The organism is Bacillus sp. FSL K6-0268, from assembly GCF_038005425.1.
GTDB lineage: Bacteria > Bacillota > Bacilli > Bacillales > Bacillaceae_G > Bacillus_A > Bacillus_A thuringiensis_S.
In genome coordinates, this window is record NZ_JBBOTF010000001.1 from 3,965,242 (window position 1) to 4,195,927 (window position 230,686).

The window sequence follows — 230,686 nt, forward strand, 5'->3', positions numbered from 1 at the left end:
AAATGACACCACATTTAAAGAAGAAAACAGAGGAATTGTCAAAGGGAAATCAACAAAAAATCCAATTGATTTCAGCGATATTGCATAATCCGGAATTCATCATACTAGATGAGCCATTTAGTGGATTGGATCCTGTAAATGCAGAGATGTTAAAAAATGTTGTGCTCGAGTTAATCGCGCAAAGAAAAACGATTATCTTCTGTAGTCATCAAATGGACAGTGTAGAAACGTTCTGTGAGGAAATTTGTATTATGAAAAATGGTCAACTTGTATTATCGGGTGCCTTGTCAGATATTAAGAAAAGTTATCAATACAAATATATGACGTTGCAAACGGAAGGGGATATTGAACCTATTCTTAAGAATAAAAATTTCAATTTTGAAAAAGTTAATCGTACGTTCATGATTAAAGTTAATGATGGAGAGGATGCATTTTCGCTGCTTGAAGACATTAAAACTAAACAATATATCCGAGATGTTTCTATTAAAGAACCTTCTTTACATCAAATCTTTGTTGAAAAGGCGGGTGCATAAGTAATGAGGAATTTCTGGATTGTTTTAGGGCAAACGTATTGGGATCGTGTGAGGACGAAAATATTTATTGGGATGACATTGTTATTAATAGGGGGAGGGATATTCTTATTCTCCTTTCCAACTTTAGTACAAAAGTTTTCTGGAGAGAAAGAAAAAGCAAAAGTTGTATTTATTTCCGAAGCACCTAATGTTACTTTGGATCAATCTAATCTTAGTAAAGCTCTTCCAGAATGGGATTGGTCTTTAGGTGATAAAACAAAATTAAATCAATATAAGCAAGATTTGTTAGATAAGAAAGTCGAAGCGCTCTTTATATTAAAAGAGGGTGCGGGTGCTGAACCAGTATTAGATTACTTTATGAAGGTGGATAATCCTAAGTTGATTCAAAGTGCGCAGGTATTTGTACAAAATCAGTATTTTCAAAGTGCGGTAGTTAAACAACAGTTATCAGAAGAGGCTGTGAAATCACTGACGATGAACGTGCAAGCGAAAAAGCAAAACTTAAATAACGAAGAAACAAGCTCATTCTTACTGGTGTATTTATTAGTAGCGATTATGTACTTAGCAATTACTTCGTATGGAAATGCGATTGCTACAGCGGTAGCGTCAGAGAAGGCGTCGCGTGTTATGGAAGTGATGGTAACGAAGGTGTCGCCTGTTCACATGGTCTTTGGGAAGATATTAGGAGTCGGTCTTGCTAGTTTGACACAGTTATTTATTTTCTTCCTTAGTATGGCGCTATATATTAAATCTGGAATTTTTAAGGTATCGGATTCGTTTTTTGGAGTGAATATTGATGTAAATATGATTACAGGTGAGCATGCTGCATATTTCTTGTTATATTTTGTTCTCGGTTACTTCGTTTATGCGGCACTTTTCGCAGTGTTTGGTTCTATGGTAAGCAGGCCAGAAGAATTATCCGGAACAACGATGCCGATTACTCTTATATTGATGGGAAGCTTAGTGGTGGAGTTATTAGTAGTACTTGATAACCCTGAAGGGCTAGTATCAAGGGTGACATCATATGTTCCGTTTACAGCTCCAATTAGTATGGTAGTTAGGATTATTAATGGATCCGTTGGGAGTTTAGAAATTATTACATCTATGGTTGTATTACTAGCTAGCATTAGCTTAATTGCTATGTTTGCAGCGAAGGTCTATCCGAAAGGTGTATTAAGAAGTGGTAAGAGCCTTAAATTCATTCAATTGTTAAAAAATAATTAATTGCAGGGGGGAATAAATTATGGGATTTTTTTCGAAAAGAAAACAAAAAATGATGGATAGTAATAACGAGAGAAGCGTGAAAAAAATAGTTGAGTTGTCTGTGGAAGAGATGAGAGGAATTCAAGGAGCGTCTAGTGAATCGAACGATTATCTCTATGACTCCTATGTAATTAGGAATCAAAGTTCCTTAGCTTTAAATAAGAGGTTTCTTTCTTAATTAAGAATCGTAAAAGAGTAGTTAGGCATAGTGAAGTGTCACTATACCTAAACTGCTCTTTTTATTTTGGAATTGAACAGAGATAAATTTAATGTTGTTATATATAAAATTAAGGGTTACTATTAGTATGTGGTAACAAATAATTGAGTTTATTATTTTCTTTCAATATTATTCAAATTTCGGTTGTAAGTTGTAAATATCATTAATACATATAAATTAATAATATTTTGGAATGGGCGTCTGCGTGAGGATTCTCCTTTTACCAAACTTATTGTACAATAGAAACAAGGGGGAGATTAGTTTGAAGGCAAGTCTTTTACAAGAACAAAGCTTACGTTTGGCAATGACACAAGAGTTAAGGCAAGCGATTACAATGCTTCAGTATAATGTACAAGAATTATCGGAGTTTTTGTATGAGCAATCGTTAGAGAATCCCCTTATTGAGTTAGGTGGTTTTGAGAGGGAGAAGAAAAAGAGCTCTAACAACAGTAAAAGTACCAGCAAACAAGTCGAGAATCAGATGGAAATCTACAGTGTGGATTCTACAACGATTCAGCAACATTTATTAAATCAAATACAGTATTATAAAATAGATGAAGAAGAGCGGAAAGTGGCTTCTTTCATTATTATGAACATGGATGGAAACGGGTATTTACAAGAAACGAATGAAGAGTTAGCAGAGCTCCTTTCTGCGCATATTCATGTAGTTGACCGCTCTGTAGAGCTTGTCCAATCACTGGAGCCAGCAGGGGTAGGGGCGCGTAATATTCAGGAATGTTTAACCTTACAATTGAAGCGCTTACAAAGAAGGGATGGATTAGCGGAAGATATTGTAGAGGAGCACTTTGCTTATTTCGTGAAGAAGGATTGGCGAAAGCTCGTTCATGTGCTGAAGTGTAGTAATGAAGAATTACAATCGGCGGTGAACTGTATTACATCATTGCAGCCGAAACCGGGCCTTGCGTATTCTTCGGATAAACCACTGTATATTGTGCCTGACATGGCAGTGAAAAAAGAAGGCGATCGCCTCGTTTTACAGATGAATGAGAGAAATATGCCGAGAATTGAAATTCACTCTGAGTACAGTGCGCTTCTTAATAATAGTGAAAGTGAAGTAGCATCTTACGTTTCAGAAAAGTATCAGCATGTGCAATGGATTATGCGCAGTTTGAAACAGAGAAAACAAACACTTCTGCAAGTGATGACGATTATTATGGAAAAACAACGTGATTTCTTTTGGGAAGGTCCAGCGTATTTGAAGCCGCTCGCTTTAAAAGAGGTGGCGGAAGAGCTAAGTGTGCATGAGTCTACGATTAGTCGTGCAACAAGAAATAAGTATGTGCAAACGCCACACGGTTTATTTGAGATGAAATCGTTCTTTAGTAATGCAGTTTCGACGACAGAGGATGAGGCAGTTTCAACGAAGCGAGTGAAACAGTTTATTCAAACGCTTGTGGAAGCAGAGAATAAGAAAAAGCCACTCTCAGATCAAAAGATTTCAAAATTATTAGAAGAAGAGCATGAAATTGTTATTTCTCGAAGAACGGTGGCGAAGTATAGAGAACAAATGCATATCCCAGCTTCGTCATTGCGAAAAACAATCGGATAGGTGAAGAAGATGAAAGTTGTGCTGTATACAAAAAAGAATTGTGGTCTTTGCGTGCAGGCGAAACAAGTTTTGCAGGAAGTACAATGTGAATATTCTTTTCAAATCGAGGAAATAGATATATATGAAGATAATGACCTTTTAGAAAAATATCATTTAATGATTCCGGTTGTAGAAATAGACGGAAAACAAGTAGAATATGGTAACATTCACAAAGGTGTCATAATAAACTATATAAAGAATGCAGTTAAGAGTTGAATAAGTTTCTATCTCCTGTTACAATAATACACGTAGCAGGGATTATTTTTTTAACCTATGTGGGACACAAAATGTCACTACGGGACGTAAAGTGACCACCAAGGAAAAATGAACCAATGTAGTGAGGAGAAAAGATATGCGCTCATGGATTCAGAACACAAAAAAATTATTACCTGATCTGCTACCTGTTATGCAAACGAGAATGCAAATTCTTCAATACATTAGGCTCATGCAGCCGATTGGAAGAAGAAACTTATCAGCAAGCCTCGGTATGACAGAACGAGTATTGCGAAGTGAAGTTCAAGTTTTGAAAGAACAAAACTTAGTTCACGTCGCTTCTTCTGGAATGACTTTGACAGAAGAAGGAACAGCTTTAGTTCTTGCTTTGGAAGACTTTATGAAAGAAATTTCCGGGTTAAAGGTTTTAGAAAAGCAACTTAAGGAAACATTAGACTTGGATGAAGTTTTCGTTGTCCCTGGTGATAGTGATGAATCACCTTGGGTCAAACTGGAGATGGGCCGTGCTTGTGTGACTTGTATAAAAGACCGTCTGACAGCGAATAATATCGTTGCTGTGGCTGGAGGAACTACGCTAGCTGCTGCTGCGGACATGATGCAACTTGATTGTAAAGATTTACATATGCTATTTGTCCCAGCACGTGGTGGAATCGGAGAAGGTGTTGAATTAGAAGCCAATACCATTTGTGCCAAGATGGCGCAAAATACGATGAGTAATTATCGCTTATTGTATGTTCCAGACCATGTTAGTAGCGAAGCATATGCGTCTATTGTGACAGAGCCTTCCGTGAAAGAAGTTCTTGAGTTGATTCGATCTTCCAATATCGTCATTCATGGAATAGGTGATGCGTTAACAATGGCACGTCGCAGAAGTACTTCGGAAGCAGATTGGTTAAAGATTCAAGCAAGCGAAGCAGTTGGTGAAGCTTTCGGTTACTACTTTAATGAAGAAGGAAATGTTGTTCATAAAGTAAGAACAGTTGGTATGCAATTAGAGGATTTACAAAATGTATCTCACGTTGTTGCAGTCGCTGGAGGTTCTTCAAAGGCAAAAGCAATACAGGCTGTAATTAAACAAGGGCACACTTCAATTCTAATTACAGATGAAGGTGCAGCAAAACAGTTAACAAAGGGTTTTACCCTTTAATATAATCCCCCAAGGAGGAAATTCAAATGACTAAAATTGGTATTAATGGATTTGGACGTATCGGACGTAACGTATTCCGCGCAGCTCTTAACAACTCTGAGGTAGAAGTAGTAGCAATCAACGACTTAACAGATGCTAAAACATTAGCTCACCTTTTAAAATATGACACAGTTCACGGAACTTTAAATGCAGAAGTATCTGCTAACGAAAACAGCATCGTTGTTAACGGTAAAGAAATTAAAGTTATCGCTGAGCGTGACCCAGCTCAATTACCATGGAGCGACTACGGAGTAGAAGTAGTAGTAGAATCTACTGGCCGTTTCACTAAAAAATCAGACGCTGAAAAACACTTAGGTGGATCAGTTAAGAAAGTTATCATCTCAGCTCCAGCTTCTGACGAAGATATCACTGTAGTTATGGGTGTTAACCACGAACAATACGATGCAGCTAACCACAACGTAGTATCTAACGCTTCTTGTACTACAAACTGTCTAGCTCCATTCGCTAAAGTATTAAACGAAAAATTCGGCGTAAAACGCGGAATGATGACAACAATTCACTCTTACACTAACGACCAACAAATCTTAGACTTACCACACAAAGATTTACGTCGTGCTCGTGCAGCAGCTGAAAACATGATCCCAACATCTACTGGTGCAGCTAAAGCTGTAGCATTAGTATTACCAGAACTTAAAGGTAAATTAAACGGTGGCGCTGTACGTGTTCCAACTGCTAACGTTTCTCTTGTTGACTTAGTTGTTGAACTTGACAAAGAAGTAACAGTTGAAGATGTAAACGCAGCATTCAAAGCAGCAGCTGAAGGCGAATTAAAAGGTATCCTTGGATACAGCGAAGAGCCATTAGTATCTATCGACTATAACGGATGTACAGCTTCTTCTACAATCGATGCATTATCTACAATGGTAATGGAAGGTAACATGGTTAAAGTACTTTCTTGGTACGATAACGAAACTGGTTACTCTAACCGCGTAGTAGACTTAGCAGCTTACATGACTTCTAAAGGTCTTTAATTCTTAATTATATAAGCAATCAATGACAAAACGAGGGAGAGGGTTTGTTCCCTCTCTCTCTTCTTTCGTTTTAAAAGCAAATGTGTTAAGCTTTTGAATGGGTTTTGTCAATCCTAACTAGTAGTCGGAGGGAAATCCAATGAACAAAAAATCAATTCGTGACGTAGATTTAAAAGGTAAGCGTGTATTTTGCCGCGTTGATTTCAACGTACCTATGAAAGAAGGCAAAATTACAGATGAAACTCGTATCCGTGCAGCTCTTCCTACAATTCAATATTTAGTAGAGCAAGGTGCGAAAGTTATTTTAGCAAGCCACTTAGGCCGTCCAAAAGGTCAAGCGGTAGAAGAATTACGTCTTACTCCAGTAGCAGCACGTTTAGGCGAGCTTCTTGGTAAAGATGTTAAAAAAGCAGACGAAGCATTCGGACCAGTTGCACAAGAAATGGTTGCAGCAATGAACGAAGGCGACGTATTAGTTCTTGAAAACGTACGTTTCTATGCGGGCGAAGAAAAGAACGATGCAGAACTTGCGAAAGAATTTGCAGCACTTGCTGACATCTTCGTAAACGATGCATTCGGTGCAGCTCACCGTGCTCACGCTTCTACAGCAGGTATCGCAGACTACCTACCAGCAGTATCTGGTCTATTAATGGAAAAAGAGTTAGATGTATTAGGTAAAGCACTTTCTAACCCAGAACGTCCATTTACAGCTATTATTGGTGGTGCGAAAGTAAAAGATAAAATCGGTGTAATTCGTCATCTATTAGACAAAGTAGATAACTTAATCATCGGTGGCGGACTTGCTTACACGTTCGTTAAAGCTTTAGGTCATGAAATTGGTCTATCTCTATGTGAAGACGACAAGATTGAACTAGCTAAAGAATTTATGCAACTTGCAAAAGAAAAAGGCGTAAACTTCTACATGCCAGTTGATGTTGTAATCACTGAGGAATTCTCTGAAACTGCAACAACTCAAATCGTTGGTATCGACTCTATCCCTTCTAACTGGGAAGGCGTAGACATCGGTCCTAAAACACGTGAAATTTATGCAGATGTAATTAAAAACTCTAAGCTTGTTGTATGGAATGGACCAATGGGTGTATTCGAAATGACTCCATTCGCAGAAGGTACAAAAGCAGTAGGACAAGCATTAGCAGATGCAGAAGATACATACTCTGTTATCGGCGGTGGTGACTCTGCAGCAGCTGTTGAAAAATTCGGTATGGCTGATAAAATGAGCCACATTTCTACTGGCGGCGGTGCGTCATTAGAATTCATGGAAGGTAAAGAGCTTCCAGGTGTAGTTTGTCTTAACGACAAATAAGTAGCAGCCAAAGAAAAAGGACGGTGCAAAGCATGCGTAAACCAATTATCGCAGGTAACTGGAAAATGAATAAAACTCTATCTGAAGCAGTTAGCTTCGTAGAGGAAGTTAAAGGTCAAATCCCAGCAGCTTCAGCTGTTGATGCAGTAGTTTGCTCTCCAGCTCTATTCTTAGAGCGCCTTGTAGCAGCAACTGAAGGAACTGATTTACAAGTAGGTGCACAAAACATGCACTTCGAAAAAAATGGTGCATTCACTGGCGAAATTAGCCCAGTAGCACTTAGCGACTTAAAAGTAGGCTACGTAGTACTTGGCCACTCTGAGCGTCGTGAAATGTTTGCTGAAACAGACGAATCAGTAAACAAAAAGACTCTAGCAGCATTTGAACATGGTTTAACACCAATCGTATGTTGTGGTGAGACTTTAGAAGAGCGCGAAAGCGGAAAAACATTTGATCTAGTAGCAGGTCAAGTGACAAAAGCACTTGCAGGTTTAACAGAAGAGCAAGTTAAAGCAACTGTTATCGCTTATGAGCCTATCTGGGCTATCGGTACAGGTAAATCTTCTTCTTCTGCAGATGCAAATGAAGTATGTGCGCACATCCGTAAAGTTGTTGCAGAAGCTGTTTCTCCAGAAGCTGCAGAAGCTGTTCGTATTCAATACGGCGGTAGCGTAAAACCAGAAAACATTAAAGAGTATATGGCACAATCTGACATCGACGGCGCTTTAGTTGGCGGTGCTAGCTTAGAGCCTGCTTCGTTCTTAGGTCTTCTGGGGGCGGTAAAATGAGAAAGCCAACAGCTTTAATCATCCTTGACGGTTTCGGACTTCGTGAAGAAACTCACGGGAATGCTGTAGCACAAGCTAAGAAACCTAATTTTGATGGTTACTGGAACAAATTCCCTCATACAACGCTTACAGCTTGTGGTGAGGAAGTAGGTCTTCCAGAAGGTCAAATGGGTAACTCTGAGGTTGGTCACTTAAATATTGGTGCTGGCCGCATAGTATATCAAAGCTTAACACGCGTAAACGTTGCAATTCGTGAAGGTGAGTTCGATCAGAACGAAACATTCCAAAATGCAATTAAAAGCGTAAAAGAAAAAGGTACTGCTCTTCATTTATTCGGTTTACTTTCTGATGGTGGTGTGCACAGTCACATGAACCATATGTTTGCTCTTCTTCGCTTAGCAGCAAAAGAAGGCGTGGAGAAAGTTTATATCCATGCATTCTTAGACGGCCGCGATGTTGGACCACAAACAGCAAAAGGTTATATCGATGCAGCAAATGAAGTAATTAAAGAAACAGGAGTAGGACAATTCGCGACTATCTCTGGTCGTTATTACTCCATGGACCGTGACAAGCGTTGGGATCGCGTAGAAAAATGTTACAGTGCCATGGTGAATGGTGAAGGCCCTACTTATAAATCAGCAGAAGAGTGTGTAGAAGACTCTTATGCGAACGGTATCTATGATGAATTCGTATTGCCGTCTGTAATTGTTAACGAAGATAACACGCCAGTTGCAACAATCAATGATGATGATGCAGTTATCTTCTATAACTTCCGTCCAGACCGTGCAATTCAAATTGCTCGTGTATTTACAAACGAAGACTTCCGTGAGTTCGATCGTGGTGAAAAAGTACCTCACATTCCAGAATTCGTATGTATGACACACTTCAGTGAAACTGTGAATGGTTACGTGGCATTCAAGCCAATGAACCTTGATAACACTTTAGGTGAAGTTGTTGCGCAAGCGGGATTAAAGCAACTTCGCATCGCGGAAACCGAAAAGTATCCGCACGTTACATTCTTCTTTAGCGGTGGTCGTGAGGCTGAATTCCCAGGAGAAGAGCGTATCTTAATTAACTCACCGAAGGTTGCAACGTATGACTTGAAACCTGAAATGAGCATTTACGAAGTAACGGACGCTTTAGTAAATGAAATCGAAAATGATAAACATGATGTTATCATTCTTAACTTTGCAAACTGTGATATGGTTGGCCATTCTGGGATGATGGAACCAACAATTAAAGCAGTAGAAGCAACTGACGAATGTTTAGGAAAAGTTGTAGAAGCGATTCTTGCAAAAGATGGTGTAGCACTTATTACTGCTGACCATGGTAATGCCGATCAGGAGTTAACTGCTGATGGCGAGCCGATGACAGCTCATACAACTAACCCGGTTCCTTTCATCGTTACAAAAAATGATGTAGAGCTTCGTGAAGGTGGTATTTTAGGAGATATCGCTCCAACAATGCTTACACTTTTAAATGTGGAACAACCGAAAGAAATGACAGGTAAAACAATTATTAAATAATTTGCTTATATAAAAAGGAGAGAATTTATTATGTCAACAATTATTGATGTTTATGCTCGCGAAGTCCTTGACTCTCGTGGTAACCCAACTGTAGAAGTAGAAGTTTACACAGAAAGCGGTGCTTTCGGACGCGCTATCGTACCAAGTGGTGCATCTACTGGTGAGCACGAAGCAGTAGAATTACGTGACGGTGACAAATCTCGTTACCTTGGTAAAGGTGTTGTTAACGCAGTAAACAACGTTAACGAAATTATCGCTCCAGAAATCGCTGGTTTCGATGTAACTGACCAAGCTGGTATCGACCGTGCTATGATCGAATTAGACGGCACTCCAAACAAAGGTAAACTAGGCGCTAACGCTATCCTTGGTGTATCTATGGCAGTAGCTCACGCAGCAGCTGACTTCGTAGGTCTTCCATTATACCGTTACCTTGGTGGATTCAATGCAAAACAATTACCAACTCCAATGATGAACATCATCAACGGTGGTTCTCACGCTGATAACAACGTTGACTTCCAAGAGTTCATGATCTTACCAGTTGGTGCTCCAACATTCAAAGAATCAATCCGTATGGGTGCTGAAGTATTCCATGCACTTAAAGCTGTATTACATGACAAAGGTCTTAACACTGCAGTAGGTGACGAAGGTGGATTCGCTCCAAACCTTGGTTCTAACCGTGAAGCTTTAGAAGTAATCATCGAAGCTATCGAAAAAGCTGGTTACAAAGCTGGCGAGAACGTATTCTTAGGAATGGACGTTGCTTCTTCTGAGTTCTACAACAAAGAAACTGGTAAATATGACCTTGCAGGCGAAGGCCGTACTGGCTTAACTTCTGCAGAAATGGTTGATTTCTACGAAGAGCTTTGCAAAGACTTCCCAATCATCTCTATCGAAGATGGTTTAGACGAAAACGACTGGGATGGTCACAAATTATTAACTGAGCGTATCGGTGATAAAGTACAATTAGTTGGTGACGATTTATTCGTAACTAACACTCAAAAACTTGCTGAAGGTATCGAAAAAGGTATCTCTAACTCAATCTTAATTAAAGTTAACCAAATCGGTACTTTAACTGAGACTTTCGAAGCTATCGAAATGGCTAAACGTGCTGGTTACACAGCAGTTGTATCTCACCGTTCTGGTGAAACTGAAGATGCTACAATTGCTGACATCGCAGTTGCAACTAACGCTGGCCAAATCAAAACTGGTTCTATGAGCCGTACTGACCGTATTGCTAAGTACAACCAATTATTACGCATCGAAGACGAACTAGGCGAAATCGCTGTTTACGATGGTATCAAATCTTTCTACAACATCAAACGATAATTGTAGAAAATAAAAAACGGCTGAACTTAGTCATACAAAGCGATTGCGTACGGTTTGAATTATGTGATACAAAAACATGAATTTAGTCGTACAATAATTATTGCTTTTGACCTCCTATTTATATGTGGTAATCCACAATAAGTAGGAGGTTTTTTATATGTTAATAATGGATTTATTGAAGGAATTTACTTTTGATTTAAAAATAAAGAATTATGCACCTCGGACAATTGAAACGTATAATTATAATGCTGTTCAATTGATTAGTTATTTGAGCGAACAACATGAGATATCTGAAATTGAAGATATTTCCTCTTTGCATATTAAAAAATTTATTCAGTATCAATTAGAGGTAGGGAATAAACCAAGTTATATTAACACTATGATTAAATCGCTTCGAGCTTTTTATTTGTATTTGGTGGCAGAAGAATATGTAACGTTGAATGTTTTAGCAAAGATAAAATTACTTAAAGAGGATAAAACCGTTATTAAAACATTTACGGACAAAGAAGTAGCAAAAATGATTGAAGCATACGATTTTAAAACATATTTAAATGCTCGTAACAAACTTATAATTGCTATGTTTACTGATACAGGTATCAGAATGACAGAGTTAATTAACCTGCAATCAAGCTGGATTCATGATACTAATATGAAGATACTTGGAAAAGGTAGTAAGTGGCGTTATGTTCCTGTTAGTTTGATGTTAAGAAAGTACATGATACGTTATGAAAGGGTTAAAGAAGCTTACTTCAAAAAGAAAATAATAGAACATGATAATTATTTTCTGTCTCGAAGTGGTAAACCATTATCAGGTGTGCAAATTGAGAATATTGTTAGGAGGGCAGGTGAAAAAGCTCATGTTAGAGAAGAGATACGATGCTCTCCTCATACATTAAGACATTATGCTATCCAATCTAATTTGAGAAATGGGCTTGATTTGTATAGTTGTTCAAAGATAGCTGGACATGAGAATATTCAAGTAACTAAGCGTTATCTGCAAGGGATTGAAACAGAAAATATTATGGAGATGGCATTAAAAACTAGTCCTTTAATGAATTTATAGGTGGTTACAGTTGCAAATCCTTTCCCCTGCATATTTCTTTATAATCAAATTGAATGTGAAAAGCCTGTTCCTATGGGAAGGGCTTTTATTGTTATTCAGCTGATGAAAATACATACAGACTGTATATAGAACATTAATATCTATCCACAATTATTAGTGAGTAGGCTTTTACTACTCATAAAGACCCATCTTCAAAATATATATAAGTAAACAATTTGAGGAGTGGTGCTAAATGAGTGAAATTAAGTGTTTGGTTTGTGGAGGGAAGCATTTTCGTAAAGGCTACTATGATGTAGATGTAAATGTTGAGATTTACTCCACTGCTTATAATGACGTCGGTGTTAGAAGCAGTAGTTTTGATGATGTACACATAGACGTAGATGTAGATATAAATACTTCAATTCATAATGAAGTCGATGAAAGTGCAGATATTTCCTTTAAGTTAATATCTGAGGAGGATAATAAGTATGTTCGATATGATAAATCTATTGAGCTTTATAAATATAATTGTGAGAAATGTGGGTTCATCATGAGTTTTACAGAAGAAAAAAACGTAGAAAGTATATTTGAAGAAAAGAAGCGTAAGCAAAAGGAAAGAACGTATGATTGGTCAGGTTTTGGGGAGTAATCATCATCACAGAGTGGATTTGGTAGGAAAAGATTAAGATAAATAATTATTTCGCACTCACCGAATGGTAAAAAGTATTTGAATTTTGGACATGGATTACTAAGCACTAGAGAAATAGAATGAAATATTTACTTGCGGTAGCTACTTCGTAGCTCCGCATAGACCTCACTTCGTTCGGTGGGCTACGCCCTACTTTTACAGCAATCTATTCTTGGTATTTCAAGATAAACAATAATTTTAATGTTTATCTTGAAAATGTTCTTAATTGAGCGGGAATAAATAACATAGTATCATTATAGTGTCAATAGTTATGTAACGTGTTTTTTGATTTTTTGCGTAATTTATGATATAATATTATTTGTAGTCAGGTTTAAGTGACTATAAAAACCAAAAACATTAAGAACTAATTAAATAAAACATTAAAAGAAACAAGCCAAACACAAAATTACCCTTTTTTATTAATGAGGTTATTTTGTGTTTTTTTTGTTTGCACTATTGAATTGATGGTAAGGGAGTGAAAGAAGAATAATTCTGATTAAGCCGTTTTGGTACTTTTTCGGCTAGGCTTTGGGAAACGATAGTTTTCCAAAGGATGGTGATAAAAAGTACATATCTGAAAGAAATGGGTAAACCAAATTACTCGTAATAATATATAAATTTATATTGTAGGTGATTTGGTTTACCTGTGGGATAAATATTAAAAAGAAAGAGGATTTATAATTGAAGGAAAGAGTAATTACTAGAAAAGAAGCAGTGGAAATATATGGGTCGGAACAATGTCGAAAGCACTTTGAAAAATACAAAAAATTTACTAATAAGAAAATAGAAGATGCCTTAATTAAGACCTTAAAACAATATTATAAACAGGTTGAAAAAGAAAAACAGGGTAATGCAGTTGTATATATCTTAAGAGAGGAAAGAGAAGAGATTGCAGTTCGTGAAGATAATCGAGCTAGCAATGGTGCTTGGAGTATTCCATACACAAAGAATATGGATATTATGGTTGTTTCAGTATTAGAGCAAGGGTTGATTGTAGAAACCGCTCAAACATTAAGTAAGTGGAGTTTAGATTTTGGGTTAATTACGCCTAAAATGTATGAATTGCTACATGCAAAATATAATGAATCTATAAAAGAACAAAATCTAAAAGATTTAAAAAACAATAATATAATTTATGAGGGTGAAGAGCGAATTTTAAATGATTTTATACATGATATACAAAAAATACAGAACCAGTTAGCGGGTACATTGAACAGGATGCAAAAAGCGAAAATTATTGAATATTTCCCTGTATATAAAGGTTTTGTCAAAGAGGAAAGGAAAACAGTTAATTTACATGAAAATACGGTTAAAAAAATTGTAAGTTTACGAAGAGAATTGATGAAACAATATGATGTAAACGAATGGTACCTAAATGTATATAGTAATACCAAAAAATCCCGCAATTACTATGAAGAGTGGGAGGAAAAACTATCAAAAATAAAAGATGAAAATGGAGTGACTTTAGGTTTAAGTTATTGGTATAAAACCTATGCTATTATATTGAAGGCCAGTGAAAAAAGAATAATTAGTTATTTGGAAAAATACAATAAAGATGTTATTGAACTATATAAGAAAGATGAACAGATATTCTTAGTTGAGAACGAAGATACATTTCATAATGAAAGAAAAAATTATGTGGTAAAAGAAGCGAAAAAAAGAGAAGATAGCTTCATGGAGGAAAAGACAAAAATCATAACTTTAAATGAGACAGTTGCACAGATTTATGGAATAAAAAAATTAGAAGTAAAATATCGTAATAAGAGACCTGATTTTACGTATGATGAAAGTTATTATGCTTTATATTTTAAGGAACTGTACGCAAAACGAATCAAAGAATTACAAGAATACTATGGATATACTTTCAAATGAACAAGGTGGTTTTTGGAATTTTCGATTAACCTTATATAACATAAATATAACATATAATGCTAATCAAGCATTTCAAACACAAATTGATAAAATAAAACCCCATTGTTATTAATGGGGTTTTAACTGTATAAAATGGGATTTTTATGTACAATACTTCCGTGCACATGAAAAATTCGTTACGTGTGTTTTGGGTAAAATACTTGTTAATTAAGAAGTTTTTACGTGTGTTACCGTATGCTTTATAAATTGACATCATAGTGTAAGAGTGGAAGGATTATGATTGCTTCCACTCTATTAGTTGCTTAATGATTTCGAATATTTTTCTTTGCTCAACCACATTAAGTTCTTGAAGTAACTTAATAATATTTTGATAAGGTAATGAGTTATTATCTTCAATACTACATTTTGAAGGTTCGACAAAAGAAAAAAATTCTTCCAAGGTGATATCTAATGCTGTAGTAATCACGTTTAAACTTGAAACGGTTAAATTTTTTTCTCCACGTTCTACTTGTCCTATATATGTAGGATGCAATCCAGCTTTGAATGCCAATTCCTCTTGACTTAATTTTTTATTCTTTCTTAGTATTCGAATTTGTAAACCAATAATATTAATTAAATTATCCATGTATATTTACACCCCACACCTAACATAAGGTGTAAATAATACCGATTCGATATACTATTGATATTATTTATTGAAAGAAATATACTATAGATATTATAATTGATTGGTTTTTACATATTTAAAGGGGGAAAGTAAATGGAGAAAACGAAAATAAATAGTTTAATTCAAAACAAAAAAATATATTTTTCGTTGTATTAGCTCTTATTTTGCTTATAACAGCTTTAGGCATTGGAATGAAATTGAGTTTTAATAATGTCAAAGTAGCTTTAAATGATAAAAAAATCAGATTAGAAGAAATAGAAAAAGAGGTAGTAAAAAACAAAAGCAAAGTAAAGAAATAAAGGAGCTATGTAAATGTTGAAAAAATGGGGAACTATATTATTGATAGTAGCATTAATGAATGGCTGTTCTGCTAAAAACAATGGGAATGCTAATGAAGAATCCCAAAATAAACAAACCGAAGAGGTGGATACTAAAGAAGTCACTAAAGAGCAAGAACGTCAAACTACAAATTCACCTCATATTAAAAACGAAAATGGTGCAGATGAACGTTTAATTAATGGATTAAGTATATGTACACCATTGTTTAAGGAAGTAAAGGAGAAAGTTGCTCAAGCTAATAATTTGGATAAGAAAACAATAGACCCGCAAAAAGTAGAGGAAGCAATTGCGAAGAGTGAGGAGATTTACAAGTGCGTTGAGAATAACATGAATAATGTATCAGGTACTGTAAAATATGCGAAAACTCGAGATACGTTTTTTGCTAGCATGCAAGAGTTAATAAAATTTAAAAACAAATCAAAACTTTTCCTGCAAAACAACAATTTCAATGATTACATAGAAGCAATAGCTCACTTCACTAAATCCTTAGAAAAAATAGATGAAACAGTTTCCATATATCAAGAAGAACAGAGATAATAGAGTGGCTAAGTTTATATGAAAAATTGGAATGGATATAAGTGCAAAATAAAAAATTGTAAAAGGACTGATGTAGAAGTCAGTCCTTTTGTTGGGATATGATAAAATTGAATTAATATTTTATCTATAGTGAGTAGACAAAGTAGTCTTAAAAGGAAACAATTATCTAATGTTGAATTATTAAATAATAATGACCATTTTGTTAAAGAGGTACTCATCTATACAGAGCTTCTAAAATAAATCAGGGTTTGAAATGCTAAAGACAAATCTTGCGACGGGCAATTTGTTAATTCGAATATGACTTTGTTTATTAACAGTTAAACATATATCTCCATTTCTTCTTTCTACATTACCTACACAATATAATTCAATAACATTTCCAGCATCGAGATGTTTTTTTACTACTTTAAACATTGAATCTATGTTTCTAGCTGAATTATTGAAGAAGTTTTCTTCAAAATAAATGTTTGCTTCTTTATTATTTCTTTTCAATTTAAATATAGCTCGATTTTCTTCGATATTAATAGAACTCACTTTTTCATATAAGGCGGTTGCTGTATTAATATCATCTTCATTTAACAAAGATAAATTATAACGTCTTTTTACACTGGGTGCTCTTTTTCCTTCTTCTGTTGTAGTAGCATTATTATCAGTAGTAGGCCTTGTATTATCAGTAAGTTCTGAGTTCTGAGATTCATCAGTAACTTGATTAACTTTTTTCCTTTTCCCTCTAGCTCTTTGTTTTTCAAGTCTTAATTTTTTTTCTTCCTCTGTTTCATCAATAGAATTAATTAAATTTCTTAATACATTATTAATATGTGTATCAGTTAGACCAACAGAGCTACTAGCTAAACTCTTTTTTTTAGCTTTTTGCTTTTCTCTTTTAAAAAAATCTGTACAATCAGTTGAATGATTGCTCATTGGCCATGTTTTAAAGTGAGCAATCCTTTGCCCTCTTGGTACATACTCAATTTTTGCTGGGCAACCTTCAAAAGCACAATATAAATTCCTTTTTACAATATCAAAGTCGTGCCTTTTATCGATATCATCTAGAGTTATTTCCTCATATTCATCCCCGTTTTTATATAAGACTAATTCTATTGTTGCCATTTATACCCCTCCTTGATTATTTTGTAATTAAATTTTGAAAATTCTATTATTTATTTTTATGAAGTTTTGATAAATTGTATATGCGTATAATATATTTTATTACAAATTAATTCCTTTTTCAACAAAACACACTCTACTGTCGGTTTTATTTCATTTCTCTTTTTGAGTGTCTGTTTACAGTACAGCTATTTCATTTTGAGGAGCATCTAATTTTATAGATTTTTATTTTTAAAATTAACTTGCTAGATTATAGGTTTTTACGATGTTATTAATTAAATTCATACAAATTAATTTGTATGACACTAATTTCAAAGTAATGTATCATTTGAGTACACCTTATTGATACATTCAGGGACGATTGATATACTTAGGTTATAGATGTCTCATATACATGTATCAAAACATAAAGGTGGAATTGATATGAAATATGGTTATGGTCGTGTGTCATCAGCAAGCCAAAATTTAAGTGTACAAATTAAACAACTGCAAGAAGCTGGATGTGACACTATCTTTAAAGAGAAAGTTAGTGGAAGAAAGAAAGAGAAAAGAGAGCAGTTCAACCTACTTCTTGAGACAATAGAAGAAGGTGATACTATTGTTGTTACTAAGTTAGACAGGTTTGCTAGAAGTACGAAGGATGCTTTAAACACAATTGAATATTTAAACAGTAAAGGTGTTTCACTTATTGTTTTGAACATGGGTGGAGATAAGATTGATACCAGTACAGCAATTGGTAAGTTAATGATTACGGTTCTAGCTGGTATAGCTGAATTTGAAGCTGACATGATTAAAGAAAGACAATTAGAGGGCATTGAAGAAGCTAAGAAAAGAGGTGTTTATAAAGGAAGGCCTAAGAAGTATACAGAGAACAATAGAGGTTTACAGTATGCTCTGGAGTTATTTCATAGCAGAGCAACTAATAAGCTGACTGTTAAAGAGATTGAAGAGATAACTAAGATAAGTAGAGCGACTCTCTATAGAGTAGCAAGAGAAAGAGGAATTAAGAAATAAGGTGAAATACTATGTAGAGAAAAGGAAGTGCGGGGTACATATCACCAATGTTAACGCGGTACATATCGAATATTGTATAAGCACATCTGCCCTTGCACTCTGATTAAAAATATAAGGTAGTAAATGAATAGGAAATTTCGCTAAATTCAAGTATTAAATATAACATGGAAAAATACAACGTAAGTGAAATTAGAAAAGTTACAAGTATTTCAAAGGATATTTTTTATACAGAAATAGAAAATAGGTGATGGAAACCCTGATTTATAAATAAGTATTGTTTTTACATAAAGTTACATAATTTTTCTGATTCGGTTATTGTTTGAATAGAATGTAAAATGTATAGTAAATATATACGGATGTTCATTCGGAATAATTATTGATGAGGTGGAAAATATGGACGAGTTAACTAGAGGTACGTGGATTGTAAATACAGTGAAGCATTTGGGAGAAATAAAACAAAACACTTCTGAATTAGCATTTTTTGAAGCAACAGAACAAGCTGGAAAAGCAGGAGCATTTTTAGGGCGTTTAGTAGCTGATAAACAGGAGATAATTAATAGTAAGAGTGCAAAGGTGTTTGCTAGACAATCTAGTATATCACCTGGTGAATTAGTAACATATCTATCATACTTAAAAAAAGAAGGAAAAGTGGATTTTAGTGTGGATGAAATGGGGAGGGCTAAGGAAATTGAAGTATACTGCTTCTCAGGTAAAGAAGCACTAGAAACCGTTTCTTCGTTATATGATAAACTTGGTCCAGAGGAAGAGGAAAGGGCTAGTTTATTAGGATTACAAGAAACTTTTGTATTACCTCGCTATCCAGATGAATTAAAGGAAGTTCTTACCCAAAAAGGAATCGGTGAGGAGTGTGCTGATACGACGATAAAGTTACAGGAGACTTTTGGATTGGTAAGGGCAAGTGGTAAGGGGGAAGAAACAGTTCTATATAATGAATATTCGTTTAATGGTGACCCGCACAGAGTGTTAAAAGCTTTATCAGGTCTAAAGGATTCTGAACGCGATATGGCCCAAGAAGTACAGAAATTAGTAACTGAAAATCAAGGGTTTCTTTTGGAGAGTATTCCTCAACATATTAAGCCAGAAATAGTACAAATGATGGAGGGGATTGGATTATTAGATGGTGTTACTGTACAATCACAATTTGGTTCAGCTACATTCTTCACAACCCCTCAAATAAGGGGACAAGGTGTAGGGAATTTTAGTTTATCAGAAGACGTATTTCATAAGGCGAAGGTATTGTTAAGCTGTTTAAGATATGGACAAACTAAGTCCACATCGGGAAGAGGACGAATCTCTACACTTGATAAAATGCTAAATATTATAAATAAGTTATTAAGAGGACAATGGGTTGGACCAGCTACAGCGATTGGACAGGACTATGCTTTACTCGAAATTGATGGAGTTATTCAAACTAGACCATCTCAACCGTACGGTTTTGAGATGAAATTACGCCAACAAGAAGTCGGTGAGATTGTTCGTCAAATGATAACTTATAATAAAGTAAGTCTTGAAGCAGAAGAAAATATTGGTGATTTGCTAAAATACCAGCCAACAGGATGTATTATACCTGAGACAAGAAAAAATCAAATTTTAGCGAAATCAACTGCTCCTGTAGAATCAATGCGAAATAAATTGCTCTTGAATTTAAGGAGAGGAGCTAGATAGTATGTCTTTCTCGAATAAAACAGACAAAAAAGGTTTTGGATTTGAGTATGATGTATCAGATATGTTTCAAATGCAGGGTTACCTTACTAGAAGGGGAGTGCCATTACAATATGGCACTACAAATCAAGATGCTACTGATGTAGATGTCTTTGGGGTAAAGTTTATTGGACTCTTTGAAAAACATATAATTGTTTGTGATTGTAAAAATAAGGCTAGGGCTAAACCATACGAGAGAATTTTTTGGGCAAAGGGATTGGGAGAGTTTGTTAAAGCTTCAAATGTATATGTAGCATTAACTAAGACACAACCTGAGATAATTGAGTTTGCAAGTATGGGTGGAGTCAAGGTGTTAACTAGTGATATAATTTCTCAATACTCAAACCTAGATAATCCATATGGACTGGCAGATGCTTCATATTTTGGAGAATTTGAAAAGAAGGTAGAAAAGATTCTAAAACGAAATAACATTATTAGCAGTATTTTTACTAATTATAAGAAGCTTTTTCTACATAATAATCCTTACCTTGCTTTAAATATTGCTATAGCAGATATTGAAGAAATTACTAGAGAGCTTAAATTTTTTCCAGACAGTAAGGATGAAGTTAATCTAGTATTAAGATATCTTGTTTGTGAACTTACTTCTATTGTCGGCTTCCAATTGCTTTCAATTAGTTCAGATGTTTTGGGATTACCTGAAAGCAGAAGAAGGGAACATATTAGAAATAAACTAACCTTTGGTGAAATGGAACCAAGAATTGTGCTTAACCTAATGGAAAATGCTAGTGATTTAGCCAATGAAATTATAAAATCATCAGTTCCAAAATCTGTTGCACCAAAGCTGGTTGATTTTGGTCCAATCGAAGCCCCATCATATGCTGATAGTATTGTTGGATTAGTAGAGAGGGCTTTAGCAAGACCGCAAATGTATTTAAATATGCCCCAACTATTAGACTTTATGTTGTTTGAACAAGGGTTTAAGGGTAAAGAGTATTCAGAAGAAGAATTTATAAAAATATTTGGACATGGAATGTCTGATGAAAGAATAAAAGCTCCTCGAAATATTTTAGCCTTTATCAGAGGTATTTGTGGCATTGATTGGCAAGTTATTTGGGGTAAAAATAAAAGTGACTCTACTGAACAATCTGAGGGTGCGGTTAGTAAAAGTAATACAGAATTGAAAAAAGAGAAACCAGTGTCAAAAGATATAAAAAAAGAAGTGGAACTAAAACCAATAACAAATCAAGATGCAAAAGAAATAGATAGCAAAAATAAATGAAATAATGCCACCTAACTTCCAAGTGGAGGGTGGCATTTTTGTTATTAAAGTTAATTATGTTATGTGTAGATGTTCACTGAACTGTATCATAAATAAAAAAATACAAGACGATAGAAAAGTTTTAAAATTTAACGGTCTTTAATGAAGAGGGATATTTTCCGATTGATAGTGAGTGCTTTATAATTATATGTATTATCAAGGTATGAATCACATTTGGATTTTAAGGGTTGTTTTGGTTTGATGATATATACAGCTGTGATATAATTGAACTAGTTCGTACAAGTATTAATGTATGAATAAATGTTATTGATGAGCTAAGCAGTACAAGCATATATAAATAGGAAGAGACAAGTTAAATAATATTGTTTTTATCATGTTTTTATAAAAATTCTATGAGCCGTACTGACCGTATTGCTAAGTACAACCAATTATTACGCATCGAAGACGAACTAGGCGAAATCGCTGTTTACGATGGTATCAAATCTTTCTATAACATCAAACGATAATTGTAGAAAATAACGACAGACCGTGAGAAATCACGGTCTGTTTTTTTTATGCTAAAATTGTTCGCCCGTCATAAGTGACATGAAATGTTTGAAGAAGCGGTTATAATCAAAATCAATTGCGATTTGATGACTCGGCCAATCAATAAATGGCTTAGATTCTCCTAAAGAGCGAAATTCTCCAATGCTTGCCCCCTGCGCATAAGATTCTGTCATGACAACGATAGGTGATTTGTGATAGGTAAACATAGAGTTATCAAGTAAAGCGAGTATTGGCATTGTGTCATGGAAGGGGCTACCCTTTAAATGTGGTAGGGCGTCTTTATAATATCCGTAGTAATAATGATCGAATAAAGGTTTGACAAGTGGGGCTTTTCCTTTTGTTTCAATATACTCCGCCATCTCGGGTGTAATGACGGAATATTGGGTGACGTTTAATGGGTATATGTACATGTTAGCTGTAGATTGGAGGACTATATTAGCAGCAGTAGGATCGCCATAAAAGTTTGCTTCGGAAATAGGGGTAACATTACCAGGGTGTAAAAAGGCACCGCCCATTACGTAGTAAGATTTAACTTGCTTCATTAACTGTTGACATACGATGAATAAAATTGCTAGGGAGGTAAGTCTTCCTAAACTTACAATGATTAATTCATCTTTATACTGCTCAATAAGAGGAATAACTTCAAAAAAATTCTCCATTTCTCCGTTAGTCACATTTACCTTTGGAATAATTGGCCCGAGCCCCTGTTTCCCATGTACATCCGTAAAAAACGCAGGTGGGGCACCAGTAAGAGGACGTTCTGAACCACCGAATATCTTGATATTTCTATTCTTTGTTTCGTTATTAAAAAAATGAGCATTTTGTACGGCTATTTTTTTCGGGACATTGCCGTAATCAGCAACAATACCGATAATTTCTATTTCATCAATAAAGAAAGCTAAGAGGAGAGCCATCGTATCATCAATCCCAGGATCACAAAAAATGAGAACTTTTTTTGGCATATGTTCACCACCTATCTTGTTTATCCCTTACAAACCCGCTTGATGAGGGCTAACAATCAGTATGGATGTGGGAATCCTCATGGATTAAAGTTTCACTTTATATATATGTAAGCTTAAGGATAAAAAGATTATTTTATTGAAATAATAGTCTTATAAATTCAGAAAATAAAAACTTTTTATATTAGGTCAAGGTTTTTGACGTAATTTTCGTTTGGAAATGCAGTCATATCAAGGTTGTAAGCGTATAACACAGGCTGTTTTTGCTGTCAAGTTGATAAATTGCAGCTTTTTACAATTTATACTATGATAAAGATATTAACAGAAGATCGTATAAACATGAGGGATGATGAACATGAAATTTACAAAGATTCTTGTCCAAATTGCTGCTCTTTACGTGTTTTATATGGTTGGAACTTGGGTGCAAGAAATGCTAAATATTCCAATTCCAGGAAGTTTGATTGGGATGTTCCTCTTACTTGTTTTACTTAGCCTAAAAGTTCTTCCAGTGAAATGGTTCGATTTAGGAGCAGAAACACTCGTTGCTATTATGCCGTTTTTATTAATTCCGCCAACGCTTGGCTTAATGAATTACGGTGCTTTTTTTATGAGTAAAGGAATTTCTCTTTTCATTACAGTTGTAGCGAGTACATTTTTAATTATTATTGTCGCAGGACATACAGGACAATATCTTGCGAATAGGAAGGAAAGAGAGTCGCGATGAGCCAAATATTAATCGGAATCGGTTGGGTTCTTTTTACGGTGCTATTATATCAATTATCTAAAAAAATCTATAAATTATTTCCAACACCATTCACCATTCCAATGCTTGTAGCAACAGGATTAATGGCTTTCCTATTTATCGTGCTTGATATACCATATCAACATTATATGGAAAGTGGTGGTGGCTGGATTGCAAAGCTACTTGGACCCGGTGTTGTAGCATTTGCAATTCCTCTTTATAAACAACGTCATGTTCTGCAAAAGTATGTTGTACCGATTGCCGGCGGGGTATTAGTAGGTACAACAGTTGCAATCGCTAGTGATTTTGCCATTGCTTCACTTATGGGAACAGATAAAAGCTTAATCTTATCGTCTTTACCAAAATCGGTGACAATGCCAGTTGCGATGAGCGTTTCTGAACAAGTTGGTGGTGTACCTTCCTTAACAGCAGCTTTCGTTGTTATCGCAGGTATTACTGGAACGATTACAGGACCTCTCTTATTAAAATGGAGCCGTGTTACAAACTCAGTTGGTAAAGGTATCGGATTTGGATGTGCTTCTCATATTATGGGCGTTATGAGAGCGATGAAAAATAACGAACATGAAGGTGTTATTGGATCGGTAACAATGACATTAACAGCAATTTTGACATGTTTACTTGGACCGTTATTTGCAATGATGTTTATGTAATGGAAGAAAAGCGGGAGCGACTCTATAGCTCTCGCTTTTCTATAGGATTTATGCTACAGTTACAATAACTGAATCTTTGTAGGAGGTACGCCAAGTGCATACGTTATTATCCGTTTTACTTATTACTGTATCAATTTTAATGATTGTTATGGTACTTATGCAGTCTAGTAATAGCTCAGGCCTTTCAGGTGCAATTTCAGGCGGTGCAGAGCAATTATTTGGTAAGCAAAAAGCACGTGGAATTGAAGCAGTATTAAACCGTATCACAATTGTTTTAGCTGTATTGTTCTTTGTATTAACAATTGCTGTTACGTACTTAAACTTATAGAATTGAAAGAAGAAGCGTTAGTAAGATGTACTAATGGTTCTTCTTTTTTGTTTTGCCATTTGAAAGATGTTTCTAATTAGATTATAGAAATATAAATATGGTACACTAGATATAGAAAGAATACGACTAGATTACAGAAGAGAAAGAGGAGAAGTACATGATGAAATTAGCATCTCCGAAACCATTTACATTTGAGGGTGGAGACCGCGCTGTTTTATTACTACATGGATTCACAGGGAACTCAGCTGATGTACGTATGTTAGGGCGTTTCTTAGAGAAGAAAGGCTACACTTGTCATGCGCCAATTTATAAAGGGCACGGTGTACCACCAGAAGAGCTTGTTCATACAGGCCCTACAGATTGGTGGCAAGATGTAACGGAGGCATATCAGCTTTTAAAAGATAAAGGTTTTGAGAAAATTGCTGTTGTTGGATTGTCACTTGGCGGCGTATTTTCTTTAAAATTAGGTTATACAGTACCGGTTTTAGGTGTAGTACCAATGTGTGCACCGATGTATATTAAGAGCGAAGAAACGATGTACCAAGGTATATTGGCATATGCCCGCGAATATAAAAAGCGTGAGCAAAAGTCACCAGAGCAAATCGAACAAGAAATGTTGGAATTCCAAAAGACACCGATGAATACATTAAAAGCATTACAACAATTAATTGCTGACGTACGTAACAATGTGGATATGATTTATGCACCAACATTTGTTGTACAAGCACGTCATGACGAAATGATTAATACAGATAGTGCTAACATTATTTATAACGGTGTAGAATCTACGTTAAAAGACATTAAATGGTATGAAGACTCTACGCATGTCATTACACTTGATAAACAACGTGATGAGCTACATGAGGATGTATATAACTTCTTGGAGCAACTAGATTGGTAAGGTCTAGTTGAACCCATTAATATCAAGGGATAAAGGGATTGTGGGGGCAACTTGGTAACAATTATAACAAATCCTCTTCCATAAATGCAACCACTTCTGCTTGCTTTGACGGGTACAAATGGCTATATGTATTTAGGGTTGTTGATACATTTGAATGACCTAGGCGTTGGGCTACTACAAGTGGACTGACGCCTTTGTTAATTAAATAAGATGCATGAGAATGCCTAAATTCATGGAGTAGAATTTTTCTTACATTAGCAGTTGTAAGGAAGCGTTCGTAATTTTCACGAAGTGTTGTTATTGCGATACTGTTGTAAAAGTCTCCGAAAACCACATAATCATTTTTTAGTGGCATGTTTAATGTAACATATTGTTGCAAGTCTTTTAATAAACCCATCACAGGAGTTGGCAACATAATAATTCTATTTGATGATTTAGTTTTGGGTTTTGTAATTTGTCTGTTGAATTCTGTTTTGTTTATATCAATTGTTTTTTTCTCAAAATTAATATCTGCCCAGGTCAAAGCTAATAGTTCTCCTTTTCTTGCACCACTATAATATAGTGTGGAGAAAAACGCTTTATATAGTGGATCTTCCACAACTTTGATGAATTGTTTGAATTCATGGAACTCCCAAAAATTCATGCGTTTATTTGATTCTTTTTCAAAATTACCTGCAATACGTGCCGGATTATTCGGAAGACCATAGAATTTTATCGCAAAATTTAGTATTGCTGAGAGGGTAGTATGAAATTTCTTTAAGGAGTCAGCAGAGTATTTGTTAATAACTTTATTTTGGTAATTCATTACATGCTTAGGTGTAAGGTGATCTATTTTTACCTTTCCGAACTCTGGTACTAAGTGGTTGTAAATAACATTTCGAATAGTGACTATTGAAGATTCCTTCCTCCTTTGACAATACCAATCAAAATAGCTATCAGCTACTTGAGCAAACGTCAAGCTAGAGTTCGTCTCTTTTTCAACTAACATTTTTGCTTCCGCTTCACGTGCGTCTTTTTTCGTTTTAAACCCCCGACGTTTTACTTGCTTTTGAGTACCATCAAACTGACGGACTCTGACAACAAAAAAATATGTGCCTCGTTCCTTATCTTTGTAGACCACCATAGGGAATACCTCCGTATATGAAAAGAGTGATAATTCGATTTATTGGTTAGATTATAACTTGTTTGTTACTAAAAGAAAAGACGCTCAACATAAATTGAGCGCCTTTCTTCGACTTGAACCACTTTAATTTTAATAACATATTACCTACATGAAAATAAAATTGCCGTTTAAAACAGTATAGCATATGTAAATTCGAAAATACTCAAAAAATAAAATTCCCCACTAAGATTAGTGGGGAGATTGGTTAGGGACACCAATCAGGATGATACATAAAGTAAGGATAAAATAATAGTACCATACTAATGGCGTGAAATATATTGAGAAAATTCGACATTTATTTTTTGTAATATTGTAATGCATTTTTTAATTGGTTGGGTGTAATTATTGAAAATCGGCTGGTTTCTACTTTGATTTGAGTAGAATATAATAAAAAATGAACTTCTATTCATTATTTGTGTAAAATATTTGAAATAGAAGTCGAATAATTTCAATATTTTTCTTAGAAGCTATATTGAGAAATATATTTCAAGATGGAATAGAATGTGTGTTTGTGCTAAAATTGGCTTTGGATACAGTATATGGGTTTCTATCAAAAAAATAGACAGAATAGTCATAAAAAACAAAATGAATTCAAACGTAAAAACTCGCAGAGCGTGTGTAAGAGGTGCTCATGACAAAACCTCTCACACCGTTCATCCTAGCTACTTTAGGGCAAACATTTGCATCATACGAGTTCCTCGTCAGTGTAACACACACCTAGTAAATTTAGAATGTGTCCTGAGTTGAGAAAGTTAAATCTGAGGGCTTTTATGTTATACCGGATGGAGGGAAGATTACTTTGAAGTCGCTACATGTTGAAGTTTGCGAATTAATTGACAATAGACCTGAGTTAACATATGCGAGTGTTGCTGAGGCTATTGGAGTAAGCGCGCAGTACATGTCCAAATTTAAGAAAAATGGAACCATTAATTTTGGTGGTCTTTTAAAGTTGGCAAAAGTATTAAGCTTTCCTGATCAGAACTTTAGAATGACTATGAGTAATTTTTGTTTAAAAGTTGATACAACAGAATTAATTAAACAAAGCTTTGAATATGCAGCAATTACTAGGGATATTGCATTGTTAAAAAAGCTGATCGAGAAGTATCGAGATGACCGGGGGAGCATTAAGGAGTATGTAGATGTATATGAAATCTTGTATAAATATATAGTAAATGAGATTGGTGGTAAATCATTAATTAACAGCTTGCAAACACTACGACAACCAACCGATTGTTGTTTGCGGATACTAATGGATATAATGAAATGTTATAATTATTATTTTTCTAAAGATTTTCCTATGATGATTGGACTGGGCAGAGAAGTAGAACAAAGTTTGAAGCATCTAAGTGGTGGCCGGAAAGATTTTATTTTGCATTGTTACTTTCACAGAGTGTATGAGATTTTAGCGCCTGTATACTTACGATTAAATAATCGTGATTTGACAAGAAAGTATGCTGCTGTGTTAAAAGGTTCAAATTTTTGCTCAAAAACTGTTTCTGATGCAACATATTTAATGGGTATGTCTTATTTACTTGAAGATAAACAGAAATGTTTGTCGCTATTAAAAGAAAGCTATGAATTATCAAAAGCTATTGGGGAGAAAATATTAGAAACTGAGGCACTTTATAATTTGAAATTGGTTGAATTATACTATGAATTAGAAAATAATCAGTCAACTAGTAATTTGGACGGAATAGAAAGATTGGCTTCGAGGTTCTATCAAAAAGAAAACGAAGATTTTATTGTATTATTTAAGGCAATGAGAGATAATTCTAATAAAAGTTTGCATAATTGTCTAAAGCAATTCTTTAGTCAAGGCAATTACTTTTTTTCTAGTTTAAGTGCAAGAGAGTTATATAAGCGGGGAGAAGATTCTGCTATAATTGAATGGATGATGGATTATCAATATGAGGTAGGGGGGAAGGATTTTGAAGAAATCAATATTGATAATGTCGTTAATGATGACTTTAATGGTAATGCCGTTTGTTACTAATCAAGGATTCGCAATGAAGGGCATTTATGCACCTTCTTATGTGGATATTAAGCCTGGTGGATAAACTAAAAAAGAGCTACTTAGCAAATTTGCTAAGTAGCTCTTTTTTAGTTTGTCAATGTTTTTTGCGAAAAAAATTAAAATCGATTTTTGGCTAATCTTGAGACGTGTATAAGGATTAGTAATAAAATTATAGAAAAGGGGCTAATTTACAGTAGGTGTCGAGATAATCGTTTATAGAGGAGATTAGATAATATGAATAAAGTAAACGGGGAAAAAATTCAACAGGAATGGAAAAACGTAGAAGAAAAAATTAAAGCGATGTTAGTACTGGAACAAATTTTTAGTGAGGATGAAGAGTTTATACATATGGTCAATAAAATTAAAACCATGATTAATACTCAATAATCATGGTTTATTTTTCGTGTATTTTAAGTAAGTCATCAATTAAATTTATAATCGTTTGTTTTGTTTCGGATGGCATATTATCAAGACGCTTCATAAGTTGGGCAGTTTCAGAATTAATCTTTTCAGTTTGAAAAGAAGGCTCGGTTTGTAATCCTAATAAATAATCTATCGATACACCTAATACGGTAGCTATTTTATAGGTATTTTCTCTCGAAGGGCTTTTTCTATTAGTTTCGTATAAGGATATTGCAGAACGATTAACATGTAAAGCGTCTGCTAACTCTTGTTGTGAGATATTTTTTTTAGTACGAATCGCTTTGATACGGTCTCCTAATGTTACCATTACTAACACCCTCCGGTTAACTGAATTAAACATTTCTATGATTATAATAACTAAAATAAGTAAATGAAGCAATGCTTTTTTAGTAAAACCATTTAAGTACATAAAAAAGGTTTGCAGAAGAAAGTATTTTGTTATATGATGTTAACAGAAGTAACTCGGGAGGATGAAGATGAAAAAATTTGATGGTAAGAAGCTTTATTTATTAAGGAAAAATAAAGGTTTTTCACAGAGAGAATTAGGAGAGTTATTAGATTGTAGTCATTCTTTAGTTAATCTGATGGAAAATGGTAAATTGCAACCCACAACTGCGAAGTTATTGGGGATTTCAAGTATCTTTAAGGTTTCTATAGATGAGTTGTTTATTGATTTTTTTTAATTTTATAGTTAACAGAGGTAACTGTAAAACTGTAGAATCTAGAAATTATTTTTAAAAGGAGCGATCTCCATGCATAAAAACCTATACATCGCTAGAAAAGAGCAACGCATGACACAAGAGAAAGCAGCAAATTTGATTCACATTGCGCCAAGAACATATTTTGCTAAGGAACACGGTAAAAGTGACTTTACCCTAAAAGAAGCTCAAAAACTAGCAAAATATTTCAAAACAACAGTGGACGAGCTGTTTGAGAAATAGAGGGAGGGAAAACAAGTGAAAAATGGTAAACGACCAACGAAGCGAGAGAAGATACATATTAACTCGTATAAGTTAAATCCAGAAAATTGGTTGATCTATAAGAAAGCGGATGGACAACTACATTTGATTTATCGTCATACGAATCGGGTACGAGTCATTCCAAGTGCGTAGAGTGTGTGAAAAAGAAAAAGGACTCTAGCGGAATGCTAGAGCCATCAACATGGAATGTGAGTACTATACACGAATGTATTATAGCATGATTTTTCTGAACCTATATAGATAAATAATATGTAATTATGCATAAACCATAAGAAAAAAGCCCTATAAAGGGCTTTCTGATACCATCTAATGGGTATTAATGAGAATATGGTATCTATGCAAATAAAATATGGATGGAATGGATATCCAAGTATTTTATTGATTTTAAAATATCATGAATCAATCTTAAAAAATACTGGTAAATGTGTCCAAATGAGTGCTATTGCATGTAAAGAAGAGGAGAAACCAACATGACCAAATCAGTTCTAACAAAAGACTTACAAAAGAAACAAATACTCGATGAATTCTTAAACCATTGCGAACAAAAACAAGTAGAAGCACTCAAAAAGAATGATCCCTATCAGTTTTGCATCTGGATCAAAGAAGCCCGATTAGCCCGAAAGGAATTGGCAGCACTGTATTGTGCGAAAGAGAAGTATGATGAGGAACGTGCACGTATTCAAGGGATTGTAATGCGTTTGAGAAGTGTAGGTGTGAATGCGGATGTTGTGGAGAGGGTGCATGGTATTACATTTTTTGAGGAATGCGTTTAAATATGAAAAAGCCCTATAAAATAGGACTTTTTCTGTACCTAGCCATCATATTTGATGTAAATGAACATTCATCTTAATTAGTATATCATATGTAAACGGATTCGTCAGCATGTAAAATTTATAACCAGACAAAAAGACCTGAAATCAGGTCTTTCTATCCGCGATACTAGTATAGAGCAAGATACCAAACTGAAAACACAAGCTACTCGAAAGCTCTTATAGTATAACAAATCATGTACATAAAAGACAAGTAGATAAGTTACGGGATGGCATGTTGTGAAAGGATTGAGAACAGGAGATGAGTGAACAAATCTTTGAGTTGGAAACTTTTGCGAGGAATGGTTTTACAGTACATCACGCGTATGTAGATCTCACAGGGGATTTAATAGCGGGGATTTTGTTGGGACAAATTGTGTATTGGTATCTGCCGAATGAGCAGGGGAAGAGTAAATTGAAAGTGAAAAAGAATGGTGCATTTTGGCTGGCGAAAAGCCGTGAAGATTGGGGGAGTGAGATTCGCATTACACCGAAACAATATGATCGAGCGATTAAAATTTTAATAGAAAAAGGGTTTGTAAATGTGCAAACATTTAAGTTTAATGGGGCACCTACACATCATATTCAACTCAACATTCCTGAAATAAACCAAAGGGTAAAATCCATTTTGACCTTTGGGAAAATTCCAAATGCCTCTTTGGATGAAATGGAACTTACCGAAAGGGGAAATTCTTTAACAAAGATTACTACAGAGATTACTACAGGAAAAGACACTATCCCCTACGAAGAGATTATTTTGTATTTGAATGAAAAAGCCAATAAATCATTTAAACATCAAACCCCTAAAAACAGAACGTTAATTAAAGCGAGATGGCAAGAAGGATTTATCTTATCGGATTTTCAGAAAGTTATTGATCAAAAAACAGTGCAGTGGTTAACAGATGCACGTATGAAACAGTATATACGACCAGAAACGTTATTTGGAACGAAATTTGAAAGTTATCTAAACGAAGAACCAGTGAATCATTCAGACGGATCAAATGGGGGAGGAACGAATCATGCAATCGCTCGGAAAGACAATCGCTTCATCGAAGCATACGACTTTTAAAGAAGGGGTCCAACAGTATATGGTGTCAGCGAATCGATGTCAAAATATATTTGTAGTTGGACAACATCAGATCAAAGATGTTTGTAACAAACGGATGTTGAAGGATATTGCAACGAAAGAAGAATTTTGCCCACATTGTAGAGGTGTGGAGCAGGAAGACCAACGGTTAGCGCAAGAAACGGTACACATCAAACAGAAACAGGAAATTGTAAGTTTGTATGATTCGTTTGCGGATCATAGTTTAATTAATGAAAAATTGAAAAAAGCAACGTTCGAAAATTACATACCACCGAACAAATCGTTATCAGGTGCCAAACAAGACTTGAAATATTTTGTAGACTCGTTTGCGCAAACAGAACCAACAAGTCGTATTCTGACAGGTGGGTATGGAATCGGCAAAAGTCACCTTTGTGTAGCGGCTGCAAAAGAACGCATGAAGAGAGGGCACAGCGCACTGTTTATTCAGATGAACATGCTGTTTACAAAGATTAAAGAAACATGGAATAAAAATAGCGACATGACAGAAGGAAAGCTGATGTCACTCCTTGCAAAGGTTGATGTATTGATTTTGGATGACTTTGGAGCGGAATTTACAGAGAAAGACAGAGAGGGCGTAACGTGGAAACAAACGAAGACAAATGAAATCGTGGACAGCCGTGTCGGAAAAAGTACATTATTTACTACGAATTTTACGATAAAAGAACTAGGGGCAATGTATGGAGAACGAGATTTTAGCAGGATGATGGAAAATGCAGAGGTGCTACACATGCAGGGTGAAAATTATAGATTGCGAAATTTCAAAAAAACGATATAGGAGGAGATAATCAATGGGAAAGCGTATGACAGAGTTACAGTTAGAAAATTATACGATGGCCGCGCAGAATCGAAAATATAGGAAGAGTGAACGCCGCAAACTCTATATTGCATTAGAAGAACTGGACATGTTTTGGGATGAAGATGATGTATGGCGAGTACAAGAGGCATGGAACAACAATGAGAGTGTATTTGCAATTGGTCAGAGGATAGAACGAGATCCAGATGAAGTGGCTTTACTTCTTATGGATTTAGCAAGAAAAGGAAGGATTGAAAAAAGAGTCATAGGGTTAGGCGCATGAGACAACTCACATTTGAAGATGTGGTAGGTAGTTTGGGTTATACAGCAGAACGGTTTGTATCGCAGTGTGTAGCGAAACGAACATATGCAGTAGAGTTTTTTGATCGAGATGAAAAACAAAGGTTGTTCTGGTTTGAAGCAAAATCTGAGGCGGGAGCGGAAGAACAAGCCAAGGATACGTTCGGAAAGATTCAAGTCATCAAAGTGTATGTGTCCAAGCTGACGTTACAAGAAATTATGGAGTTAGATTAAGGGTTCCTTCCAGAAAATGTAGGGGAGAGATGCTGAATATGAAGAGAGAAATCAATGTAACGATAAATGGCGTATATATTGTGACGGATGGAGCGACCACATGGGTGAAACCGCCAGAAAGTGGGTATGGGCAACAAGTTGTATATTGGGTAAATGGAAAGGTGACACATACACAAACAACAGCAACTGTTAAATTTCAGTCATAAAATTTGAATTTTGTAGAAAAGGAGAATTGAGAAATGCCGCAAATGCAAACATTTTCACATAACATGTTCGGGAATGTAGAGATTTTTATCAAGGGTGGAAAAGAGTACTTTCCAGCAATCGATGTTGCGAAAGTTTTAGGGTACTCCAATCCTCATGATGCTTTAAGTAAACATTGTAAAAAAGATGGGGTCGCGTTTTGCGAGGTCATCGATTCACTCGGAAGAATACAAGAGAAGAAATTCATAAACGAGGGGAATTTATATAGATTACTCGTAAAATCCAAACTTCCACAAGCAGAACAATTTGAAAAATGGGTATTTGATGAAGTGCTGCCAAGTATTCGAAAACATGGGGCTTACATGACACCACCTACTATTAACGCATTATTACAAGATCCAGACTTGTTGATTAGCCTTGCTTCACAATTGAAAGACGAACAACTCGCTAGGCAAGTGGCAGAACAAAAAAATCTCATGTTAACGCAGCAAGTCGCAGAAAATGCATCCAAGATTACCTACCTCGATCAAATTCTTCAATCAAAAGATACGGTAACCGTTTCGCAAATTGCAGCTGATTATGGATTGTCTGCCGTTCGATTAAATAAAATCTTAAAGGATGAAAAAGTACAGTATAAAGTAAACAAGCAATGGCTACTATATGTGAAACATCAAAATAAAGGCTATACAAAATCACAAACGGTTGACGTAACGCATTCTGACGGTAGTCGGTCTATAAAAATGAATACGCGCTGGACACAAAAGGGTAGATTGTTTATTCATGACATGCTAACGAAACGAGGAATTATTCCGGAAATGGATAAGAAAGCGGTTTACATGATATAGGGTGTGTGCAGATTGGGAAGGGGAACGAAAGAAAAGAGCAGCTAGCAAAAAGCTAACTACTCTAATCATGGAATGTGGTTCAAAAATGGGTTATCTATAGCATGAACAGAATATTGATTTGTATTCAGAGTGAGGCAATGAAGTTGTTCCAACCTGGTCTTGGTTTACAACAAACACCATTAAAGGTATTGACAATGAAGGCTGCATGAGATGCACCAGAATCATGATAACCTTTTCTATTTTCTTTGGGAAAAACGTTATAAAAATTACCCGAATGAAATGAACCATTGCTTGTTTGAAAGACTACATTTCCAAAGATAGAGGGCATGTTGTTCACCTGCTTTTGAAGAATAAGTTAGTTTTGTATATGAGGAATGAGTCTAGAGGTCCTGATTAAATAATTTTTATAAAATAATTCGTTTGTAAGTAGGAACGGATGGGTGCCATGCGCAATTCAATTATTTTTAAATGTAATGGGTATTAAATGAATTAAAACATCCGAACATGGATAGTAAGGGTGTTGAAAGAGAAGGAGTGAAGGGTTTGGCTAAGATGAAGAAAAAGAAATTAAAAAAGGCAATCGCTCGTCGTACAAAGGCTATGCAAAAAGAAGAAAAAGACAGACTAGAGAAAGCTTGGAGAAATCTTTTTATATAGCTGAGCATGATGAAATACATATAGTCCGGCTAGAAAACTGGAGGACACCGATTTTTAGAACAGCAATCAAACTGTTTTAGGAAAGGGTGCCCTTTTTCTTATTTTGTAAGGGAGATGGAAAGAATGAAAGCGCGAAGGGATCTATTACGTGAATGGGAAAAACAAATAAAAAAGAAAAAATCAAAAGAGAATTTTAGCACTCGTGAAATTGAGGATTTAATGGGGGTGCATGGACCACGTTATGAGCGTAGACGTGGAGCGTTAAGACAAAAGTAATAAAGAAGAAAAAGGAGTGGTCTGGAATGACGGAGCAATTATCTTTTTTACCAAAAATAGATCGAGCAGCAACACAAGAGAATGTAGAGGGAATTTTGGAAAGTGTACGTATATATAAGCAATTTGGAATGATACGTAAGGAAATGAAAGTCACGCCTTCTTATAAAGTGAGAGAGCATGGTCCTACACATACAGTTGGCAAACCGTTAGAGGATGTAGCAATCGCTAATATCCAACAAAGCAAACGTGAAGAATGGTTAGAGAAAATGGCATTTCGAGTGGAACAAGCATTGAGTCGATTCGGAAACAGTACAGCTGGAAAAAATCAGCGGGACATTATAGTGAAACGATATTTAGAAGACGAAGATGTATGCGATTATATGGTGTATAACGAAATTGGCATGAGTGAACGTACGTATCGACGTGTGAAAGCGAGAGCGTTTTATAAACTGTCTTTTGCTCTTAGATTAGAAGTTTATGAAACTGAAAAAACTGGAGGGAATGAATCATGAATTTTGTCCAGCCCATACGTGATCCAGAGCAAATCCAACAAATCAAAGAATATTTAAAAGAAAAGAATGAACGAAACTATATGTTGTTTGTTATAGGGATTAATACAGGGCTACGCATAAGCGATATTTTGAAATTGAAAGTGGGAGATGTACAAGGGAGTCATATTTCCATGCGTGAAATAAAGACGGGGAAGCAAAAACGGATTCAAATCACATCGTCTTTAAAAAGAGAGTTGAAATGGTTCAATGAAGGAAGAGAAGAGGCGGAATATGTACTACAGAGTAGAAAAGGAAAGAATCGACCAATTGGTCGTAGTATGGCATATAAAATATTAAAACGTACTGCGGCAGAGTTTGGATTGGATGAAATCGGTACCCATACATTACGCAAAACCTATGGATATCATATGTACTTGCAAACGAAGAATATTGCTTTATTGATGGAGATATTCAATCATTCATCAGAGAAAGTCACGCTACGGTATATAGGAGTCAATCAAGATGCAATGGATAAAGCAATGAGCAGATTTAAAATCTAATCATTGTTTTTTCTTTTGTGTTTTTTAGTAATGAACCATAACTTTCGGACTGTCGCATTGGAAAATGAAAGTTTGATAACATCATAGATAACAAGGGTTCTAAGGTTGCAGTGAATGACACACAATATAAGATATGGGTAATTGAAACACATAAACTTGTCCTCTTGCGTATACAAGTTATATATAATAAAAGAGAGGTGAAGCGAATGGCGTGTGAAGAACTGTTACAAGCATTGGTTCAATTTCAAATGCAACAGAGAGGAAACCCTAACACATTAAGATTAAACCCAGATTATTATAGAATGATACTTGAGCAACTGGCATATCCAGAATGGCTAATTCAAAAGAAAATCATGAATTTGGAACAAACATTTTTAGGAGCTTCAGTAGAATTAACAAATGAAATTAAAACGTTTGAAATAAGTGGATAAATAGTGGCAGAGTCGTGACCACTTTTTGGCAGGAAAAGTGTCGGTTGTTTTGGAAGAAACGTGTTATATTTGTATGGTGGGAAGTGGCGGAAAACACACCTCATACAAATTTTTATTATTTTGTCTAGACGATCCATAGTGATGGTACGTAAAATCCGAAACCAGCTTTCGATGGTACAAGATTGAATGTAGCCGTTGAAAAGAAAGAGCATCCTTTGAGATGCTTTTTTGCTTTTATGTAGCAAAGAGTATGTTTCATACCCTTTGCAAGTGTTCTTTAGTTAAGAACCGTACCAATTACGGTGGCTTTCAATTAAAGCATCGTGTGAAGCATCCCAATAATTCACAGAGTAAGCGTAGTCATAGTTCATCATACATTTAATACCACTACCAGAAGCATCATGTGATAATCCGTAATTGTGAGACCATTCATGCTGAATCGCATATGGAGTAGAGGTTGTCCCTTGATCAAGCACAACGCTAATACCGCTTTGGGGCGCTGAAGAATAGACATAAGCAATGCCACCAGCTGTAAATTTACTATCCCTAGTAAATCCAATGACAAAGTCATATTGTGTATTATTTTTCCATTCAGCATTTAAATCAGCTAAAATGGCACTACTATTTGCACCGTCAGATTTCCAATTCGCGTAGCCTTTTACAATAAAGTTAATGTTATGCTCTGCCCAAAAGCTATTATCTGCTTTTTCTACCATTTGTGCAGTAATTGTTTTCCAGTCAGGATGAGCAGCACGGTATTCTTCATCAGCTGCAATTAAAATTGTAACCGTACGAGTTGGAGCTAAAGCATGAAGCAGAAAATTAGAAATCTCGATGTCTGAGGATGAGAAGGGATTTAGAGGAGTTGTGATTTTTGCGGGATTAACCTTTGGCAAAGGCTCACCTATAACTGGTAGTTTGCTAGATATGGAGTGTTGATGTGTATCCACTTCTTGTGCATGTGTAGGAATAGAAGTGAAAGGTAGTAATAAGAGTGTGCTACATGCTAAAGCTGTAAACATTCGTTTAAAATTCAAATTTTTGTCCTCCTAATGAAATGATATTATTCTAAAGCATCATATGAAAATTTAATAATGTTAGTGATAGGACAAATACCTTATATTAAAAGAATTCTTAAAATGTGGAGGAGGCGGAGGAACATTTTATTTTTCAAAAGAAAGAACAGAATAAGGAAGTGAAGCAAGAGCCTGTAAAAAGAAATAAAGATTGTACAACAAATAATATGTGGTTTCATCATACAATGACATCAAATGTAACGTATGGAAGCTATGACAGTGACAGCCATTCATCTTCTTATACTTCGCATTCTTCGTATGATTTAGGAAGTATTAGCCGAAGGGCTACTTTAATTTTGAAAAAATAATTATTAATTTTATTAAATATTTGTTTAATTTTGTTAATGAAACAGATGTTTCATCTTTATTATATTAGGAATTTTTTTGTATTACCAGACTTGTTTAATTGTTTAATAAGATATAAGTTTATTAAGGTATAAAAATTTGTATCTTATTAGGAGGATTTTATGAACATTTTATCTAAAAAATTTTTAAGTGGGTTAATTGTAGGTGCTATGAGTATATCTATAATGACACCTTCAATTCATGCTGAAAGTAAAAATGCACAAAAAGAAGCGAACTCGACAGCTTTAATGATTGAAAAAAACACAGGGGTTGATGATATTTTAAATGATTTTAAAATAGATTCTAAAGAGAAAAAAGTTATTAAGAATGAATTAAGTACAGTGGAAATTCCGACTACATTAAACTCAAACCCTATTACTATTAAGGATAGAGCGGAATCTTTACATATTTCTCTTCCAGACTTAAATTCGAGTGAAGTTATTCAAACAAATAATGGGACTCTTGTTTATCAAGATGAAAAGCAACCAGCTGATTTAGCTGTACAAACGACTAAAGATGGTGTTCGATCATTAATTAAAATTAAAAATCAAACTGCACCAAAAGAATACGAGTTTGTTATTGATATCCCAAATGGTGGTAAACTAGTTACAGCTGCGGAATATTTAGGCGAAGAATATGATACAGGTGAAGTATTTATAGTTGATGGAGAAAATATAATTCAAAGTGTTTTTATGCCTGCTTGGGCGAAAGATACAAATGGAAAATCAGTTTCTACACAGTATAAAGTCGATGGAAATAAATTGATTCAAGTGGTTGATTTTGATGAGAACACTGCATTCCCAGTGATTGCTGATCCTGATTGGATTAAAATAGGTAAATGTTCTGGTGCTTTAGCCGCTTTTGTAGGTGGGAATTTAATTGCTGTTTCTAAATTGCTTAAAATTAAAAAATATATTAATGCATTAGGTGGTTTTGGAGAAGCTGCAAAACTTCTTGTGCAAGCATCTACTTGGGAAGAAAGAATGCGTGTAGGTGGACAAGCTCTTGTAGGATTAGCTGGAGAATTAACTGGTGCTACAGGTGTTTGGGCTGCATGTAAGTAGGGCTTTATAATGGAATTGATACTTATTGGAATTAATGTTTTATTTGGGATATGTATTTTGATATCTGGATTAGTATACTTTAAAAATACAATTACAACTTATAAAGATGATATTGAAATTAAAAATAGTAGTAAAGATTTTAATTTTAATATTGTAGTAGATATTATTTTTATTTGTATTTTTATAGTTATGCCAACATGGATTACTAATTCAAAAGTTGATTTTTTAGTAGATGTAATAATACCTAGTTTTATTATTGTAGGTGGAATAGAAGGGATAAAATATCTCTTTCGAAATAAGTATGCTAATCTACTAAGCATGAGTTATTTTAAATATTTAATCCTTATAATTTTAGGTATTTTAAATGGATTAATTATTTAATTAAGAAAGACAAACTTGATATATATCAAGTTTGTCTTTTTATTTTTAAAAGTGAATTGATAAAGAGTAGGAATACTATAACATAATGAATTGCATACGATAATTTTAAATATGTCCTTTGATAACGATAAAATGAAAGGATGAATCTGAATGATAGTAGAGACAAGAAAGACAATAGTAGGTACAGAATACTGGGATACAGCTGAAAAGCGAAGCTCATTTGTGCCAACTGGTGAAGAACCAGGATTTGAAGTAACAGTTAATCCTGAGAGTATAATCGCTGATAAAGGATTTACAACAGGAGGCTATTTGACTAAAGATAAGTTGGTAATTGGTGAAGCAGGTACAGAGCTTATCTTACATAACAAGGCAATAAAGGAGTTATGTGAGTATGCTGATGAGCTAGGTATTGAGATTCCAGATGATGTTAAAAAGAAAAAAGACATCATTGACTTACTATCATGAAATACTGTGACTTCAATGGCTGCCATCACAAGATAAGCAAAGGACGCTATTGTGAAGAGCATAAGCGTAACAAGCCGAGGAAGAAGAAGGATAAGAAGAACATCTACCATCATGAGAACAAACCATTCTATCGTACGGATGCATGGAAACTTGTCAGGTCTCAAGTTTACGAAAGAGAGAATGGCTGCTGTCAACGATGTGGAAGGTTCGTCTTTGGTAGGCGTGCTCATGTTCATCACGTAATACCAATCAAAGAAGATCCAACTCTTAAATTAGAAGAGAATAACCTAAGATTACTTTGTCCAGTTTGTCATACAATCGAAGAAAATGAAGATAAACCAAAAAAAGTTTTCCCGAGTTATTTCGGAAGCCCCCCTATCAAAAGTTAAAAATTCCTCTCTGGGGAGGATAGGTAGCTTGGGGGGCATATCAATAGTTGCACCATTTTTAAAAAATGAAGGGGGGTGTGAAAATGGCTCGAATGTCAAAGAAGAAAAAGTTGGAAATGTTAGATGTTGCAAGGGATGAAGAACGAAATCGAATCATAAAATTATTGACTGAAGATGACAATTTCACACCTTCCTTAGAACCATTAATTGATAATTATTTAGATGCTTTTATCATTTATAAAACGATGTTTGAAGAATGGAAAGCCGATGGTTTTGCTCCTACAAAAACGCATAAAAACAAGGCTGGTGCAGTAAATGAAATGAAACATCCGCTCGCTCAACAAGTTGAAACTTGGAATGATAAGAAGAATAAAATGTTAGAAGCTCTAGGAATGACGAATAAGGGGAAAAGTGTACAAAAGACACCTAAAAATGCAGGGAATATTCAATCTAATGAGCCTAAAGACGAATTAGCAGCTCATCGGAATAAATGGCGGAAAACCCAATGATTATTACACTAGGCGTTAACTATGCTGATAAGTATGCGAATAACGTCATGCGTAATAAAAAGAAGTACCCGAAGTCGATCGTTCTTGCTGTAGAACGTTATAAGAAGTGGAAAAATCGTAAAGATATTTGGTTTGATGTAGATCGAGCGAATGAAATGTTAGACTTCGTTCAATCGTTTATCCGTCATGTTAAAGGACCACTTGCAGGTCAATTGATGGAATTAGAGCTTTGGGAAATGTTTGTTTTTGCGAATATGTATGGTTGGTATCATAAAAACGAAAAAGGAAAAACAGTCCGTGTTATTCGTGAATCATATGTTCAAGTACCAAAGAAGAACGGAAAAACAATTATCGCAGCAGGTGCATTGCTCTATGCTATGTATGGAGAACTTGAACTTGGAGCGGATTGTTATTGTGCGGCATCAGATTATGAACAAGCGCAAAATGCAGCTGAACCAATTGCACAAGCGATAGAAAACTCCGAACCTCTGGCACGGCATACACAAATTTATAAAGGTGTGAATGGAACAGTTAGTGGTGCTATGTATCGATATAGCATCAATGGAATTGCATATCAAAATAAATTCAAAGTATTAACGAAAAACACGAAGGGTCTTGAAGGAAAGAACCCTTATTTTGTGTTAAATGACGAGCTTCATGCACAGGAAAATATGGACATGTATGATAACTTGAAGTCAGCGCAGATTTCTCGTGAACAACCAATAATGCTTAATATTTCAACAGCTGGTAAGGGGGCGTCATCTGTTGGTATGCGTGTTTATAAATATGCGAAACTTGTTCTTGAAAGTGATGATGATGATTCCTTATTTGTTGCAATCTGGGAACCTAATAAAAATTATGATTGGGAAAATCGTAAAGTTTGGGAAATGGTTAACCCGAATATTGGTGTTTCCGTTACGATGGAACAACTTGAGATTGAATTCAAAAAAGCGAAGCAGTCCGCACATTCAAAAGCTGAGTTCCTTTCAAAACACTTAAATGTTTTCGTAAATGGTGCGGATAATTATTTTGAACATGATCAAGTACAACATGTTCTTGTTGAAAATTTGGGTGATCTTACAGGCGAAATTTGTTATTTAGGATTGGACTTATCGAAAACAACAGATTTAACATGCGTAAGTTTAAATTTCCCTTCACATGATGAGGAAGGAAGGTCAATTATAAAAGTAAAACAGATGTATTTCCTTCCTAATGAGAATATTGATTTTAAAGAAAAAGAGGATAATGTTCCATACACAGATATGGTTGAACGTGGTTTTGCTACTTTTTGTGATGGGAAGATGATTGACCAAGATCAAGTTATGGAATATATCGTGGAATGCATGAATTTATACGATGTGCAACAAATAAACTATGACCCAGCGATGTCTCAAAAGTTAATAGAGAAGCTCGAAAATCTCGGTTTAGAATGTATTGCAGTAAATCAGTATCCGAACGTTATGAATGCAATGCTCGATGATTCAGAGATACTAATTTATGAAAAGCGTTTAATTACCGACAATCCTTTGTTTGTTTATTGCGCTCTTAACGTTGTAGTTGTGACAAATATCAATGGAATGAAAGCACCGAGTAAAAGGCAGTCCAAAAAGAAGATTGATGGATTTGTTGCTTTTTTAGTTGCTCATAAAGAAACGATGATGGTTATGGATAGCATAACAGAGGAAGGTATGGATGAATTGATTGGTGATATTTATCGATAGAGAGGCGGTGAAAAATTGGGTTTAAGGGATGGGTTTTCAAATTACTTATTTAAAAAGGCTGAAAAGCGTGGTTATCTTGATGATGTTTTAGGAAAGAGTATTCGTTATGGTGGTGTGTATGTAACAGATTCAAACATCTTACAATCTAGCGATGTTTACGAGTTGTTACAAGACATCAGTAATCAAATGGTATTGGCTGATATCGTTGTGGAAGATGGATTTGGGAATGAAATCAAGGATGATATTGCCCTTCAAATCTTAAGGAATCCCAACAACTATCTAACACAATCAGAATTCATTAAATTAATGACGAATACTTATTTACTCGAGGGAGAAACGTTCCCTGTATTAAATGGTGCTCAAATACATGTAGCTTCCAATGTTTTTACAGAGTTAGATGATAATTTAGTAGAGCATTTTAATATTGGTGGTCACGAAATTCCTCCGTTTATGATTCGTCATGTGAAAAATATTGGCGCAGATCATTTAAGAGGAAAAGGCCTTCTTGATTTGGGAAGAGATACACTTGAGGGCGTTATGTCAGCTGAGAAAACTTTAACTGACAAATATAAAAAGGGTGGACTATTAGCATTCTTGTTACATTTAGATGCCCATATCAATCCACAGAATGGAGCGCAGTCAAAATTAATCAATGCAATTTTAGATCAACTGGAATCAATCGATGAAGCAAGGTCTGTAAAAATGATTCCTCTTGGAAAAGGGTATGCAATAGACACACTTAAAAGCCCGTTAGACGACGAAAAGACCCTAGCATACTTAAATGTATATAAAAAAGATTTAGGTAAGTATTTAGGCATAAATGTGGATACATACACAGAGCTAATCAAAGAAGATATTGAGAAAGCAATGATGTATATCCATAACAAGGCAGTTAGACCAATAATGAAAAATTTTGAAGACCATTTGAGTCTTCTTTTTTATGGTCAAAATTCGGGGAAACGAATTAAGTTTAAGATCAATATTCTTGATTTTGTTACTTATAGCAACAAGACAAATATCGGTTATAACCTTGTGCGTACAGCTATTACTTCACCTGATAATGTTGCCGATATGCTTGGATTTCCTAAACAAAATACAAAGGAATCACAATCTATTTATATTTCAAATGATATAACTGAAATCGGTAAGAAAAAAGAAACGGATAGTTCATTGGGGGGAGGTGACGAAACGTGAAGGGAGATACAATTCATGTTAGTTGTGGAGACATGGATATTAGAATTCATAAGAAAAGTCCTACCATGTTCGATGTGGTAGTTGGAAATTGTAGGACTGGAAATGGTATTTTGATGTGTTCAGTAGAACAAGAGAAGCCTCCCTATTTGTTTTATAAAATTGTTAATCTACGGGTTTATTCAAAAGAGAAATTAGCCATTGGTTCTCCGAGTATATTGCTTCAATTTTTAGAAAGGAAAGGATGTGAAAACGATGAAAATTGAGGTCCGAGGGAATCAAGTCATACTTGATGGTTATGTAAATGTTGTGGATAGAGAAAGTCGGATGTTGCCTTCTCCGAGGGGGTATTTTAAAGAAAGAATTGTCCCTAAGGCGTTTGAAAAAGCGTTAGAGAAAGCGAAGAATGTGGACTTGCTTTTTAACCACAATAAAACTAGAAAGCTTGGCTCTATTGAAAACGGAAATCTGGAGTTGTATGAAGACACTATTGGTTTAAGAGCCATCGCTACAGTTACAGATGAACAAGTGATTCAAAAGGCCAAGAATAAAGAATTACGTGGTTGGTCATTTGGTTTTGTTTCTGAAAAAGATTCATGGGAAGAAGGCGAATCTGGTGTTCAAAAACGATCTATTGAAGAATTAGAACTCTTAGAAGTTTCTATTTTAGATATGACACCAGCCTATGTTGCGACTTCCATTGAAACCAGGGGCGAAAATACAGCCATGATTGAAATGAGAATTGAAGAAGCTGCTGTAAAAACGGTTGTGGAAGAGGATACAGAAGAAAGAAATAACATTATTAAACAAATAAAAAAAGTCCTGGGGGAAAAGTAACATGAACTTAAAAGAAATCTTAAAAGCATCTCAAGCACGAAATAAAGCTCGATTAGCAGAATTGCAAGGGAAAGTAGAGAAAGGTGAAGTTCGTTCAGAAGAATTAGCAGCGGTCAAGGCTGAAGTAGAAGCATTAACAGAAGAAGCGAAAACTCTTGCTGATGAAATTGCGAAATTAGAAGAGGAAGAAAAAGAAGAAGATCTAGACAAAAAGAAGGATGAGGACCCAGAGAAAAAAGAAGATCCAGCAGCAAAAGAAAATCCGGATGCAAAAACTGACCTGTCAGAAGAGCAACGTTCTGAAATCATGGCAGCTATTGGCACAGGTCTTTCTACTAAAGGTCATAGATCTACTAAAAACAAAGAAACGGAAACTCGTTCAGCTTTCGCTAATTATATTGTTGGTAATATTGATGAGAGAGAAGCACGTTCATTAGGGTTAGTTACTGGTAATGGTTCTGTTACGATTCCAGATTTCTTAAGTAAAGAAATTATTACGTATGCACAAGAAGAAAACTTCTTACGCCGATTAGGAACAGGAGTAAAAACAAAAGAAAATATTAAGTATCCTGTTTTAGTTAGAAAGGCAGAAGCACAAGGTCATAAAAATGAGCGAACAAATAATGAAATTCCAGAAACAGATATCGAGTTTGATGAAATCGAATTATCACCAACGGAATTTGATGCACTTGCAACTGTAACGAAAAAGTTATTAGCGCGTACAGGTTTACCAATTGAACAAATTGTCATGGACGAGCTGAAAAAAGCTTATGTTCGTAAGGAAACGCAATATATGGTGAATGGTGATGAAGCGAATAACATCAATGATGGTGCATTAGCAAAGAAAGCTGTTGAATTTAAAACGGATGAAAAGAATCTTTATGATGCATTAGTGAAAATGAAAAATACACCTGTGAAAGAAGTACGTAAAAAAGCACGATGGGTATTAAATACAGCAGCATTAACAAAAATTGAAACAATGAAAACAGATGACGGTTTCCCATTACTTCGTCCGTTTAATCAAGCGGAAGGTGGAATTGGTTATACATTATTAGGCTTCCCTGTTGAGGAAGAAGATGCAATTGACATTCCTGATTCACCAGATACACCAGTATTCTATTTCGGTGACTTTTCTAAATTCTACATTCAAGATGTCATTGGGTCACTCGAAGTCCAAAAATTAGTGGAGTTATTCTCACGTACAAACCGTGTCGGTTTCCGTATTTGGAACTTACTTGATGCACAACTCATTCATTCCCCATTTGAAGTGCCAGTTTATAAATATATCTTGCAGGATGGGACGCAGACGAAACCCTGATGAACCGCTTCCAATTGGAGAAGCGGTGATTGGGAAGAGTTTGATACTTTCATAGGAGGGATGCCAGGATGGGAAAAACAAAAGAAGCAGTCAAAGCATTATTTGTGACGGGATATAAGCCAACGCAACAAGATTTTGCAGATTTAATTGATGTAGCAGGGGGGCAAGGGTCCAAAGGCGATAAAGGGGACAAGGGAGAAACAGGGGCAGCTGGTGTGAAAGGCGTTGACGGAAAAACTGGAACAAACGGCGCCAATGGTGTGGGTGTGAAATCTATTTCTGTAACGGTTGATACTGCTGGGAAAATTACAGGTGGAACATGGATTGGCACAGACGATAAAACAAATCCCATTACGATAAATAGCTAGTATGGGTACTTCATATGAATAATCTAATCGATACATTAAAAGCGCATATTCATTGGGAACAGGGCATGGATGATTCTATGCTCTCTTTTTATATACAACAAGGTCAGCGATATGTAAAAAAAGCATGTGGAAAAGAAGTTGAATACCTGGTCATTATGTGCGCAGGTATTTTTTATGAATATCGTGTGGCAGAAAAAGAATTAGAACAAGCACTGGATGCGCTGACACCGTTCTTTATTCAGGAGGTGTATGATGCCGAAGAGACAGAGCAATAAACTCAAATGGATAGGAGAACTACTGAAATTGGGAGAAACGATCGATCCAGAAACGGATCGAGTTGTGATGGGATATCCATTCGAACGGAACATGCGGTATAACAATATTGGTGTTACAGCAACTGATAAATTTACAACGAAAGATACGAATGAAATTGTAAAGAAAATTGAAGTCCGTATTGATCGTGATATTGAAAATAACCAAAAGGATTATCGTGTAAAAGTTGGTGGCCGTATTTATGATATTGAGCGTATTTATGTGCGTGAAGAAGACCGATTGATGGAGGTGTCATTGTCCTATGCAAATTAATTTTGAGCAATTACGAACGCTTATGAAGCAATCGGGCCTTCCTGTATATCGTGATGAAGCTCCTACAACGGCGAAGTATCCTTATATTGTGTATGAGTTTGTGAATGAACAACAGAAAAGAGCTTCTAATAAGGTTCTAAAAGATATGCCACTTTATCAAATTGCAGTTATTACAAACGGAACTGAAAAAGATTACGCTCCGTTAAAGGATGTTTTTAACGAAGCAGGCGTGTCTTATTCTCAGTTTGATGGAATGGGTTATGACGAGAATGATGACACTATCACGCAGTTTATAACGTATGTGAGGTGTATCCAGTGATGGCTTCAAATAACAATGGCTTTGCTGAAGCTTTAGAAGATATTAATACGCTATTACGAGTGAATAAAAAGGTCGAACTGGATGTATTAGATGAAGCAGCGAAGTATTTTGCTAGTAAATTAAAACCAAAAATCAAAGCATCCAGTAAAAATAAGCGAACACATTTAAGAGATAGCTTAAAGGTTGTTGTGAAAGATGATCGTGTATCTGTGGAATTTAAAGATGAAGCTTGGTATTGGTACTTAGTTGAACATGGTCATAAAAAAGCAAATGGTAAGGGCCGTGTGAAAGGGAAACATTTTGTTCAGAATACCTTTGATGCAGAAGGTGACAAAATTGCTGATATTATGGCACAAAAAATAATAGATAGAATGTGAGGATGATATACATGACAGTTGAAAATAAAGAAATTCAATATTCGGTAGGGATCGAAGATTTATATTTGTGCTTGATGAAGGGAAATGAAACTTCTAGTGCACTACCAACTTATGAGGATATCGTTTATAGACAAACGAACATTTCTGATTTAACGATTTCCACTACTTCTACTAATTTTACAAAGTGGGCATCTAACAAAAAAATTATTAACATTGTCAAAAATACAGCGTTTGGATTAGCTTTTAATCTTGCTGGTCTAAATCGAGAAGTAAAAGATAAAATCTTTGCCAAAACACGTAAAAAGGGCGTGTCTTTTGAAACAGCGAAGGCGAAGGCGTACCCAAAGTTCGCAGTAGGTGTTGTATTTCCTTTAAATGATGGAACAAAAATAGTACGTTGGTATCCAAAATGTACGGTTGCTCCAGTAGAAGAATCTTGGAAAACACAAGGTGATGAAATGACTGTGGATGACATTGCTTACACAATTACAGCAGATCCATTGTTATGTAATGACGTAACACAAGCTGAATTAGATACTGGTGATCCAGAGGCAAAAGGAATTAAAGCTGAAGATTTCTTAAAACAAGTCATTTGTGATGAATCTCAATTAACACAACTTGGTGGAACATCGACGCCAGGGAAATAAGGAGTGATAGTATGGCACGTTTAAGTGATTTAGTTAACGTTAATATAACTAGAAATAGTATTAAAATACAGGGTGTTACAATCCCTGTTGTTTTTACTTTTGAATCTTTTCCTTATGTGGAAGAGGCGTATGGAACACCCTATCATGAATTTGAAAAAGAAATGAATGATATGTTAGGAAAAGGTCAATTTAGCCTGGGAGAAAATGAAGCGAAATTGATGCGTGCATTAATTTATGCGATGGTACGTAGTGGTGGTACGGAATGTACAGTAGCTGAATTGAAAGGTGCCATTCCTATGAATGATTTACCTGATATCTTCATCGTTGTATACGAAATTTTCAGTGGCCAAACTTTCCAAACTTCTGATATGGAGAAGCTGAAGCAAGAAAAAAAGTAAAAAACATACTGACTAAAAACGAGGAATCTCAGTCCGAATTGGACTGGGATTTTTATTTTTATGTCGGTAATACATTGCTTGGTTTAAGTATGGATGACTTTTGGAAAATTACACCGGCACATTTTCTAAAACAGTTCATTATGCATCTCAGATACAACAATCCAGATGCATTACATGAGCAGAAACCGAAACAAATTTACACGCTAGATCAAACACCATTCCTATAAGAAATGAGATAATATGAAGTGACCTCCTAGATTATCAAGTCAGGGATTTTAACCCATAATAATGAATGAAAACATTATGAATGGGGTTATACCCTATGATAATAGGAGGCCACTATGGAAAATATAATATATATTGGGATGGATGTCCACAAGGAAAGTTTTAGCTTATGTGCACTACACGGAACAACTGGGGAAATTGTAAGAGAAGCACGATGTGCTTCAAATGTATCTCTCGTAAAAAAATTCGTTGAGAAACTGAAAACAAAATATGGTGAAGATATAAAAATTAAAGCTGGATATGAGGCTGGTTGTTTAGGGTATTCACTTCATAATCTTCTTGAACAAAATGGAATTGATTGTGATATTTTAGCTCCCACAACAATGTACAGTTCATCAAAAAACAAAATGGTGAAAAATGATAAATTCGATGCCAAAATGATTGCTCTTAATTTAGCAAATGGCACCTATAAAGAAGTATATGTTCCAGAAGAAGAGGATGTTGCCGTGAAAGAGTATATCCGCATGTTAGGTGATTTTAAAACATCTTTGAAAAAAATAAAACAACAGATAAAAGCATTCCTTTTAAGACATGGCTATGTGTATGAAGGGAAATCAAGCTGGACAATCGCTTATATGAAATGGTTAAAGAATCTTGATCTACAAGGATTATTCAAAGAAACGTTAGGCGAATACCTATTACAGTATGATGTTCTAGTCGATAAAATTGAGCGGTTCAGTTTGAGATTAGAAGAATTATCTCATCGTGAAAGGTACGAAGAACCAATCGCAAAGTTAAGATGCTTAAAAGGTATAGATACAACATCGGCAATGACTGTTCATGTGGAAATTGCAGACTTCACTCGTTTTCCCACGGCTAAAGCATTTATGGCTTATGTAGGATTGACGCCAAGCGAAAGCTCAAGTGGAGAGAAAATCAGTCGACGTTCGATTACAAAACAAGGAAATTCGACCGTTAGGTCTACTCTTGTAGAATGTGCAAATGCGTTGGTAAAAGGAGCAATCGGATTAAAATCGAAGCGAGTGAAAGCAAGACAAAAAGGGCAACGAAGCGAAGTGATTGCTTATGCGGATCAGGCTGTAGAAAGGTTACAAAGAAAATATTATCGCATGATATATCAAGGGAAGCCTAGAAATGTTGCCGTTACAGCTATCGCAAGAGAACTGGGGTGTTTTATATGGGGATTAGAAACAGGTAAAATTCACCGAAAATAAAGAGGGAAGGATATGAAGTTGATTGATTCATAGTTAGAAATCAAAGGTATCAATTGATGGCATAGATGAGCTTCAGAGATAGTGAATTACAGGTCTGGCTATCTATGACTCACCTCTTCTGGCATGGCTGAAATTCTGATAAACAAGCTATTTATTAGAATTTGAAAAGGTGTGATCCACGCAGTGAGATTATAAGAGCCTAACGACGAACCATTAACCTGAGGTAACCAATCCACGAATAACAGAGTGGTTAACTGTCGATAGATCTTATTTCTGAAGCTTTTGTATGCCATCAAGAAAAATATTATGGGTGAAAAACTATTGACAAAGGTCACTTCATAACAGGTGAGAAAATGCCTGGGAATAGTAAAGAAAGAAACGTTGTTCTTAATTTTAAAATGGATGGCCAAGTTCAGTATGCAAATACATTGAAACAAATCAATATGGTTATGAATAATGCAGCGAAAGAATATAAAAATCATATTGCAGCAATGGGCCAAGATGCGACGATGACTGATAAACTTCTTGCTGAAAAGAAGAAGCTTGAAATTCAAATGGAAGCAGCCAAGAAACGTACAGCTATGTTACGTGCTGAATATCAAGCGATGTCCAAGGACACAAGTACAACCGCCGAACAACTCAATAAAATGTACGGGAAGTTGCTTGATGCAGAACGTGCTGAAACTTCTCTTGATAATGCAATGAAACGAGTGAATGAAGGTCTTTCCGAGCAAGCAATTGAAGCCAGGGAAGCACGTGGAACTTTACTGGATTTGCAAGAGAATTCTAAGAAACTTGAAGCAGAACAAAAAAAGCTAACAAGCTCTTTTAAACTTCAGAATGCTGAATTAGGAGCAAACGCTAGTGAAGCGGATAAGTTGGAATTAGCACAGAAACAACTACGTCAGCAAACAGAAATGACGGATAAAGTCGTCCACAATTTAGAACAACAATTAAGCACAGCAAAACGTGCGTATGGTGAGAATTCTACAGAGGTGCAGCAACTTGAAGCTAAATTAAACCAAGCAAAAACGACAGTAAAGCAATTTGAAAACTCATTACAGAGTGTTGGGCGAAGTGGTTCACAAGCGGCGGATGGAATGGCGGAAATCAATAAGAAACTTGATATGAACAATTTAATGGAAGCCGCTGAAGTTCTACAAGGAATATCCGAAAAATTGATTGAAATGGGAAAGTCGATTGTAAATACAGCAATAGAGTTTGATGGATCGCAGAGGAAAATTCAAGCTTCATTAGGGTTGACCGGAAAAGGTGCCGAAAATCTTCAAAAGATTGCTGTTGATACTTGGAAAAAAGGTTTTGGTGAAAATCTTGAAGAGGTAGACAATGCGCTTATAAAGGTCTATCAAAACATGAGAGATGTTCCACATGAAGAATTACAAGGTGCATCAGAAAACGTTTTAACGCTAGCTAAAGTTTATGATGTGGATTTAAACGAAGCGACACGCGGTGCAGGACAATTAATGAGCCAATTTGGTTTATCTACACAAGAAACCTTTGACTTACTTGCTGCCGGTGCTCAAGAAGGTTTAAATTATTCGGATGAATTATTTGATAATTTATCTGAATATGCGCCTTTATTCAAGCAAGGTGGTTTTAGTGCTCAAGAAATGTTTACGATTTTAGCAAATGGAACAAAAAGCGGTTCGTATAACTTAGACTATATTAATGACCTGGTAAAGGAATTTGGTATCCGTGTACAAGATGGTTCGAAAGGTGTATCAGAAGGATTCGGTGATTTATCTGAAGAGACACAAAAAGTATGGAAGTCATTCAATGAAGGTAAGGGAACTGCAGCTGATGTATTCAATGCTGTATTAGGTGATTTACGTAAAATGGATGATAAAGTAAAGGCAAACCAGATTGGTGTTGCTTTATTTGGTGTGAAATGGGAAGACATGGGCGCTGAAGCTGTACTGAGTCTAAATAATGTACATGGTGGTCTTGGCGATGTAACTGGACGTATGGATGAAATGAAGAAACTTCAGGAAGAATCTTTGGGGCAGCAATTTCAAAAAGCATTAAGAGAAACACAGGCTGCGTTAGAACCACTTGGAAAGAAATTTGCAGAATTAGCTAAAGATATTTTACCTCCAATTGTTGATGGAGTTAAAGCTGTAATGGATTGGTTTAGTAAATTGTCGGAAGTCGATCAAACGCTTTTAATCGTGATGGGTGCATTGAGTGCGGCGTTTATTATTCTAACTCCAATTGTAGCAGCTCTCGCTGTTTCATTTGGTGCGTTGAATCTGGCGTTTTTACCTGTAATAGCTACCATTGCAGCAGTTTCCTTAGTGATAACTGGTATTATCATGTTAATAAAAAACTGGGGTGCCATAACGGATTGGCTTTCTGAAAAATGGTCACAATTTAAAGAGTGGTTTGGCGAATTGTGGGCAGGTATACTTCAGGCATGTAGTGATGGTTGGTCTTCCACAGTTGATTATTTTTCTGGAGCCTGGTCAGATTTTTTAAATATGGCAAATGAGTTCTTTGAACCTGTCGGTCAATTTTTTACTGATTTATGGACTGGAATTTCTGATACAACATCGGAAATTTGGACAGGTATTACTGATTATTTTTCAGACTCGTGGTCTTCATTCATTGAATTAGCAAATAGTATATTGTCTCCTTTGGGTGAATTTTTTAGTGGATTGTGGACGGGTATTGTTGAAACAGCTTCTGCATTATGGGGGACACTCGTGCAATCTTGGCAAGAAACTTGGAATACCATTGTTACGGTTTTAGATCCAATTATTTCTTTGATTTCTACGGTTCTTGAGGCAGGATGGTTATTCATACAAGCTGGAGCACAAATTGCATGGGCGGCCATATCTCAATATATTATACAGCCGATTCAGGAATCGTATGATTGGGTAAGTAAACAAATTGGTGAATTGGTTGCTTGGTTAGGCACACAATGGGAAATTGCAAAAGCTGTGGCGCAAGTTGCGTGGGGATTATTTAAGCAATATATCGTTCAGCCAGTCCAAGAAGCTTGGAGTACAACAAAAGAAAAATTCAGTGATTTGATTTCTTGGTTAAGTTCACAGTGGGAGACAGTGAAAGCATATACTTCCGCAGCGTGGAATCTAGTAAAACAATATGTTATTCAGCCTGTTCAGGAATTGTGGAATACAACGAAAGAAAAATTGAATGATTTAGCGAATTGGATACTAGGTAATTGGGCCAAAATCCAATCTTATACACTTACAGCATGGAATTTAGTTTATAAATATATTATTGATCCAGTTATTTCAGCTTATAATTCTGCAAAAGAGAAGTTCAATGATATGTACAATACAGCACGGGAAAAGTTTGATTCAGTAAAAAATGTAGCTCAAAAAAAGTTTGATGCAGCAAAGAGGTTTATCATTGCCCCGATTAAAGATGCGGTGGAGAAAGTGAAGGGATTCATTGATAAAATCAAAGGATTTTTCAGTGATTTGAAATTAAAGATTCCGAAACCGGAAATGCCTAAAATGCCGCATTTTAGTTTAGAAACTAGCACGAAAAACATTTTAGGGAAAGACATTACGTATCCATCTGGCATTGGTGTACAATGGCGTGCAAAAGGCGGTATTTTTACTAGACCTACAATCTTCGGTATGAGTAATGGTCAGTTACAAGGTGCAGGCGAGGCTGGAAATGAAGCAGTTTTACCGTTGAATAAAAAGACATTAGGTGCGATTGGTGAAGGGATTGCAGCAACGATGTCTACTGAACCAACTGTAATTCATATTTATAATCCTTCAGTGAGGGATGATCGTGATATCGACCGTATGGTCGGAAAAATAGATGATGCACTTGCTCAAAAAGTGCGTAATTCAAAAATAGGAATAGGGAGGACGACTTAATTGTTGGATATAGGAATCGATAATGAATTAGCAAGCAGTTACGGATTAGGTTTAGTAGGTCGTCCAGTGATTCCAACCGCAAAACAAAAGGTAGAACATATAGAAATACCAGGACGACATGGTTCACTTACAAAGAAAGGGGCATATGAAAATGTCCCTTTTAAGGTGAAATTTAATATGTTGGAAAGGGAAAATATTAAACCTTTCATAAGACGTGCAAAACCTTGGTTATTACAAGGGAAAACATTTTTTTTCACAGATGACGATGTACATCGGAAGATTAAGCATGTTGAAATGGGAGACATCACAACGGAAATTGAGGAGCATGGTGAATTTGAGGTGGATTTCACACTAGATCCCTTTGAATATACAGAGGATGTAAATCTAAAGCTCACCAAACCTGGTGTAATTTATAATCCAGGTACAATTGAATCTGATCCTAAGTTTTGGATTTTGGGAAATGGTACTTTCCGTATAACAATCAATGACGTCTCTTTTCAAATAAAAGATGTGAATGGTTCTGTTGTCATAGACTCAGAAATACTTGAAGCATATACCGATACCATATCAATGAATCATAAAATGATGGGGCAGTTCCCTATATTCAACATGGGAGAAAATAAAATAGAGTGGTCAGGAGCAATTCAATTTATGGAAATTCGACCTAGGTGGAGATATAAATGATTACTTTATATAAACCAAATGAGACTGATTTTACACACAATGGTATAGGGGCTTTAGATAAACATATTTATAACGCAACTGTTGAGGAAGAACTCAATGGTTTATTTGTGTTTGCGTTTCATTACCCTTTATTTGCTCCCTATGGAACAAAAATTGACGGAATGAGCCTGATAAAAGTGCCTACTCCTGATGGAAATCAACTATTCCGAGTCGTAACACCGAAAGTTAGTATGGGAGAAATACAAGTAGTTTGTTACCATATTTTTTATGATTTAACGGAAAACTTGATTGAAGATATATTTATTCAGCCTACAAATGGTAGTGGAGCTATGGCTCGGTTGTCATCAGGCTGTCAATATAAGCATCCTTTTACTTTTTATTCAGATATAACCAATATATCCACCGCACGTATTGTTCGAAAGAATCCTGTTGAAGCAATGTTGGATACGAGCCAAGATAATTCATTTGTTAATCGTTGGGGTGGCGAATTAAAACGAGATAATTTTGATGTAAAGATGCTCAGAAGCCGAGGAACAAACCGTGGAGTTGTAATTAGGCATAAAAAAGATTTGTTAGGGTATGAAGGAAGTGTGGATTGGAAAAGCCCTACGACCAGAATTATGCCGCAAGGGTTTGATGGATTGTTATTACCAGAAAAATATGTAGATAGTCCACTCATTCATAAGTATCCGCATCCAAGAATACGAGTGATTGAATTTCATCATATAAAAGCAGCGATTGGTGACAACGCAAAGGACGAAGATGCCGTTCCGTTGGAAGAAGCATATAAACGATTGCGGCAAGCTGCAAAAGATATGTTTGATGTGCAAAAAGTAGATCAACCGAAAGCAACCTATCAGGTTGCTTTCCAAGAATTATCTCAAACAGAGGAGTATAAAGAATATAAAATCTTGCAGCGTGTTTGGATGGGGGATACTGTTACGGTGAAACATGAGGAAGATGGTATGGATATTCAGGCAAAAGTCATTTCTTATAAATATGACCCCATCAAAAAAGAATATATCCACGTAACCATTGGTAATTTCAAAGAATCGTTTACCGACCTGTCTAGTAAAGTAGATCAAGTGCAACAAGATGTGTCCAATATGCCAGGTTCTTTACTGGATGCAGCGAAGGAAAATGCAACAAAATTAATTCATTCGGGATTTGGTGGGAATGTTCGTGTCTATCCAGATCGCGTACTTATCATGGATACCAAGAATGAAATGACAGCTGCGAAGGTGTGGCAGTGGAACATAAACGGATTTGGGTATTCCTCAACTGGGGTAAACGGACCGTATGAGATTGCGATTACAAGTGATGGAAGAATTGTGGCGGATTTTATTACAACGGGAGTGTTGAATGGAAATTTGATTCGAGGTGGAGAAATAACAGGAACGACGCTTCGAACGTCCCATGATTCGAATTATGTTTCGATTACTAAACAATTTATTCGGTTGATGGAATCTGATATCACGCGCATTTTTATGGGGTACTATATTAATAAAAATCGTAACTACTCAGCTTAGTTAAACAAAAAAGCATGCCAAATACATGTTTCCTGTTCGAAAACATGAAAAAGAACACACTCCGATAAGAGAAAGAATCTATATGAAATAGAAACATTCTCTTACGAAAGAGTGGTATTCCAAGGAACCGTTCCGGTTTTTAACACCTGACTTATCGCTTGTAATACTGATTGATTTTGTTTTTTCATGGTGCTCATAAAACTACGTATGTGGCAAAATGATTCTGCACCTTCCTTACTTCGAAACGTCCCAGACACTTTTTGTTTGACTTTCGTCATCCGAATATCTCGCTCCGCTTGATTGTTATCAAATGGAATATCTGGACTTTCTAAGAACGCTAGAATTCTGTCCGCATACTTAGCAAAGCGATTCCATAAATTTTGAGAAGGCGTCTGTTTTCTTTTCTTTTTTTGTTCTGCAGAAGGCACCTGTTTGCCTTTCAATATGGCCTGGTATGCGGCAAACAGATTCTTTTTCTCTATTTCTGGAATATTTCCCTTGTATTGCTTTTTTATTGTCAAAGCTTGTGTAAGGAATTCTTTCATTTGTTGTGCCCATGTTTCTCCGGTACTATCTATAATCCCTTGCAAATCTCGCAAGAGATGGGCATTACATAAAACATGACGACAATCTGTATACACATCATACGGTTTCCACCCATCATGCATAGCAATTCCAGAAAAAGAAGGCAAGATTTCACCTGCATCCATCGCTTCTTTTCCGCGTTTTTCATGAATATGTTGAAATGTCACCTCCGGTGTACTCGCAGTATGTAACCATTGTGTTTTATTTTCTACTCGCATACCGGTTTCATCAAAATGGACAACAGAAGACTGCAGAATCTGTTCTTTTACTTCTTCGAGAAACGGCCGCAATTGAGCAGAAAAAGCATGGGTATGATTGACTAACGTCCCTTCGCTTATCGAATGTCCAAAACAATCTTGAAAGAATTCTTTTGTTCGTTTCAAAGAAAGGCATTGATAATGTGTTAAATAAGGAATCAGTGTTTTTATATTTGGACCATATTGAACAGGACGAGAGACAGTAGAGGGAAACTGGGATTCTTGGATAGAATGGCAATGTGGGCACTCTTTTTGTTCCACTTTATGTTCTGTGACTTCTATCAGGATAGGTGGTAAATCATACACTTGGCGAATGCGGTATCCTTTTACAGGTTCATGTTTTAAGGACGTGTGACAACAAATACAATGCGTAGGAGAATAGGTAATCATATTGTCAGGAGTCGTTGTCAAATGAAGTGTATGTCCTTTGTGGCCCAACTGGCCACCGGTTTGACGCTGGGATGATTTTCGCAAACTTTTTGTAATAGGCTTACGAAAACCATCTGTAGAGGGTGGTTTATGACTATTTGTAGAGTTTTTTTTTGAACGATTTTCTAATTCTTCTATACGCTCTTTTAAATTCTGTATTTGACTTTCTAATTGATGAACAAAATCGTAAATAGCTTGAGGTCCCTTTTGATAGACAGCTAGAATTTCTTGTTTTTTCAACATAAATACCACCTCCTTGTCTGATATATCTAGTATTCACACAAAAAGTACATATCAGACTAGTAAATGAAAAAAGCCTCCGTGAGGAAGCTGAGTAGTTACTAAAAATCATACTATGCAACCCACAATTGTATTAGGTGGCAATAATGATATAACAGCAACGCGAGGTGCCGTGTTGGTTTATCAACTGGAAGGTTCGCCTAGTTCGGGAGGTATCGGCATATCGAATGGATATCAAAATGGTGATCCGACAAGAGTCTCTTTTTCGGCATTACTGGCGTTTAATCAAAATGGACATGCGGAATTCAGATCGGATCAAAGCCTAGAACTGGAGTCAAAAGACTCGTATGCTTCTTTGAGAAGCAAAAATAATCTCTTCTTGGAAAGTAAAGCCGGTGGTGCGTATTTCACGGCAAAAGAAGGATTTAGCTTCCGTCAAAATGGAGACCGGGTTGTGGATTTGAAACAGTCACCTGGTGGAGATAGTGACATCGTATTTCAGAACATTTTATTACGGAATAATAGAAATTATGAAAGTACCTATGTGCAAGTGAAAAGTGGATTAGGGACGTATTTTAACGGTGTTTTAGCATCTGATTTTAAAGTTTCTTCTAAGAGGAAATATAAAACAAATATACGAGATGTGAAAGATAGCATGTTAGACAAGATTATGGATTGGGATATCAAAGCGTATAATCTGAAAGTGGATATGCCGAAGCTCTACGAAAAGCGGATGAATCGAACAGAGGGAGAACCGACCATTACAACGGAAGCGATTGAAACGTACTATGGAAGGGTGATTCCGGATGAGTCCACGGATTCGGGAGTGAGTCTGTATTCGATGACATCGCAGGTAACAAGAGCGTTTCAAGAATATGTGACAAAAACAGATGCGAGATTGGAAGAAATGGAGCCGATACCACGAAAAGGAAATGTAAAACACCGGAATAAGAAAAAGCGGCAGAGAAGACCACCTAGATGTGTGAAAAGGACAAGTTAGAAAGAGGTGTAGTTATGCGAAATGAGGAAATCATGATAGATGTAGCAGAGCCTGTATTTACAAAAATCATTCGTTCCAGGCAAAATGATACAAACGGGTTGAAGCTTACGGTATATGTAAGAGAAAAGGGGCAACCTATCGATTTAACAGGCTATGCAGTGAAATATGAAGCGACCAATCATACAGGAGGATGTATACGTGATGATGCACAAATCGTAGATGCAAAGAATGGTATGTTCGTCTATACATTATCAACACAAGCTGTTTCCACATCGGATGATTGGACAGCTTATTTTGTGATGGAAAAAGGTACAGAAAGAATGAGTACACCAGACATTCGTATTACATTAAGACGTGATGTAAAAGAAGGAAATATCAAAATAGAAAACTATATTTCTGAGTTTGATGGGGCAATGGAGCGTGTAAAGGGGTATCGAAAAGAAATGGATGACGCGAATAAAAAAATAGGTGAGTTAAAGCCGTATATACAAAGTCAGTTTGAGACAACCAATCAAAAAATCAAAGAAATCACGCCGTATATAGACGAGCAATACCTGAAGACCAATAAAAAAATTGAGGAGTTAGGTGCAAGTATTGCGGCAAATGGTGTGGTGAAAAAAGTCGGAGATACCATGACGGGACCGCTTGTCATCGACCATAAGGGAGTGGAATCCCCGTTGCAAGTTTCGAATCCATCCGGACGATTTCGATTTCTTCCGCAGAAAGATTGGAATACCGTGGAAAGCGGTACGGTAGATGGAAAAGCGAAAAATCTGAATGTCACAGGAACGAATAACACCATGTTAGACAAGGTCCAAGTAAAGACAAAGGAATGGATGATAGAAGGAACAGCAAACCAAGCGATTGTTGGTATCGGGACGAATGGAGTATATATGGGGAATGCAGTCACCAAGAAATATCTGCAATTCAAAGACGATGGTACACTTTCTTATAGCGGGAAGAAAGTAGGCTTTGTAGAGGATATGGCGGAGGAGACCAAAAAGTTCATGCAAGGATTTACGAACTTTAAAAATGGCTTTCATTCTAATGGCAGTGGAAATTCCTTTTTTTATGGAATAGACCAGTTTGGATGGAAACATATACAAGGGCTTGTAGAAGGCGGGAGTACAGAAGCAGGGGCGGTTATTGGCTCATTGCCTGAGTTTATGAAGCCTGCCTATTGGGCAACTGTTACAGCGGTATATGATACGACAGGTGGTGCAACCTATTCTCCGTGCGCCGTGAATATTGCTTGGAATGGTGATATCATTTGTCAAACAAAAAGAAGTGCTTCCAGCTTTATTATCATTAACGGGATGTATCTGTAGAAAGGAAGAAGGTGAAATCGTGAAAGGATACGCTAGGTGTGCAGAAATAGATTTGGATTTTGAATAAAATACGGCTTTTATAGAGAAGAGCCTTCTAGTGAATCACAGTGAAGGGGGTTGTCTCATATGATATAGAGATTGTTGGATTCAAATCACTAAGGATGTGAAGGTATGGAAGATTTACAAGTAAAAATAGATTATTTAAAAGCAGAACAAAAGGAAATCATGCGAGATATTCGTAACTTAGAAACGCGGACAACGATAAACGAAAAGGATATTTCCACAATCAATAAGCAATTAGAAAAAATTAGCATGAATACCACATGGATTTTACGAATTGTGATTAGTTCTGTAATCATGGCAGTTTTAGGATTGGTGCTAAAAGGCGGATTTTAAGATAATTGTATGTATGCAAGGGGGGACAAGAGTCTCTCTTTTTTTTGGAAAGGAGTTGAAACACATGAGCATTGAAATTGGTGCACTGATTGCCGTCCTATCACTCGCTATCAGTTATTTTGGCTATGCACTGAACAAATCAAAATCGATTAAATCAGATGGACAACAGAGTGCAGAAGTAAAAGCAGAACTGGGATATATCCGGAAAGGAGTGGATGACATACGCATTGATTTGAAAGCCAGTGAAAAACAAATGGTAGCACTAGGAGAACGGGTTACGAGAGTGGAGGAAAGTACCAAACAAGCGCATAAACGCTTAGATACAATCGAAAAGGAGAATGACTAAACATGAATTTGTCAAAAGAAAATATTAAAAAACGATTCCGCAACTGGAAAACATGGGTTGCGGTTTTTTCATTACTTGGTTTTGTATGTGCGAAATTTGGTTTATCAGAGGCGAAAACGTTTTTGGATGAATTGGCACCTTACTTGTTAACGGTAGGAATTGCATTAGGGATTTGGTCAGATCATGAAGGAAATGAGAAAGGGGATGTGGAGTAATGGCTACATATAGTTTACATGGTGGTCACAATCGTATTGTACAAGGTGCAAACTGGGGGAATAGAAAAGAACACATCATGGATCGACAGGTGAAAGATGCGGTTGCAGACAGGTTACGGGCACTAGGTCATACAGTGTATGACGATACGGATGAAACCGGCTCTACGCAAGCGCAGAATTTGAATAATATTGTAGCGAAATGTAACTCGCATGATGTTAGCTTGGTCATTTCGTTCCACTTGAACGCATTCAATAGTGTTGCTAATGGCGTTGAGGTCTTATACTACGACCAACAAGCGCTAGCTGCTAAGGTTTCAGCTCAATTATCGAAAGATATCGGTTGGTCTAATCGTGGTGCGAAAGAGCGTAAAGACCTGGCTGTACTTCGAGGGACAAAAGCCCCAGCTATCTTAATTGAATTAGGATTTATCGATAACGATGCGGATATGGAGAAATGGAATGTGGATAAGGTTGCGAATTCAATCGTATACGCTTTGACTGGACAAATTGTTACGGGCGGTTCTAATCATAATGGTGCGGGTACATCTACACAACCGTCTACCAATGGTGTAGGTGTCGTGACAATTACAGCCGATGTATTGCGTGTTCGTACAGGACCAGGAACGAATTATGGTATTGTGAAGAATGTGTACCGAGGCGAACGATATCAATCTTGGGGCATTCAAAATGGGTGGTACAATGTTGGCGGAGACCAATGGGTGTCTGGAGAGTATGTGAGGTTTGAGAGATAAATTGCACAATTTTAAAGGATACACATAGTATAACAGCAAAACAGCCTATGTGTATGTGAAAGGAAACAAGGAGGTTTGCGCCTCCTTGTTCTAAAAATGAAACATTTCTTCAGATATATCTTCTTTTATAATCCACTCTAATATATCAGGTAATAGCAGGATGGTGACACCGAAAATAACCCCGAAACCTAATCCTAATAGTAGTGAAATTCTCAAGTAATATCCGATGAATAACCAGATGACAGCTAACAATAGCAATAAAAGTGCAATAGGTAGTTTGACAATCAATTCTTCTCCCCCTCATATAGGATGTTTTATATTTAATTATAAGGATTAAGGAAGATGAAGTGTATTGAAAAAAATAAAAGGTTGAATAACGAAAAATGGGGAATCCTAACGAGACATAGGGAATTATAAGGAAAAAAGCGAGTCCCCCTAAATAAAGAGAACTCGCTTCATATGGAGTGATCATATGAGTAGAACATTATAAGATATACTATCCCCGTATTGGTGTTCTATACTATGTCTATGTAGTTATGGGGAAAATATGATAATAAAAAACAGAGTATACGTGACCAAGGTGTACTCTGCTATAGTGTTTTCTCTTGAACCACCATATATAGAAAATGATGTTGTGTAACTAAAAAATGAAAAAGCACTCCAGGGTGGTGAGGCCGGAGTGCTTTTTCTGTGTATAGAAAGGCATCATGCCAGGAGCAGTTTATTATATGCTTCTAAAGTGTTTATTATGCTGTAAAGACAAAAAGACACCTTCCCCTCCCTAGGTAAAGGTGTCTTTCATATGGTGATTCTCTAGATGTCATGTATAGTATATTCTATATTAGCGGAGAATAGAACTTATTATTATTGACTGTTACATTTCCATATAGTATATTTTTTATGAAATTACTCTAAATGAATTGTTATAAGAAATCCGTTTCCTTTTGGAGGCGGATTTTTTGTGTATATCCAGAAATAAAGAGCCCGCTGTGGAGTGAGAAGAAGGGGCTCTTCGGGTGAAGAAAATCGTTGATGTTTTCCTCATGTGGTATAAGTATATGCAATAACGTGTGAAAATATGTAAAAGGCATTCCGAGGTGCTGAACCAGAATTCCTTTTTGTGTATGCCTAGCGCTAGGAGTAATAGAATATATGTGCTGAGATGTGAAAATATGCCACAACTAAAAAAGAGCAATCTCAGGTTGGGAGAGAATGCTCAATCGCTTATTAAAATATTTTACGGAAGTCAGCACTATAGGTATATGATTAATGAATCTGAAATAGAACAAAAAACACCTTCTTCAGTTGAAGGTGTTATAAATGGAGGTAACGCTTTGAATCATAAATAGTATATCCACTAACGTGGTAAATTAGAACTCGTTATTGACGGATATATTTAAATATGGTATATTCTAACTATTCCATTTTATAATTGAATGGTTAACCTGCAGAGAGCCGTTTCCTTTTGGGAGACGGCTTTTTTGCGTTTACATATCCCAAAAGTCATCTGCTTTTATTCTAGGATCAACTTCTCGAAGGGTTTTTAATATTTTTTGCATTGTTTTTTGAGTAGGTGACCTTTCAAAATTATTAGCGAGTTCTCCAATTGTATTTCTTCCTAGCCCTGATTTTCGTACAAGCCATTCTTGTTCGATATTATGTTTGTCTAAAAATTTTCCTAGCTTTGTCCGTTTTTTTCCTAAACCCCACATCATTTTCACCTCATTAATTTATTACATACAGTCATGTCCACTTTTCATTAAAAATAAAACCCCAAAAATGATGAATATTGTCCAAGCCCTCCACAATATGATGTATCAGGGTGAATTACCTTGGTAATGGACGTACCAGTTACCTCAAACCGTACCATGGTAATGGGTGCTTCAAGTTGTATCATACCTACATTTCTTCATTCTGTTAAAAAGGGAGAGGGAGCAATTATGTGGAACATCAAAAGAGCATCGTCACAAGAAATGTGTGAGTATTGTAAATGTCTTTTGTCGGAATGGTTATTTTGGAGAGGGAATGGAAAGAAATATTGTTCGGAATCTTGTGCGGAATACGATAAAAAATAACCGAGGGGGCTGAGTGGATGTTTATGAAAAAACAAGTCATTCCCTTTCGGGATTTTATGAGTGAATCATATAAAAAGAAAGAGATGCAAATACAGAAATATCATGCATGGAGTCCATTAGCATTTCTTCATATGTCGGATGCAATCGTAAATACATATCTGGCGTTAGGAGTAATGGGAGGGGTTTTAATTGGAGGAGTCCTGTTAGAAAAATATCTTGTGCAAAACGATTCGATAGCAGCAGCCAAATTATGTTCGGATGTGATGTATTATGGTGTTAAATTGGGCGGAGTGGGCTTCATCGCTTATGCATTCATTCGCATTGTCATCATGTTCTAGGAGGTTCTTCATGGGAATACTACACGAATGGTTTCAGAAAAGGTCTTTAAAACATCAGCTGATAGAGGTATTTCAAAAGGCTGGTTTATATACGGAGCATCAAACACGAGGTGGGAAAATCCCAATTTATCCGAAGATTCATGATGTATCTTCCTCGACAGAGCGTGTGAGATATGTATTTACTGTTCCCAATGGATTAGACCCGCAGAGTATAGAAAAGAAATGGTTTTGTTTTCAACAAATACTGGGACGGAATGTAGCAATTGAGGGGAATATTAAGAAGTTTGTTCTTCATGTATTTCATTCTAGCGCAGGATTAGAGTCATATGAGTACAGCTATAAAAACTGGCAGCCGCTATTAAAAAAATATCGTCTTCCAGTTGTAGTTGGTCGAGACCAGTTTGGCAAAATGATTGTGTACGATATGGTGGATGCAAATTCACCGCATCTCCTCATTGCGGGAGAAACAGGGAGCGGAAAAAGTAGTATGGTGCGTGTTGTATTGTCCACATTGATTCAAACCATGTTGCCCGATACCTTGCATTTATATCTAGGCGATTTGAAGAACTCGGAATTTCATTTCTTACGACGAGTCAAACATGTAAAAGAAGTATGCATGGAAGAACATGAAATGAAGAGCATGCTTCAAAACGTGTGGAATGAAATCAGGGAACGTAGAAAGCTCATGGAAGAATATGAAATAGATCATATTGACAAATACAACACATTACATCCCGATAAACAGAAACCCTTTATTCTGTTAGCGATTGATGAAGTAGCGATGCTACAAGATGAAAAAGAGTGTATGGCGACAATAGAAAAAATATCGGCAGTTGGTCGGGCACTAGGTGTCTTCTTGATGCTGTCCATGCAACGTCCTGATGCAAAGGTATTAGATGGGAAGCTCAAACTCAACATGACGGTTCGGATGGGCTTTAAATGTGCCGATTCGATTAATAGCAATATCATGGGTACACCTGGAGCGGAACAGCTAGAGCAGTCAGGACAAATGATTCTAAAGCTAAATGGATTACAGAAAGTGCAAGCGCCATATTTAGCATTAAACAAAGCGAAACAAATGATAGAACCGTATCGTGTACCAAAGGATAAATACATGATTTCAAATCAGCAACAAGAAAAAATTCCTGTGTTTGGAGTGTTGAACCATGAAGAGTAGAGATCAAGCCATTCTGAAAGATTTACACCGTTTTCGATGCATGTCCCGTGATGATATTATTGATTTGCATTTTCAAGGACTCAAGAAAGCTGTTACGTGTTGCAATGCAGTGATGAAACGATTAAGACGGGACGGAAGTGTGGAAGCAGAGGTTTCCCAGCAACCATATATTTATTTCCCGCAACCGAGTACACTTCGAAAGGTAAGTCAAAAGATTCCGCATTTCCTCGCTATTGTGGATGTTTATAAACAACTGTTGCAGTACGAACAACCGAAATTATTTAAGGTTGAACCCAAATACAGTAAAGCATATATGGAACCTGATGCATTCGCAATCTGGAGACAGTCCCCATTTTTCATCGAGGTCCAACGGTCTATCTATAGCCAAGCGATGATGAAAGAAAAATTGAATCGGTATGAAGCATATTTTTATAGCTTAAAATGGCAACAAGAACCATGGCAACCGAAGCAAGCAAAATATTTTCCATCCCTTCTCGTGATTACAGATACACACTACGACATCTACTCGACAAATTTCCACGTATTTCAGGCGAGATCGATTCATGATTTTATGAATCAAATAGCGATTCGGAAGTAAGATTATTCACCAGTCATTTGCAAAAATAACGCATTACGAGCATCAAAATTTGTCTTACGATCTGCAAGAATATGTATCTCCTTAAAGCTATCGATATAGTCATAGACCATATGTTTAAACGTGCGTGTAAAGTAGCCAATCGGATTTCTCATCAACGTACCGTTATGCTCATATCCATGCGTTTTAGAGAACAGGACAGAAGAAGCATTCGCAAGAAGGTTGTGGAAGATATCTGTATCCGCTAGTAAACTACATTTCTTGGCAGCCTTTTTCGCGATGTTGCTCGCATTTTTGAAAGACTCATTAATCACTTTTGAATCAAAAGCATGTCCTAATTTCCCACGCATAGATGATGGTACACGGTAATCGATGAAATCTGAATCCTGTGGAATAGATTGTGAAACGCCCTCTTTACGTTTATTTATCTTTTTACTCTCTTGTTTTAAAGAAATAGATTTTGTTTTTGGGGTGTGACAAATTTCAGCATTTTTAGCTGGTTTGGGTGTGACAAGTTGTACGTCTGTATGAATAGGTTGAATCACAATAACATTACTCGTTTGTCTCCTATCGCTCTTACGTTTCATTTCGAGTTGTTTAATAATACCAAGGGATTCTAAGTATTGGCATACACGAATAACTGTTCTGCGGCTAATATGAAGTGCGTCCGCAATGTTATTTTTGGTTTTAAAAGAAACACCAAGGTACTTAGCGGAATAGTGGTGTAAATGATCGAGTACTGCCATTTGGTTTTTATTTAATTTATATTGTTTTTTATATGCTCGCACAGTGTCATTTAATTCCTTGAGAGTTTGAAAGGATGTTAAGTTTTCGTATGTTTCTTCACTTGCAATAATTGAAATTACTTGTTTCTTTTTCATAAGGGCTCGTCTCCTTTGAAAATAAAAAAGCAACAGAATGCCACAAAATGTAAGCAAACTGTTGCGAGGAGACCCTTATGTACGATAAAATAAGGTACATGAAGAGTTACAGCAAGTGTTTGCCTAGTTAGGTTAGGCGGACGGTATAAAAGGTGCTCTAACACCTTTTATACACGCTGTGCTCTTTTATTTTTTATTAGTTTCATTTTGAATTTTTGCGGTAACAAAATGGCATTAAATAACCAGAAATATGTTGCTATTTGTAAATTTGGATATAGTACAAAACTGCATGATATAGCTGTTTGCTGCGTTTTTTGGAAGATAAAGTTTTATGTATAATAGATTGGTAAGATCTAGTTGCCTCTTTTTTTCATAAGGAATTTTTTGTGAAAACTGTAAAAATCATAAGGGGAGTATTGAAGTTTCGCTTTATACATCCCCTATCTTTCGGATACACTAAATAATATAAGGTTTTAAAGGAGGTATTTTTGCTTGGAAGAAATCACACAAGAACATATTGATAAGTTGTTATTATTTATGAGAGAAGAAGCGTATAAACCGCTAACGATACAAGAGTTAGAAGAGGCATTTGGAATTGAAGGTTCTGAGGGCTTTAAAGATTTTGTAAAAGCACTTGTAATGATGGAAGAGAAGGGACTTGTTATTCGTACACGTAGTAATCGATACGGTCTTCCTGAAAAGATGAATTTAGTACGAGGTAAGTTAATTGGACATGCACGTGGCTTTGCTTTCGTTGTGCCAGAAGAGAAGAAAACTGGAGACGATGATCTTTTCATCCCTCCTACAGAATTAAACGGTGCACTTCATGGCGATACAGTATTAGCACGCCTTAGTTCTCAATCGAGCGGTTCACGTCAAGAAGGTTCAATTGTACGCATTTTAGAGCGTGGAACGAAAGAACTTGTTGGTACATATACAGAATCGAAAAACTTTGGATTTGTTATACCTGACAATAAGCGCTGGACGAGTGATATCTTTATCTTGAAAAGTGCATCAATGGGTGCTGTAGAAGGTCATAAAGTAGTTGTGAAAATTACGAGCTATCCAGAAAACCGTTTAAGCGCAGAAGGTGAAGTTATTCAAATTCTAGGTCATAAAAATGATCCAGGAGTAGATATTTTATCTGTCATTCATAAACATCATTTACCTTTAGCATTCCCTGAAGAAGTGATGGAGCATGCAAACAGTGTACCAGAAACGATTTCAGAAGAAGATTTAAAGGATCGTCGTGATTTACGTGATCAAATGATTGTAACGATTGATGGTGCAGACGCGAAAGACTTAGATGATGCTGTTACAGTAACGAAGCTTGAGAACGGTAACTACAAGCTTGGTGTTCACATTGCGGATGTAAGTCATTATGTTCAAGAAGGTTCTCCAATTGATGTAGAAGCAGCGGAAAGAGCGACGAGTGTGTATCTTGTTGACCGTGTAATTCCGATGATTCCACATCGTCTATCTAACGGTATTTGCTCATTAAATCCGAAAGTAGACCGTCTGACATTATCTTGTGAAATGGAAATCAACAACTTAGGTGATGTTGTTAAACACGAGATTTTCCAAAGTGTGATTAAAACGACAGAGCGTATGACGTATGCTGACGTAAGAAGCATTTTAGAAGATGAGGACGAAGAGTTAATTAAGCGTTATGAGCCATTAGTACCGATGTTTAAAGAGATGGGTCAATTGGCACAAATTCTACGTGAAAAACGTATGCGCCGTGGTGCAATTGACTTTGACTTTAAAGAAGCGAAAGTATTAGTAGATGAAGAAGGAAAACCGACTGATGTTGTTATGCGCGATCGTTCTGTATCAGAGAAGTTAATTGAAGAATTTATGCTTGTTGCGAATGAAACAGTAGCAGAGCACTTCCACTGGATGAACGTACCGTTTATGTACCGTGTCCATGAAGATCCGAAAGAAGATAAGCTTGAGCGTTTCTTCGAGTTTGTAACGAACTTCGGATATGCGGTAAAAGGACGTGCGAATGAAGTACACCCTCGTGCGCTGCAACAAATTCTTGAAATGGTTCAAGGACAGCCTGAAGAAGTAGTTATTTCAACGGTTATGCTTCGTTCTATGAAGCAAGCTCGTTACGATGCGGATAGTTTAGGGCATTTCGGTTTATCAACTGAGTTCTACACACATTTCACATCACCAATTCGTCGTTACCCAGATACAATCGTTCATAGATTAATTCGTGAATACATTATTAATGGTAAAGTCGACAATGAAACGCAAGCAAAATGGCGTGAAAAATTACCTGAGATTGCAGAGCACTCTTCTAATATGGAACGCCGTGCTGTTGAAGCAGAGCGTGAAACAGATGAGATGAAAAAAGCAGAGTATATGGTTGATAAGATCGGTGAAGAGTATGACGGTATGATTAGCTCTGTAACAAACTTCGGTTTATTCGTAGAGCTTCCAAATACAATTGAAGGTCTTGTACACGTTAGCTACTTAACGGATGATTACTACCGTTATGACGAGCAGCATTTCGCTATGATCGGAGAGCGTACAGGAAACGTATTCCGCATCGGTGACGAAATTACAATTCGTGTTATTAACGTAAATAAAGACGAGCGTGCAATCGACTTTGAAATCGTTGGCATGAAAGGTACACCTCGTCGTAAGTTCAAAGATCGTCCAGTCGTTATCGAGCAGCCAAGAACAGGCAGAAAGAAACGCGGTGGACGTAGCGAGCGCAGTAATGAGCGCGGCGGTGAACGTGGCACAGGTAGAAAGTTTGACCGTGGTGGCAAAGGTAAAAGCACAGGAAGAGGATCCGCATCAGCAACAGCATCCACGTCTGCTAGTCAGCCAGGGAAAAAAGATGGTAATGGCAAGAAGAAAAAAGGATTCTTCGAAAACGTACCAGGATTCAAGAAGAAAAAGAAAAAGCGTAAGTAAGAAAAGGATGGCTTCGCTTTGATGAAAAGCGAGGCTTTTTCTTTTTTTATTAGTGGCTTGAGAGCGAGCCACTTTCGCTTTCTAATGGAATCCAGCTACAGTGGCTAGAATGTTTGGCGGCTTCACTTCTTCCCGAGAGGCAAAGAGCGCCTCAAGGTCAGAAGCTCCATCCACCTCACATTCTGAGCGAGCCACTTTCGCTTTTTATTAACATTTGTTACAATAGTAAAAATAGAGGAGGGACGTTATATGCCAAAGGGTACAGGTAAGGTTATTGCACAAAATAAAAAAGCATTTCATGATTATTTCATCGAAGAAACATACGAGGCAGGGCTTGTCCTTCAAGGAACGGAAATTAAGTCGATTCGCGCTGGTCGCGTGAACTTGAAAGATGCGTTTGCACGTATACATAACGGTGAAGTATGGGTTCATAATATGCACATTAATACATACGAACAAGGGAATCGTTTCAACCATGATCCACTTCGTACGAGAAAATTACTTCTTCATAAAAAAGAAATTGATAAGCTAGCGGGCGCTGCAAAAGAAACAGGTTACGCATTAGTTCCACTTAGAATCTATTTGAAAAATGGATTTGCAAAAATGGCACTTGGTTTAGCAAAAGGTAAGAAACAATATGATAAACGTCACGATTTAAAAGAGAAAGAAGCGAAACGTGAAATTGCACGCGTGTTCCGTGATCGCCAAAAGATGTAATACAGATATTTACATTTGTAAAACGGCGCGCGTATGATATAATAACTTATGTAAGGTTGTTGCACATTGAAAAACAGCTCTTAGTAGCTATCACGATATTTTCTTCGTATGCTCCATTTTTATCATGGGGACGTTACGGATTCGACAGGGATAGTTCGAGCTTAGGTTGCGAGTCGAGGGGATCGGCCTCGTTAAAACGTCAAAGCCTATAATTGGCAAACAAAACAATCTTTCTTTAGCTGCTTAATTGCACTAAAGGTTCCTCCCTCCATCGTCCATGTGGTAGGGTAAGGGACTCAAACTAAGTGGACTACGCCGGAGTTCGCCGTCTGAGGGCGAAGGAAGAGAACAATCAGACTAGCAACTTGGAAGCCTGTCGATAGGCCGAAGAGTTCGCGAAATGCTAATATATCGACTACACTCGTAGAAGCTTAAGTGCCGATATTTTTGGACGTGGGTTCGACTCCCACCGTCTCCATTTATGTAGTAATATCAACAGTTTAAGCGGTTGTGGTATTGATTTGGTAACTATTATATCAGATCTTCTTCCATATAAGCAACTACTTCGGTTTGTTTTGATGGATATAAGTGGCTATAAGTATTTAAAGTTGTTGCTACATCTGAATGACCTAGGCGTTGGGCTACTACAAGTGGACTAACGCCTTTATTTATTAAGTAAGATGCATGGGAATGTCTGAATTCATGAAGTAGAATTTTTTTGACTTTTGCTTTATCTACGTACTGCGAATACTTTCTATCTAAAGTTGTGGTTGAAATACTGTCGTAAAATGTACCGAAAACAACGTAATCATTTTTAATAGGTGCTGCTAATGCAGCTTCTTTTTTTATCATTTTTAGTAAGTTTATTACAGTTTTCGGTAACATAATACTTCGATTTGAAGCTTTTGTTTTGGGTTTTGTGACTTGTCGATTATATTCAGTTTTATTGATGCTGATTGTTTGTTCTGTAAAATTAATATCTTCCCATGTTAAAGCTAGAAGTTCTCCTTTTCGTGCCCCGCTGTAATAGAGTGTGGAAAAGAATGTTTTAAAAATGGAATCTTCCACAATGCTTATAAACTGCTTAAATTCGTTAAATTCCCAAAAATTCATGCGTTTATTTGATTCTTTTTCGAAATTCCCAGCGATTTTAGCGGGATTGATGTTTAAACCGTGAAATTTTATACCAAAATTAAATATTGCTGAAAGTATTGTATGTATTTTCTTTAAAAATTCAGCAGAATAGTTATTAATGATTTTATTTTGGTAGTTCATTATGTTTTTTGTTGTAATCTGATCGATTTTCACTTTTCCAAATTCATCAAGTAAATGATTATATATGACATTCTTAATCACATTAATAGACGATTGCTTTCTCCTCTGACAATACCAATTAAAATAACTATCTGCAACTTGAGCAAATGTTAAGCTTGAGTTTGTTTCTTTTTCAACTAACATCTTCGCTTCGGCTTCACGTGCCTCTTTTTTTGTTTTAAAACCACGACGTTTCACTTGTTTTTGAGTACCATCAAACTGTCGAACTCTGACAACGAAAAAATATGTTCCTCGTTCTTTATCTTTGTAAATCACCATAGGGAATCCCTCCTGTATATGAAAAGATTGATAATTCGATTTATTGATTAGAGTATAACTTGTTTGTTACCAAAAGAAAAGACCCTCAAAATAAATTGAGAGCCTTTCTTCGACTTGAACCACTTTAATTTTAATCACATATATAACATACCGCTTGTGTGGAACGGATAACTATAAAACTTATTATAACATATCATAAGTTGAAGTAATTTGAGAAAGTTTAAAATTCTGTATTCTTAATAAATGGATATTACTTGTAAATGGTTGGGTTCGATTTTTAAAAATTGGCTGGTTTCAGCATTGATTTTAGTAGAATGTAACGAAAATGAACCGTTATTCATTATAAACAGAAAATGTTCCAAGGTAATATTATGAAAAAACAATAAATTTCTTTTAAATTATATTGAGAAATAAACTTGAAGGTGGAATAGAATGTGAGTTCGTGCTAAAATTGGGTGTAGGTACAACTTTAGGGATTTCTGTCGAAATAATAGACGGAATAATCATAAAAAACAATTAAATCAAAACATAAAAACTCGCAGAGCGTGTGTAAGAGGTGCCCATGACAAAAACCTCTATCACCGTTCATCCTACTAACTTAGGACAAACACTTCGCTACATACGAGTTCCTTCTCAGTTTAACATACATTCATCATTCGTAGTGCAGTTTCGAGGTTGAGAAAATAGGATGGTGGAGTTATGTTTTAAGGAAGGAGGAAATCATTTGCAAAAGGTAATGAATCAATTGCTTTCAAGAATCGATTCAGCAGGTTTTTCGAGGAGACAGTTTGCGATAAAGTTAGGTGTATGTCGAGAAACTTTCCGCAAGGGGATAGCTGGCGGAAGTGAAATGGATGTGGAGGTATTTTTCAAAGCTACAAACTTTTTATATGATAATGCGGAAGCGAAACGAAAGATTACCAGAGAATATTTCTCTTCTTGTATGCAGCCATCTAATACTATCGTTGGGTTAATTTACAGTCAGGTGCAAGGCGAATACACTTTAATGAATAAAATTCTGGATAAACACAAAGGCAATGCTAGTTTGTCAATTTATTTTACAATTTACAAATTATTTAACAAACGTAATAAAAATGAATTGAGAGGACAGGCACTATATAAAACTCTTGGAGAGACTCAATTCTCTGCTAATCCACACGTCCAAGTTATGGTTAATATCTTGTATATGTTAGCTTTAGCAGATAGGCCTAATAACAATGCAATAATTCAATATATAGATGAAGTTGAATCGAATTTGAACCTTCTTGAAGAAGGCCGTATCAAAAATTATCTGCGCATGTTAGCAGATGAGAGGATTGCATATATGCATTTATGGAGGGTTGAATTAGAACAGAGTAGGAGAATGTTTAATAGCATTATAAATTCGGAAGTAGATGTCCCTATGATTAAGTGTACAGCAATTTGTGGGCTTGGCGAAGGGTATCAAATAGATTGTCCTAAGACAGCTGAGACACTTTTGGTTCAGGCTACAGAATCATTGAAAGAGATTAATGTTACTCAAAAAGTTCAAAAGTCGATAGCGTTACATACAACTTTAGCTCATGTGCGTATACATAATAATATCAATATTGATAAAATTGATGTAACTTTACTTCATCCGAATGAAAGGGCGACATATGAATGTCTTTTCGGAAATCGAGAGTTAGGCCTATCAATATTTGAGGAGTTAAAGAAAAAAGGTTTTTCGCCGTTCCAACGTATTTCATATTCAATGTGTACCGGAGACATGGAGGGCATTAAACAGGCACTATTGGATTTTGAATTAGCAGGGTTGAGTTTTTATGGACAAATGTATAAAATGGTATTAAATAGGGAAGGGGTAGTGCTGACGTGAAACGGGTGATATCTATATTTCTGGTAGTTTTGGGAGTAATAGGGATGAATGGAGATTTAATACACGCTGAGAAAATAGAACAACACAAAAAAGTAAAACAAGAAGTAAGAATGGCTGTACACGATCCCGGGGGAAGTTAAGTGAAATAAGTAACTATAAAAAAGAAAGTCGCTACTGTGTAGCGGCTTTCAGTGCGTTTAAAGGGTGACAATTTTTTGTGTGGGGGTCAATAAAAAGTTGTCACCTAGTATTCACCAAAAAATATAGAGAACGGGGGTATTAGGAATGGAAGATAAAAACGTTGAAAATGTAGTAGCAGAAATAGGAGAGAGTTTATTGCACATCTTAGAGAATGTAAAAGAAGGGGATTTTGAGTATTTTGAAGTATTGTCGAAAATAAAACAGGCGATTGGTAGCAACTAAAGCTATCAATCGCCTGTTATTTTAACTAAGTTTTGAATAAGTTCCAAAAGTTCTTTCTGTTTTTCAGGTGTTTTAGATTTAACTTGTGACATGAGTTGCATCCATTCATCTTGTACAGCAAGTTCAGGACTTTTTTCGTTAGATTCACCTAATACATACGAAACGGAAATATTAGCCAGTTTAGCGATTTTTAAGCTCATTTTTTTTGAAGGGCATTTTTTACTATCCTCGTTTTCCCACATTGAAATAGCTGATCGACTTTGCATGCCTAAAACTTCAGCAAATTCACGTTGACTTAGCTGCAATACATTCGTTCGTATATCCTTAATCCGTCTACTGATTAATTTATAATCCATTTTTGAGCACCTCATTTTATTTAATCAATTATCTTACAAAATTATAATAAGGGTGTATAAGGTATACTTTAACAAACATGTTCTCTAAATGACAACCTTTTATAAAAATATTATTTTTTTGTAAATCAGGGTATTCTCAAAAGGAGACCTGTGTGGTATATTCTAAATAACGATATGAGTAAAGGATGATAAAAAATGAAATTGGATACGGAGAAAATCAAGGAACTTAGATTGTCTAAAGGTTTAACTCAGAATGAAGTTGCTAAGATAATGGGTTATACAAGTAGAAACTCATATTCTCAAGTGGAAACTGGCAAACGTGAACCTAAATTATTTAAGTTATCTCTATTGGCAGGTTTATATGGAATGACTATTGATGAATTGACAAAGTGAGTATTTTTTTGAAGTTAAGGTCTCTAAAAAAGACGTCTCTAAAAGTTATCCATAGTAGGAGGGTACCATGAACAAAAACCTATTCATCGCTCGAAAAGAGCGACGCATGACGCAAGAGGAAGTTGGAAAAATGGTGAACATGCACCAGCAAACGTATTACTTAAAAGAATCTGGCAAACGTGACTTCACCCTCAAAGAAGCTCAAAAACTAGCAAAATATTTCAAAACAACAGTGGATGAGCTGTTTGAAAAATAGAGGGAGGACAAGCATGAAAAATGGTAAACGACCAACGAAGAGAGAGAAGATACATATCAACTCGTATAACTTAAATCCAGATAACTGGTTGATCTACAAGAAGGTAGATGGCGAATTACATTTAGTACATCGTCATACGAACTCAATACGAGTCATTCCGAGTACGCAGGGTGTATGAACAAAAAAGGACTCTAGCGGAATGCTAGAGCCGTCAATATGGGATAAGAGTTTTGTACGCGAATGTATTATAACATAATTTTTTCGAATCAATATATAGAAAAAATATGTAATTATGCATAATGGCTGAAAAAGAAAAAAGCCCAATAAAGGGCTTTTCGATACCGATGAATGTAGGTGTAATGAGAATGCGGTATCAATGTCTATTTGTAAAACGCTTACTTAATCATGTCGAAATATTTCGACATGATTAATATAGCATAATCCTTTTCTAGAAAGCACTGGGAAATGTGTCCAAATGGTGAGAGGTTATCGTATGTAAAGAAGAGAGGGAATTGGTGTGACCAAATCAGTCCTAACAAAAGACTTAGAAAAGAAACAAATACTCGATGGATTTTTACAGTATTGTGAAAAGAAGCAAGTTGAAGCACTACAAAAGAATGACCCATATCTGTTTTGCATCTGGATTAAAGAAGCTCGATTAGCCCGAAGGGAATTGGCGGCACTCTATCGTGCGAAAGAAAAGCATGATGAGGAACGTAAACGCATAAAAGGAATTGTTCACCGCTTGAAAAGTATCGGTGTGAATGCGGATGTTGTGGAGAGGGTGCATGGTATTGCGCTGTCCGAAGTGGGGGATACATGCGAAAAAGCCCTATAAATAGGACTTCTTCTGTACATAGTCATAGTATTTGATGTGAATTAACACACATCATAACCAGTATAACAGATATATTCTAAAATGTCTGTATATCAATGTTTCCAATAAGACAAAAAGACCTGAAACCAGGTCTTCCTATCCAAGTTACTAATATAGAGCAAGATACCAAATGGAAAAAGATCAAGTTACCCGAAAGCTCTTCCAGTATAACAAAGTAGTGTGTGTTAGTAAAGGAGAAGAAATCCTATGCTCACAGAAACTAGCAACATAAAGGTTGTACTTCCAGCATGGGTGTATACGGGAGAAAAGACAGAACGAGATATGGATAGAATGGCGCATCGATATATAGAACGTATACCGACTCGGTATGCGGAATATCGCATCGTAAGGATAGAGAATGGGTTTGCAATTTGCGAAAGGACTGAGGGGAGAAGATGAGTGATCAGATATTTGAGTTAGAAACCTTCGCAAGGAATGGTTTTACAGTACGTCATGCTTATGTAGATATCACAGGCGATTTAATAGCTGGAATTTTGCTAGGGCAAATTGTGTATTGGTATCTGCCGAATGAGCAGGGAAAGAGTAAATTGAAAGTGAAAAAGAACGGCGAATTTTGGCTTGCGAAAAGCCGAGAAGATTGGGGAGACGAGATTCGCATTACACCCAAACAATATGACCGAGCGATAAAAAAATTAATAGAAAAAGGGTTTGTTACGGTGCAAAAGTTTAAGTTTAATGGGGCACCCACACATCATATTCAACTCAATATTTCTGAATTAAACCAAAGGGTAAAATCCATTTTGACCTTTGGGGAAATTCCAAATGCACCTTTGGGTGAAATGGAACTTACCGAAAGGGTAAATTCTTTAACAAAGATTACTACAAAGACTACTACAGAGATTACATTAAAAGATACAATGTCTTCTGACCGAAAAACGGGGTCAAAAGAGGCCATCCCCTACGAAGAAATTATTTTGTATTTGAATAAAAAAGCCAATAAATCATTTAAACATCAAACCACGAAAACCAGAACATTAATCAAGGCGAGATGGAAAGAAGGATTTATTTTATCAGATTTCCAGAAAGTCATTGATCAAAAAACAGCGCAGTGGATAACCGATGTACGTATGCATCAGTATATACGACCAGAAACGCTATTTGGAACGAAATTTGAAAGTTATGTAAACGAAGTAGCAGTGGATCCAAACGGACCAAATGGAGGAGGAACGAGTCATGCAATCGCTCGGAAAGACAATTACTTCATCGAAGCATACGACTTTTAAAGAGTGGACGAAACAGTATGTCGTGTCAGCGAATCGATGCCAAAATACATTTGTAGTTGGACAAAATCAGTTCAAAGATGTTTGTAACAAACGGATGTTGCTGGATCTAGCAACGAAAGAAGAATTTTGTCCGCATTGTAGGATAGTGGAACAGGAAGACCAACGGTTAGCGGAAGAAACAGTACGAATCAAGCAGAAACAGGAAATTGTAGACTTGTATGATTCGTTTGCAGATCATAGTTTAATCAACGAGAAGTTGAAAAAAGCAACGTTTGAAAATTACAAACCACCGAACAAATCGTTATCGGGTGCGAAACAGGACATGAAACATTTTGTAGACACATTTGCTCAAACAGAACCAACAAGTCGCATTCTTACAGGCGGATATGGGATAGGAAAAAGTCATCTTTGTGTAGCGGCATCAAAAGAACTTATGAAAAGAGGGCACAGTGCACTGTTTATTCAGATGAACATGTTGTTTACAAAGATTAAGGAAACATGGCATAAAAATAGCGATATGACAGAAGGAAAACTAATGTCACTCTTGGCAAAGGTAGATGTATTGATTCTGGATGACTTTGGAGCGGAATTTACAGAAAAGGACAGAGAGGGCGTAACGTGGAAACAAACGAAGACGAATGAAATTGTGGATAGCCGTGTTGGAAAAAGTACGTTATTTACTACGAATTTTACGGTAAAAGAATTAGGGGGAATGTACGGGGAACGAGATTTTAGCAGAATGATGGAAAATGCCGAAGTGCTACATATGCATGGTGAAAATTATCGATTGCGAAATTTTAAAAAGACCGACATAGGAGGAAAAAGTGAATGGGAGAACGGACAAATTTACAGATAGAAAATTATACGATGGCCGCACAGAATCGAAAATACATGAAGAAGGAACGGCGCAACCTCTATATTGCATTAGAGGAGATGGATATGTTTTGGGATGAAGACGAGGTATGGCGAGTGAAAGAGGCATGGAATAACAATGAGAGTATATTTGCAATCAGTGAGAAATTACAAAGAGATCCGGACGAAGTTGCGCTACTTATTATGGATTTAGCAAGAAAAGGTGCGATTGAAAAAAGAGCGTTGGGGTTAGGGGCATGAAACAATTAACCTTTGAAGACGTTGTAGGAACCATGGATTATGCCGCACGCAGTACTTCTGAACAATTCCTTTCCAATCAGTTGGTTACACCAACTTACGCAGTAGAATTTTTTGACCGAGATGAAAAGCAGAAGTTACGTTGGTTTGAAGTAAATACAGAGGCTGAAGCAAAAGAAAAGGCAGTAGAAACATACGGGAGAATTCAAATCATTAAAGTATATGTGTCCAATCGAACGTTGAAAGAAATTATGGAGCTGGACTAAAGGTGTTTTCCAGCAAGAGAGGTCTTGTATTTCGTGTAATAGCCAAGCATATGCAAAGGAGAACGGGCATAAATGAAAAGTGAAATAGACATGAAAACGAACGGCATCTACATTGTGGAAGATGGGAAAATCATTTTTTTAAAACCGCCAGAAAGCAGATATGGACAACAAGTTGTATATTGGGTAAATGGAAAGGTAACGCATACACAAACAACAGCTACCGTTAAGTTTAAGCGATAAAATTTGAATTTTGTTAAGAAATGGGGAGCGGAAAATGAAGAAGAAAATAATTACAGGTTTAATGTCTATTATGGCAATAACGGGTTTAGCAGGTTGTAGTACAGAAGCAGATACAGTTTCACAAAATTTATCTAAATCAGCTGATTCATTTGAGGTTCAACGAAGAGTAGTGTTCTTCAATGGTATAACTGATAAATACCTTTTAAGTATTGAGGGATTATGCGCTTTAGACGTTGGTGATGGGAAGAAGATAGCTGTAACTTGCAAGACTGGTGATGGTAAATATAAGAAACATTACCTTGGATTAAGTGATAATGTAAGTTACTTCATTGAACAAACAGATGCTAAGTACGAAGATGCATACCATTACAAAGTACTGTTTAGACCGGAAGAAATTATTCCAGATATTAAGTTGCAGACAAGCAATAAATAAACTACTTTTATGAGTTTGTATGATGAAGTTTTGAAGAGTAAAACTAAACAAAAGCGTTATTTGCATAGAAAATGGCAGGTAATTGACCAAATTACCTGCCGTGTCCTTAAACAGTCCGGAGGGGTAAAACTCCGTTTTGAAAGAGTGTAGCTGACTCGTAGATAGTATGTGTAACGTGAAAAAGAATATTCGTAAAGACGAGGAGAATGAAAAATGACGCAGTTGCAAACATTCGCGCATAATATGTTTGGAAATTTAGAGATTCTTATCAAAGATAGAAAAGAGTACTTTCCAGCGACAGAGGTTGCGAAGGTACTTGGATATGCGAATCCGCACAAAGCGATTAGAGACCATTGTAAACAAGGAGGGGTGAACGAAACGGTAGTCCCTACTAATAGTGGTAAGCAGGTAAAGAAATTTATCAATGAACCCAATCTTTACCGTCTCATTGTCAAATCCAAACTCCCGCAAGCGGAACAATTTGAAAAATGGGTATTTGAAGAAGTGCTTCCAACGATTCGAAAACATGGGGTATACATGACGCCACCGACGATTAACGCATTACTACAAGACCCGGATTTATTGATTGGTCTTGCATCTCAACTCAAGCACGAACAACAAGCAAGACAAGTGGCCGAACAAAAGAATCTCATGTTAACCCAACAAGTCGCAGAAAACGCATCTAAGATTACATACCTCGATCAAATTCTTCAGTCAAAAGATACAGTAACCGTTTCACAAATTGCAGCCGATTATGGGTTGTCTGCTGTTCGGTTGAATAAAATTCTAAAAGATGAAAAAGTACAGTACAAAGTAAACAACCAATGGCTGCTGTATGCCAAACATCAGAATAAAGGCTATACAAAATCACAAACGATTGATGTCACACATTCGGATGGAAGTAAATCTATAAAGATGAATACACGATGGACGCAAAAGGGTAGGTTGTTTATCCATGATATGTTAGCAAAGCGAGGCATTATTCCGGAAATGGATAAGGAGGCGAGTTAAATCTCGTTTTAGAAAAATTGACCTCATAAAACAGGGCAAGTTTGCATTTGAATCTTTTTAGAATGTCGTAGGTATCGAATGAGTAGTAATACGTTTAAAGTGGTCTTAGGGTGTTTAAATTCGAAGTAGGGATTTAAATGAAAAAGGGAAACCCTGTTGTGAGAGTTCCTACGAATGCTGACAAATGAATAAGAAAAAACATAATAATGTACGTTTGGTATACCTCAGTACTGCGAATGTATGCAAAATAAAAACAGCTAATTTTCATTAGCTGTTTTACGGGAAAATTTCCTCACGCTTACTCATACTTGTAATAGTGAAGAAAAAGATCCCTTGGATGGCGTATGTATAGTATGAATCAACTTCTTCTTTTTATACAACCTAGCATCATGAAATAAATACAGTCCGGCTAGAAAACTAGAGGACACCAATTTTTAGAACAGCAATGCAGCTGTTTTAAGAAAGGGTGTCCTCTTTCTTATTTTGCAAGGGGGATGAGGAAAATGAAGGCACTAAAAGATCAACTATGTGAATGGAAGAAGCAATCGAACCAATTGAAAAAGAAACAGAAGAAAAAGCGAGAGGAAAAGCTAACCACTCGTGAAATTGAAGAGTTAATGGGAGTTCATGGACCACGTTATGAACGCAGACGTGGAGCATGGAGACAAAAATAATAACAATGGAGGAATGTAATATGAATAAACAATTAGCATTTAAAATGCCTGTTTTAGATGAAGAAGAGACAAAAAATGAAGTTGAAAAAGTATTTGAGGAGTATCGCATGTATGTATCTCAAATGCCAAGTGACATCTTACCAAAAGTAACTGCATCGTATTCAATTGTTCCTCCATCTGTAACAAATGAATGCAACAGTTCTACAGAAAACATAGCAATTGAAAGGTTGCAATATGAAATGGCTAGAGATAAATTTATGAATTGGGTCCATAGAGCTGTTAACAGGCTACCCAAAAGAGAAAGACAAATCATTCATATGTATTATATGGAGGAAGAGAAAGGATACGATCCAGACATAATGGATGAAGTGAAGTTAGGCAGAACAACGTATTATAAAGTGAAAGGAAAAGCTTTATTACGTTTAGCTTTCAGTTTGCGAAAAGAAGTGTTTAAACAAAGGGCGCAAAATGAAGAGGTAGAAGTAGTATGAACATTGTACAGCCGATTCGAGATAAAGAAATAATACAAGAAATAAAAGAGTTTTATAAGGAGCAGAATGAGAGGAACTACATTCTGTTTCTTCTTGGTATTAATACAGGGTTCAGAATATCGGATATATTACGTTTACGTGTTCGTGATGTAGAAGGATGGAATATTGTAATACGGGAAAAGAAAACAAGGAAAATCAAGGATGTGAAGATGCCTTCAGAGCTGAAGAGAGCTATTAGAAATTATACGGAAGGAAAGCCAAAGAACGAATACCTGATGAAGAGTAGGAACGGAAAAAATAAACCGATTACTCGTGCAATGGCATATGTCATATTGAATCAAGCTGCAGAAGAGTTCGGGCTGGAACGTATCGGAACTCATTCACTTAGAAAGACATATGGGTATCACCATTACAAACAATTTAAAGATGTAGTTGCCTTGCAAAAGATGTTAAATCATACAGATCAGAAAGAAACATTGAGATACATTGGTATGGAGCAGGATACATTAAATGATTATCAAAGGAAATTTAGAATCTAATTCCTTTATTTTTTTAGCACGTATTGAATTCGCTTGAAACGGAACGTGTCAAATTCATTTTGATGGAATGTCGGAAAGCTTGATAGCTCTAAGAAAAAACGAGATAGGCTAATTTAACACAATCTAGGTTATAGCTAATTCATTTCTTAGGATTAAAGAACATATTTATTCAAAACTATGTGAAAAGAGGATGAAAAACGATGTGAAAAAAATACATAAATAAAAAACGCGAACTATACGTGAACTATCTGTGGACTATTTGCGAACGATTTACGGACACGTTTTGGTTTTTAACATGATATATTTGTATTGTGAGAAGTGGCGGAAAACACAACTCACAATTTTCCTTTATAAACTATATGTTGTCTAAACGGTTTCATAATGATGGCACATAAAATCCGAAACCAGCAGATGGTAATGATTGAATGATACCGTTATTAAGGAGAGCTTTTGCTCTTCTTTGAGCTAACAATATCCTAGGTAGATGGACTGAGGGAAACCTGATAAGTTTGCCGATAGTGTCTGTCGTGGTTGTTAGCTGAGAGAAGAATAAAACTTCATTTACCGAATGGAACAGATATATTCTTAAGCCTATAAACATGATATGATTATTTCATATAAAAATATTAGAGGTGAGAAGATGAGCTTTGTATCTGTTATACAAACTGAAAAATTTATAACAGTTGTAACTGATGGGCAAGTTACCAGTACTTCTGATAAAACAATTCTTCAAAAGAACTATAAGAAATTTAAAAAAATATCACCGAATCAATATATTGCTTTTGCAGGTTCAAAAGGATTGTGTGAAATGTTGTTAGAGTTTCTTCCTTTTAAGGAGCAAGGGTATGTTTTGGAACAGATTGTGCCAGAGATTAAAGAGTTTATATCTAAAATACCATCTCAATTAGGAAGATTATTAATTAGTGTAGGTGGCGTGAATGAAAAGGAACAGTTAGTAATCTATAAACTTTCTAATCACGAAGGTACAGATATTGAAAAGTTTCAAGCTACTGGCGATGATATTAGTTTTACGTTTTTACATAATGGTTCAGCAGAAGAAAATTTGGGTGGAGACTTAACAGAAGTACTTATACAACTTATTAGGGAGATTGGATATAATACATCTAATAAAACTATAAGAGTGCAAAAGAGGTTAAATGATTATGTTGCAGATGTAGATGATAGTGTTAATAAAATTACATTTGATTTAACAATAAGAAAGTAAAAGCATCCAAGTGGATGCTTTTTATTTTTGAGGAGGATGAATGATGGACGAACAAAAATTGACAGTGAAAAACAAAAATGAAATACACCTTAGACCTACATATTCGAACAAGATTGATCCCAATAAAATTAAAACATTGGATGACGTGATTCAAATTTTAAAAAGAGTAACTCTACATGTTAACGATGAAGGAGTAAAAGGGATTGAGCATTTGATTGAGAGGGAAGAAGTAGAGGATTACAAAATAACAGCAGGGGTAATTAAAGGTGAACAATTATAATTATGCTAATAGGGACTATTACAGGCGCTACTGAAATTTTGGGGCGTCCTATTTGTTGTTAAGGAAAGGAAAGGTAAGGAAAGGAAAGGAAAGGTAAGGTAAGGGGGGATGGAAGAGTGGAATTGAATAAGCTCGAAAAGGCGATGATTATTGGAATAATTCTTCAAACTCTTCGTAGTAGAAAAAAATTAAAGAAATATGTGGGACTAGAGAGATTAGCAAGCGTATGTAAATTATTTGATGAGATACAAGTTAGTACATCCCTTGAGGATAGAGAAGAAGTTATAACAAGTTTAATAAACAAGTTATTGGATGATTTGTTAGAGAAAGATAAGGGGGGACACGAATGTATATAACAAGGATTGAGGATAAAGAAAGGTTGTTAAAGATTATTGATGCACTAGATGAGCTTGGGAAAGATTATAAGGTAACAAAAACTACTAAGCATGTTTCTTTACCACCAGTCACTTATTCAAAAAGAACTTGGATTGTTGAGGAGTTAGAAGTGCTAACAGAAATACAGGAATCGAAATAGGAGTGAGGTAATGAGAGCAGAGTACCTTATCCAACTTATAAAAGAAGATCAGCTTATGAAATTTTATAAGTCTAAAGAGTGGAGAGCTTTGCGATTAAAAGCAATTGAGCGAGCTAAGAATGAATGTGAGCATTGCAAACAAAAAGGGAAGGTAACGACACGGGATACACTTGATAAGCGTGGGCGTAAGATGAAAATGGATGTGAATCATATCAAACCAGTTAAGACGCATCCACATCTCGCATTAGACCTAGACAACCTTGAATACCTTTGTGTTCGTTGTCATAACATTGCTGATGGAAAGGATAAGATGATTAGTAATAGTAATAGTCAACCTAAGTTCATGAATGAGGAACGGTGGTAACAATGATTATAGTTGATGGTAGTTGGACATTTGATACTGATTTAATGATTCGATACGCTGAGAAGGACGAGCATACGTCATATGAACGTGACATGCTTAATCAGTTCCGAAAGTATTCTTACTGGCGTTACTGCCAAATAAGAGACTGTGTGAACCCAAGAAAGTGCAATCGACTTAAACTTACTGATGTTAGAGAAAGATTACAAGAAGAAGAGAATTTAATATTTACTACAGACGTTCTAAAGATTTCTAGTGAAGAAGTCTTTTTTATTTTTGATTTTATTGAAAGATACTTTGAATTAGTTTCTTAAACAGCCCCCCGGTCAAAAGTTTTGGTCTTTATTTGGAGGACCATTCAACGGGGGGAGGAGAGCGGTAAAAATATATTTTGATTTTTTTATGGAATGGGGGGTACCTATGCGGAAACTATCGAAAAAAATGCAAATCAAAGAAGATTTATTACAACAATTGGAAATTGTAGAAATGGACAATGCGGTATACATGGATCTTGTTGATAAATACATGGCAATGTGGGATGCAGCAAAAGCATTAGAAAGAGAATGGAAAAAAGAAAGAATGGTTTCATGGGACAACGGTGGTGGACAAAAAGGATTGAAACCTAACCCTGCCGGAAAAGAATATCGTGAGACGATTAAAAGTATGACAGAGCTGCTTAAGAAAATGGGCTTGGAAAGTGTACCAAGGGAAGAGGGTGGTGAAGAAGATGTATAACTATCATCCATACATTGATGATTATATGAGAATGGTGGAGCAAGGAGAAATTCAAGCTTGTAAAGAGCAAAAACAACTCATGGAATTTTTACGTTGGAAGCTCGAGCAACCAGGTGTCGTGATTGATGCAGAAGCAATTGAAAATTCAGTTCGTGTTCCAGAAAAGTATTTCCCATTCGAATTATTTACATGGCAAAGGTTTTGTAATGCATTTATTTATGGCGTCAAATATGAAAATGGTTCGTTAATGTTTAATCGATTTTTTATGTTACTAGGGCGTGGAGCCGGAAAGAACGGTTATATTGCTTACAATTGTTTTCATATGATGACGGGACATCATGGGATACGAAATTATGATATAGATATTGTAGCAACATCAGAAAAACAAGCAAAAACGTCGTTTGAAGATGTATACAATGTGTTAGATCATCCGAAGTTTGCTAAGAAGATGAAAAACGTATTCTACAAATCGAAGATGCTTATTCAACATCGGAAAACGAAGTCCAAGTTAGAATTTAATACATCAAATGCTCGGACAAAAGATGGTAAGCGTAGTGGTGTTGTTATTTTTGATGAAATTCATGAATATGAGAATTATGATAGTGTGAAAGTTTTTACATCGGGATTAGGAAAGAAAAAAGACCCACGAACGTTTTATATTACAACAGATGGACGTGTACGTGGTGGTGTATTAGATGATTTAAAAGAAGAAGCGCAAAAAGTGCTGAATAAAGAACTTCCACAATCAACACTATTTCCTTTTATCTGTAAATTAGATCATGAATCAGAAGTAGACCATGAGGAAATGTGGGAAAAAGCAAACCCTTCTTATCCATATAACGAGAATTTACAGCATGAAATGAAACAGGAATATCATGATATGCAGCATAACAGTTCTTTTCGCATGGAATTCATGACAAAGCGCATGAACCTTCCAGTGGAAGATGTGTTAAAAGAGGTGGCAACCTATGAAGATCGTTTAGCGACAGATCAGCCATTTCCTGAAAATGTGAAGGGAATAGAATGTATGGGCGCTGTAGATTTTGCACAAATCAGAGACTTTTGTTCGGTCGGCATTCTATTTAAAAAAGATGGGAAACGGTATTGGATGCAGCATACATTCATGCATCATACAGCACCCCAGTTGCAAGATATCAATCGGGATATTCTTGCACTTGCGATGGAAAAAGGGTTACTGACGGTTGTGTATGATGCATCCATTAGCGCGGAGCATGTATTGAATTGGTTTGTCATGATGAATAAGAAATATCGTATTAGAAAAGTTAGCATGGATTTATATCGATCCTCTATTTTAAAAGAAGTATTGGAAGAGGCAGGATTTGAAGTCGAAATTGTTCGTCGTGGTCCAGCAACCCATAGTAAACTAGCTCCACTGGTAGAAGAAATATTTATTAAACGTACCATTGTCTTTGGGGATGATCCATTGATGCGTTGGTATGTAGGGAATGTTTATAAGGAAGAGAAGATGAACGGTAATATTGAATATAAAAAGATTGATAAAGAGAAGCGGAAAACGGATGGTTTTTTCGCTTTTTTACATGCGCTTAATTGCGATAGTGAATTAAAAGAATCCAGCGCTTTAACAAAAGAAAGTATTAAAAAATTATTCAAAGTATTTAGCGTATAACAGGGGGTGAGAATGTGGGATTCCGAGAATGGGTACGAGGTTTTTTCGGAAGTAACAAGACTCTTACGTTAGATTCATGCTGTTATGAATTAGGAATTGATTATTTCTATAAAAGACTAGCTGTAGAAAGTTGCATCGATCTTATTGCGAACGCAGTAACACGGTGTGAATTTCAAACATTTGAAAAAGGGAAAGAAAAACGCGGTGAAAACCATTATTTATTGAATGTACAACCCAACCAAAATCAAAATGCATCAGAATTTATGCATAGCTTAGTTAATCATTTAATGATGAATAATGAGTGCGTAGTAATCATGCAAGATAAACAATTGTATATTGCTGATTCTTTTAACATGACTAAGTTTGCATTAAAAGAAAACATATATAATGACATAACAATTGAAGACTTCACTTTTGAAAAATCATTTCATGAATCAGAAGTCTTTCACTTTAAATTAAACGATCGTAATATCATGCAAGTTATAGAGGGCATGTACAGTAGTTTCGGGAAATTGCTTGCGTCCTCCATTGATTATTATAAAAGAAAAAACAATATACGTCTGTTAATTAAGGGAGAATTTATCAGACCACAGGATGAAGCAACGCAAGAAGCGATTAATGACATGTTTGAAAATCAATTAAAGAGTTGGTTTAACGCTGATAAAGTGGGTTCCGCTTTTCAATTGCAAAATGGTTATGTTTTCGAAGATATGAGCGATAGTAAAAATGGTGTCGCCAATAATAGTACAAGCCGTGATATCAGCGACTTAATCCATGACATATTTAGTTATGTAGCAACGGCTTTTCATGTACCTATCGGCATTTTAAAAGGCGATGTGGCTGATATTGAAAAACAGATGGATTCATTTTTAGCATTCTGTGTTAATCCAATTGCTGAATTGATACAAGATGAATTTAACCGAAAGATGTACAAGAAAGAAGAATATTTGAAAAGAACATACTTAAAAATTGATACAACAAAAATTAAAATTGTTGATATTACGAAGATGGCAACCGCAATGGATAAATTATTTGCGATTGGTGGTCTAACAATGAATGACGTCATAATGATGCTTGGAAAAGAGCCGATTGATGAAGAATGGGCAGACAGAAGGCATGTAACGAAAAACTATCAAGAAGCTAATTCTTTGGAGGGAGGTGAAAAGGATGAGACGTTATAAAAATGAAAAATATAACCATCTAGCTCATGTCCAACATGCCTTTAAGGCAGAAGCAAAAGCTGATTCGCTGGACATAACGATTTATGGTGATATTGGTGAATCATGGTGGAGTGACTCCACATCGGCGGTTGATATTGAAAAAATATTAAAAGCTACTTCCGCAAATGTGATTCATATCAATCTGAATAGTCCTGGTGGGGATGTATTTGATGGGATTGCAATTTATAACCAACTAAAAAACCACTCGGCACAAGTTATCATTACCGTAGATGGGTTGGCAGCGAGTGCCGCATCTATTATTGCGATGGCAGCAGATGAACTAATTATGAATACAGGTTCTATGTTAATGATTCATGAGGCTTCCACGTGGACTTGGGGAACAAAGCTAGACATTCGTAAAACATTGAATGCTCTTGAAGGAATTGACAAGTCGCTTGCGGATATTTATATGACTCGTTATGAAGGGGAACGTTCAGAAATTGAGACGATGATTGCGAATGAAACATGGTTTACCGCAAATGAGGCAGTAGAATTTGGATTGGCTCACAAGGTAAATGAACATGTGGAAAATAATGAAGTAATAGATCCAGAGGAATTTAAAAATAATGTTCTACAAAAATTCCGAAATAAAAATAAACAGAATGAACCAGCAGCAAGCGCAAATCAAAATATACTTAATAAATTTAAGCGCGCGTAAAGCAGTGCTTTTTTATTTTTTAAAAAACAGGAGGGAATAAGATGACTATTAGAAATTTAGATCGTCCAGTAATCGAAAATAAAGATCAACAAATTATTAATGTGCAAGAAGCACTTGAAACGGGAGATGCACAGGTAGTAGCAGCGCGTATTGTTGCAAATATGGAGAACAATATGCAACATTTTCAGGATATGATGAACGATGTAATTAGTGAAGCGCAACAAGCCAAAAATGAGAATTGGGATGCTCAAGTGCTGGCCTCTCGTGGTGTGCGTGTTTTAACAAATGAAGAAAAGAAATTTTATAATGCAGCAATCGAAGTAAATTCATTTAGTGAAACGCATAAATTAATGCCGCCAACAATTTTTGAGCGTGTATTTGAGGAGTTAGAAAAGGAGCATCCATTGTTATCTCTTGTTAATTTTCAAACAGTAGGAGCAACTACGCAATGGATTGTAAGAAAAGAAGGTGCAGCTTCAGCTTATTGGGGCGATGTATGTGATGAAATTAAAGAAATGATTGATGAAGGTTTTACAACAATTGATCAAGGAATGTACAAACTTAGCGGATTTTTAGTTGTATGTAAAGCAATGTTTGAGTTAGGTCCTGAGTGGTTAGATAAGTACGTCCGTACATTTATGAAAGAAGTTGTAGCCGAAGAATTAGAAAGAGTAATTGTTATGGGGACAGGAAAAAAACAGCCAATAGGCATGATTAAGGATTTAAAAGGTGCTGTAACAGATGGTATTTATCCAGATAAAAAGAAAATAGTTCTAAAGGATTTTACACCCGCAACAATTGGCAAAGAAATTTTAGCACCTACAACAAAGGGTGGAACGAAACGTTATACAGGGGTTACTTTGATTCTGAATCCATTAGATTACGCAACGAAATTCTTCCCTATTGGCGCGAAGCGTAAAGACGATGGAACTTGGACGTATGATAACTTCGGTGTACCAGGTTTAACGATTGTTCAATCACCGGCTGTTCCATTAAACACAATGATTTCTGGAAAAACAAAAGATTACTTTATGGGGGTTGCTTCAAAACAAGAATTAGTATCAGATGATACAGTTCGTTTAATCCAAGATCAACGTTTATACCTGATTCGTCAGCTTGCAAACGGTCGTCCATTAGATCATGATTCGTTCACTGTATTTGATATTACAGCACTAGAACCGAAAGAAGGAACTCCAACACCCTAATTCCTCCTCTCCTGTTGAAGAGAGGAATTATTCAGCATTAACGAAGGTAGAGATTCAATCTCTACTAGATCAAAGCGGTATTGAATACAAGGCTAATGCAACGAAGGCCGAACTAATCACTTTATTAGAAGGTGATGCAAATGGATAATCTTTTGCAAGAATTAAAAGACGTTCTTAAAATCACATGGAATGAAGAGGATGCTAGTTTAATAAAACTTTTGGAAAAAGGAGAGGCGTATTTGTTGGGTTTAACAAATGCGTCTTTTGATTTTTCAAAGGAGCTAACGCCGAAAGATTTGCTGTTAGAACGTTGTAGGTATGTTTATAACAATGTAGGTGATGAGTTTGAAAAAAATTATAAAAGTGAATTATCCAGACTTATTTTAGATGTAGCTTTAGGAAAAGTTGGTGTGATTAATGGTTCTAAAAGCGTATAGGGAAACTTTTAACGATGGTTTTTTAAAATATGGCCGTACGGTAACGAAGCGCAGTGAAAACGCAAAGCGAATAAAAGGCTTTTTTTCTGAAGAAGGAAAACTAGCTTTTAGAGAATTATCAGCACGGGATAGTGACTATCAATCCTGTGGGTTATTACATGCAAAGTTAGATAAAAAAGTAAAAACCTTGTTCCCTCTTTCTTTTCGTTCTGTGAATAAAAACAAATTAAAAGTCGTTATAGATCACTTGGAATACGATGTTATTAAAGTAGATTCAGACAAACAGTATTTATATTTCTATTTACAAGAAGTAGGTGGACATGATGAGTAACGAGCAATCAAAAAAGCGACTCCAGAAAATGAATAGCTTATTAATTTCTAAGTTAAAAGAAGCATTCGATGTAGGAGTATACCAGGATCAAGTGGGTGAAGATGAAGAAAAAGACTATCATTACTTCATTTTTGAAACAGGCGGTTTTGAAAATACAGAGAGTACGTTCACGCTACGTCAAAGCGTTTTAATTCGCTATTATTCTGAAAATCGTGATGATCTAGACGAGAGAATGTTAGATATTATTTCAATACTGGAATCTACAGGGCATTCTTTTAGACATTCTAATAAAACATCTATTCAAAAAGGGGAAATGGACGAATACATTGATGAAATTGAAATCAATGTAACCAGACTGGTTAAATATGGCTGCTAGTTCATGGCGTGTAGAGTTTGGCGATATCGAAGCCTTAGAAAACAAACTCAAACAAATACCAGGGAAATCAGAGCAGACAATGAATAAAGTTTTGCATAGTGATGGTGTGAATCTTGCAGTGGAGTCCATTCAACCTAAAATTCCAGTTTCTACATGGAAAGGGCGTGTGAGAAATAAACGACATGCCAAAGATCAAAAATCTTTAACGAATAGCAAATTGAACCTTGGTTTTACAATTCGTCCAACGCCCAGATTTAATTATTTGAAGTATCCAGATTTAGGGATAGGGACTTCGAAGAAAAACGCACCAGAAAAAATCTTAGAGCACGGTTTGCAAACCGCTACTCCAAAGATAGCAGAACGTTTAAATATAGAATTAGATAAAGTTATCAATCAAACAATGGGAGGTTAATTATAATGGCAAAAATTATTGAAGAATTTGATTCCATGACATTTACAAACGTAGGTATTCAATTTATTAAAGGTGGGATCCAACAAGTGGGTACAAATTTCGGTTGTGTTGGAACCATCGAAGGCGAAACAGAAATGCTCGAGAAAGTAAAAAAATGCGAGGGTGTAGAAGTTAAAAAAATCTCTAAGCCTACTAAAATGAATATGACTCTTTCTGGTCATTTACGTGTAGATGTACTTAGAAGGCTTTTCGGAATTAAAACAGATGGGTTAAAAGCGGGTGTATGGTCATACGGTACCACATCAAAGGGAGAATCCTTTGTTTTAACTGCTGACGTCGTTGATGAATTTTCGGAGTTCAAAAAATTCGTTGCCTTCTCTAATTGTGCATCTACAACAGGATTTAAATTTAAAGTGGAAAACGGGTCAGATGAAGTAGCAGAAACAGAGTTAGAGTTTACAGCCCTTAAAGATAGTAACGGGGAATTTTATTACGAAGCATTAGCGGATGAAGTGGAAGATGCACAGGTAAAGGGAAAATGGCATACACAATTCACACCAGAACTAGTAAAAGCAGTAGCAACTAAATAATAAAAGGGGACAAGTAATCTATGAGAGTCGAGATTGTAAAATTAAAAGAAGTAGAAGTTGTAAATGTAGATGGGCAGTTTAAGGCAATAGAAAAAAATCACCAAACAGTTCCTTGCTTTATTACAAATCATGCGATGCAAAGGGGACAAAGTTTAGGATTAATTGAGCAGTCACTCATGCAAAGTTTATTCAAAATGAAAGACTTGGCGAATGCAAATCCAAATGAAATCGATAGTGATTCTTTGCAGGGTTTCAATGAAGTTGAGATACAAAAAATCATTTATTTAGGCTGCTTAGGGGCAAATAAACAATTTCCTTATGATTTTGATCAATTTATGGAAAGATTCCATTACTCCTTTGAAGATACGATGAAACTGTATTCTAATTTAATTTCAAATGTAACAACGGGACAGACAAATAAATTCGCTAAAGGATTAGCAAATAGTACAAAGGGCAGCGGAAAAAAGAGACAAAGCCACCGAAAATAAACATTGAATGCGTAGAGGACAAATATGTTCTCTACGTTTTAATTTATGGGATTGATCCAGAAGTTTTTTGGCATTTTCCCATCGCGTCGGTGGAGCGAATCGCAGAAGGGAAGCTTGCCTTTGATGGTTGGAAAGCGAATCCACGCTAAGAAAAGGCAGGTGTAAATATGGCAAAGGGACCAGAATCAAAAATAACGTTTAAAGTTTTTAATCAAGAATTTAACAAAGCAATGGACGAAATGAAGAATGAAAGTTCTAAGTTACGTCAAGAATTCACCTTGCAACAAGAACAACTTAAATTGAGTGGTACCGCAACAGAACACCTAAATACAAAGTTAGGGTATTTGCAACAGCAACAACAATTAGCTGCGCAAAAGGTAGCCGCAACGGAACAACAATTAAGTAAGGCAAAGGCCATGTATGGTGAAAATTCTACTGAAGTTGAAAAACTATCTCGTCAGCTTGGTAATGCCCAAATTGCTGAACAAAAATTTTCAAATCAGATGAAAGAAACTGAAACCGCCTTACAACGATTAGCGCAACAAAATAGCAGTACGGCACAAGCTCTTACTACATTAGGCGCAGAAGAAACTAAACTTGTAAATCAATCAACAAAGCTACGTGCTGAATATGATTTACAACGTGCATCCTTAGGTAATCATGCTACAGAATCCGAGAAATTGGGTGCGAAGCTTCAATACCTCAGTCAAGTACAGCAAAATGCATCGCAGCAAACGAGAAACTGTGCCCAACAGTTAGCAGCTGTCAAATCGCAGTATGGTGAAAATTCTAGTGAAGTGAATAAACTAGAAACAAAATTATTACAATTAAGTACAGCAGAACAACAACTAAAGAATCAAATTGAAACGACAAATCGTAGTCTGAAAGAGCAAGAAATTGAAACAAAAAGGGCGGCAGATGCAACAAGGCAATTGGATACTTTTTTTGAAGCGACTGGAACAAGTGTAGATCAGTTTGCAAATGCATTGGGCGGACATTTAACATCAGCAATTAAGCAAGGTACAGCCTCATCTTCTCAACTAGATGAGGCTCTTAAACGTATCGGGCACGAAGCGTTAGGGGCAGAAACAGACATTGAAAAGCTACAACGTGTCCTTCGCTCTGTAGATGCTGGAAACTCCATACAACAAGTACGTAATGAATTGCGAGATTTACAACAAGAAGCTGGTAGAACGGAGAAGAAGTTTGAAGGGCTGAAAGTAGGATTAGAGAATGTTATCGGTGGTTTAGCAGCTGGTGGTGGTATTGCAACTGCGATTGAAAAATCGATGGATATGTCAAAGTTGAAAACAAAAATTGATGTATCTTTTGAAGTGTCAGAGTCATCTAAAAGGTCAGTTGAAGACGCAGTGAGAAGCGTCACAACTTACGGTGTAGATGTTGAAGAAGCCTTGGAAGGAACACGGAGACAATGGGCGCTCAATAAAGATGCTTCTGACGAAGCGAATGCTGCAATTGTAAAAGGTGCTGCAACAATTGCTTCCGCATATGCAGGTATTGATTTTAATGAATTAATACAAGAAGCAAACGAAATTGGTGCAACGCTAGGGATTACGAACGAAGAAGCGTTAGGTTTAGTTAATACCTTACTAAAAACTGGATTTCCACCTGAACAATTAGATATTATTGCCGAATACGGGGACCAGATGATTCAAGCTGGATTTTCAGCTAAAGAAGTCCAAGGGATCCTATCTGCAGGAATCGATACGAAAAGTTGGAATATCGATAACCTTCTAGATGGAGTCAAAGAAGGCCGTATTAAGATGGCTGAGTTTGGTGCTGGTGTAGATAAATCTATGAAAGAGGTTTTAGATAAAACAAAGATTTCGGCAGATCAGTTTGAAAAATGGGGTCAGGCAATTGCTGGTGGCGGTGAAAATGGACAAAAAGCGATGCTTGAAGCAACCAAGGCTTTGGCTGGTGTTGAAAATGCAACAGACAGAAATGTACTTGGCACGAAGATGTTCGGTACAATGTGGGAAGACCAAGGAAAGAAAATCATTGATACCATTTTAAAAGCAGAAGGAAAACAGGTGGATCTAAAAAAAGGGGTAGATGATTTACATAACACCAATTCTAAATTAGATGCGTCTCCAACTGTTAAAATGCAAAAAGCTATAAATGATTTACAGAAGGCGCTTGAACCGGTGTTATTAGTTATAGCAGATCTTATTTCTAAATTTGCTGAATGGGTTTCTGATAATCCAAAATTAGCAGCTACATTGGTAGCAATTGGAGTAGCCATTGGTGTCATTTCGGGAGCGATTTTAGCGATTACTCCTTTAATCCCCATAATAACGAGCATCATTTCAGTAATCATGAGCGTAGCGGGAGCGATTGCAGCCACTGTAGGGGTTGCCACAGCTCTTATTCCTATCATCATTGCAGCCGTAGTTGCTTTAGGTATCATTATTTATAAAAACTGGGATGATATCCAAAAATGGACCATTGAGGCATGGAATGCCATTACAGACTTTCTAAAAGGAATTTGGGACGGTATATCCCAATGGGCAAACGAAACATGGGAAAGTATGAGTGAATCTACTGTTTCTGTTTGGAATGCCATTACAGACTTTTTAGAAGAACTCTGGAATGGCATCATGGCGTCCTTATCTGAAACATGGAATTCGATTGTTGAAACGACTACAGAAACATGGAATTCCATCGTAGAGTATTTAACGGGAATTTGGAATGGAGTAGTTGAAACATTATCAGAAATTTGGAGTCGTATCAGCCAAACTACTTCTGAAGTATGGACAGCGATTCGAGAATTTTTCATTAGTACTTGGAACGGATTAGTCGAATTTCTAACTCCTATTTTACAAGGAATTGCTGACTTCTTTTCTATGATTTGGAACGGCATTTCCACAGTGATTCAAACTGTGTGGAATTTCATTATGCAATACTTACAAGCAATTTGGACAGCTATTTTATACTTTGCAACGCCAATATTTGAAAGTATCAAGAATTTCATTTCTGAGTGTTGGAATACTATTTGTTCTACGACAAGTTTTGTATGGGAAACGATTAAAAATTTCTTAGTTTCCTGTTGGAATGGACTTGTAGCGTTTGTTATGCCGATTTTTGAACAAATCAAGTCTTGGATTATTGCCGTGTGGGATACAATCAGTTCAGCAACAATCACTGTATGGGATACAACGAAGAATTTCTTGCAATCATGTTGGAATGGATTAGTCGCTATTGTAACACCAATTTTTGATGCAATAAAAAATTGGATTGTAAACACTTGGAACATGATTAGCTCCACGACAAGTGCAGTATGGAATACAATTAAAAATTCACTTTCTAGTTTATGGAATACGATTGTTTCCACAGCAAGTTCGGTATTCAATACCATCAAAGAAGCTATTTCATCGGTGTGGAATACGATTAGCAGCACAAGTAGTACGATCTGGAATGGTATAAAATCGACGCTTTCAAACATTTGGAATAGCATTACATCCACTGCATCATCTGTATGGAATGGATTGAAAAGTGCTATTATGACACCTGTCAATTGGGTTGTTGATGCTGTTAGTGGCGCTTTTAATGGTATGAAATCCGCAGTACTAGGTGTATGGGACGGTATTAAAAGTGGTACGAAAACAGCAATTAATGGTGTCATTCGTTTGATTAATAAATTTATAGATGGTTTTAATACACCAGCAGAATTATTGAACGGTATACCAGGAGTTAGTGCACCAACTATTCCACATGTACCCATGCTTGCAAAGGGCGGTCATGTTTTAGGGGATGGGCAATTTATCGCTGGTGAAGCTGGACCTGAGCTATTCAGTAAAAAAGGGAATAAAGTATCTGTAACACCATTAAGCTCTTCTGAAAGAATGGGTGGAATTGGCGGTCAACTGGGATTACTAACTAAAAGTGTGACAGACATGATACAACATGCAGCGTCTCAATTAGCGCAGATTGTGGCTTACGATGTACCTCATGCATTAGGGGAAGCACTTTTAACTAGTGTACCTCATATTGTTGGAGCAAATGCAGGGGACGGAATATTGAATCAACAACCAATAGAAGTAAACTTTTATAACACTGTGCGAAATGATCGTGACATAGATCGCATGTTTGAAAAAGCGGATGATTGGTTTGCACAAAAAGGACGTAACTTAAATATTGGAATAGGGAGGGAGGAATTGATTTGCTAGATATTGGAATTGATACGGAATTAGCGAGTGACTATCGAATATGTATGGTAGATCGTCCTGTTATTCCAACAGCAAAACAAAAAGTGGAACACATAGAAGTACCAGGGCGGCATGGTTCGTTAACAAAAAAAGGGGCGTTTGAAGACGTCCCTTTAAAAATTAAGTTTAATTTACTAGAAGATGAAAATATAAAACCTTTAATCCGCCGCATCAAGGCATGGTTCCTAAATGGCAAAACATTGTATTTCACTGATGATGAAGTATATCGGAAAATTAAATCTGTTGAAATTGGTGATATTGCAAATGAAATGGAGGAATATGGTGAATTTGAAGTAGATTTCATTCTTGATCCTTTTGAATATACAGAGGATGTAAATCTAAAGCTTACCGAACCAGGTATATTTTATAATCCAGGTACGATAGAATCAGAACCGAAGTTTTGGATTGTAGGAAATGGTACTCTCCGTATAACAATCAATGATGTATCTTTTCAAGTAAAAGATGTCAATGGCTCTGTTGTCGTAGATTCAGAAGTACTTGAAGCATATAGCGGTATAATACCAATGAACAGCAAAATGATAGGGGAATTTCCTATATTTAAAATAGGAGAAAATAAAATAGATTGGTCAGGAAACATTCAATTTATGTCCATTCGACCAAGGTGGAGATTTATATGATTACATTATATAAGCCAAATGAGACAGATTTTACACATAATGGCATAGGAGTTTTGGACAAACATATTTATCATGCAACTGTTACGGAAGAACTCAACGGTTTATTTGCATTTACGTTTAGTTATCCGTTGTTTGCGCCGCACGGCATAAAAATAGATGGTATGAACATCATTAAAGTTCCAACCCCCGATGGTGAACAGCTATTCCGAGTAGTAACTCCTAAAGTCAGTATGGGTGAGGTGACAGCGCAATGTTATCACATCTTTTACGATTTAACAGAAAATCTGATTGAAGATATTTTTGCTGAATCAACAAATGGCAATGGAGCTATGAATCGAATGTCAACGGGATGCCAATATAAGCATCCCTTTACTTTTTATTCGGATATTTCTACTATTGCAAGTGCACGCATGGTCCGTAAAAATCCTGTGGAAGCATTACTGGATTCTAGCCAAGACAATTCATTTGTAAATCGTTGGGGCGGGGAATTAAAACGAGATAATTTTGACGTGAAAATGCTAAAAAATCGCGGGATGGATCGCGGGGTAGTGATTCGTCATAAGAAAGATTTATTGGGATATGAAGGGAATGTAGATTGGAAAAGTCCAGTCACTAGGATTATGCCGCAGGGATTTGATGGTCTGTTTCTTCCGGAAAAATATGTAGATAGTCCAAATATGAATAAATACCCGCACCCTAAAATTAGGGTGGTGGAATTTAAAGATATAAAGGCGGCCGTGGGAGAGCACGCAAACAAAGAGGATGCAGTTCCTTTAGAAGAAGCCTATAGGCGTTTGCGTCAAGCTGCTAAGGACATGTTCACAATCCAAAAAATAGATCAACCAAAAGCTACATACAAAGTTGAATTTCAAGAACTATCTCAAACAGAAGAATATAAGGATTATAAGCATTTACAAAGTGTTTATATGGCAGATACCGTTACAGTTATACATGAAGAAAATGGTGTTGATATCAAAGCGAAGGTAATTGCTTATAAATATGACCCAATAAAAAAAGAGTATCTGGACATAACGATCGGTAACTTCAAAGAATCCTTTACAGATGTTTCCCGTAAGGTTGACCTGGTACAAGAAGAAGTATCAAATATGCCAAGTTCTATTTTGGATGCAGCAAAAGCAAATGCTACAAGTCTGATTAATTCAGGATTCGGAGGACATGTTCGCTTTTATCCGGATCGGGTTTTAATTATGGATACGAAAGATGAAAAGAGCGCTAAAAAGGTTTGGCAATGGAACTTGAATGGATTAGGGTATTCTTCCACAGGTGTGAATGGACCATATGGAACTGCCATTACAAGTGATGGAAGAATTGTTGCTGATTTTATTACTGCAGGTACGTTGAGTGGGAATCTTGTGCAAGGCGGGGAAATAACAGGATCGACTTTAAAGACATCTAATTCAGCTAACTTTGTAAATATCTCTAAACAATTCATTCGTCTGTATGAGTCTTCGAAAGTACGAGCCTTTATTGGCTATTACAAAAATAGTAGAAGTGAAATACAGCCCACTTTTATTCTAGGTGGTGACTCAGATCAAACAGGTGCAAATGGCGCCATCATGTTGTATCAATTCTCCGATGTAAATGTTAAGTCTGGTGGAATTGGAATCACAAAAGGACTCGATGCCAATGGATACTTGAATGCAGCTTCTTTATACTTTTCACAAACAGGAAATGCAATGCTTGACGCTGATAAAATGATTGTCTTAGATGCTCAAAGTGAAATGAGGTTTAAGGTTAAAGATCAGTTCCGCTTTTATCGAAATGGTAATTGGATTGCAAGTATCGGGGTTGCATCTGGAGGGGATACAGATATCATGCTCCCAAATGCAATCATACGCAATTCGAGTTGGGACAATGGGTATATCCAAGTTAAAACCGCCCTTGGGACATATTATCAAGGAGTAATTGCTTCAGATTTCAAAGTTTCTTCAAAAGAAACCTATAAAACCAATATCCGTCCTGTTGCATTCAGCGCACTTGAAAAGGTAATGGAATGGGAAATTAAACAGTACAATTTGAAAACCGATATTCCAAAACTGTATGAAATGCGTATGAATCGCAAAGAAGGAGAACCGACAATTACTACAGATGCAATTCCTACGCATTATGGTTTAGTTATTCCAAAAGAAGCAGAAGAAAATGGTGTTAGCTTATATGGGATGATTTCGCAGACTGTTAAAGCATTTCAGGAGTATGTAACCCAAACAGATGCTAGAATCGAAGAATTAGAGCCGATAAAACCTAAAGGAAACATAAAGCATAGGAACAGAGTAAAACGTCAGAGAAGACCGCCTAGACACGTAAAAAGGATTAGCTAGAAAGAGGGGTAGTTATGCGAAATGAGGAAATGACGATAGATGTAGCAGATCCTGTGTTTACCAAAACAATTCGTTCGAGACAAAATGATAAAAACGGCTTGAAGATGACTGTATATGTAAGAGAAAAGGGGCAAATTGTTGATTTAACAGGGTATGCAGTGAAGTACGAAGCGAGGAATCAAATTGGACAGTTCGTTCGAGATGATGCCCAAATAGTTGATGCAAAGAATGGCGTATTTTCATACACATTGTCCTCGCAAGCTGTTTCCACATCGGATGATTGGACAGCTTATTTTGTGATGGAAAAAAGTACAGAACGAATGAGTACACCAGACATTCGGATTACATTAAGACGGGATGTAAAAGAAGGAAGCATTAAAATAGAAAACTATATTTCAGAGTTTGAGATTTTTAAGAAAACATTGGACGAGTTGCAGAAGAAATTAAATGCTATGGATGTTGTGAAGAAAAGCGGAGACACCATGACAGGTGACCTAGGGATGGACCCAGGTAAATCAGTTCAGTTTAAATCAAGTGGAAGTACTAATAATAATTATGTACTTAGAGGTCAAGCGGGACAGAATAAGCTGGTACTCTCAGATATCACGTCAAATAAGTTCATTTGGGATTACTTCAGTGACACGGATACTTTCACAGTTGTATCTAACACGAACCTCCTCAAGAAAACAGGAGATGTTATAACAGGGCTTTTAAAGTTCCATTCTCTGGGGCAAATGTTGATGAATCAACCTGATTCAGCGACAGGTCCTTCTGCTCGTGGGTTACACTACGCAGATAAAGACACAGACGGAAGTGGTAATCGTGGTGGAATTGGACGTTTCAAAGGGGCTAACAACGGTGAAGAATATCTGTACATGGGGTTCGGTACGAATCCTTGGGATTCACAAAGTGGGTTAATAGTTCGTCCTGATGGATCAGCAACCTTGAAAGGTAAAAAGATAGCAACCGCTGATAATGATACAGGATGGATTAATCTTCCTACAACTGGGGTAGAGAATGTTGCTAACAGAGATATGAAGTATAAAAGAAGTGGTGAAAACATTAATGTGATTGGTTCCATTCGAAATGCGCAAAACGCAACAGTATTTGCTACACTTCCAGTTGGATGTAGACCTGTTCAAGACATTGCGGTTCCAACTATTATGATAACTGGAGGAGTGAATACAAACTTTTGTGAAGTTACAGTAAAAAAAGATGGTGGGATTTTCGTGAATGGTGTTCAAAGTGGAAGTACTTTTCATATTGCAATGAACTTTTTAATTTAAATATCAGAAATCAAGCGTGCATAAGCAGGCTTTTTTATTTCGTATAAAATAGGGCTTTTGTATAAAAATTTTTATGCATTCACTCAGAAAAGGTTTGTCTCATAGTATATAGAGATTGTTTTATTAAGATTTCAAAAGGGATGTGAATGCATGGAAGACGTATATGTAAAAATCGACAGCCTAAAAGCAGAGCAAAAAGAAATCATGCGAGATATTCGTAATTTAGAAACTCGTACAACGATAAACGAAAAAGATATTTCTACCATCAATCAGCAATTAGAAAAAATCAATCTAAATACCACATGGATTTTACGAATTGTTATCAGTGCAATAGTCATGGCAGTTTTAGGTTTGATATTCAAAGGTGGGATTTAGATTGTTCATATATAAGTATTTGTGAAAGAGGGACAAGTGTCTCTCTTTTTTATCTTTTACAAGGAGGAAAGAATATGGATCGTATAGATGTATTACTGAAAGCATTTATAGCTACAGTTGGTGGCTTCTGTGGATATTTCTTGGGAGGATGGGATACAACCTTGAAAATCTTAGTCATAATGGCAGTGATTGATTATGTTACTGGCATGATAGCAGCAGGGTATAACGGAGAATTAAAAAGTAAGGTTGGTTTCAAAGGCATCGCCAAAAAGGTGGTGCTTTTTCTTTTGGTCGGAGCGGCGGCTCAACTAGATTCGGCACTGGGAAGTAACAGTGCCATTCGTGAAGCGACTATTTTCTTCTTCATGGGTAATGAGTTGCTTTCGCTTTTGGAAAATGCTGGTCGTATGGAAATTCCTTTACCTTCAGCACTAACGAATGCAGTGGAAATTTTAGGCGGTAAACAAAAACAAGAAGAGAAAAAGGGAGATGTTGAGTAATGGAAATCAGAAAAAAATTAGTTGACTCAAGTAAATATGGTACAAAGTGTCCGTATACAATGGATCCAGAATTTATTACTGTTCACAATACGTATAATGATGCACCAGCTGAAAACGAAATCGCTTATATGATTCGAAATAATAATCAAGTATCCTTCCACATCGCAGTAGATGACAAAGAAGCGGTACAAGGAATTCCTTTAGAGCGTAACGCTTGGCATTGTGGTGATGGTAGTGGAAATGGCAATCGAAAGTCTATCGGGGTTGAGATTTGTTACTCGCTAAGCGGTGGGAATCGGTATTATCAAGCGGAAGATCATGCAGCGATTGTGGTAGCGCAATTAATGAAACGATACAACATTCCAATCCGTAACGTCCGTACACATCAATCTTGGAGCGGAAAGTATTGTCCACACCGTATGTTAGCAGAAGGGCGTTGGGATTCCTTTATAGAGAGGGTGCAAAACGCCTATAACGGTGCGGGGGCATCCACACAATCATCTAACAATGGGGTAGGTGTTGTGATGATTACAGCGGATGTATTACGCGTTCGTACAGGTCCAGGAACAAATTATCGTATTGTGAAGAATGTGTACAGAGGGGAACGCTATCAATCTTGGGGCGTTCAAAATGGGTGGTACAATGTTGGTGGTGATCAATGGGTTTCAAGTGAATATGTAAAGTTTGAAAATTAAAAACAAGAGCCGTCCAGTTTGATGTGTATGCGAAATGTAAAGCGGACGCCTTCTCCGTGGAAGCGTCCGCTTTACATTAATTTCTCTTGATGTCTGTTTTAGTATATGTAACCAAATTTCAGATATGATATTTAATTAAAAGATAAGAGTCACCCCATTGGTACTGCGCCTTGCAAAGTAGAATGTCCTTCTTAAACTATATTCCTTTAAAATATCTCATCCGTTTAGCTTTATTTAAAAAAATTTGCATCAGAACCCCTTGTTTTTGTCAATAATTATTTTAGGTTTATACAAAGGTCATTTTAAATATAGATAGTTTGTAAGATTAATATTATATTTTTATAGTTCAGGTTTTGCATATATGGATATTTTTTGTGAAAAGATATTTTAATGCTTGAATATCAATTTAAAATGAGGAGATGTTGTAATGAATTTAGTATTAAAAATTAAGAATAACAAAGTAATCACTGGTTTAGTATTGTCTGGAGCTTTAGTTGTGGGAGTTATGAATTTAAAAAATATTGATGTAACGATGAATGTAGTTGATATCTTGGAGAAAGCAGGAATCATTGCGCCTAGTTGGATAGTTACTGCCATTACTGCTGCAGGTTCTATTGCTGCCATTGCTACTTTAATTGGATCGCTTGGAACTGGAGCACCATTAGCAGTTCTTGAACAATTAGCAGCTGCAAGTACTGCCGCTGCTTAAAATGAAAAATACGGGATATTTATTATTCCGTATTTTTCATTTTGTTGTATAGGATGAAAAAAATGTTGAAATCACTTACTTTATTAAAAATTTATATTGGATGTACAGTAGTATTTTTTTTAATTTTAGTAGGAGCTTATTATTATACAGACCCTACTGCATCGAAAAATTTATTAAATATTGAAGTAGTGCCTAGTTTTAATCATATATTTTTGAATAATGTAAAGGTAGCATTATTATTAATTTTTTTAGCCCCTTTAACATTAGGTTTTGGTACTATTATAATCTTAGTAATCAACGCTCTTGTATTAGGCAGTTTTTGTGGAAGTATAAAAAATGATTTAAATTTAATTGTTTTAGTCCTCCCTCATGGGATAATTGAAGTACCTATTTTAATATTAGCTGCTAGTGTTGGATATAAATTATTTTTAGATTTAATTCAGAAAAAATTTAAAGGGATGTTCTTTCTGAATTATTTGTTAATTATTATTATTGGGTTATTAATAGCTGCTTGTATAGAAACATTTGTTACACCAATATTTTTAAAAGGAGTTTATTAATTAAATGCATGCTATAAATTTTATTAATAATTACTTTTCAAAAGAAAGAAAAGATATTTTTGTTTATGTTTTTTTTACTTATTTATTAGGATTAATATTGTATCTTTATACCTTAATGCCTCAAATACAAAAATTAACAATAGAAAAGATGCCCAAAAGTTTGGTAGAAAGATTTGAGCATTTAGATTACATAGTTGTGATCGCATCTTTCATTTTAATTATATTAGGTTTCTTTTTTGAAAGTTTCATCTTATTTTTTACTGTAAATCTTTTAGGTGTAAATATTTTAAATGAAAATTTAAAATATTCCTCTTTTTTGAGATTGTTTATCTTTGCTAATTTTCCAATCGCTGTAAAATTCATTTGCATTGCTATTAAAAATATTTTATTTGAACCTAATATGTATTTATTTTTTGCTGAAGATTCTTTTTTGTTATCAGTGTTTGATCTTTTCAATTTATCTTATATGTTCTTGATGTTCTTATTATTAAAATGTCATACGGATTTTAATAACAATATAAAATTAGGAATCTTTATATTAATATCTTGCTTATATAGGGTGTTTTTTTAATATAATGTTCCTATTTATATAAAGAGAAAAGGAGAGTTTATATAAAATGTTTTTTAAAAGTAAAGATTTATGTTGTAGTAATTGTAATAAATATTTAGGTGAAGGTGAGACGATTTTTGTAACTATAACACTACCTAGCCAGAAAAAAATGTATGTTGGTGTATTAGACAAAGTTCTTCAAAAACATTCACAATATGTATATTGCGAATGTTGTAATTTTAATAAGAAGTGTTAGCTTTTAAAGCTAACACTTCTTATTTTATTTAACTATTCGATTGTAATAAACTCGAATCCATCCGTAGACTGCACAACCAATTAAGGCAATTGTCAATTGCCATCCTGTAGCTTGGGTTTGTATATAATTAATTAAAGACCAAATAAGTAATAATAAAATAGTAACAAAAAACCCATATTTAGTGGCAATTCCATTGTGTGATTTTTCCATTTCATCCATTTTTCTCATAATTGTAATTCCTTTCATAAATAATTTTTATTTTGAGTAAATAAATACTTGATTGATGTCTGTTTTAAGAGAAACAGCAATACAAAAAGCTAAATTTAGTGAAGGATCATATTTATTATTTTCAATGGCATTGATTGTTTGTCTAGTTACATTACATATTTTAGCTAAATCATCTTGTGAAAATTTTTGAAGTTGTCGTAACTCCTTAATTTTATTTTTCATAAAAAGGCCCCCTAAAAATATAACAATGGAATAATAATTTTAGTATAAATTCATATAGCCTGAAATGTCAAATGTTTTTTACATAATAATTTTTCAGATAATAATTTCATGTGTGTTTAATAATGAGTCTTTTAATAAGTTAGATTCGCCGTCCCTCAATTTTTATATCTCATTTTGGGGAGGATATTTTATGGTATGGATTATCCAAGTAAAATCAAAATTTGATTTTTACGAATGGTACAGGGTGCCTTATGAAGGAGGAGAATAGTATATGAAAGTAAGTTTTAAAGAAATCACAAAATTAACTATAAAAAAGATATCAAATCAATAGAAACCTATAGTGTATTCTTTATTTTTTCTTCTAGTGTAAGTTAATCTAAAAGAAATAAACCTGGTAAAATAAAAAAACGTCCTCAAAAAATGATATGCTCCCCCTACAGTAGGCAGAAAAAGAAATCTTTATATCCTGTCTACTATAGGTGGATTTTTTGTGTTTACATCCAGAAATCATCAAAATCCACTCTATACCCTTTTTTCTTCAAAGCTTTAATAATCTTTTGGCCGTTACTCATCGATGGCTTATGCTCGTTTGATCGTGAAATTCGACTAAGTGTATTTTGATTTACTCCGCTCCATTCCTTCAAATCTGTCTGAGTAATATTATTTCTTCTTAAAAATTTACCGAACTTTGATGATGGTTTCCCTAACCCAAACACTTTAAACACTCCTATTCCTAGAGGTTTTGTTACTCACATTTTTACCAAAGCTTAATTTTTTTAAACAAAAGTGTTAATAAAGTCCAAGCCCTCCCCAATATGATGTACCAAGGTAAGAGAAGTTCCAATTACCAAAGTAGCTATCAAGGTAGGAACAGGTGATTTTACCGAGTTGGTTACCATGGTAAGTTTTAGATTTCTACCAAGATAGCTGCCATGGTTCCTATCAAGGTAACGCTACCATGGTAATGGGTGCGTAAAGCTTTATTTCACTTGCATTTTATATTCTGTTTATAAAGGGCGAAAGAAATGAACAGCAAGATGGCATCATCATACGAAGAAACTTGTGAGTATTGTAAATGTTTGTTATCCGATTGGTTGTTTTGGAGATGGAATGGAAAGAAGTATTGTTCAGAATCTTGTGCGGAATACGATAAAAAATAAATGAGGGAGATGAGCTTATGTGGGAGACAAAACAAATCATTCCCTTTCGGGATTTTATGAGTGGGTCGTACAAAAAGAAAGAGAGACAAATACAAAAATATCATGCAGGGAGTCCGTTGGCTTTTCTTCATATGTCCGATTCCATGATACATACGTATCTTGCGTTAGGAGTAATGGGAACAGTTTTAATCGGGGCAGTTCTGCTAGAAAAATATCTTGTGCAAAATGATTATGTATTAGCAGCGAAATTTGTATCTGATGGTATTCATTATGGGGTGAGAATTGGAGGAGTGGGATTCATCGGCTATGCATTTATTCGAATTGTAATCATGTTCTAGGAGGCTTATCATGGAAATCATAAAAGAATGGATGTATAAAAGGTCTTTAAAACATCAAATGATTAAGGTATTTCAGAAGGCTGGTTTATATATAGAACATCAAACGCGTGGAGGGAAAGTGCCAATTTACCCTAAAATTCATGTTGTTACTTCTTCGAATCAGTGTGTACAATATGTGTTTACCATGCCGAATGGGTTGGATCCGAAGATAATTGAAAAGAAATGGTTTTGTTTTCAGCAGATATTTGGACGGAATGTCAAAATAGAGGGTGATATTAAAAGGTTTGTACTTCATGTATTTCATTCTGATGGTGGTTTAAAACCATACAACTACAGTTACAAGCAATGGCAGCCGTTAGTAAAAGAATATCGTCTTCCTATTGTAGTAGGACGTGATCAGTTCGGGAAAATGATTACTTACGATATGGTGGATGCAAATACACCGCATCTTCTCATTGCGGGAGAAACAGGTTCAGGAAAAAGTAGTATGGTGCGAGTTATCTTGTCTACATTGATTCAAACCATGTCGCCCGATAAATTGCATTTGTACCTAGGCGATTTGAAAAATTCTGAGTTTCATTTCTTACGGCGAGTCAAACATGTAAAAGAAGTATGTATGGAAGAAGTCGAAATGAAAATCATGCTTCAAAAGGTTTGGAACGAAATCAGAGAACGCAGAAAGCTCATGGAAGCATATGAAGTAGATCATATTGACGAATATAATAAATCACATCCTAATGAACACAAACCCTATATTCTCCTAGCAATTGATGAAGTAGCGATGCTACAAGATGAAAAATCGTGTATGACAATCGTAGAAAAAATATCGGCAGTTGGTCGAGCGTTAGGTGTCTTCCTTATACTATCGATGCAACGTCCAGATGCAAAAGTGTTAGATGGGAAATTGAAACTAAATATGACAGTAAGAATGGGCTTTAAATGTGCCGATAGTATTAACAGTAATATCATGGGTACGCCTGGTGCAGAACAATTAGAGCAGTCAGGACAGATGATTGTAAAACTAAATGGATTAAAGAACGTGCAAGCTCCCTATTTAGAATTAAATAAAGCGAAACAAATGATTGAACCGTACCGTGTACCGAAAGATACAGTTGAGCTTCCAAGTCCTGAACAAGAAAAATTACCTTTGTTTGGAGTGTTGAATCATGAAGAATAGAGATAAGGCAATCGTAAGGGATTTACAGCGATTTCGATGCATGTCTCGTGATGATATTATTGATTTGCATTTCCAAGGACTCAAGAAAGCTGTGACTTGTTGTAATACGGTGATGAAACGGTTGAGAAGGGATGGAAGTGTGGATGCAAATGTGTCACAGCAGCCATACATCTATTTCCCGCAACCGAGTACGATTCGAAAAACGAGTCAAAAGATTCCGCATTTCCTTGCCATTGTAGATGTATATAAGCAACTTCTCCAATATGAGAAACCAAAATTATTTAAAGTTGAGCCGAAATACGGTAAAGCATACATGGAGCCTGATATCTTTACTATATGGCGACAGTCTCCGTTTTTCATAGAAGTACAGAATTCAGTCTACAGTAAGAAAGTTATGCAAGAAAAAGTAAATCGTTACGAATTCTACTTTCATAGTTTGGAATGGCAACAAGAACCATGGCAACCGAAGCAAGCAAAATATTTCCCATCCCTTCTCGTGATTACGGATACACACTATGACATATATTCAACAAATTTCCACGTGTTTCAGGCGAGGTCGATTCATGATTTTATGAATCAAATGGCGATTCGGAAGTAAGATTATTCACCAGTCATTCGCAAAAATAACGCATTACGAGCATTAAAATTCGTCTTACGATCTGCAAGAATATGTATCTCCCTAAAGCTATCGATATAGTCATAGACCATATGTTTAAACGTGCGTGTAAAGTAGCCAATTGGATTTCTCATCAACGTACCGTTATGCTCATATCCATGCGTTTTAGAGAACAGGACAGAAGAAGCATTCGCAAGAAGGTTGTGGAAGATATCCGTATCCGCTAGTAAGCTACACTTTTTGGCAGCTTTCTGTGCGATGTTTTTCGCATTTTTGAAAGACTCATTAATCACTTTTGAATCAAAAGCATGTCCTAATTTCCCACGCATAGATGGTGGTACACGGTAATCGATGAAATCTGAATCCTGTTGAATAGGTTGTGAAACGTCCTCTTTACGTTTATTTATCTTTTTACTCTTTTGTTTTAAAGAAGTAGATTTTGTTTTAGGGGTGTGACAAATTTCAGCATTTTTAGCTGGTTTAGGTGTGACAAGTTGTCCATCTGCATGAATAGGTTGAATCACAATAACATTACTCGTTTGTCTCATATCACTCTTACGTTTCGTTTCGAGTTGCTTAATAATACCAAGGGATTCTAAGTATTGGCATGCACGAATAACCGATCTACGGCTAATGTTTAGGTCTTCCGCAATCTTCTTTTTGGATTTAAAAGATACACCAAAGTATTTAGCAGAATGTTTTTGTAAATGATCGAGTACTGCCAATTGGGTTTTATTTAACTTATGTTGTTTCTTGTACGCACGTACAGTGTCATTTAGTTCTGTAATAGTTTGGAAGGATGCTAAGTTTTCATATGTTTCTACACTTGCAATAATAGTAATCACTGGTTTCTTTTTCATAACGGTTTGTCTCCTTTTTTAGAAACAAAAAAGCAACAGTATGCCACAAAATGTAAGCAAACTGTTGCGTGGAGACCCTTATGTACGATAAAATGGGGTACATAAAGAGTTACAGCAAGTGTTTGCCTAGTTGGTGTAGGCGGACGGTATATAAGGTGCGCTAACACCTTATATACACGCTGTGCTCTTTTGTTTTTAGTGGTCACAATTTGGTATCAAATGAATAAAATTTTGCATTTATTCATCAAATTTTAAAATATACAAACCGTTGATATATAAGTGTTTTAAGCGGTTTTTACAACTTATAATTTAGTAGGTGTTCGACTCCCACCGTCTCCACCAATACATATTTGGTGGTTTTTTTATTTTGTATGATATGAACCATAACTTTGCCAGATTGGCGAGGTTATGGTTTTTTTGTTTGTGGTTTTATAGAATGCTGAAGTTGATGGGACGGTATCCTTGAAACAGAGAATAAAAAAATGGTTATTGATGATAAGTAGGGAGGTACTATAGCTGCTAGTAAACGCCCAACTGGTGAGTTTGTATTAAAATTTTAATTTATTACAATCTTCATATGTTTTGTGTTTTTAACCATACCTATTGTAAGATTATATAGAGTTCTCCTAATAAGCTGTTTTAATGGATTATTTAGGAATCTTAAATTTATAAATCTTAAATTGTTTTTTCGGGATAATTTTTTATCTAAATAAGTTATATTGAAGTAGAGGTGAACCATCGGTGAGGCAGGTGTTAGTAATTAAGAATGAAAGGTCTTTAGCGAAGAAAATCGTAAGCGGTCTAACGCAAGAAGGCTATTTCATTTTAAAACTTCACAATGAAAACGAAGGTTTAAATATAATATATGAACAAGATTGGGATATTATCGTATTGGATTGGGATTCATTAAGTATATCGGGACCGGAAATTTGCAGACAAATACGACTTGTTAAAACGACACCGATCATTATTGTGACCGACAATATTTCTAGCGAGGATTGCGTGGCAGGGCTACAAGCAGGTGCAGATGATTATATAAGAAAACCATTTGTGAAAGAAGAATTAGTAGCAAGGGTTCAAGCTATTTTAAGGAGAAGTGATTGTAACCAGCAAAATGAGACGAATTTTTTTCAGTTTAAAGATCTCTTTGTTGATGCATCTAGCAATATTGTGAAAAAAGGTGGCGAAAATCTCTCGCTTACTAAGCGCGAGTACGATTTACTTGTATTTTTAATCAAGAATAAAAATACAATATTGAGCCGTGAAATGCTTTTGAATCAGGTTTGGGGATATAACGTAGTAGTAAATCCAAATGTAGTAGATTTATATATTGGGTATGTAAGAAAAAAGTTAAAGTGCGATAAGAAAGAAAGATATATTCAAACGATACATGGTAGAGGTTATTCAATGATTGAATGATAAAATAAGGTAATAGAAAAAAGAGTAAAACTGTTTCATTCAGTGAAGTGACCCCTAAAAGTTAGACACGGTTATTTGATTAGGCAGCTTGATAAAAGTGAGTCCGGTATTGTACCGGGCTCATTTTTAATTTTGCCTTAATCCGTTTCGTATTATAATAATCTATATATTTTTCTAATTCTATTTTAAAGTGCTCTACATTTTCAAATTCTTTTATGTAGAGGAACTCCGATTTCATAATCCCAAAGAAATTTTCTATTACTGCGTTGTCGTAACAGTTGCCTTTTCGAGACATACTCTGGACGATAGCTCTTGATTCTAGTGTACGGACGTATTGTCTCATTTGATAATGCCATCCTTGATCCGAATGCATCAGTAGCTGGTGCGTTTCAGGTAAACGTTCCAATGCTTTCTCTAACATGTCTGAAACAAGCGAATACGTCGGTCTAGAACCAATTGTATAGGTAATAATTTCACCATTATACAAATCTAATACAGGTGATACATACAGTTTTTCTCCAAACAATTTAAACTCTGTGATGTCTGTTACCCACTTTTGATTCGGTGCATCTGTATGAAAATTACGCTCTAAAATATTAGGTGCAATTCTACCGACTTTTCCTTTATAGGATTTATATTTCTTCATACGCACAACACACTTTAACCCAAGCTCTTTCATAATGCGCTGAACCTTCTTGTGGTTCACTTTCTGGCCACGATTCGTTAATTCATCACGAATGCGACGGTAACCATAACGACCTTCATTTTCCTCATAAATCGCTTTAATCTCAGCTTTCAAATCGGCATCTACATCTGGACGATTCATTTTCTTTACTAAATCATAATACGTGCTTCGAGGAATAGTAGCTAGCTCCACGAGTGCCTTCACCGAATATTTATGCCTTAATTCATAGATTACTTGCGCTTTGTCTTGTTTTGTGATTTTTCCTTGTTTTGAACTAAGGCATTTAACTTTTTTAAGTACTCATTTTCCATCTCAAGCTGTTTAATGCGTGCTTCAAGTGCTTCGACTGACCCTTCAGCTAAATGTTGTTTTAATTGTTTATTTGAATCTTTTTTCATGGATGGACGCCCCTTTTTCTTAGATTGAAGGGCATCAATTCCTTGTGTTTCGAGCTGTTTTTTCCAAACAGAAATCGTTGAAGGGGCAGGAATATTAAAGATAGCTGCCGTCTCAAATAAGGACATACCGTTTTCAATCATAAAGTTTAGTACGTCTAGTTTAAATTGTTGTGTGTAATTTGTACATCGTTTTAGAAAAGCTTCCAGACCATTCTGTTTATATTGGTTTACCCAATTCAAAATGATTGTGTCACTTATACCGAGCGATCTACCCATTTCTCGATAACTTTCATTTCCGTTCAAATAACGTAGAACGATTTGTATTTTTTCATCAGCTGTAAATTTAGCCATAGAAAAACTGCACCTCCAATTGTTAGACTGTGTCTAACAATTGGGGTGCAGTTCACAGTTTTACTCTTTTTTCTATTGAATCTAATAATCAAATAGTTTCTTAGAAGTATTAAAAGACGTAAAAAAATGGATTATAAAAATATTAGCTATTAATGAGCGTGTTTTGTAGAGGAAATCATGATTAATCAACACGCCTGAATTCACATATTACTTTTGGTGCCTGATTTTATGAATTCACACCATTCACAAGATTTTCACAGAATTAATGACTATACTAATTAACAGGATGTTCAAATGAAAATGATTATCAATAGCGATTCAATTGAATAAAAGTTAATTTCTAATTCAATCTATGGATGTCATCATTTTCGAAATAAATTACACTATAAGGAGTATACATATGAAAAAATCTATGCTTTTAAAATTAGTGAGTATTCTAGCAATTTTTACTTTAATGTTAGTAGCTTGCTCAAATCCAAGTAATGATACTAAAGAGTCAAAAGCTAATAAAGATAATGGTAGTGATAAGACAAAAACGGTTGAAATCACTGATGCTCATGGAACTGTTAAAGTCCCTGTAAACCCAAAGAATGTAGTTGCTTTGGATAACAGAACTTTTGAAACTTTATCTGATTGGGGAATTAAATTAGCGGCTGCTCCAAAGGATATCATGCCTGCAGATTCAGCATATAAAAAGGATGATTCAGTTCAAAACATTGGAAATCACCGTGAACCAAATCTTGAAATTATTGCAGCTGCAAATCCTGAACTTGTAATCGTTGGTCAAAGATTTGCTGGTCATTACGAAGAAATCAAAAAATTAGTACCAAATGCAGCTGTTATTGATCTTAATGTTGATGTATCTGAGAAGGCTACTAAGCCTGGCGAAAACTTAGTAAAAGGACTTAAAGATTCTACAGTTACTTTAGGGAAAATCTTTGATAAAGATAAAGAAGCTAAAAAATTAGTAGCTGATTTTGATAAATCTATTGAAAACGCAAAATCTGCTTATAACGGAAAAGATAAAGTTATGAGTGTTATCGTTACTGGTGGGAATATCGGTTTTGCTGCGCCGCACTCTGGTCGTGTTTGGGGACCAATGTATGAAATTTTCGGTTGGACTCCAGCATTAGAAGTTTCAAATTCTACTGCAGGTCATAAAGGTGACGACGTTTCTGTTGAAGCTATTGCACAAACAAATCCTGATTGGATTTTCGTATTAGATCGTGATGCTGCAACATCTGATGCAGCCACTTCAGCTCCAGCTAAGGATGTTATTTCTAAATCACCTGCTCTTCAAAACACAACTGCTGTTTCTAAAAACCAGGTTATTTATGCACCAGAAGATACTTACACAAATGAATCAATTCAAACTTATATAGAGTTATTTGGAAATATTTCAAAAACTTTAGCTAAGTAGTGTAAAGGAGTACGAAGCAGTGTCAAAAAATATAATTTCTAGGGTTGAGAATATTTCTCAACCCCAGTTTTATAATCACAATAAATTATGGACAAAACCTTTTATAATAGCGATTATAGTTGTTCTAATTTTAGGGATTATATCACTGTTTACTGGAGTTTATGATATACGTGGACAAGAGGACGGAATGGAGATGTTTTTCATCACTCGTGTTCCAAGAACAGTTGCATTAATGCTTACTGGAGCTGCAATGGCGATGGCAGGGCTCGTAATGCAACTCATTACACAGAATCGCTTTGTTGAACCTACTACAACAGGGACTATTGAATGGTCAGGCTTAGGCCTGCTTTTTGTGTATTTACTATTTCCTGCCCCAACTTTAGTTCAAAGAATGACTGGTGCAATCATTTTTTCTTTTATAGGAACTATGATTTTTTTTCTATTTTTAAGAAGAGTTAAGCTTCGTTCGTCTTTAATTGTCCCGATTATTGGATTGATGCTTGGAGCAGTTATTTCTGCAGTGTCTACTTTTTTGGGACTCCTTTTTCAAAAGACGCAAAGTATTGAAACTTGGTTCGTAGGTTCATTTGCGAACGTTCAGGTAGGAAGATATGAATATTTATGGCTGATTGTTATCATTACTTTTCTTATTTTTATGGTAACTACTCAGCCACCTTTCGGTGTCTTTTTTAAATTTTACTAGTTTCATATGCCTCCCATTTGTAAATACTGAGTATATCAAACAGGGGAGGTGAATCTTATGGTCGATCGAAAAATTATTTTAGATACATATAAAAAAGGACCTGAAGCTGTTATTTCTTTATTTGAAGAAACATTTTCTAAGTTAGAAAAACGTATACAAGAACTAGAAAATGCTTCAAAAAAAAACTCCAAAAATAGTCATAAGCCACCTTCTACAGATGGTTTGGGTAAGCCCGTTACAAAAAGTTTGCGCAAACCGTCTCATCGTCAAACGGGTGGCCAGTTGGGCCACAAGGGACATACTCTTGGTTTGACAGCGACTCCAGATCATACGATTACACATTCTCCTACATATTGTACTTGTTGTCATACTTCCTTGAACCACGAGCCTGTAAAAGGGTATCGCATTCGCCAAGTGTATGACTTACCACCTATTCAGATCGAAGTGACAGAACATAAAGTAGAACAGAAAGAATGCCCACATTGCCATTCTATCCAAGAAGCCCAATTTCCTTCGACAGTATCTCGTCCTGTTCAATATGGTCCAAATATAAAAAGACTGATTCCCTATTTAACGCATTATCAATGCATTTCTTTGAAGCGAACAAAAGAATTCTTTCAGGATTGTTTTGGACATTCTATAAGCGAAGGAACCCTGGTAAATCATACACAGGCTTTCGCTTCTCAATTGCAGCCATTCATAAAAGAAGTAAAGGAAAAGATTCTGCAGTCTCCTGTTGTCCATTTTGATGAAACTGGTATGCGTGTAGAAAACAAAACACAATGGTTACATACTGCCAGTACACCGGAGGTGACATTGCAACATATTCATCAAAAACGTGGAAAAGAAGCAATGGATGCTGGAGAAATCTTGCCATCTTTTTCTGGAATTGCGATGCATGATGGTTGGAAATCGTATGATGCGTATACAGATTGTCGTCACGTTTTATGTAATGCCCATCTCTTACGAGATTTACAAGGAATTATAGATAGTACTGGAGAACAATGGGCACAACAGATGCAGAAATTTCTAACGCAAGCGTTGACGATGAAAAAGCAATCCGAAGGTACCATGCCAAAAGCGACGCAAAAGAATCTGTTTATTATGTATCAATCCATATTGAAAGAACAACAGATTCTTTCCACGAAACAAAAGAAGAAAGGAAAGCAGACGCCTTCTCAAAATTTATGGAATCGCTTCGTCAAGTATTCTGACAGAATTCTAGCGTTTTTAGAACATCCAGCCATTCCATTTGATAACAATCAAGCAGAACGGGATATTCGGATGACGAAAGTAAAACAGAAAGTGTCTGGGACTTTCCGAAGTAAGAAAGGCGCAGAATCTTTTTGTCAGATACGAAGCTTTATGAGTACCATGAAAAAACAAAAACAATCGGTCTTACAAGCGATAAACCAAGTCATAGAAACTAGAACGGTTCCTTGGAATAACACGACTTCATAAGAGAATTTCTCTATTTGGCATAGATTCTTTCTCTGATTGGAGTATTTTCTTTTCATGTTTTCGAATCGGAAACATGTATTTGGCCTGTTTTTTTATTTGAAGAAGCTGAGTAGTTACTTTTTATGTATGCTAATAGATTGACTTTAGCTGGACTAGGAGAAGATGTCGCAACAAGCCTTGGAGTTAATTACAATAGAATTGTTCTTTTTGGGACTGCTCTTATATCTGTTGCAGTTGGAATTGTTGCAGCTGTTATTGGACACTTACCTTTCTTAGGATTAATTGTGCCAAATATCGTTTCAATGTTTAGAGGTGATGATCTTAGGAGTAATTTACCTTGGGTTTGTGTGATCGGAATGGGGTCAATAACTGCCTGTGACATCATTTCTCGAACAATTATACAGCCTTTTGAATTACCTGTTTCTTTAATACTTGCAACAGTGGGAGCAGTCGTGTTTATTACTATTTTATTGAGACAAAGAAAACCAAGGAGGCTACGATGATCACATTAGAATATAGAAAAAAAGAAAATGTCGAAATCGATTCTAGCCTTCATAATGAAAGTAGATCAGCTAGCGCTTTTCGGTCTAAGAAGGAAGCAAGACGTTATTGGATTTTACTGATTACATTGATTGCTTTAGGTCTCCTTTCTTCATATGGACTTTTAGTTTATAACAATCCAGTTCCGATAGATTCACCTTCTTTTATCCCAGTCGTTAAGAGAAGGATAGTAGCTATTGTTGCAATGATTATCGCTGCAGTTTGCCATAGCTTGTCGACAGTTGCTTTCCAATCTATTACGAATAATAAAATTATTACTCCATCGCTTTTAGGTTTCGAATCACTTTATTCAGCAATTCAAACGAGTACAATATTCTTCTTTGGTGCTAGTGCATTAATAAATTTTAATGGAATTGGATCATTTTTATTCCAAGTTGTTGTTATGGTCTTCATGAGTTTGATACTTTATGGATGGTTACTTTCCGGTAAATACGGGAATTTACAACTTATGCTTTTAGTTGGAATTATTATTGGTACCGGGCTAAATTCAGTGTCAACTTTCATGAGAAAACTACTTGCGCCTTCAGAATTTGATATTTTACAAGCAAGATTATTTGGTTCTGTTAATCATGCAGATCCTGCATATTTTCCTATTGTAATTCCTATGATCATAATTGTAGCAGTATTAATTTTGGCTCATTCTAAGAATTTGAATGTTTTGTCACTAGGAAAAGATGTTGCTACTTCTTTTGGTGTTAAATATCAACCTAGTGTAATTTATACGCTTGTATTAGTAGCTATTTTGATGTCCATTTCAACAGCTCTAATTGGACCACTTACTTTCTACGGCTTTTTAGTAGCAACTTTGAGTTATCAGGCAGCGTCAACTTATGATCATAGATACATTTTTCCGATGGCTTTTGCTATAGGATTTTTAATAATGACGAGTGCATACTTTTTAATGTATCATGTATTCCATGCTCAAGGTGTAGTTTCAGTTATTATTGAATTATTTGGTGGAATCATATTCTTAACTATAGTTTTAAGGAAGAGGGCTTTATGATAAAAATTGATAATGTTAAAAAGTTCTATACTGATAAGGTGAAGATAGGACCTTTGGATATTGAAATACCAAAAGCAGGCTTTACTTCTTTAATTGGACCAAATGGCGCTGGAAAGTCTACGACACTTTTGATGATTGGAAGACTTTTAGATATGGATGAAGGTCAAATTCAGGTAGCAAATATGGATGTTTCTGAATCCAAATCAAAAGACTTAGCAAAAATTTTGACTATATTGCGACAAGAAAATCATTTTGTAACTAGGCTTACTGTTAGACAATTAGTTGGATTTGGGCGCTTTCCTTATTCAAAGGGAAGATTGACTAAAGAAGATGAGGTTATCATTTCTAAATATATCGATTTCTTAGATTTAACTAGTTTAGAGAATAGATATTTAGATGAGCTTTCTGGTGGTCAAAGACAAAGGGCATATGTAGCGATGGTATTGTGCCAAGAGACGGAATATGTACTTTTGGACGAACCTTTGAACAACCTTGATGTTGCTCGTTCTGTTCAAATGATGGAGCATTTGAGACGTGCAGCTAATGAATTTGGACGAACAATTTTGACTGTCATGCATGACATAAATTTTGCGGCTAAATACTCTGATAAAATTTGTGCTATGAAAGATGGACAAATTGCTGCTTTTGGAACAGTAGAAGAGGTTATGGATCCAACACTTTTGACAGATATTTTTGAAACAAAAATAGAAATTATTAATGGTCCTTATGGGCCAATAGCAGTTTATTAGTTATAAAATGTCTTGCGTAGATTATGCAAGACACTCTAGTTGAAGTTGCTGTCTATATTTTATAGGCAGCAACTTTTTTTATGTGATTACTCATAAAATGCAAAAGAATGCTTCACCTTTTCAAGTATGTACCAAACGAAAAAAATATCTCTGTATAACTTTTTAAAAGAATTCAGTTTGTTTTTGATATGTAATATTGCATATCAGAGTGTATTGATAAAAGTGTAAGGTGTCACTATAATGAGGGCATAAAGATAAACCACATTATCGTAGCAAGAAAAAGGAGGAAATAATATGGAAATCGCAATGGCAGTTTTAAAATTTGTAGGTGGCGTAATCCCGTTAATTCAAGAACTTTTAAAAGCATTTATGTAAGTTTATTAATTAGCTATCATTTATCAATCATTATCATATTTTACTAAAAAAAGAACGGGGTGATTTTTCTGAATATTAAGAAAAACACTAAAAGAAGAAAGTTCCTTGCATGTTTATTAGTTAGTTTATGCACTATTAATTATTCATCTATTTCCTTCGCAGAAACACAAGCAAGCAATGTAACTGATGTAACTAAAAATGCTAGTGGCATTGATACTGGTATAGCAAATCTTAAATATAATAATCAAGAGGTTTTAGCTGTAAATGGTGATAAAGTAGAGAGTTTTGTTCCGAAAGAAAGTATCAATTCAAATGGTAAATTTGTAGTAGTGGAACGCGAGAAAAAATCACTTACAACGTCACCGGTCGATATTTCAATTATTGATTCTGTAGTGAATCGCACGTATCCAGGAGCTGTACAACTTGCAAATAAAGCTTTTGCAGACAATCAACCGAGTTTATTAGTGGCTAAGAGAAAGCCTTTGAATATTAGTATAGACTTACCTGGCATGAGAAAAGAAAATACAATCACTGTTCAAAATCCGACATATGGTAATGTAGCTGGAGCAGTAGACGATTTAGTATCTACTTGGAATGAAAAGTATTCTACAACACATACGTTACCTGCAAGAATGCAGTATACAGAATCTATGGTTTATAGTAAATCACAAATCGCAAGTGCTCTTAATGTTAACGCTAAATATCTTGATAACAGTCTAAACATTGATTTTAATGCGGTTGCAAATGGAGAGAAGAAAGTGATGGTAGCGGCATATAAGCAAATATTTTATACGGTAAGTGCTGAACTACCTAACAATCCATCCGATCTTTTTGATAATAGTGTTACTTTTGACGAGTTAACTCGTAAAGGTGTAAGTAATTCGGCTCCACCTGTTATGGTTTCAAATGTAGCTTATGGTAGAACCGTTTATGTAAAATTAGAAACAACATCTAAGAGTAAAGATGTACAAGCTGCTTTTAAAGCCTTACTTAAGAATAACAGCGTCGAAACGAGTGGACAGTATAAAGATATTTTTGAAGAAAGTACCTTTACTGCTGTAGTATTAGGCGGAGATGCGAAAGAGCATAACAAGGTTGTTACTAAAGATTTCAATGAAATCCGAAATATCATTAAAGATAATGCTGAATTAAGTCTTAAAAATCCAGCATATCCAATTTCATATACAAGCACTTTCTTAAAAGATAATGCAACTGCCGCTGTTCATAACAATACAGATTATATTGAGACGACAACTACAGAATATTCAAGTGCTAAAATGACACTTGATCATTACGGTGCTTACGTTGCTCAATTTGATGTATCTTGGGATGAATTCACATTTGACCAAAAGGGTAACGAAGTACTAACACATAAAACATGGGATGGTAGCGGAAAAGACAAAACGGCTCATTACTCTACAGTTATCCCTCTTCCACCGAACTCAAAAAATATAAAAATTGTAGCAAGAGAATGTACAGGTCTTGCATGGGAATGGTGGAGAACAATTATTAATGAACAAAACGTTCCATTAACAAATGAAATAAAAGTTTCAATTGGAGGAACAACATTATATCCAACTGCTAGTATTAGTCATTAGTTATAAAAAAAGCGCCCTATAAGTAGGGCGCTTTTTACTCTTTCCAAAATTGTTCTAATAGAATGACAAGCATGGTACCCACAAGTAAGCCATTACTTAAAACATATTGTAAGGAAGAAGGAACTCCGCTAAATGCACTTTCTGGAAGAAACAATATTCCCAAACTGATTAATAATGAAATTCCTAATATAGTTAATCGGCGTTGATTTAAATCTTCACGTAAAATGGATTGAAATGAAATGCCTATTACTTGGACAAATGTAGCTAAAAGTGCAGCATTAGCAATAGGTCCTGGTAGCAAGGATATAAAGTTTACAATTGAGGGAATAAAAGAAATTCCTGCTAATATAAGACTTGCTATAAGGAACGACTTCACTTTTCTTTGTCCTGTTAGTTGGATAAATCCTGCTGATGCAGGTAATGGTACAATTCCAATTGTAGAGAACAACGACGAGATAATATGTGATATACCTCCGACCCATACACCACGGTTCAGTGTTTGCTTTTCATTTTCTTTAGATAATGGAGCCACTTGTTTTACAGCCGAAATAGCAGCGATTGTATTTGCAACTAAAAGAAATGTAAATAAAGTTGCAGTTAGAGTCATTCCAATATCGAATCTAGGTGTGCCCCAAGCAAATATCTCTGGTAACTTAACTAGCGTTGTATGCGAAGGGATATGAGATGATTTTCCTAATACTGCATACAAAAGCCAACCACATGAAATTCCAAGTAACACAGCGTAACTTTTCATCCATCCTTTCCCTTTAATTGATAAGAAAGTAATAAGGGCAAAAACAAAGAGAGCAATAGTAGCTGTTGTATAGTCTGGATGGGTTGCAGATCCTTGTAATCCTATCATTCCTTTTAGTAACACACCACTAAGCTGAAGAGATAATATTAAAAGAAAGGTTCCTGTAACCAAGGGTGTAAATAAGCGTAAGATTCGATGAACAAGCCCTGTTATACCAAGAAAGAAGAGTAATATACCTGCAATAATTAATCCGCCTTCTAAAAGTTGCAATACGTCTTTTGCACTTTGTCCCTGATGCATAGCGACTTGTCCCAATATGACAAATATACTTACCCATGAACCGGCTGGCCCGTCCGCAATGGGGTAACGATGCCCAAACCACGCTTGTAGAAACGAACTTACTCCCACGACTAAAAAAGTCCGCTGCATTAATGTTGAGACATCCTCTATTGGTAAATGGAATATGCCACCAATAATGATAGGTAACGCAATTGCATTTGCTAATAGAAATACAAACCATTGTAGAATACTAAAACTCGTATCAAAGTGTTTTTTATTCATATTATTCTCCTTTGCCGAAAAAGAATCTCATAGTAAAAATCCATCCTTTCTACACAGTTAGATTAAAAAGGATGGATTTATTAAATCTATAAAATTATTTTAATTATATAGATAGATTTTTAATTATTTACCATGTACGGAATGGTAAGAATTTCCCATTAAGTGTAATCACGATACGAGGATCGCCACCTTTTGGATCTTCTTGTGTATCCACACCTAGGTTGAAGTTAATCGCACTCATTACACCTTCGCCCGCTTTTTCTAAGATTAACTCTCTAATAGTTGGTGCATATTGTAACATCATTTCATATAAACGATATGCAATCGGGTCCGTAGGAGGCATTTCCATCACTTGGCCGCGAAGTGGAACTACTGTCAATGCTTGAACTACTTCTTCATCTAATTCTAATAGTTTACCAATTTTTTCTGCTTCTGGACGTGTCATTGTAGCTTGTCCTAATAACGCTGTTACAACCCAAGTCTCAGAGTTTTCACTTACTTTTGCAATTTCTTCCCAAGTTAACCCTTTTTTAATTTTTGCCGCTAAAATTTTTTGCGTAGCTTCTTGTCTATTCATATCTAATACTTGTTTTTTCATATCTCATAACTTCCCTTCATATACGTGATAATTATTATTTTGTTTTACTATTTAACGCTTTATATCCATCAACCACTACATCTAATTTACCTGTGTGAGGGTCAATAACTAAACCATGTACAGGAACATCTTTTGGGATAAGTGGATGATTTCTTACTAAATCAACATTAGCTTGCGTTGAGTCGCAAACATCATCGAATCCGAATAACCATTTTTCAAGGTCAATACCAGCATATTCAATTGCTGATAAAATTTCTGATGAAGCTACTCCGCGATCTAATATTTTTTGAAGTGTTCCTTTTGGATTCGTTTGGCTCGCGCCACATCTATGGTGTCCAATAAGGAAGATTTCATCTGCATTTAAATCGTATACTGATGCTACAACACTTTGCATAACACTATCGAAAGCAGAAGCAATTTTACCACCTGCATTTCTGATAACTTTTGCATCACCATCGTGTATATCTAAAGCTTTTGGAAGTAGCTCAATTAAACGAGCATCCATGCAAGAAACAACAACCATACGTTTTTTAGGCATTTTTGTCGCTTCACGAGGAGCGTATTCCTTATTTTCTACAAAATGTTCATTGAACGATAGAATTTCTTGTAATAACATATTTGTAACCTCCTTTAAATCTAGATGTATTTTTTTGTTGTGTCCTCTGTGTTATAAGTAAATATAGCTGATAAATAATGTGATGTAAGAGGATAAACTAAGTATAGTGAATTGTATCGATAAGCAGAATAAGTTGGCGAAACACTTTCGGGCTTTCTACTTTCACGGTGAAAGGATTGGTTTATATCATTGATCAAACAGATTTTGAGATACTGAAATTATTAGGAGAAAACTCAAGAATACAATGGAAAGAACTTGGCCAAAAAATACATATGACGGGGCAAGCTGTAGGAAATCGAATTCGAAGATTAGAGGATTTAGGGATTATTGAACAGTATACAATTGCAATAAACCGAATCAAATTAGGACAAGTAGTGACTGCATTTGTTACTTTGTTCGTAACAACAGCTAATCACCAAGAGTTTATGAATTTCTTTCAAGGAGAAGAAGGGATTTCTGAAGTACACCGTATAAGTGGTGAGGGGTGTTATTTATTAAAAACACATTTTGCTTCCAACGAAGACTTAGATAACTTTCTAGGACGACTATTAAAATACGGGAACTATCGTGTTAACTTATCAATAGGAAAGTTGAAATAAGGTTTCTTTTCTTTGGAGGAGATAGTAACGTTATTTGCTAAACTTTATTTGTATAGAGATAATGAAGTCGTTTAATGTTTATCTTAAATAGTCAGAGCCTTACTACAATTTATGTGTAGTAAGGCTTTTTAAAGTTGTTATATTCAACAATTAAGCTGAAGTGTTGAGGGGGGATATGAGACGATTTCTTTCAAGAGAATCATAAATGATTTTGTCTTAAGGAAGATCTTGCAACTCAGTACAGGATCTTTAATTAAACGTTTTTAAAAGCTAAATTGTGGTTTCATATCCCCTTTATAAGGTTCATGTTCAACGAATATAGTTATATCCTTACCAGCTTGGTCTTTACCAGTTCTTTTATACGTAAATTTATTCTTATTTAGTTCAGTAAGTTCAAGAGCAGCACCATATTTATTATTTCCAATTGAAACATGGGCTCTTATTTTATTTTCATGTACAACATCGAAGTAGCCATAATCACCGCGGCTTTGACCTGTTTCGCTATTGAAGAACTCATATTTATTAGATTTGTCATCAAATTTTGCTAGACTTATAAAATTCGAATTAAATTGTGTTACATCGTTACCAGCTTCGTCTAATACCTTTGTTCCGTGCCAAAGGGTACCGCCTAAAATTTTATCTCCATCAACATTTTTAACAATATCTCCTGTAGTCGTGTTCAGCTGCTTGTCCGGATCAGTGAAAGAAAGTTCTTTTTCTTTATATGGAACATGTTCAACGAAAACTTCTACATCTTTACCGTTAGCGTCTTTCCCCATTCGTTTATAAGTAAATACATTTTTATTTAGTTTTGTCATGTCAACGACAGCTTGATACTTCATTGATTCTGAAATTAATATTCTCTTCTTCCCATCATTTGTGACAAAGAAAGTTCCTTTATCGCCACGACTTGCACCTGTTTTAGCATCAAAAAATTCATATCTGCCTGACTTCGTATCATATTTTGCAAGACCAATGAAGTTTGCATTCTCTTTTGTTAAGTCATTCTTATCTTTGTCATACACTCGTGTACCTTGCCAATTTGTCTTGCTAAGAATATTAGCCATTTTTTGCCCTTTAGTTAATTTATTTTCCTTTTTTGTTTCTTTAGCAACTTGTTCTTGTTTTTGTTTACTATGATTTTCTTCAGCTTTAGTACCAGCACACCCTGTTAATGCTAATGTGAATCCGAGCAGTACGGATGATAGTGCTTTTGTTTTTTTGTTCATGTTTTATCGTCTCCTTATTTTAGTACGGTTTGCGATTATAGTAGCAGTGCGTCATATATGAACTTAGTTGCTACGTTTCTTATGTTAATACCCGACTATAAACTGCCTCTAAATAAAACATTAAAAAAAGATAAACTAATTCCTAAAAAATGTTCATATTTATAAAAAATCGCTAGCTTGTTGTAGTGCCTACGAGTAATCCAACAAATACATTGTAATGAAGAAGGAAAGTCGTTAACAATAATGTAATTCCTAATGGAGCCAATCGATTGTATTGCAAAATTTTCGAGCTAAACTGTAGGGGAAATGAAGATTTTATAGAATTCGTTTCGTATAGGAAGGGGATGTCCATGTTTGATTCAACAGATTTTAAGATTATACAATTACTACAAGAAAACGCTAGAATGAACTGGAAGGAAATTGGGGAGATAGTACATTTGACTGGTCAGGCTGTCGGGAAACGAATTCATAAATTAGAAGAGGCAGGTGTCATTCAAAAATATACGATAAATATCAACAGGGCTAAGCTAGAAGGATCTATTATGACCTTTGTTACACTATTTTTGCATGCACCGCACTATCATAATCAAATTCAAAAATTTTTTGAAAAAACGGACGTAATTACTGAAATGTATCGTATAAGCGGTGATGGGTGCTATGTCATGACTCTTCACACATCTTCGCATCAGCAATTAGAAGAGACTCTTGCAGATGTTTTACATTATGGTGATTATCGTATAAATACTGTCATTAAGACAATGGAAAAAAAGAAAGAATAAGATACTTATCCTTTCTTTTTTTTGAACTGTAATTTTTTATTTGCTCTTGTTTATAAAACAGTTTGCTGACATGACTGTTGCATAAATATCACCAAACTCTAATGCACTCATGAACGATTGATGAGCGTGTACTGCGGGGATTAGATTTCCTTGAAATTCTAAATCTTTTGTTGTACAAGCATCTTCAATTACAATACATTGAAATCCGAAGTCACTGGCAGCGCGTACTGTTGCATCAATACATACATGAGTCATCATACCGCAAATGACTAGTTGGTCTATTTTCTCTGTCTTTAATGTTTCTAATAAATTTGTTCTTAAAAAACTGTTAGGATGATGTTTTTGAATGACTCTTTCGTTAGCAATTGGTTGTACATCATCATAAATTTGAACACCTATTGTATCGGGTAAGAAGAAATTAGCCCCTTCATTGTTCGCAATATGTTGTACGTGAATAACTGTTTTATGTTTTTCGCGAAATACTTTCAAAACTTCTTTCGCTTTTTGTGCGGCTTTTTCAGGTTGATGTAATTCCATATTGCCGTCTTCAAAGTAATCATTTTGTATGTCGACTAATAGTAACACTTCGTTCATAGTTAATCCCCCCACATATATTTGTACAGTACGTTGTTTGTACTGTACCGTTATTATATAAAGTGTAGGTATGCGGAAGTAATAGCGTTATGAAACGATTTTAACGTATATAGTTTCATTGTGAAAAAGGTGAAAGTTGGTATAGGCACAAATGGATTTTGTGGAATTCACGGCAAAGTTATAGGTAGAGTGGCGTTGTAGGATAAAAACCATAACTTTGCTGGAGGATCGGGTTATGGTTTTTTTTATGAGGAAATGCGATTTTAAGTTTTTGCTGAAGATGTTTTTCTAGGATATGCTGTGAGTGATTGAAGTGAGGTAGTGTCGGATATTGTCGACCGATCGATATATTAGAAAAATCGTTGATATATTGTGAGTTATGATAGATATATTGGAAAAATCGTTGATATATTGCTAGTTGTGATAGATATATTGAAAAAATCGTTGATATATTTGTAAAGGGGTGTTTGAGGTGATTGTGAAAGAAAGAAAAATACCGATTTATATAAGACAGTTAGAAGCGCTTCTTAGAAGGTTACCTGTATATCATCCGAAACGAAATATAATTGGAGAAAACTTGGCAAAACACATGGCGGGGTATAAAGGGGAGCAAGCGATTGATTATCCACTTAGTTTTATTTCTGAGAAAGAGTACAGTGTTTTACATGATGTTCGCTTATCTAATCATGATCAATACTTTCAAATTGATACTATTATCATTTCCACAAAGTTTCTTCTGTTTCTTGAGATAAAAAATATAGCAGGTACATTAATATTTGATACAAAGTTTAATCAACTTATCCGAATAACAGAAGGAAATTCAGAGGGATTTCCAGACCCTGTTTTACAAATAAAAAGGCAGGAAATACAACTTAAAAAATGGTTAAGCTTACATGGATTTTCTTCTAGTCTTCCAATCGAGTCCCTCGTTGTTATTAGCTCGCCTCGTACCATTATAAAATCTTCAGATGACAATCTTCTTCATACAATTATTCATAGTGCAAATCTACCTCATAAAATAAAGTGGTTTGAAAGTAAATATAAGAAAAAAGTTATAGATAATGTAGATAGGCTCATTCATCAAATAATAGCGGAGCATTCTCCACTTCAACAAAATATACTTGAGCAATATAAAATAGAAAAAGAGGAGTTGCTAAATGGAGTACAATGTGAGAAATGCTTAGTTATTCCAATGGTTAAAGTTAAGAAGGGTTGGCGTTGTACAAGTTGTAAAGATTTTTCAAAAGTGGCACATGAGGATGCTATACGAGATTATGCATTGCTCATTAGTAAGACATGTACGAATGGTAATTTGAAAGAGTTTCTCCATGTTTCGTCGGGGATGGTTGTAAACAGAATTCTCCACACACTAAATCTTCCCTACACTGGAAACAACAAAGGACGAATATATGATTTAACTTCTTTCCAATCGTAATTTTGCTATAATAAATAAGTACTTATACGAAGGGGAGTCTAAAGAGAGTATGAAGTCATTTAATATCGATCATGTTATAGCTAGTATTTTGCAATGGATATTAAATATAGCTTTAATTATATTATCCATTGTGTTATCGATTTTCTTAGTGAATGAGACGATCACGTTTGTGCAGTATATTTTTTCGTCAAAAGAGTATACGTCTTATAAATTGGTTGAAAGTATCATCGTCTATTTCTTATACTTCGAGTTCATTGCATTAATTATTAAGTATTTTAAATCGAATTATCATTTCCCGTTACGTTATTTTATTTATATCGGAATTACGGCTTTAATTCGGTTGATTATTGTGTCTCATGAGGAACCGATGGAGACGTTATTATACGCAGGAGCAATTCTTGTTTTAGTTATTGCTTTATACATATCGAATATGAGAGATTTGAGAAAAGAGTAGTAGTGCAGACGTAAGTTTGCACTACTTTTTTATGTGGAATTTTCCACCCTATGATTTTGGGGCTGTAATCAAATGAATAGTGTCAGGACATTCTAATTTATAAGTTACTTTGTTGTCTTCAATATCTTTCTTTATCTTTTGACATGTAGTATTCGAATATTGTATCTCTTGGTTTTCATTATGTTTCTCATTTGTTTTTGTGTAGTCGACATCATAATAGACGGAGGTAGATTCCTTTTCTTTTTTTACAGTTAAATCAATAATAATAGGCTCGTTCTTGTTATTAAATTTAGTAATTCTAACTGAATCGTCTTTATTTGAATTATAGTTTTTTACGAAAGTATCTAATTTCTCTATGTTATAAACTTCATCGTTTTTCTCAATAATATCACCACGTTTTTTGGAAGCCTCAAAAGTATATGTCTCGTTTTTATCGTTTTTTTGCTCATTATTAGTACAACCAATAAGAGTAAATAAGGCTAATGAGATTACAGATAACGCATATTTTCTATATTGTATTCTCATAGATTCAGCTCCTTTTCTTAATTTTTAACGATGATATATTTATAATTTTATTTTATCTTAATGAGCTTTTTGGAAAGCAAAAAGACTGTTCTTTTTTCGTTAAGTTACTGTAAATACCTACATTCTTTATTAATTAGTTATAAATTTCGGCATAATATTTTTACATTAGTTTTTACATCTTGACCTTCAAGTTGCTTGAAAGTTTACAATAAAATTAGGGCGTTTGAAATCGAAAAAAATTGAGAAATTAAGTGAAGAGGTTTCTTTTACTTGGAGGTTATAGGAATGAATCAGGAATTGAAGTTACGTCCATTAGAACGAGAAGATTTAAAGTTCGTACACGAACTGAATAATAATGCCCATATTATGTCGTATTGGTTTGAAGAGCCATATGAGGCATTTGTGGAGCTACAAGACTTATACGATAAACATATACATGATCAAAGCGAACGCCGATTTATCGTTGAGAAAGACAATGAAATGGTTGGATTAGTTGAGTTAGTAGAAATCGATTATATTCATCGTAGAACAGAATTCCAAATTATTATTGATCCGAATTATCAAGGATATGGTTATGCAGTAGAGGCGACGCGTTTAGCAATGGATTATGCTTTCGCTGTATTAAATATGCATAAGATATATTTAGTTGTGGATAAGGAAAATGAAAAAGCAGTACATGTTTATAAAAAGGTTGGATTTATTGTAGAAGGTGAACTTATCGATGAGTTTTTCGTTGATGGTAACTATCATAATGCGATAAGAATGTGTATGTTTCAGAAGCAATATTTTGAAAACAAGTAGTTGAAAGATTCGGAAGTAATGTTGACGCTTCATAAAACCGTATGCTAAAATCCCTTTTAAGTATTAAGGAAGGTGCAGAATATGCTTTATATAAAATTTGTAAAACTCATTAGAAAACTTTGCTCCGCACAAATGTATACGGTGAAGCGTTGTACGGAGCTTAATCAAGGGGTATAAATCCCCTATATTCATCGGCTGAATAACTTTTCTAAAAAAGTATAGTTTATCTATGCTTATTTCGTTATGGTTTTTCAGCTGGTGTATAAAATAGATTAAGGGGCCATAGACAATGCTTTGTCTATGGCCCTTTGTGTATATTATTCCGATGAGTATTTACTGTAAATTGGAGTAGTATAGGAAAAACCACGAAGCAGAGGGCTAGTGTCGAATGACGCTATCTCTCTGCTTTTTTTAATTTCAGGAAAAGAGGAATAAAAATGAGTTTACTTAAAGTTGAAAGTTTATCACATAGTTTTATAGATAAAGTATTATACGAGAATGCTTCTTTTGATTTGCATAAAGGGGAGCATATGGGGATTGTTGGACAGAATGGTGCAGGAAAAAGCACATTAATGAAAATATTGATGGGGGAAATTATTTCTGATAAGGGAGACATAAAGTGGCAACCTAATATTCAAATTGGGCATCTTGATCAATACGCTGACATTGATGAGGGTTATACCATTTCACAATATGTAAAGAGAGCTTTTTATGATTTGTATGAAATGGAAAAGAGAATGAACAAGTTATATGAAGAAAGTGCAATGACTGGAGATGAGAATCAACTACTAAAAGCGGCTGAAATGCAAGAGCAGCTTGAGGCTCGTGATTTTTATTCAGTAGACAGTATTACGAATAAGGTGGCAGCCGGTTTAGGTATTGATGCGATTGGGATGGATCGTGTTATTGGTGAATTAAGCGGAGGGCAGCGTGCAAAGGTAATTTTAGCGAAGCTCTTATTAGAAGAGCCTAATATTTTATTACTAGATGAACCGACGAATTTTCTTGATAAGGAGCATGTGGAGTGGCTTGCTAACTATTTAATGAATTTTGAAGGAGCGTTTATTGTCGTATCACATGATTTTGATTTTCTGGAAAAAGTAACTTCTTGCATATGTGATGTAGAGTTCGGAACAGTTAAGAAGTATTACGGTAAATACTCAGATTTTGTAAGGCAGAAGGAGCATTTGCGAAAAGATTACATTCGCCAATATTATGCACAGCAAAAGAAAATTGAAAAAACGGAAGAGTATATTCGTAGAAATATTGCTGGGGTGAATTCAAAAATAGCGCAAGGTCGTCGAAAACAATTGGAGCGTATGGAAAGAATTGCGCCACCAAGTTTTACTCATAAACCGTCTATTCATTTTCAGGAACTTCCCATTTCAGTTCAGACAGTTTTTGAAGTAAATAATCTTGAAGTTGGTTACGACTTCGCTCTCTTACCAAAGTTGAATTTTTCAGTAATGGGTGGGCAAAAACTTGTTATTACAGGTTTCAATGGAGTAGGGAAATCTACTTTATTAAAAACAATCGTTGGAAATATTGCTAGCATTTCTGGAGAGTTTCACTTTTCAGAGCAAATAAAGATTGGATATTATGAGCAAGATTTAAATTGGAGCAATGATTCTTTAACGCCGCTTCAAATTATTTCAGAACAGTTTCCTAAACTGAATATGAAGGAAATACGCCATCATTTAGCTGCGTGTGGTGTGAAGGATACGCACGTTTCGCAAGAAATTCGTACGTTAAGTGGTGGTGAACAATCGAAGGTGAAACTGTGCGGATTATTACTATCACCTTGTAACTTCTTAATTTTAGATGAGCCGACAAATCATTTAGATGCAGAAGCGAAGGAAGCTTTGCAAAAGGCGCTAATTCAGTTTAAGGGCAGCATTATACTCGTATCTCACGAAGCGAGTTTTTATCTTGATTGGGCAGATAGCATCTTTGATATAGAGACAGGATTAGTTAAGGGGGTGTGAAACATATGAGTGAAAACAATTGGAAAACGAAAATTATATTATTTTTGACCGCTCAAACTATTTCGTTGTTCGGTTCCTCTCTCGTGCAATACGCGATTATATGGTATATCACCCTTACAACATCATCAGGAGTGATGTTGACTATTTCAACTGTTTGCGGTTTTCTACCACAAATTGCGATATCTTTGTTTGCAGGTGTTTGGATTGATCGTTATGACCGTAAAAAGATGATTATGTTATCGGATGGGGTTATAGCGATTGCGACGTTAGTTTTAGCAAGTTTATTTTTAACAGGATATAAAAGTATTTGGTTACTTTTTATTGTGTTACTCATTCGTTCAGCTGGAACAGGAGTACAAACGCCAGCTGTGAATGCATTAATTCCGCAAATCGTTCCGAAAGAGTATCTTATGAAAGTAAATGGAATAAATAGCAGTATTACATCTTTAATTATGTTTCTTTCTCCAGCAGCAAGTGCTGCGATTCTTTCTATTGCCAGCATTGAAACAACATTTTTTATTGATGTTATTACAGCCATGTTTGGAATTAGTATTATGTTTGTTATTCAGGTCGAAGGACATGTGAATGTAGAGAGTAAGCAAAAATCTAATCTACAAGGAATTAAAGAAGGGTTCTCTTATTTAAAAGAAAATGTATTTATTAAAAGGCTAATCCTTTTATTGATTATCGTCATGATTTTAATAAGTCCAGCTGCTTTTTTAACGCCTTTAATGGTAACTCGTTCTTTCGGGGCCGAAATGTGGAGACTTACTGCGAGTGAGATGACCTTTAGTGCGGGTGCGGCAGCTGGTGGCGTATTGATTGCGGCGTGGGGTGGTTTTCCTAATCGTATGCATACAACAGCGCTAGCTTGTGCATTATATGGACTGCTTATGATTGGACTCGGAATAGCACCGATATTTACTATGTATTTAGTATTTAATTTTTTAATTGGTATAACAATGCCGTGCTTCAATACACCAGTTACTGTGTTATTGCAGGAGAAAGTAGAACCATCGATGCACGGGCGGATGTTTAGCCTTGTACAAATTGCGAATTCATGCGCGCTTCCTTTAGGAATAATAATATTTGGTCCATTGTCGGATATGTTTAGTGTAGAGATTTTATTAATTTATGCTGGGATATTCGTGCTATTTTGCGCAATGTATGTTGTATTAAGCAAGAGGTTTGAAGTGTAAATATTTATGATTTAGAAGGTTTGCGAAGTGATTTAAGATGCTTCGTAAACCTTTTTGTTATTAGTTTAGTCAATAATTATTTATTGTTAAACAATAAATAATTATTGACTGTTAATGTTGTTTTAGATAATATGATGTTAACGATCTAAGGAGAATTACATGAGTAGAGGAGAATGTGAAATGAAAAATAAATACGTAGTAGCTATTTCTTTAATGATTTTAGCGATTATTTCTTTAACTATACATGCTTCAAACAGTAAAATAGGAGCGGATGGATTCCTTGAAGAACCTTTCTTTTTCCTAGTACCGATAAGTTATGTATTGTTCCTTAGTGGTATTGGTGTATTACTATTTGGATTTATTACTTCAAAGCTGAAAAAGGGCAATAGATAGGAGCTACCAATAGGGACAAAACACTCACTATGAAATAGAAACATACCATATGGAAGAAAAAGAATAAGTGAGATGAATCATGATGAATCATTATTTTTATAATGGTAGACAAGTAGGAGCAGCTATTACGCTGGCTGGGGCACAAGGGACAATTCATGCTGTGAATCAAGCTATTCAAATGCAACAACAAGCATATTTTGCACAAATAATGCAAAGTCAGTATATGCCGTATTCACAGCTTCCGATGCAAATTGTACATTACGATGTACATCCATCTGGTTTATTTTCCATTCCATATGGCGGGACATATTTCTTATGAAAGAAAGCGACTCAATAGAGTCGCTTTTTTTATATTCCACCTAGCTTCATCCCAAGGAATGCGAAGAGGATACCAATTATGTAAGTAGCACTTAAATATAAAAGGAAGATGTACGGTTTTTTAAGATTGAGAAGCTGAACAGATTCTAATTTAAACGTAGAAAATGTAGTGAATGCGCCCATAAATCCAGTCCCTAATAATAGTTGCCAGCCTGTATTGACCCCGTTTCCAATTATATATCCAAGTAAAAATGCTCCTGTTATATTAATAAGGAATGTAGCAATTGGAAATTGTGTTTTATTTCTTTTCTTAAACCAATTGCTAATTGCAAATCGTGTAATCGCACCGAAAAATCCTCCTGTTGCCACTAATAAAGCTTCTATCATGAGTAATCACCTTCCGTAAGAGATTTCTTAATTAAGAAATCTCCAAGTATATAGCCAAGGCCAGACATAATGAGGCCACCAAGTATGCTACATGATACATATAAGAAGGCTATGCTCCACTCAGAATGATTGATCAATTGCACAGTTTCTACACTAAATGTTGAAAAAGTCGTAAAGGAACCGATGAATCCAGTTCCGATGCCTGTGATAATTTCTAATGGTAAGATGTTTCGCCGAGCGATATAGGTAGTTAGCCACGCTAATAGGAAGCAGCCGAGTAAGTTGATGAGCAATGTAGCTAGCGGAAATGAATGATTCCATGAAGTATGAATAGTAAGACCTAAATAATAGCGAGAAAGGGCTCCTAATATACCGGCTATGCCAACGATAATATAAATCAATTTCTTCACCTCTTTAAATAGCTTGCTCAAAAAAATAGACTCCTACCAGTAGTTATACTGGTAGGAGTCATTAGCTAAGCAGCAGTTATGGCGAACTCCATCGCCTTTGATTATTACATATAGTGTACTAAATATACCGTCTAATTTCTAGTGAGGAGGTGGGTGTAACTTTTCTTTTTTTGATGTCTGAAGGTTTTTTAGTAATTAAAATGAGATCGATTACTTATCAACTAAATATAGTGATATACAGTTTTAATTATGATAAAATGTTTCTTATGTGTGTCGTTTTATTTTATTTGACTGAAAATAAAGAAAAATAAATTCGCGTGAAAAGGAGTCATTTATTTGAAGAAATTTTTAAAAATCGTATTTATATGTGTTTTAGTATTAGCGGGCATTGTAGGAGGATTTCTAGCGTATATGACACTTACTAAAGAACAGCCTGCTGATGTTATAAGCTTGAAGGTGGAGAATAATAAGGAGCGCGTATTAGCGACTGGAAATGAATTTAAAGTTACAACATTTAATATTGGATATGCTGGGTTAGATAAGGATCAAGATTTCTTTATGGATGGTGGAAAGGGATCTGGTTCAAGTAGTAAAGAGCAAACGGAAATTAATTTAAAGAATATGCTTTCGTTTTTACAAAATGAGAATAGTGATTTTGCGCTATTACAAGAAGTTGATATAAAGTCACTTCGTTCATTTGATGTAAATGGACATGAATTTTTGAAAAAAGGATTACCTGATTATGTTTCGTCATTTGGCAAGAACTACGATACGAAATGGGTTCCAGTGCCAATAACAAATCCAATGGGATATGCGGAGGCTGGATTAAGTACGTTTTCTAAATACACTGTTCAAGAAGCGAAGAGGTTCCAGCTGCCTGGAATGGAGCCTTGGCCAAAGCGTTTGTTTGATTTAGATCGAGCAATTGTGGAATATAAAATTCCTGTTAATAATGGGAAACATGTTAGACTCGTAAATCTACATTTGTCTGCTTATGATGAAGGCGGGAAAATTAGAAAACAGCAAGTAGAGTATTTAAAAGAATATATGAACAAGCATTATGAAAATGGTGATTACGTAATAATGGGCGGAGATTGGAATCAATTAGTTTCGAACGCTCAATTAAGTGATCCGAAGTTTGTGAAAGAGCGTCCTGAGTGGTTAGTAGAGTTACCGAAGGATTTTACGGACGGTGGCTTTAAGTGGGCTGTAGATCCGTCTGTTATGACTGTGAGAGATGATGTAAAGAAATATGTCGAAGGTGAAAATTTCGTCACTATTATTGATGGCTTTATCGTTTCACCGAATGTAGAGATTGTAAATGTACAAGGGAAAGATTTAAAGTTTGAAAATAGCGATCATAACCCAGTGAGTGCGGTATTTAAACTGAAGTAATTGATATGTATAAGTAGAAGGTGGGGCTTCATATGGAGTGGTTAAAGAGGACTTGTTTTTCTAACCTTGAGAAAGAATCACAGAAAAATCATTTATTACTGTTTATAACGATTTGTAGTTTCTGCCTTGGGATAATCGCGATTGGGTATTATGGATATATTTTTACAGAGAGAGCAATAGCGTTTTGGATTTGTGGTATTTCTGTCGTTGCATTTGGAACGCTTTTTACTTTTATAAAAAGTATGGAATCAGCGTATAAATATATCATGACATTTATGTTGCTTACCATGTCTTACATCATGGTACAAGCTTTTAATGAAAGCCCGGCTGTATTTCAAATGGTTTATTTTACATTAGCTGTTTCACTTATTTACTTAAGTGAGCGCCTCATTTTAATTCTTGGCGGGGTAGCTGTTGTGATCACATTTATTCTTTGTAGCTATTGGCCGAAGCAATTTTTTGCTTATACAGCCTCGTCTGAAGCTGCTAATTTTGCAAGTTTGTTAGCGATTGTAACAATTGCTATGTGGGGCGTCACGAAAATCGGTTCTAATCTGCTCCTTCGTTTAAGTGATGAGAAGCAAGAAGTAATGAGAAAAGCTCAGGAGCTAGAAGAGACGCAAAGGCTTATTGAAGAAACAGTTGTGAAACTAGATAGTAATTTCAATCATTTAAGGCAAAATATGAACACGTCGATGGAATCGATGAGTGAAATTAATTTTGCCTTTGAAGAGGTAGCAGTTGGTACGCAATCACAATCAGAGATGATGTATCGTTCGGTAGAGGTATTGAATGATATGGAGGGAAATATTGAACAAATCATCTCTCAAGTAAGAACTGCATCGGCTCGTGTGGATGAAAGTTTAGACATTTCAAAAGGTAGTGTACATACTTTAAGAAATTTTGAAGCTAACATGAGAAGTTTAAATGATGTTGTTTCACAGTCTGGAATTATATTTAGAGATTTAATGATGCAATCGAAACAAATTAATGAAATTGTAGATGTAATAACGAATATTTCAAGTCAGACGAGTTTGCTAGCTTTAAATGCAAATATTGAAGCTGCGAGGGCAGGTGAGCATGGAAAAGGTTTTGCTATTGTAGCGAGTGAAGTGTTAAAGCTTGCTGAAGAATCAAATCGTTCTGCGGGAAGAATTCAAGGGATTTTGAAGGAGTTTAGTAATCAAGCAAGTAAGGTAGAAGTGCAGGTAGAGAAGTCAGAAAGAGTACAAGAAGAGTGTAACGAAATGTTAGCAAGCGTTTTAACAAACGTAACTGATTTAGGGAAGTTTATTGATGCGATTAATAAAGTAATGCGAGAGGTTGTTATTCATCAAGAAAGTTTCCAAGTTAAAACGACGAATATTGTAAAGGATGTTACGCATGCTTCTAACGTAATTCAGCAAACTTCTACAGCTACAGAAGAAGTGCTAGCGAGTGTGGAAGAAGAAAAACATCGAAATGATATATCGGTTAAGACGTTACATACTGTTAGCGAGCAAGTGAAGTTACTAGAAGATATTCTAGAAAAGTAATATTTCTTGAAAAGGGCACACCATGTGTGCTCTTTTTTCATTTAAATGAATACTTGATAGTAATTTAATTGCTTTTCTGCGCGTTTTCTGCCAAGCTTAAGGAGATAAAGTGAGACTAATACCTACTGATTATTAGTTGAACCTCGCAAATAGCGGGATAAAATACTTCAAAGAAAGAATTATATAGGTGACGAATATGATTGAAGTTAAGACTTCTGAACTTAGTGATGGAGAATTTAATAGAGGTGTATTTGCAACTCGTGATATTAAAAAGGGTGAGTTGATTCACTCAGCACCAGTTATCTCTTATCCGAATGAACAGCATGAACACATTGAAAAAACGTTACTTGCTGACTACGCATTTGAGTATGGGGTAAATCATACGGCATTCCTGTTAGGATACGGCATGTTATTTAATCATGCATATAATCCGAATGCAACGTATGAAATTGTCTTCGAGAATCATACTTTTAACTTCTTCGCGTATAAGGATATAAAAGCGGGAGAAGAAATTTTAATCAATTATAATGGTGAAGTGGATGACGATGAGCTATTATGGTTTGATAAGGAAAAAGAAGAGAACGAAAAATAATTTAATGAGTATAGAAAGAGCACATTCTGTGGAATGTGCTCTTTTTTCATTGATGTAAATAAAGTAAAAAGTACAAAAAAATACCACTTTCTTTTTGTATGGTATAGTAAGATACTGAGGGATAGTGTTTTGAAAAAGTCACATATTTTACAAATTGTTGTCTTTCTGATGACATGTCAAGTTTAGTAGTCCATTTGGGTTGCTTTATTATGCAATATATATTTTAATATGAGTGGCACCTCTTATAAATTAAGAGGTTTATAGGTGTCTCGAATTGATTTTGGGTACACTGTATCCACCACTTTAGGTTCTTTCATGTACGTGGGGATATTATGGGCCCGTATAACGGGATAAAATGAATATAGAAATAGAGGAATCGTAAAATGAATATGCAAGAGGTTTATAAATATTTAAGTACGGTATTGCCTGAAGGACATGTTAAACAAGATGAAATGTTAAAGAATCATACGCATATTAAAGTTGGCGGAAAAGCAGATGTTTTCGTTGCGCCTACAAATTATGATGAAATTCAAGAAGTTATCAAATATGCGAACGAATATAATATTCCAGTTACGTTTTTAGGAAATGGATCGAATGTCATTATTAAAGATGGTGGAATTCGCGGGATTACAGTAAGTTTAATTCATATTACAGGTGTTACTGTAACAGGAACGACGATTGTAGCACAGTGTGGCGCAGCAATTATTGATGTATCACGCATTGCATTAGATCATAATTTAACGGGTCTTGAGTTTGCTTGTGGTATTCCAGGTTCAGTTGGCGGAGCATTATATATGAATGCTGGTGCATACGGCGGTGAAATTTCGTTTGTATTAACAGAAGCTGTCGTAATGACAGGTGATGGAGAGCTACGTACTTTGACGAAAGAAGCATTTGAATTTGGATATCGTAAGAGTGTATTTGCGAACAACCATTACATTATTCTTGAAGCGAGATTTGAACTTGAAGAAGGTGTACGTGAAGAAATTAAAGCAAAAATGGATGATTTAACGTTTAAGCGTGAGTCAAAACAGCCTCTAGAATACCCTTCTTGTGGTAGCGTATTTAAGCGCCCACCAAATAACTTTGCTGGTAAGTTGATTCAAGACTCAGGACTACAAGGTAAGCGAATTGGTGGAGTAGAAGTTTCTTTAAAACATGCTGGATTTATGGTGAATGTTGATAACGGAACAGCACAAGATTACATCGATTTAATTCACTTCGTACAAAAGACAGTTGAAGAGAAATTTGGCGTGAAGTTAGAGCGAGAAGTAAGGATTATTGGAGAAGATAAGGAATAACGAAATACGTATGAAGATATGAATTATTTTAAAATAATATTTGGGTATTGTTGACAATTTGTTTTCAATTCAATATAATGGCTAATAATTTAACAAATAACATACGTTGAAAGAGCCCAGTAGCAGTTTGTCACTGTTAACGAGAGAGCTAGGGGTTGCTGGAACCTAGCACAAACAAACTTGCGAATTACACTCTGGAGTATCTTAGGTAATGCTAAGCGGACTAGCAATCGATATTATTGCTAAGAGTGGTATGAGTAGCTATGCTATTTATGCAAACTGGGTGGTAACACGGTGAATAATCGTCCCTATGTCTATCGTAGACATAGGGGCTTTTTTGTTTTTAAAAAATAAAGGGGATGACAAAAGATGAATATTATTGATGAATTAGAATGGCGCGGCGCCGTTAATCAGCAGACTGACGAAGAAGGCTTACGTAAGCTAGTAGAAGAGAAAAAGATTTCACTATACTGCGGAGTTGATCCAACTGGTGATAGTATGCATATCGGACATTTGATTCCGTTTATGATGATGAAGAGATTCCAATTAGCTGGCCATCATCCTGTTATTTTAATTGGCGGGGCAACAGGAACAATTGGTGATCCGAGTGGACGACAATCAGAGCGTCAACTTCAAACGTTAGAAGTGGTTCAGCATAATGTAGATGCGTTAACAGCACAAATGAAAAAGCTATTTGATTTTGGTGGAAATAGCGAAGTGAAGATGGTAAATAACTATGATTGGACACATGAAATAAATATTATTGAGTTTTTACGTGATTACGGGAAAAACTTTAGCATCAATAGCATGTTAGCGAAGGATATTGTAGCAAGCCGCTTAGATACAGGTATTTCTTTCACAGAATTCACATATCAAATTTTGCAAGCGATGGATTTTCACCATTTATACACGAAAGAGGATGTTCAACTTCAAATTGGTGGTAGTGACCAATGGGGAAATATTACGAGTGGTTTAGATTTAATTCGTAAGTTAGAAGGTCATGAGGCTAAAGTATTCGGATTAACGATTCCGTTATTATTAAAATCGGACGGTACGAAGTTTGGTAAATCAGCAGGTGGTGCAGTTTGGCTTGATCCTGAAAAAACGACACCGTTTGAATTTTACCAGTTCTGGGTAAATACAGATGACCGTGACGTAATTAAATACTTGAAATACTTTACGTTCTTAAAGAAAGAGCGTATTGATGAATTAGCAGCGAAGGTAGAAGTCGAGCCTCATAAACGTGAAGCGCAAAAAGTGCTAGCGGAAGAAATGACGAAATTCGTTCATGGAGAAGAGGCGTTATTACAAGCTGAGAAAATTACAGCAGCGTTATTTAGCGGAGATATTAAATCGTTAACAGCTGATGAAATTGAACAAGGTTTTAAAGAAATGCCAACATTCCATTCTTCAAAAGAGACAAAAAATATTGTAGAGTGGCTAGTTGATTTAGGAATTGAACCATCCAGACGACAAGCACGCGAGGACATTAATAATGGTGCGATTTCTATGAATGGTGAGAAAGTAACAGATGTGGGTACGGATGTGATGTTAGACTAAAAAGTAGACACAGGTTATTATAATAAAAATGAACCGAACGAGGTGTTTACATGGGGAAAGTAAAACAATATGAAGAAGAATTTAAACGCCAAAGCGTAAAACATGTTTTCCAAACAGGTAAAGCTGTAGCTCAAGTTGCCCGAGAGTTAGGAATTTCAGTGAATACCCTTCACGGTTGGGTAAAGAAATATAAACAAGAGCCCAAGGTGATACAGCAACGAACGTTCCGTTCTGAGGACAAAAAAACAAATGAAATGGAGCGACGTATTCGAGATTTAGAGGAAGAAAATGCAATCTTAAAAAAGGCGATGCACTTCTTCGCGAAAGACCATCGGTAAAATTTCAATTTATCCATCGACACCGCTTCACATACCGAGTGGAGAAGATGTGCCAAGTTCTACATGTATCCCGAAGCGGATATTACAAATGGAAACATCACACCAAAAGCCCCAGGCAAATACAGAGAGAACAAATAACCAAAGAGATCCACCGCATTTTTCTAGAATCGCGTTGTTTATATGGAAGTCCGAAAGTAACGTCTGTCTTACGTCAAAAAGGAAAGCAAATCTCACAAAAAACAGTGGCCAGAATCATGAAAGAACAGGGATTACAATCAAGAACTGTAAAAAAATATAAAGCTACTACAAATTCCAAACATTCTTATCCGGTACAGGACAATGTGTTAAATCGTCAATTCAAGGTAAAAAAGCCAAATCAAGTTTGGGTAGCTGATATTACCTATGTATCGACGAAAGAAGGATGGTTGTATGTGGCAAGTCTGATGGACTTGTATTCTAGAAAAATTGTGGGCTGGCATGCTGATCGTACGATGACAAAAGAATTAGTATTGAAGGCTTTACAACAAGCTTATTTCCGTCAAAAACCGGAAGGTTCAGTCTTGCATCACTCTGATCGAGGAAGTCAATATGCTTCCCATGATTATCAAAAACAATTACAACAGTATGGAATGCAATGTAGTATGAGTAGAAAAGGGAACTGTTATGATAACGCTTGTATCGAATCCTTCCATGGTGTCTTGAAAAAAGAACTTATTTACCAGCAACAATACGCAACACGTGCCCAAGCACAGCAAGATATTTGGGAATACATTGAAATTTTCTATAATCGTAAAAGAATTCATTCAGCGAATGATTATTTATCCCCGACAGAAAAAGAACGTATGTACGACTTGGAGGCTACATAATTAAATTTATCTGTGTCTATTTTATTGACTTAATATCAGATGTTACTGTAGAAAATTCATTTGATGGAAGATTTATTATTATTCGTAAAGGGAAGAAGAACTACAGCCTTGTGAAGTTAGGCGAATAGTTTGTGTGAAAGGGGTGGGAGTAGGAAGAATACTTCCACCCCTTTCATATACACAATTTGGACATAAAATAATCAGTAAATTTAGATAATTAAAAGGGTTATATTATTCTTCTGCCGAATATATAAGTTAGAGAAAATTACGGATAAAGTGAAACTTTAATCAGTGGGGGGATTGTTCCTCCCCACTGATTATTAGTTGAACCAATCGGGCTTTTACGGGCAGTTAATCTTCCGACTTCATCCCTGCATTCACTGGATTTTAAGGTGGAGGTTTTACTGCCCGTTAATGCGGGATAAAAATAGCCCGAACCATGCTGGGCATGATTCGGGCTTATATTCAGATTAGTAAGCTAAGCTGAATAGACCTTTAATATGTGATAAGTAACGAACGTTACTTGCTTCTTTCATTAATGATGCTGGTAAGCCTTTAAGTGGAGTATTGCTTGCTCCAATTGTAGCAACCGCATCTTTACGTCCTAGACTAGCAAGTGTTCCAGAGTTTACAGGTGCGAACTCTTCGAATGCTTTGCCTTCTAGTGCTGCGTATAAGTTGTATCCAATTAACTCACCCATTTGCCAAGCGATTTGTGCAGTTGGTGGGTATGGACGACCGTCTGGAGAGAAGACAACAGCGCTGTCTCCAGCAACGAATACGTCTTTGTGAGAAGTAGATTGCAGGTATGCATCAACTGTTGCACGACCACGGTTAACTTCAAGACCTGATTCACCGATTAATGGGTTACCTTGTACGCCACCTGTCCAAACGAATGTGTTAGCAACAAGTTTTTGACCGTCTTTTAAGTCGATCTCATTGCCAGCAACGTTTGTTACAGGAAGACCTGTTAAGAATGTAACACCGCGTGCTTCTAGGCTAGTAGTTGCACGTTCGATTAAGTGGTCTGGTAATACTGGAAGGATTTTTGGACCTGCTTCAACAAGAAGAAGTTTAACTTCTTTTGGATTTACGCCGTGGCTTTTTGCAAGTTTAGGCATAATGTCAGCAAGCTCACCAACTAGCTCAACGCCAGTTAATCCGCCACCACCGATTACGATTGTAGCATCAGCTTCGTTTTTCGTTTTCGCGTATTCACGAATACGGTCTTCAACGTGTTTGTAGATTTTGTTTGCATCAGCAGCAGATTTTAATACCATGCTGTTTTCTTCTAGTCCTGGAATACCGAAGTAAGCAGTTTTACTTCCTAAAGCAACTACAAGTGCATCGTAAGATAAAGTAGTGCCACCAGCTAGTTTGATTTCTTTGCTATCAACAGAGAATGACTCAACTGTTGCGATTTTAAGATCGATATCTTTGCCTTTGAAAAGCTTTGTAAGTGGCATTGCAATTGCTTGCTCAGACACGTTACCAGCTGCTAGGCGGTGTAATTCAGTGATGATTTGGTGTGTTGGGTATTGGTTAATCACTGTAACTTGTGCTTCTGATTTGCTGTAATATTTACGTACGTTTAAAGCGGCAAGAAGACCGCCATAACCAGCGCCTAAGATGACAATTTGTTTTGACATAGTATGATATCCCCCGTCTTTACTAATTGTTGTTATAAGTTAAATTATTTATTGTTACGTTCTGCACTAATTTGAAGATATGCGTTCACAAAGCGGAACATTTTTTGTGCTTGTGGATCTTTTAGTAATTTTAATAGACCGAATAGGCCGATAACTTCAGTACTTTCGTCAGCACGATCTTTCGCTTCGATTGCAGTTGCAGCCATGCTTTTCACTGTATCTTTTACAGGTTCTACAAGCTCTGTAATTGCACCAACAGTGTCGCTTTTTAATACTTCATCAGTAGCAACAGTTTGAGCGAAGTCATAAGACTTAGTTAAAATGTTAACAAGCTCAGTTAATTTTGGAAGCTGTTCTACTAGTGTTGTTAATGATTCTTGTACCTCAGGTTTTAACAACTGATCAAGTACATCAAGTTGTCCTTGGCTAGCAGAAATTTGTACAGTTTCTTGTTCTGGCTTTGTTTGAGTCATAGTTTCTGGCATCTCCAATTCTCCTTTACGATAGCAATACTCTTATTTTTTATAAGTAAGATGGTAAACGTTTACGAAACTTTATGCAAAGTTTCACAAAACACAATAAAATGCCTTTAAATATATGGCAGCAAACAAGCTGACATAGATCTAAAACCACATTTTCTTACCTATTGTTTATGAACTGTCCGATACATGGCTTGTCCGCATAATGGAAAAGCTCCGCTACCGGAAAGTGTATATAATATATATCCTATATTATATACTATATGCACCTATGTTAACATAAAAATGATTCCTAATTATTTGATATTGAGTGTATAACCTAGTGCTGACAAGGTATGAAAGCGTATAAAATATTTTGTTTTAGTTAGAAATGTACATATATATATAGAAAAAAAGGAAAAAACGAACAAATTCATGTTCGTTTTTTCCTTTTTTCCTATTATTCACCTTCTGCAATTAGCATCGATGTATTACCTTCTTTTTCAAGATGACATTCGCCCCAAGTACAAAGAGAGTCAAGAATTGATTCTAAAGACCAACCGTAATCAGTAAGGGAGTATTCTACTTTTGGCGGGACTTGGTTGTAGACTTTTCTTTGAATGACCCCGTCGTCCTCTAATTCGCGTAATTGCTGAGTTAACATTTTTTGTGTAATACCAGGCATTAAACGTTTTAGTTCACTCGTTCTTTTTGTGCCTTTCGTTAGATGACAAAGGATAACAACCTTCCATTTTCCACCGATAACCTCTAAAGTCGCCTCTACAGGAATATTGTATTTCTTCATATGAAACCCTCCTTTTATGAGTAAAGTAAGCTTAATAATACAAATGTTACTTTTTAGTACCTATAGCACTTTAAAGTACGTACTTTTTATCATGTTAAATATGTTTCATAATAGCACATGTGAGAAGCAAGTGAGTAGTACGGTACCAAAAAGTGACTATGTTACTTTTTAGTGCCTATCGTACTTTAAAGTGCGTTCTTCAAAAAAGGAATGAAACCATTCATAATAGCATTTGTAAGTATAAAATATATTTTTTAGAAGATAAAAGGGCCTTTTTATCACACTATTATGATTGGATTTCTTGTAATAAGGAGGAATTCAATTGAGTTCATATACAGTACCATCTTCAGAAGTTCAGACGAATCGAAGAAGTATGTTTGCTTTATTAGCACTAGCAATTAGTGCATTTGGGATTGGTACGACCGAGTTTATTAGTGTCGGTTTACTACCATCTATTTCGAAAGATTTAAATGTTTCGGTTACAACAGCTGGTTTAACCGTTTCTTTATATGCATTAGGAGTAGCGTTTGGTGCTCCAGTATTGACGTCATTAACAGCTAGTATGTCGCGAAAGACGTTGTTAATGTGGATTATGATTATTTTCATTATTGGCAATGGTATTGCGGCAGTAGCAACAAGTTTTACTGTGCTACTTATCGCGAGGGTTGTATCTGCGTTTGCGCATGGGGTTTTTATGTCAATTGGATCTACAATTGCGGCTGCGCTTGTACCTGAGAATAAACGTGCAAGTGCAATAGCATTTATGTTTACTGGTTTAACTGTTGCGACTATTACAGGTGTACCAATTGGAACATTTATCGGTCAACAATTTGGCTGGAGAGCGTCGTTTATGGTTATTGTGGCAATTGGAGTCGTTGCTTTAATCGCCAACAGTATGCTAATTCCTTCTAACTTAAAAAAGGGTACGTCTGTATCATTTCACGATCAATTTAAGTTGATTACGAACGGAAGACTATTACTTGTATTTATCATTACTGCATTAGGATACGGGGGAACATTCGTAACATTTACGTATTTATCTCCGTTATTACAAGAAGTAACAGGATTTAAAGCAAGTACCGTTACAATTATTTTGTTAGTATACGGAATTGCAATTGCGATTGGGAATATGGTCGGCGGAAAATTATCAAATTATAATCCGATTCGAGCGTTATTTTACATGTTCTTTATTCAAGCGATTGTATTATTTGTTTTAACATTTACAGCGCCATTTAAAGTTGCTGGATTCATTACAATTATTTTTATGGGACTATTTGCGTTTATGAATGTCCCAGGGCTACAAGTGTATGTCGTTATCTTGGCTGAGAGGTTTGTACCTAGCGCTGTTGATGTAGCATCAGCGATTAACATTGCAGCATTTAACGCAGGAATTGCTCTTGGTGCTTACTTGGGCGGTATTGTAACGAACTCGTTAGGATTAATTCATACGGCTTGGGTAGGCGGAATTATGGTAGTAGGTGCTGTGATTTTAACAGCGTGGAGCATGACATTAGAAAAAAGAGATCAAGTAAAATAAAAGGAGAGAAAATAAAATGAAAAACTTACAAAGTAAAACAGTATTAAATAATGGTGTAGAAATGCCTTGGTTCGGTTTAGGTGTATTTAAAGTAGAAGAAGGACCAGAACTTGTAGAAGCTGTAAAATCAGCGATTAAAGCAGGATACCGTAGCATCGATACAGCTGCAATTTACGGAAATGAAAAAGCTGTAGGTGAAGGAATCCGTGCCGGTATTGAAGCGACTGGTATTTCAAGAGAAGAATTATTTATCACTTCAAAAGTATGGAACGCAGATTAAGGATACGAAGAAACAATTGCTGCATACGAAGAGAGCTTAAAGAAATTAGAACTAGATTATTTAGACCTATATCTTGTTCACTGGCCTGTAGAAGGAAAATATAAAGATACGTGGAGAGCGCTAGAAACACTTTATAAAGAAGATCGCGTACGTGCAATTGGCGTAAGTAACTTCCAAATTCACCACTTACAAGATGTAATGAAAGATGCAGAAATTAAGCCAATGATTAACCAAGTAGAATACCACCCTCGTTTAACACAAAAAGAATTACAAGCTTTCTGTAAAGAACAAGGTATTCAAATGGAAGCATGGTCACCACTTATGCAAGGTCAATTATTAGATAATGAAAAATTACAAGAAATTGCTGAGAAACACGGTAAAACAACAGCGCAAGTTATTTTACGTTGGGATCTTCAAAATGGAGTAATCACTATTCCAAAATCAACGAAAGAACACCGCATTATTGCAAATGCGGATGTATTTAACTTTGAATTAACAAAAGAAGACATGGAAACAATTGATGTGTTAAACGAAAATCACCGCGTTGGTCCAGATCCTGATAACTTCGATTTCTAAGATTAAAGTAAGAAAGAAAAAAGAGTGCTTTTATGCACTCTTTTTTTGTGCATAAAAATATTTTCTAATTAAATACTACTTAGTATTAAGTTTGTTATTAAGGGGCTGTAAATATGAATATAAAGCAATCGTTCAAACTTTTAGCTATGTTTTTAAGTGTCTTATTTGTATTATTCCCACTTCAAAAAGCATTCGCAGAGGTTATGGACCATACAAAGTATGAAATGGATTGGAGTTATAGTAGGTCAAAGAAGAAACCAATCCGAACAGAACTTATTAAAACGGCAGATGGAAAAATTGCATTTTGCTTAAATGTAGACTTAAAATCTCCGAGCGGTCAAGACTTACCAGAAATGGGTAAAGTAGATATTAACGTGTACCGTGTACTGTTGAATGGATATCCACAAAAGAGCCCACAAGAATTAGGGGTATCTGATTGGAGAGAGGCGCATTACGCAACGCAACTGGCAGTGTGGAATGCGTTAAAACAAATTGATGTTAATGATTTAGATTTCCGCAATAAAAATGTAGAGAAAGTAACGAAAGACATCGTTGCAAAAGCAAACGCTAGTGAAGAGTTACAAGAAATTACGATGAGTGTAACTCCTACAGAAGAACAAGAAGCAGTATTAAAAAATGATTTCTTTGAAACAGGTTTATATACAGTAGAAACAAATGCAAAAAGCGGAACGTATAAAGTGCAAGCAACAGGTGCACCAGCGGGCGTGAAGTTTGCAAATGAAAAAGGCGAAACAAAAACAGAATTTAATGTAGGAGAGAAGTTCCGCATTTTAATTCCGAAACAAACACCAGCTGGTGGATTTAGCTTTAAAGTATCAGGAAATTTAACGAAATTACAAGGGATTGCGCATAAAGGTACACCGACTATTCAAAATGCAGTAGTATTACTTGAGCGTAGTGAAGAGAAAACGAGCCCTGAGTTAGCGGTAAGTTGGAAAAAGGCTGAGGCTCCAAATAAACCAAATAAGCCATATACTCCAAATGAACCGCATAAACCGAATCAATATAAAAGGTAAATAAAAGCATTGGCCTATGCCAATGCTTTTTGTATGCAAGGATTAAAGTTATATTAAGAAAATAATAAAATAGATAAAATAGTGTTTTTACAGAGTAAATTATATTTTAAAATAATATAAATATAACTAAATCCTAACGTTACGATTAATAGATTGAATTCACAAAATTGTAATATTATTCTTGGGGGGAGGCTATTAAATACAGGTAAAAGCGTGTAAAATTCAGTTGGAAAAACTACCTATAGATGGTCATATATGAAGAAAATGTAAGGTTTTATTTTTAGATGTATAGATGACGAGACTAAAATATATCTTTTACTATTTTCCTTTTATGTAAGAAGAGAACTCATCACAAGTAGAGCGAAGTGAGGAGGGCGTAATACATAAAAAAATTTACAATATAAGAAAGCGAATACATTTAGAGAAATGCGGTAGTAATTGATATAGGTGCGAGAGGTGTTAGTCTATTCAATAAATGTTTTTATAAAAATAATAGGATTTCTTATTAAATGAATATATAGGATGGTTTGTCTAAAAAAAGGACAGGGGACACAGATTATGTCAAAGCAGAAAAAGAGTAGGGTATTAGTAGCTGGTATTTGTATATCTACATTATTATCACCAGTAGCTTTCGAAGCATCGAAAGGATATGCGGCGCCTTTGGAAGAGAATAAGGGCGGGCAGTTGGAAGAGAGTAAAGAGAATCGTTTGGAGCAGAGAACGTTTCATTTGCCTGGGAAAGGTAGTGTTGAAGAAGAGCAAAAACGCTTAAAAGTACGTTATGTACTTTCAACAAATGAACCAACTGGAATTTATGCTGGTCCAAATGAAGAAATTAAAATTGAAATAAAAGGAACGCAATCTATTAAAGCGTTCATAGGAACGAAGTCATATGATGAAAAAGGGTTTGAAGAATTTGAGTTAAAACCTGGTGAAAATAATATTTCATCTTCAAGAGGTGGAATACTATATTTTTATAACATGAATAATGATGGCGAAGTAACAGCTTCAGTTATTCATGGAGGAAGTCATTTTCCATTATTTGTATTAGGGAAACACACAAAAAAAGATTGGGATGCAATGTTAAAAAAGTATAAAAATCCTTATGCAGTTGAATTGAAGGGTGAGAGAAGTTTAATTACTGCAAGTCCTGAAGCAGTGGCAAACTATATGGGAGAGACGGATCCAGTAGAATTAATGAGGCTACATGATAAGATTATTCGCTTTGAAAATTCTGTAGCAGGATTATCTGAAGATGGTATAGGGGTGTCAAAAGCTCCAAACCAATATATCCAATTTGTTGAAAAGAGAAAACCAGATAAAGATGATTGGATGTTTGCTACTCATTATCATACAGGGTATGTTCCAGAGACTATGGATAGGGTTTTAAATATAAAGAGATTACAAGGAGATGGCTGGGGACCGTGGCATGAAGTAGGGCATTTACATCAGCAAGCTCCTTGGTTTTGGTCAGGTGTAGGAGAAGTAACAGTAAATATATATTCATTATCGGTTCAAAGAATGTTAGGCAATAAATCAAGTCTAGAAGAAGATGGTCATTATAAAAAAGCTTTTGCTTACTTAGATAATCCTGATGCTCAAAAAAAGATGGAAGAATTCGAGAAACTAGTAATGTTTTGGCAACTTGATTTAGCTTATGGAGAGCATTTTTACCCTAATTTACATCAAATGTATCGCTTATTACCAGAATCTGAAATGCCTGCTTCAGATGAAGATAAAAAGCAAATGTTTATTTATATGGCATCGAAAGCGGCTAAACAAAACTTAGTGCCGTTTTTTGAGAAATGGGGATTAGGTCCAAATGATGAGGTTAGAGGGAAAATCGAAAATTTAAATTTACCTAAATTAGAAAAAGAAATATGGAAAGCAACAGATAGTAATATTATTCGTGAAAAACAAGTGAAACCATACGGCGGGCTTCCTTATGGTGAAGCGTCTACTGTGGTACAAGATCTCATCGTTGGTGCGAATTTTAATGAAAAACTAGCAAATAGTCTTGTTCAAAATTTAGGTGAAAATGTAAAAGTAACAGGTAGAATTATGTGGCCGTATTTAGAGGTTGGAAAAAGAGCGGTATTAGTAGAAATTGAGGATGAGAAAGGACAGAGAAATTTCATTTCTGTTCCAGTTAACAGTCTTTATGGAGATACTATGGTATTTAAAGGTTACGGTGATGAGGTAAATTCTGTTATAACGCTCCTTCATGATGAAAAGAAAATCAACGTTTCTTTCGTTGGTAATGAGTTTCATGAGCGCTTTAAAAATGAAAAGTATGTAGGGATTACCTTATATGATAAGGATGGAAATGAAAAGAAAAATATTTCTATAGAAGGGCAAGAAAATTCTAAAAAGGTTGCTTTGCAACTTGAAGGTGTTGAACTTCAATATGGCGATATTATGAAAGTATATCATGCAGAACCAAGTCGTTTCGATTGGTATCAAAGTAATAAACTTGTAGATCAAGGTGGAGCTAAGAATAAAAAAGAAAAGTTCTTTAAGATTACTCCACAAGGATATGAACTAATAGACGGTATACAGGAAGTAGAAGCAGTACCGCAAAAAGTATTAATCGGGGCAGACGCTGAAAAATTAGAAGCGAAAAACTTTGTTCAAGTAAAAGGTGGAGAAGTAATTGGTTTTGTAGAAAAACCGAATACAATGAAAATCGGTGAACAAAAAGTAAAAGTAGAAACGAAAGATCGTTTCGGAAATAAGAAAGTGACGGAAGTGCCAGTAGAAGTAACTTATGGAGATAGCCTATTTGTATATGGATTAAGTTATGGTAGTGACGATATGAAATCGATTATAACGTTACATCATGATACGAAAAAAATGAGTGCGACAGATACGGATAATTTGATTCATGATTACTTTGGAGATGAGAAGTATTTTGAATTCACCTTGTACAATAAAGAGGGAAAAGAGAAGAAAAATATAGAGGTAAAAGGCTTGGAGAATACAGAAGCTTTTGCCAAGGAAGCAAATGGGTTAGCATTTGAATATGGAGATGTGGTGAAAGTATACCATGCAGAGTCTTCACGTTTACATTGGTATCAAAAAGGTTTATATGTGGGAGAAGGAAAAAATAAAGAAATAAAAGAATTATTCTTCGAAATTACTGAAAATGGATTTGAGAGATTAAAATCATTGCAAGAAGTCACAGCGAAACCTCAACAAGTAGTAATCGGAACAGATGTTGAAAAGTTAGATCCAAAAGCTTTTGTTGAAGTGAAAGACGGAGAAGTAGTTGGATTTGCGGAGAAACCAAATACAACGAAAATCGGCAAACAAACAGTGAAAGTAGAAACGAAAGATCGTTTCGGAAATAAGCAAGTAACAGAAGTACCATTAGAAGTGGTTTATGGAGATAGCATTGCATATGCAGGAAATGGCGATGATATTGCTTCAATTGTAACTTTAAAGCACGAAGAGAAGAGATTCCATGCAACTGATATGGATAGCGAAATTCATGAGTATTTTAATAAAGAGCTATACATGGGGATCGCGTTATACGATGGAGAAGGAAAAGAGAAAAAACATGTAACAGCAGAGGGACAAGAAACATCAGAGAACTTTGCGAAGCAAGTGAATGGTATACAGTTCGAGTATGGAGATGTAGTGAAAGTATTCCACGCAGAACCGGATCGTTTGAAATGGTATCAAAATAATACACTTACTGGTCAAGGTGAGAAAAAAGGAACAAAAGAACTATTCTTCAAAGTGACAGAAAAAGGTTTTGAGAGAATGGATATGTTGCAAGAAGTCACAGCGAAACCTCAACAAGTAGTAATCGGAACAGATGTTGAAAAATTAGAAGCGAAAAATTTTGTTCAGGTGAAAGACGGAGAAGTAGTAGGATTTGTAGAAAAACCAACTACAGCAAAAGTTGGAAAACAAACAGTAAAAGTAGAAACGAAAGATCGCTTTGGTAATAAGCAAATAACAGAAGTGCCAGTAGAAGTGATTTACGGAGATAGCATTATGTTCTTCGGTACATGGCACGACGAAACGAATATTAAATCGATTGTTACATTAAATCATGAAGAAAAGAAATTCAGTACAACAGATTCAGAAGGTCCAATGCATACTTCATTTGCAGATGAGAAGTATATGGGAATGACTGTGTATGATAAGGATGGAAAAGAGAAGAAAGATTTATCAGTAAAAGCATCGGAGAATACGAAAGTATTTGCAGAACAATTTAATGGAATGACTTTTGAATACGGTGATGTAATAAAGGTATATCAAAGAGAGTTTGATAGATTTAAAGTGTATAAAAAGAATGAACTAATGAATGCGCAGTATGGTGTTCATGAAGTGCTCTTTAAAGTGACAGAGCAAGGTTTTGAGAGAATGGAAGCACAACAAGAAGTAACAGCTATACCGCAAAAAGTAGTAATCGCAACAAACGCTGATAAATTAGATGCAAAAAACTTTGTTCAAGTGAAAGATAGAGAAGTAATTGGATTTGTAGAAAAACCAAATACAACAAAAATCGGTAAACAAACAGTAAAAGTAGAAACGAAAGACCGTTTTGGAAATAAGAAAGTAACGGAAGTACCAGTAGAAGTAACATATGGAGATAGTCTTGTATACCAAGGGCTGGGTGATGATATTCGTTCTATTGTAACGTTAAATCATGATGATAAGAAACTACATGTAACGTCTACAAATGAACAAATTCATAGTTACTTTAACAATGAATTATATATGGGAATTACCCTATATGATCAAAATGGAACGGAGAAAAAACATGTAACAGCAGAAGGACAAGAAACTTCAAAGAATTTTGCTGAGCAAGTAAATGGTATGATGTTCGAGTATGGTGATGTAGTAAAAGTGTATCATGCAGAATCTGATCGTTTAAGTTGGTATAAAACTGGTGAGTTAATTGGAAAAGGGGATGCGAAAAAATTTAAAGAGATTTCCTTCAAGATTACTCAAAATGGCTTAGAGCAAGTACGATAATAAGAAAAAGCTCGTAAAACATTATGTTTTACGAGCTTTTTTATTATTCAGCTTCAGAAACAACTGTGAAGCGTTCGTTTACATGTTTTGGATTTTCGATTTCATCAAGTGCTGCAACTGCGAAGTCCTCGTAACTTACGTAGCTATCACCTTTTGAGTTAACAAGAAGATTGTCTTTGCCAGCTTTGTAAGAACCAGTGCGTTTTCCTAATGCGAATAGTGCAGAAGGGCTGATGAATGTCCAAGTGATATCATTTGTTTGTTGCAAGATTTCTAAGTTTTTACCTTGGTTTTGAGCTGTTGCAAGGTATTCGCCTGGGAAACCTGGTGTATCAAATACACGTGTTGTTTTTTCTTCGTCTACAAATAAGCTTCCTGCTCCGCCAACTACAAGTAATTTTGTATTTGGTGCACCTTTCACAGCTTCAATAAGTACGTTTCCTGCATCTACGTGAAGGTGTTCTTGCCCTGCTGGAGCGCCAAATGCATTTACAACTACGTCGAATGCTTGTAGGTCGTTAGATGTAAGAGAAAATACGTCTTTTTCTAAAACTTCTACGTTTTCTTCTGTAATTTTTGCAGCGTTTCTTACGATTGCAGTTACTTCATGTCCACGATCTAATGCTTCTTTTAAAATACGACTTCCTGCTTTACCAGTTGCTCCGATAATTCCGATTTTCATAATAAATCCCTCCAAAGTGTTTTGTTAAATTGTATATCTGAAAGTGAATGAATGTATTGTAATTAGGTTTGTTACAACCTGTTGTAATCATTATAGTTACAGGTAGGTGTTTTTGTCAATGGGGTAGTTTGTAGATTTATTTTTTGTTTTAGTATGCACAGTTAGAGGGAGGAGAGTCATAAAGATATTGTTACTTCGCGCTTGGCTAATATTTGGAAATTGCAAATTGTCGAAAAATGTTGATGTTTGAATGTTTTTTAAATATAATTCGTTTTATGGAGAAAAGGAGGGGTTAATTGTATGAATATTTTGGAACAATTCGTTTCATCAACGAATACGATTCTTTGGTCATATATTCTTATTGCAATGTTAATTGGTTTAGGGCTTTATTTTTCTATTAAATTGAAATTCGTACAGCTTACTCATTTAGGAGAAATGATTCGTTTAATGAGTGATGGACTAACTGGCAAGACACGTAAAAAGGGCAGTGTATCATCGTTCCAAGCATTTTGTATGAGTTCTGCAGCTCGTATTGGTATCGGGAACTTAGCTGGTGTAGCGTTAGCTATTTCTATGGGAGGACCTGGAGCTGTATTTTGGATGTGGGTTATTGCGATTATCGGTGCTTCTTCAAGTTTCGTAGAAAGTACGCTTGCGCAAATTTATAAAATAAAAGATGGCAGTGGCTTCCGTGGTGGTCCTGCTTATTATATGGAAAAAGGTTTAAATAAACGTTGGATGGGGATTTGGTTCTCTATTCTGATTACAATTAGTTACGGTTTAATTTTCAACTCAGTACAAGCAAATACAGTAACATTAGCATTTGAAAATGCATTTGGCTTAGAGCGTTATATTGTTGGTATTGTATTAGCTGCATTAGTTGCGGTTATTATTTTTGGTGGTGTAAAAAGTATTGCACGTATGTCGGAAATGATTGTTCCGCCAATGGCGCTTATTTATATTGCCGTAGCTATTTTTGTTGTCATTAAAAACTTTTATTTAATACCAGATGTGTTTACGGAAATCTTTAAAGGTGCATTTGGTTTAGATTCAGCTGTAGGTGGCGGTATCGGTGCTGCGATGAAATATGGTATTCAGCGCGGATTATTTGCGAACGAAGCAGGTATGGGTAGTGCGCCGAATGCGGCAGCAACAGCTGATGTAACGCATCCAGCGAAACAAGGTTTTATTCAAACGATTGGAGTATTAGTAGATACATTCTTAGTATGTACATCAACAGCATTTATCGTACTATGTTCTGGTGCATATAAAGCAACGAATTTAGAAGGTATTGAATTAACACAAAATGCATTAAGTTCACAAATTGGCCCATGGGCGAGCAGTTTCTTAGCGATTATTATTTTCTTATTTGCATTTAGTTCACTTCTAGGAAACTACTATTATGGTGAAACAAATATTGAATTCATTAAGCAAAGCAAAACGTGGTTAACAATTTATCGTATTGCGGTAGTTGGAATGGTATTATTCGGTTCTGTTGCGACGCTTCAAGTTGTATGGAATATGGCGGACTTATTTATGGGGCTAATGGTAATCACGAACTTAATTGCGATTACACTTCTCGGCCGATTTGCGTATGCTGCATTGGCAGACTATGTAAGGCAAAAGAAACAAGGAAAAGATCCAGTCTTCAGTGCAGATTCTATTCCTGGTTTAACGAATACAGAGTGTTGGGATAAGTCAGCGGTAACAGATAAAGAAAAAGCAGTGTAAATGAAAAGGCGAGCATCGAGGTGAATTCGATGCTCGCCTTTTTTGTTGTAGGAAATGATGAAAAGGGTGAGAGGTAATTATTAATATAATTTTTTTGTTTATTTCTCTCTCGTTATTTGTGGGGAACGTGCTGTATTAAAAGTATGACTGGTCGAAGAGGATAAGTGATTGAGTATTGGATAAATGTATGTAATGGCTATATTTTTATGTAAAAAAAACACGTATGTTAATTTTATTAACATATTCATGTTATAAAACCTTACATAAAGTTCTTGATTACTTAAAGTTTTTAGAATATAATTTTCTTATTGTTAGGAAGAGGGGGCAATGCAAATATGGATTTTTTAGCTAGGGTAATTGGGGATGTAAATAATATCCTTTGGTCATATGTCATTATTGCGATGTTAATTGGGTTAGGGCTCTATTTTTCATTTCGTGTGAAATTTGTCCAAGTTCGTTACTTCGGTGAAATGATTCGTTTGCTTGGGGATGGAGCAAGCTCGAAAACGAGAAAAGCGCAAAAAGAGAAGAGCGGCGTATCATCATTTCAAGCGTTTTGTATGAGTACAGCTTCTCGTGTAGGTACTGGTAACTTAGCTGGTGTAGCTATTGCAATCTCAGCAGGTGGCCCAGGAGCAGTATTTTGGATGTGGTTAATCGCGGTAATTGGGGGTGCTTCTGCATTTGTAGAGAGCACATTAGCGCAAATTTATAAAGTAAAAGATGGGAATGCATTCCGTGGGGGCCCAGCGTATTATATGGAAAAGGGTTTAAAGAAACGCTGGTTAGGTGTTGTGTTCTCTGTTCTAATAACAGTAAGTTTCGGATTGATTTTTAACGCTGTACAGTCTAATACTGTAGCGGCTGCCTTTGATGGGGCGTTCAAAACAGATAGTAGATTAGTAGGTCTTGTTATGGCTGGTTTACTTGCAGTTATTATTTTCGGCGGAGTAAAACGAATTGCTCGCGCGGTTGAAATGATTGTTCCAGTAATGGCAATTATTTATGTAGCAGTGGCATTATTCGTTGTTGTAACAAACATTACGGCAATTCCATATGTATTTAAAGAAATTTTCTTACATGCTTTCGGAATTAAAGAAGTAGTAGGTGGAGGATTAGGAGCTGCGATTTTATTAGGGGTAAAACGTGGATTATTCTCAAATGAAGCAGGTATGGGTAGTGCGCCGAACGCAGCAGCGACTGCAAACGTAACGCACCCAGTTAAACAAGGTTTCATTCAAACTTTAGGGGTATTTACAGATACATTATTAATTTGTAGTTGTACAGCATTTATTATTCTTTTATCAGATGTGCATAATGCAGCTGATTTAAATGGAATTCAATTAACGCAGCAGGCGTTAAGTCAACATATCGGTCCATGGGCTTCTATATTTGTAGCAGTTGCAATCTTCTTGTTTGCATTCAGTTCATTAGTAGGTAACTACTACTATGGTGAAACGAATATTGAGTTCTTAAATGGAAGTAAAGTGCTATTAAATGCATACCGCATTGCTGTACTTGGTATGGTTATGCTAGGGTCCGTGGCGACAATTCAAATCGTTTGGGATTTAGCAGATTTATTTATGGGAATTATGGCTGTTATTAACTTAGTAGCAATTGTATTCCTTTCTAAGTACGCTTTCGCAGCGTTATCAGATTATATTAAGCAAAAGAAACAAGGGAAAGATCCAGTCTTTTATGCGGAGTCTATTCCAGGTTTGAACAATACAGAGTGTTGGGATAAGCCAGAGGTAGCTGATAAAGAAAAAGCAGTATAATGAGGTGAGCATCAAGTGAAACTTGATGCTCATTTTTTGTTGGTTCAGCTATTTGTGTGAAGTGAAACTCCCGTTCATTAAAGTTTCGCTTTATAATGAAAAAGACGAACATTCATGAATGTTTCATAATAAAACGTATTTTTTTTAAGGAAAATGCGGATATGAATTATGATTTATGTTAGAATGGAAAATGCCTTTGAAATAAGAGGTTTTATGATCTTTCCTATCCGATTGAAGGTTTTGGAGGAGAAATGGAAAGTTCGGATTATTTCTTGTTTCGAATGGTCAGACGTTCAACGTTAATGAAGAGTTAAATGGAGGATTTTATTAATGAAGTTTGTTATGTTCCTTGTAGGATTACTCGTTGTATTTGTACTCGGTTTTCTTATAAGTGCCGATCGAAAGAAGATTAAGTATAAACCAATCGCAATTATGCTTATTATTCAGCTAGTATTATCTTATTTCTTATTAAATACGCAAGTTGGTTATATTTTAGTAAAAGGAATTTCAGATGGATTTGGCGCACTTCTTGGATATGCGGAAGCTGGAATCGTTTTCGTATTTGGTGGTCTTGTTAATAAAGGAGAGGTTTCATTCTTCTTAACAGCGCTATTACCAATCGTATTCTTTGCGGTTTTAATCGGAATTCTGCAACACTTTAAAATTTTACCAATATTTATTCGTGCTATTGGTACGTTGTTAAGTAAAGTAAATGGTCTAGGAAAACTAGAATCATATAACGCAGTAGCAGCTGCCATTGTTGGACAAGCAGAAGTATTTATTACAGTAAAAGATCAATTAAGTAAAATCCCAAAACATCGTTTATATACATTATGTGCATCTTCTATGTCGACAGTATCGATGTCAATTGTTGGTTCTTATATGAAAATGATTGAACCAAAATATGTAGTAACAGCACTTGTATTAAATTTATTTAGTGGTTTCATTATCATTCATATTATTAACCCGTACGATATTACAGAAGAAGAAGATACACTGAAATTAGAAAATAAGAAGAAACAATCATTCTTTGAAATGCTAAGCGAATATATTATGCTTGGTTTCACAATCGCGATCACAGTAGCGGCAATGTTACTTGGTTTCGTAGCATTAATTACAGCAATCAATAGCTTGTTTGATTCAATGTTCGGTATTACATTCCAAGCTATTTTAGGATATATTTTCTCACCATTAGCATTCGTAATGGGCATCCCGCAAGCAGAAATGGTAACAGCGGGACAAATTATGGCAACAAAATTAGTATCAAACGAGTTTGTTGCGATGCTTGATCTTGGAAAAGTAGCTGGTGATTTATCGGCTCGTACAGTTGGTATTCTTTCTGTATTCCTTGTATCATTTGCGAACTTCTCATCTATCGGAATTATCGCAGGTGCAACGAAAGGTATCGATGAAAATCAATCAAATGTTGTATCATCATTCGGCCTACGCCTTGTGTACGGTGCGACATTAGTAAGTATTTTATCAGCGATTATCGTTGGTGTTATGTTATAAAGTGAAACTTTAATTAGTGGGGGGAGCTTTATCCCCCGCTGATTATCAGCCCTCACCAATCGGGCTTTTATGGGCAGTTAATCACCCATCTAACTTCTTTGTTTTCGCTGAATGTTGAGATGGGGGTCTTACTGCCCGTTAAAGCGGGGTAAAAAAAGGATGGCTCTAGCTCATAGCTAGGGCTATTTTTTTATGGTAAATTTGCATGAAAAAACCAATTAATTAGGAATATATTAACATATAAAAATCTTTTAAAATTTATATTGCATTTCACCTAGATAACGCTTACAATTTGATTTGTAGGTGGTATCAATTTCAGACTTTCAAGTATGGTAGGAGAGAAGAAGCTACCTTTTATAAATTGCAATTTATGTAAACGCTTACTGATTTTAGATGACAGTTGAATAGTTTTTAGGGGTTTTAAATTTTTTTAACAACAATGGTCAGACGTCATTCGTTATACGTTATACGACCAATAACTCGTGGGAGAAGTGGGGGATTCACATATGAAAATAGTAATGTTTCTAGTCGGTTTACTTGTAGTGTTTGTACTAGGTTTCCTTATCAGTTCAGATCGTAAGAAAATTAAATATAAACCAATTGCACTTATGCTTGTCATTCAATTGGTACTTGCGTATTTCTTACTAAATACAAAGGTCGGATTTGTATTAGTAAAAGGGATCGCAGATGGATTTGGTTCTATTTTAAAATTTGCGGAAGCTGGGGTTAACTTCGTATTTGGTGGTCTAGCAAACGATGGACAAGCACCATTCTTCTTAACAGTATTATTACCGATTATTTTCTTAGCAGTATTAATCGGGATCCTGCAACATATTAAAGTTTTACCGATTATCATTCGTGCAGTCGGTTTCCTATTAAGTAAAGTTAACGGTTTAGGAAAACTAGAATCATATAATGCGGTAGCGGCTGCAATCGTTGGTCAAGGGGAAGTATTCATTACAGTAAAAGATCAACTAAGCAAATTACCGAAAAATCGTTTATACACACTTTGTGCATCTTCAATGTCTACAGTATCGATGTCAATCGTCGGTTCTTATATGAAAATGATTGATCCAAAATATGTAGTAACAGCACTTGTATTAAACTTATTCAGTGGATTCATTATCGTTCATATCATTAATCCATATGAAGTAAAAGAAGAAGACGATATTTTAGAATTACAAGAAGACAAGAAACAAACATTCTTTGAAATGTTAGGCGAATATATTATGCTTGGTTTCTCTATCGCTGTAACAGTAGCGGCGATGTTAATCGGTTTCGTAGCATTAATTACAGCAATTAACGGTGTATTCGATTCAATTTTCGGAATCACATTCCAAAGCATTTTAGGATACATTTTCTCACCATTAGCATTCGTAATGGGTATTCCAACATCAGAGATGCTACAAGCAGGACAAATTATGGCAACAAAATTAGTGACGAACGAATTCGTTGCAATGCTTGACCTTGGAAAAGTAGCTGGCGATTTATCAGCTCGTACAGTAGGTATTTTATCTATCTTCCTTGTATCATTTGCGAACTTCTCATCTATCGGAATTATCGCAGGTGCAACGAAGAGTATCGATGGCAAACAAGCAAACGTTGTATCATCATTCGGTTTAAAACTTGTATACGGTGCAACGTTAGTAAGTATATTATCAGCGATTATCGTTGGGGTTATGCTTTAATAAATTAAGAAAAGCAATGAGCGTAAGCTCATTGCTTTTTTGTTTAACTTGCTTTATCCAAATCTCTTTTAAAACGTGGTTTCTCTAAATAAGTTCCCAGTCTCCACACATATTCCACTGGACCCATCCGGTATTTCTGGAGCCAATAGGTGCTAACGAATAATTGAATCGTATAAATTCCGATGGTTAAAAGAATACCGAAGAAATAACCGATTTTACCGTATAGGCCAAATCCATATGCGTAAAAAATAGTTGTTGCAATAATAGATTGTGCTAAGTAATTACTAACGGACATTTTTCCCATGTTCGCCATGTATGTTAGTAGACGAGATGCTTTTTTGTAATGGAATAATAAAATAATCGTACTTCCGTAAAAGAAGGTCATAGTTACTGGTGTAAGGCCATCTTGTAACATAATTAAAATCGGATGCTTTACGAACATAGCTAAGATTTTAATTGTAAAAGAGAAGAGACCGGTGGCAAACCATATTTTTTTGACAGCAGGTATATGTTTATTGACCTCAAATAGCCAGCCTTTTTTCCCTACATACATTCCGAGTAGGAACAGTGGAGACATAAAAATTATTGCGAAAACTGATATGAAAAATAATCCGAATGCACCGTCAATTCCCATGTAATCAAAAGGATTTTCAGTCAATCTAAAGTTGACGTGATCCATATAGCCTCCGGTTTGATGGACTTTATGTTCTTTTTCAGTATAAGGTGCGAAATCATTTATATTTGTAGATGGATCAGTTTGATAGGACATAAGTGTAATAAGTGCGAGTAGAATAATCGCCCAAATGAGCAAAGTTTTCGGTTTTCGATTGATGAACATCATTAAGAAAATCCCGATAACTCCGTATGCAAATAAAATATCTCCCTCCCAAACAAAAGTGCCGTGAATGTAGCCAAGTAGTAAAAGAATGATAATACGTCTTATGTATGTAGGGAAGAATTTTTTTCCTTTTGCGATAATACTTTTTTGTAACAAAATAATGCTAAGCCCAAATAGAAAAGAAAATAGGGATATAAAATTGTGTGTGCCGAAAAATTGAATAAACCAATTAGCGCCTTTATCAAGATTGCCGAATAGATAAGTGGGTTTTTCACTGGTGAAGAACCCAAATTGAATTAATGTCATATTGACTAGTAAAATGCCAAACAAAGCGAAACCACGAATTGCATCGACAGCTTCTACACGTTGATTCATTTTTTCTCTCCTCGTATATTGTTTTTATATTGAAAATAATACCATTTTATAGCTGGCGCTATGTCAAATATGAGGAAATTTAAGGTGATTTTAAGATAGAGAGCAAATAAAAAATCACCTTAATACATGTATTAAGGTGATTGAAATATTACTCAGCTGGAGGTGTAAATGTACGTTTCTCTAATTCAGCATCTAGCATAAATAGTGCGTTTGAATCACTTGTAATACGTTTTAGTTTTTGGATGATGCTATCAAATGAAGCTTCTTCTTCTACTTGCTCATCGACGAACCATTTTAAAAATGTAATTGTTGCGTGTTCACGCTCATCCCAAGCGATATCAGATAAGTTATAAATACGCTTCGTTACTTCACGCTCGTGCTCAAGTGCCACTTCAAAAGCGTTCAATACAGATTCATATTCGTTATTTGGATTATCAAATCCAGTAATGATAGCACGCTCACCACGGTCATTAATATAGTTGTAAAGCTTCATCGCGTGGAAACGTTCTTCTTCAGCTTGTACAAGGAAAAAGTTAGCGAATCCATCATAGCTCTCGGCTGTACAGTAAGCAGCCATTGCCATATAAGCATGGGCAGAGTAAAATTCAAAGTTCATTTGTTCATTTAATGCGTCGTGTAATTTTTTTGATAACATAAAATCCCCCTTAATATTGTGACAAGAATATTATACCATAATTGATAATGTTCTCATTTAGATACTTCGAACCTTTTTGAAAGCTTTGTGACGTGTGCGTCCATAATGTCTTGTAAGTCTAAATCATATTTTTGCGAAAGAATAATAAGGTTAGATAGTACATCGCCAAGTTCTTCTTTTAGTTCTTGTTTTAGCTCTTCTTCTGTTTTCGCATCTTCATCAGGGCGATCGCGGCCGATTTCAATAGCACGAACGACTCGTGAAACTTCCCCAACTTCCTCGGTTAAGAAATTTAAGCGAATAAAGGCATTATACTGTGACCAGCTTCGTTTTTCGTAAAATTCCTCAACCCATCTTTGAAATGCAACGATATCCATTTCTTCCTCACCTCCTCAATATGTTGTACAATGTTCATTGTAACATAACAATATACAGTATCGGGGTGTAGGGATGAGAAAGATTTGTGTGTTTGCAGGTTCTAATTTAGGGGAGAGACCAGAATTCAAAGAGCAGGCAATTCAGTTAGGTAAAATGTTTGTTGAGAACGACTATGAGCTCGTATACGGTGGTTCATGTGTCGGATTAATGGGAGAAGTAGCAAACGAAGTTCTTCGTTTAGGTGGACGTGTAACAGGGGTTATGCCGCGCGGTCTATTTCGAGGAGAAATTGTACATACAGGATTAACAGAATTAATTGAAGTAGAGACAATGCATGAACGTAAAGCGAAAATGGCAGAGCTTGCGGATGCTTTTATTGCGCTTCCAGGCGGATACGGAACGTTTGAAGAACTATTTGAAGTTGTATGTTGGTCACAAATTGGTATACATAATAAGCCAGTTGGTTTATTAAACATAAAAGGTTTTTACGGACCAATTTTGCAAATGGTTGAACGTTCAGCTGAAGAAGGATTTATGAATCCATCAAATAAAGAATTGATCGTTTCAGCTGAGACGGCAGATAAACTAATTCATGCAATCCAAAATTATGAGCGTCCTGTTTTGGGAACGAAGTGGAAGCAACTATCATAGCAAATACGGAAACACATGTCGTTTTAATTTAAGATGGCATGTGTTTTTAATTTGGTTAAATATATTAATGTTTAGATGTAATGTTTTGGGGAAAGGAGAAATAGATGGAGGAGTTCGTATATTTACGTCCGGTTTTTAAAAGTATTTTAGCAGCATCTATTCTTGTTATGCTAATTGTTTTGAGACAGAAGAAAGAGTTGATTAATGAATTTTCGCTTTGGTTTATCTCGGTATTGTGTATCGGTGTTTCCGCGATAACGTTGTTTATGTCCGGATTTATCGTTGATGAGTATAATCTAGGTGGAGATCCACAATCGTTTTGTATGTTTATTGCGATTGGTTGTATTAGTGGTCTGAATTTCATTATTTATTACAGAAGGCAATAAAAGAGGCATTCCATATTACTTTGGAATGCCTTTATCATTTTGATTGCTTTGTTTTTTATACAGGTACCAGCCACCCCAGCCGCCACCAATTGCTACGACAACGAGGAAAGCATAGTCCTTAACCTCGACACGTATATTGAAAATATTAGCTATAAGGTAACTACTCAGCTTCCTCACGGAGGCTTTTTTCATTTACTAGTCTGATATGTACTTTTTGTGTGAATACTAGATATATCAGACAAGGAGGTGGTATTTATGTTGAAAAAACAAGAAATTCTAGCTGTCTATCAAAAGGGACCTCAAGCTATTTACGATTTTGTTCATCAATTAGAAAGTCAAATACAGAATTTAAAAGAGCGTATAGAAGAATTAGAAAATCGTTCAAAAAAAAACTCTACAAATAGTCATAAACCACCCTCTACAGATGGTTTTCGTAAGCCTATTACAAAAAGTTTGCGAAAATCATCCCAGCGTCAAACCGGTGGCCAGTTGGGCCACAAAGGACATACACTTCATTTGACAACGACTCCTGACAATATGATTACCTATTCTCCTACGCATTGTATTTGTTGTCACACGTCCTTAAAACATGAACCTGTAAAAGGATACCGCATTCGCCAAGTGTATGATTTACCACCTATCCTGATAGAAGTCACAGAACATAAAGTGGAACAAAAAGAGTGCCCACATTGCCATTCTATCCAAGAATCCCAGTTTCCCTCTACTGTCTCTCGTCCTGTTCAATATGGTCCAAATATAAAAACACTGATTCCTTATTTAACACATTATCAATGCCTTTCTTTGAAACGAACAAAAGAATTCTTTCAAGATTGTTTTGGACATTCGATAAGCGAAGGGACGTTAGTCAATCATACCCATGCTTTTTCTGCTCAATTGCGGCCGTTTCTCGAAGAAGTAAAAGAACAGATTCTGCAGTCTTCTGTTGTCCATTTTGATGAAACCGGTATGCGAGTAGAAAATAAAACACAATGGTTACATACTGCGAGTACACCGGAGGTGACATTTCAACATATTCATGAAAAACGCGGAAAAGAAGCGATGGATGCAGGTGAAATCTTGCCTTCTTTTTCTGGAATTGCTATGCATGATGGGTGGAAACCGTATGATGTGTATACAGATTGTCGTCATGTTTTATGTAATGCCCATCTCTTGCGAGATTTGCAAGGGATTATAGATAGTACCGGAGAAACATGGGCACAACAAATGAAAGAATTCCTTACACAAGCTTTGACAATAAAAAAGCAATACAAGGGAAATATTCCAGAAATAGAGAAAAAGAATCTGTTTGCCGCATACCAGGCCATATTGAAAGGCAAACAGGTGCCTTCTGCAGAACAAAAAAAGAAAAGAAAACAGACGCCTTCTCAAAATTTATGGAATCGCTTTGCTAAGTATGCGGACAGAATTCTAGCGTTCTTAGAAAGTCCAGATATTCCATTTGATAACAATCAAGCGGAGCGAGATATTCGGATGACGAAAGTCAAACAAAAAGTGTCTGGGACGTTTCGAAGTAAGGAAGGTGCAGAATCATTTTGCCACATACGTAGTTTTATGAGCACCATGAAAAAACAAAATCAATCAGTATTACAAGCGATAAGTCAGGTGTTAAAAACCGGAACGGTTCCTTGGAATACCACTCTTTCGTAAGAGAATGTTTCTATTTCATATAGATTCTTTCTCTTATCGGAGTGTGTTCTTTTTCATGTTTTCGAACAGGAAACATGTATTTGGCATGCTTTTTTGTTTAACTAAGCTGAGTAGTTACGCTATAAGTAAGAGAATCCCAACTGTTATTAACGCAAAAAACGCTCTAATTAAGTAGTCTTTCAACTGAACCACTCCCGTCATTTAAGTAGTAAATGATGAATTTGGAAAAGCCTTTTGGATCTATGATACTAAAGGGTGTTTCCTATATTTTAACATAAAAAGGATTGTAATATAGTGATAAAAGTGGGGGCGAGTTGTGTGTTAATACTGTCGTGATTTGTCGGTAAATTGATATCCCTTGTCGAATCGTTGATATATTGAGGGTAATGATCGATATAATGAAAAAATCGTTGATATATTAAGGGGAATGATCGATATATTTGAAAAATCGTTGATATAATTTCGTGTACCGTTAAGTGCAACCATTACAGAAAAAAGCGACTCTGAGCGAGCCGCTTCCGCTTTTAATGATATCCAGCTCCAGCGGCTAGAATCTCCGGTCATTTCGCTCTCTCGCTCGAAGCAAAAAGCGCTTCAAGGTCGAGAGCTCCAATGTCCTGCGACTCTGAGCGAGCCGCTTCTGCTTTTAATGATATCCAGCTCCAGCGGCTAGAACAGTCGGTTGTTTCACTCCTTCATTCGAGGCAAAAAGCGCCTCGTAATCAGGAGTTCCAACACCCTCCTGTTCTGAGCGAGCCGCTTCCGCTTTTAATGATATCCAGCTCCGGTGACTAGAACAGTCGGTCATTTCGCGCCTTCCTGTGAGGCAAAAAGCGCCTCTTCGTCAGGAGCTCCAATGCCCTCTTGTTCTGAGCAAGTCACCTCCGCTTTAAAGTCTATTATTGATTCAAGAACGCGCGTAGCATCCAAGCGTGTTTTTCTAGTTCTGTGTAGATGCCTAGTAGTAGGTCAGATGTCATTTCGTCGTCAGAGTCTTGAGCGATTTCCATGCCTTTTTTCAGTTCGACTAGCATAATTTCGTAGTCTTTCATAATTGCTTCGACCATCCCTTCTGCAGTTTCTCCGTATGCTGCTTCTTGAATAGAAGATAGTTCTAAGTATTCTTTCATTGTTGCTACTGGTTTGCCGCCAATTGCTAAAATGCGTTCTGCAATTTCATCGATGTGAGTAGCTGATTCTGTGTAAAGTTCTTCGAATTTCTCGTGTAATGTGAAGAATTGAGGCCCTTTTACGTACCAATGGAAGTTGTGAAGTTTTGTGAATAAAACGCTCCAGTCTGCTACTTGTTTGTTTAATACCTCGATTACTTGTTTGTTCATTATGATCAATCTCCTTTTGAGTTGTTATGTTATATCAATTACTAATTTATAATTATTATAATCTAGTAATTGATATAAAACAACCCTTTTGCTGAAATTAATTTGAACAAATTATGAACTGTTGTAAATAAAAATCCCTATTACGGTGAGGTAATAGGGATTTTGTTTGATATATAGCTCTAGTTCTAAATGAGCCGCTTGTGCTTTTAATGATATCCAGCTCCGGTGACTAGACCAGTCGGTCATTTCGCGCCTTCCTGTGAGGCAAAGAACGCCTCTTCGTCAGGAGCTCCAATGCCCTCCTGTTCTGAGCAAGTCACCTCCGCTTTTAATTAATATCCAGCTCCAGCGGCTAGAATCTCCGGTCATTTCGCTCTCTCGCTCGAAGCAAAAAGCGCTTCAAGGTCGAGAGCTTGAAGTGTCCTGCGATTCTGGACGAGCCGCTTCTGCTTTTAATTTATTACACAACCTTCTGTTTTTCTTCTACATCCTGTCCATCCCAGCACTCTGTATTCTGTAAACCAGGGATAGAGCTTGCAACGAAAACTGGATCTTTTCCTTGTTTCTTTTGCTTCAAATAGTCTACTAATGCAGCGTAAGCAAATTTGCTAAGGAATGAGATGGCAATTAAGTTTGTGAATACCATTAGTCCCATGAATAAATCAGCTAAACTCCAAACTGTTTTAAGAGCAGCGATTGATCCGAAGAATACCATTCCGACAACTGCAACACGATAAATCATTAACCATGTTTTGCTTTCTTTAATGAATGCAATATTTGTTTCACCATAATAGTAGTTTCCTAGTAGAGAACTGAAAGCGAATAGGAAAATAATAATCGCTAAGAAAGTGCTTGCCCACGGTCCGATTTGTGAACTTAAAGCGTTTTGTGTTAATTCGATACCTTCTAAATTTGATCCTTTGTAAAGTCCAGAACATAATACGATAAATGCTGTTGATGTACATACTAAGAATGTATCTACGAAAACACCTAATGCTTGAACAAGTCCTTGTTTTACAGGGTGAGATACATCTGATGTTGCTGCTGCGTTAGGAGAGCTACCCATACCTGCTTCTGTCGCGAATAAACCGCGCTGAATTCCGAACTTGATTGCTGCTCCAATACCACCAGCGATGGCTTGGTCTAAACCGAATGCACCGTTAAAGATTTCCATGAAAATGCTTGGTAACATATTGAGGTTGTTAATAACGACAAAAATAGCCACGCCGATATAAACGATTGCCATTGGCGGAACAATCATTTCTGTAATACGTGAAATGCTCTTAATACCACCAAAAATAATGACTGCAACTAATAAGGCTAATAGAGCTCCTACGATTGTTCGCTCTAGTCCAAAAGCATTTTCAAACGCTATTGTTACTGTATTCGCTTGTACTGAATTGAAAATTAATCCGTACGCAACTGTAATAAGAAGTGAGAACCAAACACCCATCCAGCGTTTGTTTAATCCTTTTTCCATGTAATATGCCGGCCCACCACGGAACCTGCTACCATCTTTTACTTTATAAATTTGAGCGAGCGTACATTCTACGAAACTAGTAGCTGCTCCGATAATTGCGATAAACCACATCCAAAATATTGCGCCAGGTCCACCCATTGAAATTGCTAGTGCTACACCGGCTAAGTTCCCGATACCGATACGTGCTGCTGCACTTAAGCAAAATGCTTGGAATGGAGAGATGCTATCTTTCTTTTTTTCTTTTCGATTAAACCCTTTACTAATTAAGCTGACCATCTCACTGAAATGAGTAATTTGGACAAATTTTAATTTAAAAGAGAAGTAAAGACCGAAGCCGATTAGCATTGCAATAAGAATATATGACCATAAAATATTATTCGTTACCTCAAGGAATCTGCTAAAGATATCAACCATATAATACACTTCCTTTTTTTCGTAATAAGAAAATTATATGCAAAAAATATACGAGAATCAATTTTTCTAAAAAAATATGTTACTTAAATCAATTTTATGTTATGATTATGTTACATCGTAATATTTTTAGAATTATTTACATTTTAAAAAACTAAATTTAAAGCGAGAAAGTGGGGATAATTTGAAAGAAGATTCTTTATTGAAAGTAAGCCTTGAGAGTTTGAAAATGAGAAGTAATATATTTTTTATCATTACATCTTTAAGTATCTTTTTAGGGGCAACTTATTATTACAATAAAAGATTTCCAAATCACAAATATCCTGAGTGGTTAGAATTTCTAAAGTTGATTGGATGAATAAAAGACAGAAAAACAGAAAATTAAAATAAATAAGTTATGGAGGAGCTAAAAATGAATATTAGAGAAAGTGAACTTCCGGGTATTGGTTATAAGTTTCAAATCGTTACGAAAGGTAACGAAAAGATGGTAATTGTCATTCATGATGATGGGCGTAGAGAAATGTATCATTTTGATTCAGACCATGAAGAAAGCATCTCAAGTATTTCACTACGTGACTCAGAGGCAAGGCAAATCGCAGCAATATTAGGTGGAATGGTATATAAGCCTAGGGCGTTAGAAAATGTTGAGATGGTTTTTGAAGGTTTAGCGATTGAGTGGTTCAAAGTGGAGAATACAGCTCCAGCAATCGGAAAAACAATTGGCGATCTTGAAATAAGAAAAACATATAGCGTAACGATAATCGCAGTTATGAAGAAGAACATGAAGAAGCTATTTAATCCAGGGCCAGAAACAGTAATTGAAGAAGGAGATATGCTTGTAGTTTCAGGTGAGAGAGAAGAAATTAAAAAAATCATTAATGAATTACTTTCAAATAGGGGGGACTGACTAGATGGATACGTTAATTTTTGAAGTTGGTACAGCTTTAGTTTTAGTGGCAATTGCAGCGGTAATTGCTGGAAAATTTAAATTCTCAGTAATTCCTTTTCTAATTGTTCTCGGAATGTTAGTAGGACCGCATGCACCGACAATAGGTGTTATCGATCTCAAATTTATTGAAAGTGCAAGTGTAATTTCCTTCCTTGGACGGATTGGGGTTCTATTCCTTCTATTCTATCTAGGATTAGAATTTTCAATGAAAAAACTAATTAAATCTGGACGCTCTATTGCGATTGGCGGAACGATTTATATTTTAATTAACTTTTCACTTGGTTTGTTATACGGATTTATAATGGGATTCCCATTACTAGAAATCTTAATTATTGCGGGTATTATTACGATTTCTTCTAGCGCTATCGTTGCTAAAGTGTTAGTGGACTTAAGAAGAACTGGTAATAATGAAACCGAATTAATTTTAGGAATTATTATGTTTGAAGATATATTCCTTGCTGTATATTTATCAGTTGTTTCTGGTTTAGTACTAGGAGATCACGCTTCCTTCTTAGGCGCCCTTACTTCAATTGGAATTGCTTTAGGATATATGCTTCTATTCTTTATAGTAGCTAGAAAGGCTACGCCGTTATTAAATAAATTGCTCAATATTAGCTCAGATGAAATCTTTATTATTGTAGTATTTGCTTCGTTATTCTTCATTGCTGGTTTTTCAGAAACAATTCACGTTGCAGAAGCGATTGGGGCACTTCTTCTAGGATTAGTTTTCTCTGAGACAGAGCATAGTGATCGAATTGAACATCTTGTTGTTCCATTTAGAGACTTTTTCGGAGCTATTTTCTTCTTCAGCTTCGGGTTAAGTATTGATCCGTTCTCATTAGGAGGAGCGATATGGTTAACGTTAGGTGCTGTCCTTCTTACAATAATCGGCAACTTTGTAGCAGGAATGATTGCAGGAAGACAAGCAGGGTTATCTCATAAAGCATCAACAAATATCGGATTAACAATCGTTTCACGAGGAGAGTTCTCCATCATTATGGCTAATATCGGTATCGCCGGTGGTTTAATGTCAGTACTGAAACCCTTCTCAGCACTATACGTGCTTATACTATCCATTTTAGGCCCACTTCTGACAAAGGAGTCGAAGAATGTATATAAATTCTTAAATAAAATCTTTAAGTGGGATACGAAGACTAACTAAATTTTAAAAAATAAAGTACAAGATATTTCCTGCTTGTACTTTTATTTTTGTAATGAAAACAGTAAAGAGAGGTAAATGATGTTAGGAGAGTTGATTCATTCGGTTTTAGTTTTTTTAGAAGGACTTGGTTATTGGGGAATTATGCTTGGATTAATGCTAGAGGTTATTCCAAGTGAAATCGTATTGTCTTATGCAGGTTATTTAGTATCAACAGGAAGCATTACATTTTGGGGCGCTGTCGCGTTTGGTACAATTGGTGGTGTAATTGCACAACTATTCATTTATTGGATCGGTCGATACGGAGGAAGACCTGTTCTTGAGCGATATGGAAAATATATTTTAATTCAGAAGAAACATATTGATTATGCTGAAGATTGGTTTAATCGTTACGGAACTGGCGTTATCTTTACCGCACGTTTTATTCCGGTTGTGCGTCATGCTATTTCGATACCGGCGGGTATTGCAAAAATGTCACATGCTAAGTTTATTACGCTAACTACATTAGCTGTTATTCCGTGGTCAATTGTGTTTGTATATTTAGGGTTTAAATTAGGAACAGAGTGGGAAAGCATTAATAAAGTTGCGGGGCCATATGTGAAATACTTTGCACTTGCTGCTATTGTTTGTGCAATTGGTTATTTTGTATTAAAAAAAGTGATGAAAAAAAAGTGATTACGGAAAAGGAATCTATGTCGACATAGGTTCTTTTTTTATTGGCATTTTTTCAAGGATGAAAGAATACGTTTAATATTTACCATATTGTGGCATACATATAGAAAAAGGGTGCTTGGAAAGGGGAATAAAGAGAAATGGAACTCCAGTTTCAAAATGTATATCAACAGGTAGAGAATTGGTATGTGTTGGATTCGGAGCTTCATTGGGATGTCAAAAAGCTGAGAGAGGATTTGTTCTCTCTTATTGAAGCATGTAAAACGCCCGTTATTTTTTGTGATACGTGTGATGCAAACGATGTGCTTCTATCATTAGGGGAAGAGGAAGAAGAATTCCTATTCCCAGTAGGTGGTTTTTATCATAAAGAAAGACAATTAATTTTTGTTTGTATGTGGGAAGAGTATGAGCAGGTGCTCAAAACACTACTGCATGAGTTTCGTCATGCGATGCAGCATAAGAGAGAAGTATTGTATGTTGGAAGTGAAGTGTACGAAGATAGATGGATTGAAAAAGATGCGAGGAAGTTCGCGGAGAGGAAATTGGATGAATATAAGAATAGAAAGTTAATGTAAAGCATAGTGGAGAAATAGCGCTGTGCTTTCTTTATACTTATTAAAAATAAGTATTTGACTTTTATAAAGTTTAGTTCTAAACTAATGATATGAAACGAGCGAGGTGATGAAATGAAAACAGAAGATAGACTCGGATTACTATTATGGTTTCGTTTATCACGCTTTTATAATAAGAGTATTCGTGAGACGAATCAGCATTTGAAAGAATGGAATGTATCTGCCGCTCAGTTTGATGTACTAGCTCAAGTTGGAGGGCATAATCGTCTAACGCAGCAAGAGCTTGGAAATAAGCTATTTGTTACGAAGGGAAATATCACGCAGCTTTTAAATAAAATGGAGCAGTTAGAGTGGATTCGTCGTGAACAAGAAGGTACTACAAAATATATTTCGTTAACAGAAAAGGGAAAAGTTTTATATGAAGAAATCGTCCCGCCTCAAGAAACATTCCAAGCGGAGCAGTTTCAAAAATTAAATGTAGAAGAACAACATCAATTATTACAATTACTAAAAAAATTACAGTGAGAAAAAATTTTAAAATAAATCTCGAATTCGATATAGTATGAGGTGAAGGATATGTTTAGAAAAGTTGATCATAAAAATATGGGCAGAGCAAATCATGGTTGGTTAAATACACATTTTCATTTTTCTTTTGCCAATTACTATAATCCAAATAACATGAACTTCGGAGCGTTACGTGTTATTAATGATGATCTAGTAGCGGCACAAACTGGTTTTGATATGCATCCGCATCGTGATATGGAAATCATTTCGTACGTTGTAGATGGTGCTTTAACACATGAGGATAGCATGGGGAACCGCGGAACAATTGAGCGAGGACATGTTCAATATATGAGTGCTGGCACAGGTGTATTTCATAGCGAGCATAATTTAGGAAATGAAACACTACGTTTATTACAAATTTGGATTTTACCAGATCGTGCGGATCATAAACCAAACTATGGTGAGTTTAAATTTGATTGGAGCGAGCGTGAAAACGAATGGTTCCATATGGTATCTCCAGTAGAAGGAGAGGCACCAATTCAAATTCACCAAGATGCAAATTTATATTCTTTATCGTTAGATGCCGGAAAAGAAATTCATTTTCCTGTGCGAGAAGGCCGTCAATTGTATCTTGTTCAAATTGAAGGAAGCAGTGTAATAAATGGTGAAACGTTTGTTATGCGTGATGCAGCAGAATCTGTAGAAGAAGATACTCACATTCAAGCGAAAGAGCAATCACACTATTTAGCAATTGAATTGAAAAAACAATAAAAGGCTTGTAGAAAAGAGGACATCTGATAGGATGTCCTCTTTTTTGATTGGAATTATCTGAAAAATGTTTCTCAAATTTTCGGTAGAGGTATCGGCTGTAAAAATCAGAATTTTATAAAAGTGTCAAAAATCTTTATGGGAATGGGGAATGTTATAGTGAAAAAGCAAGTCATTTCATCAGCATTAGCGTTAACTGTTATCGCCGGGGGATTTGGAGCGTTTGGGGCAACGACAACGAAAGCGGAAGAACAAAAAATTCAATATCATCAAGAATTTAAAACACCTGCATACATAGGTGAAGAATGGAAAGCACCGGAAGGACTAGATAAAAAAGAGACGGTCTTTCAATACTTAGAGAGTAAGAAAGATATGTTTAAATTAGCAGGAAATATTGAAAAGCATTTTAATATCGTTGGAGAAGAAAAAGACGCTGAATCTGACACGACACATGTGAAGCTAGTTGAGAAACATAATAACATTCCTGTGTACGGTTCTGATCAAACTGTTACACTTGATAAAGAGAATAATGTAAAAGCATTCTTCGGACAAGTTATTCCGAATTTAGATGATAAAAATATCCCTGCATCTGCAAGCATTAGTGCGGAACAAGCAGAAACAATTGCAAAGGCAGATATTGAGAAAGAAATTGGTAAAGTAAAGAATTATGATGGTGTGAAAAAAGATTTATTTGTATATGAAAAGGACGGTAATTACTACCTTGCATACTTAGTTAAGGCATCGATTTCAAAACCAGCTCCAGGGTATTGGCATTATTTTGTTGATGCAACAAATGGAAATGTTATTGAGAAATATAATGCTGTAGATCACGTTACAGGGTTTGGCTACGGAGTATTAGGTGCTAGACAATCATTTGAAATTGCCCAAGATGAAAAAACGGGAGTATTCAACTTATTTGACGGTAAACGAGGACAAGGTATTCACACATTTGATGCAGAAAATATGGATGAAAACTTGTTTAATTTATTCTCACAATGGCTTGGATATACAGGCGAAGAAGTTGAAAGTAAATCTAAGTTCTTCGAAGATAAAGCTGCAGTTGATGCGCATGTAAATGCAGGAAAAGTATATGATTACTACAAAAAAACATTTAATCGTAACTCTTTCGATGATAAAGGTGCGAAGCTTATTTCAACTGTTCACGTAGGAGAGAGCTGGAATAACGCAGCTTGGAACGGTGTGCAAATGATGTATGGTGATGGCGATGGAAAAACATTCATTCCATTATCTGCTGGACTTGATGTTATCGGTCACGAATTAACGCATGCTGTAACTGAACATACAGCAAACCTTGTTTATAAAAATGAGTCAGGGGCGTTAAATGAATCGTTATCCGATATTATGGGTGTTATGGTTGAGAAGAAGAGCTGGGATTTAGGTGCTGACATTTATACACCTGGTAAACCAGGCGATGCACTTCGTTCACTAAAAGATCCAGCGTCTATTCCAAACCCATTAAAACCAGGTGAAGGTTACCCAGATCACTATAGTAAACGTTATACTGGAACAGCTGATAATGGTGGCGTTCATATTAACAGTAGTATTAATAATAAAGCTGCTTATTTAGTATCTGAAGGCGGAGATCATTACGACGTGAAAGTAGCTGGAGTGGGCCGTGAAGCGACAGAAAAAATTTACTACCGCGCTCTTACGAAATATTTAACTGCAAACTCTGACTTCAAAATGATGCGTCAAGCTGCTCTTCAATCAGCCGAAGATTTATACGGTAAAGATTCTAAAGTTGTACAAGCTGTAACGAAAGCTTATGATGCAGTAGGCGTAAAATAATAGGAAAAAAACCTGACTAGAATGTCAGGTTTTTTTCTTTATCCCGCTATTTGCAGGGCAGTAAGACCCCCACCTCAAAATTCATCGGAAGCAAAGAAGTTAGGTGGGGGCCCTGCTGCCCGTAAAAGCCTGATTGGTGAGGGCTGATAATCAGTGGGGAATGAACAAAACCCCCACGGAATAAAGTTTCACTTTATTCCGCTAGTCGCGAATACCTAATGCGATTTTCGCCATACGTGACATACGTTCTTTCGACCACGGTGGATTCCAAACGACATTTACTTCTATTTCATTAACTTCAGGTACGTTTGTTGATAATACTTTTTTAACGTCTGATACGATTTGCCCAGCCATTGGACAACCGATAGAAGTCATAGTCATCGTAATGACAGCATTATTATTTTCATCTGCTGTAACATCATACACTAATCCAAGATTAACGATATCAACACCTAGTTCAGGGTCAATAACAGCTTCTAAATTATCCAATAATTTATTTTCAAATGCTTCTTGTGACATAAGCAGCCCCTCCTATATTTTAATGATATCGATTCTCATTATAACGGAAATGAGCATAATGTGCAGGAAATGAGCTCAAAAAAAATATCCCTCTTTGAAAGAGGGATATTTTTTGAAAATCTATTCTGTTTTAAAATGAGATACGAGTTGATCTAACTCTTCAACTGTTTGTTTCATTTTTCCAGCAGTTACTGTCATTTCATTCATAACGATAACTTTCTGTTCAGCAGATTGTGCCGTTGCGGCGGTTTCGCTGGATACTTCAGTCGAGATAGAAGCGATGTTATTAAGTGAAGCATTCATTTCTTCAGCACTTGCAGCCATCTCTTCAGCAGTTGCTGATATGTCTTGCATTTGAGTAGATACTTTATTTACTTGTTCTACAATTGTTGTGAAAGAAGTACCAGCTTCACGAATAACATGAATGCCTTCAAATGCTTCAGAACGGCCTTGAGACATCATAGAGCTAGCAGTTTCTGTATCATTTTGAATTTGATGTAGTAATTGATTAATGTCTGTTGCAGCTGTTTTAGATTGTTCAGCAAGCTTTCGAACTTCGTCAGCTACGACAGCAAATCCTTTTCCTTGCTCGCCAGCACGAGCTGCCTCAATAGAAGCATTTAAAGCAAGTAAGTTTGTTTGCTCAGCGATATTAGAAATAGATTGTACAGCAGTATCGATATATTTCGTATGAGTGATTAGACGTTCAACCACTTCTGACGTAGCATTTACAGCTTCGTGTATCGTTGTCATTTGTGAAACGGATTTTTGGATAACGGTACTTCCATCGCTAGCATGTTCAGATGTGGCAACAGCAAGTTCCGCTACAGATGAAGCAGATTCAGCAATACGTTGAACACTTACTGCCATATCGTCCATTGCAGTTGAACTTTCTTCCATACTAGAAGCTTGTGATTGAATACTTGCGTTTAAGTTAGACATTGAGCTTTGGACTCTTACTGTCGCCTCACGTGATGTATTCGTTTTTTCTAGCATGTTTTCAGAAGCGGTTTGTACTTCCACTGATGTTTTTTGAACACGATTAATAATATGTTGTAGGTTTTCTAACATTTTATTAAATGATGCTGCGATAGCACCGATTTCATCGTTGCTATTTACTTGTAGACGTGCCGTTAAGTCACCTTCTTGAGAAGCTAACTCTTTTAGTTTCGTGTCAATTTGTTGAATTGGTTTCACAAGTTTACCAGAGAACCACCATGCAAGAATAATTGCAGCGACAATACAAATAACAAGTGATAAGAAAATAACATATTCGATTAAGAGTGCAGATTGGTCAATTTTTTCAATAGATTGTTCACGTAATGTAGCTTGTTCATTACTATAATTTGTGAAGTCACCAATTACTTTATAGACAGTTCCGTTTTCTGAAGAAGCTACTTGTAAAGCTTCTTCCCATTTTTGTTCTTTTGCAAGAGTGAATACTTTTTCTTCAACGAACTTTCTCCAAGTAGACCCTAATTCCATTGTGCTTTTTACGGACGAAGAAGCATTTGGATTAGAAAGAAGTTTATCTTTTGAATCCTCAAGACGTTTACTCATCTCATTAAACTTGTCTAATTCGACTTGATCATGTTGTAGTAAATAACCTCTTAAAGCAGAGAGCTGTACTTGATAAGCATCTCCACGTTCTTTCAATTCTGTTGCCAGTGGAGAAATTTCTTTTTGTAATGTTTCAGCTTTACGAGATTGGTCAATAGCAAAAAATAAAATAAATGCTAAGGCGATACCAAATAAAGCGCAAATCGTTCCCATCATGAACATAAGTTTTTTTCTGATACTTACAAAATTCATATGATAAAAAGCCTCCTTTGTGAAATCTTAGTATTAGAATTAATTAATGTAAAAAATGAAAGAAAGCTTTACTCCAGTTGGAATAAAGCTTTCTTATTTCCTTTAGGAATTATAGCAGACGGAATGAGAGATAGAAAGAGATATTTTAAGGTAAAAAAAGTCCGCGACTCAATATACAATACATTTATGGACATGTCTTGCATCATTTCGTCACAATAGATGGTGGAGGTTCTGGTGAGGGAAAGTAGAGGAACTATTGGCCGGTGATAGGAACATATAAAAATAGCGTCGTAGAAAAAGAAAGAGTGGATTCCTTATGAGAGCTGGGATTCGCTTTTTGATTGCTATCGATAGTGAGACGTTAAGTAAACCTGATAGGAATGTTTATACAACATAAAAAGACGAGAATTCTCTCGTCTTTTTACACGGTTGAGCACGGATTAAGTGCAACAAAGTGTAGCTTTATTAATATCTTTTTCACGAATTTCTAAATTGCCTTTTTTATCAATTTTGTAAGGGATATCATTATTTTGTAGCTTTTTTAGTAAACTATTATTTTCTTGTACATTTTTCTCCCAAATAATATATCTTTCATTTTTGGTAGTATCATTAAAAAATATAAATCCGACTAAACATAAAAATAAAATTATTAATATTGAAATTAAAATATTAATTTTTTTCATGATGTACCTATTCCTAATCTGTTATTTATTGGTTAGTCCATAATAACCAGCCTTCGGGTTGTCTTATATATTTTAGTAAACCATTTCTTATATCCTGATTAAGATTATCTGCCAAACCTTGCGGCGTTAAAGCGTAACCATTAGCTGCCCGCCAATTATACATAATTCGGCCTCGTTCATTATTATAATAATCCATATCATGTAATTTCTTTTCTGTCATATTATATCTTTCATGATTATCTGCTACAATTTTAGCATTCGAACATCCTATACTTTTACACATAAGTGCATTCCAATATCCATGTCTAAATGCATCACCTTTTCCGTTATTTAGACTAGCTTTTGGATAATATGCTGTAGCCATATTAATTGCTGCGTTAGCATTTAGTCTAGCTTGACCACATTTATATGCACCTATTGACCTCAGACACGCTTGCATTTCTTCACTTTTTCCTAAAGCATTTGCAATGCTAGCACTACGTTGTACTCTTGTTTTAGGATTGTTTTCCTTTTCATTTACTAACTCATCAAATCTTTCATTACCTTCTTCTTCATTTTGAATCTGACCGTTCTCCATTTCTACAACCAACTGTTCAAAAGCAGCCATATACGCTTGTTCATTAACTGGAGCAGTTTCTGCTGCTGCGTTATTACCTACTGTCATCGTTAATAAGATACCAGATAGGATTCCGAATACTGTTTTCTTAAGCTTCAAATTCATTTACCCCCACGCTATTGTGTTTTTTATATATCTTGATATCACCCTACTTAGAAAATTTTAAATATTATTAATAGAAAATAAAAGACTGTTTACTAATGAATTTTTATGTTAAAATATGTAATTAAAGGTAATATAATTACATATTGTTAAATATTTACGTAGTAAAGTGAATGGTTATTTTAGAACCTGTCTAAAATCTTTTTAGTACAATCGTTACACCTGCCAATATAGTCAGCTTATTATATATTTTGCTTAGCGTGATTTTCTCGAATGCTGGCGGTATCTCTGGTAAAGGGTTTTGAATAAACTAAGAAAGAGTAGAAAAGTATACATTTCTACTTTTCCATTGGATGTTGAGGTTCGTATTCCTGAACATTATCTTTCACGAGTGGTTCATGCAGCTGTAGAAACTATGGATCTCTCTCCTCTTATCTCGTTATCCAGGTGGTGGTAGACCACCTTACCATCCAAAAATAGATTGAAATGCGGTCTTATTTGTGTTGCTCATAATTTACGGAAGTGGGCAAGAACGGCTCAACTAAAAGGAGAAAATTCGAAATTTTAGGAGGGAATCAACAGTGTTCCTTTCCCTTAAAGTATTTTTTTACCCATATAAAGGAAAAACAAAGAGGTTGTCTACAAAAGGTAGTTTTTAGTGACCTTTTGAGACAGCCTCTTTCTAACAATTTGAAGCTCATAGAAGTATAAATGAAAGTTTCGTGTTAAATGTTTGTTTTGAAATGAGAGACGAGAACTTCAAGTTCTTGTACGATTGTTTTCATTTCAGATGATTTTTTAGCCACGATACTCATTTTGTTTACTTGATCACCAGCTGAATGTGCTGTTTGTGATGTTTCTGCAGCAACTTCGTTTGAAATAGAAGCGATATTATTTAAAGCTGCGTTCATTTCTTCAGAGCTTGCAGCCATCTCTTCAGCAGTTGCAGACATTTCTTGCATTTGCGTAGAGACTTTGTTAATGTGGTTAACAATTTCTGAGAATGAAGATCCAGCGGTACGAATAACCGTAATTCCTTCAGAAGCCTCTGCTTGACCTTGTGTCATCATGTCATTTGCTATTTTTGTATCGGCTTGAATTTGATGCAGTAAATGGTTAATGTCAGTTGCGGCTAGTTGAGATTGTTCAGCAAGTTTTCTAACTTCATCAGCAACAACAGCGAATCCTTTGCCGTGTTCACCAGCACGAGCTGCTTCAATAGAAGCATTTAAAGCGAGTAAATTTGTTTGCTCGGCGATATTCGAAATAGATTGAAGTGCAGTATCGATATGATTTGTATGTGTAATGAGTCGCTCAACTACTTGTGATGTAGCGTTAACGGCTTCGTTAATTGTATGCATTTGTGTAATAGATTTCTCAATGACTTTATTCCCATTATCTGCTTTTTCTGAAGTTGTGACAGCTAAACTAGTAACAGAAGAGGCGGACTCAGCGATACGCTGAACACTCGTTGTCATGTCATCCATTGCGGTTGAACTTTCTTCAATGCTAGAAACTTGTGAACGAATATTGTGTTCAAGAGCATTCATAGTTTCTTGGGTCCTTGCCGTATTTTCCATAGAAGCGGTTGTTTCAATAAATACATTTTCGGAAGCTTCTTTTACACTTGTTGATGTTTGTTGAACTTGTTTTATTATATGCTGTAAGTTAGTGAGCATTTGATTAAAGGAATTTGCAATGTCACCAATTTCATCTTTACTCGTTACGTGTAATCTAGCCGTTAAATCTCCATCTTGAGAAGCTAATTCTTTCAACTTCTCATCAATTTGTCGAATTGGTTTAACGAGTTTACCAGAGAACCACCATGCTAATAAAATAGACGTTAATGTACATGTAATGAGTGAGAAGAAAATAATATATTGAATAAGTGATGAAGAAGACTCGACGTCAGCAATTAATGCGTCACGTTTCTCATTCTCTTCATTTGTATATTTATTAAAACGACCTAACAGATCATTTACATAATCTGTTTGTGCTAAAGCAATTTTAGATGCTTCGTCCCATTTTCCTTCATGCGCAAGAGGTAGTACCTCATTATCTATGACGCTACGCCATTTTCCTCCCATTAAAATGGCTTCTTTCATTCCTTCTGGGAGCTTCTTGTCACTTGTTACTTTCTCTCTAGTATCAGCTAATTTTTTCCCTTCTCGGTTGAACTTATCTAATCCTTTTTGATCATGTGATAGCAAATATTCTTGTAAACCAGCAACTTGTGCCTGGAACCAATCGCCACGTTCTTTTAAAATCGTCGCTCTTTTCGATACATCATTTTTTAACGTTTCGATTTCACTTGCTTGATTCATGGCGAATGAAAGAATAACAATAAGAGCAATGCTAAATAAAGAAGAAATGCTTAAGAGTGTGAACAGTAGTTTTTTTCGAATACTAACATATTTCATCGTTACCCCTACCCTCATTTAAACTGTTTATTATGATTTATAGATATTTGAAGCGGAATTAATAAAAACATTATTATGAAGTTATTAATCTGTTCAATGAAAATTATAGCAGATAATGGAAGGAGTCAGATTGGTATTAGAAAAAGTTCTTAAAATGTATACATTTGTATATCATAAAATCCATAAATAAATATTAGAAATGCTATTGAAATTTGAAATAACATCATGTATACTTCTAATTAGTTGATAACGATTATCAGTATCAACTAAAACATTACTCTTCGTTATGTTGGTCATACCCCTTTTTGACGACGTAAGTCAGAGACGAAATGTTGAAATATCTTGTGTCCTATTCTACAGAATTATGGTAATCTCCAACCTCAACTTATATGCGCGAGCATGCAAAAAGGATCCTATCCGTGAAGGGATCCTTTTTTGCATGCTCGCGCAATTATTGTATATAGACCGGGTATTTGTTCTTCAATTCCTTCTGGGGCAGTAGAAGGGAAGACCCACTTTTGATGAGGTCCCTGTTCTTCAATTAGTTTTTCAATCTTAAAATGTTCTTCGGCGAGTGTTGTAATAATTTCTCCTAATGTCCAGCGACGGATGGTTGTTTTCGGTAACGATTCTTTCTGCGCTTCTGTAAGAAGAATGCTATAAGCAACATCATCTTCAATCAATTCTTCATCGAAATAATTTCCACTTGCTCGAAACGATGGGTGGTCTACTCCTAATAGCTTTGTGTATATTGGATGGTAATCGCGGAGGATAAGTATTCCATCTGGCTTTAGTAGTTGAGAGATTTTGGTGAAAAGTGGTTTTAAATCTAGAAAGTAATGAAGTACACCAAGCTCCAGTAATACGATATCAAATGATTTGGAGAGATTTACATCTAGTACATCAGAAACGATGTAATGAATAGAAACGCCTGCGGCATCAGCAAGTTCATTTGCATATTTTGCATTACTTGCTGAAATATCAACAACTGTTACGTCAGAGCCTAAAAGGGCGAGAGCAACGGCCTTATTCCCTTTTGATCCTAGTAAATTAATAATATGTTTTCCTTTCGGAGATTGTATGTAAGGTAAATAGTGATCTACCTCGCGCATAGGGTCTTCCATGATTTTTTTCGCATAATCCTCCGGTGCCCCATGGCGATTCGTCCAAGCTTCATAAGCAGCTGTATTCCAGCTTTTTTCATTAATAGTGCTTAGTTGTTTTTGGTTCAATGTTATCACTCCTTTTGTGAACGTATAGTTATTCGGCAGGGGGATGGGATTTCCTTTTCTTTCTGAATAAAAGTTTGATTTTTCTGTGATTAAGTCGTACAATACTTTTTATACGTAAAAGCGTTGAAAAGGAAAAGTAGGATGAACACATTCTTTCCAGAGAGCTTCGGTAGCTGAGAAGAAGCAAGAATATTCATTTGAACAATGGCCTTTGAGCTTCGTCCTGAACTTATCAAATGATAATAGTAGGCGGCGACGAGAGTTGGTACTCGTTATCAAAACCACAGTATAAGAGCATATAGCTCCGTACTTGTTAAGGCTAATTATGTGAGTAATTGGCGAAATAAGGTGGTACCGCGACTGTTTATACAGCCCCGCCCTTATCTTTTTTAAGATAAGGGCGGGGCTTTTTTATATTTAAAAGGAGGAATGTAAGATGAGTATTTTTATTGGAGGCGCTTGGCCGTATGCAAATGGCTCGTTACATCTTGGTCATATTGCGAGTTTGTTACCTGGAGATATTTTAGCACGTTATTACCGGGCAAAAGGTGAGAATGTGTTGTATGTTTCGGGCAGTGATTGTAATGGAACACCGATTGCAATTAGAGCAAAACAAGAAGGTGTGACAGCAAAAGAAATTGCTAATAAGTACCATGAAGAATTCCAGCGATGTTTTCGTGATCTCGGTTTTACGTATGATTGCTATACACGTACCGATAGCGAGCATCATCATGAAACTGTTCAAAAAGTTTTTTTACGTTTATTGGAAGAAGGCTATATTTATAAAAAAACAGTGGAACAAGCGTACTGTAAAACGTGTACGCAGTTTTTACCGGATCGTTATGTAGAAGGAATATGTCCACATTGCCATGAAGCAGCAAGAGGCGATCAATGCGATGCGTGTTCAGCTATTTTAGATCCACTCGATTTGTTAGAAAAGACATGCAAGTTATGTGGTAGTACACCATCTGTAGAGGAAACAGAGCATTTTTATTTTGCATTGCATACATTTCAGCAGCAAATTAAAAAAGTTGTAGAAATCGCAAAAGAAAAAGGAACATGGCGTGATAATGCAATTCAATTAACGGAAAGATATGTAAAGGAAGGCTTACAAGATAGGGCTGTATCAAGAGATTTACCAATCGGGGTACCAATTCCAGTGAAAGGGTATGAAGATAAGAAAATTTACGTATGGATAGAAGCAGTGGCAGGATATTATTCAGCGAGTAAATATTGGGCTGAAGAAACAGGAAAAGATGATCATGAGTTTTGGAATAGCGATGCGCAAACATATTATGTACACGGCAAGGATAATATTCCATTTCACTCCATCATTTGGCCAGCGGTTTTACTTGGAATAGGAGAGGAAGCAATCCCGCGTCATATCGTTTCGAATGAGTATTTAACAGTTGAAAAAAGAAAGTTATCTACGAGTAAAAACTGGGCAGTATGGGTGCCTGACATATTAGAACGTTACAATCCAGATTCTATTCGTTACTTTTTAACAGTAAATGCACCAGAAAATCGTGATACTGATTTTTCATGGCGTGAATTCATTTACAGTCATAATAGTGAACTGTTAGGTGCATACGGGAACTTCGTGAACCGGACATTAAAGTTTATTGAAAAATATTATGATGGCATTGTGCCGCAGGGAACTATCAATGTAGAACTGAAGGATAAAGTAGAAGGATTATATAAAAATGTAGGAGAGGCGATTGAGCAAACTACATTTAAGGTGGCGCTAGAAACAATATTCGATGCCGTACGTTTTGCAAATAAATACTTTGATGAGAGGCAGCCTTGGAAAGAAAGAGAAGATAATCCAGTTTCATGTGAAGAAACGATTTATAATTGTATTTATCTTATTGCTAATTTTGCAAATCTCCTTGAACCATTTTTACCATTTTCAAGTGAAAGAGTTCGAAGCACATTGTCGATTGTGAACCGAAATTGGGAACCACAAAATACGTTGCCGAATAGAATTGATAGCGTGCAGCCATTATTTGAGCGAATCGATGTAAAACAAATTGAGCATGAGATAGAGAAGCTGTATGTAGCGGCAAAATGAGATAGAGAAAAAGACCTTTCAAGTAAATGAAAGGTCTTTTGTTATGCAGTATGATTCTCTTTCTTATCTTTCAAAAAGAAAAGTACAGCAAGGATTACAAGAATAATAGCTGCAATATCATACGTTATTTTAAATGTAGTATTAAAGTTTAAGTACTCTACGAAAGGAGTTTTCACTGCTCCTGCATATATACAAACGGGAATGAGAAGTAAATCGTAAAATTTCTTTTCTTTCATATATCTTATTAGGAAGAAGATACACATAATAGCAAAAAATACGATGCTTAAAATAGTCATTTATACCTCCCGATAAATTTACTTATTTTAATTGTAGTTATATTTTTATCCCGCATTAACGGGCAGTAAGACTCCACCTCAAAATTCAGCGAAAGCGAAGAAGTTAGGTGGGGATCAACTGCCCGTAAAAGCCCGATTGGTGAGGGCTGATAATCAGTGGGGGATGAACAAAACCCCCACTAATTAAAGTTTTACTTTATATAAATTCTGTATTTTTTTCAAACGCTATGCACGCGATTATGTTTCCTTTCTTTCCTAGCCGTAAGCAGCTGGGGAGTGAAAATTCCAAGCAATATAAAAATAATTCCAATCCACTGCATGAAGGTTACGACTTCATGTACAAGTGTAATAGAAGCGATAATAGCAGTTGGTAATTCAGCTGCACCTAATATCGTGCTAAGTCCTGTTCCAACTTTTGGTACACCGATTGAAAAACAAATGACAGGTACAACAACGCCGAATAATCCGAGGAAGAAAGCATATTTCCATAGACCAGCTTGCAGGGCACCATCTGTTAAAAAGGTCGGCGGGAAGAATAGGCATACGATAAGAGTTGCACTTGTTGTCATAAGAAAGCTTTTCGTATAAGGGGGAACATCTGTAGCAACGCGTCCGCTTGCAAAAACATAGAATGAAAAAGAGACAGCAGCTAATAGTCCAAAGATAATCCCTTTCGTAGAAAAACTTTGTCCGAGGCCTTCAAATATACCACCTGCAAACAATGTACCAGCAAATAAAATAAGGATAGATATGATCTTATCGCGGCTTGGAAATATTCGATTTGCAATTGCTTCGATAATGACACCAATCCAAGTGAACTGAAAGAGTAGGACGACAGCGATAGATGCGGGTAGCTCTTCTACAGAAATAGCGTAGAAAATTCCAGTCATACTCATTGTTGTTCCGACGGTTAGTAATGAAAAGAATTGTTTTTTTGTTACTTTATGACGTGAAAAGAAAAGAACGAGTAGAAATAGTCCAATCCATCCGAAGACATATTGTCCCCCTAATAGTTGATGTGCTGAAAATCCACTTAGGAATCCGAGTTTGAAAATAGTTGAAAGTATGCCGTAGCTGCAAGCACCGAATAAAACGAGCAATGAATATTTAAACTTATCCATAAAAAATCCTCCTTTTAAGTAATAAAAAACGCCCGCTATCCAAATAAGGATAACGGGCGAACGAAACAGAGTAAGACACTCTACAAAATTCCGCCACTCACACATAAAGTATGAGTTTGGGGTATGTAATTATAGTGAATGCTACATTGCTTTTGGGAATACAATGGAGCATTTTACACCTTGAGCTGTGTTTTGTATTCCGTAAGGAAATTGATGTTTATCTAATATTTGTTTCACGATATATAATCCAAGACCGCTACCTTGTACTAAACCGTGTTTATCAGGGTTTGCACGATAGAAAGGCTCAAATAAATGAGCAAGTTTATCTTCATCAATTTGTGAACCTGTATTTAATACTTCTAATGCGTAACCGTTTGGTTTTTCATAAAGCTTTATATATACGTGCTGGTGGTCAATTGTATAATGAATTGCATTTGAAATAATGTTAAAAATAGCAGTTTGAATAAATTTAGGATCAGCTAAAATTTGTACGTCGTGTTTAATATTAGATTGTACATTTAATTGTTTTACAGATACAAAGTAATCTACTTTCTTCATAACATCCTCAATAATATTAGATAAAGAAATGACTTCTAAATTCGGTTTAAATTGAGGGTTTTGTATTTTGGATAATTCCGACATTTTTTCCGTTAATATGTTAATATCTTGCATCATTTCATAGGAACGTTTTAAATATTTATCTCTATCTTTATAAGCTCCAATTCCGTGAATCATGCCATCTAGTTGTCCCATAACGGCTGCGATTGGTGTTTTTAATTCATGGGATACCATAGACATAAATTCTTTACGAGATTGCTCTAATTGTTGTTCCTTTTTGAGCTCATTTCTTAAATCTTGATTGCTTGCATGTAAATTCTTCACAATATTTGGTACTTGTGAAGCGGCTACTTGCAAATTAAAATCTGTTTGATCTGTATTTTTGTTAAGTAGTTTTTTATCTGAGAAATCAAGATTCATAATATCTTTTAAAGCATCGCTCATATATTGAAAAGGTTTGGCAATTAGTTTTGTATAAATTAAAGATCCGAGTAGTGATAATGCAAGCATTGTCGCGCCAATATGTGGAGCTAATTGCTGCAACGCATCTGCTAACTTTGGATTATCATTTATATCATTTATTTTACTTGCTGCATTTTGTGTATGTAAGGCATCATTATTAGCGGCTTTCTTTTCTGCTTCTGTAAGCGGATTAGAAGTGCTATTTTTCCCCGAAAGGTTTTGTGTATGTTCTTTTGCTTTTGCAGTTTGGCTAGGCTGCAAAAGGTGATTGATAGCTGTAGAAAGAGATTTATAATCTATAATAGAAGATTGGAAATTGGAAATACTTACCTCTGACACAGCTTTATTTTGATTCGTTTTACTTTGATTGTTTTGCTTATCTAAATCCGCCTGTTCTGTAGTCGGCGTTCCATTTTCTTTCGCAAAATGTTCTTTATCGTAGTTTGAAGCTAGAAAGTAAATAATTTGATAAAGACAAAGTGATAAAAGAATACAAAATAATAAGGTTTTGATGAAAATATTTTTGGTGATGTTGTCTTTGCTACGATTCGATTTTGTAGCCAATGCCTTTCACCGTTTTAATATAAGTAATTCCTAATTTTTTTCTTAAGTTTTTAATATGTGTATCTATAACTCTTACATCACCATAATGTTCATAGCCCCATACCTTATTCAACAAATCACTTCTTGATAATACTTTTCCTCGATTTTGCAGTAAAGTATAAATAATTTCAAATTCTTTTGTTGTCAATTCAATTTGATTACCATGAACATAAGCTGCATATGCTGTAGAGTTTAACATCAATTCATGGAATTGTAGTATAGTTGCAGCTTCTGCTTCCTTCGTTGCTGCCCTTCTTAATACAGCCTCTACACGCTTAATAAATACAGTGTAATGGAACGGTTTCGTAATATAGTCATCAATACCTAACTCAAATCCTTTAATTTCACTTTCTTCATTATGTAAGCCTGTTAACATAATGATTGGTACATCAGATTGTCCTCGCATAATTTTACAAATACTATAGCCATCTATATCTGGTAACATTACATCGAGGAGGACAAGATCGTATGAATTTTTTTGGAAAAGAAGAATACCTTCTGTTCCAGCACCAACTACATCAACAGTAAAGTTTTGTGCCATTAGAAATTCACGAATTAGTTCTTGTATATCTGGGTTGTCTTCAATCACCAGTATATGCGTCATAGTAACACCTCCTAAATAACGCTTTTTACTGCAATATTCGAATTCATCATTTTTCGAGTGACTCAGATTGTTTATACATATAATAAGCCCCCGCTATAAAATAATCATGAAGGTAGCAAGGGGAATAGTTTAGTGTTACTGAATAGTTCAGAATTACAGTAGTTCTATTATAGTATGTATTATAAAATTTATAAAACATTATAACTGTATAATTTTAATATCTACGTTTATCAATGTTTAAATATCAGCTAATCAAATCTATTCCTATTATATATGTAAATACAGTTGTTTTGCTACTGTAAATGAATAAATAAAATAAGCCAAGACATAAAATTCTTGGCTACACATAAATCTTGTTTTTAGGCTATTTTACAGTGACAGTAGCTTGCTGCTGAACGCGCTCAAATAACCAGTGTATATCATTGTTATACATACGAATACAACCAAGTGTTGTTGCTTTGCCGATTGCTTGATTATTGTTAGTTCCGTGAATTGCATAAGTTGTTCCGTAAGTTCCTGCCATATTTAATCCGAGCCAACGGTCACCAAGTGGATTACGTGGATCGCCGCCTTTAATTTTGCCTGTATAATAAGGGCGGTTTTTAATTTTATTTACGATTTGAAAAGTTCCTTTAGGTGTAGGTGTTGCTGCTTTTCCAGTAGCGACAGTAAAACTTTTTATAAATTTTCCATCCTGATAATAATCCATTTTATTTAACTGAGTGTTTACGATTAATTGATCTTTCGTTGTAGCGGCCTCTGCGCTAGCGAATGGAAGAGTTAAAAATCCTAATGATAATAGTGCGCTTAATAATAATTTTTTCATTGTTATTCTCCTTTTACTATCGTAATAGTCTTACATACAATGAAGTTGTAATCCTCGTAAAGCTTTATTTACATTTTCATCTAATGTTTCAAAGAATGCAGTGATTTTGCTGTTGTGTTTGTTGTTTTTATCAATAAGTAATCTTTCATTTAATAAAAGCTCACCACGTAGTCCAAAACTTTGAACTTGAATATTTAGCTCATCTTCATTTTCAGAAATGATTGGTAAGAAATAATGAAAAGCTTTTGTTGGAATGATGTAGCTTTTGCCAATCATGCTTTCTTGATTTGAATTAATCCATTTTTTCGTGACAATTTTAATATTCTTTTTTGAAACGATAAAAGATAGTGTTGTAGATTTTGTTAAACTTACGTCAAATTCACTTGTTTCACACATGTGTAAATTAAAAACGGTTTCATTTTGATGAGATTCAACATTTGTATTAATAAAATCGTGCATTTTATATGCTTCCATTTCGTATTCACCCTTTTTTCAATTTCGAAAACGACTTATATTTATTCAAATTAATGCTTAGTCATATATTGGTTAAATTTTTCAACAAATTCCGATATAATCTTACAATACGTATATGAAGCTAATATGAAGTTAGGATGAGTTTGTGGTGGTTTTTTATTGAGAACAAAATTAGAGGGGTTTTTAAGTGTTAAAAAATGGATAAAACTTGCATGATATTAATGCGTCTTTTTGTTATTTCGACTTAAAAAATGATTTTTACTAATTAATAAAGAACGGAAATCATTAGTGTGACCCTTACAAAAATGTAATAAAAATGTAAGCTATTGTGATAGTTATTTCGACAATTTTTTTATACAATAATAGTAAGAAGTTGTACGTGATTGAAAGGAGAGATGACATGGAATGGATTCATGAATTATTTCAGCAATACGGGTACTATGTTGTACTTGTCGGCTTGCTGTTAGAATATATTGCACTTCCGTTTCCGGGAGAGCCCACATTAGCATATGCGGGATTTTTAGCGCAGAAGGGTGATTTAAGTTTACCGATTTTAATCATTCTATCCTTTATTGGGACAAGTGTAGGAATGACGATTCAATACTTTTTAGGAAATAAATTAGGTATGCCTTTCATTCAAAAGTATGGAAAATACGTATTTTTAACACAAAGAAAAATTGATTTAACGAGAATGTGGTTTGATAAGTATGGGTACTTCCTGATTTTTATTGGTTTCTTTATTCCTGGTGTACGTCATTTCACAGGATACTTTGCAGGAATTATTAATTTACCATTCCGTCGTTTTGCCATTACAATTTATTCAGGCGCTCTATTTTGGGTATCATTCTTCTTAATCGGTGGTTACTGGTTAGGTGGAAACTTACATGACATCTTTGGAGTGCTAGAAGATCATATCGGTAAAATCATTGTTGGAGTTATCGTTATCGTAGCAATTACGTTAGGTGTTCGTTTCCGCAAACAGTTAAAACGAGTATTACTACAAAACGCAAGCTAATATGAAATCCATTCTATGTCAGAATTTAGGAAGGCAGTGCAAAAGCACTGCCTTTTTTATTTTATTGTTAAGACTATGTTTAATGCACATTTTACATTCTTTATAGGAATTTGATACAGGATAAGAAATAAGTATCTTGTCAATTATTATAGTCGTAATGACAATTATAATTGACAAAAATAAGGATATTATTTACAATTTTAATTAAATAAATGAAAAAGAGGGAAGACATGAAGCTTCAAAATCGAGTGAGGGAATTGCGAGCAAAGCATCGTTTATCACAAGGGGATTTAGGGAAAGCGATTGGATCATCACGGCAAACGATTAGTTTAATTGAGCGCGGGGATTATGCACCATCTATTGTATTGTCGTTAAAAATCGCACAAATTTTCAATGTATCGGTGGAGGAAATATTCACGTTAGTGGAGGGGGAAGAGGATGATGAAGAGTAAACGAAAAAAACAATTTGATTCTGTGGGGAAAATAGCATTAAGTATGATGGGTGGCTTTTTAACGTCTTATATAGCTTTAAATTTACTCTCGGATGAACCGAGAAAATTATCATCCAATACATTTATAGGCATATGTACTATTTTTGGAATCTTAATGATGTACTACACTTGGAAGAATACGCGTATGTTAGCGGAGGCACGCGATGAAGAAGAGAGCGTACAAGGCAGAAAATTAGGCATTATAAGTATATATTTACGTGTAGGTGATATAGTGACGCAGGCATGGTTTGTATATGCAGTTATTACATGTAGACGTGCACTGTTGCAGGATACTAATGTTTCATTTGCGGTGTGGAATTTAGTAGCTTCTATTGTTTGTTTAACTACTGTAGTGATTATCGGGCTCATAACAAAAAATCGTTATAATAAGCTATACCCTGAACAAGGTGTAACGTATATGGAATCTATGAAAATGTGGACGAAAAACGCAGATGAAGGATTAAAGCACATTGTGCATGAGGCTGGATATAAAGCGTATGAATTTACGAATACAATATTGGCATATGTATGGTGGGCTGCCGTTATATATACAGCTGCTAGTGATATCGATTTTGTATTAATTGGCTTAATCTCATTTATTTGGATATTGCATCTCGGGAAGTTCATGTACGAAATGCAGAGAAAAATGATTTATTAAGGGGAGAAAAAGGTGGATATTTTAAGAAGGCCAGCTGGCTCAATGACAGTGGCGCTAATTCTGTCCATTTTATACGGAGTAATCCGAACTGGGAAATTAGAAGTAATTTTGAACCTATGGGCAATAGTTGGAATTTCATTGTTAGTGTTAGCCATTCATGAGCTAGGACATGTAGTATTTGGTGTAATAGGTGGTTTAACATTTAAATTTATGACAGTAGGACCCATTACTATTCAAAAAGAAAAGGGAAAATTACGCATTCGAGAAAATAAATTATGGGCGTACTTTGGAGGTGTTGCAACATTAGTACCACCTTCTATAGAGACACCGAATCTTTCGAAAAAGTGGGCGTGGCTCACTTTAGGTGGACCGATTACGAGTTTACTATTTGGTATTACTTCCGGTTACATATACATGGTGAGTTATTATCAATATCTTTTATATTTTTCCTTTTTCCATTTTGCAATCTTTGCGGTTACAATTGTGCCGATAAAAGGAATGCTTATGAGTGATGGGATGCAATTTCTTATTTTAATTAAAGATGATGAAAGAGCTAGAAATCACTTATATGAGATTCAAATATCGAGTGAGTTATTTAGTTATAAAAGACCGAAAGATTGGGATGAAAGATTAGTAGAACTTAGTGAGGAGAAAATAAAAGAGAATAAAGGGATAAGGGAGATAATGAGTAGACTTATGCTCGTCTTTTTTGCTCGTGCAGATCAAGAGGGAATGGAAAGAGCGATACCGTATATAGAACGAATTGTTCAATTACCTGTAACGAAAGAAAATAAGTTTTTCGTTAGTAGTTTTCATAGTTGGTACCTTTTATATAAAGCCCTTTATCAGATGGATAGTCTTTCTTTGCAAGAAGCAAAGGAACATGCAAAGGCTATTACAAAAATGGACCTAAGTGGATATTACCGTACACAAGGGATTATTAAATATGTAGAGGGCAATATGGAAGCGTCCCGTACTTATATGAAGAAAGCCGATCAAGAATTAAAGAGCGCCGAGAAGAGTGAGATGGGATATTTACAATTAGAAAGAGAATGGTTTAAGCAGCTGAAAGAGAGGGTATCTTACGATGGGTGAGGTATCCTCTTTTTTATATGTCATCTTATGCCGTTCCATAAACAGCCTAGGGCGAGTAAAATGAGATAAGAAGAGCAAAGCTTGGAGGAAGTAAATATGGAAATCTTATCAATTATTTTGATAGTCTTGCTCATTTATGTTGTTTTTAAAGTGGCATATGTAGCATTAAAGATACTCGCGATCCTATTAATTATCTTTTTAATCGTAGAGTTCGGCAGTAAGTTGCTTGGGGGATAGGGTATGTTGTGCGTTTTGAGTGTCGAAGGATGTCGGTAAATCGATATCCTGTGCCGAATCGTTGATATAATGAAAAAATCGTTGATATAAGTGGAGAAACAATCGATATATTTGAAAAATCGTTGATATATTTTAGTGAATACGAAGTGGGGTATATGGAAAAGAAGTTGCCGTGAGGGTAACTTCTTTTTATCGTGATGCGGGGATATGCAAACCAACATAAAAAAGCTGGAAGAGTATCTTCCAGCTTAAGAGTTACTTTCGATTTGGCGACCGCTATCTTCTTCATTGTCTTGTAATAGGTTGAATACGTCTGCTAGGCAGAATGCAATGAACCAAGTCCATAGACCGTGGAAGAAAGCTGAGCTTAATTGAAGTGGTAATGTATAGTTTGTCATTGAGTAGGAAATACATCCACCAACGATACCGATCATTGTTAATAACATTGTTTTCTGAGCATTTTCTTCTGGATTGAAGAGGAAGTAAATGTATCCGCCTAAAATTGAAGCGCTTACAAGTGTTTCGATTCCATTAAAAATGATATTCTCTCCAAGCTGTGTGTTTGTCCAGAAACAAATCGTACCGCCGATAATAGCAAACAGGACAGCTATTGTATATCGTATATATTGATTCATATGTTCATCTCCCTATGTAATAAGATGATTTGGAAGTCAAAAAGGTAGGTATAGTATATTGAAGTGAGTTTTAATTGTACGTATCTTTTTATAAAAAGATCATTGAAGAGTAACTAAGATGATCGGTTGTTTAAACCGTTACGTGTATGGTGTCTGAAATATACCCGACTGCTCGTTTCTTTTTGCTTGTAAAATAAGAGAAACTTCCAAGTCTATATACTCTTTTTTTGTGAGTCTGCTTTCATTATAACACATTTAGGGACATAATAATAGAATTATCTGATTTTGTAATAAGTGTAAAAAATAAAAAGCGTAAGGAAATACCATTAACAATGCAGTTTAGTGGAAGAAGGATTTTAATTTATTATGATGAAATATGTAATCAAGGTGAGATCTAAGAAGGAGGCTTAAATACAATAAAAAATGTTTTGTAGCATGAATGTAAGGGAGGGGAGCTAACTTGGAGATCACAACAGAAAGATTAATAATTAGACCTTTTAAGAGTACTGATTTACAGGATGTATTTGCTATTTATAATAATGATGATACATGTAAGTTCCTATTACATAATAAGTGGACTCATGAAGACATGCAGAAAAGATTTAATAAGAAGCTAGCAAACAATGCACTTACTGAAGAATCAATATTAAGTTTGGCAGTTATATACAAGACTAAAGTAGTTGGTGACTTATCCGTATGGTACACAAATATGAAGGATACTGTTGAGATTGGTTATAGTTTTTCAAATGAAGTAGTTGGAAGAGGTTTGGCAACAGAAGCAGTAAGTAGTTTGGTGTTTAAATTATTTAATGAATGTAATGTACATCGTATACAAGCTAATCTTGATGCACGTAATACAGCTTCAAAAAAATTGTGTGAACGAATAGGTATGAGAAAGGAAGCCCATTTCATACAAGATTTTTGGAATAAAAATGAATGGACAGATAGTTTTGTATATGGAATGTTATCCTCCGATTTGTAGTAATAAACTTCGTGATTTTATTATGCTAAAGGGTGCGTTAGTTGAATAACAAAGGGCATAACATAGTATATATGACTAATATGTTATGCCCTTTAATGTATTAACCTTTTTTATATACGTTTGAAACGGCCGACAATTTCAACTGTTTCAGTAATGTTCATAAATGCTTTGTTATCCACTTGACGGATAATACGTTTCATTTCGCCTAACTCATAGCGAGTCACGACAGTGTAAATCATTTTTTTCTTATGGTTTGTATAGCCGCCGACAGCGTCTACCATTGTCACCCCGCGTATGCCGTGATGTAGTAGTGCGCTTTTTATTTCCTCGCCTTTTTCTGTAATAGTCATTATCGTTAATTTAATATGTTTCGTATGCACAGCATCGATAACTTTGCTGACTACAAATCGACTAATTAACGTATAAAGTGTAATATCCCATCCGAAAATAAAACCTGCTGCGACAAGTAAGATTAAGTTGAATACAAATATGATTGCTCCAATTGAAACATCTCGATATTTTGCTACAATCAATCCAACAACATCAAAACCACCTGTTGAAGAAGCAAATCGGAATATAATTCCTGAAGCTGCTCCGCAGATAACACCACCGAATACAGAAGAAAGTAAAATATCGTCTGAAACTTGGTGTACCGGGATAATATTCATCGCTAAAGATGACACAGCTACAAAGTACGCTGTTAAAAAGGTTGTCTTCTTGCCTAAGTAAAAGTGACTTAAAATAAGAAGAGGAATGTTTAGTAAAAAGATAAGTGCACCGATATTGTAGTGCATTAAATAACCGATAATCATCCCTACACCAGCGAATCCACCGCTAATCATATTATGCGGGATAAAAAACATATTCATAGAAATTGCATACAAAATAGAAGCTATAAAAATAACAACCAACTGTATCATAAATTCTAAATGAAATGTTTTAGCTGCTGGGAAGGATAAAAAGGCGGTGTCGGGAACGTAATCGGCGTCTCCTAGTTGACCCATAGTATGTTTCATCTCCATATTCATTTTTGATTACAAGAAGAGAATAAAGGTTTTTTCAAAAACTGGCAATAGTTTTATTATAATGCAAAAATTTTATAAATTTCTAATAAATCAAGCCTATTCATTGATGTGCGTGAATATACTAAAGAAAGCGAATACAACGTTTCTTAATTATTGTTTTCTTGAGAAAATATGCAAAATACTTTTTTTGAAAATAAAAGGAAATAGAGAATGTTTGCCTAATGTGCTAAAATGACCTTATTAAGGATGTGAAGCGATGGAATTTTTATTGCAGGATGCAATTTTATATATATCGTTTGTAACGACGGCACTTTGTTTATTAGAAGTTTTCTTCCTTGCTAATGTTTCTCGCTTTGTGCGTCAACAAGCATCAAGCGGTAGACAAAGAGCTTTTGCGTTAGTTGATACATGTGAAGATAGTGCGGGAAATGTACCGCTATTTTCTATTTTTTATAAATATGGAATGATTCGTTCTGTACGTAGACAAGAATCAAGTGAAGAGAATGATGAGGTCGGTCCGTATACACCAATGTTTCGCTAAATAATTACGAAACATTGGAGGAATGAACATGTTAAAATCATACCGAGCTGTGCTCGTTAGTTTATCATTATTACTTGTTTTTGTTTTATCTGGCTGCAGTAATGCAGCCCCAATTGATGCACATAGTACTGGGATTTGGGATCATTATTTCGTATATCCAATCTCGTTTATGATTCAATTTGTTGCTCATCATATACCTGGAGCTAGCTTTGGGATTGCAATCATTATTATGACGCTCGTTATTCGTTCAGCGATGATTCCATTAGCTGTTTCACAATATCGTAGCCAAGCGAAAATGAAGAAAATGCAACCTGAATTGCAGAAGCTAAAGAAAAAGTACGGTGATGTAGGCAAAGATCTTGAAAAACAAAAGCAGTATCAAAAAGAAATGTCAGAGCTAATGAAATCAGGCGGTTGGAATCCACTTGCTGGTTGCTGGCCAATTTTTATACAAATGCCGATTTTCTCTGCTTTGTATTATGCGATTAGCAGAACGGAAGAGATTCGCACATCTTCTTTTTTATGGGTGAACTTAGGACATGCAGATCCATATCATATATTACCGATTATTGCAGCGTTAACGACATTTATTCAGATGAAAGTTTTCCAATCTAATATTACACCTGGAGAACAAGTACAGATGCTAAAGATACAGCAAATTATGATGCCGGCAATGATTCTATTTATGGGGTTTGCGGCGCCATCAGGACTTGTATTGTACTGGATAACAGGTAACTTATTTACAATGACACAAACAATCGTATTAAGAAAAATAATGGAACGTGAAGAGTTACAATTACAAAAAGCATAGAGAAACACCGCTCATTATGAGCGGTGTTTTTTATTCGAAACGTTAAGGGAATTTTAAGAAACCAACATTACTATTGGCATTGTATACGAAAGTGTACATGCTTTAGAAATATGAAGGAGGAAATTTCCTATGAAGAAGAAAACAGTTGGGTATTTAGCAATTGCAGGTGCTTTATCATTCGGAATCATTGGAGGAGTCGGTATTCCGGCATTCGCGGCAACGAATACTCCAGCAGCTGAACAGTCTACAAAAACGGCGAAAAAGGATTTGGATGACGCTACAAAACAAAAAGTAAAAACAATTATGGACGATACAAAGAAACAGTTAGAGAAACTAGGTGTAAAGCTTCCGGAGAAAGAGAAGCGTAAAGACATGTTTGCAGGATTAGATGATCAGGCGAAAGCAAAAGCGAAGTCGATTTTAGAGCAAAAGAAATCTGGAAAATTAACGCATGAGCAAGCAAAAGAGGAATTAACAAAGCTAGGCGTGAAAATGCCGGAGAAAGGTAAACATGGAGACATGTTTGCTAACTTAGATGATCAGGCGAAAGCAAAAGCGAAGTCGATTTTAGAGCAAAAGAAATCTGGAAAATTAACGCATGAGCAAGCAAAAGAGGAATTAACAAAGTTAGGCGTGAAAATGCCGGAGAAAGGTAAGCATGGAGACATGTTTGCTAACTTAGATGAACAGGCGAAAGAGAAAGCGAAGTCGATTTTAGAGCAAAAGAAATCTGGAAAATTAACGCATGAGCAAGCAAAAGAAGAATTAACAAAATTAGGTGTGAAACTTCCAGAAAAAGAGAAGCGTGAAGACATCTTTGCGGGATTAGATGAAGCAACAAAAACAAAAGCAAAAGCGATTTTAGACAATGAAAAGAAACAATTAGAGGAATTAAATGTGGATCTTCCGCATCACAAGTTTTTTATGAAAAAAGAAGATAAATAATTGATTTATGTATCTTTCGTGGGGCAACCGGAAGGTACATGCGAGGACCGATTTCTACTTATAGAAATCGGTCTCTTTTAATGATTCAATAAGATTCTTTTCATTGTTAGTATGTATCCGAAGACGCAGTAGAAGATTGCAAAACCGATAAACACTTCCGTATATTGATATTTACCCAATACGTAGAAGGAAACAGCTGGTATAATAGCTACCGCTAAAATGCTATAAACAGGATACTTGTTTCGATACATGATAGCGAATAGAACAGAGAGAAACGTAGCGATGATACAAAAGACAGCAATCATTATTGGTACACCTCCTAAATGAATTATACCATTTTTAGGGAATTAGAGAAGTTTTGTATCTTCTGTTATAATATAAGAAGAGAAATATTTCCTATGTTATATAAAAAAATATATTGATTTTTTCTAACAATTCAATATAATGAACAATAACTACAAAATTCGACATCAAGAAGTGATGATGAGGACACGATTAATTTTTTACGATTCCCAGAGAGGGAAGCCTTTGGCTGTGAGCTTCCTAATACGGAAAAATAGATTACCACCTCTGAACTGCAGCAGTGAACGAACATCTAGTAATTGCTTGCCGGCAAAAACCGTTATTTAGACTTGAGAAATTGGTGAAGTGTGTTACTTTGCGAATTGAAACAAGGGTGGAACCACGAATACAACACTCGTCCCTTTTTTAGGGAGGAGTGTTTTTTTATTTCATTTTTGCATCACACTAGAATTGGAAGGAGGATACGCAGCATGCATCATGATGAGAAGAACAAAATTGGTTTAACAGTAGCACTTTCTATCGTAGTAGGAACGATTATCGGGTCTGGTGTATTTATGAAACCAGGAAGCGTATTAGATTACTCAGGGAGTTCTAATATGGCCATTCTTGCTTGGGTAATTGGTGGTCTGTTGACGTTAGCAAGTGGTTTAACAGTAGCCGAAATTGGAGCGCAAATCCCGAAAAATGGTGGGTTGTATACGTATTTAGAGGAGATTTACGGAAGTTTTTGGGGATATTTATCAGGCTGGATGCAAACAATTGTTTATGGACCAGCTATTATCGGAACATTAGGTTTATACTTTAGTTCTTTAATGATTAATTTTTTCTATTTAGATAAAGTGTGGAATTTACCAATCGCAATCGGAACAGTTGTGTTCCTTGGCTTTGTAAATAGTATGGGAACAAAATACGGAGGTATCGTTCAAACAATCACGACAATTGGGAAAATGATTCCGATTGTATTAATTGTCGTGTTAGGTTTTTGGAAAGGAAACAGTGATATTTTTAACGTAGTAGTGCCGATATCAGAAAATCAAAGTATCGGTATGGCAATTTTAGCAACGTTATTTGCTTATGACGGCTGGATTTTACTTGCTTCGATTGGTGGAGAAATGAAGAATCCAACAAAGTTATTACCGAAAGCAATGACAGTTGGGATTTTAATTGTAACAGCTGCATACGTATTAATTAACTTGGCGTTATTAAATGTATTACCAGCAGCGAAAATTGTAGACCTTGGAGAAAATGCAACAGCGACAGCTGCGGGCATGTTACTTGGAGAATATGGCGGGAAAATTATTAGTATCGGTATTATCGTTTCTATTTTCGGTTGTTTAAATGGAAAGATTTTAACATTCCCACGTATTCCAATGTCTATGGCGGAACGTGGACAACTTCCATTTTCTAAGTTTATTGCAAAGGAAAGTCCAAGATTTAAAACACCAGCAAATGCGATTACTGTTGAAATCATTTTAGGAATTATTTTAATGATTATTAGTGATCCAAATAAGCTATCTGAGATTTCCGTATTTATTATTTATATTTTCTATGTAATGACGTTTATTGGTGTCTTCATTTTAAGGAAACGTAATAAGAATAAAGAGCGTGCATATAGTGTACCGTTATTCCCAATCGTACCAATCGTTGCGATTTTAGGTTCGTTCTTTGTAATCGGTAGTGCGATTATTAATGATCCGGTAAGTTGTTTCTTATCAATTGGAATTGTCTTTACGGGACTTCCGGTGTATTGGTACTTGAATAAGAAGAAAGAAACAGAATGATGGAAGGGTAGGCGTATAATACGCCTACCTTTTTTACTGTAAAAAAATTGTACTTGCGTCCACTTTCTGTTTTAGTTACTATAGTCGTAGTAACCAAAACAGAAAGCGTGGGGAAAGACTTGAATTTTCGTGTTTATATTTTAGCTATCGCGGCTTTCGTAGTCGGAACGGTTGAGCTAATTATAGGAGGAACGCTCGATTTAGTTGCCAATGATTTAGGAGTATCTATTAGCGCAGCTGGTCAGCTTATAACAATATTTTCGGTAGTATTTGCTTTGTCAGGTCCAGTTTTATTAGCTTTGACAGGGAAGTTTGAAAGAAAAACATTGTATGTTGGAGCATTATCGATTTTCTTAATCGGAAATATTATTTCGGCATTTAGTGTGAATTACGGAATGCTAATGTTCTCAAGGGTTATTTGTGCGGCGAGTGGTTCATTAATTATTGCACTATCGGTAACACTTGCTTCTAGTGTAGTAGAACCGCATTTTCGTGCGCGTGCAATTGGAATCATTTTTATGGGAATTAGTGGATCACTTGTACTTGGAGTACCGCTCGGTCTTGTACTCGGAAATGCATACGGATGGCGTGCGCCATTTGTATTGATTTCAGTATTAACAGTTATGGCAATTGCTTGTATTTCATTGTTCTTAACGAAAGTACCACCGACATCGGTATTATCAATAAAAGAACAACTTGCTACTTTAAAAGATAAAAAAATTGTAAGTGCACAGTTAACATCATTTTTGTTTTTAACGGGGCATTTAACATTGTATGCATATTTAACACCGTTTTTAAAAGATGTTATGCATGTTGAAGCAAATTGGATTAGTGTGTTTTACTTCATTTTCGGAATCGCAGCAGTAATCGGCGGTGGATTCGGTGGATGGCTTGCTGATAAATGGGGATCGAAGAAAAGTATTATCTCGATTATTATCGTATTTGCATGTGCAATCTTCATGTTGCCATTAATGACATTCTCATTCCCACTCTTCATCATTATGATGGGACTTTGGAGTATGCTGAGCTGGGCGATTTCACCAGCACAGCAAAATTATTTAATTGACATTGCACCGGAATCAGCTGGTATCCAGCAAGGTTTAAATAACTCTGCGATTCATTTAGGAATTGCACTCGGTTCAACAGTAGGCGGAGTTGTTATTGGAAAATCATCTGTTATATATAACGCTTGGGTAGGCGGTGGCTTTATTATATTAGCACTGCTTTGCGCGATTTTCTCGATTACGAGAGGACGCTCTACTCAGTTTGCGAAAGAAGAATCTATCGTTTGATAGGTTCTTTTTTTATTTGTAAAAAATTGCAGGTTTTAGTAGAGAAATGGAGAAAGGGTGTATAGCGAGATAATATGAAGTGACCTCCTAGATTATCAAGTCAGGGATTTTAACCCATAATAATGAATGAAAACATTATGAATGGGGTTATACCCTATGATAATAGGAGGCCACTATGGAAAATATAATATATATTGGGATGGATGTCCACAAGGAAAGTTTTAGCTTATGTGCACTACACGGAACAACTGGGGAAATTGTAAGAGAAGCACGATGTGCTTCAAATGTATCTCTCGTAAAAAAATTCGTTGAGAAACTGAAAACAAAATATGGTGAAGATATAAAAATTAAAGCTGGATATGAGGCTGGTTGTTTAGGGTATTCACTTCATAATCTTCTTGAACAAAATGGAATTGATTGTGATATTTTAGCTCCCACAACAATGTACAGTTCATCAAAAAACAAAATGGTGAAAAATGATAAATTCGATGCCAAAATGATTGCTCTTAATTTAGCAAATGGCACCTATAAAGAAGTATATGTTCCAGAAGAAGAGGATGTTGCCGTGAAAGAGTATATCCGCATGTTAGGTGATTTTAAAACATCTTTGAAAAAAATAAAACAACAGATAAAAGCATTCCTTTTAAGACATGGCTATGTGTATGAAGGGAAATCAAGCTGGACAATCGCTTATATGAAATGGTTAAAGAATCTTGATCTACAAGGATTATTCAAAGAAACGTTAGGCGAATACCTATTACAGTATGATGTTCTAGTCGATAAAATTGAGCGGTTCAGTTTGAGATTAGAAGAATTATCTCATCGTGAAAGGTACGAAGAACCAATCGCAAAGTTAAGATGCTTAAAAGGTATAGATACAACATCGGCAATGACTGTTCATGTGGAAATTGCAGACTTCACTCGTTTTCCCACGGCTAAAGCATTTATGGCTTATGTAGGATTGACGCCAAGCGAAAGCTCAAGTGGAGAGAAAATCAGTCGACGTTCGATTACAAAACAAGGAAATTCGACCGTTAGGTCTACTCTTGTAGAATGTGCAAATGCGTTGGTAAAAGGAGCAATCGGATTAAAATCGAAGCGAGTGAAAGCAAGACAAAAAGGGCAACGAAGCGAAGTGATTGCTTATGCGGATCAGGCTGTAGAAAGGTTACAAAGAAAATATTATCGCATGATATATCAAGGGAAGCCTAGAAATGTTGCCGTTACAGCTATCGCAAGAGAACTGGGGTGTTTTATATGGGGATTAGAAACAGGTAAAATTCACCGAAAATAAAGAGGGAAGGATATGAAGTTGATTGATTCATAGTTAGAAATCAAAGGTATCAATTGATGGCATAGATGAGCTTCAGAGATAGTGAATTACAGGTCTGGCTATCTATGACTCACCTCTTCTGGCATGGCTGAAATTCTGATAAACAAGCTATTTATTAGAATTTGAAAAGGTGTGATCCACGCAGTGAGATTATAAGAGCCTAACGACGAACCATTAACCTGAGGTAACCAATCCACGAATAACAGAGTGGTTAACTGTCGATAGATCTTATTTCTGAAGCTTTTGTATGCCATCAAGAAAAATATTATGGGTGAAAAACTATTGACAAAGGTCACTTCATAACAGGTGAGGTATATGTATACGAATTTTTCAATTATTGGTCTTCTAATTTCGATACTTCCGTTGTTTCTTATTATTCTTGCACTTAGATGGGTTCGTTTCATCTATAAAAATTCAGAGAAACAGGTAGAGCAAAATGAGAAAATCATTGAGCTGTTGATGGAGATAAAGGAACAAAACGAAAAGGAGTCTAAGTGAAAAACTAGACTCCTGTTTATTATTTAATTAGTATCTTAACTTCATCAACAAACTCTTAATTTCCTCATCTTCCATAAAGAGATCATGGTGTTTTTGAGTAATCTTTGCAAGTGCAACGTCGTGATAGAAAAATTCTGTAAAGAACTTTACGAAAGGTTGTGACATTGTTTTCATCGCTTGCCATGACTCTTGTTCTACGCCAGCAAATAAAATTTCACGATCGTCAACGATGAGTAGCAAGTAGCGCTCTAATGCATTAGGCTCTTCAGCTGGGATTAGAAAATGCATGTTTTCTAAGTCTGTTTCTACTTCTCCAACAATAAGGGATTCAATTTGAACACCTTGTTTTGCTTTTTGTTCTAGTAAAGGAAGATATTCTAAAAGAGTATCATTCCAAGCTGAAATACGGATTGATTCTTTTGCACTTTCAATGAGTTCTTTACTTTGAACTCGAATAGAAGATTGCATCTTTAAGCTCCAAACACGGTCATCTGTAAATGATTTTTTTGATATATTTGTTTCCAGTTCCTTAATATTTGATTGAAATTCTGTCGTTAATTTTTCAATTGCTAGCTTTAGTGGTAATGCTGTATACAATTTTTTCTTTTCTGAAACAGAATCCATTACCATTCCTTTATCGATTAGGCGTGCTAGTACTTCATATATTTTTGCTTTTGGAACACCTGAATGCTTCACAATTGTTGTAGCATCTAATGGTTCATTGCTTGATACGACAACTTCATAAGCTTGGCTTTCATATTGTGAGAAACCGAATTTTTGTAACATAGTTCCCTCCGAACGAATGAGATTATATTTTAAGGATAATGAACTATTTGTTTTTGCACAAGTGGTAGTCCGTTTTCTAATTGTATTAAGGTGAGAATTAATTTCAATTTTTTAATTTTATCTATTATACTTAATATAATGATTAATAATATTTCAATTTAATGCGAAGGGGATGCTGGGGGGAAGATGTTAAGAAGTTTACGTTTAAAAATTGCGGTAGTGTTTTCAGTACTTATTTCTATGATGTTCGTAATATTGGGTACAGCTGTGTATCAATTACAGAAAGAAAAGGAAGTGCGTTCCTTAGACGAGTATTCTCAAAATGCGATGGATCTTGTGACAGAGCAACTTACGACATTTGTTCAAAGAACGGATGAAGATATGGGGTATTACGCGAACAGTGAGATGATTCGTAATATGCTTCAAGGTGGGGTTACTCCAGAAGAGGAAGCGTTTTTAACGAAAGAGTTTGCGGAGTATAAAAAGAATCATCCTGGTATTTTAGATTTATATATTGGTACGAAAGATAAAAAAACATTAAGTGCCAATCTTGCTGAAGGTGGGCAAGTGCCAGAAGGATATGATCCAACGACAAGACCATGGTATAAAGATTCAGAGGCTGATGTAAAAAAGGTCCATTGGGGACAACCTTCTTATGAAATTGCAACAGGAAAGTTAAGTGTAGGTGTTTCTAAAGCAATTACAGCTCAAGATGGATCTGTATTAGGCGTTGTTGCGATGGATGTATCGCTTGGGACGATTCAGAAGTTGCTTCACAATATTCAATATAATAATGACGGAGAAATGTTTATTATAAATGATAAAAATATGGCTCTTGTTTATCCAGAAAAGATAGGGAAAGATGTTTCTAAAGAGCCACTTATAAAGAGCTTAAATAAAGAGGTAACAAAATATGCGGTCACTACAATAAAAGGTGAAGATGTAGTTGTTTATAGTCAATCATTTGATACGATGAAATGGACGATAGGAATCTTTTATCCGAAAGAAACGATCGATGGGCTATTAAATAGTACGAGAAATACAGTCATTATGATGGCGTGTATTAGTTTATTAGTTGGAATCGTAGCTTCCTACTTGTTCTCAAGAAGATTAGCAAGACCACTGCAATTATTAAAGAATCACGTTCAAAAAGTAGCAGAAGGGGATTTAACGCTGCGAATGAAGGTGACAAGTAAAGATGAAGTTGGAGAGTTGACGAAGCACTTTAATGATATGGTTGAACAAATGAATGAAATGGTAAGTAAAATTAAAAACAGCGTATCAACAGTGCAACAATCAACGAATAGTTTACATTATTTAACGAACGAAACAGTAGCGGCTAGTAGAGAAGTTTCCGGAGCAATGGATGATGTGAGCGGGGGAGCTTCTACTCTTGCGAATAGTGTGGATGAAGTTTCAGCTCAGCTCGAGAATATGGCAGAGTCAGTGGAACAAATGAATAGCTCCGTTGGTGAAATAAAAGGAGTGACTGGCAAAGCGGAAGAGGCATCTAAGCAAGGATTAAATACAATGAGGAACTTAGTCCGTACGAGGGGACAATCATCTTCGATTGTTGTTCATACAGAAGAAGCATCGGATAAGTTAGAACAAAGAGTTGGATCGATTCAAAATGTTGTTGAGCTTATAAAAGGTATTTCGGATCAAACAAATTTACTTGCTTTAAATGCCTCGATTGAAGCTGCCCGTGCAGGTGAGCAAGGTAAGGGATTTGCGGTTGTTGCTGAAGAGGTTCGGAAATTAGCGGAACAATCAAAAGAGGCAACAGGAGAAATCACAACGATGATTGGTGATGTGCAATTAGAAGTAAAAAGGGTTGTAGAAGTTGTAAGTAAATTGAAAGACATTGCAGATGTGCAAAATAAAGTGACGACAGAGGCAAAAATGGAGTTCCGCACAATTATGTCAGTTGTAAATACGATTAGTACTTCAGTTGAAAAAATTGTAGAAGAGGTACATAACATAGGTTACGAGCAAGGAGAAATTACAGCGGTAATGCATACAATTGCTGGTACGAGTCAAGAAAGTGCAGCTGTTTCTGAAGAGGTACATGCTGCAACGGAATCACAGGTTAATCATCTAGAAAAGGTAGCCCACACGATGGAAAGTTTGACAGAGCATATGAAAGATTTAGAAAGATTAGTTGAGCAGTTTAAAGTGGAAGAGTAACATATTAGTAAAATGATGAGGATTTCGGTAAAATAGACAATGGATATATAAGAAGCGATTATAGGAGGAAGACTACTATGGCAATTGTTGACGTATCGATTATTCCGGTAGGAACAGGTAATCCAAGTGTTAGTGAATATGTAGCAGAAGTACAAAAGGTGCTAGAGAAAAATGCGGATCGCGTGAAGTATCAATTAACACCGATGAATACAATTATTGAAGGAGATCTTCCTGTCATTCTAGAAGTAATTCAACAAATGCATGAAGTTCCATATACGAAAGGTGCACAGCGTGTTGCAACAACGATTCGTATTGATGATCGTCGTGATAAAGTAAGCACAATGGAGAAAAAATTAAACTCTGTCCGATCAAAATTATAAGAAAAAGCAGCGATCTTCGCTGCTTTTTTCATATAGGAGGTAAATAAAATGAGTGAAAAGTTTAACGAGCAGTTTGACGGTTTACTAGAGAAATACACTGAGCTGTTACTTGGCGAGAGTAATGAAGAGCGAAAAGAACAGGTAAAGAAGTGGGCACTTTATTCTTACATAGCGAAGACGATGCCAGCTTTAGTGAAGCATTGGAATGAAACTTATCCAGATGCGAAAGAAGAGATGGTGCAGTTAATTACGGATATTAAAAGGCTGAATGAAGAGAAGCGAAATGAGAATTAAAAAACTTAGGTGATGCTACTTTAAGTTTTTCTTATTAATATCCTTATATAATTTACATGGAATATTAAGGGTTTTATAGGCATGTCGAATATTTTCGGTATGCCTATTTTTGCCCTAGTAAACCCGTTTTTTCTAAATGTCGAAAAATATTCCCTTCATATTTGCATGCGAGAATATAGGTTTTTAAATGTTTTTATAGTATTTTATAAATTATCTAAATAATTATTTGTATCCAATAATTTTAAACAGTGATATAATTTTGAAGAGGGGTAAAAAACAGATAAATTACAGTCATAGGGGTGAATTACATGGAACAATTAATGCGAAATTCGTTTCTTTTCTTATCTAAAAATAAAGCGCTAACAAAACTGGCTAAAAAGTACGGTTTACGCTTTGGTGCAGGTCGCTTCGTCGCAGGGGAGACGATTGAATTAGCGACAGCTGCCATTCAGGCATTAAATAAGCAAGGTCTTTGTGTAACAATCGATTATTTAGGTGAATTCGTTGATAATGAAGCGGAAGCAAATGAAATGGCTAACCAATCGATTGAAGCGATCCGTGCAATTGGAAGAGAAGGTCTTGATTCGCAGCTTTCTTTAAAGATGACTTCTATGGGATTAGATATCTCTGATGAAATCGTAATGAACAATATGCGCCGTATTTTAGAAGCTGCAAAAGAAAATGGTGTGTTCGTTACCATTGATATGGAAGACTATACACGCTGTGGTAAAACAATTGATATCTTTAAACAATTAAAATCTGAATACGATAATATTGGTACTGTTATTCAAGCTTACCTATATCGTACAGAAAAAGATATTGAAGATTTAAATGCTTATAATCCTAATTTACGTCTTGTAAAAGGTGCTTATAAAGAACCTGAAGAAGTGGCGTTCCCGGATAAGAAAGATGTAGATGACAATTATAAAAAAATTATTAAAATGCACTTATTAAATGGAAATTATACTGCAATTGCTTCACATGATGAAGCGATTATTGAATATACAAAAAAACTTGCTGAAGAACACAACATTCCAAGGGATCAATTTGAATTCCAAATGTTATATGGTATTCGTAATGAGCGTCAACTTGAGCTAGTAAAAGAAGGTTACAAAATGCGTGTTTACGTACCTTATGGAAACGACTGGTATGGCTACTTCATGCGTCGTCTAGCAGAGCGTCCAGCAAACGTTGCGTTCGTATTAAAAGGTATGGTAAAAAAATAACCAAGGAGAAAATACTCCTTGGTTATTTTAATTGCTGAAATGCATAATGTGCCATTTTCTTCGTATCAGGATATAGTTGCGCGCGAGTAGAAGATAATACGACGTTAATGACGCGTTTACCGTCTTTTTCATCGACTGTTACGACTGTATATTTGCCAAGTGCTGATAGACCACTTTTACTTCCAATCGCATATGGATCGTCATATAGTTCTTCTCGTCCATAGTTTGCGATGTTTGGAGAGCGTTCTGAAGTATGTAGAGTTGTACGTGTTGAATTCATATATTCTAAAACAACTGGATACTTTAATGCTTCTTTCGTAATAATAGCAATGTCATATGGTGATACTTTATTCCCAATTGCATCAGCACCACTTGCATTCTTGAAAGTCGCATGCTTTGTACCAAGTTCCTTCGCTCTAGCATTCATCATCTTCACAAATTCATTTTTTGATCCTGCGATATGTTCTGCAATTGATTCAGCTATTGGATCTGCACTAATGATAAGCATAAGTTTTAATGCCTCATCACGCTTTAATTTTTCCCCAGCACGAAGTTTAATTTTCTTACTTTGACTTTCTGTTTTAATTGCGTTTTCTGTAACTGTAATTTCTTCATCTTCTTTTACATTCTCTAGTAAAAGAAGGGTTGTCATCATTTTGGCTATACTAGCCGGATAAGAACGTTCGTCTTCGCGTTTCCCATACAAAATTTCACCTGTGTCTGCATCGATTGTAACGCCATATTGCCCAGTAATCTTAGGTTGATCAGCTCTTACAGCTTGTTGCCTCTGTGCATAAGAGAAGAAAATCATCCCTGTAAATAGTGTAGCAATCATTACAATCATAACTATTGTTCGTTTCATCATCGTTCCCTCTTTTGTTTTCCATATGTACAAATAAATTGGGCAGAAAAAGCAGCCATTAATCATTATGCCACGTTCTCTGCCCAAAAATATAGCGTTATTTTTCGCCCATATTATGCTTCTTATATTGTTGATTATTACCTTGGCGTCCTTTTTCAACACCGTGATTATGCGGACCTGCATTTCCAGTTACACTAGCTGCACTAATTCCAGCCTTAGAAGGGTTCTTCTTAAGTTTTGCCATATATATTCCTCCAGTTTCGTCAGATTATAAAAAGGAAAAGTGCATTTAAACAAAGAAAATACACATGTATAGCATAGCCAAATGAAAGAAAAATATTTATTTCAGAAAATTTTATTAATAAATATATTGCGAAAATTTGAACAGTATCATATATTTATTAGTAGAGGCTCACTCATTGATTGCGACTTATGTCGAAAAATTGAATGAGCATTCATTCAAGAATAGGGGGAGAATTGGATGTTCCAAATTAAAAAGGCTGCTGTTCTAGGTTCAGGCGTAATGGGTTCAGGGATTGCGGCACACTTAGCTAATATTGGTATTCCGACATTATTGCTTGATATTGTACCACCTGCGCTAACAAAAGAAGAGGAAGCGAAGGGACTTACATTAGAACATAAAAGTGTGAGAAATCGTTTTAGTAATACGGCTGTGCAAAAATTATTAAAGCAAAAACCAGCTCCTCTGACAGTGAAAGGAAATTTAGCACTGATTGAAGCAGGTAACTTAGAAGATGATCTTGAGCGTCTAGCTGATGTAGATTGGATTATTGAAGTAGTAGTTGAAAACTTAGATATTAAAAAGAAATTATTTGAAAAAGTAGACGCTGTTCGTAAACCGGGTTCTATTGTAAGCTCGAATACGTCAGGCATCTCAGTTGAAAAAATGGCAGAAGGTCGTTCAGACGACTTCCAGAAACACTTCTTAGGCACACACTTTTTTAACCCACCACGATATTTAAAACTTCTAGAGGTAATACCGACGAAAGAAACAGATCCACAAGTATTAAGCTTCATGAAACTATTTGGCGAAGACGTTCTTGGAAAAGGCGTTGTTATCGCAAAAGACACACCAAACTTTATTGGAAACCGCATCGGTACGTACGGTTTATTAGTAACTCTTCAAGAGATGATAAAACGCGGCTATAGCATTGGGGAAGTTGATTCTGTAACAGGCCCACTTATTGGTCGTCCGAAGAGCGCGACGTTCCGTACATTAGATGTTGTCGGTTTAGATACATTCGTACACGTTGCAAATAACGTATATGAAAACGTACAAGAAGAAGAGCGTGATGTATTTAAAGTACCAGCTTTCATGCATGACATGCTTGAGAAAAAATGGCTTGGAAGTAAAACGGGTCAAGGCTTCTTCTTAAAACAAGGAAAAGAAATTTTAGAATTAAATCCTGAAACGATGGAATACGAAGCGCGTAAAAAATTAAAAGCTGCATCCGTAGAGTTAAGTAAACAAGAAAAAGGATTAGCGAATAAATTGAAAGCGCTTGTATACGCGAAAGACCGTGCAGGAGAGTTGTTATGGAACATCATTACACCAACTCTTTTATACTCTGCAAAACTTCATAAAGAGATTGCTGACGATATCGTTGCAATTGACCAAGCGATGAAGTGGGGCTTCGGCTGGGAGCAAGGGCCATTTGAAGTGTGGGATGCAATTGGTGTTGAAAAATCTGTTCAAAAGATGGAAGAAAACGGCGTAGTTGTTCCTACTTGGGTGAAAGAAATGTTAGAGAAAGGTTTCACTACTTTCTATAAACATGATAACGGCGATAGCTACTATTACGATAATGGCGAATATAAGCGAATCGAGCGTAATAAAAAAGCAATTTCTCTTAAGCAATTAAAAGCGAAAAATGGTGTATTAAAGAAAAATAGCGGAGCGAGCTTAATTGATTTAGGCGACGGCATCCTTTGCTTAGAGTTCCATTCGAAGAGCAATGCAATCGGTATGGATATTACGCAAATGATTAACTACGCTGTTGATGAAGTAGAAAAGAATTATAAAGGTCTTGTTATCGGTAACCAATCGAAGAACTTCTGCGTTGGTGCGAACCTAGCAATGATCTTAATGGAAGCACAAGACGACAATTACTTTGAAATTGAGTTGGTTGTGAAAAACTTCCAAGATGCAATGACGAAAATTAAGTACTCTTCTAAGCCAGTTGTAGCAGCACCATACGGTATGACGCTTGGCGGAGGTACAGAAGTTTGCTTACCAGCAGCTAGCATTCAAGCTTCTAGTGAAACGTATATGGGCTTAGTAGAAGTTGGTGTTGGCTTAATCCCTGGCGGAGGCGGTAATAAAGAGCTATACATTAAACACTTAAATAAAATGCCAAATGGTGTAGAGTTTGATCTGCAAAAAGTTGCGAATAAAGTGTTCGAATCTGTAGCGATGGCGAAAGTTTCTACATCAGCACAAGAAGCTGTATCGAACAACTTCTTAGGCGATAAAGACGGTATTAGTGTGAATGGTGATCACTTACTATATGATGCGAAACAAAAAGCACTTGCTTTATATGAAGCTGGCTATAAAGCGCCGATTCGTAAAAAGATACCAGTTGTTGGTGAAACAGGATATGCAACTCTTGTACTTGGTGCAGAAGCAATGCATTTATCAGGTTACATTTCTGAACATGATCTTCACATTGCGAAGAAACTTGCATATGTCATCGCGGGCGGAAAAGTGCCGTACGGAACAGAAGTTGATGAGCAGTATTTATTAGATGTAGAACGTGAAGCATTTATTAGCTTAGTAAGTGAGATGAAATCACAAGCAAGAATGCAGCACATGCTTGTAAAAGGAAAGCCATTACGTAACTAATAACGAGGGGAGATATCGTTCATGAGAGAAGCTGTCATTGTTGCGGGAGCAAGAACACCAATTGGAAAAGCAAAGAGGGGTTCATTAAAAACAGTTCGTCCTGACGATCTAGGGGCATTAGTAGTAAAGGAAACGTTAAAGCGTGCAAATTATGAAGGACCAATCGATGATTTAATTTTCGGTTGTGCGATGCCAGAAGCAGAGCAAGGTTTAAATATGGCTCGTAATATCGGCGGATTAGCAGGACTTTCTTACGATGTTCCAGCTATTACGATTAACCGCTACTGTTCTTCAGGTTTACAAAGTATCGCTTACGGAGCAGAGCGTATTATGCTTGGTCACTCTGAAGCTGTATTATCAGGCGGGGCAGAATCAATGAGTTTAGTTCCAATGATGGGACACGTTGTTCGTCCGAATAGTCGCCTTGTAGAAGCAGCTCCAGAATATTATATGGGTATGGGACATACAGCAGAGCAAGTTGCTGTGAAATATGGAATTTCTCGTGAAGAGCAAGATGCATTTGCAGTAAGAAGTCATCAACGCGCTGCGAAAGCATTAGCGGCAGGTAACTTCGCTGATGAAACAGTATCTGTAGATGTGACGTTACGTACTGTTGGATCAAACAATAAACTGCAAGAAGAAACAATCATTTTCGCACAAGACGAAGGTGTGAGAGCAGAAACGTCGCTAGACATTTTAGGTAAATTACGTCCAGCATTTAACGTTCGCGGTTCTGTAACAGCTGGTAACTCTTCACAAATGAGTGACGGTGCAGCATCTGTACTATTAATGGATCGTGAAAAAGCAGTGAGCGATGGCATGAAGCCGCTTGCGAAATTCCGTTCATTTGCAGTAGCTGGCGTACCACCAGAAGTAATGGGAATCGGCCCAATCGCTGCAATTCCAAAAGCATTAAAACTAGCTGGCTTAGAGCTATCTGATATTGGCTTATTCGAACTAAATGAAGCATTCGCTTCTCAATCAATTCAAGTTATTCGTGAACTTGGTTTAGATGAAGAAAAAGTAAACGTAAACGGTGGTGCAATCGCACTTGGACATCCACTTGGCTGTACAGGAGCAAAACTAACACTATCTCTTATTCACGAAATGAAACGCCGCAACGAACAATTCGGTATCGTAACAATGTGTATCGGCGGCGGAATGGGAGCAGCGGGAGTATTTGAATTACTTTAAAAAGTGCAGGTGGCTCGTTTAGAACAGGAGGGGGATGGAGCTTCAGACGTAGAGGCGCTCTTTACCTCGTAGGAAGAAGCGAAGCCACCGAACATTCTAGCCGCTGGAACTGGATTAGATAAAAAGTGCAGGTGGCTCGCTCAGAACAGGAGGGCGTTGGAAGCCTTGACGAAGAGGTGCTTTTTGCCTCACAGGAAGGGGTGAAACGACCGACTGTTCTAGCCACTGGAACTGGATTATAAAAAAAGTGCAAGCGGTTCGCTCAGAACGAGACGACGCTAAAGCAAAGAATGGAAGCAACCAAGGTTTATAAAAAATAAAATTGAGAGCCAGCTTCTTTCAAAAAGAGAGAAGCGGCTCATGAAAATATGAAGGAGGAAATTTTCATGGAAAAAACAGTAGGAAATGCGGTTAAAGGCGGTAGCTTTTTAGTTGATGAGATTACGATTGATCAAGTGTTTACGCCAGAAGATTTTTCATCTGAGCATAAAATGATTGCAAAAACGACAGAGGACTTTATCGTAAATGAAGTTCTTCCAGAGCTTGAATATTTAGAACAACATGAGTTTGATCGTTCTGTTCGTCTTTTAAAAGAAGCTGGGGAGCTTGGTTTATTAGGCGCTGACGTACCAGAAGAGTACGGCGGGATTGGTCTTGATAAAGTAAGCTCAGCGTTAATCGCAGAGAAATTCTCTCGCGCTGGCGGCTTTGCAATTACTCACGGTGCTCACGTAGGTATCGGGTCGTTACCAATCGTATTATTCGGTAACGAAGAGCAAAAGAAAAAGTATTTACCATTACTTGCAACTGGTGAGAAATTAGCTGCATACGCATTAACAGAGCCAGGTTCAGGATCTGACGCATTAGGTGCAAAAACAACTGCACGTTTAAATGCAGAAGGTACACATTATGTATTAAATGGTGAAAAACAATGGATTACAAACTCTGCATTCGCTGACGTATTTATCGTGTATGCAAAAATTGATGGAGAGCACTTCTCAGCATTTATCGTAGAGAAAGAATATGCTGGCGTATCTACAAGCCCAGAAGAAAAGAAAATGGGTATTAAATGTTCTTCAACTCGTACGTTAATTTTAGAAGATGCATTAGTACCGAAAGAAAACTTACTTGGTGAAATCGGTAAAGGTCATATTATCGCTTTCAACATTTTAAATATCGGCCGTTATAAATTAGGTGTTGGTACAGTTGGATCTGCGAAACGTGCAGTAGAAATTTCAGCACAATATGCAAACCAACGTCAACAGTTCAAGCAACCAATCGCTCGCTTCCCATTAATTCAAGAGAAACTTGCGAATATGGCAGCAAAAACATATGCAGCTGAAAGCTCTGTATATCGTACAGTAGGTTTATTCGAAAGCCGCATGAGCACATTATCTGAAGAAGAAGTAAAAGACGGTAAAGCAGTAGCAGCTTCTATCGCTGAATATGCAATCGAGTGCTCTTTAAATAAAGTATTCGGTTCTGAAGTACTAGATTATACAGTAGATGAAGGTGTTCAAATTCACGGTGGTTACGGATTTATGGCAGAGTACGAGATTGAAAGAATGTACCGCGATTCTCGTATTAACCGTATTTTCGAAGGAACGAATGAAATTAACCGCCTAATCGTACCAGGTACGTTCTTACGTAAAGCGATGAAAGGTGAATTACCACTTCTTCAAAAAGCACAAAAATTACAAGAAGAGTTAATGATGATGATGCCAGAAGAAGTAGGCGATGAGCCATTAGCACTTCAAAAGTATTTAGTAACTAATGCGAAGAAAATTGGTTTAATGGTAGCTGGATTAGCGGCTCAAAAATACGGTAAAGCATTAGATAAAGAGCAAGAAATTCTTGTGAATATCGCTGACATCGTAAGTAACCTATATGCAATGGAATCAGCTGTTCTTCGTACAGAAAAAGCAATTAAAACAACTGGTCTTGAAAAGAATAAACAAAAAGTGTTATACACTGAAGTATTCTGCCAAGAAGCATTCAACGAAATCGAAGCAGATGCGAAAGAAACACTTATCGCAGTTGAAAACGGCGACATGCTGCGCATGATGTTATCATCATTACGTAAATTAACTCGCCACACACCACTTAACGTAATTCCGAAGAAACGTGAAATTGCTGTGAAAATTTTAGAAGATGAGCGTTATACAGTTTAATAGATGAAAGAGAACCAGTAGCCGATTGGCTACTGGTTTTTTATTGCTGAATTCTTGAATAAAGCTGTTTTACATATGTATGTGTAAACAGCTCTTTTTTATGGAGGTAAAGAAGATGAAGGTAATAAGTGTAGGAACAGTTCATCAAATCGCATTTTTACCGCGTCTATTTCCAATTAACTGTTACTTCGTTGAAGAAGAGACAGGATTAACTTTAATTGATGCGGCTTTACCGTTTTGTGCAAAGAAGATTTTACAATCAGCTCGGAAAATAGGAAAACCGATTACGAATATCGTTATTACACATGCGCATGATGACCATGTAGGAGCGCTTGATGTTATAAAACAAGTGCTGCCGGATGTTCCGGTCTATATTTCAAAAAGAGATGCATGTTTACTTGAAGGAGATAAGGTACTGCAAGAGGGAGAACGAAATACACCAATAAAAGTGGGAGTGTCAAAACAGATAAATACGATTCCAGATATTCTTCTTCAAGAGGGAGATAAAGTTGGTTCTCTTGTAGCGACTGGAGCTCCAGGTCATACACCGGGATCAATGGCGTTTTTAGACACAAGAAATGATGCACTCATTGTTGGAGATGCATTTCAAACGAGAGGAGGATTAGCGGTAGCAGGACAGTTGAAGTGGCTTTTCCCGTTTCCTATGTTTGGTACGTGGGATGCAGAAGTTTCATTAGCAAGCGCGCAGAAATTGCTGGAGTATAAGCCGTCTTTATTGGCGACAGGACATGGGAAAATGATTGAAAATCCGTTAATACAAATGCAACGGGCGATTGAAGAAGCGGAAAGGAATTTAAGTAGAAAGAGCCTCTAATCGTTTAGAGGCTCTTTTTAGTTAAATGATTATTTAGCAGACTTTTTAATGAATACGATTTGAAAAAAACAGAATACTAAAGAAGAATGAAAGAAGAAAGGTAGGAGTATTCCATGCAAAATTTAACAGAGCTTGAAGTAGAAAACTTACGTCATTTAATTGGTGGACACGCAACAATTATTAACAAGTTGGAGCAGTATGCACAGACGTGTACAGATCCACAACTGAAACAAATGCTACAAAAAGATGCGCAAGATGCAAGAAATACGAAACAGCAATTAATGACTTTCCTAGGATAGGAGGAAGAGAAAGATGAATGAAAAAGATATGGTAAATGATTATTTAGCAGGATTAAATGCAAGTTTAACAAGTTATGCAAATTATATTTCTCAGTCTGATAATGAACAGTTACATCAAACGTTAATCCAAATTCGTAATCAAGATGAAATGCGTCAACGTAATATGTATGAGTACGCAAAGCAAAAGAGTTATTATAAACCAGCAGCACCTGCGAATCCGATGATTGTGCAGCAATTGAAAAGTCAGTTAAGTGCAGAATAATAGGATGAAAAAACGAGCGAAAATGAATTCGCTCGTTTTATTTTTTGTATGTCAATAAATACATAATAAATATTTTTCCAGTTGTAACAAATATGACGAAAATGGAATATAACAATTCACAAAAAGGACAAAAACTTTGTTCAATATTTCACAAAGTATCCATGGTTTCTATCGTGGGAACCTCTATAATTAAGAATGTAAAGAACAAAAGAAATAGATTATATGATCAATTAGGAGAGATTGCTATGAAAAGACATACAAGAAAAATTGCAATTATCGGTACTGGATTAGTTGGATCAAGTTGTGCGTATTCCATTGTAAATCAAGGGATTTGCGAAGAGCTATTATTAATTGATATAAATCATGAACGTGCAGTTGGGGAAGCAATGGATTTATCACATTGCATTAACTTTACAAATACAAGAACAAAAGTATATGCAGGAAGCTATGAAGACTGCAAAGATATGGACATTGTCATTATTACAGCAGGACCAGCACCAAAACCAGGGCAAAGTCGCTTAGATACTTTAGGAGCGAGTGCGAAGATTATGGAAAGTGTTGTTGGTGGCGTAATGGAAAGTGGATTTGATGGTATTTTCTTACTTGCATCGAACCCAGTTGATATTATTACATATCAAGTTTGGAAATTATCTGGATTACCTAGAAATCGCGTAATCGGTACTGGTACATCACTAGATTCTTCTCGCTTAAGAACAATTTTATCTGAAATGCTACATGTAGACCCTCGTAGTATTCATGGGTATTCATTAGGAGAACATGGTGATTCTCAAATGGTTGCTTGGTCTCACGTAACTGTTGGTGGAAAGCCAATTCTGCAAATTTTAGAAGAACAAAAAGAACGATTTGGTGAAATAGATTTAGATGAAATTGTTGAGAAGACTGCAAAAGCCGGATGGGAAATTTATAAGCGAAAAGGAACTACTTATTACGGAATCGGAAATTCTCTAGCATATATTGCGAGTTCAATCTTTAATGATGATCACCGTGTCATTGCTGTATCAGCCATTTTAGATGGTGAGTATGGTGAATATGATATTTGTACAGGAGTACCAGCTATTATTACTAGAGACGGTATAAGAGAAGTTGTAGAACTCAATTTAACAGAGGATGAAGAATCTCGATTCGCAAAATCAAACGATATTTTACGTGATTATATGAAAACAATTGGTTACTAACTTATAGAAGAAGGTGAAACAAATGAAGGAATATATAATGTCTCGTGTATTTAAAGCATCTGCTGGAATCGCACAAGGTATTTTCGTATCCCTCGGAATTGGTTTACTGATCGAAAATATAGGAAGAATTGTTGATATACCATTACTTATTACAATCGGAGTTGTTGCAAAATCACTTATGGCACCAGCAATTGGTGCCGGAATTGCTTTTATGCTCGGTGCAAATGGCCTTGTAATCTTCTCGGCTATGGTGGCTGGAGCAATTGGTGCCGGATCCATTTCAATTACTGAAGCAGGTCTAATTATTAAAACAGGTGAGCCAATCGGTGCTTTATTAACAGCAACTTTAGCTGTATATATTGGTAAACGTTTAAGCGGAAAAACTGCGTTAGATATGATGCTCGTTCCATTTGCGGCAATATTAGGTTCTGGTTTAGTAGGTATTTGGTTATCTCATAATATTACTCCTGTTTTAAATACAGTTGGAGCATTTATTAAAGATAGCTCAGCTGGTAGCCCGTTTATCGCTTCTATCGTCATTGCAGTAGTTTGGGGATTATTACTTATCTCTCCAGCTTCATCAGCTGCGTTAGCGATCGCACTTAGCTTAGACGGTGTTGCAGGTGGTGCTGCTCTTGCAGGCTGCGTTGCTCAGTTTATCGGATTCTCTGTTATCTCAGCGAAAGAAAACAATTTAGGTGGCATATTAGCTCAAGCACTTTGTACTCCGAAAGTACAGTTACCAAATATCACTAAAAATCCAATGATTCTCGTCCCAACTGTCGTCGCCAGTGCTATAGTTGGTCCAGTATCCGCATTAATTTTCCAACTGGAAGCAGGAAAGGAAATTGCAGGTCTTGGATTAAGTTCTCTTATCGCACCAATTAATTTAATTTCTAGCGAAGGATGGGAAGTTGTCCCAGCGATGGTAATCACTTATATCATCATTCCAGTAGCTGTTTCTTATATACTTTACATTGCTCTTAAAAAAGCAGGTCGTATTCACTCTGGTGATATGACTGTACCGCAATCTTAAATTGAAAATCTCCTTAATAATAGATAAAAGCAGACTGAGCCACAGTCTGCTTTTTTATGTTACATTTTATGATTTTGTTTTACTGGAACTTTTATTGGTTCTTTTGCTAATAAGAGCTGAACGCCGAAGTATAGTATGCTTGCAAGTGTCATTCCAGAAACGGCATCTAAAAAGGCATGCTGCTTCGTAAATAGCGTTGATAAAATAATAAGTGTACCGAAGAAAGTAAGGATGTAATATTCAAAAGCATGTTGTTCTCTACGCTTAAAGGCAGCTAACATAATTACAAATGTAGTAAGAACGTGAATGCTAGGGAAACAGTTTACCGGTTGATCGATACTATAAATATAGCGAACTAGTTCAGAAAATACATCTGTTCCAACGACAGTCGGACGCGGTACAGTTGTTTGCCAAAAATAATAAATAGAAAAACAAGCAAGCTTTCCAAAAATAACACTACTTAAAGTGACATAATATTGCTTTCGGTCAGCGAAGCAGTAATAAATAAGTGCGCCGTATAAGTATGGAAACCAAAGTAAATAAGGAATAATAAATGCTTTTACAAATGGAATCCAATCATCTACTACAGTTGTAACGTCTACTGCGTGAACAGTCGATTTATTTAATACGTCGTAAAGGGGACTTACGAGTACGAGTAGAAGTATATAACTTAACGGAAGAAAAGATGAAAGTTTAAATTTCTTCATGTTGATCTCCTATGTTTAGTAATGTAAGTAAATTCAATTGATTATAATATAGAAACGTGAATTGGGCTATCGATTTTACTTACATTTTCTTGAATTAACCTTACGTTTTTGTCACTTGACTAAAAAGAAGGGGGAGGGTGCTAAATGAAGCGTTTATCGTATTTCTTATTTTTTATATTGATATGCCTAGTCGGTGCTGGGTGTGCAAAGGATAAAGAAGGAGAGAAATTAGAATATAACGGAAGAGCACTCGTAATTGGAGTTGTTGGAGAAAAGCCGAAAGATACGTTTAGGAATGTAAAGTTTGAGGAAATGAAGTTAGAGGCACTGGAAAAGAAATCTAAGGAAGTGGATGGTTTTCTAATAATGAAAGATCACTTTCAAGAAGCCTCAACAGAGCAGTATAAAAATGTATTTTCATCGCTAAAGAAACCAGTATTTTTTATCGGTTTACAAGATAAATTATATTCAATTTTTATTACAAAAGGGATAGAGTATAACAGTGCACGAAAAGATGTAAATGCGATGTATACGCAAGGTTTTGCGAATATCGGAAGTGGTGAAGGGCAACAATGGGCAATTGGTTTATCAAATGGTGGAAACACAGAAGAAAGTATTCATAATATGTATATCGTAGTATTTCAAACAATTGCAGATTATTTGAATAGATGATGAAGGAGCCTGCAAAAGAGGCTTCTTATTTTTTTAAATAAACGTTTGTTTAAGCTGTATGTTCGGTAGGAAGAAACCGATGTAACTTAAGGGTTAAGAAAGAAAAATGGAGAATTAATCAAACGTTTGTTTAAGCTGTATGTTCGGTAGAAAGAAACTCATGTAGTTCAAAGGTTAACGAAGAAAAATGGAGAATTAATCAAACGCTTGTTTAAGATATATGTTTGGTGCAGAATCTAAAAAATTTATATATTTATTTTTTTCTTAACAAATGGCGGAAAAATAAGAAAAATTCGCAGGATTATTAAAAATTATCACGAAATAAGTAAAAGTTTAGCGAATAATGGTTTGAAATAATAAAACGTTTTCTATATGATAAAGGTAAAGGTTAGTAAAAAAGTAGGTGAATTTATGACAGTAACATTTTATTCATATCCAAAGTGTGGCACATGTCAAAAGGCAAAGAAATGGTTTGAGGCAAACGATGTAGCATATGAGATGATTCATATTGTTGAAAATCCACCATCAAAAGAAGATTTACGTAATTTACATGAAAAAAGTGAATTACCATTAAAAAAATTCTTTAATACAAGTGGAATGCGTTACCGTGAACTTGGTCTGAAAGATAAGTTGAAAGATGCAAGCGAAGACGAAATGTACGAGCTTTTAGCATCTGATGGCATGTTGATTAAACGTCCAATTGTAACAGATGGAACGAATGTAACACTTGGTTTTAACGAAGAGCAGTTTGAAAGTGTGTGGAAAAAGTACCAATAAGGTATTTTTACATAATTAATACATTCACTGGAGGTACAGTCATGAGCATTCCAAATAATTTACGTTACTCTGAAGAACACGAATGGGTAAAAACTGAAGGTAATGAAGTTGTTATCGGTATCACTCACTTTGCACAAGGTGAGCTAGGCGATATCGTATTCGTTGAACTTCCTGAAGTAGGTGCAACAATCGAAGCTGACGAGCCATTCGGAAGCGTAGAATCTGTTAAAACAGTTTCTGAGTTATACGCACCTGTAAGCGGTAAAGTTGTAGCAGTAAACGAAGAATTAAGTGACCAACCAGAACTTGTTAACGAATCTCCATACGAGGGTGCATGGATGGTTAAAGTTGAACTTTCTGATGCAAGCCAAGTTGAGAAGTTATTAACTGCAGAAAAATATGCAGAAATGACAAACCAAGACTAATTATAGTCGACTAAAGGACAGCCTTTGTGCTGTCCTTTTTTATTTTATGTAAAATAATGAATGTAGAATCATATACTAATTATCGTGTAGGAGAACGTTTTTTGAAAAAAATTTTCGTTTAATCTTTATGCAGGTTTAGCCGTTTTTGTTTTTCGTTGTCTAGCTCCAGCGACTAGATTGTTCGGTGGCTTCGCTTCTTCCTACAAGGCAAAAAGCGCCTCTACGTCAGAAGCTCCATCCCCCTCACAATCTAAACGAGCCGCTTGCGCTTTTCATTGTCCATCTCCAGCGGCTAGCCCTTCATGTCTAAGAACCTTCCGCACGAGAAGACAAAAAGCGTCTTCTGTACGGAAGAACCTTAGCCAACAGGGCTAAACAGTCGGTTTCGCTTTTCTTTTGCAAAAATAAACAGGAAACAACATGAAAATAACGAATATACTATATACTAAGTTCAAGGTTATATAGTATATGGTGATCGGGTGATGACATATGATTTATGTAGAAAAAGTCATTATTGTAGAAGGTACATCAGATAGAAGAAAGATTGAATCTATTATTCGTGAACCGGTGGAAATTGTTTGTACAAATGGTACAATTGGTTTATCGAAAATGGATGAGCTCGTTGATCAGTTTTTTGATAAGGAAGTGTATGTGCTAGTAGATGCTGATGATGCTGGAGAAAAGTTAAGGAAACAATTTCGAAAAGAATTTCCGCAAGCCGAGCATATCTATATTGATCGCTCGTACCGAGAAGTGGCAACTGCGCCATCTACACACTTAGCAAATGTATTATGGGGAGCCGACATTGACGTTTATACAGAATATTTACGGTAAGGAATGATAGAAGTGATTGATTGGACAGGAGCCGAAGCTACATCCCTAATAGAGAACGAAGAAAAAACAGTGTTATATGTATATACTCCAATGTGTGGAACATGCCAATTAGCAAAAAAGATGTTAACAGTCGTTGAGATGACAATTGAAGAGTTGAAAATTGGGATGTTAGATTTAAATTATGCTCCACATTTAGCAAAAGAGTATGGGATTGAAAGTGTACCTTGTTTACTTGTTTTTGAAAATGGGACACTGATGAAGAAGATATACGCATTTCATTCGGTTGAATATTTATATACGGAATTAAAGTAGGCGGCAAAATTTTTGCCGCCTCGACATATTTCTTGGGAAATATGTCGAGATGCAGGATGGATACAGTATTTGTCGAGCGAAAATAACAGGATTGCTCTTTAGTGAGAGGGAATGGTATGTAATAGAAAGTGATATGAAGGATGTGATTTAGGGTGAGATTATATTCTTTGCTTCAATCATTTGTAAATTACGCTAATGGTCAATATCATTTAGAGCCGCTTTTAAGACGAGAGGAAAAAACTGTTAATTTCCGTTTGGGAGATGAAAGTTGTTCGTTACAAATTTCAAGAGATTATATAGAGCTGGTACATGAGGAAAGAGGAACGGAACAAATCATTTGCTTAGACGAAAAGGATATAGAACAATTGGTTAATGGAAATGTACGATTGCAAATGTTAATGAACGATGGACGTGTACAATATTCGGGAACGTATCGAACGATGCTATTAGTCGAATCGATGTTTCATATATGTAAACCGATGTCAGTAGGTGCTTAAAATTCTGAAGGTTCATTTTTTGCGAAAATTTCTGTTGACATGGTGTTTGGATATTGATACAATTCAATTCATAAAATATAGACAATTTCATAAATTACAAATCAGACGAAAATTGAATCTGATTTCTCTTATCAAGAGAGGTGGAGGGACTGTGCCCTGTGAAGCCCGGCAACCGTCAACTTATGTTGAAATGGTGCCAATTCCTGCAAAGCAAATGCTTTGAGAGATGAGAGAGAGGGATAATGTTGTTATATACGCACATAAACCTTTCTGCTTCTCTAAAGCAGAAAGGTTTTTTTATTGTTTGAATGTGGAGGACATTCAAACAATAAAAGTAGTGATAACGGTGGACTACACGCATTAAACATAAAAAATTGCGGAGTCGACCTAAACAAAAAAAGGGGTGATACATCATGATTCTATTAGAGAATGTAAAGAAAATATATAAAGCAAAAAGCGGTGATGTCACTGCTGTAGATAACGCCAATTTAAAAATAGAAAAAGGCGAAATATTTGGTGTTATCGGATATAGCGGCGCTGGGAAAAGTTCTTTAATCAGATTGTTTAATCAGTTAGAAAAACCGACTTCTGGCCAAATTACAATTGCGGATCGTGTTATATCAACAATTACAGGAAGTGAACTTCGTAAGGCAAGGCAAGAAATCGGAATGATTTTTCAACACTTCAACTTACTTTGGTCACGAACTGTACGTGAAAATATTGAGTTTCCACTTGAAATTGCAGGTGTTGATAAAACGAAGAGAAGAAAACGTGTTGATGAATTAATTCATCTTGTCGGATTAGAAGGAAGAGGAGACGCGTACCCATCTCAGCTGAGCGGGGGACAAAAACAACGCGTTGGGATTGCAAGAGCATTAGCTAACAACCCACAAGTACTTTTATGTGATGAAGCAACGTCGGCTCTTGATCCAGAAACGACAGATCAAATTTTGGATTTACTATTAGACATTAATAAGCGCCTTGGTTTAACAATTGTACTCATTACACATGAGATGCACGTAATTCGAAAGATTTGTAATCGAGTGGCGGTAATGGAGAGAGGAAAGATTGTAGAAACGGGTCCAGTACTTGATGTATTCCGTAATCCGAAGCAAGATATTACGAAACGATTTGTACAGCAGTTAACAGATTCTGAAGATACAAATGAAACGATTGAAAGTTTAATTGAAAAATATCCAGATGGAAAAGTAATTCGTTTGCAGTTTATTGGTGAGGCTGTAGAAAGACCAGTGCTTCAACGATTGATGCAACGCAGTGATATAGAAGTTAGCATTTTGCAAGGAAATATCGCACAAACGAATAACGGTTCTTACGGTAGTTTAGTTGTTCATTTAAATGGTGAGGAAACAGCGATCCAGCAAGCAATAGAAGGAATTCATCAAGATCAAGTAGAGCTGGAGGTGATTGCACATGGATAAGTTACTCGCAAATGTTGATTGGAATCAAATGTTAGAAGCAACGGGTGAAACGTTATATATGACGGCAATCGCAGCTCTTGCGACATTTGTTTTAGGACTAATTTTAGGATTGTTACTCTTCATGACAGCGAAAGATAATTTATGGGAAAACAAATCAATTAATACGGTGATTGGAGCATTCGTAAATATATTCCGTTCTATACCGTTCATCATTTTAATTATTTTATTAATCCCATTCACAAAGATTCTTCTTGGAACAATTCTTGGAGCAAGTGCAGCGCTGCCGGCTTTAATTATTGGAGCGGCACCATTCTACGCGAGAATGGTTGAAATCGCACTTCGCGAAATTGATAAAGGTGTAATTGAAGCTTCAAAAGCAATGGGAGCAAAAACAAGCACAATTATTTTGAAAGTGTTAATTCCAGAATCGTTACCAGCATTAGTATCTGGTATTACGGTTACGACAATTGCTTTAGTAGGATATACAGCAATGGCGGGAGTTGTTGGTGCTGGTGGCCTTGGAACACTTGCTTACTTAGAAGGATTCCAAAGAGGAAATAACGATGTAACAATCGTTGCGACAATTTGTGTATTACTAGTTGTATTTTTAATTCAGTGGATTGGTGATAGTTTAACGACTCGAATAGATAAACGATAATAAAAAACGGGAGGATGTTTCAAATGAAAAAATTATTACTTACGGCACTTATTTCAACTTCAATTTTTGGCTTAGCTGCTTGTGGCGGGAAAGATAAAGATGAAAAGAAGCTTGTTGTTGGTGCTTCTAACGTACCGCACGCTGAAATTTTAGAAAAGGCAAAACCGTTACTTGAGAAAAAAGGAATTGAATTAGAAGTGAAAAAATTCCAAGATTACGTGTTGCCAAATAAATCGTTAGCGGATAAGGATTTAGATGCAAACTACTTCCAGCACATTCCGTATTTAGAAAAAGAAATTAAAGATAAAAAGTATGACTTTGAAGTAGCAGGGAAAATTCATTTAGAGCCAATTGGTGTATATTCTCAAAAATATAAGAGCTTAAAAGAACTTCCGGACGGAGCGACAATTATTATGAGTAATTCTGTTGCTGACCATGGACGTGGTTTAGCAATTTTACAAAAAGAAGGTATTTTAAAAGTTAAAGATGGGGTAGATCCAGTTAAAGCAACTCCAAAAGATATTGCAGATAATCCGAAAAATCTAAAATTCAAAACGGATATCGAGCCTGGTTTATTGCCACAAGTGTATAACAATAAAGAAGGCGACGCTGTTTTAATTAACTCTAACTATGCAATTGATGCAAAGTTAAATCCGGAAAAAGATGCAATTGCAATTGAAGGAAATGATTCACCGTACGCAAACATAGTAGCTGTTCGTAAAGGCGATAAAGATAAGAAAGAGATTAAAGCTCTTGTAGAAGTATTACATTCTAAAGAAATTGAAGACTTCATTAATAAAGAATATAAAGGGGCAGTTGTTCCTGTAAAAGAATAATTGCTGAAAAGGGCTGGTGTATGCCAGCCTTTTTTATAACTACATAACTATAGGGGAGAAGGGGACATCATATGAGAAAGATTCTATTGTCAGTTGTTACAGCGCTGTCTGTATTTACATTAGCTGCTTGCGGAGGGAAAGAAGAGAATAAGCTTGTTGTTGGAGCTTCTAACGTGCCGCACGCTGTTATTTTGGAGAAAGCACAGCCAATCTTAGAGAAAAAAGGCATTAAGTTAGAGATTAAAAAGTTCCAGGATTATGTACTGCCAAATAAAGCGTTAGCGGATAAGGAAATTGATGCGAACTACTTCCAACACATTCCTTACTTAGATAAAGAAATTCAAGAAAAGGGATATAAAATTGTAAACGCAGGAAAAATCCATTTAGAGCCAATGGGGATTTATTCTAAGAAATATAAAAGTTTAAAAGAATTGCCAGATGGCGGAACAGTTATTATGAGTAATAACGTAGCGGAGCGTGGCCGTATGCTCGCATTGTTACAAAAAGGCGGCGTTATTAAATTAAAAGACGGTGTAGATGTTGTTAAAGCGACAGTAAAAGATGTTGTAGAAAATCCGAAAAACTTAAAGTTTAAAACAGATGTAGAGCCTGGATTGTCACCAAAGCTGTATGAAAATAATGAGGGAGATGCTTTATTTATTAATTCGAACTATGCAATTGATGCAAAATTAAATCCAACGAAGGATGCAATTGCGATTGAAGGATCAGACTCTCCGTATGCAAACATCATTGCAGTTCGTAAAGGTGACGAGAAGAAAAAAGAAATTAAAGAATTAGTAGAAGTATTGCATTCAAAAGAAATTCAAGACTTTATTAATAAAGAATATAAAGGTGCTGTACTTCCGATAAGTGAATAATTATAAGGAAAGGACTGGGAATTTACCGGTCCTTTTTTCTTTATATAAATAAGAAGAAAGGTGTATCATATAAAGGTGAAAAGGAAATACTTATATACATTTGTGAAAAAACGGTTACTTTTTTTCGTCGTTTGCGATATCATTTTATTTGATATAAAATTAGAATGAGAATAAAATGAGAATATGAACGTTTTAGGAATTTTTAAAATGTATATATAGGATTAATGGAGGTATTGAGATGGCTGGTTCTACATTAACGGTTAAAGACTTACACGTATCAATTGACGGCAAAGAAATTTTAAAGGGTGTAAACCTTGAAGTAAAAGGTGGAGAAATCCACGCAATTATGGGACCTAACGGAACAGGTAAATCAACTTTATCTTCTGCAATTATGGGTCACCCAAAGTATGAAGTAACAGAAGGTAGCATCATCATCGACGGTGAAGATGTATTAGAAATGGAAGTAGACGAGCGCGCACAAGCGGGTCTATTCCTAGCAATGCAATATCCAAGTGAAATTAGCGGAGTAACAAACGCTGACTTCTTACGTTCTGCAATTAACGCACGTCGTGAAGAAGGCGATGAAATTTCTCTTATGAAATTTATCCGTACATTAGATAAAAACATGGAATTCCTAGAAATGGATCCAGAAATGGCACAACGTTACTTAAACGAAGGTTTCTCTGGTGGAGAGAAAAAACGTAACGAAATTCTTCAATTAATGATGATTGAGCCAAAAATCGCAATCTTAGACGAAATCGACTCAGGTCTTGATATCGATGCATTAAAAGTTGTATCTAAAGGTATTAACCAAATGCGCGGCGAAGAGTTCGGTTGCCTAATGATTACGCATTACCAACGTTTATTAAACTACATCACTCCAGACTTCGTTCACGTTATGATGAACGGTCGTATTGTTAAATCTGGTGGCCCTGAGCTTGCACAACGTCTAGAAGCTGAAGGTTACGACTGGATTAAAAAAGAATTAGGTATTGAAGACGAAACAGCAGAGCAAGAAGCGTAAGAGAGGAGCATAAACATGACAATCGGTACATTACCTTTCGATCAAGAAACAATCCGTCAGCGCGCAAGCGAAGTAAACGAAGCTGCTTGGTTGACTGAGTTCCGCTTACAAGCTCTTGCACAAGTAACAGAACTTCCAATGCCAACGCCTGATAAAACGAAAATTGAAAAATGGGACTTTATCGGAAAAGGCGACGCTGCTAAGCAAGAGCCTGTAAGTTCTTTAACAGAGCTTCCAGAAGCAGTGAAAAACTTAATCGATGAAAATAACAGTGTATTAGTACAACGTACTGGTACAACTGCGTTCGTTTCTTTAGCAGACGAAGCAAAAGAAAAAGGTGTTATTTTTACAGACATCGTAACAGCTGCAACAGAGCATGCTGAACTATTACAAAAGTATTTAATGAAAGACGGCGTGAAGGTAGACGAGCATCGTTTAACTGCACTTCATGCTGCATTAATCAACGGCGGTGCATTCGTATATGTTCCGAAAAACGTTGTTCTTGAAACTCCACTTCAAGCTGTATTCTTAGTAGACGGCGAAGAAGCTAACGTATATAACCATGTATTATTCGTAGCTGATGCGAACAGTACTGCAACTTATGTAGAAAACTATGTTGCAAATGAAAATGCTAAAGGTATTGCAAATATCGTAGCAGAAGTAATCGTGGAACAAGGCGCACAAGTTAAATTTGGTGCGGTTGATCTATTAGCAAAAGACGTAACAACTTACGTTAACCGCCGCGGTGTTGTTGGACGCGACGGTCGCATTGATTGGGCTCTAGGCCTTATGAATGACGGAAATACAATTTCAGAGAACGTTACAAACTTAATGGGCGACGGTTCATATGCTGATACGAAAACAGTAACAATTGGCCGTGGTAACCAAACACAAAACTTTACAACTAAAGTTGTTCACTTCGGTAAACACTCTGAAGGTTGGATTTTAAAACACGGTGTACAAAAAGATAGTGCAACATCTATCTTTAACGGGATTGGTAAGATTGAACACGGTGCATCTAAATCAAACGCACAACAATCTTCTCGCGTTCTTATGTTAGATGAGAAAGCTCGTGGGGATGCAAACCCAATTCTTTTAATCGACGAAGATGATGTAATGGCAGGTCACGCAGCTTCAGTAGGCCGCGTAGATCCGTACCAATTATACTACTTGATGAGCCGTGGTATTCCAAAACGCGAAGCAGAACGTTTAGTCATCCATGGATTCTTAGCACCTGTAGTAAATGAGCTTCCAATTGAAGGAGTAAAAGCACAGCTTGTTGAGGTAATTGAAAGGAAAGTTCGCTAATGAATATTCATGAAATACGCAAACAGTTTCCAATTCTTGATCAAAAAGTGAACGGCAAACAACTTGTATATTTCGATAGTGCAGCAACTTCTCAAAAACCAATTCAAGTCATTGAAACGTTAGAACGTTACTATAAAGAATATAATTCTAACGTGCATCGCGGTGTTCATACGCTCGGTACGAAAGCTACCGACGCGTATGAAGGTGCACGCGAGAAAGTTCGCAAGTTTATTAACGCGAAATCAATGGAAGAGATTATTTTCACGCGCGGAACGACAACTGCATTAAATACAGTAGCGGCTAGCTATGGTCTTGAAAATGTAAAAGAAGGCGATGAAATCGTTATTTCTTACATGGAGCACCATAGTAACATCATTCCGTGGCAACAAGTTGCGAAGAAAACTGGTGCAACTTTAAAATACCTTCCGCTTCAACCAGACGGTACAATTTCTTTAGAAGATGTTCGTCAAACAGTTACACCGAATACAAAAATCGTTTCTATTATGCAAGTTTCAAACGTGCTTGGAACGATTAACCCTGTAAAAGAAATCGGAGCGATCGCACACGAAAATGGCGCAATTATGGTCGTTGACGGTGCACAAAGTACACCTCACATGAAAGTAGATGTACAAGATTTAAACTGTGATTTCTACGCATTATCTGCTCATAAGATGTGCGGACCTACAGGCATCGGCGTATTATATGGTAAAAAAGAATTGCTGAACAATATGGAGCCAATTGAATTTGGCGGTGAAATGATTGATTTCGTAGATTTACAAGAATCTACTTGGAAAGAGCTTCCGTGGAAGTTTGAAGCAGGTACACCGATTATCGGTAATGCAATCGGACTTGGTGCGGCAATTGATTTCCTAGAAGAAATCGGTCTTGATAATATTGAAAAGCATGAACATGAATTAGCGCAATACGCTTTAGAAAGACTATCAGAAGTAGATGGCGTTACAATTTATGGTCCAAAGCATCGCGCTGGTCTTGTTACATTTAATATTGAAGACGTACATCCTCACGATGTAGCGACTGTATTAGATGTAGAAGGCATTGCAGTTCGCGCAGGACATCACTGTGCACAACCGCTTATGAAGTGGCTAAAAGCTTCTTCAACAGCACGTGCGAGCTTCTATTTATATAATACAAAAGAAGAAATTGATACATTTGTTGAATCGCTAATCAAGACAAAGGAGTATTTCACAAATGTCATTTAATAATTTAGATACGTTATATCGTCAAGTTATTATGGATCATTATAAGAATCCTCGTAACAATGGCGTGTTAGAAGATAGTGTTACTGTTAACTTGAACAATCCAACTTGCGGCGATCGTATTCAACTTACGATGAAAGTAGAAGAAGGTATTGTGCAAGAGGCGAAGTTTGAAGGCGAAGGATGTTCAATCTCAATGTCTTCAGCTTCAATGATGACACAAGCAGTAAAAGGTAAGAAAATTGAAGAAGCACTTCAGCTTTCGAAAATTTTCTCTGACATGATGCTAGGAAAAGAGTACGATGACAGCATCGATTTAGGAGATATTGAAGCATTACAAGGCGTATGCAAGTTCCCTGCACGTATTAAATGTGCAACATTAGCGTGGAAAGCGTTAGAAAAGGGCTTAAACGAAGATAAGTAATGTTAAAGGTTCCTAAAAATGAGGTTATCTAAGGAGGGACACACCAACATGGCGAAGCAACTGCCAGATATCGGCGATTACAAATATGGTTTCAAAGACAAAGACGTTTCGATTTTCCGTGCTGGACGCGGTTTAACAAAAGAGATCGTTGAAGAGATTTCACGTATGAAAGAAGAACCACAGTGGATGTTAGACTTCCGTTTAAAATCACTGGATAAGTTCTATGAAATGCCAATGCCACAATGGGGCGGCGACTTAAATGACTTAGATTTCGATGAAATTACGTACTACGTAAAACC

252 protein-coding genes, 1 other RNA gene, 8 pseudogenes, 2 riboswitches and 3 other annotated features (2 of these 266 running past the window's edge) are annotated in these 230,686 nt (G+C 35.8%); of the genes and pseudogenes, 206 read left to right on the forward strand and 55 right to left on the reverse strand.

What is annotated here, in order from left to right; genetic code table 11:
* From MHI28_RS20375 to MHI28_RS20440, 14 genes are all read left to right on the forward strand, one after another.
* A protein-coding gene (locus MHI28_RS20375; RefSeq protein WP_000863495.1) for an ABC transporter ATP-binding protein crosses the window boundary here: on the forward strand, positions 1-533 show its 3' portion. It extends 352 nt beyond the left edge of the window; only the last 533 of its 885 coding nucleotides appear in the window; the start codon falls outside the window, past its left edge; the stop codon is at positions 531-533.
* Positions 534-536: 3 nt separating this feature from the next.
* Positions 537-1,757 carry an ABC transporter permease gene (locus MHI28_RS20380; RefSeq protein WP_001243601.1) on the forward strand — a complete coding sequence of 407 codons (1,221 nt, stop codon included), beginning with the start codon at positions 537-539 and terminating at the stop codon, positions 1,755-1,757.
* Positions 1,758-1,776: 19 nt separating this feature from the next.
* A complete protein-coding gene (locus MHI28_RS20385) occupies positions 1,777-1,974 on the forward strand; it encodes a hypothetical protein (RefSeq protein ID WP_000505575.1) in 198 nt (65 codons plus the stop codon).
* A gap of 301 nt (positions 1,975-2,275) precedes the next feature.
* Complete coding sequence (gene rpoN / locus MHI28_RS20390) at positions 2,276-3,583, forward strand: RNA polymerase factor sigma-54 (protein ID WP_000647951.1); 1,308 nt, start codon at positions 2,276-2,278, stop codon at positions 3,581-3,583.
* A 9-nt stretch (positions 3,584-3,592) separates the two neighbouring features.
* The gene (locus tag MHI28_RS20395; RefSeq protein WP_000869737.1) at positions 3,593-3,838 is read left to right on the forward strand and encodes a glutaredoxin family protein; all 246 of its coding nucleotides are present in this window, start codon (positions 3,593-3,595) and stop codon (positions 3,836-3,838) included.
* Positions 3,839-3,974: 136 nt separating this feature from the next.
* A complete protein-coding gene (cggR, locus tag MHI28_RS20400; protein ID WP_001258185.1) occupies positions 3,975-5,003 on the forward strand; it encodes a gapA transcriptional regulator CggR in 1,029 nt (342 codons plus the stop codon).
* A 26-nt stretch (positions 5,004-5,029) separates the two neighbouring features.
* Entirely contained in the window at positions 5,030-6,034 is a 1,005-nt protein-coding gene (gene gap / locus MHI28_RS20405; RefSeq protein WP_000161234.1) for a type I glyceraldehyde-3-phosphate dehydrogenase, read from the forward strand.
* 139 nt (positions 6,035-6,173) lie between these two features.
* A complete protein-coding gene (locus tag MHI28_RS20410; protein ID WP_001036332.1) occupies positions 6,174-7,358 on the forward strand; it encodes a phosphoglycerate kinase in 1,185 nt (394 codons plus the stop codon).
* A 32-nt stretch (positions 7,359-7,390) separates the two neighbouring features.
* Positions 7,391-8,146, forward strand: a complete 756-nt coding sequence (tpiA, locus tag MHI28_RS20415) for a triose-phosphate isomerase (RefSeq protein ID WP_001231042.1) — start codon at positions 7,391-7,393, stop codon at positions 8,144-8,146.
* Positions 8,143-9,672, forward strand: a complete 1,530-nt coding sequence (gene gpmI, locus MHI28_RS20420) for a 2,3-bisphosphoglycerate-independent phosphoglycerate mutase (protein WP_001231141.1) — start codon at positions 8,143-8,145, stop codon at positions 9,670-9,672. The genes tpiA and gpmI overlap by 4 nt, the downstream gene beginning before the upstream one ends.
* A 30-nt stretch (positions 9,673-9,702) precedes the next feature.
* Positions 9,703-10,998, forward strand: a complete 1,296-nt coding sequence (gene eno / locus MHI28_RS20425; RefSeq protein ID WP_000103951.1) for a phosphopyruvate hydratase — start codon at positions 9,703-9,705, stop codon at positions 10,996-10,998.
* Positions 10,999-11,155: 157 nt separating this feature from the next.
* Positions 11,156-12,061: a tyrosine-type recombinase/integrase gene (locus MHI28_RS20430; RefSeq protein WP_340828250.1), complete on the forward strand. Its 906-nt coding sequence runs from the start codon at positions 11,156-11,158 to the stop codon at positions 12,059-12,061.
* Positions 12,062-12,293: 232 nt separating this feature from the next.
* Positions 12,294-12,689, forward strand: a complete 396-nt coding sequence (locus tag MHI28_RS20435) for a hypothetical protein (RefSeq protein ID WP_098436725.1) — start codon at positions 12,294-12,296, stop codon at positions 12,687-12,689.
* A gap of 720 nt (positions 12,690-13,409) precedes the next feature.
* Complete coding sequence (locus MHI28_RS20440) at positions 13,410-14,600, forward strand: hypothetical protein (RefSeq protein ID WP_340828251.1); 1,191 nt, start codon at positions 13,410-13,412, stop codon at positions 14,598-14,600.
* A gap of 274 nt (positions 14,601-14,874) precedes the next feature.
* Here MHI28_RS20440 and MHI28_RS20445 read toward each other — a convergent pair whose 3' ends face one another.
* Positions 14,875-15,225 (reverse strand): helix-turn-helix domain-containing protein, encoded by a 351-nt coding sequence (locus MHI28_RS20445; protein ID WP_069297208.1) that lies wholly within the window; start codon positions 15,223-15,225, stop codon positions 14,875-14,877.
* A 354-nt stretch (positions 15,226-15,579) separates the two neighbouring features.
* Here MHI28_RS20445 and MHI28_RS20450 point away from each other — a divergent pair, with 354 nt between their 5' ends.
* Entirely contained in the window at positions 15,580-16,143 is a 564-nt protein-coding gene (locus MHI28_RS20450) for a hypothetical protein (protein ID WP_098436727.1), read from the forward strand.
* A gap of 231 nt (positions 16,144-16,374) precedes the next feature.
* Here the strand turns inward: MHI28_RS20450 and MHI28_RS20455 are convergent, their stop codons facing one another.
* The gene (locus MHI28_RS20455) at positions 16,375-17,253 is read right to left on the reverse strand and encodes a hypothetical protein (RefSeq protein WP_340828252.1); all 879 of its coding nucleotides are present in this window, start codon (positions 17,251-17,253) and stop codon (positions 16,375-16,377) included.
* A 420-nt stretch (positions 17,254-17,673) separates the two neighbouring features.
* Here MHI28_RS20455 and MHI28_RS20460 point away from each other — a divergent pair, with 420 nt between their 5' ends.
* The 4 genes and pseudogenes from MHI28_RS20460 to MHI28_RS20475 form a co-directional block, all read left to right on the forward strand.
* On the forward strand, positions 17,674-18,264 hold the full coding sequence (locus MHI28_RS20460) for a recombinase family protein (RefSeq protein WP_340828253.1): 591 nt from the start codon (positions 17,674-17,676) through the stop codon (positions 18,262-18,264).
* A gap of 393 nt (positions 18,265-18,657) precedes the next feature.
* Entirely contained in the window at positions 18,658-19,950 is a 1,293-nt protein-coding gene (locus tag MHI28_RS20465) for a hypothetical protein (protein WP_340828254.1), read from the forward strand.
* A 1-nt stretch (position 19,951) separates the two neighbouring features.
* Positions 19,952-21,226, forward strand: coding sequence for a hypothetical protein (locus tag MHI28_RS20470; protein ID WP_168410703.1), 1,275 nt, complete (start codon positions 19,952-19,954; stop codon positions 21,224-21,226).
* Between the two features lie 389 nt (positions 21,227-21,615).
* Positions 21,616-21,732: pseudogene (locus MHI28_RS20475) on the forward strand (hypothetical protein); the annotation flags it as partial.
* A gap of 51 nt (positions 21,733-21,783) precedes the next feature.
* Here MHI28_RS20475 and MHI28_RS20480 read toward each other — a convergent pair.
* Complete coding sequence (locus MHI28_RS20480; RefSeq protein ID WP_001125038.1) at positions 21,784-22,734, reverse strand: nucleoside hydrolase; 951 nt, start codon at positions 22,732-22,734, stop codon at positions 21,784-21,786.
* 352 nt (positions 22,735-23,086) lie between these two features.
* On the opposite strand from MHI28_RS20480, the gene MHI28_RS20485 reads away from it, so the two are divergent.
* The 4 genes from MHI28_RS20485 (at position 23,087) to estA (ending at position 25,373) form a co-directional block, all read left to right on the forward strand.
* Positions 23,087-23,455: a CidA/LrgA family holin-like protein gene (locus MHI28_RS20485; protein WP_000673222.1), complete on the forward strand. Its 369-nt coding sequence runs from the start codon at positions 23,087-23,089 to the stop codon at positions 23,453-23,455.
* Complete coding sequence (locus MHI28_RS20490) at positions 23,452-24,144, forward strand: LrgB family protein (RefSeq protein ID WP_000078304.1); 693 nt, start codon at positions 23,452-23,454, stop codon at positions 24,142-24,144. The genes MHI28_RS20485 and MHI28_RS20490 overlap by 4 nt, the downstream gene beginning before the upstream one ends.
* A 94-nt stretch (positions 24,145-24,238) precedes the next feature.
* Entirely contained in the window at positions 24,239-24,472 is a 234-nt protein-coding gene (secG, locus tag MHI28_RS20495; RefSeq protein WP_000557266.1) for a preprotein translocase subunit SecG, read from the forward strand.
* A gap of 160 nt (positions 24,473-24,632) precedes the next feature.
* Positions 24,633-25,373, forward strand: coding sequence for a carboxylesterase (estA, locus tag MHI28_RS20500; RefSeq protein WP_000761986.1), 741 nt, complete (start codon positions 24,633-24,635; stop codon positions 25,371-25,373).
* 61 nt (positions 25,374-25,434) lie between these two features.
* Here the strand turns inward: estA and MHI28_RS20505 are convergent, their stop codons facing one another.
* Positions 25,435-26,496: a site-specific integrase gene (locus tag MHI28_RS20505; RefSeq protein ID WP_087986584.1), complete on the reverse strand. Its 1,062-nt coding sequence runs from the start codon at positions 26,494-26,496 to the stop codon at positions 25,435-25,437.
* An 838-nt stretch (positions 26,497-27,334) separates the two neighbouring features.
* On the opposite strand from MHI28_RS20505, the gene MHI28_RS20510 reads away from it, so the two are divergent.
* Both MHI28_RS20510 and MHI28_RS20515 read left to right on the forward strand, forming a co-directional pair.
* Entirely contained in the window at positions 27,335-28,528 is a 1,194-nt protein-coding gene (locus tag MHI28_RS20510) for an AimR family lysis-lysogeny pheromone receptor (protein WP_127064189.1), read from the forward strand.
* A 255-nt stretch (positions 28,529-28,783) separates the two neighbouring features.
* Positions 28,784-28,936 (forward strand): hypothetical protein, encoded by a 153-nt coding sequence (locus MHI28_RS20515; RefSeq protein ID WP_164727819.1) that lies wholly within the window; start codon positions 28,784-28,786, stop codon positions 28,934-28,936.
* A 7-nt stretch (positions 28,937-28,943) separates the two neighbouring features.
* Here the strand turns inward: MHI28_RS20515 and MHI28_RS20520 are convergent, their stop codons facing one another.
* The gene (locus tag MHI28_RS20520) at positions 28,944-29,279 is read right to left on the reverse strand and encodes a helix-turn-helix domain-containing protein (protein WP_065485279.1); all 336 of its coding nucleotides are present in this window, start codon (positions 29,277-29,279) and stop codon (positions 28,944-28,946) included.
* A 169-nt stretch (positions 29,280-29,448) separates the two neighbouring features.
* Between MHI28_RS20520 and MHI28_RS20525 the strand changes: the two genes are divergently transcribed.
* The 10 genes from MHI28_RS20525 (at position 29,449) to MHI28_RS20570 (ending at position 34,245) form a co-directional block, all read left to right on the forward strand.
* Entirely contained in the window at positions 29,449-29,655 is a 207-nt protein-coding gene (locus tag MHI28_RS20525; RefSeq protein ID WP_065485760.1) for a helix-turn-helix domain-containing protein, read from the forward strand.
* 69 nt (positions 29,656-29,724) lie between these two features.
* Positions 29,725-29,913, forward strand: a complete 189-nt coding sequence (locus MHI28_RS20530) for a helix-turn-helix transcriptional regulator (RefSeq protein ID WP_023523419.1) — start codon at positions 29,725-29,727, stop codon at positions 29,911-29,913.
* Between the two features lie 15 nt (positions 29,914-29,928).
* Positions 29,929-30,084: a DUF6906 family protein gene (locus MHI28_RS20535; protein WP_164727818.1), complete on the forward strand. Its 156-nt coding sequence runs from the start codon at positions 29,929-29,931 to the stop codon at positions 30,082-30,084.
* A gap of 338 nt (positions 30,085-30,422) precedes the next feature.
* Positions 30,423-30,725: a hypothetical protein gene (locus MHI28_RS20540; protein ID WP_087986586.1), complete on the forward strand. Its 303-nt coding sequence runs from the start codon at positions 30,423-30,425 to the stop codon at positions 30,723-30,725.
* A gap of 298 nt (positions 30,726-31,023) precedes the next feature.
* Positions 31,024-31,830 (forward strand): conserved phage C-terminal domain-containing protein, encoded by an 807-nt coding sequence (locus MHI28_RS20545; RefSeq protein WP_127064188.1) that lies wholly within the window; start codon positions 31,024-31,026, stop codon positions 31,828-31,830.
* The gene (locus MHI28_RS20550; protein WP_340828257.1) at positions 31,781-32,644 is read left to right on the forward strand and encodes an ATP-binding protein; all 864 of its coding nucleotides are present in this window, start codon (positions 31,781-31,783) and stop codon (positions 32,642-32,644) included. The genes MHI28_RS20545 and MHI28_RS20550 overlap by 50 nt, the downstream gene beginning before the upstream one ends.
* Before the next feature lie 13 nt (positions 32,645-32,657).
* Positions 32,658-32,945 (forward strand): helix-turn-helix domain containing protein, encoded by a 288-nt coding sequence (locus MHI28_RS20555; protein WP_098856248.1) that lies wholly within the window; start codon positions 32,658-32,660, stop codon positions 32,943-32,945.
* Positions 32,942-33,196 (forward strand): hypothetical protein, encoded by a 255-nt coding sequence (locus MHI28_RS20560; protein ID WP_098147286.1) that lies wholly within the window; start codon positions 32,942-32,944, stop codon positions 33,194-33,196. Before MHI28_RS20555 ends, MHI28_RS20560 begins: the two co-directional genes overlap by 4 nt.
* Before the next feature lie 38 nt (positions 33,197-33,234).
* Positions 33,235-33,402, forward strand: a complete 168-nt coding sequence (locus MHI28_RS20565) for a DUF3954 domain-containing protein (protein ID WP_127064186.1) — start codon at positions 33,235-33,237, stop codon at positions 33,400-33,402.
* Positions 33,403-33,435: 33 nt separating this feature from the next.
* On the forward strand, positions 33,436-34,245 hold the full coding sequence (locus tag MHI28_RS20570; RefSeq protein WP_127064185.1) for a phage antirepressor KilAC domain-containing protein: 810 nt from the start codon (positions 33,436-33,438) through the stop codon (positions 34,243-34,245).
* Positions 34,246-34,369: 124 nt separating this feature from the next.
* Here MHI28_RS20570 and MHI28_RS20575 read toward each other — a convergent pair whose 3' ends face one another.
* The gene (locus MHI28_RS20575) at positions 34,370-34,573 is read right to left on the reverse strand and encodes a spore germination protein (protein ID WP_127064184.1); all 204 of its coding nucleotides are present in this window, start codon (positions 34,571-34,573) and stop codon (positions 34,370-34,372) included.
* Positions 34,574-34,788: 215 nt separating this feature from the next.
* On the opposite strand from MHI28_RS20575, the gene MHI28_RS20580 reads away from it, so the two are divergent.
* The 5 genes from MHI28_RS20580 to MHI28_RS20600 all read left to right on the forward strand — a co-directional run bounded on the left by MHI28_RS20580 (position 34,789) and on the right by MHI28_RS20600 (position 36,660).
* Entirely contained in the window at positions 34,789-34,902 is a 114-nt protein-coding gene (locus MHI28_RS20580; RefSeq protein WP_127064183.1) for a DUF3983 domain-containing protein, read from the forward strand.
* Between the two features lie 123 nt (positions 34,903-35,025).
* Positions 35,026-35,178, forward strand: a complete 153-nt coding sequence (locus tag MHI28_RS20585; protein WP_078188177.1) for a hypothetical protein — start codon at positions 35,026-35,028, stop codon at positions 35,176-35,178.
* A gap of 26 nt (positions 35,179-35,204) precedes the next feature.
* A complete protein-coding gene (locus MHI28_RS20590) occupies positions 35,205-35,690 on the forward strand; it encodes an ArpU family phage packaging/lysis transcriptional regulator (RefSeq protein WP_087986595.1) in 486 nt (161 codons plus the stop codon).
* On the forward strand, positions 35,687-36,229 hold the full coding sequence (locus MHI28_RS20595) for a site-specific integrase (RefSeq protein WP_098147294.1): 543 nt from the start codon (positions 35,687-35,689) through the stop codon (positions 36,227-36,229). Before MHI28_RS20590 ends, MHI28_RS20595 begins: the two co-directional genes overlap by 4 nt.
* Positions 36,230-36,435: 206 nt before the next feature.
* Positions 36,436-36,660, forward strand: a complete 225-nt coding sequence (locus MHI28_RS20600; protein ID WP_069354806.1) for a hypothetical protein — start codon at positions 36,436-36,438, stop codon at positions 36,658-36,660.
* Between the two features lie 281 nt (positions 36,661-36,941).
* On the opposite strand, the gene MHI28_RS20605 is transcribed toward MHI28_RS20600, so the two are convergent.
* A complete protein-coding gene (locus MHI28_RS20605; RefSeq protein WP_127064182.1) occupies positions 36,942-37,697 on the reverse strand; it encodes a zinc-dependent metalloprotease in 756 nt (251 codons plus the stop codon).
* Positions 37,698-37,801: 104 nt separating this feature from the next.
* Between MHI28_RS20605 and MHI28_RS20610 the strand changes: the two genes are divergently transcribed.
* The 23 genes and pseudogenes from MHI28_RS20610 to MHI28_RS20720 form a co-directional block, all read left to right on the forward strand.
* Positions 37,802-38,044, forward strand: a complete 243-nt coding sequence (locus tag MHI28_RS20610; protein ID WP_206704873.1) for a hypothetical protein — start codon at positions 37,802-37,804, stop codon at positions 38,042-38,044.
* A gap of 159 nt (positions 38,045-38,203) precedes the next feature.
* Complete coding sequence (locus tag MHI28_RS20615) at positions 38,204-39,145, forward strand: hypothetical protein (protein ID WP_197228658.1); 942 nt, start codon at positions 38,204-38,206, stop codon at positions 39,143-39,145.
* 9 nt (positions 39,146-39,154) lie between these two features.
* Positions 39,155-39,526 carry a hypothetical protein gene (locus tag MHI28_RS20620; protein WP_069354809.1) on the forward strand — a complete coding sequence of 124 codons (372 nt, stop codon included), beginning with the start codon at positions 39,155-39,157 and terminating at the stop codon, positions 39,524-39,526.
* 150 nt (positions 39,527-39,676) lie between these two features.
* Complete coding sequence (locus MHI28_RS20625; protein ID WP_197228660.1) at positions 39,677-39,991, forward strand: hypothetical protein; 315 nt, start codon at positions 39,677-39,679, stop codon at positions 39,989-39,991.
* Positions 39,988-40,380, forward strand: a complete 393-nt coding sequence (locus MHI28_RS20630; protein ID WP_197228662.1) for an HNH endonuclease — start codon at positions 39,988-39,990, stop codon at positions 40,378-40,380. The genes MHI28_RS20625 and MHI28_RS20630 overlap by 4 nt, the downstream gene beginning before the upstream one ends.
* A gap of 83 nt (positions 40,381-40,463) precedes the next feature.
* Entirely contained in the window at positions 40,464-40,889 is a 426-nt protein-coding gene (locus tag MHI28_RS20635; RefSeq protein WP_000113448.1) for a P27 family phage terminase small subunit, read from the forward strand.
* A complete protein-coding gene (locus MHI28_RS20640; RefSeq protein ID WP_197228664.1) occupies positions 40,886-42,610 on the forward strand; it encodes a terminase TerL endonuclease subunit in 1,725 nt (574 codons plus the stop codon). Before MHI28_RS20635 ends, MHI28_RS20640 begins: the two co-directional genes overlap by 4 nt.
* Positions 42,611-42,625: 15 nt before the next feature.
* Complete coding sequence (locus MHI28_RS20645) at positions 42,626-43,804, forward strand: phage portal protein (RefSeq protein ID WP_340828261.1); 1,179 nt, start codon at positions 42,626-42,628, stop codon at positions 43,802-43,804.
* Positions 43,801-44,067: a hypothetical protein gene (locus MHI28_RS20650; protein ID WP_100909768.1), complete on the forward strand. Its 267-nt coding sequence runs from the start codon at positions 43,801-43,803 to the stop codon at positions 44,065-44,067. Before MHI28_RS20645 ends, MHI28_RS20650 begins: the two co-directional genes overlap by 4 nt.
* Positions 44,057-44,638 carry an HK97 family phage prohead protease gene (locus MHI28_RS20655; RefSeq protein ID WP_197228928.1) on the forward strand — a complete coding sequence of 194 codons (582 nt, stop codon included), beginning with the start codon at positions 44,057-44,059 and terminating at the stop codon, positions 44,636-44,638. The genes MHI28_RS20650 and MHI28_RS20655 overlap by 11 nt, the downstream gene beginning before the upstream one ends.
* A gap of 1 nt (position 44,639) precedes the next feature.
* Positions 44,640-45,956, forward strand: a complete 1,317-nt coding sequence (locus tag MHI28_RS20660) for a phage major capsid protein (RefSeq protein ID WP_100909770.1) — start codon at positions 44,640-44,642, stop codon at positions 45,954-45,956.
* 68 nt (positions 45,957-46,024) lie between these two features.
* The gene (locus MHI28_RS20665) at positions 46,025-46,324 is read left to right on the forward strand and encodes a collagen-like protein (RefSeq protein ID WP_100909771.1); all 300 of its coding nucleotides are present in this window, start codon (positions 46,025-46,027) and stop codon (positions 46,322-46,324) included.
* Positions 46,325-46,338: 14 nt separating this feature from the next.
* Positions 46,339-46,599, forward strand: a complete 261-nt coding sequence (locus MHI28_RS20670) for a head-tail connector protein (RefSeq protein WP_065485727.1) — start codon at positions 46,339-46,341, stop codon at positions 46,597-46,599.
* Positions 46,577-46,909 (forward strand): hypothetical protein, encoded by a 333-nt coding sequence (locus MHI28_RS20675; RefSeq protein WP_065485725.1) that lies wholly within the window; start codon positions 46,577-46,579, stop codon positions 46,907-46,909. The genes MHI28_RS20670 and MHI28_RS20675 overlap by 23 nt, the downstream gene beginning before the upstream one ends.
* Complete coding sequence (locus MHI28_RS20680; protein WP_197228924.1) at positions 46,899-47,228, forward strand: hypothetical protein; 330 nt, start codon at positions 46,899-46,901, stop codon at positions 47,226-47,228. The genes MHI28_RS20675 and MHI28_RS20680 overlap by 11 nt, the downstream gene beginning before the upstream one ends.
* Positions 47,228-47,605, forward strand: coding sequence for an HK97-gp10 family putative phage morphogenesis protein (locus MHI28_RS20685; protein ID WP_000157916.1), 378 nt, complete (start codon positions 47,228-47,230; stop codon positions 47,603-47,605). The genes MHI28_RS20680 and MHI28_RS20685 overlap by 1 nt, the downstream gene beginning before the upstream one ends.
* 11 nt (positions 47,606-47,616) lie before the next feature.
* A complete protein-coding gene (locus MHI28_RS20690) occupies positions 47,617-48,252 on the forward strand; it encodes a major tail protein (protein WP_340828262.1) in 636 nt (211 codons plus the stop codon).
* Positions 48,253-48,263: 11 nt separating this feature from the next.
* On the forward strand, positions 48,264-48,650 hold the full coding sequence (locus MHI28_RS20695; RefSeq protein WP_088029327.1) for a hypothetical protein: 387 nt from the start codon (positions 48,264-48,266) through the stop codon (positions 48,648-48,650).
* Positions 48,651-48,688: 38 nt separating this feature from the next.
* Positions 48,689-48,877, forward strand: coding sequence for a hypothetical protein (locus MHI28_RS20700; protein ID WP_006927278.1), 189 nt, complete (start codon positions 48,689-48,691; stop codon positions 48,875-48,877).
* Between the two features lie 114 nt (positions 48,878-48,991).
* The gene (locus tag MHI28_RS20705) at positions 48,992-50,110 is read left to right on the forward strand and encodes an IS110 family transposase (RefSeq protein WP_277548338.1); all 1,119 of its coding nucleotides are present in this window, start codon (positions 48,992-48,994) and stop codon (positions 50,108-50,110) included.
* 353 nt (positions 50,111-50,463) lie between these two features.
* On the forward strand, positions 50,464-53,988 hold the full coding sequence (locus MHI28_RS20710; RefSeq protein ID WP_340828263.1) for a phage tail tape measure protein: 3,525 nt from the start codon (positions 50,464-50,466) through the stop codon (positions 53,986-53,988).
* Positions 53,989-54,672: a phage tail domain-containing protein gene (locus MHI28_RS20715; protein WP_197228920.1), complete on the forward strand. Its 684-nt coding sequence runs from the start codon at positions 53,989-53,991 to the stop codon at positions 54,670-54,672.
* Positions 54,669-56,177, forward strand: a pseudogene (locus tag MHI28_RS20720) (phage tail spike protein); the annotation flags it as partial. The gene MHI28_RS20715 and the pseudogene MHI28_RS20720, both read left to right, overlap by 4 nt.
* 125 nt (positions 56,178-56,302) lie before the next feature.
* On the opposite strand, the gene tnpC (MHI28_RS20725) reads toward MHI28_RS20720, so the two are convergent.
* Positions 56,303-57,715: an IS66 family transposase gene (gene tnpC, locus MHI28_RS20725; RefSeq protein WP_197233369.1), complete on the reverse strand. Its 1,413-nt coding sequence runs from the start codon at positions 57,713-57,715 to the stop codon at positions 56,303-56,305.
* A 169-nt stretch (positions 57,716-57,884) separates the two neighbouring features.
* Here tnpC (MHI28_RS20725) and MHI28_RS20730 point away from each other — a divergent pair, with 169 nt between their 5' ends.
* The 6 genes from MHI28_RS20730 (at position 57,885) to MHI28_RS20755 (ending at position 61,749) form a co-directional block, all read left to right on the forward strand.
* Positions 57,885-58,712 carry a tail fiber domain-containing protein gene (locus MHI28_RS20730; RefSeq protein WP_340828449.1) on the forward strand — a complete coding sequence of 276 codons (828 nt, stop codon included), beginning with the start codon at positions 57,885-57,887 and terminating at the stop codon, positions 58,710-58,712.
* 14 nt (positions 58,713-58,726) lie between these two features.
* Complete coding sequence (locus tag MHI28_RS20735; protein ID WP_236828797.1) at positions 58,727-60,040, forward strand: BppU family phage baseplate upper protein; 1,314 nt, start codon at positions 58,727-58,729, stop codon at positions 60,038-60,040.
* A 171-nt stretch (positions 60,041-60,211) separates the two neighbouring features.
* On the forward strand, positions 60,212-60,436 hold the full coding sequence (locus MHI28_RS20740; protein WP_065485713.1) for a hemolysin XhlA family protein: 225 nt from the start codon (positions 60,212-60,214) through the stop codon (positions 60,434-60,436).
* A 64-nt stretch (positions 60,437-60,500) separates the two neighbouring features.
* Entirely contained in the window at positions 60,501-60,782 is a 282-nt protein-coding gene (locus MHI28_RS20745; RefSeq protein ID WP_065485712.1) for a hypothetical protein, read from the forward strand.
* A 2-nt stretch (positions 60,783-60,784) separates the two neighbouring features.
* A complete protein-coding gene (locus tag MHI28_RS20750; RefSeq protein WP_429861217.1) occupies positions 60,785-60,997 on the forward strand; it encodes a hypothetical protein in 213 nt (70 codons plus the stop codon).
* Positions 60,997-61,749: an N-acetylmuramoyl-L-alanine amidase gene (locus MHI28_RS20755; RefSeq protein ID WP_127064177.1), complete on the forward strand. Its 753-nt coding sequence runs from the start codon at positions 60,997-60,999 to the stop codon at positions 61,747-61,749. Before MHI28_RS20750 ends, MHI28_RS20755 begins: the two co-directional genes overlap by 1 nt.
* A 90-nt stretch (positions 61,750-61,839) precedes the next feature.
* Here MHI28_RS20755 and MHI28_RS20765 read toward each other — a convergent pair whose 3' ends face one another.
* Both MHI28_RS20765 and MHI28_RS20770 read right to left on the reverse strand, forming a co-directional pair.
* Positions 61,840-62,037 carry a hypothetical protein gene (locus MHI28_RS20765; protein ID WP_127064176.1) on the reverse strand — a complete coding sequence of 66 codons (198 nt, stop codon included), beginning with the start codon at positions 62,035-62,037 and terminating at the stop codon, positions 61,840-61,842.
* A 1,199-nt stretch (positions 62,038-63,236) separates the two neighbouring features.
* Entirely contained in the window at positions 63,237-63,461 is a 225-nt protein-coding gene (locus MHI28_RS20770; RefSeq protein WP_060852440.1) for a helix-turn-helix domain-containing protein, read from the reverse strand.
* 380 nt (positions 63,462-63,841) lie between these two features.
* On the opposite strand from MHI28_RS20770, the gene MHI28_RS20775 reads away from it, so the two are divergent.
* Genes MHI28_RS20775 through MHI28_RS20785 form a run of 3 tightly spaced genes read left to right on the forward strand, consistent with a single transcriptional unit; the run spans position 63,842 to position 65,937 of the window.
* Complete coding sequence (locus MHI28_RS20775) at positions 63,842-64,162, forward strand: hypothetical protein (protein ID WP_060852439.1); 321 nt, start codon at positions 63,842-63,844, stop codon at positions 64,160-64,162.
* Between the two features lie 10 nt (positions 64,163-64,172).
* Positions 64,173-65,339 carry an FtsK/SpoIIIE domain-containing protein gene (locus MHI28_RS20780; protein WP_127064175.1) on the forward strand — a complete coding sequence of 389 codons (1,167 nt, stop codon included), beginning with the start codon at positions 64,173-64,175 and terminating at the stop codon, positions 65,337-65,339.
* The gene (locus tag MHI28_RS20785) at positions 65,329-65,937 is read left to right on the forward strand and encodes a replication-relaxation family protein (RefSeq protein ID WP_060852437.1); all 609 of its coding nucleotides are present in this window, start codon (positions 65,329-65,331) and stop codon (positions 65,935-65,937) included. The genes MHI28_RS20780 and MHI28_RS20785 overlap by 11 nt, the downstream gene beginning before the upstream one ends.
* A gap of 2 nt (positions 65,938-65,939) precedes the next feature.
* Here MHI28_RS20785 and MHI28_RS20790 read toward each other — a convergent pair whose 3' ends face one another.
* Complete coding sequence (locus MHI28_RS20790; protein ID WP_127064174.1) at positions 65,940-66,815, reverse strand: cytosolic protein; 876 nt, start codon at positions 66,813-66,815, stop codon at positions 65,940-65,942.
* 492 nt (positions 66,816-67,307) lie between these two features.
* Between MHI28_RS20790 and rnr the strand changes: the two genes are divergently transcribed.
* The 3 genes from rnr to ssrA all read left to right on the forward strand — a co-directional run bounded on the left by rnr (position 67,308) and on the right by ssrA (position 70,944).
* The gene (gene rnr / locus MHI28_RS20795) at positions 67,308-69,746 is read left to right on the forward strand and encodes a ribonuclease R (protein ID WP_000391343.1); all 2,439 of its coding nucleotides are present in this window, start codon (positions 67,308-67,310) and stop codon (positions 69,744-69,746) included.
* Positions 69,747-69,995: 249 nt separating this feature from the next.
* On the forward strand, positions 69,996-70,463 hold the full coding sequence (gene smpB, locus MHI28_RS20800) for an SsrA-binding protein (protein ID WP_001123917.1): 468 nt from the start codon (positions 69,996-69,998) through the stop codon (positions 70,461-70,463).
* 126 nt (positions 70,464-70,589) lie between these two features.
* Positions 70,590-70,944: a transfer-messenger RNA gene (ssrA, locus tag MHI28_RS20805) on the forward strand.
* A gap of 50 nt (positions 70,945-70,994) precedes the next feature.
* On the opposite strand, the gene MHI28_RS20810 is transcribed toward ssrA, so the two are convergent.
* Positions 70,995-72,056 (reverse strand): tyrosine-type recombinase/integrase, encoded by a 1,062-nt coding sequence (locus MHI28_RS20810; RefSeq protein ID WP_340828264.1) that lies wholly within the window; start codon positions 72,054-72,056, stop codon positions 70,995-70,997.
* A gap of 724 nt (positions 72,057-72,780) precedes the next feature.
* Here MHI28_RS20810 and MHI28_RS20815 point away from each other — a divergent pair.
* A complete protein-coding gene (locus tag MHI28_RS20815) occupies positions 72,781-73,911 on the forward strand; it encodes an AimR family lysis-lysogeny pheromone receptor (protein WP_078186942.1) in 1,131 nt (376 codons plus the stop codon).
* A gap of 285 nt (positions 73,912-74,196) precedes the next feature.
* Positions 74,197-74,334 (forward strand): hypothetical protein, encoded by a 138-nt coding sequence (locus tag MHI28_RS20820; RefSeq protein ID WP_176116588.1) that lies wholly within the window; start codon positions 74,197-74,199, stop codon positions 74,332-74,334.
* A gap of 5 nt (positions 74,335-74,339) precedes the next feature.
* On the opposite strand, the gene MHI28_RS20825 is transcribed toward MHI28_RS20820, so the two are convergent.
* Positions 74,340-74,690, reverse strand: coding sequence for a helix-turn-helix domain-containing protein (locus MHI28_RS20825; protein WP_340828265.1), 351 nt, complete (start codon positions 74,688-74,690; stop codon positions 74,340-74,342).
* Positions 74,691-74,885: 195 nt separating this feature from the next.
* On the opposite strand from MHI28_RS20825, the gene MHI28_RS20830 reads away from it, so the two are divergent.
* The 43 genes and pseudogenes from MHI28_RS20830 to MHI28_RS21035 all read left to right on the forward strand — a co-directional run bounded on the left by MHI28_RS20830 (position 74,886) and on the right by MHI28_RS21035 (position 104,627).
* Positions 74,886-75,083 (forward strand): helix-turn-helix domain-containing protein, encoded by a 198-nt coding sequence (locus tag MHI28_RS20830; RefSeq protein WP_078186944.1) that lies wholly within the window; start codon positions 74,886-74,888, stop codon positions 75,081-75,083.
* A 67-nt stretch (positions 75,084-75,150) separates the two neighbouring features.
* On the forward strand, positions 75,151-75,339 hold the full coding sequence (locus tag MHI28_RS20835; RefSeq protein WP_078186945.1) for a helix-turn-helix transcriptional regulator: 189 nt from the start codon (positions 75,151-75,153) through the stop codon (positions 75,337-75,339).
* Between the two features lie 13 nt (positions 75,340-75,352).
* The gene (locus MHI28_RS20840) at positions 75,353-75,517 is read left to right on the forward strand and encodes a DUF6906 family protein (protein WP_176116590.1); all 165 of its coding nucleotides are present in this window, start codon (positions 75,353-75,355) and stop codon (positions 75,515-75,517) included.
* 339 nt (positions 75,518-75,856) lie between these two features.
* Positions 75,857-76,177 carry a hypothetical protein gene (locus MHI28_RS20845; RefSeq protein WP_340828266.1) on the forward strand — a complete coding sequence of 107 codons (321 nt, stop codon included), beginning with the start codon at positions 75,857-75,859 and terminating at the stop codon, positions 76,175-76,177.
* A gap of 246 nt (positions 76,178-76,423) precedes the next feature.
* A complete protein-coding gene (locus MHI28_RS20850; RefSeq protein WP_340828267.1) occupies positions 76,424-76,615 on the forward strand; it encodes a hypothetical protein in 192 nt (63 codons plus the stop codon).
* Positions 76,612-77,460 carry a conserved phage C-terminal domain-containing protein gene (locus MHI28_RS20855; RefSeq protein WP_340828268.1) on the forward strand — a complete coding sequence of 283 codons (849 nt, stop codon included), beginning with the start codon at positions 76,612-76,614 and terminating at the stop codon, positions 77,458-77,460. The genes MHI28_RS20850 and MHI28_RS20855 overlap by 4 nt, the downstream gene beginning before the upstream one ends.
* Positions 77,411-78,316 (forward strand): ATP-binding protein, encoded by a 906-nt coding sequence (locus MHI28_RS20860; RefSeq protein ID WP_340828269.1) that lies wholly within the window; start codon positions 77,411-77,413, stop codon positions 78,314-78,316. Before MHI28_RS20855 ends, MHI28_RS20860 begins: the two co-directional genes overlap by 50 nt.
* Positions 78,289-78,573, forward strand: a complete 285-nt coding sequence (locus MHI28_RS20865; RefSeq protein ID WP_340828270.1) for a helix-turn-helix domain-containing protein — start codon at positions 78,289-78,291, stop codon at positions 78,571-78,573. The genes MHI28_RS20860 and MHI28_RS20865 overlap by 28 nt, the downstream gene beginning before the upstream one ends.
* Positions 78,570-78,836: a hypothetical protein gene (locus MHI28_RS20870; protein ID WP_340828271.1), complete on the forward strand. Its 267-nt coding sequence runs from the start codon at positions 78,570-78,572 to the stop codon at positions 78,834-78,836. Before MHI28_RS20865 ends, MHI28_RS20870 begins: the two co-directional genes overlap by 4 nt.
* 72 nt (positions 78,837-78,908) lie before the next feature.
* The gene (locus tag MHI28_RS20875; protein WP_069356486.1) at positions 78,909-79,076 is read left to right on the forward strand and encodes a DUF3954 domain-containing protein; all 168 of its coding nucleotides are present in this window, start codon (positions 78,909-78,911) and stop codon (positions 79,074-79,076) included.
* A 34-nt stretch (positions 79,077-79,110) separates the two neighbouring features.
* The gene (locus MHI28_RS20880) at positions 79,111-79,509 is read left to right on the forward strand and encodes a beta-sandwich lipoprotein (RefSeq protein ID WP_340828272.1); all 399 of its coding nucleotides are present in this window, start codon (positions 79,111-79,113) and stop codon (positions 79,507-79,509) included.
* A gap of 213 nt (positions 79,510-79,722) precedes the next feature.
* On the forward strand, positions 79,723-80,520 hold the full coding sequence (locus MHI28_RS20885; RefSeq protein WP_340828273.1) for a phage antirepressor KilAC domain-containing protein: 798 nt from the start codon (positions 79,723-79,725) through the stop codon (positions 80,518-80,520).
* A 503-nt stretch (positions 80,521-81,023) separates the two neighbouring features.
* A complete protein-coding gene (locus MHI28_RS20890; RefSeq protein ID WP_084746281.1) occupies positions 81,024-81,194 on the forward strand; it encodes a hypothetical protein in 171 nt (56 codons plus the stop codon).
* A gap of 20 nt (positions 81,195-81,214) precedes the next feature.
* Complete coding sequence (locus MHI28_RS20895; RefSeq protein WP_340828274.1) at positions 81,215-81,685, forward strand: ArpU family phage packaging/lysis transcriptional regulator; 471 nt, start codon at positions 81,215-81,217, stop codon at positions 81,683-81,685.
* Positions 81,682-82,224 carry a tyrosine-type recombinase/integrase gene (locus MHI28_RS20900; RefSeq protein WP_340828275.1) on the forward strand — a complete coding sequence of 181 codons (543 nt, stop codon included), beginning with the start codon at positions 81,682-81,684 and terminating at the stop codon, positions 82,222-82,224. The genes MHI28_RS20895 and MHI28_RS20900 overlap by 4 nt, the downstream gene beginning before the upstream one ends.
* Positions 82,225-82,864: 640 nt before the next feature.
* Positions 82,865-83,449 (forward strand): hypothetical protein, encoded by a 585-nt coding sequence (locus tag MHI28_RS20905; protein ID WP_098223872.1) that lies wholly within the window; start codon positions 82,865-82,867, stop codon positions 83,447-83,449.
* Positions 83,450-83,492: 43 nt separating this feature from the next.
* The gene (locus MHI28_RS20910; protein ID WP_340828276.1) at positions 83,493-83,729 is read left to right on the forward strand and encodes a hypothetical protein; all 237 of its coding nucleotides are present in this window, start codon (positions 83,493-83,495) and stop codon (positions 83,727-83,729) included.
* Positions 83,730-83,845: 116 nt separating this feature from the next.
* Entirely contained in the window at positions 83,846-84,085 is a 240-nt protein-coding gene (locus MHI28_RS20915) for a hypothetical protein (protein WP_197263221.1), read from the forward strand.
* A complete protein-coding gene (locus MHI28_RS20920) occupies positions 84,076-84,264 on the forward strand; it encodes a hypothetical protein (protein ID WP_197263220.1) in 189 nt (62 codons plus the stop codon). The genes MHI28_RS20915 and MHI28_RS20920 overlap by 10 nt, the downstream gene beginning before the upstream one ends.
* 10 nt (positions 84,265-84,274) lie before the next feature.
* On the forward strand, positions 84,275-84,628 hold the full coding sequence (locus MHI28_RS20925) for an HNH endonuclease (RefSeq protein ID WP_197263219.1): 354 nt from the start codon (positions 84,275-84,277) through the stop codon (positions 84,626-84,628).
* Between the two features lie 2 nt (positions 84,629-84,630).
* A complete protein-coding gene (locus MHI28_RS20930; protein ID WP_197263218.1) occupies positions 84,631-84,939 on the forward strand; it encodes a hypothetical protein in 309 nt (102 codons plus the stop codon).
* Positions 84,940-85,045: 106 nt separating this feature from the next.
* On the forward strand, positions 85,046-85,360 hold the full coding sequence (locus MHI28_RS20935) for a P27 family phage terminase small subunit (protein WP_340828277.1): 315 nt from the start codon (positions 85,046-85,048) through the stop codon (positions 85,358-85,360).
* Positions 85,353-87,008 (forward strand): terminase TerL endonuclease subunit, encoded by a 1,656-nt coding sequence (locus MHI28_RS20940; RefSeq protein WP_060852456.1) that lies wholly within the window; start codon positions 85,353-85,355, stop codon positions 87,006-87,008. The genes MHI28_RS20935 and MHI28_RS20940 overlap by 8 nt, the downstream gene beginning before the upstream one ends.
* A 14-nt stretch (positions 87,009-87,022) precedes the next feature.
* The gene (locus MHI28_RS20945) at positions 87,023-88,189 is read left to right on the forward strand and encodes a phage portal protein (protein WP_340828278.1); all 1,167 of its coding nucleotides are present in this window, start codon (positions 87,023-87,025) and stop codon (positions 88,187-88,189) included.
* Entirely contained in the window at positions 88,176-88,886 is a 711-nt protein-coding gene (locus tag MHI28_RS20950; protein WP_060852454.1) for a head maturation protease, ClpP-related, read from the forward strand. The genes MHI28_RS20945 and MHI28_RS20950 overlap by 14 nt, the downstream gene beginning before the upstream one ends.
* A 41-nt stretch (positions 88,887-88,927) precedes the next feature.
* Positions 88,928-90,091, forward strand: coding sequence for a phage major capsid protein (locus MHI28_RS20955; protein WP_060852453.1), 1,164 nt, complete (start codon positions 88,928-88,930; stop codon positions 90,089-90,091).
* A 31-nt stretch (positions 90,092-90,122) separates the two neighbouring features.
* Positions 90,123-90,239 (forward strand): annotated as a pseudogene (locus tag MHI28_RS36190) (hypothetical protein); the annotation flags it as partial.
* Positions 90,232-90,528 carry a hypothetical protein gene (locus tag MHI28_RS20960; RefSeq protein ID WP_060852452.1) on the forward strand — a complete coding sequence of 99 codons (297 nt, stop codon included), beginning with the start codon at positions 90,232-90,234 and terminating at the stop codon, positions 90,526-90,528. The pseudogene MHI28_RS36190 and the gene MHI28_RS20960, both read left to right, overlap by 8 nt.
* Positions 90,509-90,859 (forward strand): hypothetical protein, encoded by a 351-nt coding sequence (locus MHI28_RS20965; RefSeq protein WP_060852451.1) that lies wholly within the window; start codon positions 90,509-90,511, stop codon positions 90,857-90,859. The genes MHI28_RS20960 and MHI28_RS20965 overlap by 20 nt, the downstream gene beginning before the upstream one ends.
* Positions 90,849-91,235: a hypothetical protein gene (locus MHI28_RS20970; RefSeq protein WP_060852450.1), complete on the forward strand. Its 387-nt coding sequence runs from the start codon at positions 90,849-90,851 to the stop codon at positions 91,233-91,235. Before MHI28_RS20965 ends, MHI28_RS20970 begins: the two co-directional genes overlap by 11 nt.
* The gene (locus MHI28_RS20975; RefSeq protein WP_088022057.1) at positions 91,225-91,647 is read left to right on the forward strand and encodes a hypothetical protein; all 423 of its coding nucleotides are present in this window, start codon (positions 91,225-91,227) and stop codon (positions 91,645-91,647) included. Before MHI28_RS20970 ends, MHI28_RS20975 begins: the two co-directional genes overlap by 11 nt.
* 5 nt (positions 91,648-91,652) lie before the next feature.
* Positions 91,653-92,237 carry a hypothetical protein gene (locus MHI28_RS20980; RefSeq protein WP_060852448.1) on the forward strand — a complete coding sequence of 195 codons (585 nt, stop codon included), beginning with the start codon at positions 91,653-91,655 and terminating at the stop codon, positions 92,235-92,237.
* A 20-nt stretch (positions 92,238-92,257) separates the two neighbouring features.
* Complete coding sequence (locus tag MHI28_RS20985; RefSeq protein WP_088029402.1) at positions 92,258-92,725, forward strand: hypothetical protein; 468 nt, start codon at positions 92,258-92,260, stop codon at positions 92,723-92,725.
* Positions 92,726-92,892: 167 nt separating this feature from the next.
* Positions 92,893-96,915, forward strand: a complete 4,023-nt coding sequence (locus tag MHI28_RS20990; RefSeq protein WP_340828279.1) for a hypothetical protein — start codon at positions 92,893-92,895, stop codon at positions 96,913-96,915.
* Positions 96,909-97,592 (forward strand): phage tail domain-containing protein, encoded by a 684-nt coding sequence (locus MHI28_RS20995; protein ID WP_060852446.1) that lies wholly within the window; start codon positions 96,909-96,911, stop codon positions 97,590-97,592. The genes MHI28_RS20990 and MHI28_RS20995 overlap by 7 nt, the downstream gene beginning before the upstream one ends.
* Positions 97,589-99,931, forward strand: a complete 2,343-nt coding sequence (locus tag MHI28_RS21000; protein ID WP_340828280.1) for a phage tail spike protein — start codon at positions 97,589-97,591, stop codon at positions 99,929-99,931. The genes MHI28_RS20995 and MHI28_RS21000 overlap by 4 nt, the downstream gene beginning before the upstream one ends.
* 14 nt (positions 99,932-99,945) lie before the next feature.
* Positions 99,946-101,217: a BppU family phage baseplate upper protein gene (locus MHI28_RS21005; RefSeq protein WP_340828282.1), complete on the forward strand. Its 1,272-nt coding sequence runs from the start codon at positions 99,946-99,948 to the stop codon at positions 101,215-101,217.
* 150 nt (positions 101,218-101,367) lie between these two features.
* Entirely contained in the window at positions 101,368-101,592 is a 225-nt protein-coding gene (locus MHI28_RS21010; protein WP_340828283.1) for a hemolysin XhlA family protein, read from the forward strand.
* A gap of 74 nt (positions 101,593-101,666) precedes the next feature.
* Positions 101,667-102,092 (forward strand): phage holin family protein, encoded by a 426-nt coding sequence (locus MHI28_RS21015; RefSeq protein WP_340828284.1) that lies wholly within the window; start codon positions 101,667-101,669, stop codon positions 102,090-102,092.
* Positions 102,092-102,787 (forward strand): N-acetylmuramoyl-L-alanine amidase, encoded by a 696-nt coding sequence (locus tag MHI28_RS21020; protein WP_340828285.1) that lies wholly within the window; start codon positions 102,092-102,094, stop codon positions 102,785-102,787. Before MHI28_RS21015 ends, MHI28_RS21020 begins: the two co-directional genes overlap by 1 nt.
* A gap of 496 nt (positions 102,788-103,283) precedes the next feature.
* Entirely contained in the window at positions 103,284-103,496 is a 213-nt protein-coding gene (locus MHI28_RS21025) for a hypothetical protein (RefSeq protein ID WP_241753200.1), read from the forward strand.
* A gap of 62 nt (positions 103,497-103,558) precedes the next feature.
* Entirely contained in the window at positions 103,559-104,056 is a 498-nt protein-coding gene (locus tag MHI28_RS21030; protein ID WP_030022680.1) for a stage II sporulation protein M, read from the forward strand.
* Between the two features lie 4 nt (positions 104,057-104,060).
* Complete coding sequence (locus MHI28_RS21035; protein ID WP_050595349.1) at positions 104,061-104,627, forward strand: hypothetical protein; 567 nt, start codon at positions 104,061-104,063, stop codon at positions 104,625-104,627.
* A gap of 259 nt (positions 104,628-104,886) precedes the next feature.
* On the opposite strand, the gene MHI28_RS21040 is transcribed toward MHI28_RS21035, so the two are convergent.
* The 3 genes from MHI28_RS21040 to MHI28_RS21050 all read right to left on the reverse strand — a co-directional run bounded on the left by MHI28_RS21040 (position 104,887) and on the right by MHI28_RS21050 (position 106,028).
* The gene (locus tag MHI28_RS21040; protein WP_030022687.1) at positions 104,887-105,090 is read right to left on the reverse strand and encodes a hypothetical protein; all 204 of its coding nucleotides are present in this window, start codon (positions 105,088-105,090) and stop codon (positions 104,887-104,889) included.
* Between the two features lie 27 nt (positions 105,091-105,117).
* The gene (locus MHI28_RS21045; RefSeq protein WP_030022689.1) at positions 105,118-105,312 is read right to left on the reverse strand and encodes a helix-turn-helix transcriptional regulator; all 195 of its coding nucleotides are present in this window, start codon (positions 105,310-105,312) and stop codon (positions 105,118-105,120) included.
* A gap of 494 nt (positions 105,313-105,806) precedes the next feature.
* On the reverse strand, positions 105,807-106,028 hold the full coding sequence (locus MHI28_RS21050; RefSeq protein ID WP_030022691.1) for a helix-turn-helix domain-containing protein: 222 nt from the start codon (positions 106,026-106,028) through the stop codon (positions 105,807-105,809).
* Between the two features lie 461 nt (positions 106,029-106,489).
* Here MHI28_RS21050 and MHI28_RS21055 point away from each other — a divergent pair, with 461 nt between their 5' ends.
* Genes MHI28_RS21055 through MHI28_RS21065 form a run of 3 tightly spaced genes read left to right on the forward strand, consistent with a single transcriptional unit; the run spans position 106,490 to position 108,585 of the window.
* A complete protein-coding gene (locus tag MHI28_RS21055; protein ID WP_030022693.1) occupies positions 106,490-106,810 on the forward strand; it encodes a hypothetical protein in 321 nt (106 codons plus the stop codon).
* 10 nt (positions 106,811-106,820) lie between these two features.
* Positions 106,821-107,987, forward strand: a complete 1,167-nt coding sequence (locus tag MHI28_RS21060) for an FtsK/SpoIIIE domain-containing protein (RefSeq protein WP_340828286.1) — start codon at positions 106,821-106,823, stop codon at positions 107,985-107,987.
* Positions 107,977-108,585 (forward strand): replication-relaxation family protein, encoded by a 609-nt coding sequence (locus MHI28_RS21065; protein WP_340828287.1) that lies wholly within the window; start codon positions 107,977-107,979, stop codon positions 108,583-108,585. Before MHI28_RS21060 ends, MHI28_RS21065 begins: the two co-directional genes overlap by 11 nt.
* 2 nt (positions 108,586-108,587) lie before the next feature.
* Here the strand turns inward: MHI28_RS21065 and MHI28_RS21070 are convergent, their stop codons facing one another.
* On the reverse strand, positions 108,588-109,463 hold the full coding sequence (locus MHI28_RS21070) for a helix-turn-helix domain-containing protein (protein WP_340828288.1): 876 nt from the start codon (positions 109,461-109,463) through the stop codon (positions 108,588-108,590).
* 741 nt (positions 109,464-110,204) lie between these two features.
* On the opposite strand from MHI28_RS21070, the gene MHI28_RS21075 reads away from it, so the two are divergent.
* The gene (locus MHI28_RS21075; RefSeq protein ID WP_001250259.1) at positions 110,205-110,882 is read left to right on the forward strand and encodes a response regulator transcription factor; all 678 of its coding nucleotides are present in this window, start codon (positions 110,205-110,207) and stop codon (positions 110,880-110,882) included.
* 79 nt (positions 110,883-110,961) lie between these two features.
* On the opposite strand, the gene MHI28_RS21080 is transcribed toward MHI28_RS21075, so the two are convergent.
* Positions 110,962-112,316 (reverse strand): IS3 family transposase gene (locus MHI28_RS21080; RefSeq protein WP_208730123.1). Its coding sequence is split into 2 segments (ribosomal slippage): positions 110,962-111,863 and positions 111,863-112,316, totalling 1,356 coding nucleotides; the frame shifts between segments, so codons are not numbered across the junction.
* A 400-nt stretch (positions 112,317-112,716) separates the two neighbouring features.
* On the opposite strand from MHI28_RS21080, the gene MHI28_RS21085 reads away from it, so the two are divergent.
* From MHI28_RS21085 to alo, 7 genes and pseudogenes are all read left to right on the forward strand, one after another.
* Entirely contained in the window at positions 112,717-113,736 is a 1,020-nt protein-coding gene (locus MHI28_RS21085) for a siderophore ABC transporter substrate-binding protein (RefSeq protein WP_000749440.1), read from the forward strand.
* A gap of 19 nt (positions 113,737-113,755) precedes the next feature.
* Positions 113,756-114,394: pseudogene (locus MHI28_RS21090) on the forward strand (iron chelate uptake ABC transporter family permease subunit); the annotation flags it as partial.
* 102 nt (positions 114,395-114,496) lie between these two features.
* The gene (gene tnpC / locus MHI28_RS21095; RefSeq protein WP_100910632.1) at positions 114,497-115,900 is read left to right on the forward strand and encodes an IS66 family transposase; all 1,404 of its coding nucleotides are present in this window, start codon (positions 114,497-114,499) and stop codon (positions 115,898-115,900) included.
* Positions 115,901-116,013: 113 nt separating this feature from the next.
* Positions 116,014-116,403, forward strand: a pseudogene (locus MHI28_RS21100) (iron chelate uptake ABC transporter family permease subunit); the annotation flags it as partial.
* Positions 116,400-117,464, forward strand: a complete 1,065-nt coding sequence (locus MHI28_RS21105; protein WP_000631243.1) for an iron chelate uptake ABC transporter family permease subunit — start codon at positions 116,400-116,402, stop codon at positions 117,462-117,464. The pseudogene MHI28_RS21100 and the gene MHI28_RS21105, both read left to right, overlap by 4 nt.
* Positions 117,461-118,213 carry an iron ABC transporter ATP-binding protein gene (locus MHI28_RS21110; RefSeq protein WP_000590056.1) on the forward strand — a complete coding sequence of 251 codons (753 nt, stop codon included), beginning with the start codon at positions 117,461-117,463 and terminating at the stop codon, positions 118,211-118,213. The genes MHI28_RS21105 and MHI28_RS21110 overlap by 4 nt, the downstream gene beginning before the upstream one ends.
* 434 nt (positions 118,214-118,647) lie before the next feature.
* Positions 118,648-120,186, forward strand: a complete 1,539-nt coding sequence (gene alo / locus MHI28_RS21115) for an anthrolysin O/cereolysin O family cholesterol-dependent cytolysin Alo (RefSeq protein WP_000576735.1) — start codon at positions 118,648-118,650, stop codon at positions 120,184-120,186.
* A gap of 34 nt (positions 120,187-120,220) precedes the next feature.
* On the opposite strand, the gene MHI28_RS21120 is transcribed toward alo, so the two are convergent.
* From MHI28_RS21120 to MHI28_RS21130, 3 genes are all read right to left on the reverse strand, one after another.
* The gene (locus MHI28_RS21120) at positions 120,221-121,501 is read right to left on the reverse strand and encodes a purine/pyrimidine permease (RefSeq protein ID WP_001034722.1); all 1,281 of its coding nucleotides are present in this window, start codon (positions 121,499-121,501) and stop codon (positions 120,221-120,223) included.
* Positions 121,502-121,628: 127 nt separating this feature from the next.
* On the reverse strand, positions 121,629-122,078 hold the full coding sequence (gene cynS / locus MHI28_RS21125) for a cyanase (RefSeq protein WP_029443571.1): 450 nt from the start codon (positions 122,076-122,078) through the stop codon (positions 121,629-121,631).
* A gap of 55 nt (positions 122,079-122,133) precedes the next feature.
* Entirely contained in the window at positions 122,134-122,715 is a 582-nt protein-coding gene (locus MHI28_RS21130; protein WP_000926482.1) for a beta-class carbonic anhydrase, read from the reverse strand.
* 167 nt (positions 122,716-122,882) lie between these two features.
* On the opposite strand from MHI28_RS21130, the gene MHI28_RS21135 reads away from it, so the two are divergent.
* Complete coding sequence (locus MHI28_RS21135) at positions 122,883-123,314, forward strand: Lrp/AsnC family transcriptional regulator (protein WP_002008929.1); 432 nt, start codon at positions 122,883-122,885, stop codon at positions 123,312-123,314.
* Positions 123,315-123,577: 263 nt separating this feature from the next.
* On the opposite strand, the gene MHI28_RS21140 is transcribed toward MHI28_RS21135, so the two are convergent.
* Positions 123,578-124,543 carry a DUF4822 domain-containing protein gene (locus tag MHI28_RS21140; protein WP_340828289.1) on the reverse strand — a complete coding sequence of 322 codons (966 nt, stop codon included), beginning with the start codon at positions 124,541-124,543 and terminating at the stop codon, positions 123,578-123,580.
* Positions 124,544-124,893: 350 nt separating this feature from the next.
* On the opposite strand from MHI28_RS21140, the gene MHI28_RS21145 reads away from it, so the two are divergent.
* On the forward strand, positions 124,894-125,322 hold the full coding sequence (locus MHI28_RS21145; protein WP_000460473.1) for an Lrp/AsnC family transcriptional regulator: 429 nt from the start codon (positions 124,894-124,896) through the stop codon (positions 125,320-125,322).
* A gap of 36 nt (positions 125,323-125,358) precedes the next feature.
* Here MHI28_RS21145 and MHI28_RS21150 read toward each other — a convergent pair whose 3' ends face one another.
* The gene (locus MHI28_RS21150) at positions 125,359-125,916 is read right to left on the reverse strand and encodes a cysteine hydrolase family protein (protein WP_001006709.1); all 558 of its coding nucleotides are present in this window, start codon (positions 125,914-125,916) and stop codon (positions 125,359-125,361) included.
* A gap of 478 nt (positions 125,917-126,394) precedes the next feature.
* Between MHI28_RS21150 and MHI28_RS21155 the strand changes: the two genes are divergently transcribed.
* Together MHI28_RS21155 and psiE are read left to right on the forward strand one after the other, a co-directional pair.
* Positions 126,395-127,351 (forward strand): nuclease-related domain-containing protein, encoded by a 957-nt coding sequence (locus MHI28_RS21155; protein WP_002162983.1) that lies wholly within the window; start codon positions 126,395-126,397, stop codon positions 127,349-127,351.
* A gap of 49 nt (positions 127,352-127,400) precedes the next feature.
* A complete protein-coding gene (gene psiE, locus MHI28_RS21160; protein WP_000834707.1) occupies positions 127,401-127,805 on the forward strand; it encodes a phosphate-starvation-inducible protein PsiE in 405 nt (134 codons plus the stop codon).
* A gap of 48 nt (positions 127,806-127,853) precedes the next feature.
* On the opposite strand, the gene MHI28_RS21165 is transcribed toward psiE, so the two are convergent.
* Positions 127,854-128,330: a DUF4362 domain-containing protein gene (locus MHI28_RS21165; RefSeq protein ID WP_001222628.1), complete on the reverse strand. Its 477-nt coding sequence runs from the start codon at positions 128,328-128,330 to the stop codon at positions 127,854-127,856.
* Positions 128,331-128,615: 285 nt separating this feature from the next.
* On the opposite strand from MHI28_RS21165, the gene speG reads away from it, so the two are divergent.
* The 5 genes from speG to MHI28_RS21190 all read left to right on the forward strand — a co-directional run bounded on the left by speG (position 128,616) and on the right by MHI28_RS21190 (position 133,027).
* Positions 128,616-129,131: a spermidine N1-acetyltransferase gene (gene speG, locus MHI28_RS21170; RefSeq protein WP_001071094.1), complete on the forward strand. Its 516-nt coding sequence runs from the start codon at positions 128,616-128,618 to the stop codon at positions 129,129-129,131.
* A gap of 437 nt (positions 129,132-129,568) precedes the next feature.
* The gene (locus tag MHI28_RS21175) at positions 129,569-131,116 is read left to right on the forward strand and encodes an ABC-F family ATP-binding cassette domain-containing protein (RefSeq protein ID WP_000054852.1); all 1,548 of its coding nucleotides are present in this window, start codon (positions 129,569-129,571) and stop codon (positions 131,114-131,116) included.
* Positions 131,117-131,121: 5 nt separating this feature from the next.
* Entirely contained in the window at positions 131,122-132,315 is a 1,194-nt protein-coding gene (locus MHI28_RS21180; RefSeq protein WP_001293764.1) for an MFS transporter, read from the forward strand.
* Between the two features lie 159 nt (positions 132,316-132,474).
* Entirely contained in the window at positions 132,475-132,708 is a 234-nt protein-coding gene (locus tag MHI28_RS21185; RefSeq protein WP_000086300.1) for a DUF3955 domain-containing protein, read from the forward strand.
* A 79-nt stretch (positions 132,709-132,787) separates the two neighbouring features.
* Positions 132,788-133,027 (forward strand): DUF3947 family protein, encoded by a 240-nt coding sequence (locus MHI28_RS21190; protein WP_000980953.1) that lies wholly within the window; start codon positions 132,788-132,790, stop codon positions 133,025-133,027.
* Between the two features lie 29 nt (positions 133,028-133,056).
* On the opposite strand, the gene crcB (MHI28_RS21195) is transcribed toward MHI28_RS21190, so the two are convergent.
* Both crcB (MHI28_RS21195) and crcB (MHI28_RS21200) read right to left on the reverse strand, forming a co-directional pair.
* Positions 133,057-133,413, reverse strand: coding sequence for a fluoride efflux transporter CrcB (gene crcB / locus MHI28_RS21195; protein ID WP_000568576.1), 357 nt, complete (start codon positions 133,411-133,413; stop codon positions 133,057-133,059).
* A complete protein-coding gene (gene crcB / locus MHI28_RS21200; RefSeq protein ID WP_043312406.1) occupies positions 133,410-133,814 on the reverse strand; it encodes a fluoride efflux transporter CrcB in 405 nt (134 codons plus the stop codon). Before crcB (MHI28_RS21200) ends, crcB (MHI28_RS21195) begins: the two co-directional genes overlap by 4 nt.
* Positions 133,815-133,868: 54 nt before the next feature.
* Positions 133,869-133,928: riboswitch (Fluoride riboswitch) on the reverse strand.
* Between the two features lie 231 nt (positions 133,929-134,159).
* Between crcB (MHI28_RS21200) and MHI28_RS21205 the strand changes: the two genes are divergently transcribed.
* From MHI28_RS21205 to MHI28_RS36195, 7 genes and pseudogenes are all read left to right on the forward strand, one after another.
* On the forward strand, positions 134,160-135,218 hold the full coding sequence (locus MHI28_RS21205; RefSeq protein WP_000714043.1) for an endonuclease/exonuclease/phosphatase family protein: 1,059 nt from the start codon (positions 134,160-134,162) through the stop codon (positions 135,216-135,218).
* A gap of 32 nt (positions 135,219-135,250) precedes the next feature.
* Positions 135,251-136,753, forward strand: coding sequence for a DUF4077 domain-containing protein (locus MHI28_RS21210; RefSeq protein WP_000455074.1), 1,503 nt, complete (start codon positions 135,251-135,253; stop codon positions 136,751-136,753).
* A 196-nt stretch (positions 136,754-136,949) separates the two neighbouring features.
* Positions 136,950-137,345, forward strand: coding sequence for an SET domain-containing protein (locus tag MHI28_RS21215; RefSeq protein ID WP_000573651.1), 396 nt, complete (start codon positions 136,950-136,952; stop codon positions 137,343-137,345).
* 383 nt (positions 137,346-137,728) lie between these two features.
* The gene (gene murB / locus MHI28_RS21220; RefSeq protein ID WP_001057103.1) at positions 137,729-138,646 is read left to right on the forward strand and encodes a UDP-N-acetylmuramate dehydrogenase; all 918 of its coding nucleotides are present in this window, start codon (positions 137,729-137,731) and stop codon (positions 138,644-138,646) included.
* Between the two features lie 97 nt (positions 138,647-138,743).
* Positions 138,744-138,959 (forward strand) — a binding site (T-box leader).
* Between the two features lie 56 nt (positions 138,960-139,015).
* Positions 139,016-140,203 (forward strand): annotated as a pseudogene (tyrS, locus tag MHI28_RS21225) (tyrosine--tRNA ligase); the annotation flags it as partial.
* A 53-nt stretch (positions 140,204-140,256) separates the two neighbouring features.
* A protein-coding gene (locus tag MHI28_RS21230; protein WP_340827731.1) for an IS3 family transposase occupies positions 140,257-141,410 on the forward strand; the annotation gives its coding sequence in 2 pieces (ribosomal slippage) (positions 140,257-140,512 and positions 140,512-141,410; 1,155 coding nt in all).
* Between the two features lie 26 nt (positions 141,411-141,436).
* Positions 141,437-141,538 (forward strand): annotated as a pseudogene (locus MHI28_RS36195) (hypothetical protein); the annotation flags it as partial.
* Positions 141,539-141,880: 342 nt separating this feature from the next.
* On the opposite strand, the gene MHI28_RS21235 reads toward MHI28_RS36195, so the two are convergent.
* The 3 genes from MHI28_RS21235 to MHI28_RS21245 all read right to left on the reverse strand — a co-directional run bounded on the left by MHI28_RS21235 (position 141,881) and on the right by MHI28_RS21245 (position 144,322).
* A complete protein-coding gene (locus tag MHI28_RS21235; protein ID WP_000043199.1) occupies positions 141,881-143,059 on the reverse strand; it encodes an NAD(P)/FAD-dependent oxidoreductase in 1,179 nt (392 codons plus the stop codon).
* 44 nt (positions 143,060-143,103) lie between these two features.
* Positions 143,104-143,544, reverse strand: a complete 441-nt coding sequence (locus MHI28_RS21240; protein ID WP_001115310.1) for a DUF1641 domain-containing protein — start codon at positions 143,542-143,544, stop codon at positions 143,104-143,106.
* A gap of 433 nt (positions 143,545-143,977) precedes the next feature.
* The gene (locus tag MHI28_RS21245) at positions 143,978-144,322 is read right to left on the reverse strand and encodes a winged helix-turn-helix transcriptional regulator (RefSeq protein WP_000760473.1); all 345 of its coding nucleotides are present in this window, start codon (positions 144,320-144,322) and stop codon (positions 143,978-143,980) included.
* Between the two features lie 373 nt (positions 144,323-144,695).
* Between MHI28_RS21245 and MHI28_RS21250 the strand changes: the two genes are divergently transcribed.
* From MHI28_RS21250 to MHI28_RS21265, 4 genes and pseudogenes are all read left to right on the forward strand, one after another.
* A complete protein-coding gene (locus tag MHI28_RS21250; RefSeq protein ID WP_164852167.1) occupies positions 144,696-145,859 on the forward strand; it encodes an MFS transporter in 1,164 nt (387 codons plus the stop codon).
* A 16-nt stretch (positions 145,860-145,875) separates the two neighbouring features.
* A pseudogene (locus tag MHI28_RS21255) lies at positions 145,876-146,715 on the forward strand (aldo/keto reductase).
* A gap of 113 nt (positions 146,716-146,828) precedes the next feature.
* A complete protein-coding gene (locus MHI28_RS21260; RefSeq protein ID WP_001022528.1) occupies positions 146,829-147,752 on the forward strand; it encodes a thioester domain-containing protein in 924 nt (307 codons plus the stop codon).
* Positions 147,753-148,310: 558 nt separating this feature from the next.
* A complete protein-coding gene (locus MHI28_RS21265; RefSeq protein ID WP_340828290.1) occupies positions 148,311-152,741 on the forward strand; it encodes a putative mucin/carbohydrate-binding domain-containing protein in 4,431 nt (1,476 codons plus the stop codon).
* Positions 152,742-152,784: 43 nt separating this feature from the next.
* Here the strand turns inward: MHI28_RS21265 and MHI28_RS21270 are convergent, their stop codons facing one another.
* Positions 152,785-153,423 carry an NAD(P)-dependent oxidoreductase gene (locus MHI28_RS21270; protein WP_000689884.1) on the reverse strand — a complete coding sequence of 213 codons (639 nt, stop codon included), beginning with the start codon at positions 153,421-153,423 and terminating at the stop codon, positions 152,785-152,787.
* Between the two features lie 300 nt (positions 153,424-153,723).
* On the opposite strand from MHI28_RS21270, the gene MHI28_RS21275 reads away from it, so the two are divergent.
* The 4 genes from MHI28_RS21275 to MHI28_RS21290 all read left to right on the forward strand — a co-directional run bounded on the left by MHI28_RS21275 (position 153,724) and on the right by MHI28_RS21290 (position 160,132).
* Entirely contained in the window at positions 153,724-155,154 is a 1,431-nt protein-coding gene (locus MHI28_RS21275; protein ID WP_001022952.1) for an alanine/glycine:cation symporter family protein, read from the forward strand.
* 335 nt (positions 155,155-155,489) lie between these two features.
* Positions 155,490-156,932, forward strand: a complete 1,443-nt coding sequence (locus tag MHI28_RS21280) for an alanine/glycine:cation symporter family protein (protein WP_000346410.1) — start codon at positions 155,490-155,492, stop codon at positions 156,930-156,932.
* Between the two features lie 330 nt (positions 156,933-157,262).
* A complete protein-coding gene (locus MHI28_RS21285; protein WP_000673845.1) occupies positions 157,263-158,444 on the forward strand; it encodes a NupC/NupG family nucleoside CNT transporter in 1,182 nt (393 codons plus the stop codon).
* 506 nt (positions 158,445-158,950) lie between these two features.
* Positions 158,951-160,132, forward strand: coding sequence for a NupC/NupG family nucleoside CNT transporter (locus tag MHI28_RS21290; RefSeq protein WP_000706853.1), 1,182 nt, complete (start codon positions 158,951-158,953; stop codon positions 160,130-160,132).
* Between the two features lie 43 nt (positions 160,133-160,175).
* Here MHI28_RS21290 and MHI28_RS21295 read toward each other — a convergent pair whose 3' ends face one another.
* The 3 genes from MHI28_RS21295 to MHI28_RS21305 form a co-directional block, all read right to left on the reverse strand.
* Positions 160,176-161,345, reverse strand: coding sequence for a DUF418 domain-containing protein (locus tag MHI28_RS21295; RefSeq protein WP_001076363.1), 1,170 nt, complete (start codon positions 161,343-161,345; stop codon positions 160,176-160,178).
* Between the two features lie 148 nt (positions 161,346-161,493).
* Complete coding sequence (locus MHI28_RS21300) at positions 161,494-162,000, reverse strand: ferritin (RefSeq protein ID WP_000949403.1); 507 nt, start codon at positions 161,998-162,000, stop codon at positions 161,494-161,496.
* 53 nt (positions 162,001-162,053) lie between these two features.
* A complete protein-coding gene (locus MHI28_RS21305) occupies positions 162,054-162,377 on the reverse strand; it encodes a MazG nucleotide pyrophosphohydrolase domain-containing protein (protein ID WP_000355749.1) in 324 nt (107 codons plus the stop codon).
* Positions 162,378-162,450: 73 nt separating this feature from the next.
* On the opposite strand from MHI28_RS21305, the gene MHI28_RS21310 reads away from it, so the two are divergent.
* The 3 genes from MHI28_RS21310 (at position 162,451) to tnpC (MHI28_RS21320) (ending at position 165,083) form a co-directional block, all read left to right on the forward strand.
* On the forward strand, positions 162,451-163,029 hold the full coding sequence (locus tag MHI28_RS21310) for an LOG family protein (RefSeq protein ID WP_001225753.1): 579 nt from the start codon (positions 162,451-162,453) through the stop codon (positions 163,027-163,029).
* Positions 163,030-163,133: 104 nt separating this feature from the next.
* Positions 163,134-163,415, forward strand: coding sequence for a hypothetical protein (locus MHI28_RS21315; RefSeq protein ID WP_000390910.1), 282 nt, complete (start codon positions 163,134-163,136; stop codon positions 163,413-163,415).
* Between the two features lie 255 nt (positions 163,416-163,670).
* Entirely contained in the window at positions 163,671-165,083 is a 1,413-nt protein-coding gene (tnpC, locus tag MHI28_RS21320; protein WP_197233369.1) for an IS66 family transposase, read from the forward strand.
* A gap of 646 nt (positions 165,084-165,729) precedes the next feature.
* Here the strand turns inward: tnpC (MHI28_RS21320) and MHI28_RS21325 are convergent.
* The 3 genes from MHI28_RS21325 to MHI28_RS21335 all read right to left on the reverse strand — a co-directional run bounded on the left by MHI28_RS21325 (position 165,730) and on the right by MHI28_RS21335 (position 168,317).
* The gene (locus MHI28_RS21325; protein WP_000128781.1) at positions 165,730-165,891 is read right to left on the reverse strand and encodes a hypothetical protein; all 162 of its coding nucleotides are present in this window, start codon (positions 165,889-165,891) and stop codon (positions 165,730-165,732) included.
* A gap of 91 nt (positions 165,892-165,982) precedes the next feature.
* On the reverse strand, positions 165,983-166,423 hold the full coding sequence (locus MHI28_RS21330) for a Dps family protein (protein WP_001041893.1): 441 nt from the start codon (positions 166,421-166,423) through the stop codon (positions 165,983-165,985).
* A 460-nt stretch (positions 166,424-166,883) separates the two neighbouring features.
* Positions 166,884-168,317 (reverse strand): alanine/glycine:cation symporter family protein, encoded by a 1,434-nt coding sequence (locus tag MHI28_RS21335; protein ID WP_000227595.1) that lies wholly within the window; start codon positions 168,315-168,317, stop codon positions 166,884-166,886.
* A 409-nt stretch (positions 168,318-168,726) separates the two neighbouring features.
* Between MHI28_RS21335 and MHI28_RS21340 the strand changes: the two genes are divergently transcribed.
* From MHI28_RS21340 to nprB, 7 genes are all read left to right on the forward strand, one after another.
* Positions 168,727-169,221, forward strand: coding sequence for a cation:proton antiporter regulatory subunit (locus tag MHI28_RS21340; RefSeq protein ID WP_001026075.1), 495 nt, complete (start codon positions 168,727-168,729; stop codon positions 169,219-169,221).
* Between the two features lie 4 nt (positions 169,222-169,225).
* Complete coding sequence (locus tag MHI28_RS21345) at positions 169,226-170,425, forward strand: cation:proton antiporter (RefSeq protein WP_000380223.1); 1,200 nt, start codon at positions 169,226-169,228, stop codon at positions 170,423-170,425.
* Between the two features lie 78 nt (positions 170,426-170,503).
* Positions 170,504-171,097, forward strand: a complete 594-nt coding sequence (locus MHI28_RS21350; protein WP_000900216.1) for a DedA family protein — start codon at positions 170,504-170,506, stop codon at positions 171,095-171,097.
* 137 nt (positions 171,098-171,234) lie between these two features.
* The gene (locus MHI28_RS21355; RefSeq protein WP_000422792.1) at positions 171,235-171,669 is read left to right on the forward strand and encodes a DUF3920 family protein; all 435 of its coding nucleotides are present in this window, start codon (positions 171,235-171,237) and stop codon (positions 171,667-171,669) included.
* Between the two features lie 111 nt (positions 171,670-171,780).
* Entirely contained in the window at positions 171,781-172,191 is a 411-nt protein-coding gene (locus tag MHI28_RS21360) for a MarR family winged helix-turn-helix transcriptional regulator (RefSeq protein ID WP_000845462.1), read from the forward strand.
* A gap of 51 nt (positions 172,192-172,242) precedes the next feature.
* A complete protein-coding gene (locus MHI28_RS21365) occupies positions 172,243-172,941 on the forward strand; it encodes a pirin family protein (protein ID WP_000488932.1) in 699 nt (232 codons plus the stop codon).
* Positions 172,942-173,097: 156 nt separating this feature from the next.
* Positions 173,098-174,747: a neutral protease NprB gene (gene nprB / locus MHI28_RS21370; protein WP_340828291.1), complete on the forward strand. Its 1,650-nt coding sequence runs from the start codon at positions 173,098-173,100 to the stop codon at positions 174,745-174,747.
* A gap of 201 nt (positions 174,748-174,948) precedes the next feature.
* Here nprB and MHI28_RS21375 read toward each other — a convergent pair whose 3' ends face one another.
* The 6 genes from MHI28_RS21375 to MHI28_RS21400 all read right to left on the reverse strand — a co-directional run bounded on the left by MHI28_RS21375 (position 174,949) and on the right by MHI28_RS21400 (position 182,131).
* Positions 174,949-175,266: a metal-sulfur cluster assembly factor gene (locus tag MHI28_RS21375; protein WP_000076424.1), complete on the reverse strand. Its 318-nt coding sequence runs from the start codon at positions 175,264-175,266 to the stop codon at positions 174,949-174,951.
* A gap of 120 nt (positions 175,267-175,386) precedes the next feature.
* Complete coding sequence (locus tag MHI28_RS21380; protein ID WP_086391173.1) at positions 175,387-177,078, reverse strand: methyl-accepting chemotaxis protein; 1,692 nt, start codon at positions 177,076-177,078, stop codon at positions 175,387-175,389.
* A gap of 440 nt (positions 177,079-177,518) precedes the next feature.
* A complete protein-coding gene (locus tag MHI28_RS21385; RefSeq protein ID WP_000723536.1) occupies positions 177,519-177,761 on the reverse strand; it encodes a hypothetical protein in 243 nt (80 codons plus the stop codon).
* A 25-nt stretch (positions 177,762-177,786) separates the two neighbouring features.
* Positions 177,787-178,482 carry a DUF6973 domain-containing protein gene (locus MHI28_RS21390; protein WP_223840583.1) on the reverse strand — a complete coding sequence of 232 codons (696 nt, stop codon included), beginning with the start codon at positions 178,480-178,482 and terminating at the stop codon, positions 177,787-177,789.
* A gap of 722 nt (positions 178,483-179,204) precedes the next feature.
* Positions 179,205-180,899 (reverse strand): methyl-accepting chemotaxis protein, encoded by a 1,695-nt coding sequence (locus tag MHI28_RS21395; RefSeq protein ID WP_000878433.1) that lies wholly within the window; start codon positions 180,897-180,899, stop codon positions 179,205-179,207.
* Between the two features lie 413 nt (positions 180,900-181,312).
* Positions 181,313-182,131 carry a class I SAM-dependent methyltransferase gene (locus tag MHI28_RS21400; RefSeq protein WP_001072255.1) on the reverse strand — a complete coding sequence of 273 codons (819 nt, stop codon included), beginning with the start codon at positions 182,129-182,131 and terminating at the stop codon, positions 181,313-181,315.
* Between the two features lie 114 nt (positions 182,132-182,245).
* Positions 182,246-182,516: a binding site (T-box leader), on the forward strand.
* Between the two features lie 51 nt (positions 182,517-182,567).
* On the opposite strand from MHI28_RS21400, the gene metG reads away from it, so the two are divergent.
* Positions 182,568-184,202, forward strand: coding sequence for a methionine--tRNA ligase (gene metG, locus MHI28_RS21405; RefSeq protein WP_000021589.1), 1,635 nt, complete (start codon positions 182,568-182,570; stop codon positions 184,200-184,202).
* Positions 184,203-184,243: 41 nt separating this feature from the next.
* Here metG and MHI28_RS21410 read toward each other — a convergent pair whose 3' ends face one another.
* From MHI28_RS21410 to MHI28_RS21435, 6 genes are all read right to left on the reverse strand, one after another.
* The gene (locus MHI28_RS21410; protein ID WP_000154129.1) at positions 184,244-184,498 is read right to left on the reverse strand and encodes a hypothetical protein; all 255 of its coding nucleotides are present in this window, start codon (positions 184,496-184,498) and stop codon (positions 184,244-184,246) included.
* 218 nt (positions 184,499-184,716) lie between these two features.
* Positions 184,717-185,619 carry an EamA family transporter gene (locus MHI28_RS21415; protein WP_000357150.1) on the reverse strand — a complete coding sequence of 301 codons (903 nt, stop codon included), beginning with the start codon at positions 185,617-185,619 and terminating at the stop codon, positions 184,717-184,719.
* A gap of 141 nt (positions 185,620-185,760) precedes the next feature.
* Positions 185,761-187,203: a sensor histidine kinase gene (locus tag MHI28_RS21420; RefSeq protein WP_000201950.1), complete on the reverse strand. Its 1,443-nt coding sequence runs from the start codon at positions 187,201-187,203 to the stop codon at positions 185,761-185,763.
* On the reverse strand, positions 187,181-187,846 hold the full coding sequence (locus MHI28_RS21425; RefSeq protein WP_000148834.1) for a response regulator transcription factor: 666 nt from the start codon (positions 187,844-187,846) through the stop codon (positions 187,181-187,183). Before MHI28_RS21425 ends, MHI28_RS21420 begins: the two co-directional genes overlap by 23 nt.
* 364 nt (positions 187,847-188,210) lie before the next feature.
* Positions 188,211-188,672, reverse strand: a complete 462-nt coding sequence (locus tag MHI28_RS21430) for a L,D-transpeptidase (RefSeq protein WP_000735061.1) — start codon at positions 188,670-188,672, stop codon at positions 188,211-188,213.
* Positions 188,673-188,702: 30 nt separating this feature from the next.
* Entirely contained in the window at positions 188,703-189,146 is a 444-nt protein-coding gene (locus MHI28_RS21435) for a DUF3978 domain-containing protein (protein ID WP_000388763.1), read from the reverse strand.
* Positions 189,147-189,546: 400 nt separating this feature from the next.
* On the opposite strand from MHI28_RS21435, the gene MHI28_RS21440 reads away from it, so the two are divergent.
* The 5 genes from MHI28_RS21440 (at position 189,547) to MHI28_RS21460 (ending at position 192,642) form a co-directional block, all read left to right on the forward strand.
* Positions 189,547-190,161, forward strand: coding sequence for a DedA family protein (locus tag MHI28_RS21440; protein ID WP_000454764.1), 615 nt, complete (start codon positions 189,547-189,549; stop codon positions 190,159-190,161).
* A 230-nt stretch (positions 190,162-190,391) separates the two neighbouring features.
* Positions 190,392-190,613, forward strand: a complete 222-nt coding sequence (locus MHI28_RS21445; RefSeq protein ID WP_000776170.1) for a helix-turn-helix transcriptional regulator — start codon at positions 190,392-190,394, stop codon at positions 190,611-190,613.
* Positions 190,603-191,310 carry a DUF3169 family protein gene (locus MHI28_RS21450; protein WP_000837717.1) on the forward strand — a complete coding sequence of 236 codons (708 nt, stop codon included), beginning with the start codon at positions 190,603-190,605 and terminating at the stop codon, positions 191,308-191,310. The genes MHI28_RS21445 and MHI28_RS21450 overlap by 11 nt, the downstream gene beginning before the upstream one ends.
* A gap of 42 nt (positions 191,311-191,352) precedes the next feature.
* A complete protein-coding gene (locus tag MHI28_RS21455) occupies positions 191,353-192,405 on the forward strand; it encodes a hypothetical protein (protein ID WP_002083694.1) in 1,053 nt (350 codons plus the stop codon).
* A 96-nt stretch (positions 192,406-192,501) separates the two neighbouring features.
* Entirely contained in the window at positions 192,502-192,642 is a 141-nt protein-coding gene (locus tag MHI28_RS21460) for a DUF3985 family protein (RefSeq protein WP_000404758.1), read from the forward strand.
* Positions 192,643-192,890: 248 nt separating this feature from the next.
* Here MHI28_RS21460 and MHI28_RS21465 read toward each other — a convergent pair whose 3' ends face one another.
* Positions 192,891-193,277 (reverse strand): DUF3938 domain-containing protein, encoded by a 387-nt coding sequence (locus MHI28_RS21465; RefSeq protein ID WP_001077773.1) that lies wholly within the window; start codon positions 193,275-193,277, stop codon positions 192,891-192,893.
* A 460-nt stretch (positions 193,278-193,737) separates the two neighbouring features.
* On the opposite strand from MHI28_RS21465, the gene MHI28_RS21470 reads away from it, so the two are divergent.
* Positions 193,738-194,259, forward strand: coding sequence for a GNAT family N-acetyltransferase (locus MHI28_RS21470; RefSeq protein WP_000406909.1), 522 nt, complete (start codon positions 193,738-193,740; stop codon positions 194,257-194,259).
* 110 nt (positions 194,260-194,369) lie between these two features.
* On the opposite strand, the gene MHI28_RS21475 is transcribed toward MHI28_RS21470, so the two are convergent.
* On the reverse strand, positions 194,370-195,263 hold the full coding sequence (locus tag MHI28_RS21475; RefSeq protein WP_000530044.1) for a YitT family protein: 894 nt from the start codon (positions 195,261-195,263) through the stop codon (positions 194,370-194,372).
* Positions 195,264-195,540: 277 nt separating this feature from the next.
* Between MHI28_RS21475 and MHI28_RS21480 the strand changes: the two genes are divergently transcribed.
* The 3 genes from MHI28_RS21480 (at position 195,541) to MHI28_RS21490 (ending at position 197,581) form a co-directional block, all read left to right on the forward strand.
* Positions 195,541-195,825: a hypothetical protein gene (locus tag MHI28_RS21480; protein ID WP_000394930.1), complete on the forward strand. Its 285-nt coding sequence runs from the start codon at positions 195,541-195,543 to the stop codon at positions 195,823-195,825.
* A 28-nt stretch (positions 195,826-195,853) separates the two neighbouring features.
* Positions 195,854-196,636, forward strand: a complete 783-nt coding sequence (gene yidC, locus MHI28_RS21485) for a membrane protein insertase YidC (protein ID WP_000920528.1) — start codon at positions 195,854-195,856, stop codon at positions 196,634-196,636.
* A 129-nt stretch (positions 196,637-196,765) separates the two neighbouring features.
* Positions 196,766-197,581 (forward strand): hypothetical protein, encoded by an 816-nt coding sequence (locus MHI28_RS21490; RefSeq protein WP_033795323.1) that lies wholly within the window; start codon positions 196,766-196,768, stop codon positions 197,579-197,581.
* A gap of 77 nt (positions 197,582-197,658) precedes the next feature.
* Here MHI28_RS21490 and MHI28_RS21495 read toward each other — a convergent pair whose 3' ends face one another.
* Positions 197,659-197,886, reverse strand: coding sequence for a hypothetical protein (locus MHI28_RS21495; RefSeq protein WP_000562247.1), 228 nt, complete (start codon positions 197,884-197,886; stop codon positions 197,659-197,661).
* 166 nt (positions 197,887-198,052) lie between these two features.
* Positions 198,053-198,289: a binding site (T-box leader), on the forward strand.
* Positions 198,290-198,354: 65 nt separating this feature from the next.
* Here MHI28_RS21495 and MHI28_RS21500 point away from each other — a divergent pair.
* The 4 genes from MHI28_RS21500 (at position 198,355) to MHI28_RS21515 (ending at position 202,788) form a co-directional block, all read left to right on the forward strand.
* Positions 198,355-199,665: an APC family permease gene (locus MHI28_RS21500; protein WP_000546308.1), complete on the forward strand. Its 1,311-nt coding sequence runs from the start codon at positions 198,355-198,357 to the stop codon at positions 199,663-199,665.
* A gap of 107 nt (positions 199,666-199,772) precedes the next feature.
* Entirely contained in the window at positions 199,773-200,957 is a 1,185-nt protein-coding gene (locus MHI28_RS21505) for an MFS transporter (RefSeq protein WP_142287130.1), read from the forward strand.
* A gap of 175 nt (positions 200,958-201,132) precedes the next feature.
* Positions 201,133-202,251 (forward strand): IS110 family transposase, encoded by a 1,119-nt coding sequence (locus tag MHI28_RS21510; protein ID WP_277548338.1) that lies wholly within the window; start codon positions 201,133-201,135, stop codon positions 202,249-202,251.
* Between the two features lie 354 nt (positions 202,252-202,605).
* Complete coding sequence (locus MHI28_RS21515) at positions 202,606-202,788, forward strand: hypothetical protein (protein WP_000288469.1); 183 nt, start codon at positions 202,606-202,608, stop codon at positions 202,786-202,788.
* A 27-nt stretch (positions 202,789-202,815) separates the two neighbouring features.
* Here the strand turns inward: MHI28_RS21515 and MHI28_RS21520 are convergent, their stop codons facing one another.
* Positions 202,816-203,574: a TrmB family transcriptional regulator gene (locus tag MHI28_RS21520; protein ID WP_000939479.1), complete on the reverse strand. Its 759-nt coding sequence runs from the start codon at positions 203,572-203,574 to the stop codon at positions 202,816-202,818.
* A gap of 186 nt (positions 203,575-203,760) precedes the next feature.
* On the opposite strand from MHI28_RS21520, the gene MHI28_RS21525 reads away from it, so the two are divergent.
* The 4 genes from MHI28_RS21525 to MHI28_RS21540 all read left to right on the forward strand — a co-directional run bounded on the left by MHI28_RS21525 (position 203,761) and on the right by MHI28_RS21540 (position 207,661).
* Positions 203,761-205,761 (forward strand): methyl-accepting chemotaxis protein, encoded by a 2,001-nt coding sequence (locus tag MHI28_RS21525; protein ID WP_340828293.1) that lies wholly within the window; start codon positions 203,761-203,763, stop codon positions 205,759-205,761.
* A 77-nt stretch (positions 205,762-205,838) separates the two neighbouring features.
* Positions 205,839-206,141 (forward strand): MTH1187 family thiamine-binding protein, encoded by a 303-nt coding sequence (locus tag MHI28_RS21530; protein ID WP_001018860.1) that lies wholly within the window; start codon positions 205,839-205,841, stop codon positions 206,139-206,141.
* Positions 206,142-206,189: 48 nt separating this feature from the next.
* Entirely contained in the window at positions 206,190-206,435 is a 246-nt protein-coding gene (locus MHI28_RS21535) for a YusU family protein (protein WP_001290589.1), read from the forward strand.
* A gap of 308 nt (positions 206,436-206,743) precedes the next feature.
* Positions 206,744-207,661: a proline dehydrogenase family protein gene (locus MHI28_RS21540; protein WP_000436780.1), complete on the forward strand. Its 918-nt coding sequence runs from the start codon at positions 206,744-206,746 to the stop codon at positions 207,659-207,661.
* 22 nt (positions 207,662-207,683) lie between these two features.
* On the opposite strand, the gene MHI28_RS21545 is transcribed toward MHI28_RS21540, so the two are convergent.
* Positions 207,684-208,523, reverse strand: a complete 840-nt coding sequence (locus tag MHI28_RS21545) for a D-alanyl-D-alanine carboxypeptidase family protein (protein ID WP_000831456.1) — start codon at positions 208,521-208,523, stop codon at positions 207,684-207,686.
* A gap of 97 nt (positions 208,524-208,620) precedes the next feature.
* The gene (locus MHI28_RS21550) at positions 208,621-208,767 is read right to left on the reverse strand and encodes a YuzL family protein (RefSeq protein ID WP_001096344.1); all 147 of its coding nucleotides are present in this window, start codon (positions 208,765-208,767) and stop codon (positions 208,621-208,623) included.
* 237 nt (positions 208,768-209,004) lie between these two features.
* Between MHI28_RS21550 and MHI28_RS21555 the strand changes: the two genes are divergently transcribed.
* The 8 genes from MHI28_RS21555 (at position 209,005) to MHI28_RS21590 (ending at position 218,379) form a co-directional block, all read left to right on the forward strand.
* Positions 209,005-211,386, forward strand: a complete 2,382-nt coding sequence (locus tag MHI28_RS21555) for a 3-hydroxyacyl-CoA dehydrogenase/enoyl-CoA hydratase family protein (RefSeq protein ID WP_000486371.1) — start codon at positions 209,005-209,007, stop codon at positions 211,384-211,386.
* 21 nt (positions 211,387-211,407) lie between these two features.
* The gene (locus MHI28_RS21560) at positions 211,408-212,580 is read left to right on the forward strand and encodes an acetyl-CoA C-acetyltransferase (RefSeq protein WP_001206339.1); all 1,173 of its coding nucleotides are present in this window, start codon (positions 211,408-211,410) and stop codon (positions 212,578-212,580) included.
* A gap of 386 nt (positions 212,581-212,966) precedes the next feature.
* Positions 212,967-214,751, forward strand: coding sequence for an acyl-CoA dehydrogenase family protein (locus MHI28_RS21565; protein WP_000416288.1), 1,785 nt, complete (start codon positions 212,967-212,969; stop codon positions 214,749-214,751).
* A 115-nt stretch (positions 214,752-214,866) separates the two neighbouring features.
* A complete protein-coding gene (locus MHI28_RS21570) occupies positions 214,867-215,586 on the forward strand; it encodes an MBL fold metallo-hydrolase (protein ID WP_000864825.1) in 720 nt (239 codons plus the stop codon).
* Between the two features lie 113 nt (positions 215,587-215,699).
* A complete protein-coding gene (locus tag MHI28_RS21575) occupies positions 215,700-215,885 on the forward strand; it encodes a hypothetical protein (RefSeq protein WP_001180555.1) in 186 nt (61 codons plus the stop codon).
* A gap of 13 nt (positions 215,886-215,898) precedes the next feature.
* Positions 215,899-216,147 carry a spore coat protein gene (locus MHI28_RS21580; protein ID WP_001002992.1) on the forward strand — a complete coding sequence of 83 codons (249 nt, stop codon included), beginning with the start codon at positions 215,899-215,901 and terminating at the stop codon, positions 216,145-216,147.
* Between the two features lie 245 nt (positions 216,148-216,392).
* Positions 216,393-217,343 (forward strand): L-lactate dehydrogenase, encoded by a 951-nt coding sequence (locus MHI28_RS21585; protein WP_000820660.1) that lies wholly within the window; start codon positions 216,393-216,395, stop codon positions 217,341-217,343.
* A gap of 22 nt (positions 217,344-217,365) precedes the next feature.
* On the forward strand, positions 217,366-218,379 hold the full coding sequence (locus MHI28_RS21590; RefSeq protein ID WP_000666176.1) for a PTS transporter subunit IIC: 1,014 nt from the start codon (positions 217,366-217,368) through the stop codon (positions 218,377-218,379).
* Between the two features lie 59 nt (positions 218,380-218,438).
* Here MHI28_RS21590 and MHI28_RS21595 read toward each other — a convergent pair whose 3' ends face one another.
* Positions 218,439-219,086, reverse strand: coding sequence for a phosphatase PAP2 family protein (locus MHI28_RS21595; RefSeq protein ID WP_000713769.1), 648 nt, complete (start codon positions 219,084-219,086; stop codon positions 218,439-218,441).
* 144 nt (positions 219,087-219,230) lie between these two features.
* Here MHI28_RS21595 and MHI28_RS21600 point away from each other — a divergent pair, with 144 nt between their 5' ends.
* The 15 genes from MHI28_RS21600 to sufB form a co-directional block, all read left to right on the forward strand.
* Positions 219,231-219,758, forward strand: a complete 528-nt coding sequence (locus MHI28_RS21600) for a hypothetical protein (protein WP_000826875.1) — start codon at positions 219,231-219,233, stop codon at positions 219,756-219,758.
* A gap of 411 nt (positions 219,759-220,169) precedes the next feature.
* Complete coding sequence (locus MHI28_RS21605; RefSeq protein ID WP_000218968.1) at positions 220,170-220,535, forward strand: arsenate reductase family protein; 366 nt, start codon at positions 220,170-220,172, stop codon at positions 220,533-220,535.
* A 41-nt stretch (positions 220,536-220,576) separates the two neighbouring features.
* Positions 220,577-220,960, forward strand: coding sequence for a glycine cleavage system protein GcvH (gene gcvH, locus MHI28_RS21610; protein WP_000026896.1), 384 nt, complete (start codon positions 220,577-220,579; stop codon positions 220,958-220,960).
* A 489-nt stretch (positions 220,961-221,449) separates the two neighbouring features.
* Positions 221,450-221,794: a toprim domain-containing protein gene (locus MHI28_RS21615; RefSeq protein WP_000640870.1), complete on the forward strand. Its 345-nt coding sequence runs from the start codon at positions 221,450-221,452 to the stop codon at positions 221,792-221,794.
* A gap of 3 nt (positions 221,795-221,797) precedes the next feature.
* A complete protein-coding gene (locus MHI28_RS21620) occupies positions 221,798-222,106 on the forward strand; it encodes a thioredoxin family protein (protein WP_003280640.1) in 309 nt (102 codons plus the stop codon).
* Positions 222,107-222,258: 152 nt separating this feature from the next.
* Positions 222,259-222,603 carry a hypothetical protein gene (locus MHI28_RS21625; RefSeq protein ID WP_001242143.1) on the forward strand — a complete coding sequence of 115 codons (345 nt, stop codon included), beginning with the start codon at positions 222,259-222,261 and terminating at the stop codon, positions 222,601-222,603.
* A gap of 125 nt (positions 222,604-222,728) precedes the next feature.
* Positions 222,729-222,836: riboswitch (SAM riboswitch) on the forward strand.
* Between the two features lie 180 nt (positions 222,837-223,016).
* Entirely contained in the window at positions 223,017-224,042 is a 1,026-nt protein-coding gene (locus MHI28_RS21630; protein WP_000601771.1) for a methionine ABC transporter ATP-binding protein, read from the forward strand.
* The gene (locus tag MHI28_RS21635; RefSeq protein ID WP_000359401.1) at positions 224,035-224,700 is read left to right on the forward strand and encodes a methionine ABC transporter permease; all 666 of its coding nucleotides are present in this window, start codon (positions 224,035-224,037) and stop codon (positions 224,698-224,700) included. The genes MHI28_RS21630 and MHI28_RS21635 overlap by 8 nt, the downstream gene beginning before the upstream one ends.
* A 23-nt stretch (positions 224,701-224,723) precedes the next feature.
* On the forward strand, positions 224,724-225,536 hold the full coding sequence (gene metQ / locus MHI28_RS21640) for a methionine ABC transporter substrate-binding lipoprotein MetQ (protein ID WP_000735090.1): 813 nt from the start codon (positions 224,724-224,726) through the stop codon (positions 225,534-225,536).
* A 71-nt stretch (positions 225,537-225,607) separates the two neighbouring features.
* Positions 225,608-226,414, forward strand: a complete 807-nt coding sequence (gene metQ / locus MHI28_RS21645) for a methionine ABC transporter substrate-binding lipoprotein MetQ (protein ID WP_001226751.1) — start codon at positions 225,608-225,610, stop codon at positions 226,412-226,414.
* A gap of 238 nt (positions 226,415-226,652) precedes the next feature.
* Positions 226,653-227,438 carry a Fe-S cluster assembly ATPase SufC gene (sufC, locus tag MHI28_RS21650; RefSeq protein WP_000929162.1) on the forward strand — a complete coding sequence of 262 codons (786 nt, stop codon included), beginning with the start codon at positions 226,653-226,655 and terminating at the stop codon, positions 227,436-227,438.
* Positions 227,439-227,453: 15 nt separating this feature from the next.
* The gene (sufD, locus tag MHI28_RS21655) at positions 227,454-228,746 is read left to right on the forward strand and encodes a Fe-S cluster assembly protein SufD (protein WP_000152190.1); all 1,293 of its coding nucleotides are present in this window, start codon (positions 227,454-227,456) and stop codon (positions 228,744-228,746) included.
* Positions 228,746-229,966 carry a cysteine desulfurase SufS gene (gene sufS, locus MHI28_RS21660; protein WP_001020767.1) on the forward strand — a complete coding sequence of 407 codons (1,221 nt, stop codon included), beginning with the start codon at positions 228,746-228,748 and terminating at the stop codon, positions 229,964-229,966. Before sufD ends, sufS begins: the two co-directional genes overlap by 1 nt.
* Positions 229,956-230,387, forward strand: coding sequence for a Fe-S cluster assembly sulfur transfer protein SufU (gene sufU / locus MHI28_RS21665; RefSeq protein WP_000009525.1), 432 nt, complete (start codon positions 229,956-229,958; stop codon positions 230,385-230,387). Before sufS ends, sufU begins: the two co-directional genes overlap by 11 nt.
* Positions 230,388-230,435: 48 nt before the next feature.
* Positions 230,436-230,686, forward strand: the 5' portion of a protein-coding gene (gene sufB / locus MHI28_RS21670; RefSeq protein ID WP_001118824.1) for a Fe-S cluster assembly protein SufB. 1,147 nt of this gene lie beyond the right edge of the window; 251 of the gene's 1,398 nt are visible here — the first part of the coding sequence; its start codon is at positions 230,436-230,438; its stop codon lies off the right edge, out of view.

Coding starts and splice junctions, on each gene's coding strand:
- MHI28_RS20380 (WP_001243601.1), top strand. CDS start 537: ATGAGGAATTTCTGGATTGTTTTAGGGCAAACGTATTGGGATCGTGTG.
- MHI28_RS20385 (WP_000505575.1), top strand. CDS start 1,777: ATGGGATTTTTTTCGAAAAGAAAACAAAAAATGATGGATAGTAATAAC.
- MHI28_RS20395 (WP_000869737.1), top strand. CDS start 3,593: ATGAAAGTTGTGCTGTATACAAAAAAGAATTGTGGTCTTTGCGTGCAG.
- cggR (WP_001258185.1), top strand. CDS start 3,975: ATGCGCTCATGGATTCAGAACACAAAAAAATTATTACCTGATCTGCTA.
- gap (WP_000161234.1), top strand. CDS start 5,030: ATGACTAAAATTGGTATTAATGGATTTGGACGTATCGGACGTAACGTA.
- MHI28_RS20410 (WP_001036332.1), top strand. CDS start 6,174: ATGAACAAAAAATCAATTCGTGACGTAGATTTAAAAGGTAAGCGTGTA.
- tpiA (WP_001231042.1), top strand. CDS start 7,391: ATGCGTAAACCAATTATCGCAGGTAACTGGAAAATGAATAAAACTCTA.
- gpmI (WP_001231141.1), top strand. CDS start 8,143: ATGAGAAAGCCAACAGCTTTAATCATCCTTGACGGTTTCGGACTTCGT.
- eno (WP_000103951.1), top strand. CDS start 9,703: ATGTCAACAATTATTGATGTTTATGCTCGCGAAGTCCTTGACTCTCGT.
- MHI28_RS20430 (WP_340828250.1), top strand. CDS start 11,156: ATGTTAATAATGGATTTATTGAAGGAATTTACTTTTGATTTAAAAATA.
- MHI28_RS20435 (WP_098436725.1), top strand. CDS start 12,294: ATGAGTGAAATTAAGTGTTTGGTTTGTGGAGGGAAGCATTTTCGTAAA.
- MHI28_RS20445 (WP_069297208.1), bottom strand. CDS start 15,225: ATGGATAATTTAATTAATATTATTGGTTTACAAATTCGAATACTAAGA.
- MHI28_RS20450 (WP_098436727.1), top strand. CDS start 15,580: ATGTTGAAAAAATGGGGAACTATATTATTGATAGTAGCATTAATGAAT.
- MHI28_RS20455 (WP_340828252.1), bottom strand. CDS start 17,253: ATGGCAACAATAGAATTAGTCTTATATAAAAACGGGGATGAATATGAG.
- MHI28_RS20460 (WP_340828253.1), top strand. CDS start 17,674: ATGAAATATGGTTATGGTCGTGTGTCATCAGCAAGCCAAAATTTAAGT.
- MHI28_RS20465 (WP_340828254.1), top strand. CDS start 18,658: ATGGACGAGTTAACTAGAGGTACGTGGATTGTAAATACAGTGAAGCAT.
- MHI28_RS20470 (WP_168410703.1), top strand. CDS start 19,952: ATGTCTTTCTCGAATAAAACAGACAAAAAAGGTTTTGGATTTGAGTAT.
- MHI28_RS20480 (WP_001125038.1), bottom strand. CDS start 22,734: ATGCCAAAAAAAGTTCTCATTTTTTGTGATCCTGGGATTGATGATACG.
- MHI28_RS20485 (WP_000673222.1), top strand. CDS start 23,087: ATGAAATTTACAAAGATTCTTGTCCAAATTGCTGCTCTTTACGTGTTT.
- MHI28_RS20490 (WP_000078304.1), top strand. CDS start 23,452: ATGAGCCAAATATTAATCGGAATCGGTTGGGTTCTTTTTACGGTGCTA.
- estA (WP_000761986.1), top strand. CDS start 24,633: ATGAAATTAGCATCTCCGAAACCATTTACATTTGAGGGTGGAGACCGC.
- MHI28_RS20505 (WP_087986584.1), bottom strand. CDS start 26,496: ATGGTGGTCTACAAAGATAAGGAACGAGGCACATATTTTTTTGTTGTC.
- MHI28_RS20515 (WP_164727819.1), top strand. CDS start 28,784: ATGAATAAAGTAAACGGGGAAAAAATTCAACAGGAATGGAAAAACGTA.
- MHI28_RS20520 (WP_065485279.1), bottom strand. CDS start 29,279: ATGGTAACATTAGGAGACCGTATCAAAGCGATTCGTACTAAAAAAAAT.
- MHI28_RS20525 (WP_065485760.1), top strand. CDS start 29,449: ATGAAAAAATTTGATGGTAAGAAGCTTTATTTATTAAGGAAAAATAAA.
- MHI28_RS20530 (WP_023523419.1), top strand. CDS start 29,725: ATGCATAAAAACCTATACATCGCTAGAAAAGAGCAACGCATGACACAA.
- MHI28_RS20540 (WP_087986586.1), top strand. CDS start 30,423: ATGACCAAATCAGTTCTAACAAAAGACTTACAAAAGAAACAAATACTC.
- MHI28_RS20545 (WP_127064188.1), top strand. CDS start 31,024: ATGAGTGAACAAATCTTTGAGTTGGAAACTTTTGCGAGGAATGGTTTT.
- MHI28_RS20550 (WP_340828257.1), top strand. CDS start 31,781: ATGCAATCGCTCGGAAAGACAATCGCTTCATCGAAGCATACGACTTTT.
- MHI28_RS20555 (WP_098856248.1), top strand. CDS start 32,658: ATGGGAAAGCGTATGACAGAGTTACAGTTAGAAAATTATACGATGGCC.
- MHI28_RS20560 (WP_098147286.1), top strand. CDS start 32,942: ATGAGACAACTCACATTTGAAGATGTGGTAGGTAGTTTGGGTTATACA.
- MHI28_RS20565 (WP_127064186.1), top strand. CDS start 33,235: ATGAAGAGAGAAATCAATGTAACGATAAATGGCGTATATATTGTGACG.
- MHI28_RS20570 (WP_127064185.1), top strand. CDS start 33,436: ATGCCGCAAATGCAAACATTTTCACATAACATGTTCGGGAATGTAGAG.
- MHI28_RS20575 (WP_127064184.1), bottom strand. CDS start 34,573: ATGCCCTCTATCTTTGGAAATGTAGTCTTTCAAACAAGCAATGGTTCA.
- MHI28_RS20585 (WP_078188177.1), top strand. CDS start 35,026: ATGAAAGCGCGAAGGGATCTATTACGTGAATGGGAAAAACAAATAAAA.
- MHI28_RS20590 (WP_087986595.1), top strand. CDS start 35,205: ATGACGGAGCAATTATCTTTTTTACCAAAAATAGATCGAGCAGCAACA.
- MHI28_RS20595 (WP_098147294.1), top strand. CDS start 35,687: ATGAATTTTGTCCAGCCCATACGTGATCCAGAGCAAATCCAACAAATC.
- MHI28_RS20600 (WP_069354806.1), top strand. CDS start 36,436: ATGGCGTGTGAAGAACTGTTACAAGCATTGGTTCAATTTCAAATGCAA.
- MHI28_RS20615 (WP_197228658.1), top strand. CDS start 38,204: ATGAACATTTTATCTAAAAAATTTTTAAGTGGGTTAATTGTAGGTGCT.
- MHI28_RS20620 (WP_069354809.1), top strand. CDS start 39,155: ATGGAATTGATACTTATTGGAATTAATGTTTTATTTGGGATATGTATT.
- MHI28_RS20625 (WP_197228660.1), top strand. CDS start 39,677: ATGATAGTAGAGACAAGAAAGACAATAGTAGGTACAGAATACTGGGAT.
- MHI28_RS20630 (WP_197228662.1), top strand. CDS start 39,988: ATGAAATACTGTGACTTCAATGGCTGCCATCACAAGATAAGCAAAGGA.
- MHI28_RS20635 (WP_000113448.1), top strand. CDS start 40,464: ATGGCTCGAATGTCAAAGAAGAAAAAGTTGGAAATGTTAGATGTTGCA.
- MHI28_RS20640 (WP_197228664.1), top strand. CDS start 40,886: ATGATTATTACACTAGGCGTTAACTATGCTGATAAGTATGCGAATAAC.
- MHI28_RS20655 (WP_197228928.1), top strand. CDS start 44,057: ATGAAAATTGAGGTCCGAGGGAATCAAGTCATACTTGATGGTTATGTA.
- MHI28_RS20660 (WP_100909770.1), top strand. CDS start 44,640: ATGAACTTAAAAGAAATCTTAAAAGCATCTCAAGCACGAAATAAAGCT.
- MHI28_RS20665 (WP_100909771.1), top strand. CDS start 46,025: ATGGGAAAAACAAAAGAAGCAGTCAAAGCATTATTTGTGACGGGATAT.
- MHI28_RS20670 (WP_065485727.1), top strand. CDS start 46,339: ATGAATAATCTAATCGATACATTAAAAGCGCATATTCATTGGGAACAG.
- MHI28_RS20675 (WP_065485725.1), top strand. CDS start 46,577: ATGCCGAAGAGACAGAGCAATAAACTCAAATGGATAGGAGAACTACTG.
- MHI28_RS20680 (WP_197228924.1), top strand. CDS start 46,899: ATGCAAATTAATTTTGAGCAATTACGAACGCTTATGAAGCAATCGGGC.
- MHI28_RS20685 (WP_000157916.1), top strand. CDS start 47,228: ATGGCTTCAAATAACAATGGCTTTGCTGAAGCTTTAGAAGATATTAAT.
- MHI28_RS20690 (WP_340828262.1), top strand. CDS start 47,617: ATGACAGTTGAAAATAAAGAAATTCAATATTCGGTAGGGATCGAAGAT.
- MHI28_RS20695 (WP_088029327.1), top strand. CDS start 48,264: ATGGCACGTTTAAGTGATTTAGTTAACGTTAATATAACTAGAAATAGT.
- MHI28_RS20705 (WP_277548338.1), top strand. CDS start 48,992: ATGGAAAATATAATATATATTGGGATGGATGTCCACAAGGAAAGTTTT.
- MHI28_RS20710 (WP_340828263.1), top strand. CDS start 50,464: ATGCCTGGGAATAGTAAAGAAAGAAACGTTGTTCTTAATTTTAAAATG.
- tnpC (WP_197233369.1), bottom strand. CDS start 57,715: ATGTTGAAAAAACAAGAAATTCTAGCTGTCTATCAAAAGGGACCTCAA.
- MHI28_RS20735 (WP_236828797.1), top strand. CDS start 58,727: ATGCGAAATGAGGAAATCATGATAGATGTAGCAGAGCCTGTATTTACA.
- MHI28_RS20740 (WP_065485713.1), top strand. CDS start 60,212: ATGGAAGATTTACAAGTAAAAATAGATTATTTAAAAGCAGAACAAAAG.
- MHI28_RS20745 (WP_065485712.1), top strand. CDS start 60,501: ATGAGCATTGAAATTGGTGCACTGATTGCCGTCCTATCACTCGCTATC.
- MHI28_RS20750 (WP_429861217.1), top strand. CDS start 60,785: ATGAATTTGTCAAAAGAAAATATTAAAAAACGATTCCGCAACTGGAAA.
- MHI28_RS20755 (WP_127064177.1), top strand. CDS start 60,997: ATGGCTACATATAGTTTACATGGTGGTCACAATCGTATTGTACAAGGT.
- MHI28_RS20770 (WP_060852440.1), bottom strand. CDS start 63,461: ATGTGGGGTTTAGGAAAAAAACGGACAAAGCTAGGAAAATTTTTAGAC.
- MHI28_RS20775 (WP_060852439.1), top strand. CDS start 63,842: ATGTTTATGAAAAAACAAGTCATTCCCTTTCGGGATTTTATGAGTGAA.
- MHI28_RS20780 (WP_127064175.1), top strand. CDS start 64,173: ATGGGAATACTACACGAATGGTTTCAGAAAAGGTCTTTAAAACATCAG.
- MHI28_RS20785 (WP_060852437.1), top strand. CDS start 65,329: ATGAAGAGTAGAGATCAAGCCATTCTGAAAGATTTACACCGTTTTCGA.
- MHI28_RS20790 (WP_127064174.1), bottom strand. CDS start 66,815: ATGAAAAAGAAACAAGTAATTTCAATTATTGCAAGTGAAGAAACATAC.
- smpB (WP_001123917.1), top strand. CDS start 69,996: ATGCCAAAGGGTACAGGTAAGGTTATTGCACAAAATAAAAAAGCATTT.
- MHI28_RS20810 (WP_340828264.1), bottom strand. CDS start 72,056: ATGGTGATTTACAAAGATAAAGAACGAGGAACATATTTTTTCGTTGTC.
- MHI28_RS20820 (WP_176116588.1), top strand. CDS start 74,197: ATGGAAGATAAAAACGTTGAAAATGTAGTAGCAGAAATAGGAGAGAGT.
- MHI28_RS20825 (WP_340828265.1), bottom strand. CDS start 74,690: ATGGATTATAAATTAATCAGTAGACGGATTAAGGATATACGAACGAAT.
- MHI28_RS20830 (WP_078186944.1), top strand. CDS start 74,886: ATGAAATTGGATACGGAGAAAATCAAGGAACTTAGATTGTCTAAAGGT.
- MHI28_RS20835 (WP_078186945.1), top strand. CDS start 75,151: ATGAACAAAAACCTATTCATCGCTCGAAAAGAGCGACGCATGACGCAA.
- MHI28_RS20840 (WP_176116590.1), top strand. CDS start 75,353: ATGAAAAATGGTAAACGACCAACGAAGAGAGAGAAGATACATATCAAC.
- MHI28_RS20850 (WP_340828267.1), top strand. CDS start 76,424: ATGCTCACAGAAACTAGCAACATAAAGGTTGTACTTCCAGCATGGGTG.
- MHI28_RS20855 (WP_340828268.1), top strand. CDS start 76,612: ATGAGTGATCAGATATTTGAGTTAGAAACCTTCGCAAGGAATGGTTTT.
- MHI28_RS20860 (WP_340828269.1), top strand. CDS start 77,411: ATGCAATCGCTCGGAAAGACAATTACTTCATCGAAGCATACGACTTTT.
- MHI28_RS20865 (WP_340828270.1), top strand. CDS start 78,289: ATGGGAGAACGGACAAATTTACAGATAGAAAATTATACGATGGCCGCA.
- MHI28_RS20870 (WP_340828271.1), top strand. CDS start 78,570: ATGAAACAATTAACCTTTGAAGACGTTGTAGGAACCATGGATTATGCC.
- MHI28_RS20875 (WP_069356486.1), top strand. CDS start 78,909: ATGAAAAGTGAAATAGACATGAAAACGAACGGCATCTACATTGTGGAA.
- MHI28_RS20880 (WP_340828272.1), top strand. CDS start 79,111: ATGAAGAAGAAAATAATTACAGGTTTAATGTCTATTATGGCAATAACG.
- MHI28_RS20885 (WP_340828273.1), top strand. CDS start 79,723: ATGACGCAGTTGCAAACATTCGCGCATAATATGTTTGGAAATTTAGAG.
- MHI28_RS20890 (WP_084746281.1), top strand. CDS start 81,024: ATGAAGGCACTAAAAGATCAACTATGTGAATGGAAGAAGCAATCGAAC.
- MHI28_RS20895 (WP_340828274.1), top strand. CDS start 81,215: ATGAATAAACAATTAGCATTTAAAATGCCTGTTTTAGATGAAGAAGAG.
- MHI28_RS20900 (WP_340828275.1), top strand. CDS start 81,682: ATGAACATTGTACAGCCGATTCGAGATAAAGAAATAATACAAGAAATA.
- MHI28_RS20905 (WP_098223872.1), top strand. CDS start 82,865: ATGAGCTTTGTATCTGTTATACAAACTGAAAAATTTATAACAGTTGTA.
- MHI28_RS20910 (WP_340828276.1), top strand. CDS start 83,493: ATGGACGAACAAAAATTGACAGTGAAAAACAAAAATGAAATACACCTT.
- MHI28_RS20920 (WP_197263220.1), top strand. CDS start 84,076: ATGTATATAACAAGGATTGAGGATAAAGAAAGGTTGTTAAAGATTATT.
- MHI28_RS20925 (WP_197263219.1), top strand. CDS start 84,275: ATGAGAGCAGAGTACCTTATCCAACTTATAAAAGAAGATCAGCTTATG.
- MHI28_RS20930 (WP_197263218.1), top strand. CDS start 84,631: ATGATTATAGTTGATGGTAGTTGGACATTTGATACTGATTTAATGATT.
- MHI28_RS20935 (WP_340828277.1), top strand. CDS start 85,046: ATGCGGAAACTATCGAAAAAAATGCAAATCAAAGAAGATTTATTACAA.
- MHI28_RS20940 (WP_060852456.1), top strand. CDS start 85,353: ATGTATAACTATCATCCATACATTGATGATTATATGAGAATGGTGGAG.
- MHI28_RS20950 (WP_060852454.1), top strand. CDS start 88,176: ATGAGACGTTATAAAAATGAAAAATATAACCATCTAGCTCATGTCCAA.
- MHI28_RS20955 (WP_060852453.1), top strand. CDS start 88,928: ATGACTATTAGAAATTTAGATCGTCCAGTAATCGAAAATAAAGATCAA.
- MHI28_RS20960 (WP_060852452.1), top strand. CDS start 90,232: ATGGATAATCTTTTGCAAGAATTAAAAGACGTTCTTAAAATCACATGG.
- MHI28_RS20965 (WP_060852451.1), top strand. CDS start 90,509: ATGGTTCTAAAAGCGTATAGGGAAACTTTTAACGATGGTTTTTTAAAA.
- MHI28_RS20970 (WP_060852450.1), top strand. CDS start 90,849: ATGATGAGTAACGAGCAATCAAAAAAGCGACTCCAGAAAATGAATAGC.
- MHI28_RS20975 (WP_088022057.1), top strand. CDS start 91,225: ATGGCTGCTAGTTCATGGCGTGTAGAGTTTGGCGATATCGAAGCCTTA.
- MHI28_RS20980 (WP_060852448.1), top strand. CDS start 91,653: ATGGCAAAAATTATTGAAGAATTTGATTCCATGACATTTACAAACGTA.
- MHI28_RS20985 (WP_088029402.1), top strand. CDS start 92,258: ATGAGAGTCGAGATTGTAAAATTAAAAGAAGTAGAAGTTGTAAATGTA.
- MHI28_RS20990 (WP_340828279.1), top strand. CDS start 92,893: ATGGCAAAGGGACCAGAATCAAAAATAACGTTTAAAGTTTTTAATCAA.
- MHI28_RS21000 (WP_340828280.1), top strand. CDS start 97,589: ATGATTACATTATATAAGCCAAATGAGACAGATTTTACACATAATGGC.
- MHI28_RS21005 (WP_340828282.1), top strand. CDS start 99,946: ATGCGAAATGAGGAAATGACGATAGATGTAGCAGATCCTGTGTTTACC.
- MHI28_RS21010 (WP_340828283.1), top strand. CDS start 101,368: ATGGAAGACGTATATGTAAAAATCGACAGCCTAAAAGCAGAGCAAAAA.
- MHI28_RS21015 (WP_340828284.1), top strand. CDS start 101,667: ATGGATCGTATAGATGTATTACTGAAAGCATTTATAGCTACAGTTGGT.
- MHI28_RS21020 (WP_340828285.1), top strand. CDS start 102,092: ATGGAAATCAGAAAAAAATTAGTTGACTCAAGTAAATATGGTACAAAG.
- MHI28_RS21030 (WP_030022680.1), top strand. CDS start 103,559: ATGTTGAAATCACTTACTTTATTAAAAATTTATATTGGATGTACAGTA.
- MHI28_RS21035 (WP_050595349.1), top strand. CDS start 104,061: ATGCATGCTATAAATTTTATTAATAATTACTTTTCAAAAGAAAGAAAA.
- MHI28_RS21040 (WP_030022687.1), bottom strand. CDS start 105,090: ATGAGAAAAATGGATGAAATGGAAAAATCACACAATGGAATTGCCACT.
- MHI28_RS21045 (WP_030022689.1), bottom strand. CDS start 105,312: ATGAAAAATAAAATTAAGGAGTTACGACAACTTCAAAAATTTTCACAA.
- MHI28_RS21055 (WP_030022693.1), top strand. CDS start 106,490: ATGTGGGAGACAAAACAAATCATTCCCTTTCGGGATTTTATGAGTGGG.
- MHI28_RS21060 (WP_340828286.1), top strand. CDS start 106,821: ATGGAAATCATAAAAGAATGGATGTATAAAAGGTCTTTAAAACATCAA.
- MHI28_RS21065 (WP_340828287.1), top strand. CDS start 107,977: ATGAAGAATAGAGATAAGGCAATCGTAAGGGATTTACAGCGATTTCGA.
- MHI28_RS21070 (WP_340828288.1), bottom strand. CDS start 109,463: ATGAAAAAGAAACCAGTGATTACTATTATTGCAAGTGTAGAAACATAT.
- MHI28_RS21085 (WP_000749440.1), top strand. CDS start 112,717: ATGAAAAAATCTATGCTTTTAAAATTAGTGAGTATTCTAGCAATTTTT.
- tnpC (WP_100910632.1), top strand. CDS start 114,497: ATGGTCGATCGAAAAATTATTTTAGATACATATAAAAAAGGACCTGAA.
- MHI28_RS21105 (WP_000631243.1), top strand. CDS start 116,400: ATGATCACATTAGAATATAGAAAAAAAGAAAATGTCGAAATCGATTCT.
- MHI28_RS21110 (WP_000590056.1), top strand. CDS start 117,461: ATGATAAAAATTGATAATGTTAAAAAGTTCTATACTGATAAGGTGAAG.
- MHI28_RS21120 (WP_001034722.1), bottom strand. CDS start 121,501: ATGAATAAAAAACACTTTGATACGAGTTTTAGTATTCTACAATGGTTT.
- cynS (WP_029443571.1), bottom strand. CDS start 122,078: ATGAATAGACAAGAAGCTACGCAAAAAATTTTAGCGGCAAAAATTAAA.
- MHI28_RS21130 (WP_000926482.1), bottom strand. CDS start 122,715: ATGTTATTACAAGAAATTCTATCGTTCAATGAACATTTTGTAGAAAAT.
- MHI28_RS21140 (WP_340828289.1), bottom strand. CDS start 124,543: ATGAACAAAAAAACAAAAGCACTATCATCCGTACTGCTCGGATTCACA.
- MHI28_RS21145 (WP_000460473.1), top strand. CDS start 124,894: ATGTTTGATTCAACAGATTTTAAGATTATACAATTACTACAAGAAAAC.
- MHI28_RS21150 (WP_001006709.1), bottom strand. CDS start 125,916: ATGAACGAAGTGTTACTATTAGTCGACATACAAAATGATTACTTTGAA.
- psiE (WP_000834707.1), top strand. CDS start 127,401: ATGAAGTCATTTAATATCGATCATGTTATAGCTAGTATTTTGCAATGG.
- MHI28_RS21165 (WP_001222628.1), bottom strand. CDS start 128,330: ATGAGAATACAATATAGAAAATATGCGTTATCTGTAATCTCATTAGCC.
- speG (WP_001071094.1), top strand. CDS start 128,616: ATGAATCAGGAATTGAAGTTACGTCCATTAGAACGAGAAGATTTAAAG.
- MHI28_RS21175 (WP_000054852.1), top strand. CDS start 129,569: ATGAGTTTACTTAAAGTTGAAAGTTTATCACATAGTTTTATAGATAAA.
- MHI28_RS21180 (WP_001293764.1), top strand. CDS start 131,122: ATGAGTGAAAACAATTGGAAAACGAAAATTATATTATTTTTGACCGCT.
- MHI28_RS21185 (WP_000086300.1), top strand. CDS start 132,475: ATGAGTAGAGGAGAATGTGAAATGAAAAATAAATACGTAGTAGCTATT.
- MHI28_RS21190 (WP_000980953.1), top strand. CDS start 132,788: ATGATGAATCATTATTTTTATAATGGTAGACAAGTAGGAGCAGCTATT.
- crcB (WP_000568576.1), bottom strand. CDS start 133,413: ATGATAGAAGCTTTATTAGTGGCAACAGGAGGATTTTTCGGTGCGATT.
- MHI28_RS21210 (WP_000455074.1), top strand. CDS start 135,251: ATGGAGTGGTTAAAGAGGACTTGTTTTTCTAACCTTGAGAAAGAATCA.
- MHI28_RS21215 (WP_000573651.1), top strand. CDS start 136,950: ATGATTGAAGTTAAGACTTCTGAACTTAGTGATGGAGAATTTAATAGA.
- murB (WP_001057103.1), top strand. CDS start 137,729: ATGAATATGCAAGAGGTTTATAAATATTTAAGTACGGTATTGCCTGAA.
- MHI28_RS21235 (WP_000043199.1), bottom strand. CDS start 143,059: ATGTCAAAACAAATTGTCATCTTAGGCGCTGGTTATGGCGGTCTTCTT.
- MHI28_RS21240 (WP_001115310.1), bottom strand. CDS start 143,544: ATGCCAGAAACTATGACTCAAACAAAGCCAGAACAAGAAACTGTACAA.
- MHI28_RS21245 (WP_000760473.1), bottom strand. CDS start 144,322: ATGAAGAAATACAATATTCCTGTAGAGGCGACTTTAGAGGTTATCGGT.
- MHI28_RS21250 (WP_164852167.1), top strand. CDS start 144,696: ATGTTTGCTTTATTAGCACTAGCAATTAGTGCATTTGGGATTGGTACG.
- MHI28_RS21260 (WP_001022528.1), top strand. CDS start 146,829: ATGAATATAAAGCAATCGTTCAAACTTTTAGCTATGTTTTTAAGTGTC.
- MHI28_RS21265 (WP_340828290.1), top strand. CDS start 148,311: ATGTCAAAGCAGAAAAAGAGTAGGGTATTAGTAGCTGGTATTTGTATA.
- MHI28_RS21270 (WP_000689884.1), bottom strand. CDS start 153,423: ATGAAAATCGGAATTATCGGAGCAACTGGTAAAGCAGGAAGTCGTATT.
- MHI28_RS21275 (WP_001022952.1), top strand. CDS start 153,724: ATGAATATTTTGGAACAATTCGTTTCATCAACGAATACGATTCTTTGG.
- MHI28_RS21280 (WP_000346410.1), top strand. CDS start 155,490: ATGGATTTTTTAGCTAGGGTAATTGGGGATGTAAATAATATCCTTTGG.
- MHI28_RS21285 (WP_000673845.1), top strand. CDS start 157,263: ATGAAGTTTGTTATGTTCCTTGTAGGATTACTCGTTGTATTTGTACTC.
- MHI28_RS21290 (WP_000706853.1), top strand. CDS start 158,951: ATGAAAATAGTAATGTTTCTAGTCGGTTTACTTGTAGTGTTTGTACTA.
- MHI28_RS21295 (WP_001076363.1), bottom strand. CDS start 161,345: ATGAATCAACGTGTAGAAGCTGTCGATGCAATTCGTGGTTTCGCTTTG.
- MHI28_RS21300 (WP_000949403.1), bottom strand. CDS start 162,000: ATGTTATCAAAAAAATTACACGACGCATTAAATGAACAAATGAACTTT.
- MHI28_RS21305 (WP_000355749.1), bottom strand. CDS start 162,377: ATGGATATCGTTGCATTTCAAAGATGGGTTGAGGAATTTTACGAAAAA.
- MHI28_RS21310 (WP_001225753.1), top strand. CDS start 162,451: ATGAGAAAGATTTGTGTGTTTGCAGGTTCTAATTTAGGGGAGAGACCA.
- MHI28_RS21315 (WP_000390910.1), top strand. CDS start 163,134: ATGGAGGAGTTCGTATATTTACGTCCGGTTTTTAAAAGTATTTTAGCA.
- tnpC (WP_197233369.1), top strand. CDS start 163,671: ATGTTGAAAAAACAAGAAATTCTAGCTGTCTATCAAAAGGGACCTCAA.
- MHI28_RS21325 (WP_000128781.1), bottom strand. CDS start 165,891: ATGACCGACTGTTCTAGTCACCGGAGCTGGATATCATTAAAAGCGGAA.
- MHI28_RS21330 (WP_001041893.1), bottom strand. CDS start 166,423: ATGAACAAACAAGTAATCGAGGTATTAAACAAACAAGTAGCAGACTGG.
- MHI28_RS21335 (WP_000227595.1), bottom strand. CDS start 168,317: ATGGTTGATATCTTTAGCAGATTCCTTGAGGTAACGAATAATATTTTA.
- MHI28_RS21340 (WP_001026075.1), top strand. CDS start 168,727: ATGAATATTAGAGAAAGTGAACTTCCGGGTATTGGTTATAAGTTTCAA.
- MHI28_RS21345 (WP_000380223.1), top strand. CDS start 169,226: ATGGATACGTTAATTTTTGAAGTTGGTACAGCTTTAGTTTTAGTGGCA.
- MHI28_RS21350 (WP_000900216.1), top strand. CDS start 170,504: ATGTTAGGAGAGTTGATTCATTCGGTTTTAGTTTTTTTAGAAGGACTT.
- MHI28_RS21355 (WP_000422792.1), top strand. CDS start 171,235: ATGGAACTCCAGTTTCAAAATGTATATCAACAGGTAGAGAATTGGTAT.
- MHI28_RS21360 (WP_000845462.1), top strand. CDS start 171,781: ATGAAAACAGAAGATAGACTCGGATTACTATTATGGTTTCGTTTATCA.
- MHI28_RS21365 (WP_000488932.1), top strand. CDS start 172,243: ATGTTTAGAAAAGTTGATCATAAAAATATGGGCAGAGCAAATCATGGT.
- MHI28_RS21375 (WP_000076424.1), bottom strand. CDS start 175,266: ATGTCACAAGAAGCATTTGAAAATAAATTATTGGATAATTTAGAAGCT.
- MHI28_RS21380 (WP_086391173.1), bottom strand. CDS start 177,078: ATGAATTTTGTAAGTATCAGAAAAAAACTTATGTTCATGATGGGAACG.
- MHI28_RS21385 (WP_000723536.1), bottom strand. CDS start 177,761: ATGAAAAAAATTAATATTTTAATTTCAATATTAATAATTTTATTTTTA.
- MHI28_RS21390 (WP_223840583.1), bottom strand. CDS start 178,482: ATGAATTTGAAGCTTAAGAAAACAGTATTCGGAATCCTATCTGGTATC.
- MHI28_RS21395 (WP_000878433.1), bottom strand. CDS start 180,899: ATGAAATATGTTAGTATTCGAAAAAAACTACTGTTCACACTCTTAAGC.
- metG (WP_000021589.1), top strand. CDS start 182,568: ATGAGTATTTTTATTGGAGGCGCTTGGCCGTATGCAAATGGCTCGTTA.
- MHI28_RS21410 (WP_000154129.1), bottom strand. CDS start 184,498: ATGACTATTTTAAGCATCGTATTTTTTGCTATTATGTGTATCTTCTTC.
- MHI28_RS21415 (WP_000357150.1), bottom strand. CDS start 185,619: ATGGATAAGTTTAAATATTCATTGCTCGTTTTATTCGGTGCTTGCAGC.
- MHI28_RS21425 (WP_000148834.1), bottom strand. CDS start 187,846: ATGACGCATATACTGGTGATTGAAGACAACCCAGATATACAAGAACTA.
- MHI28_RS21430 (WP_000735061.1), bottom strand. CDS start 188,672: ATGAAAAAATTATTATTAAGCGCACTATTATCATTAGGATTTTTAACT.
- MHI28_RS21435 (WP_000388763.1), bottom strand. CDS start 189,146: ATGGAAGCATATAAAATGCACGATTTTATTAATACAAATGTTGAATCT.
- MHI28_RS21440 (WP_000454764.1), top strand. CDS start 189,547: ATGGAATGGATTCATGAATTATTTCAGCAATACGGGTACTATGTTGTA.
- MHI28_RS21445 (WP_000776170.1), top strand. CDS start 190,392: ATGAAGCTTCAAAATCGAGTGAGGGAATTGCGAGCAAAGCATCGTTTA.
- MHI28_RS21450 (WP_000837717.1), top strand. CDS start 190,603: ATGAAGAGTAAACGAAAAAAACAATTTGATTCTGTGGGGAAAATAGCA.
- MHI28_RS21455 (WP_002083694.1), top strand. CDS start 191,353: ATGACAGTGGCGCTAATTCTGTCCATTTTATACGGAGTAATCCGAACT.
- MHI28_RS21460 (WP_000404758.1), top strand. CDS start 192,502: ATGGAAATCTTATCAATTATTTTGATAGTCTTGCTCATTTATGTTGTT.
- MHI28_RS21465 (WP_001077773.1), bottom strand. CDS start 193,277: ATGAATCAATATATACGATATACAATAGCTGTCCTGTTTGCTATTATC.
- MHI28_RS21475 (WP_000530044.1), bottom strand. CDS start 195,263: ATGGGTCAACTAGGAGACGCCGATTACGTTCCCGACACCGCCTTTTTA.
- MHI28_RS21480 (WP_000394930.1), top strand. CDS start 195,541: ATGGAATTTTTATTGCAGGATGCAATTTTATATATATCGTTTGTAACG.
- yidC (WP_000920528.1), top strand. CDS start 195,854: ATGTTAAAATCATACCGAGCTGTGCTCGTTAGTTTATCATTATTACTT.
- MHI28_RS21490 (WP_033795323.1), top strand. CDS start 196,766: ATGAAGAAGAAAACAGTTGGGTATTTAGCAATTGCAGGTGCTTTATCA.
- MHI28_RS21495 (WP_000562247.1), bottom strand. CDS start 197,886: ATGATTGCTGTCTTTTGTATCATCGCTACGTTTCTCTCTGTTCTATTC.
- MHI28_RS21500 (WP_000546308.1), top strand. CDS start 198,355: ATGCATCATGATGAGAAGAACAAAATTGGTTTAACAGTAGCACTTTCT.
- MHI28_RS21510 (WP_277548338.1), top strand. CDS start 201,133: ATGGAAAATATAATATATATTGGGATGGATGTCCACAAGGAAAGTTTT.
- MHI28_RS21515 (WP_000288469.1), top strand. CDS start 202,606: ATGTATACGAATTTTTCAATTATTGGTCTTCTAATTTCGATACTTCCG.
- MHI28_RS21520 (WP_000939479.1), bottom strand. CDS start 203,574: ATGTTACAAAAATTCGGTTTCTCACAATATGAAAGCCAAGCTTATGAA.
- MHI28_RS21525 (WP_340828293.1), top strand. CDS start 203,761: ATGTTAAGAAGTTTACGTTTAAAAATTGCGGTAGTGTTTTCAGTACTT.
- MHI28_RS21530 (WP_001018860.1), top strand. CDS start 205,839: ATGGCAATTGTTGACGTATCGATTATTCCGGTAGGAACAGGTAATCCA.
- MHI28_RS21535 (WP_001290589.1), top strand. CDS start 206,190: ATGAGTGAAAAGTTTAACGAGCAGTTTGACGGTTTACTAGAGAAATAC.
- MHI28_RS21540 (WP_000436780.1), top strand. CDS start 206,744: ATGGAACAATTAATGCGAAATTCGTTTCTTTTCTTATCTAAAAATAAA.
- MHI28_RS21545 (WP_000831456.1), bottom strand. CDS start 208,523: ATGAAACGAACAATAGTTATGATTGTAATGATTGCTACACTATTTACA.
- MHI28_RS21550 (WP_001096344.1), bottom strand. CDS start 208,767: ATGGCAAAACTTAAGAAGAACCCTTCTAAGGCTGGAATTAGTGCAGCT.
- MHI28_RS21555 (WP_000486371.1), top strand. CDS start 209,005: ATGTTCCAAATTAAAAAGGCTGCTGTTCTAGGTTCAGGCGTAATGGGT.
- MHI28_RS21560 (WP_001206339.1), top strand. CDS start 211,408: ATGAGAGAAGCTGTCATTGTTGCGGGAGCAAGAACACCAATTGGAAAA.
- MHI28_RS21565 (WP_000416288.1), top strand. CDS start 212,967: ATGGAAAAAACAGTAGGAAATGCGGTTAAAGGCGGTAGCTTTTTAGTT.
- MHI28_RS21570 (WP_000864825.1), top strand. CDS start 214,867: ATGAAGGTAATAAGTGTAGGAACAGTTCATCAAATCGCATTTTTACCG.
- MHI28_RS21575 (WP_001180555.1), top strand. CDS start 215,700: ATGCAAAATTTAACAGAGCTTGAAGTAGAAAACTTACGTCATTTAATT.
- MHI28_RS21580 (WP_001002992.1), top strand. CDS start 215,899: ATGAATGAAAAAGATATGGTAAATGATTATTTAGCAGGATTAAATGCA.
- MHI28_RS21585 (WP_000820660.1), top strand. CDS start 216,393: ATGAAAAGACATACAAGAAAAATTGCAATTATCGGTACTGGATTAGTT.
- MHI28_RS21590 (WP_000666176.1), top strand. CDS start 217,366: ATGAAGGAATATATAATGTCTCGTGTATTTAAAGCATCTGCTGGAATC.
- MHI28_RS21595 (WP_000713769.1), bottom strand. CDS start 219,086: ATGAAGAAATTTAAACTTTCATCTTTTCTTCCGTTAAGTTATATACTT.
- MHI28_RS21600 (WP_000826875.1), top strand. CDS start 219,231: ATGAAGCGTTTATCGTATTTCTTATTTTTTATATTGATATGCCTAGTC.
- MHI28_RS21605 (WP_000218968.1), top strand. CDS start 220,170: ATGACAGTAACATTTTATTCATATCCAAAGTGTGGCACATGTCAAAAG.
- gcvH (WP_000026896.1), top strand. CDS start 220,577: ATGAGCATTCCAAATAATTTACGTTACTCTGAAGAACACGAATGGGTA.
- MHI28_RS21615 (WP_000640870.1), top strand. CDS start 221,450: ATGATTTATGTAGAAAAAGTCATTATTGTAGAAGGTACATCAGATAGA.
- MHI28_RS21620 (WP_003280640.1), top strand. CDS start 221,798: ATGATAGAAGTGATTGATTGGACAGGAGCCGAAGCTACATCCCTAATA.
- MHI28_RS21630 (WP_000601771.1), top strand. CDS start 223,017: ATGATTCTATTAGAGAATGTAAAGAAAATATATAAAGCAAAAAGCGGT.
- MHI28_RS21635 (WP_000359401.1), top strand. CDS start 224,035: ATGGATAAGTTACTCGCAAATGTTGATTGGAATCAAATGTTAGAAGCA.
- metQ (WP_000735090.1), top strand. CDS start 224,724: ATGAAAAAATTATTACTTACGGCACTTATTTCAACTTCAATTTTTGGC.
- metQ (WP_001226751.1), top strand. CDS start 225,608: ATGAGAAAGATTCTATTGTCAGTTGTTACAGCGCTGTCTGTATTTACA.
- sufC (WP_000929162.1), top strand. CDS start 226,653: ATGGCTGGTTCTACATTAACGGTTAAAGACTTACACGTATCAATTGAC.
- sufD (WP_000152190.1), top strand. CDS start 227,454: ATGACAATCGGTACATTACCTTTCGATCAAGAAACAATCCGTCAGCGC.
- sufS (WP_001020767.1), top strand. CDS start 228,746: ATGAATATTCATGAAATACGCAAACAGTTTCCAATTCTTGATCAAAAA.
- sufU (WP_000009525.1), top strand. CDS start 229,956: ATGTCATTTAATAATTTAGATACGTTATATCGTCAAGTTATTATGGAT.